Source organism: 'Nostoc azollae' 0708, from assembly GCF_000196515.1.
GTDB lineage: Bacteria > Cyanobacteriota > Cyanobacteriia > Cyanobacteriales > Nostocaceae > Trichormus_B > Trichormus_B azollae.
This window is the reverse complement of the sequence record NC_014248.1, coordinates 2,340,343-2,571,028: the sequence shown is the minus strand read 5'-3', so window position 1 is coordinate 2,571,028 and position 230,686 is coordinate 2,340,343. Positions and strand designations below refer to the sequence as shown.

Here is a 230,686-nt window from a genome sequence, read left to right as displayed (position 1 = left end):
ATTTCCTAGTTTTAGCAATGTAATATTTAGTCATAGGTTTAACATCAAAATCACGATTACGGAAAACAATATATCGTTGATGGTTAGCTTGATTATTCCAGAAATAGCCTTTAGCAAATAGTGAAGAATTAAATTTTCCACCTACAGGAAAAATTGTAAAAATTTTGGAAAGGTTTTCAAGTACTTTATTGAAATGACTTAGATATTATAAATAAATTCTATCAGATTCTTTACATTATCATCGTGAACTTTTCTCCCTAGAAGTCCAGAAGTTGGGAAGAGATAGCCTTTTCCAAGGATAAGCAGTTTTATTAGGAATATTCTGGGCATTAACTTAACGGCATGGCGTGTAAATGCAATTCTCTTTGATCAAATGGCGTAAGATAACATTTAAACCATTGACTTGCTAATCTGGCTACTTCTTCCATTGCTCCCGGTTCGGTAAACTTGTGACTTGCTCCAGGAATAATCTCTAATTGCTTATGCTGGGTGGAAATTTCTGTCACTGCATCCTCATTCATAGCAATTATCGAACAATCATTACCACCGACAATTAGCAAAGTAGGAGTCTGTAGATAGGAAAGGTTTTCACTAGCTAAATCAGTATACCCACTGCGGCAAACTATCGCTCCCACATTCATGGGACAAGCTAATGCAGCTAAAAATGCTGCACAACTACCTCTCTCAACACCAAAGTAACCGACTTTTAGATGACGGGTAATGTGGTTTTCAAACAACCATTGTGTAATACTAATTAACCTGGAAGCAAGGAAGTTAATATCACAACTAAAATGCTGGGTACGTTGGTCAATCGCTTCTTCTTCTTCAGTCAGTAAATCAATTAACATAGTTGCTAGTCCTTCCTGCTGACGCAACAAATGGGCTAAATAATGGTTACGGTTACTATAGCGGCTACTACCACTACAATGAGCAAGTACAACAATTCCCTGGGCTTGGGGCGGTATAATCAATTCTCCTTTTAGTCGCACGAATCCTAGGTCAATGGTAACTATTTGCTCTAAAACATTCCATGATTCTTTAGTATTCATTGGTTTATCCTTTTAAGAAATAAGGGTGTAAGGGTGTAGGGGCAAGCTAAAATAGCAATCTAAAATCTAAAATGGCCTAAAAGTTCGCGTACTTCTTCATCAGTGGTTTGGGAAAAGTCTTCATACCAGACTCCAATAGCAGACATTAGTTCTGGGGTTTGTAAGCATACTATTTCATCTACTTCTGAGTGCAATTCTTTGTAAGTGCTTCTTGGTGCAACTGGAACTGCTACAACAATGCTTGCAGGCTGTTGTTGTTTAAGAAGGGCAATAGCAGCACCTATGGTTGAGCCAGTGGCAATACCGTCATCTATCAAGATTATTGTTTTATTTTTGACATTTATGGGTGGTGCATCACCCCGATAAGTGCGATCGCGTCGCTGTAATTCTTGCAATTCTTCAGCTGCAACTCCCTGAATGATCTCTTTGTTTATTGCCAAAGTATTTATGACATCGTTATTTAGTACCTCTATTCCCCCAGAGGCTATAGCCCCCATGGCCAATTCTTTATGTCCAGGTACACCGAGCTTTCTAACTATACAGACATCCAAAGGTGCATTTAAGGCTGTGGCTACTTCAAAAGCCACCGGCACACCCCCACGAGGTAAAGCTAATACTAGTAAGTTTTCTCGGTTAGTATAGGCTGTCAGATGTTGTGCTAATATCTGTCCTGCTTCAGTGCGGTTACGAAATCTGCTCACCATCGCTATCACCTTCTTTACTAATTGGGGATTTTAGATTTCAGGTTTGGAATTACTTACCATTTGAGATGCGCAGAAAATACTTATTTCTCTATATAAATGCTGGTGATTTTTTCCTATTGCCGCTAACATTGGCCTCTATATCTTGGCCTCTACTTCTAGAGTAGCTCTGATTCACAACTGCATTCAGATTTATGGCCAAAGCTTAGAATAAAATTACAATTCTCAAAAAATTCGATTAATATGGCGAATATAGTTCAGTCCATTCCATATAGAAACTACTATAGGTAATAGATATTAATTATTTCTTAAGGAAGAATAGTTATGTTTCACAAAGTTTTAGTGGCTTTAGACAACTCCCAAGTGAGTGAGTGCATTTTTGAACAAGCCTTGTTTTTAACACAACAAAATAACGCAGAAATGATGTTGCTTCACGTTTTATCTCCCTTAGAAGATCCTTATATCAACCCTATATTTTTGCAACCAGAAACAATCTATCCATCTTTGCATACTGACACCATTAATCAATATATACAAGCTTGGGATCAACTCAAGCAAGAAAGACTAGATTGGATGCGCTCGCTCGCTCAAACAGCATCAAATACAGGTATCAAAACTGAATTTACCCAAAGTATAGGTGATGCAGGCCGCATCATCTGTGAATTAGCTGTAAATTGGGAAGCTGACTTAATTATAGTCGGTCGTAGGGGACGTTCTGGCATCAGTGAACTTTTCTTAGGTAGTGTCAGCAATTACGTTTTGCATCATGCTCATTGTTCCGTTCTCACTTTGCAAGGCTTAATTCCCGTTACCATACCAAATAACCACAGCACACAAGTAACTAGTAACTGAAAATCTCACAATCTTTTAATATTTAATAACAAACAGATTCAGCCAGTTCGAATTTTAGCCTTTTGCTTGCAGAAAGGCTAAAATAAGGATTAAGTCTTGGTTTTAACCTCAATATCAACGACTGCTTTACTAAAATTGTGTTATTAACTCTCGTCCGTTACTTTAATTTAAGATATGGCGCAGTCCAAATGAGTTAAGTTTATTTGCAACCAATGAATTTCTGTAAATAAGTTCTGGCTAAGTTTATTACTACGGTTATTAAGTTACCACAGACTATACTAGTATCAGAAATTTATCAAATACATCCAAAATTTAAAATCTAGAGGTATCAATGAGTTTTACTAATCTTAGCAAAAAAACAAACGAATATAAAGAACTTAAAGAAAAACCACTTTGGCAAGGGCCACCCACCATAAAAACTACTACCAAAGGTCGAGAAATCAAGCCCCAAGAGACTAGCAACGACATGAACATTGGAGATGATATCAATCGCGGTCGAGTCGCAATTTTTATTGATGGCTTAAACCTCTTTCACGCTGCTTTGCAACTAGGTATTGAAATCGACTATGTGAAACTGCTTTGTCGTTTAACGCAAAGTTCTCGTCTGTTGCGTGCTTTCTTTTATACTGGAGTCGATGCCAGCAAAGAGAAACAACAAGGGTTTCTGTTATGGATGCGTCGCAATGGTTATCGTGTAGTTACAAAAGATATACTTGCAGTTGCAGAAAATGGCAAAAAACCCAATCTGAATGTAGAAATCGCCATTGATATGATTACTTTAGCGCCTTACTATGATACTGCTGTTTTAGTCAGCGGAGATGGAGATTTAGCTTATGCTGTCAATGCTGTTAGCAGCTTGGGATCTAGGGTAGAAGTAATCGGTTTGCAAACAACGACGAGCGATACTCTGATTAATGTGGCTGATTACTTCATAGATTTTGACAGCGTTAAACAACATATTCAAAAGGATTATCATGTAGGTTACAGTTATCGCACTTCCTCCAGTTCTCAGCTTTAAAATTCCATGGCGGCAGGCAGTAATTTGACCCTGCGACAAGCTCAGAACATCGTAGGCTCACCAACCAGGAAAGAGCAACTAATTACCAATGACCAATCACCAAAGCAATAGAGAAAGCAATAAATGTAGCATTTTATTTGCCACTTATCTGTGATGTGTGCTATCTCAATGTGAGAATAGTTAATTAAAATTTCTAGGTATAATTAGTATGCTTATTATTTGGGTAATCTATTTCAGTAATAATCCTGTTTAAAGTGTTTTTAGTATGCGATTAATATTGATTTTAGGGAGAAATGTTGTATAGTTAGCATCAAAGTGATTAAAAAACAAAGTCTATTTGCAAACTTATGCATCTCCACTGCTCAAAATATACTAATAACCTTAATACAGAAATTTTCGCTGGATCTCACACAATCTAAGGAGTAGAACAAGTGAATCAGATACAATTGACTTTAGTGATTAGTTATCTGTTAATGACTTGTTATTTTTTTACCAATTGGTTACGGTTTTCCCTGCGTCATCCAGCATCTACTGCGGAAGATAAATTTTTATCTTTTGTTATGGCCTTAATAACTACTATTTTCTGGCCTTTAATTATTCCTATATCTTGCTTCAAAATCCTGAAAGATCGCAAATTGGATTTGATTACAGCGATTCCTGTACTGTTGGCAATGTTTGCAGTTACTATTTCCTATTGTCTCAGTTTATAGGGAACAGGGAACAGGGAACAGGGAAGAAAAATTAATTTCTTCTTCCTGAACTCCTGAATTACTATCTCTATGACTGATTTTGGTCTTGAGTGGGAAAAGTACCAGTTTTAACAGATAGATTCATACTGCTGCCATTACGACGTATGTCTAGGCGCAAATCTGCTCCAACTTGAGTTTTTTCCACTGCTCTTTGTATATCAGCTGGATCTGTAACTGTTTGATTATTCACCATTTGGATAACATCTCCTGCGCGTAGTCCCGCTTTAGCCGCTGGTGAATTAGCCATCACTTTGACTATCAACACACCATTATTTTCATTGACAGTTAAACCACTGTTGGGATCTGAGTTAATGCGTTGCTTCAACTCAGGTGTTAAAGCTACCATTTGAATTCCCAAATATGGATGTTGAGCTTTACCTGTTGTGATCAGTTGATTAGAAATTCGTTGTGCTGTGTTGATGGGAATGGAAAATCCCAAGCCTTGCGCCCCTTGAATAATAGCTGTATTCATACCAACCACTTCCCCTCGCGCATTCAGCAAAGGACCACCTGAGTTACCAGGGTTGATTGCTGCGTCGGTTTGAATAAATTCAACTCGCTTATCGGGAACACCAACTTGATTGCTAGATCGTCCGGTGGCGCTGATAATGCCTGTAGTTACTGTATTATCTAAACCAAGGGGATTACCAATTGCGATCGCCCATTGTCCCGGTTGTAATTGGTCAGAATTACCCAAAGTCACTGTTGGTAAATTATTCGCCTGAATTTTCACCACCGCCACATCAGTTAATTCATCTTTCCCTACCACTTTACCTTGAAAAGTGCGTCCATCTTTAAGGGTGACACTCACCGTATCCGCGCCATTAACCACATGAGCATTGGTAATAATTCGACCATCAGCACTGAGAATAAAACCTGACCCAGTACCCCTTTCTACCCGATTTCTCTCCTGAGATGGTAGTTGTGACCCAAAAAAGTGGCGAAAAAATGGGTCATTAAATTCTTCCGGTAACTTGCTTTGAACAGTGCGGGAGGAATTAATTCGCACCACCGCAGGCCCAACTTTTTGGACAACCTGAGTAATAAAATTAGGATCAGTATTTGCTGGTAACGGGGGAGCCGCATTGACTCGACTCACTGCTAGTTTTGATGCAGTGTCAGATACCTGCTGTTGGTTTCCAGCTAAATACCCACCTGCTAAGGTCATCCCTGATCCTAGTAATACCAAAGATAAAGAGGCCGCTGCTTTTTTCCAAGGTGCATTATCATGGCTTTTTGGTAAAAGGTTATCTTGGTCTTTTTTTTGGTTTGACATTTGCTTTCTGGAAGGATATTTAGAGCTATTACTAATGTAGATATTTTTTTTTGATACTTTTGTTGCGAAAGTGTAATTTTATTTTAATATTAACTAGTCTCTTTTTAAGAGACACCCACCCAATAAATTTTTCCAATAAAGCCTATTTGGGTCCAAAAGGATCTTGATAAAACACTTTCAGCCTTAACTTGTCACCAATGTGATGTAGCCTGCCTTCTACGGAGTAAGTATCGCAGTGAAGCATCTCAGATTAATCGCTCAAACCCTAGATTCTAGAGCCTCCGGCACGCTTCGCGTTCACGCAGTATCCCCAAGGAATACAGAATGACAAATTAATTATATATTTTCCAACTTTTCAAACACCCTCTTAGAGAGGATTACTATTTTTGGGTAACAAAGTAAACGAATCACAAAATCCAGTAATACTCTTGGTTAAATATTATTTTTGCTTATTTTTAGTAGTTTCGGCACTGACTTGATATAATCATGACCATTGCTGTAAGGAATCTGCTGAACGAGTGATCAACTCTTGTACTGAGGGCAAATCCTCTGGGTGGATCAAGTCAAATAAGGTATTTGTATCTTGTTGAATGGTTACTGGTTCTACTTCAAAAAGTTCTCGACTGTGATCGCTAATAGACCTCTTGCAGAATTAATTTTATGTTATAATGGCATGCCGTATTTGTTTTACCCAAAAGGTTAGAGTTACACGGTTATGTTTGAATTAGCGCTCGTAAAGAACACCAAAAATAGATAAAATCTCAAAGTATCTATCATACCATAGAAACAATTTCACAAGAGGTCTAATATTATATACAAATTCATGGCAGGCCTCAGGATAAGGAATATGTTGATACATTACTCCAGGAAAATTAAGATTACGGAAGCGTTCTTTGCTTTATTGCAGTTCTGCCGTGGGTTAGGTGTCCCCATCCTGCGGCTTCTTGCCCTGTCAATCCAGCATTTTCACACCACTGAATTCATTTTTGAGAGGACGAATAGAAAAGTCTATGGTGGCGATTTGATTTCCTGCACCCAAATGTACTTCGTAGCGAATAAATTCACCTTGGGCTGCACGTGCGATAGCTGGTCTTAAGCTGTCCTGAGTTGACTGGGAAATTTTCCACCAATAGGTTTCCCCGAATGGTCTAGTTACCACATCCTCCAGTTGCAGTCCACCAAAAGTTAAAGCTGTCTGGTTGGCCTCCAGTACAATTCCTTCGATTGTCAGCAGTCCGGTAAGTTGAAAAGAGTTATCGAGAATCGCTCGGAATCTTCCTTCACTAGCTTGCAGTTCATCTGTTCGTTTTTGAACTTTCTGCTCTAGAGATGTATTGAGAGTTTGCAGATTTTGATAAAGTTCTGCCTGTTGGATGGCTAAAGCCAGCTACACAGCAAGTTACTGGAGTAAATAGACCTATCAGGAAAATTAACTTGGTGTGAAAAAATGGTAGAAGGGAATTTTGAGGGTGTAGGAAAAGGAAAAATCCACTAAATTAACTATATTCAAGAATATCCACATCGTAGAAAACAAATACTGGGAATAATTAACTATCAGTTTCAAGACTTGTTAGCCCAATGTGAAATGTAGCATAAAAAACTTCAAGGTGACATAGAAAGTAAAAAGATAGGTATAAATCAGAAAGGAGGAGGGGGGAAACGGAAACTAGAGATAAAAGAAAAAAGAAGAGCTATGTCTATACTTATTCTATTGGAGGAAAATGCCAACATTTGAGGTTTTAGGTTTGCATTTCGGTATATGGAAAACGGAAGCAAAGGACACATTTCATTACTGGCTAGAGATATTACGAAATGTGTTCCCTGCTAGTCTCTTTGAACAGGTAGAAAAATATGATAGCGATTATGCTATGGCGACTCAGAACAAAAGGCAGGAAACAAAGAGTTGTCCACCAGGGGTATTTTTGTTGAACAGGTCATTAGACTTGTAAAAATATTCCGGGTACCTCAACAAAGATTTCCCCTGAATTCCCCAATTTACTCACAAGTAATTCTTACTATTTGTGGTTTAGTCAGATATAAGGATTCAGGTCTAAGGAAGAGGGATTAAAGAAGGTGTATGGAAAGCAGAGTGAACCATGGCTTTCATAGGTTGGTCAAAAAACTCAATTAGAGAAAGTGCTTGACGGCGACAAGTTTGTATAACGGTCAATAAATTGGCAGGATGTTGGAATAGCTCCAGAGAAAGAGAACCACCACAGACTTTTCCTTGTGTCAGTGCTAAACCTAACCTTGGTTCAGCTAAATTATGATCAAGGTCTATTGCCTAAGGAAGGTAAAAGTTTACCAGGTTCCCCTGGGGCTTGATCAATGAATGAATGGAAGATTCAACTTTTGGTTGAAACTAGGATGGCCAAGTCAAGAATTCATGAAGGTTTTGGGTTTGTTGGAATAAAGGGTAGTTTTTAAAACCTTCATCTTAAAACCTTCATCTATGAGGTCGATGAATTTTGTGCCAATTTCTTGGTGATTGAAGCCAGGAATCTTGATTAGTGTCTTGAAGTGACGGGGTAGGGTAGATGTGCCTGACATTTCTGTTGAGCTGTGACCGCATAACCGTTATAGGCAGTAAAGTCATCAGAACTGAGTACACCAGAGTAACTTGAACCCACAATGGATTCTAATTCGCCAGGACAAGGAGTATCAGACCCATGAAATCAAGGGAAGTCACTATTGGCAAAAATCCATAACCATTGTTTCACCCCTTTGACTACCCAGGGTGTTTCATCCCCAAGGATATGAGGCTGGGTTTGTTTTATCCACTGTTTGAGGCTATGAATACTTTGAGCCACTGGACCATCTATTCCTTCATTGGTACCTACTAATGTTCCCAGTCCAATTTCTATTTGACCCAGTGCCCACAACAAGAAGTATTCTTTTTCATAGGGTCAATGACCCTAGTTATTGATCCATCCCAAAAAAGCTTGTCCTGTGATTCCTATATTTTGTCCCAGTACTATCTCTGGCGACCAGTGTGCCCTTTGTGTTTCCCCACACACACTGCAAATCTACGTATATCTTTCATATTCTACTATTTGGATTGGCCTGTGCACCAACTCCCCGACTTGTTGTGTTTCCACTTTTATTGGTTCGCCAAATAATTCCCCCTAACCTCACCATCCACAGACTTGCCGTCCCACTATCTCAAATCTATTCTATCTACTCCACCAAACACCTTTCTCCTTTTTCCCCTATGCCCTGGTTGTCCTCCTGGTTTCCGTTTTCGTGTCTGGTTTTCTTCTGGTTTCTCTTCTTATTTGTTCTCGGTTTCCTTGAGGATGTCTCCCGATGGTGGTTTGGATAATGTTATGGTCTCTAAATCCCTACTGACTTTGAGTTTCTCTATTTCTTTTTCCAGTTCTACTACTCTATTTGTTAGCTTCTCTATACTTTTCCCCTGGTCAATAATGATTTCTACCAGTTGCTGTGTTCCCAACTGCTTCAATATCTCTCTGTCTAGTTTTGGTGGCAGCTTCTTTTCCATAACTTCTATATTCTGCCTCACCTATCACACTTGTCAATACCCCACCACCTGAATTCCCCAGTTTACTCACAAGTAATTCTTACTATTTGTGGTTTAGTCACATTAGGAATTGGTTCATTAGTTTTTCCCATTTCATAAATCTTATGGATATGAGGTCAGTTATGAATTATTCATCAACATCTTCATGGATAGTTCCTATCAGTTACTATTCCCAACCCTGATTCTTTCCTTGGCTCTTTCCTAATCTTAACACTATGGAAAGCCAGACACAGACTCCTTTCTAAATTTTCCGACCTCTCTATTAGATAGACCTAATTATCATGTTCTAACTGGTGGTTTCCCTTGCAAACCATTTATTCCTGCAGGCAAAAACTCGTAATTAGAGATAGTGTGACGGGTACATTATTTGAACGTATTCTAGAAAGTATAGATGGGAAACAACCACAGGATTTCTTTTTAGAAAATGTCAAAAGACTTGTGACCATGGAAAATGGCTATCATTTCCGAGTTATTTTAAATTATCTATCTGAATTAGATTATTGGATTGAATGAAGAATTATTAATCCTATTAGTTTTGGTATTCCTCAATATAGACATAGAATTTTTATTTGTGGTACTAAATTAAATTATACGAATATAAATTATCACCTCTTAGAAAATACATCTGTTTCCTTAGGAAAAGAGGACTGAACTGACTTATATGATATAGAAACATTCATAAAATATATGTTGCCAATATCTGCGAGTAAAGGGAATAACTGTAATTGGGGAATTACCTATAAAAATAAGATGTTAAATCGAAATCTGTCTTTCTTACCTTAGATTAAACCTAGAAAGCTACTAAAAGATATTTTGGAAGATTAACAAATAGTAGATACTCAGTTTGAATTTACAAAAGATAGCTTATAACGGATCAAACAAAGTAAACCCGTCAATCGTTGTTGTCAGGGTGTGGAATTATTATATAATCAGGATGGAGGTTCAAGACTAGGTTATACAATATTTGGAATTAACGGCATTGCATCAAAATTAACTGCTTCCAGCTCAAGACACTATGAATGCTATAAAGTAGGTGATAAATTTCGACGTTTAACTAATGTTGAATATCCTGGCTTAATGGGTTTTCCTGATGATTGGTGTAGAGAAGCAAAAATTTATGATCAATATGCTTTGCTTGGCAATGCTATAGTTCCTGCTTGTGTAGAATGGGTCTGTCTAAGGATTGGTAGAAAAAATATTGAGTTTACTAAAACTAATTGGTAGCAATTAAGTCTAGCTATTTAAAAACATGGAATTACTAACGCTCAAATCCCTAAAAACCACCGCACTTAGTTTTTGTGTAAAACTGAGTGCAACACCAATTCATAATCTGTATGGGCTTACAGATGGTAAAGCTGTAGGAACTTACGTTGAATCTACTTTTAATTAATATTTATCTACAACATATGATTACAGCCTTGGTAGTGCAGCATTAAGAATAGATTTTCCTGATTTAGAAGTTGATTTAAAAGTAACATTGATCCGATAACCACAGTCTTAATCTCAGTTTATAAATGCTAATAAAAAAGTTTATGGAAGTTTATGGTTTAGCTTATTATCTATTAATATTTCCCTATGAGAAAACTAATGAGCATACTTCTCATACTGCAAATTTAAATTTCTAGAATGTTGTGTTTGTAGATAAGAAATGCACTGAGGATTATCAACGAGCTACGGCTTACGAGAAATTTTACGCCGTAATGGTAATAGAGGGGTCGGAAAATTTAGAAAGGAGTCTGTGTCTGGCTTTCCATAGTGTTAAGATTAGGAAAGAGCCAAGGAAAGAATCAGGGTTGGGAATAGTAACTGATAGGAACTATCCATGAAGATGTTGATGAATAATTCATAACTGACCTCATATCCATAAGATTTATGAAATGGGAAAAACTAATGAACCAATTCCTAATGTGACTAAACCACAAATAGTAAGAATTACTTGTGAGTAAACTGGGGAATTCAGGTGGTGGGGTATTGACAAGTGTGATAGGTGAGGCAGAATATAGAAGTTATGGAAAAGAAGCTGCCACCAAAACTAGACAGAGAGATATTGAAGCAGTTGGGAACACAGCAACTGGTAGAAATCATTATTGACCAGGGGAAAAGTATAGAGAAGCTAACAAATAGAGTAGTAGAACTGGAAAAAGAAATAGAGAAACTCAAAGTCAGTAGGGATTTAGAGACCATAACATTATCCAAACCACCATCGGGAGACATCCTCAAGGAAACCGAGAACAAATAAGAAGAGAAACCAGAAGAAAACCAGACACGAAAACGGAAACCAGGAGGACAACCAGGGCATAGGGGAAAAAGGAGAAAGGTGTTTGGTGGAGTAGATAGAATAGATTTGAGATAGTGGGACGGCAAGTCTGTGGATGGTGAGGTTAGGGGGAATTATTTGGCGAACCAATAAAAGTGGAAACACAACAAGTCGGGGAGTTGGTGCACAGGCCAATCCAAATAGTAGAATATGAAAGATATACGTAGATTTGCAGTGTGTGTGGGGAAACACAAAGGGCACACTGGTCGCCAGAGATAGTACTGGGACAAAATATAGGAATCACAGGACAAGCTTTTTTGGGATGGATCAATAACTAGGGTCATTGACCCTATGAAAAAGAATACTTCTTGTTGTGGGGCACTGGGTCAAATAGAAATTGGACTGGGAACATTAGTAGGTACCAATGAAGGAATAGATGGTCCAGTGGCTCAAAGTATTCATAGCCTCAAACAGTGGATAAAACAAACCCAGCCTCATATCCTTGGGGATCAAACACCCTGGGTAGTCAAAGGGGTGAAACAATGGTTATGGATTTTTGCCAATAGTGACTTCCCTTGATTTCATGGGTCTGATACTCCTTGTCCTCGTGAGTTAGAATCCATTGTGGGTTCAAGTTACTCTGGTGTACTCAGTTCTGATGACTTTACTGCCTATAACGGTTATGCGGTCACAGCTCAACAGAAATGTCAGGCACATCTACCCTACCCCGTCACTTCAAGACACTAATCAAGATTCCTGGCTTCAATCACCAAGAAATTGGCACAAAATTCATCGACCTCATAGATGAAGGTTTTAAGATGAAGGTTTTAAAAACTACCCTTTATTCCAACAAACCCAAAACCTTCATGAATTCTTGACTTGGCCATCCTAGTTTCAACCAAAAGTTGAATCTTCCATTCATTCATTGATCAAGCCCCAGGGGAACCTGGTAAACTTTTACCTTCCTTAGGCAATAGACCTTGATCATAATTTAGCTGAACCAAGGTTAGGTTTAGCACTGACACAAGGAAAAGTCTGTGGTGGTTCTCTTTCTCTGGAGCTCTTCCAACATCCTGCCAATTTATTGACCGTTATACAAACTTGTCGCCGTCAAGCACTTTCTCTAATTGAGTTTTTTGACCAACCTATAAAAGCCATGGTTCACTCTGCTTTCCATACACCTTTTTTAATCCCTCTTCCTTAGACCTGACTCCTTACATTAAAAGTCTATTTTTGCTAAACCATTTAATGTCAGACTACATACAGTTTTTGTATTGACTTCCAGAGGATCTTGTTTTTCTCTGCTGGTAGTGATCATGCAGCTTTGATGAGGATGAAGGCTTAGTTGTTGAATGAATTTAGTTAATTCTGAATTTGATAATACAGCATCTAATCCATCTAAAATTAATAAGCAACGATATTCTTGCAGATAAGGTATTAGGTGGAAAGTATCTTTTTGAATATCATTATTCGTAGATTGATTAAAACTATTTAGGGTTTGGTGAAAAAGTCATGAAAAGGCAAGAGAAGAATCGACTAAATAGTCAGACAGGGAGAAATATAAATTTTTGTGGGCTGCGACTATCCAAGACATAACTTTTATTAATAGAAGAAGTGAAAAAAGATGTGGTTTTGAAAAATTGCCATAAAAAGACACAGAAAAGCCGTAACAAAATAGTAGAAACATTCATAACTAAAAAAGAAATAACAATTGTAGTTAAAGAAGTATGAGAAAGTTTAGCCATCACTGTCCCAAGGCTAAATCTTCGTTTAGTTTGTCCGAACTTACCCTCAATACAGTTACGAACTCTCTCGTCCTTTAAAGCTTGTTTCTTTTTTTCTTTACTGACATTTTTAGGTGGTGTTCCCAAAGGAAGACCACCGACTCTAATACTTCTTTCTTTATACCAAGCACGGTTGTCTCTATGCCGATAAATTTTATCAACATCAACTGATTCAGGATAAGACCCCATGTAGCTTTTGAATGCTTCAATTTGTGATTTTAAGTCTCCTGATGCGTTAAAACCATCCCAACTTATGCGGTCTAAAAATACATAGCCGTCAAAACAAAGAGCTGAAAACTTCACCCCAAACTCTACGACTGTTCCTACTTTTCCACGGAGAACTGGACGAATGTGTGGTTGACTTAAACTGACAATCCGGTCTTCTATACTCTGTTTTATATTTTCATATAAGCACAGTTGTTCACGATAAACTTCTGCTACTACTAGCAATATTTTATATTGCCTATTACTCAGTTTTACGAGTGACGCACCCAAATCTATTAGTTGCTGAATGTGAGCTAAGTATCTTTTGATATATTGCAGTTGCCTTTTGATAGCATTGCTTCTTTTTTTAAAGGTTGTTTTCTTTTTTTAGCTACTAATGAATGATTTTTTATCGCTATATTCCTGTAGGTTCTCGGTTTGTTTGTGTTTTTAACTTCCAGGGAGTTATATAATGTATCTATAGTTTTTTATGTTTGCTTTCTTGCTTGAATTAATGATCCTAAGTCTGTTCGATAACTGATATCTGCTGGTGCACAACTGGCATCTAATATTAATTTCCACCCATTGGTCGGCTCCCTTTCTGAATCTTCTATTTATAAGTTTTTTGAGTTTACTTCCTCCTCTTTTATTTCTAACCCCTATTTAACAATTTTTTGCTTCAATTTGTTGACTAATTTCATATCTATTCCTCCTCAGAAGTGAACTAGCATGGAAGCATCAAATGGAGCTTTGTTACTATACGCTGACATTTCTATCAAGTATTACACATAGGGATTTTCCCTAATCTCTTCTACTGTTTCTCTTGTTTTGGTGGCTACAGCATTAGGAGGATTTCTAGCAAATCGTTTGCGGCAACCTATAATTCTGGGTTATTTAGTGAATGGATTTGTTGTTAGTCCTTTTGGTTTCAAGTTATTAAGTAATGCTGCGGTAATTCAATCTTTAGCAGGAACTAGTGTGGCTTTTCTGCTGTTTATTTTAGGTGTAGAATTATATTTAGCAGAATTAAAAAGAGTTAAAAAATTAATTGCCTTACAAGGAAGTTTTTCCCAAGTTGGCTTAACAATTTTATTAGTTGCATTAGTGACGCTTAGTACAGGCTGGACTACTAGTATTACCCAAGGAATTTTTCTGGGTGCAGTTCTCTCTCTGTCTTCGACAGCAGTAGTATTGAAAAATCTCACGCAAAGATGTGAAACTAATACAATGCATAGTCAAATCATGTTAGCAATTTTAATTGCTCAGGATTTGGCTTTGGGTGTCATGTTAGCAATATTATCGGCGCTAAATCAATCAGAAAATATCTTTGTGGCACTAAGTCTTGCTGTATTGAAAATTGTATTATTTACAGGAGTGGCGATTATTTGAAGTCGGTGGATAGTTCCCCGTATTCTGAGTATGCTTGCTGCCCCTGAAAGTCATGAATTATTTCTATTAGGAGTCATTAGGCCTCTTGCAGAATTAATTAATTTTATATTATAATGCTGGTTTTATTTGTTCTAGCCAAAAGTTATAGTTACAGGGTTATGTTTGAATTAGGGAGCCCAAAGAACACCAAAAATACATAAAATCTAAATCTCTCTATCATACCACATAAACAATTTTGCAAGAGGTCTATTGCTCTGTGTTTAGGACTATCTTTAACCACAGTTGCTTTAAGTCTTTCCATAGCAATGGGAGCATTTGTATCAGGTTTAATAATTTCTGAGGTTAATTATACAGATCAAACTGTAGCAAAAGTTTTACCTTTGAGAGATAGTTTTGCTAGTTTATTGTTTGCTTCAGTTGGAATGCTAATTGACCCAGCAATTCTGATTAATGATTTGGGAATAATTCTCGGATCAGTAACTCTAGTCATGCTGGGTAAAGCAGTAATAGTTTTCCTAATTATAATTAGATTTGGTTACTCACTAAAAACAGCTGTATTAGTCAGTTTTAGTCAATTTTGGTATTAATCAAATTGGATAATTTTCCTTTGTGTGAGCCTTGGTAGGTCTGAAGTCAGGACTAATATCCCAACAAATCTATTTTTACTATTAGGAACAACTGCTATTACATTAGTCCTCACACCTTTATAGCTTAATGCCGCACCACAAATAGTGACTAGTTTGACCCAAATACCTTGGCTGGTAAAGCTTGTGCAAGGCTTTTCTAGATCACAAACGATATGTTTACCTGAAGAAATGAGTGGTCATGTAGTTGTAGCTGGTTACGGTAGAGTTGGCCAAGTAGTTGTCAAGATTTTACAAAGTCAAAGATATGCGGTCTTAGTAATTGAAAATAGCGAAGCCTCTGTACAAAGGTTGAGAATCCACAAAATTGCTTACATTTTTGGTGATGCGGATTCTCAATTAGTCTTGCAAACACCACATATAGAAACGGCTAGAGCTTTAGCAATTGCTCTTCCCGACCCAGCAAGTACCAGGTTACTTTTAAAATATGCTCTTGCGCTCGCACACCTATAAAGAAATTGACCTATTCACTCAAATGGGAGCAAAGGAAGTAGTACAACGTGACTTTAAAGCAGCATTAGAGTTAGGAAGCCATTTACTAAAAACCTTGGGTGCAGAAAAGACTTATATTCAAACAGTCATCAATCAGATTCGTCAAGGTCAATATTTAAGTATTAGAACTGAACAGAGAACCCTGACTCCTGAATTCTTACATAACAGTTAACTGTTCAACTCTCAATTGTTCCACCAATTGATTTATATTACCCATATTGAGTCGATAGCTCAAAGGATGGACAATCAACCTAGCTGTACTTTGATACAAAGTAGCAATCTCAACTAAACCATTTTCACGCAAAGTCTTGCCAGTAGAAACGATATCAACAATCGCCTCAGACATCCCTGTAATTGGACCTAGTTCTACTGAACCATACAAAGGAACTATTTCCACAGGTAAATCCAAACCTTGGAAATAATCCCGCGCACAATTTACATACTTAGAAGCAACTCGACCATGAGCAGGTAAATCTAAAGGCGTTTTATAGGAACTAGAAGCTTTTACCGCTAGCGACATTCGGCAATAACCAAACTGCAAATCGACTAATTGTGCAACTTGTGGCTTTTTCTCTTGCAGCACATCGTAACCAACAATACCCAGTTGTGCCTGACCATATTCTACATAAACAGGTACATCTTGCGCCCGTACTAAAATAGCCTTCGCTTGTCCACTAGCATCAGGAATTTGCAGTTGGCGGTTTCCAGAATCTAAAAAACCACTAAAGTCTAATCCTACAGATTGCAGGAGGCGGATGCTATTTTTAAGTAATTCCCCTTTTGGTAGTGCAACAGTCAGCATTCTTTTTTTTAGTGTCTTGGTCTTTGTGGTTAATTATATGGCAATACGGTTCAGCCTCTTTCTTTTCCCCTGCGTCCCCTGCCTGCCTAAACAGATAATTGTCCTTAACTGAACCGTATTGAGTTATTATGATATCCCCCTAAGAGTAAAATTCAGTGGATGATCTTTAGCGATCGCAGCGAGAATTAGATTAAGCTAATTCTGTCCCCAGAATCTCAACGTCTTTAGACCTGAGAGTTTCAAATGCTTAGTACAAGCAGCATGAGAATTTTATTGGTTGATGATGAAGCTGAATTAACAGATCCCTTGAGTCGCGTATTGATTCGTGAGGGGTATATTGTAGATGCTGCTTATCATGGAATTAACGGCAGCCAACTGGCACAAATAGGTACTTATGACCTACTGATTTTAGATTGGATGTTGCCAGGAAAAACAGGATTAGAAATTTGCCAAGAATTACGTCGTCAAGCTAAAACTACCCCCGTTCTATTTCTCACGGCCAAAGATACTCTAGATGACCGCGTACAAGGTTTAGATGCTGGTGCAGATGATTATTTAATCAAACCTTTTGAACTGCGTGAATTGCTGGCAAGAGTCCGGGCTTTATTACGTCGTTGCAGTATTGAATTTTACAACACTACAACCGCACACTTAGTAGTAGCAGATTTAGAACTGGATGTGGAAAATCAGATTGCTTATCGTCAAGGGAGAATTATTGAGTTATCACAAAAAGAAAGTCAGCTACTACAATATTTTATGGAATACACCGGACAATTACTTAGTCACAGCCAGATCATGCAACATTTGTGGCCAAATGGCCAACAGCCTGGGAGTAATGTAATTGCTGCACTAATTCGCTTATTGCGTCGTAAGATAGAAGCCGGTAATGAATCTGCCCTGATTCGCACAGTTTATGGGAAAGGTTATCGTTTTGGTTCTACGGTTATAGAATAATACAAATATTAACTACGATTGTGAATTTAAAAATTACTAAAGCTGCTGTTATCCTGAGCAACAAATGATTCCAACCTCTATTGAGGTTAACTCAAGTTACCACTGATTTACCAAGAAAAATAATAGCACAAGAAGATATTATTATTACTATAATAATAGTAATATTGCTGAACTAGACTCACTGACTCATAACTTTATGTCTATGGTAGTAGCATTGCATCAAATGTTCCAAGAAATGGAAAATACAAATGAAAAACTTGAACAAGAGTGGAGACACGCACTCAAGAATTATCAATAATTAATGAAGAATTAGCACCTGAAGTTGTGCAGCGGCAAAAAGTTGAACGACTATAACGTGAAGGCGAAGAACGTTATGAGTTAGGGATTTCTGGGACGAACGATGGTATTTGGGACTGGAACTTAATTACTGAGGAAGTTTATTTTTCACTGGCTGGTAGGCACAATTACAGATATTACTGAGAAGAAACTAGCTGAAGAACAACTAAAATTTGCTAAAGAAGAGGCCGAAATTCCCAACCAGATCCAGAGCGAATTTCTAGCAACTATGGGCCATTAAATTCGCACACCTTATGAATGCAGTCATCTGTATGATTGGCTTGTTATTATATACGGATATGACCCCACAGCAACAAGACTTTGCAGAGATCAGCCACAATGGCGGAGATTCTATGTTAACTCTAATTAACGATATCCTTGACTTCTCTAAAATTGAGTCGGGCAGATTGGATATAGAGAAACGAATTTTTAATTTGAGGAGTTGTATTGAAAAAGAGTAAGGATTCAGGTGGTGGGGTATTGACAAGTGTGATAATAGGAGAGACAGAATATAGCAGTTATGGAAAAGAAGCTGCCACCAAAACTAGACAGAAAGATATTGAAGCAGTTGGGAACAGAGCAACTGGTAGAAATCATTATTGACCAGGGGAAAAGTATAGAGAACCTAAGAAATAGAGTAGTAGAACTGGAAAAAGAAATAGATAAACTCAAAGTCAGTAGAGATTTAGAGACCATAACATTATCCAAACCACCGTCGGGAGACATCCTCAAAGAAACCGAGAACAAACAACAAGAGAAACAAGAAGAGAAGCAGACACGAAAACGGAAACCAGGAGGACAACCAGGGCATAGGGGAAAAAGGAGAAAGGGTTTTGGTGGAGTAGATAGAATAGATTTGAGATAGTGGGACGGCAAGTGTGTGGATGGTGAGGTCAGGGGCAATTCTTTGGCGAACCAATAAAAATCCAAACACAACAACTAGGGGAGTTGGTGGACAGGCCAATCCAAATAGTAGAATATGAAAGATATACGTGGATTTGCAGTGTGTGTGGGGAAACACAAAGGGCACACTGGTCACCAGAGATAGTACCGGGACAAGATATAGGAATCACAGGACAAGCTTTTTTGGGATGGATCAATAACTAGGGCCATTGAGCCTATGAAAAACAACACTTGTTGTTGTGGGAACTGTGGGAACTGGGTCAAATAGAAATTGGAGTGGGAACATTAGTAGGTACCAATGAAGGAATAGATGGTCCAGTGGCTCAAAGTATTCATAGCCTCAAACACTGGATAAAACAAACCTAGCCTCATATCCTTGGGGATGAAACACCCTGGGTAGTCAAAGGGGTGAAACAATGGTTATGGATTTTTGCCAATAGTGACTTCCCTTGATTTTATGGGCCTGATACTCCTTGTCCTCGTGAGTTAGAATCCATTGTGGGTTCAAGTTACTCTGGTGTACTCAGTTCTGATGACTTTACTGCCTATAACGATTATGCGGTCACAGCTCAACAGAAATGTCAGGCACATCTACCCTACCCCGTCACTTCAAGACACTAATCAAGATTCCTAGCTTCAATCACCAAGAAATTGGCACAAAATTCATGGACCTCATAGATGAAGGTTTTAAAAACTACCCTTTATTCCAACAAACCCAAAACCTTCATGAATTCTTGACTTGCCCATCCTAGTTTCAACCAAAAGTTGAATCTTCCATTCATTCATTGATCAAGCCCCAGGGGAACCTGGTAAACTTTTACCTTCCTTAGGCAATAGACCTTGATCATAATTTAGCTGAACCAAGGTTAGGTTTAGCACTGACACAAGGAAAAGTCTGTGGTGGTTCTCTTTCTCTGGAGCTCTTCCAACATCCTGCCAATTTATTGACCGTTATACAAACTTGTCGCCGTCAAGCACTTTCTCTAATTGAGTTTTTTGACCAACCTATGAAAGCCATGGTTCACTCTGCTTTCCATACACCTTCTTTAATCCCTCTCCCTTAGACCTGAGTCCTTACAAAATATTTAAATTTAGTTGCTCCGAAAACTAGTAAAAAAGGCTTGAAGATTGCTTATTTAATGGATACAAAAACATCTGACTTAATTAAGGGAGATGTTACAGGCTTAAGACAAATATTAGTTAATTTACTCAGCAATAGAATTAAATTTACTAATTATGGTGAAGTTGTTTTCTCTGCCACTAGTAAAGTCACAAATCAGTTAAATAATTCATTTATTACTCAAGAAATTCCCCAGTTATATGAGATTACATTTACTGTTAAAGATACAGGAATAGGTATTCATGAAGACAAAATGTACAGGCTTCTTCAGGCATTTCTATTTAGTCAAGTCGATGGTTCTACAACTCGTCATTATGGTGGTACAGGTTTAGGATTAGTGATTAGCCAGCGACTAACTGAACTCATGGGAGGTAAAATATGGCTTGAAAGTAAAGTTGCTCAAGGATCAAGTTTTATATTTACTATAATTACTTCGTTTATTGAAAAATCAGATATTGAAGATATTAAGGATAACTATAGATTGATTACTAAGAAAGAGTTGTTAATAGTTGATGATAATATCACAAATCGCCAATCACCGATGCTACAATCTCAGTCCTTCGGTATGCTTATTATAGCTGTATAATTTGGAAAAGAAGCAATCAGATATCTTGAGCAACAACAAGTTGACATTGCTATTTTAGATATACAGATGCCAGCAATGGATAGTTTGACTCTAGGTGACAAAATTCGCGATTTACCTCACTACACACGATTACCGTTAATCATCCTGAGTTCTATGGGTAATGTGGTCTGAACAAGCGTATTAAGCAGTCTCATCTTTACTAAAGATATTAATTAATATCTTTAGTAAAGATGTTATCATGAGTAAAGATGATATTTCTGCCAGCACACAATCTAAATTTGATCACCTGATGGCAGATAAGCTACCCTTAAGAATTATCGTAGCTGAAGATAATGTGGTAAATCAGAAAGTTGCGATTAATATTTTGCAACGTCTGGGATATCATGCTGATTTAGTAGCAAATGGTTTGGAAGTTTTACCCGCTTTGCGTAGGCAAGCTTATGATGTTATATTAATGGATTTGCAAATGCCAGAAATGGATGGTTTGACAGCAACTGGTCAAATTTGCCAAGAATGGCCTTTATCTTCTCGTCCTTGGATTATTGCCATGACTGCAAGCCATGCAAGGAGATCGAGAAAAATGTCTGGAAGCAGGGATGAATGATTATACTAGAAAGCCTATTCGGATAGAGGAGTTAACCAAGGCTTTAAGCAATTGTCAAAAACACAGTGTGACCATGAATAAAAATGTAAAATATATGTATGAAAATATACTTGAATCTGCTGCTTTGCAAGAACTCAGAAATATAATTTGTAGTAATAATATAGAAGAATTTATTCAAATTATTGAATGTTATTTGGAAGATACACCCCAGCGTTTTCAAGTAATTGAGGATGCAATTAATCAAGGAGATGCAAAAACTCTGCAATTAGAAGCTCATGCTATTAAATCTAGTAGTGCTATTGTTGGTGCTAAACATTTATCTCAAATTTGCAGAAAATTAGAAGATTTGGGACGTGATGCTAATCTAACAGATGCAACATTATTATTATCCCAAGCTATGACAGAATATCACCAAGTAGATGCTGCATTAAAATTAGAATGTAAGTAATTATCAATTCAAAATTCAAAATAGAGCCTCCTACACACTCCAACAAGAGCAACGCGATTTTGTGAGATGGGGAGGTAGGGACTTAACTAGACACCCAAAATGCGTGTATTTCTGAGCCAGTAAGAATTATAACTGATTTAATGAGAATTAAAACTATTTTCTTTTCTCACTCTGTATCCTCTCATCCCCCTGCTGATTTGACGATGATCTCACTTTTTCGCGTTGCTCCACTCCTGAACTCCTCAAATTGCGTTATTATTTATGCTTCCCTTATCTCCCTCTCTCCAAGCTAGACTTTCCCAACCTTTAAAAATTGGTTCTCTGCAAGTTAAAAGCCGGGTTTTGCAGTCACCTTTATCGGGGGTGACAGATATGGTATTTCGTCGCTTAGTGCGTCGCTATGCACCAGAGTCGATGATGTATACTGAAATGGTGAATGCAACGGGGTTGCATTATGTAAAGCACCTACCGAAAATTATGGAGGTCGACCCCAATGAACGCCCTATTAGTATTCAGTTATTTGATTGTCGTCCCGATTTTTTAGCAGAAGCAGCAGTAAAAGCCGTTGCAGAAGGTGCGGATACTGTGGATATAAATATGGGATGTCCAGTCAATAAAATTACTAAAAATGGTGGTGGTTCTTCCTTATTAAGACAACCAGATGTAGCGGAAGCTATTGTGCGGGAAGTGGTAAAAGCTGTTGATGTTCCCGTTACAGTTAAAACTCGCATTGGTTGGAATGATCAGGAAATTACCATTCTTGATTTTGCCAAAAGAATGGAAGATGCGGGAGCGCAAATGATTACAGTACATGGACGTACCCGCGCCCAAGGTTACAATGGTAATGCTCGGTGGGAATGGATTGGACAGGTGAAGGAAGTATTATCCATTCCTGTAATTGGGAATGGGGATATTTTTTCTGTAGAAGCAGCCGTGAAATGTTTGGAAGAAACTGGTGCAGATGGGGTGATGTGTTCCCGTGGAACTTTGGGTTATCCATTTTTAGTCGGTGAAGTTGATCACTTCTTAAAAACTGGGGAGTTATTACCACCACCAAACCCCATTCAAAGGATGGAATGTGCTAGAGAACATTTATATGCTTTATGGGAATATAAGGGTGATCGGGGTGTACGTCAAGCGCGGAAACATATGACCTGGTATGCTAAAGGTTTCGTTGGTGCCGCTGAATTGCGCGGATATTTAAGTTTAGTGGAAACTGTGCAGCAAGGTTTGGATTTAATTGATAGGGCGATTGAAAAACTGGCAACTGGTTATCAACCAGAGGATGAGGAAAACGGAAATTTGCCGCTGGTGTGAATTGATATCTTTTTCTATATTCTCTATTTTCTTGCTCAAACAGTTCAAATACCCATATTATCGGTGAATGAGGTACAAACTGAAAATCAAAACATGGCTAAAGCCAAGCTGCGCTATCAACCATCAAATGGCTTTCACTCCTGAATTCTGCTGTAACTCTTCCAAGAAATATGATATTTTCAATAAATCACAAGTTAATTGTTAGTAGTTTATTGGTTCTATCTTGGATGACTCCTGTATTAGCTGCCCAAGATCAGCCACTAACTCGTGCATAACTTTATAAACTGATTCAAACTGTTGAACTTTGGCTACAAAATAAAAAACCACGGAAAGCGGAATTGAAGGATGTGATAGTTCCCCATGATGGGGTGAAAACAGGGGTTAGTTCTCAAGCTGAATTCTTTTTCAATGATAAATCTTTAATTCGAGTAGATCAAAGTGGTGTTTTTAGATTCGAACCTGGTGTGCGTCGGTTTAAACTTAAAAATCGCATTGCTATGAATAAGGTAATTTTTAAGTTGGAAAATGAATGGTACGGCTTTGATTTTGAGTCCTCCAGGAAGTGTGGGAACAAAAGTGGAAACACCCCAAAGTAAGATGAGTATTTTTGCTGCATATCCTCTCAGTTATCCCAGTATCACTCCGGAATTAACATCTTTGTTTTCACCAGTAAGTAAAGCTAGTGCAGCAATGGTTATTCATGATTCTACAACTAATAAAACTAGAGCTTTTGCTCTGACTGATGGAGAAATTTCTATATCTGATCAACAAGATAAAAAAACTGTTGCTCTTAAAGGTGGTCAGACTGTAGCAGTTAAAAATGGTGTGTTAGGAAAAGTACAGTAATTTGATTTATAAGGCTTTTATAAGTCAACAAATTTGACTAGTGGTTTAGCACCAGGTCAAGGAAATTTAGTTACCCACGAAGCACTTCAAGTTCAAGAAACTCTGAAGATTGTGAGAACTCAAACTTTAGCGGCTTTGAGAAATCAAACTAAAAGAATCCAGGGGTTTACTAGCACTTTTTTAAGCGATGCTTTGGATGGAACGGAAGGTGATTTAAATCCTTAATTTAGAGGTTCTGTGAGGATTAGTAACCACCAAGTAACTAGAGGAACCTGTTACCGGATAGAAGCGAATAGGGCGATTTTTATACCAGAAAATAATCCCAATAGTGTTCAACGACTGAATGCTAGATTCAGACACAGGAACTATTACTATTGATGGCAAGTCAGGAGTAAGTAATAAAGCAGGTTTAAGTAGTAAAAATAGCAGTGGTTCGGTGATTAATGCAAATGGAGAAATAACTCAAATTTATGTTTTTGGGGTGAATGGTGAAGAACCTGAAAATAGAATCCCTTATAGTGGGAGTTTGACTACTGGAGTGGCACGGGATCGCTAATTTTCTTTTATTAAGGGTAAGGAATTATCATGGGTGCTAAAGATCTATTGCTTTTATCTGGAACATTATTAATTTATTTGAATTTACCAGTGTTTGCAGATACTAGAGAACAGCCTAATAGTCCACAAATGATCTTTCTAGAAGAACCGCATAAATTCGATCATATAGCACAAAATTCAGCAGCGTCTGAGAGTAGCGATCACTTAACATCTGTTTCCCAATTATCCGATGTTCAACCAAGTGATTAGGCATTTAGAGCATTACGATCTTTAGTTGAACGGTACGGTGTAATTTCTGGTTATCCTGATAGTACATTTCAAGGTAATCGTTCCCTCACTCGCTATGAATTTGCCGCAGGTTTACAAGCGGTAATGCAGAAAATTAATGAATTTTTAGTTATTCCTAGTAGGGAGGATCCACTATTGGAAGATACACAAGTGATAGGAGAATATAAGGATAAACAAGTGTGGATTAGCAACCATGAACCAGGATAAAAAAGAACGGCTCAAAGCCTGCTTATAAGAATAGGCAACATTATTATATGAAGAAGCAGAGAAAAGTCAGATAACAGACTTGGAACCCGGATTTCTCACAAAAAGATAAAACAAAGGGGTCAAAAACTGTGATACTGTATATATAGCAAGCATTTCAGCAGTTGGAAACCATGACCCCATCTTCAACAGATTGTATACCAAAACAGTTGAAATTTGAGCAACAAAAATGGCTGCCAGTCATAGTCAATTTCCAGGGTGGACAAGTAAGAGCAGATGCAGGATTAAGCTTAATTGCTGAAATAGACAGAAAATTGCAAATCACATCACAGTTTGCACAATCTTTCTAAGATTAGCGAAAGCCAAATCGGATTGACCATTCAATAGAGAGCTTAATTAAACAAAGAATATACGGGCTGGTCATGGGGTATGAAGACTTGAATGACCACGAATAATTACGTCATGACCAGATGTTTGCTATAGCTTTAGGAAAAAGCATTGGAGTAGAGAATGAACCTGCAACATTGGCAGGAAAGAGTACATTAAATCCCCTGGAACATTGTCCTGAAGATGTGGAACAAGGAGCAGACAGCGGGTACCATAAAATCGGGGATTCTCCATCAGAAATTGAAAGCTCATTTGTCAAAATATTTCTAGAATCTTACGCCAAAGAACCAAGAGAAATTGTTTTGGATTTAGATGTAACTGATGAATTAGTACACGGCTATCAGGAGCAAGTTTTCTTCAATACTTATGATGGGGGATACTGCTATGCTCCACTTTATATTTTCTGTGGAAAACATCTATTAGCAGCCAAACTTCGCCCTTCAAACGTAGATCCAGCATTTGGGGCATTATCAGAAGTACAAAGAGTGATTAAACAAATACGTCAACAATGGAAGAATGTTGAGATTTTAGTAGGTGGAGATAGTGCTTATTCTAGAGACGATATCATGACATGGTGTGAATCCCAAATGGGTGTGGATTATGTTTTTGGATTGGCGCAGAATAGTCGTTTAATTGGGATGACTAGAACGACTCAAAGTAGAGCATCCCTTGAGTTTAAGCAAAAACTATCAACAGTAGTTTCATTCTTAGAAACTATGTTTAAACCAGATGAAGAACTTGCAGAATTTGCTGGTGACTTGATTAATAACTCAATTTGGTATAAATCGTTAGACTATAAAACTCGTGAATCTTGGAGCCGTAGTCGTCGTGTTGTTTTTAAGGTTGAATATGGAGTAAAAGGGACTAATGTTCGTTTTGTTGTAACTTCACTTTCTACTAAGAAAGTACCTCCTAGTCAACTATATAGACAAAAATATTGTCAGCGAGGGGAGATGGGAAATCGTTTTAAAGAACAACAATTAGAACTTTTTAGTGATAGAACAAGCACCCATACATTTGCGGGAAATCAATTAGGTTTATGGTTCTCTTCTATAGCTTAGGTTTTGCTCAATGCCTTGGGTCAAAAATGTTTAGCTAAAACCGAATTACAAAATACTACTGTTGGGACTATTCGTACCAAATTATTGAAGTTAGGAGCTTTAATTACTGTAAGTACACGTCCCATTAATTGCGATTACTAGTTATTGGCCATATAGACATATCTTTGCTACTGCTCATAGACGCTTAATAATGCTCACTAATACTGCTTAATTTGAAGTTAAATTGCCTTTTACTTATTTCTAATTAATCATACTTCGCCCTTGGGTTGATTCAAGTCTTGTTTTGTCATGCTTAATTTTATGAACAGAGCATTTTGATTTTACTACCAATAAAAAGATAGTGACTATTTTAGCTTTATAAATGCGATTTTATATTTAATTTATCTCTGCGATTCAATTTTGATTGATGATGTATCAAAATTTAGTCTCACATCAGGTCATGTAAATTTATTTTTTACTGCTTGTGAGAAATCCGGGGGAAGGCATAGAAAAAACAGTAAGGAGTCAAATATTAGAAGTGGTAAGTCCAGAAATAGCCCTTTTTTTTTATTGAAGGAACAAGCGGAAGGAAAGTAGGTAAAACCAGGAAAGTCAAAACCTTGGTAGGAGAGGAGAACTAAAACTAAAAGCTAAACAGTTGCAGAGACTGGGTTTGAAGCCAAGAAGTCGATTAAGTCCATTACTTCAAAAGTGCTGCTTGAGGCTATCAGCTAAGGAATCATATCAAAAAGCAGAAGTTGAAATTGAGGCATTAAACAGGAGTAAAAGTTGGCCATAGGAGGCAACAAAAACTAGTTGTGGAACAAGATTGGGAGCTACCACAAGGAAAACAAGCTGTCTGTGAAGTGAGCGTGGATGGTGGAAAAGTACGACTAGGGGGCAAACACCACAAGCAGGCTGGTACTGGCGAGACTATAAAACCCTTCGTCTACAAGGAATTTATGATGGCGCATTTTTTGATAACAACTAATCAATCATGAGTTGATTATGTTAATAGCCAGTCTTTGGTTAACCCCCTTGTGTGTTTGGGGGATGGTCATGATGGAGTTTGGAATTTAGTTAAAGAGTTTGGAACTGAAAAATTCAAACCTTTGGAAATTTTGGATTGGTATCACCTCAAAGAGAATCTTTATCAAATTGGTGGTTATTTAAAGCATCTCCAAGCTGTTGAGAGTTTATTGTGGCAAGATCAGATAGAGCCAATTCAAGCTTTATTTAATAATTGTCGAGGCAAACAAGTGAAGAAGTTTTTCGACATAAGTGAAAAACATGCCACTGGCATTATTAACTACACCTACTACCAAGCTGAACAACTGTGTTCTATTGGTTCTGGATCTGTCGAATCTGCTATTAAACACATTGGAGCAAGGATTAAAATTTCTGGACCACAGTGGAATGTTGAAAGTGTCTACCAAATCCTTTCCCTTCCTTGTGCTTATCTCAATGGTTTGCTTCCTATTTGAGTCTTTCTGCCAAAACTCTATCCTCCCGATATTAAGTCTGTAAACATCCATCGTCAGTAGATCACGGACAACAGGGTGTGGGGTGTAGGGGAAGCACTAGCCCAGAAGTTAAAGGATACAAGCCTCTATTTTTAAATCAGGACTGACGCAACTGGCACAAATAGTGGGCGGCATGTAGCCCTGGCACGGAACAATTGAACTCAAACCAAGCACATAGGAAGACTTGGGCGTTTTAGTTGCTGAATTAAATAATTAGAAAGCAATCTATGCTTGTTTTGATAAACAGTTTGACCAGTTTGATAGGCTAAATTCTTTAATCTAATCCAAACCAACATTGCACAAGCAATATGATTTCTTTTAAGCCTAGCTTTACGACATTGACAAGATTCAATGCCACTTATTTGTTTAATCTCTCGGTGAAACTCCTCGATTTTCCAACGAATTTTACACACCTCTTGTACAACATTCGTAGAACTTTGAGATAAATCGTTAGTAGCGACATAATCCGTTCTGTTGGTAGAAACAGCAACCCGGAATAGTTTCACTTTTTCTGAGCGGGAAACACTTTAATTTTTATAATTTTACCACATTCTAACTCTTCAGTACTCCATTCTCATAATTCAATAGGTTTATCTTTTTCTTTGGCAAATGTATCATCAACTAACCGATTCTTTTTTAAAGGGCAATAATAAATTTTGTCTAAGCTATCAATATACAGCATGAAACTGTTTACTGCATACCATGTATCCATCAAAACCGTATCAAATGGGAAAAGCTGATGATACACCAGGTTTTGCAGCATATCTTTCACATGGTCTATCTTGGTTTTACGATCCACATCAGGATTAAAAATGCGCTAATCTGTTACCCCAAATCTTTGAACTTTAGGATTCACATAGACACAACTGACTACACCAATTCCTTTAAGTATGCCATGTTTATTACTACTATATTGTCTCCTCACCATCTCTATTTCTTCAGAATATCTTTCGTGTAAAACACTATCATCAAATATGATGTACCCATTACCATCAGCTTCTACTACCTCTTTCACCTTATCCTATAGTAAAGGAGATGTTAACTTTTCGGTTTTTAAATAATAGTTAATTGCATCATGGCTAATACTTTCTAAATGCTCTGCTAAATTAGTAATTGTATAATTAATTTGACTAGTTCATAAGTGTTGGCAGTAATCAAGTTTAGTAAATCTCATTACCGTCAGCAACATTTATCTAATACAATCTCCTACCTATTTTCTCATGAATATTTGAATAATGTTTCCTGTTGCAGCTACTTCTTATGGGTTGATAAAGCTTTCCATATCCGATTTATTTAATACGGATGTACTATATTCACCCATCGCCTGTGCCAGTTCCCTAAGTCCTGTAAATATGGAAACAGAAAAAAAGATGTATTTCGAGACATTACGTGCCAGAAATGTGGTGTCTTTATGTCAAGCCCATCAATAAATTGATGGGGTTTTCCTACCCCTACACCCTTATACCCTATACTGGATGGAAATAGAAAGCAAAGCCCAAAACTGTATAGGCAGCTAATAGTAAAGTTCCTTCCAACCAATTGGATTTACCATCAGAACTAATGCTATTAGCAATTAACACTGCTACTGCTACTGCTACTAATTCAAAGGGATTGAAATCTAAATCCATTGGCTGATTCATGAACCGTCCAGCAATGACTAAAACAGGGGCGACAAATAGGGCAATTTGCATACTTGATCCCACTGCTACAGATAAAGAAAGATCCATTTTATTTTTCATGGCTACGGTGACAGCTGTCGCGTGTTCTGCGGCATTACCGACTATGGGCAACAAAATTACGCCTGTAAATAGTGCTGTCAAACCTAACTTGGATGTGGCTACTTCTAAAGTATCAACCAGTAATTCTGACTCTAAGGCTACAAAAAGTGTGCAGACTAGTAATACACTAGTCCAAATCCAAATATTTGGTTTTTCTTCGCTCATTTTTTCGTGTTTTTCTTCTGCTTCAATTTCTATCTCTGCTACACCTACGTCATATAAATAGGCATGAGTTTTCATGGAAAATAGCAATGTTAGCGCGTAAACCAGAATTAATACTACAGCAACAGCAAGGGAGAGATTTTGCAATGTTCTCTCACTGATGCCAATAGATGTGTAGTTCATTGCTGTTGGTAACAAAATTGCAATTACTGCTAAATTCATTGATGAAGCATTTACCCGCGCCACAACTGATTGGAATGTTTGTTCCTTGTAGCGCAGTCCGCCCAATAACATCGAAAGACCCATTACTAATAGTAAGTTGCCAATAATTGACCCGGTAATACTGGCTTTAACAACATCTATTAGTCCCGCATTGAGGGCGACTAAAGCAATAATCAATTCTGTAGCATTACCAAAGGTGGCATTTAACAACCCTCCTAATGAGGGACCGACGACGACAGCAATTTCTTCTGTGGCTGCACCCATCCAACCTGCTAGGGGTAGAATTGCTAATCCAGCCGTGATGAAAACTATCAATTCTCCCCATTCTAGAAAGTGTGCCGCTAGGGAGATGGGGATAAAAACTAACAAGCCGAGAAAAATGATGTTTTTTATTGACATTTATGATTGATCTCGAATTTTGGGTGTAAGTAAGTGGGCAGCAGTTACGCAACTGGCATATTAGTAGGGTGCGTCAGATGTCAAAAATTTGTTGATACCAAACAATTTATAGGTCTGACGCACCTTACAAGAGATATTGAGTGTGACACTTGCGTAAGTCCTAAGATCAATATTACACATTGGAATATCTGTCTGTAATCAACATCTAGGTTAATCTTAACTTTGCTGTTTCCTAAATAGCGGCATATATATATAATAAGATTGAGGTTTAAGTCGCTATTGCAATCATTTGTTGCAAAAATATGAGTTTAATTCAGGGTTTTATCCAGAGAATAGGTTTTAATAGGTTAAAATACCATTAAGTTTCTTGGCTGATTAGCTTTGCTGGTAATTTCATTATCATTAATGAGGTTTTATTGCAATATTTAATAATTTCTTGCTTGACGAGAAATATGTGCGCGATAATGCAGATTTATTGCCGGATCAAGAGCTTATTTGCCAAAGTCGTTATTCAGCTTTATTCACCAGATGTTGTTTATACCCGATTGTCTGCACAAACAACTGTAAAAATGTACCTATAATAATACTTTTGCCACAACCAAAATTTTACCTTGGATATAAATATTATGACTTCTGCTACTGAATTACCAGTTAGCTCTGGCTCAACATTTGACTTAAATCAAGATTCCCAAGCAATGCCATATCATGATCCCCATGATCCCCTGAAAAAATCTCAGGGTGTATATGTGACTGTGCATGGTCATTTTTACCAACCACCTAGAGAAAATCCTTATTTGGATGCGATTGAACGTCAACCAAGTGCTACACCATTCCATGATTGGAATGAACGCATTCATTGGGAATGCTATCGCCCCAATGCCTTTGCTAGAGTGCTAAATGACCAGGGTGAGTTGTTGGGGATCGTTAATAATTATGAGTACATGAGTTTTAATATCGGCCCAACGCTGATGTCGTGGTTAGAACGCTACGATGTGGAGGTTTATCAGCGGATTTTGGAGGCTGATGCTAAGAGTAGTCAAAGGTTGCATGGTCACGGGAATGCGATCGCGCAAGTATACAATCACATCATCATGCCCTTGGCTAATGAACGAGATAAATATACCCAAATTCGTTGGGGTAAAGCAGACTTCAAATCTCGATTTGGTCGTGATCCCGAAGGTATCTGGCTGGCTGAAACTGCTGTAGATTATGCAACTTTAGAAGCTTTGGTGGCTGAAGATATTTGCTTTATTGTCCTCGCACCATCGCAAGCCCAGCGTTGTCGTCCTTTCCCTTCTGAATATGACCCCCAACCAGAATGGCATGAAGTTGGTGGTAGTCAAATTGATCCCACTCGTCCCTATCGTTGTTATTTAAAGCCTAGCCTTAGTGTTGTATCTTCTCCTCTAAGTGCTAATAAGGCAACTATGTCAGAAAGCACGGAAGGCTTACCTTATATTGACATTTTCTTCTATGATGGACCGATTTCACGGGACATGGGTTTTAGTGATGTGGTGTATAGTTCCACTCATTTTGCAGGACGAGTCGGTGCAGCAGTGCGCGGGGATCATCGTCCAGCACAGTTAATTTCTGTCGCCACTGATGGGGAAACCTTTGGACATCACAAGAAGGGTACGGAGAAAACTTTAGCTTATGCTTTTATTGGTGAGTTTCCTCGTCATGGTTGGACGGTAACAAATTTTGCTCATTATCTGAGTTTAAATCCTCCCAGTTGGGAAGTGGAGTTAAAGTCTATTACAGCCTGGAGTTGCGCTCATGGTGTGGACAGATGGCAAGATGATTGTGGTTGTGGTGGAGAAGGTGGTGTATGGCATCAAAGATGGCGGCGACCTTTGCGAAATGCTTTGAATTGGTTGCGGGATCAATTGATTGAGGTGTATGAGGAATATGGAAGTAAGTTATTTCGGGATCCCTGGTTAGCAAGGGATGAATATATTCAAGTCTTGCGTGATCGCTCTCCAGCTAGTGTTAGCAGTTTTCTCTCCCGTCATCAAACTCGCAAGCTACAAGCAGCAGAACAAATAGATGCTTTGCGTTTGTTGGAAATGCAGCGTCACGCTTTGTTCATGTTTACTAGTTGCGGTTGGTTTTTTGAAGAAATTTCCCGCCCAGAAGGAACACAGATTCTCCGTTATGCCGCCCGCGCTTTAGAATTGGCAGGAGATGTGGCGGGTGTGCAGTTGGAAAAAGGCTTTCTGAAACGGTTGGGTTTGGCAGAGAGTAATGTTCCACACTTTAAGCATGGTGGAGAAATTTACCGTCAATTGGTATTAACTGCCCAAATTGGGTTTAAACAAGTTGCAGCCCATTACGCAATTACTTCCCTGTTTAATAATCACAACAATGCGCCCTCCACACAAGATACTTCTGCAAATTTCCATAGTTATCAAAAAGCAGTATATTGTTACACTGCCAATGAGTTAGATTACCAGATGCAACGCATGGGCGCGTTGAGTATGGCAGTAGGACATTTGAAGCTAGTGTCTGATATTACTTGGGAAAGTGAAAATTTAGTGTTTGCAGTTTTGCATTTAGGAGGTTGGGATTTCCATTGCTGTATTCAGCCATTTACGGGCAGACGTGATTACAGTAACTTGAAAGAAAAGCTATTTGCATCGCTGCAACAAGCAAGTGCGGCTCAGGTGATCCTCGTCATGACGCAAATTTTCGGCGGTGAAGCCTTTAGTTTACAGAATTTATTTGCAGAAGAACGCCACCGGATTATGCGGCTGTTAAGTCAGGAAACACTGACAAGATTAGACCAGCTATATACCCAAACATACCGGGAATATTACGGTGTGATTATGGCGTTTCATCGGGATGAATTAGCTGTTCCCCAAGAATTGCAAGTAGCAGCGGAGATTGCATTGGGTTATCGCTGTATGATGAGTTTGCGATCGCTTGAGCAAGATATTATCGAAGCCCAATTAAGTTGGAATCATATAGCAGAATTAGAAGCGATCGCCACTGAAGCTAAACATCTGCGTTGTCGCCTCAATATACCTGAAGGTAAGCAAATATTAGAACAGCTAATTGTGCGATTACTTTGGCAACTGTTACACGATGCCAATGGTTCTTTTGCCACAGATATCCAAAGATTGGAAAAGTTGATTGATGTGGGATATCAGCTAAATTTAGGCATTTCCTTAGAAAAATCCCAAGAACTTTACTTTAGCTCTTTGCATAGTCAAGTAGTTCCTCTGTGTCTGACTAACGTGGATAATCAAGCAGATGTTTCTCAGTGTCGTCAGTTGCTAAAATTAGGACGAAAATTAGCCGTTGATGTCAGCATTATTTTGAAAAAATTGGGTTAAAACTGTAAAATAGGGCAGGACAAGGGAGATGAGGGAGATGGGGAAGCAATTTTCCCATCTCCCTCATCTCCCAACCCTGACTTCCCAATTCTCGTAACTCCTATATCTATCAAAAGACAGTGGGCAAACATTCCCATCAACAGACTTAAATAAATAATAATAGTGTCAAAACTGCGAGAACCTATGGCTACAGTTTTAGAAGCTAATTATATCGAGTCATTGTTAGGGAAGGAAGCAGAAGACTTGCTTACTTATACAGCTAAAGTTTCCCAGGATTTATTACATCTACCAGGGTCAGATTTTATAGATAGAATTTGGGTAAATAGCAATCGCTCTCCCCAAGTCTTACGAAATCTCAAACACATCTATTCCACAGGTAGATTAGCCAATACAGGCTATCTATCTATTCTCCCTGTAGACCAAGGGGTTGAACACTCCGCAGGTGCATCATTTGCACCCAATCCAATTTATTTTGACCCAAAAAATATTGTCAAATTGTCAATAGAAGGTGGCTGTAACGCTGTCGCTACAACTTTAGGTGTATTAGGCATTATTGCCCGTAAATATGCCCATAGAATTCCTTTTATCGTCAAACTTAACCATAATGAATTATTAACCTATCCCAATCAATTTGACCAAATTATGTTTGCTGACGTTGAACAAGCTTGGAATTTGGGAGCGACAGCAGTAGGGGCAACAATTTACTTTGGTTCAGAACAATCTACCAGACAAATTCAAGAAGTTAGTCAAGCTTTTAAATACGCCCATAAATTGGGTTTGGTAACAGTTTTATGGTGTTATTTACGGAATAGCACTTTTAAACAAGATCAAGATTATCACCTCGCCGCCGACTTAACCGGACAAGCAAACCATTTAGGTGTGACAATTGAAGCCGATATCATTAAACAAAAGTTACCCGAATGTAATAATGGTTATGGTGCAGTTGCTCAAGCCACAGGTAAGAGTTACGGTAAAACCAATGAGCGAATTTACACAGATTTGACAACTGAACACCCCATAGATTTAACTCGCTATCAAGTCCTCAATTGTTACTGTGGAAGGGTAGGATTAATCAATTCTGGTGGTGGTTCTGGTAAGAATGATTTTGCCGAAGCTGTGCGGACTGCCATAATTAATAAACGTGCTGGAGGTACAGGTTTAATTTCGGGACGGAAGACTTTCCAGCGTCCCTTTGCAGAAGGAGTGAAGTTATTTCACGCCATTCAAGATATTTATTTATCTCCTCTAGTCACCATAGCTTAATATCATATCTTCTTCCCTTTTCTATTCCCTATGAACAGATGTTTCTAAAATAACTAACCCCAGGGAAGACGTTAGCCCAATGAGAATTTTTTAACATTCAGGCATTTGCAAAAAAGCGATGAGGAGATTTGCCAATGTTAAAAATCAAGAGCATATTTGATCAAATATCCCGGAAATTAGTCCTCACTATATTGGTAAGTTTATTCTTACTGCTGAGTTTACCTGTAGCTTCAGTTCACGCTAGTGGTTATTATTCAGACAAAACTCACAAAGTAGAAATTGTCAGGCCTTTTTATTCTACTCAAAAGAGGAAGATAGTCAGAGATGAGGTTGTCAGACCTTTTTATTCTACTCAAGAGCGACGAAAGGAAAAAGTCTATACAACACCATCCAGTAGTGATGATTATATTGAAAGTGGGAAGCGAGCAGGTGAAGTAATTCCTAAAGATTTGGGAACTGGAAGTAGACAAAAAGATCCCGTCAATATGCTCAAACGCACAGGGGAAGAATACTGAAAGGGTCTTTTGGTCCAAATAACTATGAACGGAGTCAAATAGAACAAGAACTAGCAGAGAATAAAGCCGCTAGAGGTAATGTTGAGTAATTAGAGCAGCTAATAGTTATGCAGTGGCCCGCAGTAAAACGTTATGATATTGGCGATTTCATAAATCTGAACAATATTTAACGTTTCTTCCTGTTTAGAAATAAGAGTTAAGAATCTGTACAGATGTTGAAGTAACATCTGTATATTTTATTTTTTCAGTCTATTACTGGCGTAGTAAAGAGCAGTGGCTGGGTGATAATGGATACTTAATACGATGCGTAGATGTTTATAAATTTGCTTCAATTAAATATTGAAAATGCTGAGGGGGATTGCTATAGCATCTTAATATCAATTTTCTGCAAACAATAAACTAAACTATATTTATTAAATACCCAACCGTTTCCGCAGTTTTCATCTACAACACCACAACGCCAGTATAGTTCTTGATAGCTGATAGCTACAAAAAAAGAGGTCATAACTGACCCCTTACAAATCTACCAATATAATCTTTGATTTATAGAAATTAAAGTAAACCAGTATTTATACCTTGTTTGCCAGTTGCTAGTTCCACCTTAACTATTTTGCCACCCATTTTCATGATGCGTTGCTGTTCGCGGAACCAGTTCTCAAATGCAACGAACTTGGTGAAGTAGGTATTTTGTAATTCGCGTTGAGTGCGAACTCTGGATTGGCTGGGAACACAAGCAGTTACTTTAAATAAACGAGCCATTTTTTTCTAATCTCCTGATATTGTTGGGAAAACTTTTTTATCTCAAATATCTTGAGTCAAAATCTTTAATTATTTTTTCCAAGTCTGGGAATCAACCATCAATACTAGACTGATAACACTTACAATTAATCAGCAAGAGAACTTTCTAGCACTGACAATTGATTTCCAAACCTTAATAAAGCCGCACCTAATTTATTAAGTGCAAACCTAACTCCTAGCTCAAGCCAGAGGAGATATAGTCGAAGTAAACGCCCATTTCTTTCCCAGCGTCAGGACCAACCAAGCTTGCAGTTACTTCTTTCATGGCTTGGATAGCTTGAACGGTAGAGCCTACGGGTACACCCAAGGAATTGTAGGTTTCTTTCAAACCGTTTAATACGCGCTCGTCGAGGATGGAAGCATCTCCAGCCAACATAGCGTAGGTGGAATAACGCAAGTAGTAATCCAAGTCACGGATACAAGCTGCGTAACGACGGGTGGTGTACATATTACCACCGGGACGGGTGATATCAGAGTACAACAAGGACTTAGCTACAGCTTCTTTAACGATAGCAGCAGCATTAGCACTAATGGTTGTAGCTGCACGAACGCGAAGTTCACCAGTAGCGAAGTAGCCTTTGAGCTTTTCTAAAGCAGCGGTGTCAAGGTATTTACCTTGAACGTCAGAAGAATTAATTACAGAGGTAATTGCGTCTTGCATTGTTGTTATTTCCTTATTTCCAACTTGATTGCAACAGTTTTAGTTTCAGCAGTTAAATAGCTGTAACTTAACCCATTGCACCAACAACATAGTCGAAGTAAGAACCAGCTTCAGCAGCGTCTTCAGCAGACAACAGGGTAGAAGCAACGCTCTTCATAGCAGTAACGCCACCAGCAACAGCTTCAATGGGAGTACCCAAAGACCTGTACATTTCACGTACACCAACGATACCGATTTCTTCGATGGGGGTTACATCACCAGAAACGATTCCGTAGGTTACAAGACGCAAGTAGTAGTCAAGGTCACGAAGACAAGTAGCTGTCATTTCTTGACCGTAAGCGTTACCACCAGGGGAAACAACATCAGGACGCTTTTGGAACAATTGGTTGCCAGCTTGTTTAACAATGCTTTCGCGGTTGTCAGTCAATACTTGAGCGATGCGGAGACGTTGTGAGCCACCAGCAACAAAGCTCTTAATGCGATTTAATTCACCGGGGCTGAGGTAGCGAGCTTCTGCATCAGCATTCACGATAGCTTTCGTGACGATACTCATTAATGGATTCCTCCAAAACTAATGAAACCAGAACTTGGTTGATAGTAGCACTGTGTTAAGCACAGTATGAGCCAGGTTGGGTATTTACACACGCAATCTGCAAAACTGAACTACCTTCCGCAAATTATTCTCCGGCATTATGTTGAGCATTTATGACTGCTCTTAATATTTTGTAACAATCATTTTCAGATTTGCTCATTTCTAGGGAAAAGGGAATAGGGAATAGGGCATTGGGCATTGGGTATGGGGCATTGGAGTAAGAATTTATTCTTCTTAGTTTTTTCCCCAGTCCCCAGTCCCCAATACCCTATCTGTTACCAGGACGACCAGTTAACACAGCAGGAGATAAGCTAGACCAAGATTGTTTAACCAGGTCAGCGTCTGCTTGTACACTACCCAAGTAGTTACCTGCTGGTAAAGAGGGGAAGCGGTTGTAAGGTACAACATCTTCACCAAAGTAGCGCGCATACTCTGGGCTGTTCACGATCCCTTCTACAGCAGCCCTTAAACCTCTATCAGCCAATATCTTGTTATATTGACGGATTTCACCTTGGGTTGCAGGTGCGCGTCCGAATATGTGACGGAATAAGAACTCAATTACCTTGGTGTTGGGATAGGGAGTGTAGAACCGTTTGCGGTAGATTTCAGAACTAGCTAGTTCAAGGACAAATTGACGCACAGTAATTTCACCGTTACGGAGTTTGCTATCTAAATCACTACGGCGTAAATATTCAGGAACTTGACCACTAAATACGTCCATTACTTGACAATAAATAGCATTAATTACCTGATTTGTTTCGGGAGAATTGGTACCAGTGATTGCGCGGTAAATACGGGCTGGTTTGCGGCGAATTGTACCAACACCAACTTCTACAGACTGACCACGACCATCATTGAAGGAACGACCCAATTCCATAAACAAGGGGTTAGCCTTGTCGATTTGTTTAGCTTGAGCCGCTAAATCTGCGATCGCCTTCGCCAAGATTGGTGTATTCTCAGTCTTAATTCTGGGCTTCACAGTCTCAAAGCTAGGTACAACCAAGTCATCATTTTGCTTAGTTCGCTGGTTGTAAAGCTTCTCTGTATTGGGGAAGTTAGCCGCAGGTAAGGTGGGGAAGCGACGATAAGGAACAGTATCTTCACCAAAAGCTTGCGCGTACTCAGCACTATTGACCATTGTGCCAATAAACGCCTTGATACCTTGAGTAGCCAAGATTTGGTTATACTTGCGAATCTCCGCTTGGTCAATAGGTGCGCGTCCCAAGAAGTGCTTAGTACCCAACTCAATTACCTTGGTGTTGGGATAAGGTGTATAAAATTCCTTGAGGTACAGGCTAGAATAACCAAGAGCTTGAACAAATTCCTTAACAGAAATATCGCCATTACCCAACTGAGTTTCTAGAACAGTAAACTCATTTTTCAGGATGTAAGGTGCAATATCCCGTTCAAAAATCTGACGATAAGCACTACCAATTAAAGTCTGTACTGCCACTTTATCAACAGTATTTGCAAGCAGCTTGAAGATCTTGGTTTGTTCACGGTGCTTGCTAACACCTTGGTTGATACGGAAGTCAATATCTGGTTGGGTCCGCATTTCGGTAACTGCGCCCAATTCCACAAAGCGTGGGGTTACTTCCTTATCAACATTGGCTACATCTTCACGAATAGTACCAACTCGCAATTGACGCAGAGATACACCCGCAGGAGTTAAATAGCGTTCGTAAGGAACAGTATCTTCATTGAAAGCTTCGCTGTATTCAACGCTGTCAATAATTGCATCAACAACTGCGTAGAAACCCTTCTTAGCCGCAAGGTCAAAATACTTATTATTTTCTTGGCGACCGTAAGTAGGACGACCTAGCAAGCGACGGTGAATATACTCAATAGACTTACACACATACAGAGAAGTCCAGTACAGCTTACGGAATAAATCGGATTTCGCCAACATCCGTACAAACTCACGTACAGTAATATCGCCATTTTCTAGCTTAATTTCTGCAACTTTCAGTCGTTGTCCTTCGTAAACATCACGACTGAAAACTTGTAAGTAAGCAGCTTTGATTACCGCTTGAGTAGAGCTTTCTGAGAATTTAACACTTGTACCCTTGGCAGCTTTTTTACCAATAGTTCCAGGTAATTGGTCTAACTTAAACACCTTAGCACCAAGAGTACCAGGAGCTACACTCCGCGCTTGAGGATTGCTCAGTTGGTTATTAATAGCAGGCCCTTGGTGAATCAAGATCCGGCGGGTATCCTTACCAAAAGGTGCAGGGCTGGTGCTAGGGTTGCGGGTTTCTTTAGGGAAAATCGCGCCGAATTGAATTTCTAAGGGATCATTACCAGAACCGTAGGGATGTTGGTCAGGCAATGGTTGTTCATAACCCGCAAAAGTAGTAATAAATTGAGGAACTTTACGGAAAGGCGCACTGTATTTAAACAGGTCTTGCTGTTGTCCCCAGTTCCTACACTCTTGGGCTTCTTGACCTAAACCCCGGAGATAAGGAACCGTTTCTTCACCAAAGTAATCGCTATATTCATTAGAATCTACCAAAGTATCAACTAATGCTGGTAAACCACCCTTGGAAATAATTGAGAAGTAGTTTTGAACTTCTTCCCGGCTGCTGGGTCCTCGTCCTAAAATGTGACGGAAAGCCAACTCAATCACACGGCTGTTAATAAAGGGTTGGTAAAACTGTTTTTGGTAAAGAGAAGATTTAGCTAAACGGCGAATAAACTCCTTCATAGAGATGCAGCCGCTTTTCACCTTAGATTCTAAGTCAGAGATGGACAGGCTGTAAGCACGAGTGATATCGCGCTCAAATACTTGACGATAAGCGGCTTTCACAACTTCTATTTTTTCAGTAGCTGATAAACCGGGCTTCATCACGAACTTAGGACGACGTTCAGCAGCGTTGAAGTAAATTTGAGGAAGTTGTAATCCTTGTTGATCGCGAGAAGGACGTTGACGAACTTTTGTAGATGGTGTGGGTGCTTGGAATTCAGTAAGCAACACATCCATGTACTGAGTCACGATGTCAGTGGCGACAGCATCTTTACGGAAGTAAGATAGGGATGCTGACTTAATTTCCTGTAAAGCCACTAAGGTAGCTTCACCAGAACAAGCATTCTCAATTATTTCCCGCAAACCGCGTGTGTTGACAGAAATTATGTTGGGATCGCCAGCAACGATCGCATAAGTGGCGTAGCGTAAGAACCAGGATAAATCCCGTAAGCTCTTAGCCATGTTGCCAGGACCATAACGTGCTACGTTGATGGGTCTAAAACCAGCAGGTGTGGGACCACCAGCGGAGGTATTGAAGATAGAACGGAGATTTTCTAAGAAGCCACCACGGCTTTCAACGTAGGTGACTGTCCCTAGTTTCATTCCTTCTTGGACATCTCCACCACTGCCAATCATCGCCAGTTCAAGTTCTCTGGGCTTTTCTAAGAAAGACATGGGAGAACCACCAACGAAAATCCGGTTAGCAGCGCGAGAAACGATGATTTCGGAGTTTTCTGTCAGAACTTGAGCGATTTCTAGACGTTTTACTCCAGATGCAAAATAAGTTGCTAGTTCACCCAGTTCAGCTGTTCCCAGCAAACGGTCTTGCTGTTCTGCTTGGGAGATAGTGGCTACAGTTAGGGTTTGATATAGCTGCGGACGAGCAACTGAGCTTCCACCACTTGCTTTAACACTCATTGGATTTGTAAAGCTCCTAATAATAAGCGTTTATTGTTTAAATCTGAATTGTTTTAGGCTTGACATATCTGTGTATTTATGAGTCAGCAATATTGCCTACAAAGTTGCCAGTAAACAAATCAGTCAATTTTTAGATTAGAACGTTTTGCGGTTAAGCTGCTGATTTATTAAGAAGTATGTCAAATCTGAAATCTAAATCTGCCAATAGGAATATGCATATACTTTGATTAGATTTTTATTAATTATCCTTTGTATTAGCATGTCAAGCTACGCTAAATGATCCCCGACTGCTTAGAAAAATGGTGTATCTTGTTGTTCAAGCATTTATTTAATGTGAAACTGCACAGAGTCATGGAATTCATGAGTTGATCTATGTTTATCTGCGTTTATCTAAATTTATCTGTCTTGTTTGTCCTGAAAATCCTATTTTCTTATAAAAGAGGCTGAAAACCCCGAAATAGAACTCTAAAAAGCCAGAAAGTTTTTAGAGTTCTATGTCATTTAAGTCGGGGATGAAAGCCATCTAGAGCAAAAGCATTAAAACAGACGGACTAGGATTTAAGTACGGTGGGGCGCACCGAAACTTTTAACCCTTGCGGAGAGATAACCTTCTACTCAGATTTGTTTGGTAACAAATTTGAGCATGCTTGCTCCTTGAAGTAAAAACCCCCGCGTCTTTAGACCAGGGAGCGTCAAGCAGTTTGGTATTGCTGCACACAATTTTGATAAAAGTGTCAATATTGTGAATATTCAATTCAATCAGTAAATAGTGAACAGCGATTCAGACATGATGGTGAGGGTTTGAAAACTACTTGTAATAGGGATCTCCCTATTCCCTCTTCCATATTTCCCACTCCCCACTCTAACTAGATAATTTATTTTTCACGACTACCAACAAATGATAGAAGTTGAACATCTGAGTAAAATTTACGGTTCCACCTCAGCCATTACCGATGTCACCTTTAGCGTTGAACCAGGAGAAATTTTAGGGTTATTGGGACCAAATGGTGCAGGTAAAACCACAACCATGCGGATTTTAGCCGGTTATTTACCAGCAACCGGAGGTACACTCAAAATAGCAGGGTATGATATCCATGAAAATTCCCTTGCAGTGCGCCAAAACATTGGCTATTTACCGGAAACACCGCCGTTATACTCCGAAATGACGATTGAGGGATTTCTGCACTTTGTAGCCCGAATTAAAGGGGTGTCCGCAGGTGATCGGCCTGAAAAAGTCCAAGCAGCCATGCAACGCTGCAACTTACAAGACAAGGGCAAAGTAATTATTCGCAAACTTTCCAAAGGCTATAAACAAAGAGTCGGTATAGCCCAAGCTATTGTTCACGATCCCCCAGCCATTATCCTGGATGAACCTACCGTAGGACTAGATCCCCGACAAATTATTGACGTGCGAAACTTAATCAAAAGTTTAGCTGGAACCCATACAATCATCCTTTCTACCCACATTCTCCCAGAAGTGAGCATGACCTGTAACCGCGTCGCCATAATTAATCGTGGCAAAGTTGTAGCCACTAATACTCCAGAAAACTTAATGACACAGTTGACGGGAGGGGCTGGTTATGAATTAGAAATTACAGGAGAAGTAGCACTCGCCAAACAGGTATTGAAAAATGTAGCTGGAGTGATTTTGGTAGAATCAATGCCGACAACTGATCACAACCGCACTCATTTGCGGGTAATATCCCAACCAGAAACAGAACCAGGCAAAGATATTGCTGCGGCTTTAATTCACAGAGGTTTTGGATTATATCAAATGCGGCGAGTCAACGCTACCCTAGAAGATGTGTTTTTGCAACTAACCACCGAAGAAAAGAATTTACCACTAGAAGCAGACACAGTAACCACAGAAGGAGAAGCCGCTTAAATGAGTATCGTACTGACTAATATTATTGCCATTTATCGTCGAGAACTACAGAGTTATTTTGTCTCACCGTTGGCTTATGGTATAGCTGGAATATTTTGGTTGATTTCTGGTTTATTCCTAGTGATGATTTTACTCGGTCCAGGTGGAATAATGCCCACAGTTGCAGCTTATGACGTGCAAGGGCAACAATTTGGAGTACCAGTGCCACCCATAGATGTACCTTACGAATTTATGCGGGCATTTTTAGATCGACTAAGTTGGCTGTTATTGTTTATAATACCAATTCTTTCAATGGGACTTTATGCCGAAGAACGCAAACGAGGAACATTGGAACTATTAGCCACATCACCAGTTACTAACTGGGCTGTAGCAGTCGGTAAATTATTAGGGGTACTTACATTTTTTACAACATTAATTTTACCATTGCTGGGATTTGAAGCGATTGCCATCAGCGGTGGAAATCCTCCCATTTCACCGATAATTCCCATAGTCGGCCATTTAGGATTAATCTTACTCGCAGCAGCAATATTATCTATAGGAATGTTCATCTCCTCATTAACAGACAGCACACTTTTATCAGCCGTCCTCACATTTGCCGTTATTATCTTACTCCTATTAATTGACTCCATCTCCAAAGCCATTCCTGGTCCCATAGGAGCAGCCATAGGACATTTATCCCTACTCAAACATTACAACACCCTCACCCAAGGGATCTTAGACACCAGCACCTTAATATTATTTGCCAGTTACATTATTTTAGGCATCTTTCTCACAGCCCAATCAATTGACGCACTGCGTTTTCATCGTCAATAGTCAGTTTATTCAGTTATCAGTGGAAGAAGGCAAGAGGCAAAAGGCAAGAGGCAGAAGTCAAAGACAATATTTCTCCCTCATCTCCCCAGTCCCCAGTCCCCAGTCCCCAGTCCCCAGTCCCCAGTCCCCAATGATTAAAAAACAACTTTGGAAACTTATATTTTTACTAGGGCATTTCCTCATTACTGCTGGTTTAACAGTTGGTTTAATATCAGCAGAATGGGGATTGATACCTTTAATATTTCTGATTTCCGGAATTCTTATCAGTGGTTTTTGGGTAGTATTACAAAGCCAGCGGAGTAAATGGTGGAAACAGCGTTCAACCCAAGCTGGTACAAACGCCATTCTTGCAACCTTGGCGGTATTAATAATTTTAGGATTAATCAATTTTCTAGGTATTCGCTACCATCTCAGAACAGACTTAACAGAAACTCAGTTATTTACCCTTGCTCCCCAATCTAAAGAATTACTGCGTAACTTACCACAACCTATGAAAGTTTGGTTATTTACAAGAGATCAAAATTATCAAGACCAAGAATTATTAGACAATTATCGTCGCCAAAGTCCCAACTTTAAATATGAATATGTTGATCCCCAAGCTAGACCAGGACTAGCAGAAAAATTTGGTGTTCAACATCTTGGTGAAGTTTACCTAGAATTTGAAAATAAACACCAATTAGTACAGACAGTTAATGACAACGAACGCCTATCAGAAATTAGATTAACCAATCATCTGCAACAAATAATTAGTAACAATACCGCCAAAGTTTACTTTCTCCAAGGTCACGGCGAATTAAAAATTACCAATAATCAAACAAATACTCAAAATTCGATTACACAAGCAGTTCAGGGACTAACAGATGAAAATTTCACAGCATTACCACTCAATTTAACAGAAAATCCCCAAGTTCCTGATGATGCAACTGTCGTCATCGTTGCAGGTCCAAAACAAGAGTTATTTTCAGGTGAAGTTCAAGCCTTACAAGACTATCTTAATCGTGGCGGTAACTTACTGCTAATGATTAACCCCAACAGCAACCCAAAAATTGACAACTTGTTAAAAGATTGGGGTGTAAAATTAGATAACCGTTTAGCTATTGATATTTCTGGTCAAAGTTTAGGAATTGGTCCTGCTGCACCTTTGGTAACAGAATATGGACAACATCCAATAACTAAACAATTTGGTAATGGTATTTCTTTATATCCTTTAGCCAGACCTTTAGAAATTACTTCAGTTTCTGGTGTTGAATCTACTCCTCTACTCAGAACAAAACCTCATCCCAGCAGTTGGGCTGAAAGTGACCAGCAAAGCGAAAAGTTAGAGTTTAATGAAGGTAAAGATTTGAAAGGTCCATTAACTTTAGGTGTGGCTTTAACAAGAAAGTTATCAACTCAAGTTACACCAATTCCAACATCTTTACCAACTTCGACATCTTCACCAACTTCGACATCTTCACCAATTCCGACACCTTCACCAACTAATGCAAATTCTCAACCTACAACTAAAGAATCACGGTTAGTAGTATTAGGAAACTCAGACTTTGCTAAAAATGGACTATTTGAACAACAATTAAATGGAGATGTATTCCTTAATTGTGTCACTTGGCTGAGTCAAAAAGATCAGCAAACCCTTTCAATTCGCCCCAAAGAACCAACAAATCGCCGCATTACAATGTCTACCGCCAAAGCAAACTTATTAAGTATATCTTCCCTGTTGCTTTTACCTTTTCTTAGTTTTGGTGCAGGCGCTATTATTTGGTGGAGAAGAAGATAGATGAGTCAGTTGTTTATAATGTCAGTTGTTCATAACCAATGACGGAAAATGAAATTTCCACGTACAACTTTAATTTTGATACTTTTAGCCTTGGGTTTAGGTACTTTTGTTTACTGTCATGAAATTAAAGGTTATACTCAACGAGAGGAAGTTAAACAAAATCAGCAGAGAATTTTCACTTTCACCGCTGATGATGTTCAATCTTTAACTATCAAGACTAAAGATATAAGATTAAACCTAGAACGTAGTACTAAACCTGAACCACCAAAATGGGTAATTAAATCGCCAATTTCCGAACCAGCTAACAATGCTATTGTTTCCTATTTGATGAATTTATTAGTAAAGGGTAAGAGTGATAAAAATTTAGCAATTCCAGATAATCAATTGAGTGAATTTGGTTTAGATAACCCTCAAGCAACTATTGAGATTAAACTCAAAAATCAGCAAATTCATAAATTGATTTTAGGTAAACTTAATTTCAATAATAGTTTTTTGTATGCTAAAGTTGAATCCGCAGTGAAGAACAATGATAATTTTAATATATTATTGTTAGTATCTAAAGATTTTAGTAATGCTGTAAATCGGGATTTATCGGAATGGAAGGAATCGGATAAAAATAGTGAATCTCAGCCTTTACCCGAGCTTCCTAAACTGACTCCAATTACAACTCCAACAAATAGTAAAAAAAAGATTAATACAGCAACTATCAGAGGGTATTTTAAAATACCTTGGTTATGTATCAAAAATCTTGATATCCCCCTACCCCCTTTTTAAAGGGGGAATTTGAGGTATCTACAAGTGCTGGATACCACACGAGAAAGTTTTCAAACATGCTCTCAGAGGATGTCTCAAAAGTAGGCGATTTGTATCCTCTGAAATATAAAATATCTTGTAAATAATATTGATAATATTATTTACGAATCCCAAATCTATAATCTAAAATTATATGACTAAGCCGACAGCAACTTTACTAATTTCTTGTCCAGATCAACGCGGATTAGTGGCAAAAATTGCCAATTTCATTTATTCTAATGGTGGTAATATTATTCATGCAGACCAACATACAGATTTTGAAGCTGGGTTATTTCTTACTCGCATAGAATGGCTGTTAGAGGGTTTTAATTTACCGAGAGATTTTATTGGTACAGCGTTTAATGCGATCGCTCAACCTTTGGGTGCACAATGGGAATTACATTTTTCTGATACTGTTCCTCGTTTAGCTATTTGGGTAAGTCATCAAGACCATTGTTTATTTGATTTGATTTGGCGACAAAGGGCTAAAGAATTTAATGCGGAAATTCCTTTAATTATTAGTAATCACCCTCAATTACAGGAAATTGCTGAACAATTTGGTATTCAATATCTTCACATTCCTATTACTAAAGATAATAAACAAGAGCAGGAAATCAGGCAATTAGAAATACTGCATGACTACAAAATTGATTTAGTGGTATTAGCTAAGTATATGCAAATTGTCAGTGCCGACTTTATTAAAGACTTCCCGCGAATTATCAATATTCATCATTCGTTTTTACCTGCATTTATTGGTGCTAATCCCTATCATCGGGCTTTTGAAAGAGGTGTAAAAATTATTGGTGCAACGGCACATTATACAACGGCTGATTTAGATGCAGGTCCAATTATTGAACAGGATGTGGTGAGAGTTAGTCACCGGGATGAGGTTGATGATTTGATTAGAAAAGGTAAAGATTTAGAGCGAGTTGTGTTAGCTAGGGCAGTAAGGTTACATTTACAAAATCGTGTGTTAGTTTACAAAAATAGGACAGTAGTATTTGAGTAAAACTATTAACACGGGTTTCAATCGCTTGCCAAAAGGTTAATCGAAGACAGTCAAAATGTGGACTTTCATGAAATACTAAGCTCAGGTCTTATTTTTAGCGATAGATGAAACAGCTAAAGTCCCGTTCTCAAGATTTACGGAGCTTGTTTGAAAATAGTATCACGATAGAATATGTGGCTGAACCTTTGAAGGCTATCCAGGCTGATGCAGATATACTAGAAGTTATTCATTGGATGCAGTTAGAGGATTTTGAGGTAGTGGGAGTGGAGACAGAAGGAAGTATCACTGGCTATGTAGAACATACTACTTTAATAGATAGTAAATCTGGAAAATGCAGCGACTATCAAAGGATATTTTATCCTCTAGAACTCATTGCCATTTGTACACCCTTGATGAAGTTGTTACCTGTTCTATAACACAGGTCTAGATTGTTTGTATTGGATTGTCATCAAGTTAGTGGGATTATTACTTGTGGTGATTTACAAAAAGCACCTGTGCGAATGCTGCTGTTTGGCCTGGTGACGCTGTTAGAAATGAATCTGTTACGACTGGTGCGGCTTTATTATCCTCAAGATTCATGGCAAAAAGTCCTGAAACCTGACCGCTTGGAAGCTGCGAACAAGTTATGGCATGAAAGTCAACAAAGGAATGAAGCTACAGATTTATTAGACTATCTGCAATTTTGAGATAAGCGGGAATTGGTATTACATCAACCTGAACTGTTTCAGCAATTAGGGTTAAAGTCAAAACTTTTTGGTGAACAATTCCTCAAATCGGCTGAACATTTGCGAAATCATTGAGCACACGCTCAAAATTTAGTGAGTGGTTATTCTTGGCAAGAGTTAATTTCCTTGGCTGAGGGTCTAGAACGGTTATTAATCCATTGCGAAGACATTGAATAATCATTATCTAGGCTGAGGAATTTGTTTTGTGATGTCGGTATACTTAACGGTAAGTACACCATCAAAACTCAGAGTTTCTACAGAAAATATGTCTAAGCAATTAGAATCATTAAGTGACTTGACAGAATTGCTGACAGAAAAAGAAAGAGAAGAAAAACTTATGCAAGATGTTCTTCTCTTGTTGGTGGATTTGATTTATAGAGAGGAGACTACAGTTAAGTTGATCATTAATTGTCTCTATGATGCTGGTTCAAGAAATTTGATTAATCAAAAATTCCGTTTTGGAACTCTTAATACAACTCTGAAATTGATAAGTAAAATGTCTAAGCCTGCATTTGGAATGATTGGTTGGTACTGGTTTAAGAATAATTGTCCTAAACTAATTGCTCATTGGTTGAAAAGTAAAATTGAGTTTACAAGATTAGAGAATTCCCAAGTTGAAATATTAGTGGAAAATCAAGATGCTAATCTCAATTCTCTGTCTCTGGTGCAATATCAGATTTATGAAATCAAACAACTGCGCTCTCAGGTAAAATTGTTGACTGGTATTTTGGTGGGTGTAGTGACATTGTTAAGTGGTAGTTTTCTTTGGGCTGGTTTTTTGCTGGAGCGATCCAATTTACAAGTAGTGGAGGAGTTGCAAACCCAGGTTAAGAGTCTGGAGGCTAGTTTTAATAAGCGTTAGCTGGCTGCTGGAAGTTAAAGCCGATGTTTTTCCCAGTCAAATGTGTCGTTGTCTGAAGTACTAACTCTACGCCAGGTGATTCTGCCTCTTGATGTATTGATCAATGTTTGCTCAACTACATCAGTTACATTCTCCCATGAAAGGTCTTCACGTTGCAGGACAGATTTAAGTTTGTCCAAAGCCTCCATAGCTTTATTGTCTCCCTGGAACCTAAGAGGATCATTAACCCGCAAAGGGTCTCTCTGTACCGCGACTATTCCTTGACCCACGGCCATTGTAATTTTTTGACATAACTCTGTTTTTCCATGATGCCATTGTTTCTGCCACCCTTTTTGACTGGTTGCATATAAACTGGGTAAGCGATTTAAAGCATAAGCAGCTACTTCTGATGATTTAATAAAACTAGCTGTCTTTACGGGCAAGGATTCAATTTGTTTTTCAACTTCCTCTGCCACTAGCATTTCCATCACATTGCGAGAATTTTGTGTAAAGTTAGTTTGTTTGGGAGTCTGATTGGAAGACTTAAAAGATGGTCGATAGCTTGGCATAAGTGGAAAAATGAATTTTCATTTGAAATGAGGTGAAAGTCTTTATAAAGGTAGTGAGAAGCAAAAATTCGATAGCCAAATTTTTGTGTAAATCTTACTTTAGTCATTCATGCAGCATGTTGTGGATGTGGATTTTACGGCTTCTAAGTGTAATTAAAATTTATTGGTAATCGAAAGTTTCAGCAGTATCACATATTTAAATTTATATAAAATAAAACTAAATTACAGATATTTTCTAGGTTAAGCAGCAGTCAGCAGTACAACCTTGTTGATAGGTTAGAGGTATCCCTGTTTTGTCACTCTCCGAAAAGTCTGACAATTTCTAAACTCTGTAACTGTTTTCTGGTAGGCGAGCGCTCAGTTATTTCTGAATAGAAATTCCACAAGATGACCAAATCACGAAATTTTAACTACAAACAACTCAATCAATTGATATTGCGTCTGTTTAAAACCTTTTATTAATAGGAGAAATTGTGACTTGAATCATAAGTTGAGCTTTTTCCTCAACTTATGATTGAAAATCTAGATGTCCAGTTTATGCTTCATTTTCATAAATTGGTTATTTAATAGGGAATGAAATCGTGTATAAGCTAGAATGCTTGCTTGACCTGTAATTCATACACCACTTTTCATTTTTATCTAGTTAAGACCATTGCAGAACGATGTCTCTACATAAAATATGATAGCTAGACTCAATTCTTAGAAAAACAATGTTTGGAATCATATAATGGTCATTTTGAACTATATCTTAGCATGAAAGTTAATAATTATACTGTTTTTTGAGGGTTGTTTATTTCAAGTTTTGCCCGACAGGGTTTTTTAAACTCAGGCTTATATTTTGGTGCAAAAAATCAACTCTGCATCAAATCATGAGGCAGAGGTTTATATCGTCTTTGGCTAAAATGCTTGATTTTGCGTTACGTCTTGGTCATTTTATGGTTCAGAATTTGGCTCAACTTATGTTTCAAGTCACAGAAATCGGAAAGTGACAAAAGAGGGGTATACTGCAAACGGGTGAAACTTGGATTTATGTCATACTGATAGCGCAGGGTGGCGTAAGCCATGGGTAACGTAGTGCAGCAAAGTATCTCGGAGATTCTTCACTATCTCTTTCAGAGACACTCTGGGAACGTTCAGAATGACACTTTTAAACCGTTTTTAGTATCAAAGAAAATTACTGCCTTGTTATAATGACAATTTTTAACGCAGACCTAATTAATGAGATAAACGAGTATGATGAGCAATCGCATATTTATCATTTCTGGATGATGCTGATAATTATCTGCACAGTAAAGATGCACCCATTCATCCTATTTAGATCGTTGTTTCAAGGTAAACAGACTGAACATATTGATCAGCGATTGCTATTAATATTAACCGCTAGAAAAGCGATTTGCAGAAAGTACAGAGCGCTTTGATTTAATTCCAAAATTACAGTTTTTGACCAGTATAAATTGAGCGTACCTCACCATTACGGCGGATAATTGCTTCACCATTACTCACCTCTACCAATGTCCAGCCACTGGGACCAATACTCTGTCCTAAATTAATACGACGAGTCACACCATCAACTTTAAATAAAGCCGCAGACTTTTTACCTAACTCTAACAATCCCTCTAACTCTGCGGAATAGGCAGGTAAATAAACCTGCTGGACTGTAGTTGATGCTGCTTCAGGCTTGGCTGCTGGTATAGTTATTGTCGCAGTAGGTAGTTTTGGTGGTGCTATGCGGGTTGGGAGGGGATTAACTGCTTGTTTTACAGTTGCTGGTGACATTTTTTCCGGTATTGGCTTTGCCTCTGCTTGCACATTTTGGGGTGTATCTTGTACAGACTGAGGTAGAGAAACCTGCCCTGGCAACGATGGTACTTGTGGTAATGGGTTTATAAGTGGAGGTGCTTGGTAAACAGGGACATATACCCGTTCGATAACATTTCTTACCCGACTGGGAACAATTGATACATTGTCCGCTGCAACTGGTGGAGGTAAAGTACCAACAGGTTGGGTGTTCGCCAAGGCTAAGGAGTTGGACTGGCTGAGGTTGACATCAGGGAAACCAGATTTAGCCTGTGTGGGAGTGTTGCTTTGCTGGTCAATGACAGCCAAGGCTTCCAGCATATAATTCACCAATTCCCCTAGAGGATCTGGTGGTAGGAGGACGGGCGATTGTAGCTGGCTTGTTTGTAGCGTCTGCGGAATTATTTTAGCGGTAATATTTGTGAGTAATCCCGACTCTGTTAAATAAAGTGTACCCACCATTGCTGCACTTAAGGTTGCTCCCAGAATTAGCAGGTTAGTTAAACTACCACGGTGTTGTTCAGTCCTTTTAGTAATTGCAGTTACAGAAGCAGAATTGAATACCAGTGTACTCGTTTGCTCGTTTTTGCTTGACGACATTGCTTGAACTGCGCGATGTACTGTTTGTGGCAAAACCACTTCTGGTATTTTCATCGTCACTGTTTGCATGGGTATGTACTCTGCCCTCACAGCTTTGTTAGGACGTTTTCTACGACCCTCCAGAATGTTGTCGATCTCGGTGAAGAGATCATCCATTAAGCCTTCAGCGTAAGTCTCTATCGACAGGGTTTCCTTAGGGATTAAGTCCTCTACTGCTTCGGAAATAATTAGATGGGTGCTGGGTTCTTGTATCATAGACATCCTCTGAATCTAGCTGCTAGGAAAGGGCAAATAAACCCATAGTGAGTGAAAAATCCAGTTTTGTAATCAATAAGCTAATAACTCATCCCAGAGGAGATTGATTGAGCAATGGTATTAAATTCTACTGTGCTTTGGATAATGATTGATTATCTTACTTCAAAAATCTCTGTAATTGATCATTTTGATCCCCAAATTCCTAAGATACTCACTTTTAATGGTTTTTTGTGTCAGCCAATACTGAAAACTCTTTTTGTCCCTTGGTTTTACGGATTTCTAAATAAATCAACAAGGCATTGATATCAGCGGGGTTAACCCCACCGATACGGGCTGCTTGACCAATAGTTAAGGGTTTTACCTTGTTCAGTTTTTCTCTGGCTTCTTTGGAAAGGGTATCTATTGCTGCGTAGTCCAAATCAACAGGTAAGGAGCGATTTACTTGACGAGCAATTTGTTCAATTTGGTTTTGCTGTCTTGCTAAATATCCAGAATATTTAATATCTATTTCAGCCCCTTCTTTTTCCGCTTGGTTGAGACTGGTATTACCTAGTGCATATCTTTCCAGGTCAATGTAGTGTATGCCTGGACGACGGAGCAGGTCAGCGAGGCTGATTGAGCCTTTGATTGCTTGTTGGGTATTTTGAGCGATCGCACGTCCCACTTCCTCATGCTCTTTAATTCTAGTCGAATACAGACGTTCTTTTTCAGCCACAATTTGCTTTTGTTTGCTGGTAAATAAATCCCAACGGCGATCGTCAATTAAACCAATTTCTCGACCCAACGGTGTCATCCGTTGATCGGCATTATCAGAACGCAGCAACAACCGATACTCGGACCGACTCGTGAGCATCCGGTAAGGTTCACGTAAATCCTTTGTACACAGGTCATCTACCAATGTACCAATGTAACTTTGCTCACGAGGGAAAATTATTATTTCCTCACCCCGCACAAACCGCGCTGCATTAATACCCGCTACCAAACCTTGTGCAGCCGCTTCTTCATAACCCGTTGTACCGTTAATTTGTCCAGCACAGAATAACCCCTCAACTTTCTTGGTCATTAATGTGGGATAGCACTGGGTTCCCGGTAAATAATCATACTCTACAGCATAGGCTGGACGCAGCATTAAGCAGTTTTCTAAACCTGGAAGACTTCGCAGCATCAACAATTGCAGATTTTCTGGTAAACCAGTGGAAAATCCTTGTATGTATAATTCTGGTATATTCCGTCCTTCTGGTTCAATGAAGATTTGATGACTTTCTGTATCTGCAAAGCGGACAATCTTATCTTCAATACTGGGACAATAACGGGGTCCTTTTGCTTCTACCCAACCTCCATACACAGGGGATAGGTGCAAGTTTTCTTGAATTAACCGATGGGTTTCTTTAGTTGTCCTAGTCATGTGACAGGGTATTTGTTCCCGTTCTACCCACTCTTGGGGGTCAAAACTAAACCAGCGGACTTCTTCATCCCCCGGCTGAATTTCCATTTTACTGTAATTGACAGACCGCTTATCTACCCGTGCAGGTGTGCCGGTTTTTAATCTTCCTGTTTCAAAACCTAAGCGGTTGAGAGTTTCTGTCAAACCTAACGCCGCAAATTCTCCAGCCCGGCCTGCTTCCATAGATTTGTTACCAACCCAAATTTTACCCCCTAAAAATGTACCTGTGGTTAAAATTACAGCTTTGCATTCAAAAGCTACACCAAAGTAAGTCTCAACGCCAATTATTATTTCATCATTAGCGCCTAATACTAAATCTGTCACCATGCCTTCCCGAATTGTCAAATTTTCTTGATTTTCGACAATTCCTTTCATAACTGCTGCATATTTGCGCTTATCGGTTTGCGCCCGTAACGCCCAAACTGCTGGTCCCCGTGAAGAGTTGAGGATGCGTTTTTGTAAATAGGTGCGATCAGCCATTTTACCAATTTCCCCACCTAAAGCGTCTACTTCGTGGGTTAATTGGGATTTTGCTGGGCCACCGACTGCGGGGTTACAAGGTTGCCAAGCAATTTTGTCTAGATTAAGGGTTAACAGTAGAGTCCGACAACCTAGGCGGGCAGTAGCTAAAGCTGCTTCGCAACCGGAGTGACCTGCACCGACGACGATCACATCATAAGCGTCTTGGAATTCTACTGAATTGTGCATGGTCATAAGCAGTTAATAATTAAAAATTAAAAGTTAAAAAAGCTAATTACATTCTATAGTAATAGATTTTCTATCCCTGTTGTTGTTCCTGTTGTAGAAAATTGAATCACTCTGCTATGTTGCAACCTCTATTGCAAAGCATTGGAAATCGTCAGATAGCCGATTTCTGGAGGTTCACGCAAAATTCGTTCTGCAAGTGTTTCTCTGCCAATTTCATCTAACGGAAAATAAAAAAGCTATTACATCATCTGTATTAGACCTGTCAGGAAAATTAACTTGGTGTCAAAAAAATGTGTGAAGAAAATGGTAGAAGGGAATTTTGAGGGTGTAGCAAAAGGAAAAATCCACTAAATTAACTATATTCAAGAATATCCACATCGTAGAAAACAAATACTGGGAATAACTAACCATCAGTTTCAAGACTTGTTAGCCCAATGTGAAATGTAGCATCAAAGACTTCAAGGTGACATAGAAAGTAAAAACATAGGTATAAATCAGAAAGGAGGAGGGGGGAAACGGAAACTAGAGATAAAAGAAAAAAGAAGAGCTATGTCTATACTTATTCTATTGGAGGAAAATGCCAACATTTGAGGTTTTAGGTTTGCATTTCGGTATATGGAAAACGGAAGCAAAGGACACATTTCATTACTGGCTAGAGATATTACGAAATGTGTTCCCTGCTAGTCTCTTTGAACAGGTAGAAAAATATGATAGCGATTATGCTATGGCGACTCAGAACAAAAGGCAGGAAACAAAGAGTTGTCCACCAAGGGTATTGTTGTTGAACAGGTCATTAGACTTGTAAAAATCTTCCGGGTACCTTACCTCAAAAAAGATTTCCCCTGACTTCCCCAATTTACTCACAAGTAATTCTTACTATTTTTGGTTTAGTCACATTAGGAATTAGTTCATTAGTTTTGCCCATTTCGTAAATGTTATGGATATGAGGTCAGTTATGAATTAGTCATCAACACTTTCATGGATAGGAACTATCCGTAACTATTCCCAACCCTGATTCTTTCCTTCGCTCTTTCCTAAATCTTAACACTATGGAAAGCCAGATACAGACTCCTTTCTCAATTTTCAGGCCTCTATATTTGTATCTACCTACTTATTAAGAGCGATCACTCTGGGAATCAGCAATTTACTTTTTTGTAATGGGACGCGCTTATACTTGGTTATTTATAAATTCAATATGACATTTTATCCAATGGAGTTGCAATTTGTTACAACAATCTGAGAAAATGAAAAGAATATGAAAACAACTTAGTGACAGGACAACTGCCTGTGAAACTTGACTCTGCACCTCTGGGCATATCTCACACTCAAACCCAGCCAGAACTAACAGAAATTATCGATTATCCACTTCAGCCTGTCATTAAGGATACTTCCAAAAAACAGGACTCAGCATTGGTGGTGTTTGGTACAACCTTCATCACCATCTTTCTGGCAGAAATTGGTGATAAAACTCAGCTATCCACTCTGTTAATGAGTGCAGAATCTCATGCACCTTGGGTAGTGTTCATTGGTTCGGGAACTGCACTGATCACAACCAGCCTTTTAGGTGTGCTTTTAGGTGGCTGGATAGCGAGTAAACTCAGTCCTAAAACTGTAGAAAAATCCACTGGGGTTATGTTGCTGTTAATTTCTGTGATGCTATTTTGGGATGTGTTTATTAGTCATTAGTTATACAATATGGACTGGAATCTTTTAGGAATCAGCTTTATTACAGTTTTTCTTTCAGAACTAGGTGATAAAAGCCAATTAGCTGCGATCGCACTTTCTGGTCGTGGTCAATCCCGACGCGGTGTCTTTTTTGGCACAGCCGGAGCATTGCTATTAACTAGTTTGTTAGGCGCATTAGCTGGGGGGGCAGTATCAGAATTATTTCCAACACGGGTTTTAAAAGCAATCGCTGCTGTGGGATTTGCCATCCTCGCTATTCGTCTACTTTTACCCAACACTGAAACCGAATCAGATTAATGCCGTAGGGTGGGCAATGCCCACCATCTTCTAGATGCTTTAAACTTCACAACTTTCTGTCCAGCACCGATTTAATAGGATAGCACCATCCACCAGTTTGAACACTTCCAGCATAAAATAACCGCCGTGAAGTAAATTCATCGTTTCAGGAACTGCATTGGCGGCAAATAGACTTAAATGACTGCCTACAGCGCACATTTGCGGAGTTAAAAAATAAGTATCAACTACAGCTACTGTTAGCAGCAAGCAAGATAAAAATATATTGCCCAAACCCCGATTAGATTTAGCTTGGCCAACAGCCAGTACAGCAGTCAAAACTACAGCCGCAGATAATAATTCTAGACGATTAAAATTCCAAAAAATTGTATAGCCTGCTGTAGCAAAACTCGCTTCGTTCATCATTCCTGCCAGATAAAGACTAGGCATAATTACCCAATCTAAAACCAAGCTGGCACTGAGCCAAAAGCCTAAAGTCAACATAATAGCCGTTTGCCAAGTTGACCGTTTTAATTGACGGTTAGAAATAGGGTTCATAAGAATAATTGCTTTGTTGTATTCCTAGTTTCTAACTAAGAGGATGAATTTGACAACAAATATCAATTAACTGTTACATAACAGACTGTATCCAACATTTTTACAATGTTTTTTGAAGTTATTAGAATTGTTTCTTTAAGTTTAATTGCAAAATAATAAAAACAATTAAAAAATTAAACTTTCACTTAGTTGAGATTAAGATTAGGCTAAGTATGGCTAAATTTTAGAAATTTTAAGATGGTAGGTAATCGAGGTATTTCCAATACCAACCAAATTAATCAGGACGTACAGCGACAGAAATACAACGTCCTGATTTGAAACCCCTAATTTTAATTATAGGGTTTAGGGTGTGGTGAACGCCATAAACCCCTTTCAAACTGGTGTATTTCTCCAGTTATCCAAGCTTATTTTGTAAGCATTCAGCTAATGCCTAACGGCACGCTACGCGAACAGCCATTGGCAGTCAGCTTTTTCAGGCTAACACCAAAAATACCTATTTGATAATTTACCAGTTTGTCAAATATTCTGACTCCTGACTCCTGAATTCTTAGCTTATTTTTCATTAAACGTCCAAACACCATCATCCCAAGTTGTATCGGATGGGGGACATTGTAACCAATGCTGACAACGACCTAGATATAACATAGAGGCTTTGTCATTGTTATCGGCAGTTAAAGCTTTGACAAACTCGGTTTGGGCAAGTGCAAACTGACGTTTCAGATAATACTCTCGCCCTTTATGATAATACTCAATTAATTCTTGTTTAGTAGAGCTAATAGGATCAGAATGCATTCCAATCAACTCATAGATAGATACTGGCTCATTTCTACCCTTCACACGAATGAAATCAAGTTCCCTAGCCCAAATACTATCGTGACAGAAGTTATAGGTATTATCGCTGATAATAATATCGCAACCATACTGTTTACTGACGCTTTCTAGTCGAGAACCAAGATTAACACCATCACCAATAGCAGTAAATTCCATCCGCCTACTAGAGCCGATATTACCGCTAATGACGATATCAGAATTAATGCCAATGCCAATTTTGATTTTTGACTCATTAGCAGCTTCTCGACGCTGATTTAATTCTTGTAACCGATGACGCATTTCTAGAGAAGTTTCCACTGCCATCCGTGCATGTTCTACCAAGGGTAGGGGAGAACCAAAAACAGCCATAATGGCATCACCGATATATTTATCAAGAGTGCCTTTATGTTTAAAGACAGCTTCTACCATTGATTCGAAATATTCATTCAGCATACCCACTACTTGTTCAGCTTCCATATTTTCTGTCAGAGTGGTATAGCCACGAATATCCGAGAATAGAATAGTAACTTCTTTGCGATCGCCTCCCAGTTTAGCATCATCTAATTTCAGCAGTTCTTCTGCCAACTCCTGAGTCATGTAACGGTACATTGTGCTTTTTAGACGCTTTTCATCACTAATATCGTCCATTACCACTAATGCACCACACACTTGATTTTGGTCGTTAGCATTAGCAATTGAATTGAGTGATAGATTAACGCTGTGTTGTTCTTGAGTAGTCGTTAAGAGTGTACGATCTGGATAATATTGCTGGGTATCTTTGACATCAGTGGCGTGTAAAGCATCTGTAAACCACTTGCTAAAATCTCCCTCTTTAATATGCACAATATCACTAACCAGTTTACCTTCCAAACGTTCTTCAGTATTAAATCCTAGTAAACGTTTTGCACTTTCATTAGCAGTGATAATGTATCCTGACTTATCTGAAGAAATTACCCCATTAGAAAGACTCCGCAAAATATCCCGCTGCATTTGTTCTTGTTGTTTGACTCTAGCAAACAATTGAGCATTTTGTAATGCTACCCCTGCTTGGATATTAAAAGCTTCCATGAACTCTTCATCATTATGATCAAAACTGGCTTGGAAGCATTCTGGGGCATCAGGCCAATTAGCAGGATTATAGGGTGGAAAATCCCCAGTTTTCTTCTTGTTAACCAACTGGGTAACACCAATTAATTCTTGATCGCTATTAAACACCGGCATACAAAGGAGACTACAGGTGCGAAAATTAGTTTGTTTATCCATAGATTTAGCCGTTTCCGAGTCTGGATGCTCATATAAATCAAAGGGAATATTTAAAGTTTTCCCAGAGGCTGCAACTATACCTGCAAAGCCTTTACCTATTGGTACTCGCAACTCTTGAGTCGTGCCATTATCCTGAGTAATTTTTGTCCATAATTCGTTGCGCTCTTTATCTATTAACCAAAGTGTACTGCGATACGCATTCATCAGTTCCTTTGCTTCATCCATAACCCGTTTTAGGGTATCTTCTAAATCAAGACTACTTTGACTTAAGGATCTAATTGCCTTTATCAAAGCCGCTGCTGCCCTTTGTTTTTGAGTAGCAATATAAAAAGAACGAGAAGACTCTAAAATGAGGCGAATTGAAGGAGCAAAATCTTGAAATAATTTCTCATCCGAGCTACTAAACCCCTTATTATCAATCCGTTGTGGCAGGGGATCATGGGGATTTTGTAGGTAATTTAATTTATTTAATAATTGTACCACCGCGACTAATTCTCCATTTTCATTTAACAGGGGCAACGCTAAAATCGTATAAGTGCGGTAGCCATTTCTTCTATCTTGTTCTTGAGCGAATTTAGATCGCTCATCATTATAAAAATCAAAAGGAATATTCACTACTTTTTTCAAAATAGCAACTTCCCCAGCAATACCCTTATTTGCTGGAATCCGAATTTCTAATGGTCGCTTACTTTCCCCTTCAGCTAAAATAGACCATAACTCTTGTTTTTCCTGATCTAATAAAAATATTGTTGTCCGGTCTGCTCCTAGTAATTCCCCTGTCTTCAGAGTAATTGAATGCAGCATTTCTTGGAGAATTGTTTCAAAACCTTGATAATCCAACATGGATAAGGTTTCGTTAACAATTTTCAATTTATGCTCAACCTCCTGAACTACTTGTTTAAAGCTATCTTGAGTCAAGGGAGCCAGAAATTGAGAAATAGTTCCTTTTCTTGTAGCCAAACTCACTACTGGAGAAGAATTACTTTGTAACTTGTAAGTTTCGTTGTTGTTAGAACTAATAATCACATCTGTGCTTTCTTCGAGATTTGCTTGTTGCGGTGACATACCTGTATTTGATATAGTAGGAATTAGAAATTACAAATTGCCGCTCAGTGGTCTATGGAATTTATTATGTTAGGTTTTACTTCAGACTATCATTACTGGACAGTATACCCTATGAACTAATGCATTGTTTAGTAAGGTTTATACTGTGGGAAATCAAGTTTCAACAATTGATAATTCCAATTTGATTTAAAAAGTATTTGCATAGTTACGAATCCAAGAGTAAAACCAGGAAGGTTTACCAATCATTATATAGGAACATTAAGCAGCTGTAAGGATTCAGGTCTAAGGAAGAGGGATTAAAGAAGGTGTATGGAAAGCAGAGTGAACCATGGCTTTCATAGGTTGGTCAAAAAACTCAATTAGAGAAAGTGCTTGACGGCGACAAGTTTGTATAACGGTCAATAAATTGGCAGGATGTTGGAAGAGCTCCAGAGAAAGAGAACCACCACAGACTTTTCCTTGTGTCAGTGCTAAACCTAACCTTGGTTCAGCTAAATTATGATCAAGGTCTATTGCCTAAGGAAGGTAAAAGTTTACCAGGTTCCCCTGGGGCTTGATCAATGAATGAATGGAAGATTCAACTTTTGGTTGAAACTAGGATGGGCAAGTCAAGAATTCATGAAGGTTTTGGGTTTGTTGGAATAAAGGGTAGTTTTTAAAACCATCTATGAGGTCCATGAATTTTGTGCCAATTTCTTGGTGATTGAAGCCAGGAATCTTGATTAGTGTCTTGAAGTGACGGGGTAGATGTGCCTGACATTTCTGTTGAGCTGTGACCGCATAATCGTTATAGGCAGTAAAGTCATCAGAACTGAGTACACCAGAGTAACTTGAACCCACAATGGATTCTAACTCATGAGGACAAGGAGTATCAGGCCCATAAAATCAAGGGAAGTCACTATTGGCAAAAATCCATAACCATTGTTTCACCCCTTTGACTACCCAGGGTGTTTCATCCCCAAGGATATGAGGCTGGGTTTGTTTTATCCACTGTTTGAGGCTATGAATACTTTGAGCCACTGGACCATCTATTCCTTCATTGGTACCTACTAATGTTCCCAGTCCAATTTCTATTTGACCCAGTGCCCACAACAACAAGTGTTGTTTCTCATAGGGTCAATGGCCCTAGTTATTGATCCATCCCAAAAAAGCTTGTCCTGTGATTCCTATATCTTGTCCCAGTACTATTTCTGGTGATCAGTGTGCCCTTTGTGTTTCCCCACACACACTGCAAATCCACGTATATCTTTCATATTCTACTATTTGGATTGGCCTGTCCACCAAGTCCCTACTTGTTGTGTTTGGATTTTTATTGGTTCGCCAAAGAATTGCCCGTGACCTCACCATCCACACACTTGCCGTCCCACTATCTCAAATCTATTCTATCTACTCCACTAAACCCCTTTCTCCTTTTTCCCCTATGCCCTGGTTGTCCTCCTGGTTTCCGTTTTCGTGTCTGCTTCTCTTCTTGTTTCTCTTGTTGTTTGTTCTCGGTTTCTTTGAGGATATCTCCCGACGGTGGTTTGGATAATGTTATGGTCTCTAAATCTCTACTGACTTTGAGTTTCTCTATTTCTTTTTCCAGTTCTACTACTCTATTTCTTAGGTTCTCTATACTTTTCCCCTGGTCAATAATGACTTCTACCAGTTGCTCTATTGCCAACTGCTTCAATATCTCTCGGTCTAGTTTTGGTGGCAGCTTCTTTTCCATAACTGCTATATTCTGCCTCTCCTATTATCACACTTGTCAATACCCCACCACCTGAATCCTGACTAACCATCTTCTGCTTCTATTTGTACTACTAAATAATAATCTCCCACCCAACTTGGTATATCTACCCATTCTTGAGGTACTGGAAATTCACTTAAATCAATCGTGTGTTGGGGAACTCAAATTAATTTCATGGAGTCTATGATGACAGTATTTGGATTTACCAGTTCCCAAAAACTGGATACTAAAGCAGTAGTTAAGCATACCTTTACTTGTGGTGTTAAATCTTCTTGTAACCATTGCAAGACGACACTCAAGCAAAGTTCATTAATATAAGCTTGATAACGAGAATAGGAGTTAGAAAAAGATGGACTATGAAGTCTGGCTTGTTACTGTATGGTGTCGGGAATTTCTAAAATTAAGTCTGTAGAATTAGTAAAGGTTACTATATTTAGTGATTGGGGACTGGTTACGAGTTTTGCACTAAAAGAGTACGGATTAAATGAACTGTAAAGACCCGTAGACACCCGGAGGCTGGCTTCCCGGAGGCTGGCTTCCCGCAGGGTAGACCGCGAAGGAAGATGGAAGATGGAAGAAGATATATTATGATAATACCTTAGCCAAAATAAAAGGCTACAAAAATCTTGCCGCTTTTGTCACAATTAAATACAAATAAGCGCAACTCTTAAAAGGTAGTTTGGAATCTCAAACCCTTATACTGCAGTTAATACGTTAAAAAACCCTTGTAGGAAACCTGGAAGGAATTTTTAAGACTTATTATTTTTGGCAAGCCTCAAAGAAAGAAATGGGAGTTAATGGTTAAAGCATCATCAACTCACCCTCGTATTTTGGCGACGGTATTGTTATGAATTACGAATTAGAGAGGGCCGAAAATTCACAAAGGAGTCTGTGTCTGGCTTTCCATAGTGTTAAGATTAGGAAAGAGCCAAGGAAAGAATCAGGGTTGGGAATAGTTACGGACAGTTCCTATACATGAAGGTATTGATGACTAATTCATAACTGACCTCATATCCATAACATTTATGAAATGGCCAAAACTAATGAACCAGTTCCTAATGTGACTAAACCACAAATAGTAAGAATTACTTGTGAGTAAATTGGGGAATTCAGGGGAAATCTTTGTTGAGGTACCCGGAATATTTTTACAAGTCTAATGACCTGTTCAACAAAAATACCCTTGGTGGAAAACTCTTTGTTTCCTGCCTTTTGTTCTGAGTCGTCATAGCATAATCGCTATTTGGTGCTTTACTGTTTCTCCAATGCCTTTTTTCACTGCATATGTTTGTCTTTATGCTCCCTTGGATTTTTTCTCTCCGTAATTTCTTTCTGTGGCAGTTTAGGGTGCGGAATGTGGGTTAAATTCTAGTTTTATAAGTTACAAATGCAGTAATACTACTTACTCATGATTCATTTAGAATTGCTATATGAGAATTGCTAATAATATACTTACGCTAATCTTTTGGTGTGTTCGTTTTGGAAAAAGTCTACTAGCCAGTTTTTAACTGTGAGGGTGGCGCGACAGTCATCTTCGTTGTAGCGTTGGATTAATTCTAGTAAGGTATGATCGCCTATTTCTAACCATTGATCATACCAATAAATACATTTTGCGCCAGTAGCTTCTGGATCACGCCACTCAAATCCTAACCAACGTGCGATCACTTTTAATGCATAACTTTCTATTGGTAAAGCTACGCTTTGGGTTAATTGTTCATAAATATCTACGAAACGCTTGAGCACGGGACTGACTGAGGAGTGAGGTGTGCGGTAAAGTCTTCCTAGTTTTTTGACTGTATCAACTTCGTAAGCACAAAAATGATAAATTGGTGCTTGGGGATATTGCCACACTAAATCCAGAAATTGCTGCCAAATAAATGCTTCTTGGGTTGGTGTTTCTGCTAAAAATGAATAAAACTGTTCTCTGTTACTTTGTCTATCAACCACCAAAACCCCTAACAAGTAATTTAAGTTTAAATCTGGTTGTGCCTCAATATCAAAATATATCTCGATGGGGGCTGTAAATGTCAGGTTTTCGAGCGGTAGGGCGTAGGGTAAAATTAGAGGGCGTTTTGTGAATGTTGATTGGGCTTGTACTATGAGTTTAGATGCTACTTCTGTATCAAACCCAACCAGGGTTTCTAAAGTCCTGGGACTGGTGTTAACAAGTGCTTCTAAAGTGGTAGTGGATAATGCTTGCAGTTGAGTGTAACGAATCGGTGTTACACCAGGTAAAAGGGAGAGATGTTGCTGTGATTGGGCGATCGCATAACAATGATTATACCAGTGACATAGATTACATTTTTGACGGGCAATAAATACCTCTGGTGCTTCTGGTGATTCAATTACCTGCACATACTCCGCTAATATCTCCAGCATTGGTAGTGTCCACTTATCTAAATCCACCACATAGGTTAAGTCCTTGTTCCGCAAAATCAACCAAGCAGTATCCAGAGATACTTCCTGTAATGCTCCTACAATTTCTGCATGAAACGCAGCGATAACTTGATATTCTTGTTTGGGACGTTTACCTAGTTGTATATCTACGGGAACATAAACGCAGTCTCCAAAACTGGATATTCCTGGCTGTTTAACAAGTAAATCTGGACGACTCAGTAAGGTGTATTTTTCTGCATAATTGGCTAATAACACACCGCGATGAATGACATCAACCCCTTGCTGCATCAATTCTATAGTTGCTGCTGCTCCAGCTTGCCAGTTTCCTGAAGGATAATTAGGTTGATGATACTCTAAATTTTCCAACACACTTTGTTGATGAGTGAATTTGTCTTGTTGCACTTTCACCAACAACTCATGAGAAACATCTCGCTGGTTATAGTCACCATGAGTATCTAAAAAAGGCCGCCGTTTACAGCGTTGGTATTGTAACAGGAGTTCAGCATTGATTAACATCCTATTAAGTTAACAATAATTGGGGTATTTTGGGGAAAGTCAGGAAGAGGGTGTGGGGAAGAAATTAAAAATTAAAAATTAAAAATTAAAAAACACTGCCTTTTGCCTCTTGCCTACTGACACAAGTATTTTCAGTATTCAAAACGGATTCATATATGCTGCATCAGCATCGCGCACAATTTCCAGCTTTAGCGAATAAGATTTATTTTAATTATGGAGGACAAGGACCAATGCCTCAAGGGGCTATGGATGCTATTACCCAAACTCAAGCGCATATTCAGGAAATAGGTCCCTTTGGTGCTGAGGCTTATGGCTGGATATCTCCCCAAATGCAAGCAACTAAAGAGGCGCTCACATCTCTTTTCAATGTAGCAAATGACATCATCATACTTATAGGTAATGTCACAATTGGCTGTAACATTGGAATGTGGGGGATTAATTGGCAACCAGGCGATCATTTACTGCTCTCCGACTGTGAATATCCCGAAGTCATTGCCACTGCTGGGGAAATTAGCCTGAGATTTGGTGTAGAAGTTTCTACTTGTCCGCTGATGGCAACTTTCAATGAGGGCAACCCTGTCAGTATTATTGCCGGAAACTTGCGCCCCAAGATACGGTTAGTAGTTTTAAGTCATGTTTTGTGGAACACAGGTCAAGTTTTACCCATTAACAAAATCGCCGATATATGCATCTACTAACAACAGGGAGTTGTTAGTAGATGCAGCTCAATCAGTAGGAGTTATACCTCTAAATTTAAGAGAATTGGGTTAAGAGAATTGGGTGTAGATTTCTATGCTTTCACAGGTCATAAATGGTTATGTGGCCCTGCGGGTGTGGGTGGTTTGTATGTGCGAAGGGAAGCACGGGAACAATTACAACCCACATTTATTGGTTTAGATGGAGTAGTTACCAATAATCAAGGACAAGCAATAGACTGGCAACCAGATGGCAGAAGATATCAAGTGTCTACCTTAGCAACTCCATTACATTATATGTAAGTTTGAGGGAAGTGATCGCCACTCATCATCAATGGGGAACAGCAGAAGAACGATATCAGCGAATTTGCAAGAATAGTGAATATCTCTGGCATTAACTAACTAACTTACCAAATATAAAATGTTTAAAAAATTCACCACCCTAAAGCGGATTAGTATCATTTCAACTTACCAATAATCAACCAAATGTAAATTCGGTTAAATTTCTAGAACCGCAAAAAATCCTCACGCGCACAATTGCTAATCCTAACTATATCCGTGTCAGCGTTCATTACTTAACCTTAGAATCAGAAATTGACCAACTAGTAGAAACGATTAAAGGGTTTTATCAAATGTAAAATTACCGTAGATGAACACAGATTGATCATTCGCGTGTATCTGCGTGTATCTCCGGTTAAAAATCCCAGAACTAAATAACCATGAACAGACCAATTTTATATATAGCCATCACTAATCACGGCTTTGGTCATACTACCCGTACTGCTGCCGTAGCCGCAACCATCCAAAAATTATGTCCAGAAGTGCTGTTAATTCTTGTGACAACCGCACCTAGATGGCTGCTAGAATCCTACATCCAAGGTCATTTTATCCTCCGTCAACGCGCATTTGATTTAGGTGTAGTGCAAACTGATAGTTTGACAATGGATAAACCAGCTACCTTAGCAAAATTACAGGAGATTAAAAAAAATCAAAATTCATTAATTGAATCCGAAGTTAACTTTATTCGTCAAAATCGTGTTAAGCTGATATTGGCAGATATTCCCTTTCTCGCTGCCGGATTTGCAAAAGCAGCAAATATTCCCTGCTGGATGACAAGTAACTTTAGTTGGGACTTTATTTACCGAGAGTGGGAAGGGGAATTTATAGAAATTGCCGATTGGATTAGTGATTGGTATACTAAGAGCGATTGCTTATTCCGTCTTCCCTTTCATGAAAAGATGGCAGCTTTCCCCAATATCATAGATGTGGGTTTAACAGGTGGTTCTCCCCACTTCCCATATGAGGAAATACGCACTACTTGGGGAATAACTGCACTACCAGAAAGAACCATCTTACTCAGCTTTGGTGGTTTAGGTTTAAAAGCAATTCCTTATCACAACGTCAGTCAATTTCCTGATTGGCAATTTATCACCTTCGATGCTTCAGCACCAGAATTACCCAACTTAATTAAAATCACAAATCGTCAATATCAACCTGTAGATTTTATGCCAATTTGTGGAAGAGTGATTTCTAAACCTGGATACAGCACATTTGCTGAAGCTACCCGTCTGGAGCTACCTATTATTACCATACCCCGTGATAACTTTGCCGAAGCTAATTTGCTATTAGAAGGAATCAAGAATTACAACCAACATCAAATCATTACCGCTACAGAATTCTTTCAAGGAAATTGGGATTTTCTCCATGACACACCCCAACCACCGCAACAACTGCAACCAATAGCTAAAGATGGGAATGAAACTATCGCCAAAGCCGTGAGAGATTATTTACAGTGACTGTAAATAAGATGGCTAACATACTCCAAATCCAAAGTCCAAAAGCGGATGATACACTACCAAAAATTACTCAGAGTTACCACAACTGGTAAATCATTTCAAAACATTACCTCAAAAATTGCTGCTATTGTCGCAGAATCGGGGGTGACAACCGGGCTTTGTACATTATTTCTGCGTCACACTTCAGCCAGTTTAGTCATTCAAGAAAATGCTGATCCTGATGTGTTAATAGATTTAGCAAATTTCATGGCGAAATTAGTACCAGAAGGCAACAATTATATTCATGATGCCGAAGGTGCTGATGATATGCCAGGGCATATCCGCACAGTTTTAACTCATACTTCCGAAACTATTCCTATTAATAATGGTTATTTAGTTTTGGGAACATGGCAAGGTATTTATATTTGGGAACATCGTCAGCATAATCATTCCAGAGAGTTGGTAGTACATATTTCCGGATAGAATTAAATGGTGTTTAATTTCCCTAAATTCTATAGAGATAGAATCCTTGCCAAGGATAAATATAGCTATGATTTCCGTTAAACATCAGCTTACACTACAAGAATTCCTTGCTCTTCCAGAAGAGGATATAACCTACGAATTACTTAACAGTGAAGCTGAAGCAAAAATCTCTCCAAAGAGTTCCGTTCCATTCACGTTTAACCATTGCTTTGTGTCTAGTTCTCACCCAATGGGGGTAAAATAAAGGTAATGAAGCTTGTCCGATTCTCCCGGACTTAATAATTGAAATTATATCACCTGACCAATCTTTTGGAGAAATGAGTGCCAAAGCTAAAGATTATCTTGATGCTAGTGTCATGAGAGTTTGGTTTGTAGATAGATGGAAAAGCTAAAACTGTTACCATTCTTCATCCTGATTCAGAACCCTAAACAAAACGAGGTACAGATAGATTAGAAGATGATCTTTTTCCAAGATTAGAAATTACACCGCAGCAAATCTTTCAACAAGCGGGAATCCCTTAAATCCTGTAAGTATTGATTCTGACATTTACAGTTTACCACTCTGGAAGCCAGAGAAAACAAATCAACAAAATTCCATCCAATAAAACTATTTGTGTATCTGATTTTGTAATTAGTTTCATTAGCTAATATTCCTAACCTATTTTAGGATCAAATAACGGGACGTAAACAAAAATAAAGCCCAAATGTAGCCCAAACTGGCTTGATAAGAAGGAAACACGTCCGGATTCAAGTTGTGCCAATCAATAAATAGAAAAGATATGGCTGTTCTCAACGCTTCTAAGGCTGCAGTAAAAGTATTCAAAGGTTTCTTAGCCCACCTTGGTCTTAATCCTCCAGTCCACTGATGGCAAAGAATAAAAGTGTAGGCACAGAAAACCAAAATAAAATGGCGCAGTCAACTGCTGTTATCTCCAACTTGATATTCTTTGAGTCCTAACCATCCCTTGGCTTCCCTGTAAAAACTTCTACCAAATTTCTTTGAGAATATGTATAAACTATCCATTGGGGTGTGACAATTGATCAAGAAACATTGGTCATAAAGTAGTCAATATCAGTGGGTTGAGAGAAGGTAGAAGTGTTGATGACCATAGTAATATTCCCCTTTCCAGTTAGTTAAGGGTGATATTTCTACTTCTTTAGTTACTACCCATAATGTTTTGGGTTTATCTAACTCCAGTTGAATTTCTGTAAAAGCCTGTTGGGGTAAACTTTGTGCTAATTCATCTAACCTAATTATTTGTGGACTATCCTCTTGGTCACTGGCAAGGACTTTGGGATTTTTAGCTAATCCTCCTAAATACTTTAAATTCCGATTTTCCATCTTTTAATAAGAAAGATGTATTGTGGCCATATCCAGCATCTATAATTACTATTCCTGGTTGATAACCACGCCTTAAGGTCAGATGTATTAATTTAATTCCTAACTCAGGTTTATTCTCAAATAGAGGGTCTTGTTTCCCCTTGGGTAAAGAATCAGCCTGGTGATATAACTCTATATGTAATGGTAAGCTTTTACTGGCATCATAATAGATGTATGTGTTGTTACTACTACTATTCCAGTATCCCTTTTCCCAATTTCTCCAATATATTTTCTTCCTACTCCATCCCTAAAATTCCCCCTTTTTCTATGGACAGAATAATCAATTATTAAGCTAAATCCTCTGGTGATTCTCCTCTGACTACACTTGTTCATAATCTCTACCCGATGCTCATTGACTTGGGAACTGGACCAAGGTGCTTCAGTTAAAACGTGGTGTAATCGGTGGTAGGTCACCCATAGGGCATTCTCTACCATTTGAAATAGGTTTTTTATCTCACTTTTACCCGATCATCCCCCTAAATCATGTCTAAACTCTCTTTTTTGCGCTTTATGAGTAAATACATCATCAAACCTTTAACACCATCTTTCAAACCATGGTGCCATTGCTGGGGCAGTGGTTTCTGTCATCAGGTTCTTTTAACGTGAAAGCTACAGCGAAATCCCATTATACTCCTTTTTACTCTTAACTTTTGTTTAAGTCCCGTTAGTTGATCAGTACAAAATTCTGCCAGTGCTTTTGGTTTAAAGAAGTGGCTATCTGATCTAGTTAATTCTAAATATAAAGAGTCACGATTTACAATCCGTTCTTCTAACTTGCCCGAAGGAGTATAATATTGAAGTATATACATTTCATCTGAGACTAATAATCCTGCACGAATAGGCCAATAACTTAACCTCTGTTTCCATGTCTCTATGTGTGATTCCTAAACAGATTGAACCATAAAGGATAAATTATTAGAATTAGGGCGAAGACCGTAACATGTCCACAGAGGATCTACGGCTAGAGGTTGTTGCTCACCATTGGCTGAGATAAGGACATAACGGTGTGGTTCTATTTGCCACACTCGATGCGCTGTTTCAATTGCATCATCTAATAGCTGTCCAGCCATCTCAAAGTTATCTTTACTAATTTAAAAAATTCTTTGGTTGTTATGTCCCTATTTGGCTTGCAAAGGCATAAAATCTTTCATTACTATAGTAGAATCTCTCAAAAAAAGTGATCGCTCTATTCAAATTGGTTGGGGTTTTAATATTCTACTTTCCCATGCCATTAAAAGGGATTAAAAAAGAAGGGTTCTTGCGCTCTTTGTAATAACAGGCTTCTGATATACAGCAATTTCTACAAATGGCATTAGGCATCTATGATAAGACCCATCCTCCCATAAAGCTGGTATTTTAAACCTAGCCCCAGAATTTGGACACTTGGAAAGCAAGGGTAAATTATCGTGATCGCATCCCCCCCTTTCCTGAAATTGCCTATGTACCCCACCTTCCGCACCCTAACTGTCACAGATAGTAGTACATAATAACTAAATATCCTTGAAGGAAGAAAAGAGTTAATAAGAATAAGTCCTATTAAGATAGGAATAGAGTGAGAGAATAAAGTTTTGTAAAGAAGATAAAAGAAAAGAAAATTTAATGATTTAAAAATTAAATTAGAACAGAAGAAGAAATGATTTAATCACAACAGGAGTTGTGGATAATTCTGTTGTGAAATCAAAGCTTCAAAAAATGGAAATCCAAAACCTAGACCATTGAGGCATAGTAGCAGGAATAATAGACGCCATAGGAGTAGTAGAAATAACCGTTGAAATTGGAGAGAAAGTAAGTCCGGGTCATGTAGTAAAAGCCATGATAATCAACGGGTTAGGATTTGTATAAAAACCCCTATATATGTTTCCCCAAGATTTTGAAACAATCCCCTGTGACCATCTAATAGGACCAGGAGTAAAACCAGAATATCTCAAGGACGATAAACTGGGGAGAGTCATGGATAAACTATTTATAAAAGGATTGGATAGAATATTCTTTATTGTCGCCTTAAAAGCAGCCCAAAAATTTGGAGTATCCCTATGAGCAGGGCATCTAGACTCATCATAAATGTACATAGATGGGCAATATAATACCAGCTTACCAGAAGTAATATTTGAGAGTCAAAAAGTAGGAGATAATCAAGAACTAGAAGAATTAGCAGTAAAATTACTAAAAGAAATAACCATCACCTCTGGTTATTCTTTTGACCATAGACCGGAGTTAAAATAGTTCATCATAGAAATGATATGTTCAGGAGATGGAGACATACCAATATATATTTTTAATACTAGCATTGGGAAACCAAGCAGATTCATCATGCTTTGCTAAAATAGCAGTAGAGTACCAAAAACAATTAAAAGTTAACTAAAAGTTAACAGTCTCATAGTAGCAGACTGGGCCTTATATACAGAATCAAATCTGAAAATGATGAATGATGTCAGATTTAAGCTGGTTATGTCCAGTGCCATTAAGCGTAAAATCAGCACAATGATGAATATCAACATTACCAGAACCAGAATTTGTTGATAGTAACTTACCCGGATATAAACTAGCTTCAAAAACAGTAAATTATCCAGGAATAGAACAAAGATGGTTAGTAGTGCAAAGTCAAGAAAGAAGAGAATCAGACCTGGGTAAACTCTCACAAAAAATTACCAAGGCACAATCAAAAGCTGTGCAAGATTTCAAAAAGTTATCACCAGACAAATTTGCTGGTGAAGCTGATGCTATCAAGGGGTTATCTAAACTATTCAAACAATTCAAATATCACTAAATTAACCAGAGTAAAGTTACTCAAATCAAATCTAAGAAAAAAGATAGTTCAGGAGAGATATCCTCTGAAATATCAGCTACAGTCTCCCAGAATGAAAGTAAAATTAATACAGAATTTCTGAGGGCATGGCCTTTTATTATTGCTACAAACCTTTTGGATTCAAATGAACTTACCCATGACTCCATCTTGAGTGAATATAAAGCTCAACAGTCTTGCGAGAGAGGGTTTGCTTTTCTCAAAGACCCATTATTTTTTGCAGACAGTATTTTCCTAAAAAGTCCAGAGAGAATAGAGTCCCTGGGAATGGTGATGGGTTTATGTCTGCTGGTTTATACTTTAGGGCAACGACAAATTATAACCCCTTTGAGAGAGTCTAAATCAACAGTAAAAAATCAATTGGGCAAACCAACTGACCGCCCCACTTTACGCTGGATTTTTCCATGCTTTCAGTCTATTCATTTAGTTACACTTAACCAAGAAAAACACATCTGTTACTGGACTCAAGAGAGAGATTTCATTGTGAATCTTTTACCATATCATTGTTTTCCCTACTATCAATTGGTTACCTAATTTTTCTCTCTATTAATTTAATTTCTATGAGACAATAACCTAATCTCTCTGATTTATAGCTCTATTTTACTATGTCCATAGTTTCTTTTTTTACTTCAATCTATTAGTCTAAGTTATGATTGATCTCTTGAATATCTTCATTTATCTGTTGACTCCTCTGGGCGGTGTTCTTTCTTATTGCTCCTTATTGAGAATAGCTTTTGATGGTATTTTTGGTGCTTTACTGTTTCTCTAATGCCTTTTTTCACTGTATATGTTTGTCTTTATGCTCCCTTGGATTTTTTCTCTCCGTAATTTCTCTCTGTGGCAGTTTAGGGTGCGGAATGTGGGTTAAATCATTTCTTCTTCTGTTCTAATTTAATTTTTAAATCATTAAATTTTCTTTTCTTTTATCTTCTTTACAAAACTTTATTGTCTCACTCTATTACCATCTTAATAGGACTTATTTTTATTAAGCCTTTTCTTCCTTGAAGGAGCTTTAGTTCCTGTGTACTACTTTACCAGCTTTTTTTGATGTGTGACAGTTAGGGTGCGGAAGGTGGGATAGATAACCCAAAATTTACTACTTCTGGTGCAAAAATTGGTGATACTGAAGCGCGAATTAAGTCTCTTTATCCAGGACAAATTAAAGTTACTCCTCATGGATTTGTAAAAAATGGACATTATTTAACTTTAATCCCCAAAGATAAAGCTAACCAGAATTATAGAGTTATTTTTGAAACTGATGGCCAGGGTGTAACTAGATATAGATCGGGTAAATTGCCAGAAGTAGAATTTGTGGAGGGTTGTTCTTCAACCCCCCCAATTTTGTTTATCTCTCTACGTCTTTTACTTCTGTAGGAACTCCCGCAGTTAATACTTCATGTCCATCTGCGGTAACTAAGACATCATCTTCAATTCTAATCCCAATACCTACCCAGCGGGGGTCAATGTCTGGTTGGTCTTCTGCGGGTTTGGTGTCGGGAACAATATAAAGACCTGGTTCTATTGTCAGCACTTGACCTGGTTGTAAAAGTTGTGGGTTTTGTCCATATTGATAAACACCGACATCATGAATATCTAACCCTAACCAATGACTGGTGCGGTGCATATAAAATGGTTTATATTTTTCTTCTTCTATTAATTTGTCAATTTCCCCTTTGAGTAAACCGAGTTCTACTAAACCTTCTGTGAGGATACGGACTGCGGTATTATGAGGTGCCGTGAAGGGGTTTCCTGGTTGGACTTGTTGTGTGGCTTGTTTTTGTGCTTCTAATACTATTTCATATAGGGCTTTTTGTTCTGGTGTAAATTTACCTCCAATGGGAAATGTGCGGGTAATGTCGGAGTTGTAATAACCATAAGCGCAACCAGCATCAATTAGCAGTAATTCATTTTCTTGCATCTGGCAATTATTTTCAATGTAGTGCAGTACGCAAGCATTTGTCCCAGCTGCAACAATGGAAGGATAAGCTGGACCCATTCCACCCCGCAGACGGAAAATATGTTCTATTTCTGCTTGTATTTCATATTCATAACGTCCCGGTGCGGTAATTTGTAAGGCGTGGTTGTGTGCTTCTACTGCAATGTCGGCTGCTTGTCGCATTAAGTCTAATTCGGTTTTGCTTTTATGTAGTCTTAAGCTATGTAAAATAGTGCTGGTATCTTCTATGGCAATGGGTCCTGTTCCTCGTTTGGGATAGGTATGTAGTAAGCTTTGATAATGTTTAAGAATAGTAGCATTAAAATTGCGATCGCGTCCCAGATGATAATAAATGCGATCAGCTTGTTCCAAATATTGTGGTAATTTTTCATCTAACTCTGCAATGGGATAAGCTTCATCTGCACCATAAATCTCCTTCGCTGCATCTACTCCACAACGATAACCACTCCAAACTTCCTTTTCCCGATCCTTGGGTTGAACAAACAAAATAAACCGATGTTCTTCGTGATGAGGTGCTAGTACAGCAACAGCTTGGGCTTCATTAAAACCTGTTAAGTAAAAGAAATCACTATCTTGACGGTAAACATACTCAACATCGTTGTGCATTACTGCTGTGGGGGCACTGGGGAAAATCGCTGTACCATTACCAATTCTTGCCATTAACTGTTCACGACGTTGACAATATTCTGTTTGCATAGCTGATTTATTGCTGAAAGTATAGTCTTCTTTTAAAGAATAGCAAAACTACACAGGTATGTGTGTTTGTAATTGCTAATCCTAATTATTTTAGCCAATTTTTAATTTATCTGAATCAGAAGTTCCCGTCTCCTAAGAAACGAGATTGTCAACAAAATAGGATTTGATACATAAATCGTGACATTAATAAGTAAGAAACGAAAGTTTTTTGGATTGCTTATATATTATTTATATTGAGAATAAGAAGTATTCTCAAACATGAAAAGATTTTCAAAAGTCCTGACATCTATGCGAAATTATTTAAGTAAATGTTCGTCATTTACAGAATCTTGATTTTAATTCAACTAAGACTTTATATTAATTACACATAAAAACACGCCATGTTTGAGAATAAATCAGCCTTATCTTTAGATACAAGTAGTTGGGCGAAAGAATCCCTAGAAAGAACAGAAGTTTTGACAACATCTCTTAATACTTCAACTACTAATAGAAGTTCTGCTGTCACAGTAAAAGATGATGAATCACTATTTCCAGAAATGCCAACTGATTCCTTACCAACATTGCCATATGTTGGTAGTTCCAATCCCAATCCTAATCCTTATTTAACTAGTGCTGCTATTGTTCCTGATTTCAATGGTGATGGTAAAACAGATAAAATGTGGGTAAATGTACAAACAGGTGAAATTTTAGTTCGCCTGATGAACGGGACACAAATTATTGAACAGGCTTCTTTAGGTCAATATGACTTAAATACCTGGTCTTATAAAACTGCTGATTTCAACAGTGATAATAAAACCGACTTCTTGCTACGCAACGAACAAACTGGCGAGAATGTAGTTGTGTTAATGGATGGCACCAAGGTTGCTACTTACTTAACTTTAGATAGAGTTGATCCAGGTTGGACTGCTAATATTGGCGATTTTAATGGTGATCGCAAAACTGATATTTTCTGGCATAATGGACAAACAGGTCAGAACGCCATTTGGCAGATGGATGGTACAACCGTAACTAGTGCAACTGTTCTCGAAACCACAGATCTAGCCTTAACTGCAACCATCGTTGATTTCGACGGCAATGGCAAGAGTGACATTTTTTGGCGCAATAATACAACCGGTGAAAATACCGCTTGGTTCATGGATGGTAGCGAAGCCACCAAGTATGATTTACAATCACAGGATGCGTCCTGGACTACTACCCTTGGTGATTTCAACGGTGACTACAAAACAGATATTTTGTGGCGTAACACCGCAAGCGGTGAAAACAAAATTTGGACAATGAACGGCGTTTTCGTTACTGAAGATACCGTTAACACACTTTTCTCAGATTGGAATGCTAAAATTGGTGATTTCAACAGTGATGGTAAGACAGATATTTTCTGGCACAATGCTACAACTGGAGAAAATACTGCTTGGTTGATGGATGGTACAAACGTTAGTTCAGAAGCGTTTTTACCCAGCAATAGCGTCGGTTTGAGAGCATCTCTTGGTGATTTCAACGGCGATGGTAAAACCGATGTCTACTGGAGAGACCAAGAAACCAGTGCAGACAAAATCTGGAATATGGATGGAACTCTAGCAACTGAGAATCTTATATCTGATGCAGATAAGTTGACTCAAGAATGGTATACAGCATAATCTAAAAATCTTTCTGAACTTCTACTAAGCGATACCTTCTTTTCTCTGTGATATGCTTTCAGCAAGACAGAAGCAAGCTATGCAAAGCATATCACAGAGTGGGGCACTTTGACTCTAGTTCCCCCAGCGGATCAGCAAGTGCCTAAAATCACGACCCAAAACTTTTCTAACCCCCTCTAAACAGATAACTTTCCTTAACTGAACAGGGGGGGGATCAATAAGTGCCTAAAACCACAGTCAACCACTTTTAAAATAACCGCTAAGACTCATAATTAAAATAAATATTACCAAACCTCCTAGCATGGCTAAAACTTGAGTAGTTCTTTAACTTTTAGCGAGAATTTCTGAATAAGATAAGTAAGTAAACACAAATAAACACAAGTATGTAACAAGATGTAAATTACTGGAAACTCCTGGGATTGATTGATTCCCCTTTCCTGCATTCGCCATGAGATAGTTATAAATTCTTCCGCCCACCTACTTAGTTCCTGATTCTGAATTAATAAGAAGGAATGGGGACTAAATAAAAACGGCAATAAACGATTCAAAAGTAAGCGAATAAAAAAGTTAAAACTCCACAATCGTTTCTGTAATTGGTCTTGACTAGATTGCCAAGGATAACTAATGTTTACCAAGCGGATTAAGGGTGTAATATCCGCTTACCGTAAATTTTGATAGAGATTGTTCGCGATTTTGAGATTGGGTAATAGTTTGTAAATGGTCTAGATGTAGTTGAATTTCTAAACATTCAGTCTTAAATAAGACTTGAATTGAATCTTGCCAAGACTAATAAATTTCCTGGTAAAGTAACTCTACAGAACATGCTCTTAGCAGCCAGTAGGCAGTTTTGCGTTTAGAATCAGCAATAGGCCACTTTGTGGTTTTGTGTGTGCCGTCTTTTTAAAAGATAGTCAAGTAAAATTCAGTATTAGGAACACTTAAATCGACTAGTTTGGCAACTATATCTAATAAATCAGTTAATTTTTGTCCTCGACCACCAATTTGATAACTAAATTTGTGGAGACTATTTCTACTGCTAATTGTAATGGTTTAACGAAAGCTGTGTAAGCAGATACCTTAGCATCCCAGAGGTTGTTATCTACAACGCTGACATTAGGAACACGACCTTGTTCTTTACCACTTGCTGTTAAAGTTCTAATTGCTATTCTTCCCGATACCCTGTAATTGAGATTCGGACGTTCAACGTCTCGATATAATTTCTGGTGAGAGAATCTGTTAGATTATCATGTTTTATCGTTGCTTGTATAGGCAGAATTTCTCCATTGACAAGTTTATAACGACCTTCTTCGCGAAAGTCATAGTTAAGGAATTAATCAAAGGTAATTCTGTTTTTAGTTAGAGTCATGCTTGTAAAATGGCAGAGATTTATACTTTCACGATAATCTAGTTGGGAAATTGTTTGCTAACATTAATCAAATTGCCCCTATCTTAACTGTTTTATGTTCTTTTATCAGAATCAGCTATCACCACATCTTTAAATAAAAAACATCTCTCTAGTATCTGAGGACGACAATACCATTCTTCAGCAGAATCATCTATTAATTTCCATTCACCTTCAATTTCAATATCCTGAACTTTTTCCCAGGTTTTATCTGATAATTCGTTATCATCTTCCCACTTAATTTGAAAATAAATCCAATGAATATCAGGGAAATTTATAGCTATTGCTATAACTCATACTACCTCTTCTATTTCTTCAAGCAGTTCTTCAACTAATTTTTATGTTTCAATAGGAATTGGGTACATTTCCTTCATACCAGCGATCATTACCTAAATAGGAATAACCTTGTAATAGCGCATCAAACGCATAGCCCAGCCTAAAATTTTTAACATAGTCTGGGCGTTTGTTTGTTGGTTTTGCAGATATTGATTACAGGCACGTTCTATACTGCGGTAGTAACCTGCAGTGCGTCCACTGTGTCCAATTTGCCTACCATGAGTAACAAGAGTTTTCAAGTAACTAAAAAATCGCAGTCCTGCATCTGGTTCGTTAACGATACTACGCAGATATGCAATTACCTTTCCTACTTCGTTAACATCAGTTTCTTGTTTAACTAAAGTTATGGCTAAATTATGTGCAAGTTGAGATTCAGTGTCTGTCAAAGATTCTCTAGTTAACATTAATACATTCCTTCTGGTGGTTCACGGTCGGTGGGGTAACGTAAAACTTCAGCAAGTTGTTGGAGTTGGGGAAGTTGCACGAGTCGGGAATATGCAGTTTTGATTTGGGTTTGAATAAATTTTTGCAGTGCTTCTCCTGTGAGAAGATGATTGTTATTAGGGGTATAGTTAGAGTAGTGTGATCGCAAATCGTCGAAATCTTGTAAAATCTTAGTTTGGGTAAGTTCTACAGTCATTGTTCCCATCCCAATGGGTTTACCACCACCAATTTTTAAAGCTATGGGATAATTAGCATCTTGTCCCAGAACAATAAATAATGTTCCTAATTCTTCAGATGTCAGGTTTTTAAATTGCAATTGAGTTGTAAAAGTGTATTCTCTAGCAGCTTGTTGAACTGGAATTCCTTGACTTTGACCTTTTTCAATAGCGCGAACTGTATGATAATAGAACTTACGTCCAGCAACTTTTTCTCTGGTGTTAAAATACGCGCTTCCGGGTTCAGGCCGGGGACGATACAACGATGGCATAAACCCTATATTAAACCCCATATTTTCGCATTTAGCATCATTAAATTTAATTAATCCTTGCCAATTTAAAGCACCAAATACTTGACTAGCAGGACATAATTCTTGTTTATTTCTACATGGTAATCTTTCACTGGGTATTTTATCTCCACATTTTGATGTAACTACTGCAAGGGTACTATTTGTAATTGCCTCATAAACTGAACGAATGCAGCCTTTAAGAGAACTTCCTTGAATTGTCAAATGTTTATCAACTCCCTGTACCATTGTCTTAATTAAAGGTACACGAGTTGCAATATCATTACCAGGAACAGCTATACCAGTAGAAACATGAAGTGAGGTTTTAACTATCAGATTTAAAAATAAGGTTCCATGCAGACGATTTTTATCAAATTTATCATGTCCAGCAGGATGTTGTAAACGTGGTCTTTCTTGTGGAAAAGAAACGAATTGATATGGTTTTGGTGTGCTCTTTACAGTATAATCATCATGGAATGGAGGTTGAGAAGGTACTGGTTTTCGTGGTTTAGGTTTTGGTATATTAGTCATTTGATTTAACCGTTAAAGCAATAAAATGAATGGTTGCTGTATCAGCATCTTGGAAATATCTTTGCTTAATTTTTATTTCTTTGGGATTGATAGGTTTATCATTTTCACCTTTAAAAACAAAACCTTTAGGAAATCTTGTTTCTTCTGGGTTGTGCCAAAAGGCATTTATATCACAAATTTCCCAGTTACCTGCTAATTTTTCAAACCCTTCTAATTTAAATTCCTGTTTACTAAGGACTAACACTTCATAACCGGACTTATGTTTTTTCCATCGCATTTCACAGAGGAAATTAAAAACCTGTCCTTCTATTTCTCCTCTCTCAGAAGGTAATTGCTGACAAATTCCACTCACAGCATGAGAGTAACGTAAAAAATAATAACTTTGAGAGTTGGAAACTTCCATAATTAAAGTGTTGACATCTTCAGATGACACTAATGTTCCATGATATACATACCCTGGTGTTAGTTCTTGAGTCATGCTTTTAAAACCTCACCCCAAACATTAACAGCGCGTGCAAATAAATCTTCGACACCAGAACTAGTGTTATTTCCCCATGTAAGTTTTACACCAATTCCTAAGTCCAGTGACTGGGCAAACCCTTCAGAATATTGTTTATCTGATTGAGGAAATCCATATTTTTGGGCTTCTTCTTTGGTTAGAAATTCTCCTGCACCCAATAAATAATTAGAGTCCCATTCCTGTGAACTTCCTATTTGACGAATCTTTCTGGTTTCCGAGTCAAATTGACATCCGGGATACTGGACAATTGCGCTATCATATTTAACTTTAACAGTACCTAAACCACGAGATTTAGCAAAGCCTAAACCAAACCAACCATCATTTAAGTCTCGCAATACTAAACCTATTAAACCTAACTGTGCAAGGGTGAAGTTTTTAAGATGTATTTTAGTTTTAAATTCTCCTGCAGTACAGACTTGATAATTAAATGGTCCAACAGCAACAGACCCAAATATTCTATCTATTGCTACTCCATTACGTTCTTCTAGTCTCAACTGTTTGATATCTACTGGATGTGCATCTTCAAAACGAATGCGACTAGCAATAGCAGTATTACCAAAAATTTGAGAAACAAAACAGGATTGTCTATATAATTCTGCGCCAGGATTAGGATGTCTATCTTCTAGCTTCTTCTTTTTTTCGGTATTTTTCCACTTTTCTAAATAAAAGTTCGGGTTATTATTTTGATTCTTTTCATCTAAGAGATGACTAGCCCAAATTTGTTGAGTATTGTCTGGTGGACGTTGTTCACTTCCTACTGTTCTAACTATACGTTCAGCATGAGCGCGAATTGCACCTTTTAAACTGCTTCCTGGTAAATAAATTGACCATCCATCCTTATAAAATGTTCTGACAAATTCCATATCAGGGTTTGTGGGATCTGCTCCTTCTCTTCCTGATTTAATTAGTATAGGTCCATCGGGAATGATGCTTAAATCTATAGTGCAATAATTGACAAGTTTTTTGTGCATGATGTTATTTTGCTCAGGTAACGTTAAGTAGTAGTTAACACTAAATTATTTAGCTGTAATTTAGATTATTGAAATACAACATTTACAGCGGCAAATAACTTATCTAGTTCTTGGATTGTGTAATAAGTGCTATGTCTGGTAAAGATTTCACGTTCTAGTTTTCCAAATTGCTAACGAGCACCATTAGAAACAATACCAAAAATAATTATTTGATATTCTCCATTTAATCTTTGAGCAGCAATCATTTCTGCTAAACATTGCGCCCAACCTGCTTCAAAGTGATCTTGTTTAGCTTGAAGTAAGATAAAGTTAGTTTGTCAAAAATAACTTTACCTAAAGGGGAACGTTTAGCCTGAATATATTCAGGGAATCCTGATAATTTTTCATCATAGTTTAAGTATTCATGACTAGATAAAACAAAATGTTGGTGGTAGGTTTTCCAAACTTATTTGAGAACGCGATAAATAAGATTTTCACAGATAACAAATTCTGAGTTATCAACAACAGCATGCCGAATCATTAGTTCCAAGTCTTCGCGGAAATAGTCAGAAATAGTAAAGGTAATTTCGCTGATGAAATTGGCTTCTGTATAAATAACTTGAAATGCTTTGAGGACTTCACAGATGGTTTTGTAATTACTGAAAGCCATTCTTTACTTCCTCAAGATACTGTTTTAGGTGGTAGAGTGTGTTACGACAGAAAGTTACTAAAAATAGCGAAAATTTTTATTTTTGCCGTAACGCACGGAGATAATGGTGCGTTTGGCTCCGCTATAACTCACCCTACGGAAGAATTAAGGTGTAGTTTGGTTTGTAGCTTTTTGAGGGATTTGCTTGTTTAAATAGTCAATTAATTGATTTACCCATTCATCTTTATATTCTGCCGCATCTTCATAAGCAGTTTCATCTGCCATAACTAATTTTTGAAGATACTGCAAGAGAAATTGAGGGTTATCTTCAACATCAACCCAGCGCATTTTGTCTATCTCTAGTTTAACCACTCCTAAACCGCGAGAACGTCCACCACCCAGGGCAATTTGTTCTATTTTAAATTGATGTAAAGCAATCATTAGTAGTCCTAATTCCCAATCTTCAGCATTTTCTACCACTGCACGGAACTCAAATTGTGTCCCTGCTGGTACTACTTGGAAGTCGTAGAGTTGACCATCTACTGCGGTTTCGGTGTCTCTGTCAATTGATACTCCGTCTCGTTCTTGATATTGTCCAAACCAGGTGTCAGGTAGTACGATTAAATCGCGTACTTGGAATTTACTTGCTATCCAAGGTGAACCAAATAGACGAGAGGTTAAATCTGTTTCATTAATAATTTTATCTGTGAGTAACTGATCTTCTTTTGCAGCACGTTCTTCTTCTGGATATCCTTCTAGTTCTTTATCAACCTCTTTTTTAATACCATTTTCTCCATTCATACGGTCCTTAGTAATTGACCATTCACTTTCTATTGCTGGGTTAGCTGCGAATTTATCATCAATTCCTCTCAGGAAACTTTCAAGACGGGATCTTAATGCTCCTTTGAAGCTAGAACCTGGTATTAATGGTTGTCCTAATGCATCTTTGATGACGGGTAAATCTCTTCCAATAGGTTCAGTGGAACATCGTGCACTAATTCTTAATGCGGTGATTGTTGTTAGTATTCCTGTGATTTCTAGGCGATTTTTGAATATGTCAAACATAGTTTTATAATTTAATTATGTTGTTTCTTTACCCTGTATATATTTGTGAGGTCCATAATGTCGTAGTATCAAAACTCCCTTAGCCACTTTGCAACTGACTCTAAACTGTTTTCCTACATAAAAATGGTCAACTCCTTATCCTTCTGGTATAAAGATATCAACAGGAATTCGTTGATTCTAAAGGAAATTATTCACTATTTTTGCTGTGACTTGTCCCTGTGGAGTGTCAGTAGCAATTAAAAAATGCATATCTTGATTGCCTTTACTGAATTGCTCATCATATAATCCATAATATAATCCATAAATGCCATTCAAATCAGCACTCATTTCTGGTATTCCTACCATATCACTATTATTTAACTTCTTCTCCAGTCTATTTGCCAAAGGCATAATAATTTGGGAAAAAATATGAGAAGAATCTGAAGTTTTTTCAATTTCTGCTTGAGTCCAGTTAGCTGTTTCATTCAAATCTAAAATCCATTTCTTAGGATCTTCATCTTCTATTTCATTAGTTAGCAAACTAGTTCCTACGGTAAAAATTACAAGACGATGCATATTTACTCCTTGGTTTGGTGTGGCCTATTAAGTTTAAGAATTTTACTTAAACTTTCCTTCTCCAACTAAAGCAGTATGTTTTCTAGCAAGATAGCCTAAGTATAGCTGTACGAGCTTAAGATGGATTTCTTTTGTAAGCTCTTTCTGATTATTCGCATTATCAACATAGTTATTTAAGGGATTATTCTTAGGGATGGATTTTCTAATATATTTAACAATAGTGTTTGCATCTTCTATCAATTGCTCAATTTGAAGAACAAGTGCTGTAGCAAAAAGTTCATTACCAATTCTCTTACTCCAAATGGGACTTGCTCCACTTTTACCAATCTGACATTGGATGAAAAGTTTAATACTTGCAATCGAAGCACTAGGACTAACTGCATTAGACAAAACATTTCTAAAAGGAGACTTTTTATCTTCATTACCAATAGAAAATTTTTCAGCTATTGTATTGATTCTGTCAATAATATCATCTATTTGTTCTCCCATTGCTTTTTGAATTCTAAACTCTAGTTGTTGTCTCGAAAATGAATCTAAATTATCTCGCATATTAAACCAATTCCTCTCTCATGACTAAATGAAAATTATTACAAACTTCAACTTGACCGAAACCTTCATAAGTTCTTTCTCCAATTCCTTTTAACTCTAGCTTAGCTAAAGCTGCATACCATTTCTTTGGTTGAGAGGTACTAAATAAGTAAACAGAACCTTTATTAGTTACTAACTCCACATCTTTCATTAATCCCCAAGCAGAATTCCAACCAGAACGATATTCATAACTACTATAAGCTGCTTCCAGTTTTAATGATTCATCATCAACATTTGTAAATTGTTTTAACATTTGTGGAGAAATAACAGTTGTACGTTGCCATCTTTCAGTTAAAATTGCATCTGCTTGTAAATCTAAAGTGAAATAATTACGGTTCTCCGATAAGTTTTGACGTGGTTTACCAAAAACTGACCACTTATCTTTCCACCGAGTATCAAGTTTATGAGTAAATACCTGAATTTTTTTTTTAATTGCTTTGGTGGTTTTATCTCCAATTCCTACAATTATAGATTTAATCTTAACTTTTCCTAACCCGCGTGAAGTTGAACCTCCTAAACGGAAATTCAGGGAATTATTATCAATGAATTCCCAGAGTAAATTTGATAAATTATCTGGAACAATAATAGATGATCTATAACTTACAGGCTTTGGATTTTTACCCCCTAATTCTGATTCGTTTAGAACTTCAATACTATATGAAATTCCCTCTTCTGAGGTAGCACGTCTTCTATTTATTCCCACCTTAGTTAATAAACGTTTTTGCGACGAGAGTTTATAGTATTTGTCGTCAAGTACAGTATAGAAAGTAATTCCTGGAGAATCTACCCTACCTCCATCAATGGGACAATTGGGTTCGTATGCGTAACCATAGAAATCTGCACACAAACGGTCAAAAAGGGTATCAAAAACACCATTACACTTCTCATCTTTTTTAGAGGATGTTTTAAAACCTGGAGTTGTCTTTGAACTTAAAGCAGTAGTGGGTAGTATTTTTACTTCTTCTTCAATTCTAAAACTATCTTTTTTCGTTTTGCGAATATTAGGATAAGCATTTTGAAAAATAGCTGGTTCATCACCTAAAAACAAAGCCTGAAAATCACCACCATTTTGACTTAAATCACTAAACTGTTGACCCGATTGTTTTAAAATTTCACTAGCAATCGCCCCACGAATCACACTACCAGGAATATAATCTTCACATTCACTGACAGAACCTCCCGGTTTTTTTCGAGAAATTGCTAAAGGAGATAAGACTTTAATTTCTAATTCAATTCGTTTCACTTCATCTCTCCTTTTGCTAAAAACTGCCAAATTTCTTTTAAATTCATATTTATCAATTCATTATTTAACTCACCTAATTTCCAATGCAACCAACCTAAACCAGCAGATTTACTACCACCTAAAGCATAAATTTGTTTCAACCCTGCAAAAATTAAAACCTTTGCATAATCTGGTCGTTCTGGTGTCAAAGTTGGTTGAATATGTATCTGTCCCTGAAATTTAAGTTCTGCATTTGCAGGTGAGGTTTCTAAAAAATAAAGTTTCTTTTCTTCTCCGGTACGACGACGACGGTTGATAGTTAGACCCGGACGGATAATTTCTGGTAAATTTTCTGGGTCTTCTGTACAGATCAAATCATCAAAAATCACCCGCGAAGGTAAAATCGGATCACCAAAGACTTGACTGATTAAACAGTGATATGTGTGTTCATATCCAGGTATTTCGTATTCATTACGTTGAAATTTTGCAGGTGCATTATCTCTACGAATAACCATTTTTTCTGCATTGGGAGATTCAGAAATTGCCCATTTTAACCCCCGCAGTAGTTTTTCGCATTCATGGCGCACTCGTCCTTTAATTTGTGAACCAGGAATTAGTAAATTATTTTCTGCGTTGCGGACAATGGGTTTATCTGCTAAAGAGCCAGAAGAACCTCCCACACCTACACATAAAGCTGAATCAATTATGGCAGTAATTGTGTAAGGTTCAACCTTTCTATTAGCATTGTTTTCTAATAAGTTCTTAAGTTGTATCATGGGTTAATTTCCTGTTGTGATGCTTGTTGAGATTTGATATCAGAAAATTTGATTAAATGGAATAAATCTACCATTTCTCGCCAGATAGTTTCATATATTTCTTCTTCAAGATTCCACATCCAAGGTGCAATATTACCTTTATTAGTTTTAGCTGTACACCATGTATCTTCAAAGTTTGCCTTAAGTGTATCTTGTCCTTTATTAAGTCGATTACGAAAATAGTAATAATTTAAACTTGCAGTTCGTCTACCTCGTTCTAGGAAGCTACGGATTTGATAAAGTTGCGATTTTGGAAATTCAGCTTTCTGCAGTGCTTGAAGAGATATTAAAAATTTATCTAATTCAGGTAGGGTATAGGGTGCAGCATAAAGTTTAAGTTTATCAAAGGTTAAAGTCTGTTTGCGAAGTTCTCCAATACTTGATGAAATCATGGTTACTGATTTCATGGTGAAAAAATCAACTGTACCCCCATAATAACTGATTTGTTTATTTGTTAAAAAATCAGTATACTTTAATATTTTAGCATATTTCTTTGCAGATTTTAATAGTTGTGTGACCAATTCTTCTGCATAGTAAATTGGGGTGTTATAAGCTGTAATTAATACGCCAGTTGACATACTTAATTGACATTGATAATGTTCTGGTATGGTTTTAGAAAAACGATGGAACTTGTTAGGATGAAGTAATTTTTCTTGTACTTTGTATTCGCCTTTAATTTCTACTCCTGAGATTGGAACTTCATCCAAAAGAATGTTTTCAAATTGTTCACCAATCATTTTAGCAATTTGTAAAGCTTTATCAGCAGGGACTATTAATAAAATGTCATCACCCCCAATAGTGATAATTTCAAATGGATGAACTAAATCGCCATCTTTAATTTTCGATTGTGGTTCACTAATACCTTTGATTTTCCGAGGCTGGAGATTGTAGGCTAAAGCTTGATAAACAGCATATTTTGTGGCATTTTCAATATCTTGACTAAATTGTTGATACTCTTCGGGAGTACGGATATTTTGAATAAAACCGCTCATATTATTACCATCTGCATATATATAAGCAACATAGCCATTGCTTACTCTGCTTAATTGTGTTAAAGATTGGGGGATTTTAATTTCTTTTTTCTGATTGTGGTTATTTCCATAATATGCCTGATACTGTTCTGAATTTTGGACCAGAAAATCCTCGAATTTATCAAGCCAACTATCAATGATTCCAGCTTCCCACTTGAGTCCCGTATCTTGATAGTATTTATACCATTCTGGTGTTTCAGAAATTCCAGTTTTTGCTCTGTCACCTACTCGTCTTTTACGGATTAAAGTTTCAGATAGATAAGGTTGACCAGTAAGTTCATTTATATGAGCGATTGCAGAACGCTTTCCTGTTTCATCTCTTCTTAAATAAGGATGTGTTTCAAACATTGCTGGATAACGACGAGTAGGACGATTTTCACTTTCATTCCCACTACGACGCTGATTAAAACGAATTACTAGTTTTGTAGTCAATTCATTAAAACTTTTATGTTTTTTAAATGTGTTTTCAATTTTTGATAAATCATCAATTTTCCCGAAATATGCCTCAATAATAGTATTTTGATACTCTTTTTGATATTTTTCCAACCAAAATGTTTCTGCAATATTATCTTGGAGTAAACCTAAACGAGTTTCTATTACTCTAAAAGTTTCTCCAACAGCACAAGAATTAGCGGTTAAAGTCTCTTCTGTATAACGTTTTTCTATAGCATTTGCTAAATCATCTACAAAGGCAGCAGGGCAAAAGGCAAGGATATTCCCACCAGTTGAGTAAATAATCAGTTCGGGAATTAAAGCATCTGTTAAATTAGGTTCATTAGGGAAACTTGCATTCAGCCACTTTTTGGTTTGACCACATTGGATAGTATAGTTGTGACGGTCTGACTTGGGAATTACATTAAAGAAAGCAGGTAAGTCAATTAAGTTGATTCTATCTAAAAGTCCGGAAGCACCACGAATATCAGGAAGTTTAGATTCTTCAAATACATATTGTTTAATCTTGGTTGCACCACCATAAACTAAACCAATTTTAGATTTCCACAAAATACAGTGCTTTTCAGTTAATTCTCTTAAAGAATCTAAGGTCTTGGGGAAATTTTCAGGCTTATCTAGTTTTTCCAACTCTCTCACTGCATCGACTAAAGAAGATACTTTTTTCGGTACTTCTCGCTCATTATTCTCATGATTTAAAGCCTCCCGCATTTGTTGTAAAACAGAAATATCAAACTGGGGTTGACGTTCATTACCCCAAGCCAAACACCAGGCGATCGCAATACTAACAGAATTCATGTTATCCATTTTTAAACTCACTTCAAACTAACCCCACCAAAACCCGTGCCAAAACCTGCACCATCGGACGAGAGGAAACATCCTCACCCCGTGCTAGGTAATGAACAGTACCAGTTAACAAAGGTGACTTCGTAACAATTTTATCGTCCTTACCATGATAATCACTATCAAGATTAGCAATGATAGGTGTATTCAAATCCCGCCAAAAATCTTCCCAGAGAAGAACGTCATCCTTGCCCCTATCCCCAGCTAAAATCACAGCATGAGTAGCTTCACCCACCATCACCCGATTTTCTTCAGTAATTTTCCGACTTATATCAATAATATTGAGTGGTGTACTAGCACACCGCACCCAACCAGCTGCTTTTTGGGCAAACTCAGCGGTGAATTTGGCTTTATACTCATCCTTCAGTCGTCTGGCTAAATTAGAATCACGCCTTGCAGAATCAGAAAACCAAGGGCCTTCACCATCAGGAAAAGCCGTAATCACATCAGGATAGGGTGGGCCTTCAATAGTGCTGATAGCTTGCTTTAAACCTTCACGCAGACATAATTTACCAGACTGTAGGTGACCACAAAGTACAACCTTGAGAATGGGCTTATTCTCGTGTGGTTCATCCGTTTCAATCAGTTCGCCTATCTTGTATGCTGGAGTTTGGGAAACCTCTATGATGAAGGTCTTGTATCCTGGTCTGCCAATCTTGGGGTCAAAAATAGCGAGGGTACCATAAAAATGAGATATCTTATCTGCAATCAGATAACTAACTGCCACAGATGCTGGCCCATAAATCTTTAACGATTTTCCTCCAGAAAGTTCACCTAATGCGACCATCTTCTCTAAACGTACCACTGCATCCTTAATTACTTGGTCGCCATTAGCAGGTTTCCCAAACCTAACTTTCAAAACATCGCTTTCTAGATTAAGGTGATACGTTGCCATAGAACTTATTAGGAGCTGTAACTATCTGTTTGATCAATCAAATATCAATCAATTAATTATCTCAGTTTATAAGCAAGGTTGTGTGTGATAGAAATCACATATTTACCCACTTGTTAAAAGAACTGATCTCTCCGTGAATATGTGCTAATTTATGTGCCGACACAAAAGCTACAGGGATAGATATAGGCCCATTAATCCTCAAGAATTGTCCCCCAGCGAATTCTCCCGACTGCACCATTTCTTCCAAACGTGGGGTAGTATCCTGAACAATTTGGTCATTTTGGGTAGGTTCGCCAAAATTAATCCGTAAAATTCCTTCTTTAAACTCGATTGTGTAAGTAGTCACGGCTTTTATCTCCAACCAATGACTACATCATACATGGCACTGGAAGCAGCCTATTCCAAGATATTCTATTCTGGAAGAAAGTGACAGTGTTCGCGTAGTGTCTCGTAAAGCCCTGCGGTTATAGCTGCGCTTACTGTGTTTGGTAGCGTTGCGTAGCAAAGAGAATAGAGGAGTGAGAGATGGGAAAGAAGGTTGAGTTCCAGAAAAATTAATAACAGAATTCAGGAGTCACGAGTTACGAGTCAGAATGTTTGAGGAATGGGTTAATTATCAAATAGGTATTTTTGGCCTTAGCCTGAAATACCGGACTGCTGATGGCTGTTCGCGTAGCCTGCTGTTAGGCATTAGCTGAATGCTTACTTCAAATGGAATTAACTAGGAGTTAACATCAGCTTTAGTCTATATTACCCATCCTTATACCCATCAATTCCGCTTCAGTTACCAACTATACAAAATTGTTGCTCGATTATTTTGAACCTAATTGCTCTTGACAGGTAACGTACCAAATTTTACGCTAATAAAAGCATGATTTTTGGTAGACCTAGAGCGGGGTGAAAAACCCCATGGATCTGCCAAATCGCCATAACCTAGATGATAATTGAATAGTTTCAACGTTTTATTAGTTTAAGTTGGCAGATGACCCGATAGGGTAGCGTGGCGTAAGTCATAGCTTGAAATGAGGTTTTTGAGAGGTCTCCCAAAATCCTGTCTAGAGTGTGTTCGTAGACTCGGTTTTAGATGGTGGGGTTTCTCAATCAATAATCCCCGTAAGGGGACTGAAACCATATCGAGATGATAGCTTATGACCATGGAGGATGTTTCTCAACCAATAATCCCTGCAAGGGGATAAAAGTTAGATAATATCTTTCAATATAAAAAGGACTGACGGAACTGGCATACTGGCATATTAGTAAGGTGCATCAGACCTATACAGCAGATTGCAGATCAATGAGGTAGAGAATCTAAATTGAAACCTAGACAGTAAGAGAGTTTTACCCCTGACTCCTGACTCCTGCTGTAAATTGGTTAGTTATGAACAGATATTGGACATCTGACATACCCTGCAAGAGACATCGAAGCTCACTGAACATAATCACTAATCCCCGTCAGGGGACGGAAATCGAGTAAAATATTCAACATCATTTATGTAGCATCCCACAATGCCAAGAACCGCTACATCCACCAGGCGCAAAACCCAAAACCAAGCAAACACCCCTCTATCCTGGGCAGATGATACGGAATTAGTTGGTTTAGTCTTTGACCTAGAAGCAACCAGCACAACTTCCCTTTACTCCCAATACACCATTGGACTTCACGCTTGGTTTCTCGACCAAGTACGCCAATTAAATCCCAAGCTTTCGGCCTATCTCCATGATAGTGAATCAGAAAAACCCTTCAACATTTCCGCCCTCGAAGGTCAATTACTTCCCAGTGGGAAACAACTGCAAATACAAGCAAACCAAACATACCGCTGGCACGTTAACGCCATTTCCCAACCAGTAGTTCAGTTCTTGAGTCAATGGTTAACCCAATTACCACTGACTCTAGAATTAAGAGACGCACCATTGCAAATCAAACAGGTGCATATTGCCCATCCAGCTACTACCTACACTCAACTGCTAAACTCACTTATAAGTAAATATTCTGATATCAGTTTTAACTTTGTCTCCCCTACTAGCTTTCGTCGCAAAGGTCATCATTTACCCCTTCCAGTTCCCATAAATCTTTTCCACAGCTACCTCCGACGCTGGAATGACTTTTCAGGAACGCCTGTAGAACAAGACGCCTTTCTAGAATGGATAGATGAAAATGTCATCATCCACCAGCACCGCTTAGAGTCAGTGAAAGTAGCAGCAGGTAAAAGGGGTTCAGTAACTGGATTCACCGGGGTAATGTCCTGTGGTTTGAGTAAACCAGCTTTAGCTAACACTGAATTTACCCAATTATTTTATGCTTTAGTCCAACTGGCTCCCTACTGCGGAACAGGTCATAAAACCACCTTTGGACTAGGACAAACTCGCTTCTACTGGGTAGAACCAGAACAAACAACACCTTCTAGGGTATTAACAAACCTGCTGGGAGAACGCATTGATGAATTAACAGCAATATTCACAGCACAACGCAAACGTACAGGGGGAGAACGTACTGACAAAATTGCTTCGACCTGGGCTACGATTTTAGCACGGCGAGAAATGGGGGAATCGTTGCAGGTCATAGCGCAAGATTTAGAGATGCCTTATATCACCGTTAAAACTTATGTCAAATTAGCTCGTCGGGCGCTTAAAGATCCCATGTCAAAGTCATAAGGGAACACAAAAAAACAAATTACCACAAATTTTAGTGTGGGTTAGCGCAGCATAAGCCACCATTATTTTTTGTACTTTGCAGACAAGTTGATACTTTATACAGTTTTTGTGAACCTATAGTATTTACACATAGAAGTTATAGTTTCTAAACTCACCTTCTTACTCTCCCCTTCAGCCATATTTTTAAACAAAACAGTAAACGCACCAGCACCTAAACCATCTTGTGGAAACATCCGATAACAAGGAATGGTAGTTAAATGCGATTGATAACTTAATAAATGGCTAACTTCCACAGCTTGAAATTGGGGAAATTTCTCTAATAACCATTCACATACCTGCTCATTTTCTTCTGGAGAATAAGTACAAGTCATATAAGCTAAATAACCTTGTGGTGCAACTAATTGCGTTGAGTTAGCAATAATGCGTTTTTGACGATTCGCACTTTTATTAATTGAAGTATGATGAAAACATCCCGGTGCTTTTTCACCTTTAGCTAATAAAGATTGACCAGTACAAGGTGCATCAACTACCACTAAGTTGCTAGTTTGTAATAACATTTGTGCAAAAATACTAGAGTCCCGATTTACTACACCAGTAGGTTGAATTTGGCAACGTTTCAAATTGGAAATTAGCATTCCTAACCGCTTGGCGATGACTTCATTACTGATCAGTAAATCAGGTTTTAATGCTTTCCAAGCAAAAATACTTTTACCCCCTGGTGCGGCACACATATCAAATAATAAAGGTACTGGTTGATTGATAGTTAATAAAATAGAAGCAGCAAATACAGATGAAAAATCCAAACAATAAAAATGTCCTTGTTGATGCAAGGGATGTTTACCTGGTTTTTCTCCAATATGTAAACGGTCTACAAATTTGGGTTGCCAAGGTGTTGGTATTTCTACTGCAAATGGCATAATGTCTGGTTTTTCTAGACACCACAAAATACAAGGCGAAAAAGGTTTAGGATTAACTAAAGCTTCAATGAAGCCTCCTTGTTCATCGGCATGTTCAAATAAACTACGGGAAACTTTAAGTAATAACTTTGAAGGCTTTTCCATATTTCAAAATTCGGTAATTTTAGCTAATTAGAACACTGTTGAAACTGTTACACCAGAACAATGCAATCAAGGTATTTGGCTGCATACTAAAAATATAATGACCACCATTGAGATTGCGTTTTTAAAGCGCGTCCGGCACGGCTTCCGGCCTATGGCTAGAAGCTAACCGTGTTTTGGCACTTGTTAAATTAACCCATTGCACCGGAGAGGTCATGAACTTAAATAATTTTCCGCAGGAATTACGCCAAGAAGCACAACGTTGGCGGGATGAAGGACTTATTAGTCCTTCCCAATACCAGCAGATTGCAGACCGTTATCAATTTAACAAAATAGAAGCAGCTGCAAAGGAAAGTTCTGGGCTAATAGCCATTGCTGTAGGTGGCTTGCTTTTAGTTCTAGGTGTAATTATCTTTGTAGCAGCAAATTGGCAAACATGGTCAAGAGAAGTCAAGTTTATCTTGTTAATAAGTTTGTTTTTGTCTACTGCTATCACTGGTTTTTTGACTTGGAGAGAACCTACACTTGCTAAAGGTGAAGATAAAAAACAACAACGTAGTAAACGCCTACTAGGAGAAGGATTACTAATTCTCAGCGCCTTTATTTTAGGGGCAACTTTAATGTTGATGGCGCAAATATTCAATATTAGCGGTTCAGCTTCTGAGTTGTTTTTGGCCTGGGGTTTTGGTGTTTTAGTGATGGCTTATAGTCTATCCCTCAATTTTTTGGGGGTTTTGGCTATTGTTCTTGTACAAATCGGCTATTGGATAGGATTAAGAGAGTTTTGGTCTTCTCCGATTGATTTGAATTGGGCGCGTTTAGCAGTGCGGCATATGTCCTTAATTTCATGGTTGCTGTTTGTACCTTTAGCCTATATTTGTCGTTCACGGGTGATATTTGTATTAGGTGCGGTTGCTTTTACTCTTTCCTTGCAATACAATCTCAACCCCTTACCATTGCTAACTTTTTCTGATGTAGTACCTTGGGTAGCGTCTTTTGCATTAGCACTTCCAGGGGCATTATTCTGGAGTTATGATGATTTGCTGTTCCCCACCATTAATTATAGGTTGTTTCAACCCATAGCCCGTAATTTAGCGTTGGGATGTTTTGGTGTAGTATTTTATATGTTATCTTTCCGTTGGCAGTGGCAATCTTTCAGTTATGGTTATGGTAGTTCACCAAACAATTTCTCGAATGTATTTCAATCTCTGCCGATAATTGATTTGGGAATTATCAACGGTTTGGCAGTTTTGCAATGGTTATTTCTATTTCGTCATCGAGGTAATGCAACGCGCAGAGAAGTATTTTTTACCATCACCGTCATTACCATCTTTCTGAGTTTTATTGTTATCATACCTTTTTGGCATCAAGCTATCGGTCGCATTACTGAACTGGGTATTTTTGTTTTCAATGTCCTGTTGACAACTTTAGCTTGGGGATTGATGCAAGAAGGATTGAAGTTAAGTAACAGACTCTCTTTTTGGTGTGGTATGCTATTACTCATCCTGCAAATTATCAGCCGCGTGTTAGAGTACGATACAGATTTATTGTTTAGATCACTAGTGTTTGTATTGTGCGGTTCTGGTCTGATTTCTGCGGGTCTTTGGTTTGAACGTCGCTTCCATGAACGGAGTTCGGTGAGGAAACAGTAGGGAAGTTATGTAATTAGAATTAACAGATATATTAAATCTCTGCGTTGAAAATCTTATTAGTCATTGGTCATGAGAGGATATTTTAAAAATCTAAAGTTTGATACTGTAGCTTGCTTCTCGCAGGGTATGTAGCGATAGTGAAATCATGTATCTTATAACTTGATGAAAAATCGAGATTCTGACCGGAACGCAGTGGAGGGAAGAATGACAAATTATACCCACGTATCCTCTCGTTTTAAAACATCCTCTTAGTCACTAGTCATTGATAACTGACAACTGATAACTGATAACTGATAGCTGCTGTTAACTGAAGATTCACCAATTATTTATTATGACAAATAACTCGCCTGAACCTGAAAAAACCTTAACTCCAGAGAAGGAGTTTTCTGAAAAATTGACTTTTCGGGATTACTTAATAGCTACTGAACAGAAAGCTAATCAGCCGTTACCGATTTGGCGATTAATTGCTCCTTTGATGGTACAGATTGGATTAATTTTGGCAGTTCCAACCCAAGCGATGTATACGGAAGTGACTGGTAAATCTGTCATTTTGCAAACTATACCTGCATATTCTAATAATTTTTTGCAGGGTTCTTCTTTGTCGCTTAATTATAGTATTTCCCGCAATGAGACTTTGAGAAGATTACCTGGTTGGAGAGATTGGGTAAGACGAAATTCTCTGAGAAATGGACAAATAAATCAAGGAAGTATCTTGTATTTGATTTTGCAAGAACAACAATATTTTAATCGTAGTGTTCCTACAGCTTGGAGACCAGTGCGTATAAGTAGTAATCGACCCATGTATTTACCCAATAACCAGGTGGCTTTAAAAGGGAGTTATCAAGATGGGTTGATTAACTACGGTTTGGAAAACTATTTCATTTCTGAAGAACAAAGACAGCAGATTAATAATGATCTGTTGCAAACACAGCAAAACAGAGATGGACGGAGATCACCAATAGTGGTCAAAGTTAAAGTAGATCCTCAAGGTAATGCTGTGCCGACGAGTATGTGGATAGGCGATCACAATTATCGCTTTTAATAGTTATCAGTTATTTAGTTATCAGTCATCTTTTATCAGGTTGTTTACTGTTTGCTGTTCCCTATTTTATTCGTTGTGTCTTAAGTTCCAGGCTGCACTCAAAGCGGCTCCAGCACCGGCTAATAATCCTGTACTCATGCCTTGAATAGTTCTCTCTACCTGGTTTTGGGTCAGACATTCGCTGGTGACTGTATCAGCATTTAAGCACATTCTGCTTTCTGCCCATCCAGAAGTTCCGCCTAAAATGACACCAGATACAGAACAGGAAACAACAAGAAGCAACAAGCGTTTCGTTTTTCTATCCATAGTATGGATGTGTGAAATAGAGGAGTGAATTAAGTTTCCAGCTACTTTACACTGTTTTGCCAACTTTTGGACACCCTTAAATCCGACCAGCCAATGCTGCAACCACTGAAATTAAGCGATTGGGTTCGATGGGTTTAGCAACATGAGTTTGGAATCCTGCGGACAAGGCCTCTGTTTGGTCTGTATCTCCAGCATAGGCTGTCATTGCAGCAGCAGGAATCTGCCCTCCTTCTTCGGCACTGAGCGATCGGACCTGACGAATTAGCGCATAACCATCTTCCTCCGGTAGCCCAATATCAGATAGAAGCACATCATATCCATGAGGATTAGCCTTGAGTATTGATAAAGCTTCTTTTACCGATCCTGCCTCTGTTACTTGTATTCCATACTCTTCCAGCACGATTTGAAATAATTGACGAATATCTGCTTCATCATCGACCATCAGCACCCGCACACCAGCTAATGATGGGGAAGAGACAGGGGAGTTGGAAGCAGGAGAAGCCGGATAAATAACTGGATTTTGAGGATTTGCTATAGCACTCGTTTCTAAAATCTTTTCTAGATTAGTTTGCAGAGGTAGTCTAACAGTAAAAGTAGCACCTTGACCCTCACCTGGACTTGTCACTTCCACTGTACCACCGTGGAGTTCTACCAAATGTCGCACAATCGAAAGTCCCAATCCTAGTCCAGTATTTGACCTGGTTGGGCTACGATCAGCCTGACGGAAGCGGTCAAAAATATAGGGCAGAAAGTCTGCGCTGATACCTACCCCAGTGTCCCTAACTTGAATTTCACCTTGAAAAGGACTGTAATCTAAGGTGATATCAATTCTTCCACCCACAGGAGTAAATTTAATCGAGTTGGAAAGTAAATTCCAAATCACCTGTTGTAAGCGAATTTGATCTCCAACCAAGGTTCTTCCAGCAGAATCGAGTCTCGATTGAATTTGAATGTTTTTAGCATCTGCGGCCAATTGCACCACATCTATCGCCGCTTCAATCACAGGAATAAGCTTAACAGGCTGTGCTTCCAGACGCATCTGCCCAACGCTAATACGGGAGATATCCAATAAATCCCCAATCAGCTGATGTTGTGCCTTAGCACTGCGCTCAATGGCTTCCAATGCCTGATTAGTCTTGGCTTCGTCCAGCTGCTGTTTTCGTAGCAATTGCGTCCACCCTAGCAGACAATTCAGCGGATTACGTAACTCATGAGAAAGAACAGATAAAAACTCATCCTTAGCACAGTTGGCTGTTTCTGCCGCAGTCCGGGCTGATTGTTCTTGAGCTAGGAGTTGAGTCCGTTCTGCTTCTAATTGCTTGCGTTGGGTGATATCCTCAATTACCAGGATAATCATTGGCGTATCACCTATTTGCGTAATTTTTCGGCCATTGAGGCGCATAATTTTGTGACCGATTTGCTCAAAGTCATGCTCAATTTCTACATCTTGAAACTGGCCTTGTTGGGGGATAGTATCTTCCAAGAGCGAGCGCAACTGGGGAATATTCCACTGTCCATCACCGATTTCATAAATGAGGCGATTTTCTGTTTCTTTTGCTCCCACCTGGAATGCTTCATAGAAAAACTGATTAGCAGTAACCACTTTTAAATCTACATCCATCACCACCAAAGATTCCCGCACGGTAGACACAATTGCCGCTGCATATTCACGGAATGATTTGAGGATATTAGCATTACGTCTGATATCATCAATATCAACCAAAATTACCACCGCACCATCAATTTTGTTGTCAATAGTCCGATATGGTCTGATGCGTAGATCATACCAATGACCATCTAAATCTTGCACCTCCTGCGTTTTCAAGTTCGAGGTGCTAATTACTTCTACAATCTTTGCTTCTAAATTGGGGACTTTTAATTTGTGTTTAATATTACTCAATGGTCGTCCCTTATCAGTAGGAATTAAGTTAAATATGATCTCTGCTGCTATATTAAAGCAGCGAATCTTTAAATCACTCCCTACCATCAGGATAGAAATATTAATACTACTAAAGAGATTTTGTAAATCGTTACTAACCAGAGTCGCTTCTATATTTCGCCGTTGCAGTTCGTCGTTAATACTATTTAATTCTTCATTGGTAGCCTGAATTTCTTCCTTAGCAGTTTCCAATTCTTCATTGGTACTGTGCAACTCCTCATTACTGGAGAGTATTTCTTCATTAGCTGCTCTCAAATCCTGATTACTGGCTTGCTGTTCCTCAATTATTGATTGCAGATAGTCTTTAGTAGATGTTAATTCGTGCTGAAGAACAGTAATTTCCTGCTCATAACTGTTTTTTGTTTCCTGTTCAGGTTTAATATTGCTATCTGCTGCCGTTAGCAAACTTTCTGAAAGGGGGATATCCTCAAACAAAACTAAAAAAAAGTCTTCTCCTGCACCAAGAATTGGCAAGGGAATCACATGGATGTTTACCATCCTAAATTTGTTTTCTTCTTTAATTCGTATCCCTTCTGTTTTAGTGGCGATGGCTTGCTTTTTAGCTTGATGAACTGAGCTACGTAACTCTAGCCGCAATTCTTCTTTGGCCATTTTCAGCAAATTGAAACTGGGTCTACCTGGTGCAGGTTGTAAATAGCGACTTGTCTGACCTCGGAATTGTAAAATCTCCAGATCATTGTTAATAATCACACCTACAGGTGCGAATTTATTTAATACAATTCTGTCAGCCTCTTTGTGTATTTCCACATCATTCCACGAATCATTACTTATTAGCAGTGGAGATTTTGTGGTTTCCACAGGATAGTTACTAGTTATTGGCTCAATAGGGAGCCGGGTAGATGCTATTTTCCGCGCATAAATCTTGTACTTTTTATCCACTAAATTAAACAAGTCAGCAAATTCCCCCACTGTCTCCGATGTGCCTAACATCAAAAAACCTGTAGGTTTAAGACCATAATGAAAGATGGGGAGGAGCTTTTGCTGAGCAGTAGAACCCAAATAAATCAAGACATTCCGACAAGTGATCAAATCTAGCCGAGAAAATGGGGGATCATTAATCAAGTTCTGTCTGGCAAAAACACACAGGTCTCTGACTGATTTAGTAATCTGGTAGCCACTGTCTATATGAACAAAGAAACGGTTTAATCGTTCTGGAGAAATCTCTGCTACTTGATGCAGTTTGTAGATACCGATTCTAGCTTTTTCTATTGCCACTTCATTGATATCTGTAGCAAAAATCTGGATGGGTATATTAATTCCCCGATTAGTTAAAAATTCCAGCAAACATATAGCAATCGAGTAGGCTTCTTCACCAGTTGAACATCCCACAACCCATATACGAATGGGATCATTGGCTTTACGCTGCTTAGTAAGCATATCTGGAAATACTTTGGTTTTTAAAGCTTCAAAAGCTTCTGAATCTCGGAAAAAACTGGTGACAGTAATTAAGACATCTTGATACAATGCGATGACTTCTGCTGGATTATTCTGGAGATAATTAACGTAATCTTCCATCTGATCCAGTTTATACAATATTATTCGCCGTTGAATTCGCCGCTTTAGGGTAGTCTGTTTGTAATAACTAAAGTCAACACCTGTAGCTACCCGTAGCAAATTGAAAATCTTTAACAAAGCATCTGTTTTTTTCGGCATAACTTCAGTCGGTTTGAGAGGTGTTGAGTGGTTAATATAGGGATGAAAGCTGATCTTTACTAGTTTTTCGGCAATTTGTTCGGGGGTGAGGATAAAGTCTACATAACCAGAAGCCATCGCTGTATTCGGCATACTACTAACTTTTGCTGATTCCTCACATTGAGCAAAAGTCATCCCACCTACTGCCTTGATGCTTTCTAAACCCCTTGTTCCATCTCCATCACCCCCTGACAGCACAACTCCAATGGCTTTGTTACCCAAATCCTCTGCTAAGGAAAAAAAGAAACCATCAACTGTCATTGAGAGGCCATAAGTCTTCTCACGGGGCTTCAGTTTCAGCACTCCTTCTCTAATGGTCATTGTTGCATTGGGCGGAATCACATAAACATGATTCGGTTTCACAGACATCGCTTCCTCGGCCTCTGTCACCACCATTTGGGTTGTCGGAGAAAGAATCTCTGTTAACATACTTTTTTCCTGGGGGTTCATGTGCTGAACCAGCACAAATCCCATACCTGTATCCGCTGGTAAATGGTTTAAGAGTTGTGTAAATGCTTCTAATCCCCCCGCAGAGGCTCCAATCCCGACAATTGGAAATAAATCTTTTTGTTTCCCCTGTTGCTGTGGGGATGCTTTAGCGGTGGAATCATCAGCTTCAGATTTGTTAGAAGACCGCCTAGAGTTCATATTATGCAACCGAATTCAAGTCCGGGATCTGACTTTTTGAGTTATAAAGATCTGACTTTGCTAGGTCTACTCTAGCGGAATATAGGTTATATGGCGTAGGTATTAATGCCAACAAAAAAGCAACATTAAGTAAGACTTTAGAGGTAATTGTATAAATAATCGTCATCCGATTTGAGACTTTGAATTTTTATAAGCAAAATAGGTGATGTCAGACAGGCTTTCGCCAAGTAAGACTTTAGAGGTAATTGTATAAATAATCGTCATCCGATTTGAGACTTTGAATTTTTATAAGCAAAATAGGTGATGTCAGACAGGCTTTCGCCTGTAATTGCTGTTTGACACCAGAATCTTCGCCCTTCTAGGGAGGTAGGTATGTCACTGTATTGGGGTTTCCGTTGGTGTTGGTTCTTCTGTTGGTTCTTCTGTTGGTGTTTCTGTTGGTGTTTCTGTTGGTGTTTCTGTCGGTTCTGGTTCTGGAGGATTTTCTGCTGTAACTGTGAGTTGATAGTCTACCAGTTTTGATGCTTTGGAAACAACAACAAATTCATAAAATCCCTTTTCTGGTAATGTTTTGGTAACTGTACGCTGTTGAGAATCTTCTAATAATGTCACTTTTTCAGAAGGGGAATAAATTGACAGTAAAATTTGCGAACTTGCATCTATTTTAACTTCTAGATTTTGGTCTTTAGCAAGTCCAGCTATGAATACCTTACCTCCTCCTGGTGGAAGTGAGCCGCTAAGTATTTTACCTATATCACCTTCAGGAAATACTATTTTCTCAAAGGCGGTATTGGATAGGATAGCCTTAAGTTCATCACTGACAAATCCGTGCCAAATTTGTCCAATGGGTTGAGTGAGAAAATCTTTTCCTTTATATTCAGGAAATTCCTTCAAGAAAGCAGCGTCTCCTAAATCATATAAAGAACGACTACCAACGTTAACTTTATTCACTTCTACTTTCCATTGATCGCGTTCTGCTGAAGTATAAGTTCCTATTAGACGACGAGAGTTGGAACTCAATCCTGATAACTTTTCTAGGACTTGGGATGCGATTTGATCCCATTCTTTTCGCAAGCTTTCATCGTCTGCACCATTGCTGAGGGTACGTCTTTTTAAACTGGGGTTTTTCTCCCAAAAGACTTGATTGACTAAACTCACATAATAATTAAAATCTATATCTAATTCCTGGCGGTGATCGCTCGATTTTCTTTTCCGTTCTCTCTCTTCTGGTGAATAATTATCGAGAATCTCAGGGGATTTACCGACCCTAGGGGTAGGACTGAATGTAACCAAGGAGTTGCTTCCTCCTATATCCCTTGTCCGGTTATTGAGTCCCCACCAAAGTAGCCCTGTACTAACAGATAAGGCTACAGTAATAATGAAGACATGAGTTATTATCCAAATATTTACGGATTGGGGAGTGGGAGTAATTACAGGTTGAGGTGCTGGGTTTTTGGCGGGAGAAACAGCAACAGTTTCCGATGTGGGAATAGGTCTTGGTCTAGGAGTTGGTGATGGAGTTGGAGAATAGTTCCCAGGGGGTTAATCTAAAGTATAATTAGCTACTGTAGTACTCAGTTCCTCTACCACTTGATGGGGTATTTTATAGGGCTCGCCAGCTGTTGCACATAGTATTTTATCTAAAATTTGCCCAAATTCGGAACTAACGTTAACTTCCCGCCGCCATTGCCAATTGAGATTATCAGTATCAATTAGTTCTTGGGGGTGTTTACCTGTCAGTAAAACTAAGACTGTCACAGCCAAAGCATATAAATCAGTATGGGGAAAAACTGCACCTGTTTGCATTTGTTCAGGAGGTGCAAATCCCACCTTTCCTAACAGAGTTCCACTGGAAGGAGATGAGATCATACCAGTTTGGTAATATTGAGAAGCGACAGTTGCCGCAACTTGTTTAACACCACCGAAATCAATTAAAACTGGTAATTGATCAAAAGCCCGCAGCATTAAATTATCAGGAGAAATATCACGATGAATTACACCAACTGAGTGAATATATTCCAGCACTGGTAAAATTTGCTGTAACAAGTGACGAGTTTCTATTTCTGTAAATCTTAAACCCAGTTGTTTGCGGCTATTTAATAAGGAATCATAAGTTTGTCCTTCTATATGATCTTGTACTAAAAACAGACATTCCTTACCTTCCAAATTGATGCGTAATAATTCTCGGAAACGGGGAATTTGGGGATGTTGCAATTTATAGAGAACACTGGCTTCTCACTGAAATAGTTCTTCCGCCTTTTGAACAACGTAAGGAGTTTGTACTTGGGGTGAAAATTCCTTTAAAACACAAGCTTCCCGAAAGCGGTTACTATCTTCAGCTAAATAAGTACGTCCAAAACCTCCTTATCCAAGTTGACGAACAATCACATAGCGATCGCCTAAAGTTAATCCCGGTTGGATACCACTACTTACTGGCTTCTCTAATATCTTCTCCCCACACTGGATACAAAACTTACTACCAGACGGATTTTGATGCCCTTTAGAACAATAAAAATTACTCATTAGTTATTAGTTATTATTTATTAGTCATTAGTTATTAGTCATTAGTTATTGTCATTGGGAAAATCACTTCCCCATGTTCCCCATCTCCCCCAGTCCCCAATTACCTATTTGCTACTTGATCAGATGCGATCGCATACCAAATTGCTAGGAAAGTCTGCTGATTTAGTTTCCCACGCTCTTGACCAGGAAACAATGGTTCAAATTTTTGATATGTATCTGATCGCAAATCCTGAAAAGACGTATATTTACCCAACCTCCGAGCTTTAGCCAATTGATCCCACCTTTGGGAATCTTGTTGACTATAGCTACCTATCTTTCTCCGCGCTGTTTCACTTAAATTAGCCTGTTCAATTTTCTTCAACAACTCATTAGGAATACCATTCCATTGTTCACGCAAAACTATATCTTCCGGTTTATCACTTAACTTCCGTCCCTGCAAATCTGGTTCATGAGTATAAAAAGTTTCATTAACTGTCCTAGTGAAAAGTACCGAAGGAATCTCTAGCTGTTGCAAGCGGTCAACAAGCTCCTGAATACTAAGCTCACCCCTTTAAACACCTACAGGACTATTGATAGATGGAATTTTGGGAACTTCAACTTTTGGTAAAGTAATTGATGATATGCTTTTCAGCATAAAATTAGAAAGCGCCCACACACCTGCAACAGTTAAAGTTACACCCGTATTTATAATAAAACTGACAGCAAAATGGCCCAACCATACAGGCATAGGTATTTTTTGGACAACAACACTAGTTCTGTTATGAACTCCACTACCAAAATTGCGAGCGTGTTTTATCCCCGGCGCTGCTACCATTGTTTTCAACTTAGTTATATAAGAATTAGAATTATTGCTAGAAGGTTGCATAGTATTTACCGTCGGAATAGTATTAGCTGATTAGACAGAACATGGGGAAGGTAAATCTTTCATTACTTGTTGTGCTGTTTGATAGCAATGGCTTGGCTTATATGCCAACATCTTTTTTAGAACAGCTTCCAACTTAGAACCAACCTGAATTTCCTTCTCCCAGTACCAAGTCCCGTTATAACTATCGTATAATTTCTGCGGTTCTTTACCCGTAGGTTCTTTACCCGTAACTAACACCAGGTCCGTCACGGGTACAGGGCGAAAGCATGTAAATATGGTAAATATATACTAAGAAACGAGAAAGGTAGGGAGGGCTGATGATATGGAGGTTGACCAATGAGGCTCTGATGTAAAGTCATTGTAAAAGTAGAAGAAGAAAGTCCCAAAAAGTGTGAAGCTCAAGCCCAAAATCACGATTACTGACCACGTTGCACAGATGGAAGATCCAAGAGTAGAGGGGAGGAAACGACACAAGTTAATTGACATTCTTACCATTGGAATTTGTGCAGTAATTTGTGGAGCAGATAGTTGGGTGGCAATTGAACTCTATGGCTGCACAAAATATGAGTGGTTAAAAACCTTTTTAGAACTAGGAAATGGGCTCCGGTCCCAGGACACATTTGGAAGGGTATTTGCACAATTGAATCCGCAAAAATTTCAAAATTGTTTTTTGAACTGGATGAAATCAGTACATAAGATAAGGGATGGTGAAGTTGTGGCAATTGACGGGAAAACTTTATGTAGTTCTCATGGTAAAAATAGTGACTAGAGTGCAATCCAAATGGTAAGTGCATGGGCAACTACAAATAAATTAGTGTTGGGACAGGTGAAGGTGCATGAGAAATCAAATGAAATTACAGCAATTCCCGAATTATTAAAGGTTTTAGAATTAGCTGGATGTATTGTCAGGATTGATGCCATCGGGTGTCACAAAGACATAGTAAAGTTAATTACGCAAGAAAATGCAGATTATGTAATTACTTTAAAAAAGAACCAAGGTAATCTGTATGAGTCAGTAGAACAGCTATTTAAGTCAGGGATAAGTACAGGTTTTCAAGAGCTTCAACATAGCACATATAAACCCGAAGAAACAGGGCATGGTCTTCATGAAATCCGCAACTTTGGGTTTCAGCTTGATCCTGATTCAGTTTGGTCAAATCTAAAAAGTGTTGGGATGGTAGAACCTATCGGATAAGTGGATGATAAAACAACAGTAGAGACTCGTTATTTTATTAGTAGTCTTGAGTCAAATGGAGAATAATTGGCTAATTCTGTCCGCAGCCATTGGGCAATAGAAAATTCATTGCATTGGGTATTAGATGTAGCTTTAAAACAAGATGACTGCCGGATTAGGAAAGATAATGCTCCACAAAACTTTGCAGTAATGCGGCAGATAGCAGTCAATCTTTTGGGTAAAGAGAACCCCGTGAAGCGGGGGATAAAAAATAAACAGTTTTTGGCAGAAATGGATAATAACTCTTGAGAAAGAGTTTTAGCTTTAGCCTCAACTAACTTGTCAACAATTTACTGAATATTTTCTTCTGCTTATTTTTACAGATAAGTTTACTTATTTATGGATGAATAGTTAGCTCATTTATCCTTAGCTAAGAGTTATTCAATTGGAGATAAGCTAATTCATCGCTTAGTAAAAAAGTGATTAATTTTGTTTATATATCTATCAAGCTTTGCACTTATATATATAGATGATTTTAAAATCCTCATTAGTTTTTATTAGGAAATAAGGTGCGTTTCCCCTGCAAGGGATGGTTAGGACTCAAAGAATATCAAGTTCGAGATAACAGCAGTTTACTGCGCCATTTTATTTTGGTTTTCTGTGCATACACTTTTATGCTTTCCCATCAGTGGACTGGAGGATTAAGACAAAGGTGGGCTAAGAAACCTTTGAATACTTTCACTGAAGCTTTAGAACGCACATTCCGCACCCTAAACTGCCACAGAGAGAAATTACGGAGACAAAAAATCCAAGGGAGCATAAAAACAAACATATGCAGTGAAAAAGGCCATTGGAGAAACAGTAAAGCACCAAAAATAGGATCAAAAGCTCTTCTCAATAAGAGGCTATTGATAAAGTAAATGTAAAGGGGAGTAGAAAAGGAATGTTGGAAGGATAGGATACATAAAATGTAGTGTATTTACATAGCTACTGATGGAACGAAAGTCTTACCCCACAGACTTAACTGATATGGACTGGGAAATCCTGGCCCCATTGATTCCACCAGCCAAAGAAGGAGGGCATCCACCCACAACAGATATGGGTGAAATATGTAATTCCATCTATTATCATTTGAAAACTGGATGTCAATGGAATATGCTTCCAGGTGACTTCCCGCCAAAGTCAACGGTATATAGCTATTACAGGAAATGGCAGGGCCAGGGGGTTTGGGAAAAATTCAACCATACATTGGGTGGTCAAGTTCGCTCGAAATTAGGTAAATGAACACAACCTACCGCGCTCGCCGTAGACAGTCAGTCGGTCAAAACTGACCAAAAAAAGGGGATGTGTATGGTTTTGACGGATGTAAAAAGGTGAAAGGAAGAAAGGGGCATACTTTAGTTGATAGCCTGGGACTTATGTTGAAACTTGTTGTTAGTCAAGCGAATGTGTCAGAACGAATACTTGCTGCCTATACACTAATGGAACTGCTAGAGAAACCCACAGAATTATTGGAAAAAGTCCAAGTTTTATGGGTTGATTCCGGTTATGACGGTGATAAATTTGCACTTGCAGTTTGGTTCCTGATTCAAGCTCATGTTGAAGTCATAGGACCTACTGAGCAAGAATTTAAAGTTTTACCACAACCCTGGGTAGTAGAAAGAACATTTGGGTGGTTTAACCAATATCATCGTCTAAGCAAGGATTATGAGCGTCTAACACAAATGAGCGAAGGGGCTATATATGCTCTTATGACTAGAATTATGCTACTTCCTCTTCTCTCCTAAACATTTACTTTATAAATCATCTCTAAGGAGCAATAAGAAAGAACACCGCCCAGAGCAGTCAACAGATAAATGAAGATATTCAAGAGATAAATCATAACTTAGACTAATAGATTGAAGTAAAAAAAGAAATTATGGACATAGTAAAATAGAGCTATAAATCAAAGACATTAGGTTATTTTCTCATAGAAATTAAATTAAGGCAAAACAATGATATGGTAAAAGATTCACAATGAAATCTCTCTCTTGAGTCCAGTAACAGATGTGTTGTTCTTGGTTAAGTGTAACTAAATGAATAGACTGAAAGCATGGAAAAATCCAGCGTAAAGTGGGGCGGTCAGTTGGTTTGCCCAATTGATTTTTTACTGTTGATTTAGACTCTCTCAAAGGGGTTCTAATTTGTCGTTGCCCTAAAGTATAAACTAGCAGACATAAACCCATAATCATTCCCAGGGACTCTATTCTCTCTGGACTTTTTAGGAAAATCCTGTCTGCAAAAAATAATGGGTCTTTGAGAAAAGCAAACCCTCTCTGGCAAGACTGTTGAGCTTTATATTCACTCAAGATGGAGTCATGGGTAAGTTCATTTGAATCCAAAAGGTTTGTAGCAATAATAAAAGGCCCTGTCCTCAGAAATTCTGTATTAATTTTACTTTCATTCTGGGAGACTGTAGCTGATATTTCAGAGGATATCTCTCCTGAACTATCTTTTTTAGTAGATTTGATTTGAGTAAGTTTACTCTGGTTAATTTGGTGATATTTGAATTGTTTGAATAGTTTAGATAAACCCTTGATAGCATCAGCCTCACAAGCAAATTTTTCTGGTGATAACTTTTTCAAATCTTGTACAGCTTTTGATTGTGCCTTGGTAATTTTTTGTGATAGTTTACCCAGGTCTGATTCTCTTATTTCTTGACTTTACACTACTAACCATCTTTGTTATATTCCTGGATAATTTAGTGTTTTTGAAGCTAGTTTATATCCGGGTAAGTTACTATCAACACATTCTGGTTCTGGTAATGTTGATATTAATCATTGTGCTGATTTCACGCTTAATGGCACTGGACATAACCAGCTTAAATCTGACATCATTTTCAGATTTGATTCTGTATATAAGGCCCAGTCTGATACTATGAGACTATTTTTAATTGTTGTTGGTACTCTACTGGTATTTTACCAAAGCATGATGAATCTGCTTGGTTTCCCGATGCTAGTTATAAAAATATATATTGGTATGTCTCCATCTCCTGAACATATCATTTCTATAATGAACTATTTTAACTCCGGTCTATGGTCACCAGAATAACCGTAGGTGATGGTTATTTCTTTTAGTAATTTTACTGCTAATTCTTCTAGTTCTTGATTATCTCCTACTTTTTGACTCTCAAATATTACTTCTGGTAAGCTGGTATTATATTGCCCATCTATGTACATTTATGATGAGTCTAGATGCCCTGCTCATAGGGATACTCCAAATTTTTGGGCTGCTTTTAAGGCGACAATAAAGAATATTCTATCCAATCCTTTTATAAATAGTTTATCCATGACTCTCCCCAGTTTATCGTCCTTGAGATATTCTGGTTTTACTCCTGGTCCTATTAGATGGTCACAGGGGATTGTTTCAAAATCTTGGGGAAACATATATAGGGGTTTTTATACAAATCCTAACCCGTTGATTATCATGGCTTTTACTACATGACCCGGACTTACTTTCTCTCCAATTTCAACGGTTATTTCTACTACTCCTATGGCGTCTATTATTCCTGCTACTATGCCTCAATGGTCTAGGTTTTGGATTTCCATTTTTTGAAGCTTTGATTTCACAACAGAATTATCCACAACTCCTGTTGTGATTAAATCATTTCTTCTTCTGTTCTAATTTAATTTTTAAATCATTAAATTTTCTTTTCTTTTATCTTCTTTACAAAACTTTATTCTCTCACTCTATTGCCATTTTAATCATCCTTGTTCTCATTAAGCTTTTTCTTGCTTCCAGGAGATTTAGTTGTTGTGTACTACTATCTGTGACAGTTAGGTTACAGTTAGGGTGCGGAAGGTGGGTTCTAATAATTGATAATAATTATTAGCCTTAATATAATCTTGCACCAAAAAGAAAAAATTCCTAGTACCAATTTTTGCCTCAATAGAAGCGTGAAAACGCGTTATTTGAGGATGTTGAATCTTTTTTAGTATACTTGCTTCCCTCTCAAATAATTCCTTAGCTTTTTGCAAATCCTCTGTTTTCACAACCTGGGGTGCAAATTCCTTTAAAACGCATTACTGTCAAAAACAAAGCTTCACCACAATGAGTACAAAAACGGTGACTACTATTATTAGCGTGTTCTTGACTGTAATATACTTGCATGATCTTGAAAAATAAATTAGGGCTAATCAAGTTATAGAACACAGAAAAGACTATTTACTGATCAGTTAGGGAGCATCCCAATTTTGCAAAAATATCGTCAATTATCATTCTGTTAGCAAAGCGTGGCGTAAGCCATGCGGAACGGAGTGAAGTGAAGAATCTCCGAGATGCTAGACCCTCCGGCACCCTTCGCTAACATTGTGCTGCGCTTCATACCCTGCGGGAAGCAAGCTACAGCATAACAATAGACTTATACATTTGGGATGCTCCGATTAGTTAGGAGATCACGCTTACCAATCACCAGTTAAGTAGTCATGCAAAATAAATTGCACATTTCGCTAAGGGAAAGGGGAACAGAACAATATTTTAGTACTGCCGTGAACTCAAAATGCTTCTTTCAGAAGAGCTACCCTAACAAAATACTGCTTCCAGCAGGCTGCGCCAACAAAATTCAAAATGTATACGGCGTCACTTGTGAGAAGTGAAGGCTGAAAGTCTTTTGTCAAGAGGCCTTTGGAGAAATATGGAAAAAAAACTGGTCAGTCCCACGTTGAAGATCAGGAGAAGGAGTGACAATTAACTTAACATTTGGTTTTCGCTTCTGTTTGATAATACCTAAATCTCGATTTTGAGGGTCAGCAAAGTATTTAACAGGATCTGTTGCGTTACCTTTTTGATGAGCTATAGTAGAATTATAAAGACCACGATAGATCATTTCTAATGAAATCTCATCAAAAGGCAGAGAAACTTCATCTGCTACGGTATCACCTAAATCTACTAAAACACTATAAAATAACCACGTTACCCAAATTTGTAATTTAATTCCATTGATCGAACCTGTTTATAAATAACTTAAACCCAAGAGTCTTTTGACCCTATTAAAAGCATCTGAAGTTCGCCTTGACTAAGTTTTCTGGGATTACACCACAGAAAACCATCTCTGGCTAACATTCTTGTCAGTTCTCTGACTCCTGCTATATCTCGCCACAGTAAGGGTCAACACTGCAGCCATGATCAACGGTAAATTCAGTATCCGTTGTCTGATTCCTAGTTTTCGGTAGTAATTTTCTTGATTTCTAATGGCTGGTGTTAGTAATCTTTCCAATTGCTGGGCTATTACTTCATCTTCCACCATTGGTCTCTGTTTGTTTTTGCCGTGGTCTCGATTGGTTTTTCGGCTGCCTGTCATGGCTTGTTTCAATTGCTCAATTAATTGTCTACACTGAGTTTCTCACGATTTTTAACCTATCCAAATACCACCCTTGACAATTTGTTCTTTCCCTTAACTTGTCACTAATGATACGGCGTGAGCTTTTCAGAGATTTGGAATGGTTGGTTTATTTACGCCGTACTTTACTAGGAATTTCTATTTTGGCGCAAATAGTTACCCAGAAAATATCTCACAGAAAATATCTCAGTTGGATTAGAACAAACAATAATGAGAGAATGGGTGACCAGTAAATTCTTTTTATAAGTAAAGGAAGATGCAGACAAAAACCGTTTTTTATCTATAAGTTGTAGAGTTAGGAGCAAATACAGAGAAGAGCGAAGAAAAAACCGAAGCAATAACTGCTTCTATACTTTCTCAATTGTTGCGTCTGAATAGCGAGTTTGCTAACTATGTTCCCTTAGAATATCAAAGCCCACAAATAGAATTAAAATCTACTGGTGATTTAGAATATTTCCCTGTGGGGGTGAAACACAGATATAGACGAAAATAGAGCTATGATTTATTAACCTGGGCAATGCCCACCTTAAGCATTGAAAGATGGTAATCGAATTAATGGTGTCGTCTATTGCTTCTGTAGTAACGAGATCTGTAATACCTACAATGATAGACTTTATAATTATTTATACCAGTACAAGTCCGATAACATCTAACATGAGTAGTCGTATGACAACGACGATAATTATGATTTGCATCAGCGTTTTCAAGAATACCCAGCAGAGACATAGTCGCTATCACTGTAGCGAGAATAACAGAAGTAATTGGTTTCATGAGGATAATTTGAAGAGTTTAGTAATGATTTCTAGAAGCGTAGGCAGGAAGTTTAATAAGCGTAGATTACATCAAGCCTTGAATCGATTCAATCAGCAAATGTTCCAAAATTACTCAATATTAAGAATCCTATTTAACTCCTTAACTGATTGATAGAATTAGGGAAAACAGCTCAGAGTAATGATTTTTATCACATATCAATTATAAGTTGCATATTAATTAAGTCAGCATAATTAAACATAAACCATAAAAAAATAAACTCCCGACTCTCAAAATGAGGAATATTTTACTGCCTAGCTAGTGTGAAGATTATTTTTAATCAAGATATATATAGCTAAATCATAGTTAGATCATAATCACCTCTTAAGCTCAAAGTGAAATCCTATTGTTTGTAAGCTCTAATATTCAGTAAATACCAGTCTTCTAAAGGCTATGAAATAAACGAGATTTGAGAACACCTAGTACTGAATTTTTTTAGCTTTTATCACCACCGATTGTAAACTGATAGTATCGGCTTACAAGTAATTTTCCCAGCTCAATTCATGCCTTAACATATCAGGGCTTTTTACTGGAACTTAAAGCATTTATTTTTGCCTTCAGTCTCGAAAAAGCATTTATTTAATAGGTTCATTTTCATACTTTCAATTTAACTACTACTGATGGTTGCATCTACATAGCTATCGTCAATTTTTGATGTTCTTCCTCGTAATTGAATCTCTACAAACTATGCAGCATTTTATTACCCGCAACTTGGGTTAATAATTAGTGTCTTGTTAAATAAGGGTTTGAAAATACGTTGTTTGTCTATGGTTAACAGTTGACAAGGTTGATTTGATTAGATATCTGAATAAGTAGCCACAGTAATGCTATTTGAATAACTAAGTCGATGACAGCAACGGGTGCTAATGCTTGTAAAAAATCTAGATAAGATAGCTGATCCCTGAAAATGAGCCAATGAGGATATTTTGGGAATTACTGCTTAAAGTTGCTACTTAACCTATATTAGTTGCTCCGGTGATCGCTAATAAATTGGGATTTAATCCCAACACTTGTGTCAGGCTAAGAGTTAATGGTGTAAAAACTAGTGCCGAAGTTTCATTGAGGAAAAAAGCGGAAAGAATCCCGCTACCGAAGGTTAAAGTGATTAACAAGCCTAAAGGACTGGGGGTGATACTCAATAAGACCAATAAGGCTTGAGTGAAAAATCCTGCTGAGCGGGACTTAAACAAAAATCAAGCCCAAATGTAGCCCAAACTAGCTTGATAAGAAGTAAACACGTCTGGCTTCAAGTTGAACCAATCAATAAATAGAAAAGATATGGCTGTTCTCAACGCTTCTAAAGCTTCAGTAAAAGTATTCAAAGGTTTCTTAGCCCACCTTGGTCTTAATCCTCCAGTCCACTGATGGCAAAGAATAAAAGTGTAGGCACAGAAAACCAAAATAAAATGGCGCAGTTAACTGCTTTTATCTCCAACTTGATATTCTTTGAGTCCTAACCATCCCTTGGGTTCTCTGTAAACAACTTCTACCAAATTTCTTTGAGAATATGTATAAACTATCCATTGGGGTGTGACAATTGATCAAGAAACATTGGTCATAAAGTAGTCAATATCAGTGGGTTGAGAGAAGGTAGAAGTGTTGATGACCATAGTAATATTCCCCTTTCCAGTTAGTTAAGGGTGATATTTCTACTTCTTTAGTTACTACCCATAATGTTTTGGGTTTATCTAACTCCAGTTGAATTTCTGTAAAAGCCTGTTGGGGTAAACTTTGTGCTAATTCATCTAACCTAATTATTTGTGGACTATCCTCTTGGTCACTGGCAAGGACTTTGGGATTTTTAGCTAATCCTCCTAAATACTTTAAATTCCGATTTTCCATCTTTTAATAAGAAAGATGTATTGTGGCCATATCCAGCATCTATAATTACTATTCCTGGTTGATAACCACGCCTTAAGGTCAGATGTATTAATTTAATTCCTAACTCAGGTTTATTCTCAAATAGAGGGTCTTGTTTCCCCTTGGGTAAAGAATCAGCCTGGTGATATAACTCTATATGTAATGGTAAGCTTTTACTGGCATCATAATAGATGTATGTGTTGTTACTACTACTATTCCAGTATCCCTTTTCCCAATTTCTCCAATATATTTTCTTCCTACTCCATCCCTAAAATTCCCCCTTTTTCTATGGACAGAATAATCAATTATTAAGCTAAATCCTCTGGTGATTCTCCTCTGACTACACTTGTTCATAATCTCTACCCGATGCTCATTGACTTGGGAACTGGACCAAGGTGCTTCAGTTAAAACGTGGTGTAATCGGTGGTAGGTCACCCCTAGGGCATTCTCTGCCATTTGAAATAGGTTTTTTCTCTCACTTTCACCCAATCATCCCCCTAAATAATGTCTAAACTCTCTTCTTTCCCCTTGATGAGTAAATACATCATCAAACCTTTAACACCATCTTTCAAACCATGGTGCCATTGCTGGGGCAGTGGTTTCTGTCATCAGGTTCTTTTAACGTGAAAGCTACAGCGAAATCCCATTATACTCCTTTTTACTCTTAACTTTTGTTTAAGTCCCGATAGGATAGATTAGCGTTAACTACCATCATGCTGAACAAAAATATGATGGTTTTGGCATCAATAGCCAGCCATGCTTCCTGTAAATTTAAGACTTCCAAAGCTATCAACCACCCAGAACCGACTAAGGCTATGGTAAGGTGTTCATTCTTAAACTGGGAATGTAACCCGGTGTAACCTCAAGTAAGTTAGCCCTAATACACGATAAATAGCAACTCGCAGCATAATCACTGCGTTTAACGCTAGATAAACAGCATTTATACTTATAAAGTATACAGATAATCCAAAGATATATTAAGTCTTGTAACGGTTACAGTCAAACCCGTCCAAAGGTAGAGGTCTTCATTAGAATTTAAAGTGTGTCAAGTTATTAAAAGGATAAACTAACTAGAGTACCCATTTTTAGGAAATTGGGTTTAACTTGACGTAGTAATACACAGGTTCTGACTGTAAGTGGCTACTCAGACTTTTTACAAGATTTCCGTCAGAATGCTATTCTTCCAGTTTAAGTAATTGTCAGATTGTATATTCATCAGTAAGGTGAATACCCTCATAAGAAGAGAGGAGCAACCATGAAGGTATTTGAAAGTACCACAAAAAAGATTTTTTTCGCAAGCTCGGTATCGCTCCATGAAGCAGAGACTAAAAAGGCTGATGTCTCCCAGTTACAAGTTTCTTATTCTCAGTCTGCTTGGAATTTTCTTCGTCCTTTCCGAGATTGGTTGGATAACTTAAAAGTAGGCGATCGCCAATTTGCTCACAGGTTGTGTCAATTAATTCCGGCTCAATGTCCTTTTGAGAGAGATGTCAAATTGTTTGGTAAAACCCTATTTCACATTCCCCCTATGTGTAAACTAAACCCTCTTTATGAAGAAGTAGTAGCTTTAAGATTTCGCGCACTGTGCTATTTAGCTGATGAATGCGGCGAGGATATTTCACAGTATTGCTAATTTATAAGTAATAAGTAAAGAATAAAAAGTTCAGAGTTAAAAACTTTTTTCGTTAACTCTGGACTTTTTAATCGGTGTACGGGCGTCAGAGAAAGTCCAATGCCCAATGACTAATTCTTAATTTTTGTTATTTGCCATTTTTGAATGGCATCTTGAGCATCTTCGTAAGCGGGGGTGATTTGTGGAACTAAAGCTGCTGTTTCAATGGCTGCGGTGATTTCTCCTTGAGCAGCACGATTTTTAGCCAGGTCTAAAATTTTTTCACTCCATTGATAGATAGATTTTTGCGCGATTTCAAAACCCGGTTGTCCTGGTGGTACTTTTTTAGCTACTTCGATCGCACGGTTGTAAGTAGAGGCTTGTTCAGGTCGAATTAAACCATTTGCAGCGTCTAAGAGAGTTTGATTGCTCAGAAATTGCTTGGCTTCTAATTGCCATTTTTGAATTGCTGCGAGGGCTTGAGGATAAAGGAACTCGTCTTTAGTAATTAACCCAGCGGTGGCGATCGCATCGCCGTATTCTCTCTGTTGAGCGTGGTCTGTGGCTAAATCTAAAATCATTTGATTCCAAATCTGAATATTCTCCTGTGCCTGTTGATATAGCAGTTCATAGGGTTTAATTCTTTTAGCAGATGCGATCGCTAACCTCAAATCACCAGGTTCTGTTTCCCTCAAAGACATTTTCTTTAACTCCGAAAGTCCTTGGCTACGCTTTTGGGAGTCAGAAATAGAACTCATGGGAGTGGCCATTGGTTTTATTGTTTCCACAGCCGAGGGAACAGGAGGCAACCTCTTGGAGAATTCAGAGTTAGAAGTAGTGGTGTTGTTAACCGCTGGAGATAACTTTTTAAAGCGAAACTTGGCTTGATTACGGAGGAGAAAAGTAGTAATTAAAGCAACTACAATCATGCTGCCTCCTCCCCATAATATAAATTGTTTCCAAATGGGGCTGTTTTCCTGAGTTGAAGGCCGGGTGTAATCTTTAGCAGAAGAGGGAATAAACCTGCGTCCTGAATTTAATTCTGCGGAAGTGGCCAGGATTTGATTATTATCTACAGATGGCTTGGTAACTGATATACCTGAAGTTTTGGAGTTGTCAATATTTAAGGAAGTCTTATTGAGGTTAGTTTCTGCTGTTTTATTTTCCGCCCACCAAGCTTTATCTGTAGTGGAACTTGTAGAGTCTTTATATGCTAGGGAGGGAACAGTTAGAGGTACAGCAAAGTTTTCTTCAGGAAAAATCAGTTGCGCTGTTTCAGCTTCCTTATCCAATGTCAAGATGGGCAAAATGGCTGGGGGAGTTTTGGGAATAACAGTTACAGGATTTTGGATAGGTCGCCAGTGGTGCTGACAAAGTTGTGGAGTCAGGGAACTGACATAGCTTTCTAAATCTGTTAAGTTGCTACCTTGGCCAGAATGTAAAGCTTCTAATAAGGCTGCTGTAAAGAATCCGTGACCTAGTTCCGTGCTGTCATGAGAAAATTCTTCTGGTTGGCAAGAAAGCATGATAGCCATTTGTAATTCTTTGGCAATGTCAATAATTTCTTGACCAATCGGAGCATCTGCTTGTGTGCCAAAAGCCCGGTTGATATCGAAAATCAGCAATGCATTGAGTTCGGCAACTTGGAGACTTTCCATAACTTGGCGCACTTCTATCCCAGTTTCTGCTACCAAATTGGGATTACCATCTGCTGGCATTAAGTAGTCTTTGTCATTATGGTTGACTCCATAGCCACTAAAGAAAAACCATAAATAATCTTCTGGTTGCCAAGATATTGCTGCTAATTCCTCCAATATAGACAGAATATTGTCTTTCGTTGGATAAGAGGTTTTTTCCCCTATTAGTGGCGAAGTATTTGTCATGAGTAGGCAGTTTTGGCGCAAAAAACCTACTTCTGTCACCAAAAATTCCTTTAGTTCCTCAGCATCGGTTTGAGCGCAACTTAAAGGTTGAAATAATTCATATTGATTGATGCCAATAGCGATCGCCCAGTAATTTACCATCCCGCTCTTTGTCGGTTTTTGTTTGCTTGTCTAGAGTAGTACTTATAACGTTAAGATAGCGGAAAATACTTGCATTCGATTAAAAGAGTCATCATTTACGAGGGCTACAAGTTTATGAACAGGATTTACACCGCTTCACCATCATCAATCATCCCCTTTTCATTTATTGGCCAATTTGACAGCAAAATCCGGATCATTCAGGCTGGAGTTTGGCTTTTGTTGGCATTTCCTCTATGGTTGGCCACGGAAGCCATCGCACCACAAATTGTGCAAGCTTACACCGCTAGAGTTGATTTAGCCATTGACTCGCTACCACAAGAAAACTATGAGACGGTTCTGAGAAGAGCTGAAGCAGTCGTGAGAACTGCAGTTCAACGTAGCTTTGACCAGGATATTTTAGTCACAGAAGTTTCTATCATTGTCACCGTACAAAATCATGGCAGAATTGCGCCAGTTTTAACTTTAGATGTGAGTCGTGTGCAATGGAAACAAATACCTGATCCCCAACGTTGGGCGACTTATTTCAAAACGGCGCGCTCGCTACTATTATTTGAATCACAGACCATACTCCCTGATCCTGAGCCTACAGCAAAACCTCCAGCCACAACCACACCTCCCAGCAAGCATTAACGTTCCTGGAGTGCAACCGCCAAATCTACCACCAAGAGAGAACCGATAATTGGGCATTCATTGGGCATAGAAAAATCTCCAACGGTATGCCTATTACCTGCGTGGAAAAATTTTCAGTTGATTCCTCAATCAAATTTCATTGCTGATGTCAGCTGATGTCAATTGATGCCTTAAAATAGAAAGGTTGTCAAGAATCACGATATCCGCTCCCAGCATTAACGTTCCTGGAGTGCAACCGCCAAATCTACCACCAAGAGAGAACCGATAATTGGGCATTCATTGGGCATAGAAAAATCTCCAACGGTATGCCTATTACCTGCGTGGAAAAATTCTCAGTTGATTCGTCAATCAAATTTTATTGCTGATGTCAATTGATGCCTTAGAATAAAAAGGTTGTCAAGAATCACGATATCCGCTATCATGGCTGTTCCCAAGAAGAAAACATCCAAATCCAAACGAGACAAACGCCGCGCTACCTGGAGACATAAGGCCGCTGTTGAAGCTCAAAAAGCTATCTCTCTCGGCAAGTCAATTTTGTCTGGACGTTCTAGATTTGTCTATCCAACTGCTGAAGAAGAAGAGTCATAATCTCTCTCTCTATCAGCAAAAGCACAAACCGCGCAGCGATGGGAGTGCTTTTTCGTTGCTTCTCTCATCGCATAAACTACCAACCACTAGATGGTGGGCGTTATAGCTGATGTTTCCAGGAGGTAATTGATGAAATTTTTTCATAAACCAAGTCAAGAAGAAAGTGGACGAGTTCCTCCTGGCCAACATTTAGCTAAAGGTTTTCCTGTTTTAACTTACGGTGCAGATCCCGAAGTTAGTATTGAAGAATAGGAGTTTCGCGTTTGGGCTTTAGCAAAACCTACGGTATTTTTTAAATGGTCAGATTTTTTAGCACTACCTCAAAATGAATTTACAGCAGATTTCCATTGTGTTACCCGTTGGTCAAAACTTGATGTTAAATGGACTGGCGTGAAGGTGAGAGATTTTATGAGTTTGCTGGCAGTAGAACCAAAAGCAGCTCATATAATGGAAAATTGTTATGGTGGTTACACAACAAATATCTCTTTCACGCACTTTTTAAGAGAAGAAAATTTCTGTGCTATTTCGCTCTTTGGTGAACCATTACCAATAGAAAATAGTGGTCCCATGGGGCTATTTAATCCCCACCTCTATGCTTGGGAAAGTGCTAAATGGATTAATAGTTTAGAGTTTTTAGGAAAGGAAGAATTGGGTTTTTGGGAACGGAATAGTTATCACCATCGCGGTGAACCTTAGGCTAAGGAAAGTTACAGTAGTTAAAAATTTTAAATTGTAGGAATTCAGGAGTCAGAAGTCAGGAGTGAGGAGTCAGAATTTTTAAAAAATGGGTTAGTGATCAAATAGGTATTTTTGGTGTTCGGCTGAAACAGCCGACTGCTGACTTTAAATTTAAAATTTGATGCCCAAGTCCCATAATTTCGATCAAAATTAGGGATCTTTTTTTTTACTTTAATGACCGAAAATATAGTGTGGGGAAAGAAGATAATTTGCGAATAGATGATTGGGTTATTTACAAGTTCAAAAAGAATAACATCCAATAAGAGTAAGCCACACAATAAATGATCCTGTCTTGTCAATGAGTGTTCCGACGGGATACATAATGACATTGGGTATTTCTTTTTGTGGAGTTCTCTGAATCCTCAAAAATCTTTCCTACAAGATGTTTCAAGCACCAATGATTTTCTTTAACAGAGGTAGTTTACCCTGATAGGGGGCATAACGCCAATTAATATCGAGACGGAAAGTGTTTTTCAAGACACTTTTGTAATGGGAAAAGGTGTCAAAACTGGCCTTACCATGATAGCTACCAATCCCACTATCACCAACTCCACCAAATGGTAATGAAGAAACTGCTACTTGCATTACTGTGTCATTGATACACATACTACCAGATGAAGTTGCTTGTAAGATTTGCTGTTGTAGGTTTTTATTGTCGGAAAATAGATATAAAGCTAAAGGTTTGGGTTTGGAATTAATCACACTAATGGCTTCATCGATCTCTGTATATTCAATGATTGGCAGAATAGGACCAAAAATTTCCTCTTCCATGACAGGATCTGCTAAGGAAATATGATCAAGTAATGTGGGAGCAATATAAAGTTCTTCTGGATTGGTTTCTCCACCAGCAATAATTTCACCACATTGGAGAAATTTTGCTAATCTATCAAAGTGTTTTTTACTAATAATTCTGGCAAAATCAGGACTGGTTGCTGGGTTATCTCCATAAAATTCTTGCAGACATTTTTTTATACGACTGACTAAATATGGTTTAATTTTTTTATTAACTAATAGATAGTCAGGTGCAATACAAGTTTGTCCAGCATTAATAAATTTACCCCATGTAATGCGTTTGATGGTGTGTTCAAGATTGATTTCTGTATCGACTATACAAGGAGTTTTACCACCTAGTTCTAAGGTTACTGGGGTGAGATGTTTTGCGGCTGCTTCCATGACGATTTTACCGATGGCTGTACCACCTGTAAAGAAGATGTGATCAAATTTTTCTGCTAGTAATTGTTGGCTGGTTTCTACTCCTCCTTGTAAAACTGTAATATATTCTGATGGGAAATATTCACTAATTAGTTGAGATGCTAATCTCGAGGTGTGGGGTGCAAGTTCTGAAGGTTTGATAATTGAACAATTCCCCGCTGTGATCGCACCGACTAAGGGAGATATAATCAACTGAAATGGATAGTTCCATGGTCCAATAATTAAGACCAATCCTAGTGGTTCAGGATAAATTTTGGCTGAGTAAGGAAATAAATCCCAAGAAACTGCTACCTTTTTCGGTTTAGTCCAATTACTAATATTTTTAATTGCATAATCTATTTCTTTAATAGAACCTATTTCTGTGGCATAACTTTCGAATTCTGGTTTGTTTAAATCTGCAGCTAAGGTTTTAATGATGGCTTCTTGATTTTCAGTAATTAGCTGTTTTAGTTTTTTAAGTTGTGTTAATCGAAAACCTACATCTTTAGTTTTACCTTTTTTAAAGAAATCACGTTGTTTATTGATAATTTCCATGTAGTTTTTTGATTGAAGAGTAATCATATTTTTACCCTAAAACAAGGATGAGATTATTTTTGATGATATATAATAGCATAAATTATTTCTAATTAGGAATTAACCTTTGGTAATAAAGGTAAATGAACTATAAAATACTGGCTTTACCTAATTTAGAGTTAACGCTAATTTAACCTTGATATGCTTCGACAATGCGACGTGATATATACAGTCCTAAACCGCTAACAGAATGGTTGTGATAACCTTGATAAAATCGTTGAAATAAAGTCGATTGTTATTCTGGTGGAATAGCTATACTGGTGTCTTCTATTTCAATGATCAGATTATGGTTAACATTAATTGTGTAGTTGAGACGAAGAGTGATCGAATAGGAATTTATAAATTTGATGCCGTTACCAATGAGGTTAGTAAATAGATGATGTGATTCTAAGCGCTCGCCTAACGGGACGTAAACAAAAATCAAGCCCAAATGTAGCCCAGACTGGCTTGCTCAGAAGTAAATACGTTCGGATTTAAGTTGAACCAATCAATCAATAGAAAAGATATGGCTGTTCTAAACGCTTCTAAAGCTGCAGTAAAATTATTCAGAGGTTTCTTGGCCCACCTTGGTCTTAATCCTCCAGTCCACTGATGGCAAAGAATAAAAGTGTAGGCACAGAAAACCAAAATAAAATGGCGCAGTCAACTGCTTTTATCTCCAACTTGATATTCTTTAAGTCCTAACCATCCCTTGGCTTCCCTGTAAAGAACTTCTACCCAATTTCTTTGAGAATATGTATCAACTATCCATTGGGGTGTGACAATTGATGAAGAAACATTGGTCATAAAGTAGTCAATATCAGTGGGTTGAGAGAAATTAGAAGCCTTGATGACGATAGCAATATTCACCTTTCCACTTAAGGCTGATATTTCTACTTCTTTAGTTACTACCCATAATGTTTTGGACTTATCTAACTCCAGTTGAATTTCTCTAAAAGTCTCTTGGGGTAAACTTTGTGCTAATTCATCTAACCTAATTATTTGTGGACTATCCTCTTGGTCACTGGCAAGGACTTTGGGATTTTTAGCTAATCCTCCTCAATACTTTCAGTTCCGATTTTCTATCCTTAATAAGGAAGACCTATTGTGGCCATATCCAGCATCTATAATTACTATTCCTGGTTGATAACCACGGCTTAAGGTCAGATCTATTAATTTAATTCCTAACTCAGGTTTATTCTCAAATCGAGGGTCTTGTTTCCCTTTGGGTCAAGAATCACCGTGGTGATATAACTCATATATCTAATGGTAAGCTTTTACTGCCATCATTATAGACGTATGTGTTGTTACTACTACTATTCCAGTATCCCTTTTCCCAATTTCTCTAATATATTTTCTTCCTACTCCATCCCTAAAATTCCCCCTTTTTCTATGGTCATAATCATCAATTATTAAGCTCAGTCCTCTGGTGATTCTCCTCTGACTACACTTGTTCATAATCTCTAACCGATGCTCATTGACTTGGGAACTGGACCAAGGTGCTTCATTTAAAACGTGGTGTAATCGCTGCTACGTCACCCCTAGGGCATTCTCTGCCATTTGAAATAGGTTTTTTCTCTCACTTTCACCCAATCATCCCCCTAAATCATGTCTCAACTCTCTTTTTTACCATTGATGAGTAAATACACCATCAAACCTTTGACACCATCTTTCAAACCATGGTGCCATTGCTGAGGCAGTGGTTTATTTCATCAGCTTCTTTTAAAGTGAAAGCTACACCGAAACCGCACCATACTCCTTTTTACTCTTAACTTTTGTTTAAGTCCCGCTATGATAGTTTTGCTGTTTCAATCATCAGAAAGATCCAGATTGATAGCTAGTGATTTTCTTGAGCTAGGGGGTCTAATTCTCCAGACATTTCCTGAAGTAATTGCCTAATATCCACTAGTTGAAATATGAGAGTTCTGCGTCCTGCTTCAAAACGATAAACTTCTAATAATAGACCTGTCAGGAAAATTAACTTGGTGTGAAAAAAATGGTAGAAGGGAATTTTGAGGGTGTACCAAAAGGAAAAATCCACTAAATTAACTATATTCAAGAACATCCACATAGTATAAAAGAAATACTGGGAATAACTAACCATCAGTTTTAAGACTTGTTAGCCCAAGGTGAAATGCACCATAAGGAACTTCAAGGTGACATAGAAAGTAAAAACATAGGTATAAATCAGAAAGGAGGAGAGGGAAAGGGAAACTAGAGATAAAACAACAGGTATGTCTATGCTTGTTCTATTGGAGGAAAATGCCAACATTTGAGGTTTTAGGTTTGCATTTCGGTATATGGAAAACGGAAGCAAAGGACACATTTTATTACTGGCTAGAGATATTACGAGATGTTTTCCCTCCTAGTGTCCTTGAACAGGTAGAAAAACATGATAGCGATTATGCCATGGTGACTCAGAACAAAAGGCAGGAAACAAAGAGTTTTCCACCAAGGGTATTTTTGTTGAACAGGTCATTAGACTTGTAAAAACATTCCGGGTACCTCAATAAAGATCTCCCCTGGATTCCCCAATTTACTCACAAGTAATTCTTAGGATTTGTGGTTTAGTCACATTAGGAATTGGTTCATGAGTGTTGCCCATTTCATAAATGTTATGGATATGAGGTCAGTTATGAATTTGTCATCAACATCTTCATGGATAGGAACTATCCGTAACTATTCCCAACCCTGATTTTTCCCTTGGCTCTTTCCTAATCTTAACACTATGGAAAGCTAGACACATACTCCTTTCTAAATTTTTGGACCTCTATATTCTATTCTCCTCTTCCTCTTTGCGTCTTTGCACGAAACAAAAAACGGTGGGTCCGGGATTAGTTCTCCTAGCGTGCCGAAGACATACCTGCTAACCTCTTTCGAGATATAATCCGAGCACCCTACATTCATCGGTCTCAAAGGCAAGTTGCGAATAAGGGAAACCCGGTAAAACAATTCAAAATGAAAAATTTAAAATGAGGAATAAGGTCAATAAATCGACCTTTTCAGGCAATTTTTGAAATCAAGGACTATGGGTTTTACACCTTTCAAGGCTCTACCAAACTGAGCTATCCCCGCAGGAAAACTCAAAGGTTAGAGTTTAGAAAAAATAATTTCAAATCCAAAATCTAAAATTAATTTGGGTGTAGCAAAGCAGGAAGTTAGTCTGTATCTCCGGGAGTTTTAACTAAGGGCATTTTAATTTACAACATTGCAATAACCCTTGATAGGTTGGCCTAAGAATACAAGGTGGGTGCTCTAGCATTTGAGCTATCCACTACATTTAAAAGCTAGCTTCTTTGTGAATCTTTATTGTAAGCTACTGTAGCATACGTATTTTTTAGTTACCAAGTGGGTAGGGAAAAATTCCTGATGTTGTTTTCATATATCACTTTTTCCCTATTTTAAGTAGCTTTTGCCAAATAGTTTGCCGCCATTTTGCCAATGGATACAAAAAAACGTCCCAATTTTTGCCAAGATAATAATATTATTTTGCAAAAATTCACTTGGCATAAATTCACCATGAGTGAAAAAACCATAGAAAATTACGGCAAAAGCTTTCTTGTTCTAATTTTGCCGATATCATTTTTGATTGTTTTCCTCGTCAACACCTGGAGAATTTTACTGCTAGTCTTATTGTTGGTGATGGGTTTAAACCTTTGGCAGCAAAATAGATGGGAAAAGTGGTGTGAGCAAGTAAACCCGCTTTTTTATCAGTTGATTCAGGAAAACCAAGGAAAGATTACACCGATTGATTTGGCACTAAAGGGTAATTTTTCTGGGAATGAGGCAAAACGCTACTTGGATCGAAAAGCAAAGGAATTTGGTGCTAGTTTGCTTGACTCTGAAAATGAGAGTCCATCCTACTACTTTATAAATGCCAGTATTCTTAGCGACATACTTCATAGTAGTGACCCAGTGGAAAAACTTCCTCCTCGACCTGTAACTGCTGAGGTGCGATCACTTTTGGCTCCACCTCCACCCATCCCACAGGAAAAGCAAGAGGAGGAAGAAGCACTAGATGAATCCTTACCAGAAGTGACAGTTAAAGCTACTCATGAGGCACTCACAAAACAGCTGGAAGAACAGTTAGTTTTTGGCTCTCTAATTCAATCGGAACTAGCCAAGCGGCTGGGTGTTTATTCCAGCACTGTTTACAAACGACGTAATGATCCAGATTTTTCCGAATGGAGTCGCAGCCGTGACCCAGATGGGATTGCTTGGTCTTATTCTCGCAAGTCTAGGGAGTTTTTCCCTTTGGAAGAATAGGATGTAGGGATAAATCAATTCAAAATTCAAAATTAAAGAATAGATGTAATTTAATTACGAATTACGAATTACGAATTGACTGTTCCCACTGCTTCGCTGATGGAGGTTAAGCCGTTTTCTTCTAGTTTGGTCAACAAACCACTAAGAATGCGGCGTACCATCATCGGTCCTTCATAAATCCAGCCTGTATAAACTTGAATGAGACTGGCACCGGCTGTAATTTTTTCCCAGGCATCTTCAGGGGTGAAAATGCCACCAACGCCAATTATGGGGATTTGTCCTTGGGTTTGCTGGTAAATAAACCGGATGACTTCTGTGGAGCGATCGCATAATGGCGCACCACTAATTCCTCCGGCTTCTTCTTGAGGTGTTTTACCAGTTTTTTCAATTATTTGGGTTTTGAGTCCTTCTCGGCTGATAGTGGTGTTGGTGGCGATTAAACCAGCGAGTTTATAAGTTTGGGCAAGATTAATAATGTCAGTGATCGCATCCCATTCTAAATCCGGTGCTATCTTGACAAATAGTGGTTTCTGTAATTTGTTTTCCGTTTGTAATAAATCCAAGATATGACCGAGGACGGCCGCATTTTGGAGCGCTCGTAATCCTGGTGTATTAGGAGAAGACACATTAACAACAAAATAATCACCCAAATCTTTCAGCAATCGAAAGCTCTCCAGATAATCCTGTGCTGCTGCTGCTAAGGGTGTTATCTTAGATTTACCCAAATTTATGCCTATGGGTATTGACCGAGATTCTTCTTGATTACTAGATGTTAATCTCGCTGCCATTGCATACGCACCAGAATTATTAAAGCCCATGCGATTCAGGGCTGCTTTGTCTAAAGGTAAACGAAACAACCGGGGAGGAGGATTACCTGGTTGGGTATGATAAGTCACAGTACCTAATTCTGCAAAGCCAAAGCCAAAACTAGGCCAAACACTAGCACCAACTCCATCTTTATCAAAACCAGCGGCTAAACCTACAGGGTTAAGGAACTTTAGTCCAAACAAATTTTGTTCCAGACTTGTATCATATAAACATATAGACTGTTGCAGTCTAGATCTTAACCATCTAGCAGACGGATTATAGCTTGCTTGTGACAGCCAAATAAAACTACGTAGCGTTTGTTGGTGTAACCACTCTGGATCGGTTTTTACCAGAGTAAATAAAAAAGGACTGATTAATGCTTTATAAATATCCAAACTAGCTTAACATCTACCAATTATTACCATTATTATCTGATACCAAATCCAGGATTAAACCAAATTCTTTTCAGGGCATCTTCAATATATTACTACAACTTATGTCCATGGATAATCAGATGGGGCAGCCAAAAAAACCAATAGGCACCGAACAACAAATCCAGTCTTTGGGGAAAATTCCTCAGATACTGAGAGAGGAAAATGATATTGAAGTTCTGATTACAACGACAATTGCTTATCTAAGATAACAGTTTGACTACCAATTTATCTGGCTTGCTCTTTATTTATCACCAAGTAGGCAGAAAATTATATGGGAAGGCAGGAATTACACCAGATGGAGAGACAAGTTTTTTAACAAGATCCGTTTTACTCAATCCCGGAAATTTATTAACGCAAGTGGTTACAGAATTATGTCCTGTAAGTGTAACTAATTTGCGGGGAGAACTCCGCGTTCCTGAATGGCAAGAGGTAGCTGCTAAATATAATATCCAGGGGAAAATTATCTTACCCATTCGGTATAAAGACAATTGCTTAGGTGTGGTATTATTGGGTTCACAACAGTGGGGATATTTACTGGCTGGAGACACAAGAGCAAAACTCTTGATAGTGATAGGTGAACTGGGGGTAGTGCTGGAGCAAAATCAAAAGGAAAACAATCTGTAAAACAACCCCAATAATTCTACCACGGAGTTATTACTAAAACTAGTAGAAAATTTACGATCCTCCGACCAACTCAATAAAAAGCTAGAAGCGTTAGTAGACGCAACCCATCAATTTATCTCTCCCACTCGCACAAATACCTACTGGTTTGAAAGGGAAGGACACTATTTTTGGTGTCGCATGGGCAGTCAATTGGTAAATATAGGTAGGGATTGCACTGTTATGCCTGCTGATGCAGGCATAACAGTGCAAGAGTTAGGCGATGTGTATTATGCTTTAGCGGTTAACCAACTAGTCTGGATCAGTGAATCCAGCAGTTCCCTGAAAAGCCATGCCCAAGGTAAACTGTTACAACGGTTAGGAGTCCTTTCTTTCCTAGCAGCTCCTATCATCTGGCAAAAAGACTTACTTGGCTTTGTGGCTGTAGAAATCACCAACCCACGAATTTGGAACCAAGCAGATCAAAATTTTATTCAAGGTGTCGCTGCGTTACTCTCCTTAAGAGTTCCCACAGACAAAATAGAAACTACTATCAAGCAAATTCAACAAAGTTACCAACTAACGCTCAAATTTGCCCAAGCAGTATATCAAGAGCAAGATTTACAATAAACCTTGCATCCTTGTTCTACAGGACTTTTAGAACAACTAGTGGCAACGCGATTTTTGCTGTTAGAGTATGATTATAATCAAGATATTTATCAAGTGATTTACCAAGGGGTATTAAATAATCGCCCCATTTGGAAATTTACCCCTACCCCTCTGTCAGAGATAGATTTTAATCTGTTGAAAAATGCCAAACAAGCGATAGATATTGAAGCCCTAGAACATGATCTACGTTTATTGAGTTGGCATAAACAGTTATTATAAAATGGTGTGCGATCACTTTTGATTTGCAACTGCATTCAAGGTCATAAACCTGACCTATTAATGATAATTACTCATAACAGTCATCGTGCTTGGACAACTCTGGAAAAACAATTATTGTGGGTAATCAGTCAGTATATTGGTGTTATCGTTCGGAATGGACAGCTCAATATTATCAGTCAAGAACAACAAAGAATCGCCAAAATTTTTAAAAAATACCCAAACATACTCATTCAATCTGAAACTGACACAACCGAGTCAAATGCTCTCACAGAAATAGCCACTGTTTTGCAATGTCCCCTCGCTATCATCCTCACCTGGAATCAAGGTCAGAATCGGGCGGAAATTATTTACGGTGTAACTACCAATTATCAATTTAGCGTTATTGCAGATGTACGGATTTTCATCAACAGAGATGTTCTCATTGAGTTGGCATTGGCACATCAGAGTTATTTGATTTTTCAAGGTTATGATTTGCCAGTAGAAACAAGGCAATGGTTAGCTATTCCTGACCGGAGTCGAGTATTTGTCATGGCATTACATAGTACAGATGATTCTGAGCCCACAGGTATAGTATTGATGGCAGATTATGGAGAAAAAGAATAGTCAGAACTTGGACTCAGTGCTACAGTAACTCTTATTACTCAATTAGCTTGGTGGCACAGTCAACAAAAAACCATTCAAAACCTCAAATTCAATACTGAAGAATTACGAGAACTCAACTGGTACAAACATGGTCGTCTAGAAGAAATTCATAGAATGTCAGGGTTGGTACTGGCTCAAATTCGTGATTTGGGTATTCCCAGCGATGAACTAACTCAAATGCGTTATAAGCTCGTCTTGCGGCAGTTAAATTACATTGCCAACTCAATGACAGGAGTCATCAAACAAGAGCAGTGGCAATTACATCTTAGTTGGGAAACTATGACAATTTGTGGTTTGTTAAAACGAGCCACTGAAAGAGTAGATGCTGTAGTTAAGCAGCAACAACTTTGGATAGGTGTACATGGTTTAGGAAAACCCCTAGAAGAAGTAGAATCACCCAAAAATACTTCCTCATCTGGAGAGCTAATCACTTCGCCTAGGCCATCTCCATTGGCTACAGCTGGCGACATTGTGAAGATTGAATTAGTTATCTATGAATTATTGGCTAATGCGTGTAAACCTTCTCCAATAGGTGACAGAGTTGATATTTGGTGTCGTCCCATAGATGAGCGATTACTGGAAATATCAATTATAGATAATGGCATTGTTGATCAACAGCTACTAGCAGAGCTAAATGATAATACATCCAATGATGTACTTGCTTCGTCGCATCTCAATCAACCACCAGGTTTGCATTTACTAATTTGTCGACAACTAATCAAGCAATTAGGAGGAGAATTACAGATATATCAGTTACGAGATACTCAAGTAGTCAGTCGTTTAATATTGCCTTTAGCACCTCATCATTGGGAAGGAAATACTTTAGGTAATACCTTGGGAAGGACTTCAGCCTCAATATTGAGCCAGGAGTAAGCTATGTTTTAAATACTTCATGCCAAAATCTAAAATCTAAAGTTTTTATGGGACGTACTCGTTCTAAATCTGACTTGCCTCAAAAAATTTGTCCAGTATGCTAACGCCCCTTCACTTGGCGGAAAAAATGGCAAGATTGTTGGGATGAAGTTAAATACTGCTCAGAACGTTACCGTCGTTGTCCTTCTGAAGCTAAAGGGGATAGGTGAATTTTTATTGTTGACTGAGAAAATAATTGACAGTTGACAATTGATAACTGATAACTGTTAAAGCTACACAAAAACAAATAGATGAAGTTACAGGTACAACCTAAGTTAATTATTCATGGTGGGGCTGGTAGTTCTCTCCAAGGTAAGGGAGGATTGGAGACTGTAAGGCGATCGCTCCATGCTGTAATAGAGGAAGTCTATTCACTCTTGGTGACAGGTGTAAGCGCTTCCGAGGCTGTAGTCCGGGGTTGTCAAATGTTGGAAGATAACCCCCATTTTAATGCTGGTACTGGTTCTGTTTTACAATCTGATGCTCAAATCCGTATGAGTGCTTCTCTGATGGATGGTACATCAAGGCGGTTTAGTGGTGTGATTAATGTTTCACGGGTGAAAAATCCGATTGAAATGGCGCTATTTCTGCAAAACTCACCAGATAGGGTATTGTCTGATTTTGGTTCAGCGGAGTTAGCGCGAGAGTTACAAGTTCCCAGTTACAATCCTTTAACTGATTTGCGGCTGAAGGAGTGGATACAAGAACGGGACGATAATTTTAAAAGGACTATGGCTGGCGTAGTTGCAGAACCAGAAATGGCAGAAAGTTCTAATGCGGGACGGGGTACGATTGGTGTGGTGGCTTTAGATGGCTATGGTAAATTAGCGGCTGGTACTTCCACTGGTGGTAAAGGCTTTGAGCGCATTGGACGAGTAAGTGATTCTGCTATGCCAGCGGGAAATTATGCCACTAGTTATGCTGGTGTAAGTTGTACTGGCATTGGTGAAGACATTATTGATGAGTGTTTAGCAGCCAAGATTGTCATCCGGGTTAGTGATGGAATGTCTTTGCAAAAGGCTATGTTGCGCTCATTCACTGAAGCTAGTAAGAATGAACGGGACTTGGGTGCGATAGCTCTTGATGCCACTGGCGCGATATCCTATGGTAAAACCAGTGAAATATTGCTGGCTGCCTATCACAATGGTGATACCATCGGCGATACCTTGGAATGGAATGATGGGGAATTGATTGGCTATTGTTGAGGAGGATTTTTTTAACGCCTCATCTTGAGACTTGAGACTCTGCAAAAGAAAAACCCCTACTAACTTAGCCAATGTAGGGGTTTTTCACTATTTTTAACAATTTTAATCCTCTTTCTTAGCTTTATCCCGTGTTACCGGGACGTAAACAAGAATCAAGCCCAAATGTAGGCCAAACTAGCTTGATAAGAAGGAAACACGTCCGGATTCAAGTTGAACCAATCAATCAATAGAAAAGATATAGCTGTTCTCAACGCTTCTAAAGCTTCAGTAAAGTATTCAAAGGTTTCTTAGCCCACCTTGGTCTTAATCCTCCAGTCCACTGATGGCAAAGAATAAAAGTGTAGGCACAGAAAACCAAAATAAAATGGCGCAGTTAACTGCTTTTATCTCCAACTTGATATTCTTTGAGTCCTAACCATCCCTTGGGTTCTCTGTAAACAACTTCTACCCAATTTCTTTGAGAATATGTATCAACTATCCATTGGGGTGTGACAATTGATGAAGAAATATTGGTCATAAAGTAGTCAATATCAGTGGCTTGAGAGAAAGTTGAAGCGTTGATGACGATAGCAATATTCCCCTTTCCAGTTAGTTAAGGGTGATATTTCTACTTCTTTAGTTACTACCCATAATGTTTTGGGTTTATCTAACTCCAGTTCAATTTCTGTAAAAGCCTCTTGGGGTAAACTTTGTACTAATTCATCTTGGGGTAAACTTTGTACTAATTCATCTAACCTAATTATTTGTGGACTATCCTCTTGGTCACTGGCAAGGACTTTAGGATTTTTACCTAATCCTCCTAAATACTTTCAATTCCGATTTTCTATCTTTAATAAGAAAGATGTATTGTGGCCATATCCAGCATCTATAATTACTATTCCTGGTTGATAACCACGGCTTAACGTCAGATCTATTAATTTAATTCCTTAAAGTTAGATCTATTAATTTAATTCCTAACTCAGGTTTATTCTCAAATAGAGGGTCTTGTTTCCCTTTGAGTAAAGAATCCACCATGGTGATATAACTCTATATCTAATGGTAAGCTTTTACTGGCATCATAATAGATGTATGTGTTGTTACTACTACTATTCCAGTATCCCTTTTCCCAATTTCTCCAATATATTTTCTTCCTACTCCATCCCTAAAATTCCCCCTTTTTCTATGGTCATAATCATCAATTATTAAGCTAAATCCTCTGGTGATTCTCCTCTGACTATACTTGTTCATAATCTCTAACTGACGGTCATTGACTTGGGAACTGGACCAAGGTGCTTCAGTTAAAACGTGGTGTAATCGGTGGTAGGTCACCCCTAGGGCATTCTCTGCCATTTGAAATAGGTTTTTTCTCTCACTTTCACCCAATCATCCCCCTAAATAATGTCTAAACTCTCTTTTTTCCCCTTGATGAGTAAATACATCATCAACTCTTTAACACCATCTTTCAAACCATGGTGCCATTGCTGCGCCAGTGGTTTCTTTCATCAGCTTCTTTTAACGTGAAAGCTACACCGAAACCGCACCATACTCCTTTTTACTCTTAACTTTTGTTTAAGTACCGTTAACAACATATAACCACTCAAGACACTTCCTAACAGCTTTGCTTGTAGGGGTATAGGAGAAAACACAGCAGTAGAAGTAGCACAGGAAAACTTGATTCAAAGACTACAATTACCTAAACAGGCTGCTTTATCAGCACTAGGAGAAATTTTAAACCAATTGGTGAATTTATATCTAATCGATATTTATTAAAGTTGCTCTTGGGTATTTTACTATTAGATAGTGATTGGGAGGAAATAGCTGTAGCTGGTGCAAATTCAGTACGAGAACAGGTAATTTATCAAGTAAGTAGTAATCAAATTTTTGCATAAAAAGGTGCGTTAGTAACGCACCCTACAAAACGTCAACTTTCAGCTTTTCTCTTCCAACCTGGTTTCACTACTTGACGACTCCGCGCAATTACTAAAGCATCATTCTCTACATCTTCTGTCACCGTTGAACCTGCGGCTATGTACACATCATTACCCACAGTAATAGGTGCAACTAAAACACTATTAGAACCAGTTTTGGTGCGATCACCTATCCTGGTTCTATGTTTCTTCACACCATCATAATTAGCGGTAATGGTTCCCGCACCGATATTTACCTGAGTTCCCGCTGTGGTGTCACCCAGATATGAGAGGTGTGCTACATTAGTGCGATTACCTAATTCTGTATTTTTCAACTCCACAAAATTACCAATTCTACAATTAGCACCCACTTCAGCATGGCCACGCAAATGAGCATAGGGTCCAATTTTCGTTCCTGCTTCCACAAAACTATCTGTAACTACAGAATATTGAACAGCCACATTTTCACCCAATTGGCTATTTTCAATTAAACTCCCAGGGCCAATACGACTACCAGATTGAATCACCGTTTTACCCCGCAAATGGGTTTGAGGTTCAATAATCACATCTGGTTGTAACTCTACCGTTTCATCAATGGTAATACTTGCAGGATTAATTAGCGTCACACCTGCCATAAGCCATTTTTCCTTAATGCGTCTTTGCAAGATATCGTAAGCTGTTGCTAATTGCAATCTATCATTAATTCCCAGAATTTCCTGGTCATCTTCCACATCTACAGCCATCACTTTTCCAACTTGAGTAACAGCATCTGTAAGATAATATTCTTTTTGGGCATTATTAGCTTCTAAATGAGGTAGAAATTTTGCTAAATCCGACCAACGGAAACAGTAAATCCCCGCATTTACACGGTTATTTTCTCTTTGATTAGGAGTGCAATCTTTATCCTCAACTATTTTTCGTACAATACCTTCACTGGTACGGAAAACCCTTCCATAACCTTTAGGATTTGATAATTGTGCAGAGAGAATAGTACAGTAATTTTGATTTTCTTGGTGAATTTGTAAAAGATTTTTCAAAGTTTCAGTCTGTAACAAAGGCACATCACCATTTAAAATCAATAAATCCCCAGTGTAACCTTCTAAATGAGGAAGTAATTGTTGGATAGCGTGACCTGTACCTAATTGTACAGTCTGTTCCACAAACTCCACTTCAGAAATTTTAGTCAAAGCAGTTTTCACTTCTTCAGACTGATATCCAACAATGACTAACCTGCGTGCAGGTGAAAGAGGTTCAACACTTTCAATAACACGCTCAACTAAGGATTTTCCACCCAAAGAATGTAAAACTTTAGGTAGATTAGATTTCATTCTTGTGCCTTTTCCTGCGGCGAGAATTGCTACAACAACCATAATTAACTATCACTAAGTTTCAATGAGCAATGTTTTTAGTATTTTCAGATTCAGCCTTAAATCATATCAGTTAATCCCATCTTTTTCTCCATGGCGAAGTAGGTTCTAGAGAAGATGGTTGTTGTTCTTGTTGTCGTCGGTTAATTATTACCTCAGTATTATCACTTAATATAGGAGCACGGTAAGGAACAGCCGCACGAGTTTGTAAATGTTCTGTTTCTGCTAGTGAAATAGGATAAATCTCCGTCATGTTTTTTCCCCATCTTGCGGATATGCGGCTATTGTACCAGGAGTGCGTCTTCCCACTGGTGTGGTAGAACCTATTATCAACCCAGCAGATAAAAGTACAGTGCGTACAGCAGCAGCACAGGAATAAGTAGCTAATAAACCGTCTGGATGTAAACAGAAGGCTAATGGTTGTATAAATTCTATAGTCCATAATTGTGGACATTGCTGAGGTGAAAATGGATCTATAAAAATAGCATCCGCTTAAAAAGCAGATTTACGTACTTCCTGAATAGATTTTTTAGCATCACCTATTAATAACTTGGCTTGTAGGCGATTTGTTTGCAAATAGTGTTTAAACGCCAGTTCGGTCAAAATTTTCCTATACTGGTCATCGCAATTATTAAATATATTTTGCCTAATCGCTGCTTTGGGAACTTCTGGATTTAGTTCTAAACCAATAAGTTCCACAACACAAGCAGAATTTTCTTGCCAAATTACCTCCAAGGCTGCGGCTGTGTTGTATCCTAGACCATAACAAACATCTAAAATTCTGACTATTCCGTTTTTGGCTACTGTCTGTACTTGAGTGGAAAGTGCAAACTTTAGATAACTCTCTTGTTTTGCTCCATAATGACTGTGAAAAGCTTGATTAAATTCTTGAGAAAAGAAGGTAAATGAAGCATCTTGTGTTTGTTGAGGTGTAAAATTATCTGTATCTAACATTTTCCATATTAAAAATACACTCATGACTAATCATCAATTTGTTGTCTCTTCCCAATGGCTATTTGCACATCTTAATGATCCCCAGGTTCTGATTGTTGATTGTCGTTTTTCTTTGGCTGATTCACAATTAGGACAAAAGCAATATCAAGCAAGTCATATTTCTCATTCTTACTATTTAGATTTAAGTCTAGATTTATCTAGTCCTATGGGAGAAAATGGGGGAAGACATCCTTTACCTGATATCAATAATTTAGCTAATAAATTAGCGAATATCGGGGTTAATTCACAAAGAACTTTGGTAGTCGCCTATGATGATTCACGCTTTGCTTTTGCATCTCGTCTGTGGTGGTTATTGCGCTATTTAGGACATGACCATGTAGCTGTTTTAGATGGTGGCTTTGGTGGTTGGCAAAAAGCTGGTTATCCTGTTTCTCAAGTGACTCCAGTACCGAAGAAGGGAATTTTAACACCTCATTTAAGAACTGGAAAAGTCGTAGATTATACTTATGTTAAAAATTTCAAAGATATTCCAGATATAGTTTTAGTAGATTCTAGGGAGTGTGATCGCTATCGTGGAGAACGAGAACCCATTGATAAAATTGCTGGACATATTCCCGGTGCTGTAAACTATCCCTGGCAAGAAGTTACCGATGCTTCCGGTTTCTTACTTCCCCAGTTAGAACAGCGTCAAAGATGGGAACAGCTAGAAGCAAATAAAGAGATTTTAGTTTACTGTGGTTCTGGTGTTACAGCTTGTGTAAATTTACTTTCTTTAGAAATAGCTGGCATTTCCACAGGTAAGCTTTATGCTGGTAGTTGGAGTGATTGGATTAGTCATTAGTAATAGAGAATTAGGGATAAATAAGTTAAAAATTAAAACTTAAAGAAACTCCTGAACTCCTTCTTTTGATAGCTGAATTCTCACAAATTGAAACCCAGAATTTCTGCATAAATTATACGAGCAATATTTCCTGAAACTTCTTCATGAAGACCAGTCGATTCGATGTCACGTAATTCTCCATCAATAAGTTCATAACAGGAGTTGTCCCCATACTCAATTAAGAATTGCTCGAATGTGATGACTTTGGTAGGGCTGTATGTCATAAATTCATATCGTTACAAGAGGTGGTTTTATTTTAAGGAAGCTTTCAACAAATTTCTTGTTTATTCATATGATTAAAATCTACCTATTTCAAATCGGGGATTAACACTGAAAAACCATCCTGAAAAATCAACATTGGGAGTGGTAGAACCACCAAAATCTGAACCACCCTGCAAATATATATTACTTGTGTCAGAAGCACGATAATCTAAATTTAATTAAATGTCCAAATACTCGGTGGAATTGGTCTTCTCTGTCCTGTTCGGTAAAGTCTTACAAATTCAACTGATAGTTAAGGCCCACCTGGAGAGGATTGTGTAAATTAGTGTCAGTCCAGAAGAAATTAAACTATCCTGGATTTTCCTATCATTTGTCGGGAAAATATTATTTGTCTGGAAATAACCCACATAACCCCGCAAATAGCCTATCGGTTGACACTGATATGCTGGTTTTTGTTGTGATGGAATTGGTATCTCTTCTAGCAGTCTTGGTCGTACTCGTAACCTCAATTCTTGTTCTTCATTTAATTCTTTAGCAGACTGTTCTGCTTATCCTTGTTGTTGAAAAATCTGGATCTGTGTCTCTTCATTATCATCCATTGAGTGTGGTGATTGTGGATTTAAAAGAGCTTCTCTTGATTGAGAAGATAACCTAGCAACACGATCAGTCGGAAATTCTAATTGCACTATGTCAGATTGCTGCTGAATATTTGCTGGTTCTATATTTGACGGTGTTCCTAGGAATTTTATGGATAAATGGCTAGGTTGCTGATTTGTATCTGCCAAAGCAAAATATGTTATATTTGACACTAAGTCGAGTTGAGAATTTTTTGTTTCTAATTGGGAAGTCCAGGCTGTTTTGATACTAGTGCAACACCATTTTCCACCACTAAAAGTCAATAAAATCGCCAACAACAAATTTTTTCCTATTTTGGGTTGTATCTTGTATGGTGTTGATTGCATTTGACAAACTTCAATATTATTGGTGAATGGCAGTTTTTGCTTACATCACCTTGCTCAACGGTCAGGTACACAGTCAAACTCTGTAACCCTTGTCCTGTGTACATTTTGTATATCTAGCTATGATAATGCAATAACCAAAGTGCTGTCAATCAGCATTTAGCTCTAAATAAGCAGTTATTAGATTATTGAAAGGAATAAATCTTGAACTTATCATTAACCTCAATTGTATATAAACGGATAGTATATTTTTTAGCTATTAAGTGTTTTATTTATTAAAATAGATGTAACAAGAAAATAAATAAGTTAATTAAAGGTGTTTGACTAAATAAGCTTGGTACAAATGTCATTAGATAGATAAATCTATTACCTCAAAGTCAACCAGTTTATAAACCGTTAAATGTAGAGAGATTCCCAATTATGTTGACTAAGTTTTTACCACTATTAGTACTAGGACTATGCGTATTTACAGTCCTATCACCAGCAAGTCCAGCAAATGCAATAACTTCTCTCACACAAGCGGAGATTCAGCAACTCCGTAATATGGTGGAGCTGATTCCCAAAGATAAATCTCAGAGCCAACCTGCACGGCAACTAGACACTATTACTCCTGCAGATGGTGTGTGTTGTATCTACTGGTCAAGCTTCCCTAGCGGATTTATGTTTTAATAATGGTTCTGTAGCGCGGATTGGTGAACAAGCCGTGTTTGAATTTTGGCCCCAAACGAGAGATTCCACACTCTATAACGGAACAGTTTTGCTACTCATTCCACCAGGCAGGGATCAAACACAGATTAATACACCAAATGCCGATGCTGCTATTCGCGGTTCGGCATTATTTGTTCGCTATAACCGAGAATCAGAGACTACTGTTATTGGTGAGCTGACAAATAGTCGTATTCAAGTGGTTAACAAGAAATCTTCCCAAAGTTTGGTTCTGCAAGCAGGAAAATTAATGGTTGTAGTTAAAGGCGAATTTCAAGGTTTATATGATTTTGACTTGAGACATTTCCATCAAAATAGCAATTTGGTGCGTGGCTTTGATTTGATTAAGCAAAATTCTTCTCCCTTACCAGATCCAGAATTAGCCAGTGTTCAAGCTCAAACCGCCGCAGCGGTAGTTACACAAAAACCTATCATGGGTCAGGGTGCAATTAAAAACCCATCTTTTCTACGGAGGAGTTCTCACGCCCGTGGTTCTAACAAGAACTCTAACAAGAACTATAACAAAAACTCCAATAATAGAGATTTTGGGCGAGAACAAAAACTTATCAACCGTCCTTTAAGAGACAATTTAGAAAGAGGCTCTAATGTGGGTAATCTTCGTGGACCATTTGATCTGTTTATCAGAAACGGAGACATCATCCGCGAAAATAGACGAAATAATAATCCTGGTCAAGGTCGTGGCAACCAGGTCCGTGGCAACCAAGTCTGTCCCAATCAAGGCTGTCCCAATCAAGGCGGTAGCAATAGCAACAATCAATGAAGCTAATTACAGATAGTTCATGCATATATCTTCAAGGTTTTGCGTCGATTCCTCAATCTACAAAAGCGAAGGATTTGTGCGATCGCTTTACCCAAATTCAGATCAAGCTGAAAGTTCCCGATTTAAATACTGGTGATTTTTCTCATCTGATAATTACCCGTCAAATCAATCAAGTAACCGCTGGATTTCCTGATCATTATGCACCTCTAACTCTGATTGATTTTAGTTTGGGTGGTTTAATATCTGCTGGCACAGCAAAACCCACAAGTGCAACGCCTGGTTTTGCTACCACCTGCTTTTGGGTTTTTATCCCACTGTTTGCCCAAGTTGGGATCAGAAAAGATCCAAAGTTGGTAGCAAGAACAATATCTCTTGGTGTATGACTATGGGGAAGGACGAGAATTACCTTTAAGGTATAATTTCGTCACAGATGCCGCCCAATACCAGGAATCCTTGTTACAACGTCCTCTTCCCACCTTGATTCTGCACGGTAAACAAGATGAAGTGATCCCTATTCAAGCTAGTCTGGACTTTGTGAGAGCAGGTCTTTGGGTAGAATTGATACAACTCGATAGTGAGCAGTCTTTGGGAAATGTTACAGCCCAGATTTGGCAGGCTATTCACTCATTTTGCCAACTGGGAAATGGTGATTAGGTGACAACTGATAACTTATAACTGACAAATTATGCTTCCATTTATTCGTTCCGATTTAGCTCAACTTACTGCTTATAAACCTCACCCTAGTAGTAATTCGACAGAACCACTTGCTATACAATTCGATCGGCTGGATACCAATGAAAGTTCTTATGATTTGCCACCAGAAATAAAAGAACAGTTAGCGTGGACTTTTCAACAAATTATCGAAAGCAATCGTTATCCTGATGGTGAACATGAAACACTAAAAGAAGCAATCGCTCAATATGTCAATGAGTCCGCTAGGTATTCATCCTGTGCTGTGACTACGGCTAATATTTCCGTTGGTAATGGTTCAGATGAACTGATTCGTTCTTTATTAATCGCCACTTGTTTGGGGGGTGAAGGTTCTGTTTTAGTTGCCAACCCCACTTTTTCCATGTACGCAATTTTGGCGCAAACTTTGGGTATTCCTGTGGTAAGTGTGGGTAGAGATGAAAGCAATTTTGAAATAGATTTAAAAGCTGCACAATCTGCTCTGGAAGAAACTCAAAATCCTCCTATTCGTGTGGTTTTCGTCGTTCACCCCAATTCCCCAACTGCTAATTGCTTAACTGCGGCAGAATTGACATGGTTGAAAAGTCTACCAGAAGAGATTTTGGTAGTTATTGATGAAGCTTACTTTGAATTTAGTCAAACTACCTTAGTTGGGGAATTAGCACAACATCCAAACTGGGTCGTGTTGCGGACTTTTTCTAAAGCTTTTCGGTTAGCAGCCATGCGAGTAGGTTATTGTGTCGGTCATCCTGATGCAATCTCCATCTTAGAAAAAGTCCGTCTCCCTTACAATGTACCACGTTTCTCAATTACTGCTGCTTTAATTGCTTTACAAAATCACCAACTTTTGCTTAGTTCTATTCCGGAAACCCTGAGTGAAAGAAGTCAACTTATTGCTGCTTTATCCCCACATCCAGCCTTGGAAATTAGAGCCAGTGACACTAATTTCATTTACCTCCGTCTCAAACCAAATGCTTTGCAATCTACAGAAGTTGCTTTAAAAAGCCTCAACCAAACACTCAAAAGTGAAGGTACTCTGATCAGATTACTTCCTGGGGGATTGCGAATTACTATAGGCACACCGACAGAAAACACTCGTACCCTCAAGCGATTGCAAATTGCTTTAGAAAACTTGGAATATTAACTATTCATCAAAAGCATCATCTAAATCACTGCCAAAATGTCGCACTATTGACACAGTTTGTGGCAGGACACCTACCAACATGGCAAAGGCCACATCTGGCAGTTCCGCAACAACTTCTGGAGGAAAATACTGTTCAAATTGATCGAGAATTTTCTGTACTCTCTGACTAGAAACAGAATTTTCTGTAATTTGTTTAATTAAGCGAATCCATTGTCTTCTGATTAGATAAGCCTTTTGACGATCATCATGAGCTTCAGGAGTTAATAAGGACAGATTGCCTATAGATATTACACATTGACAATCACTATCATAGTCTCCACCTACCACCGCTCCTGGCCCGGCAAACTCTGCATGATAGCGTTTGAACAGTATTAACCCATTCCGCTTGCGACTATTCACGATGAAAACTTCTCTATTATGCAGCGACGCAAGAATATCTGGTCTTTGCGATCGCTTAGTTCCATCTCGCATGGCAGGATTGTCCAAGAAACCAGTTTCAGGGCAATAATAAGTTGATACTATAGCAGCCTGATAGCGTTGGCGTTGTTCGCTATCCATGTTTTTTCAAACTTTTGACTAGAGCGGTAAGACTATGCACTTCAATATGTTCATAAACTAGCTGTTTAATTACATCAAAGCTGTGATGTTGATAGTATATTCAAAAATTTGGGAAAAACCCTAACTAAATTTATGACTAGATAAATAAATTTTGGTTCAACACAATTAGTGATCATATTCTATGGGATTTGCTCATATTTGTCTCCAACATATCCGGCTCTTTCTTAAAGTTTTCATAAAGATAAAATCTGCAATAAGAAGTTAATATGAGGAACACCATCATTCTCAATCCATCGACAGTAATCACATATCAACCCTCAGCAAAGGAGAAGGAAAATACTAATCGGATATATTTTAGACAAATTACTATGTGTTTAATCAGTTACTTAAACTTATCTTTACACCAAAGCAGGAATAAACCAACCATTCTAAATCTCTAAAAAACTGATGCTATAGCTATTCTTCATTTTTAATTCCGCCAGGCGGTACCATTAATTATTTCAAACGTTTATGCATAAAAATCTGCCGTGAAGGATTAAAAAAAAATTTATTCCAATCAGATTCAATTTCATGCACTCGATATCCAAGTTTAAAATAGAGTTTTCTGGCCTGATGGTTATTTTCCAAGACATGGAGATATAAATCATGAAATCCCCAATCTTGGCAAACTTGTTCACAGCTAGTGAGTAAACTGGAACCCAATCCATATCTACGATATTTTGGATCAACAGCTAAATTGGATAAATAAGGAAAACTCCTGTGAAAATTTGCCCAGGAATCGCTGAAACGTACACTCAGTTCAACCGTTCCTAATACTTGATTAGTTCCACTAATACTGTTATCAATAGCCACCAGACAAACCTGATGAGGTATCCTTGAAGCTAGACGATGCCTTAAATCTTCATAGATACCCAAACGGAATAAAGGGAACGCCCACCCCCACAACCCTTTTCGGGAATGAAAGCTTTCAGCAATTATTTGGGCAATACTATACAAATCAGCAGATGTAGCTACACGGATTTGGATTTGTCCAGAATCAGGAATGCTCGTATCTGTAACAGAGTGTTGGTAGTGTGGGTGAAAAAACCAGAATTTCAAAGCTAGTTAGTTATAGGTTGAATTTGATTGAAAAGATAATTTCCTTTAGTATACTTTTGTCACCAGTGTCGAAGGCATCAGCGATAATTTGGCACTGATGGGACAAAGGTTACTGCTTTTAGGTTACATGTTTTTTATTTCCCATGCTTAAGCTACCATGTACACACAAGTCTTAACTGTTTTCGTTTCAGCCTATTTCGCCCCCCTAAATCCCCCAATGATGAGGAACTTCGAAAATTCTTGTCCTCCCAGAATTGGGGGTTAGGGGGCGGTTCGGTGAGGGCTTGGCTAAATTCGCTCACTTGTGTGTACACCGTAGATACTTAAGAGGGATCAAGGTATTACGACAATGAAGATAAACAACCAGTTGATAGTGACGTACCTGGCATGAATACTAACAGTGTAGTAGAAACATCAAATACTTGTCCAATGACAATGATGCTCAAATCAGGTGTTCAAATATTCCAAATTGTGGTATAAAAGGCTCGTTATATCAGTGGTCTATCATAGGTATTGGTATAAGAATCTCTAGCCCTACTCAATCTTCAATTCTTGATTTCCCTGACACTACGACCTGTCTGAGTATTAGTTTTAATGCCTAAGTTTGAAACAGCTACTTGTTTAATAGTATACTTTAACTGGAAATGTGACTATTATATGTCTTATTCATAACTCCACCATAATCACGTTAAATAAAATTAACATGGAAGTGTTAGTACAACCGCTGGGATGGGAAAACTGAATAGACAGGTTCTTGGTGCTGTTTTATCAAAATGAGAGGGCGTTATGTAGTCTAAAAAGGTTATAAAAGGAGGTGGTAAAGAATTTATTCACTCAAAGTCAAGAAATATTTGGATTTCATATTGACTACACCCAACATACATCCGAAATTCGTAGTGACTAAGCACTCTTATACCAGGTCTTTCAATGCGAACAAATGAACTACTGAATCAAGGGCTGAAACCCACTGCCTCTCTAAATTACCAAATTAGGGCTTGAAGCTATCGATGTCATGAAGGGCGATCACAACATCAAATAAAGTCAAAGATTATGTCTTGAATTGAGCATTTTGTCGAAGACAACGTCTTAATGACGATAGGACAAGGATGAAGAGAGAAACGGAAAAATAGTACAAATGACCGCGTTAAAAGAGCTGGCACTCTTATACCTAGCAGTCATCTGTTCCAACAACTATTGGTCGAAATGGTCGAACCTTACCTGATTCAGAAAAATATTGACCTGATCAGATTATTCTTTACCCAACTGCCATTGCAGTAGGAAAGCGGTACATGATATCACAAGCAAACAGTAAGCCGAAAATTTTGGTCGTCGATGATGAACCAGACAACCTAGACTTGCTTTACCGCAGCTTCTATCGCGAGTATCAAGTGCTGAGGGCTAACTCTGGTCCTGCGGCGCTGGAATTGTTGGCACAAGAGGGAGACATAGCCGTGATCATCTCAGATCAGCGAATGCCAATGATGAGCGGTACAGAATTTTTAAGTCTCACAGCAACCCAGTACCCAGATATCATCCGTATTATTTTAACCGGCTACACTGATGTAGAAGATTTGGTGGAAGCTATTAACTCTGGCAAAGTATTTAAATATGTTACTAAACCTTGGGAAGCTGAAGAACTTAAAGCTGTAGTAAGACAGGCTTTGGATACACATAATGTTCTTAAAGCCAGAACCCGTGAACTCACTCGCACACTCCGTCGAGAATCCCTGCTTAATGCTGTCACTAATACCATTCGTAGTGCCTTAGACTATCGCCAGATATTACAAACCATCGTCGATACAGTTGGGCATATGTTGGAGGTAGATGTTTGCCTGTTGCGTCCCTTCCAAGATGACCAATTGGCAGATGAAGGATTTATTTATCAAAAACCTACTTCAGATTCTGATCAAAAACAAAATATATCTAGTCATGCAGATAGTGATCCTCAAACATCTCAATCTGATGATAAGCCTCTATCTGACAATCTCGAACCTATCACTCCTGTACCTCTTTTAGCTCAGACAGTGTGGGAAGCTAGTCAAGTAGAAGTGATTTATGATGTGACTGGTGATCATCGTATCCAAGATGATGCTGAACGCGCTGCGGCTTTTAGTGCTGCTAATATTTGTTCTACCTTGGTCGTGCCGCTTATTTGTCAACAAGAACTCAGTGCAGTGTTAGCCCTACATCAATGTCACCAAGGGCGTTGGTGGGAAGAAGAAGAGGTTCAGTTAGTATCATTGGTAGCGGATCAGGCTGCTTTAGCTTTGTCTCAGGCGTATGCTTATGAGCAATTAGAAGCTTTGGCAAATAGAGAAGCTTTAATTAATACAATTACGAGAGAGATTCGTTCTAGTTTAGACCCACAAGATATATTTGCAGCCATAACCCAAAGATTGGGACAAGCTTTACAAGTGGATGGCTGTGTTTTGTCTTTATGGACTCAGGAAGATGAATTTGTCGAATGTGTAGGCTTGTATGACAGTTCTAAAAATTTAGATAATTTTGAGGATAGTCGCTTTAGTAATAATAATCGCTCCTTAAATCAACACTTATCTCGGTCTCAATCGCCAGTTCAGAGAAATCCGATTTTACAGGAAATATTAAGAACACAAGAGCCTGTCGTTATTACTGATATTAATCACTCTTCCTCAGATGTGCAGGCGTTTGATTTACCACTGAAAATGCGCCCGCGATCACTCATGGTTGTTCCCCTGCTGATTGATGGCAAATGTATTGGTAGTATTACTTTACGAGAAGGTAATAAAATCCGTCGATGGCTGCCATCAGAGATTGAATTAGCCAAATCAGTAGCTGCCCAAGCGGCGATTGCAGTTCAACAATCACGCCTGTATCAAAAAACTCGTGAACAGGCGGAATGCCTAATAGAACTAGACAGACAAAAAACCGAATTTTTCCAAAATATCTCCCATGAATTTCGGACTCCTATCACTTTGATTCAAGGTCCCTTAGAATCAGTAGTGGCAATAGGAGAAGGCTTATCCCATGGCCAAAGTGAGATCGCGCTTCGTAATTCCCGCCGTCTTTTGCGACTAGTAAATCAACTACTCGATTTACAACGCTTAGATGCAGGCAGAATGCAGCCTAATTTCCGTCCTTGTGATATGCTCGAATTTGTCAGCCAAATAGTTGAATCATTTCGTATCTACTGCGAGAAAAAAGGGCTGGAAGTTGTCACCGATTTACTAGAATGTCCCATAGTCTACCTAGACATGGAAAAATTTGACAAAGTGCTTTACAACCTCTTGTCAAACGCCATGAAATTTACTCCCGACGGAGGAAAAATCAGCGTTAAACTTTTCAATGACGGGAATAGCTGTATATTGCAAATCCAAGATACAGGAATTGGTATTCTTCCTGAACAAATTCCCCACTTATTTGAGAGATTTCGTCAAGCAGAAGGCTTAGAAAACCGTACCTATGAAGGCAGTGGCTTGGGTTTATCCCTAGTTAAAGAATTAGTAGAGCTACACGGTGGCGAAGTCTCGGTACAATCAGTTTATGGAAAAGGCACTCAGTTTACCTTACGGTTGCTGACAGGCGCAGATCACTTACCTCAAAAACAGGTACTAGAAACACCCAGTGAACTGAATACAAGTCGTGCCACTGTGGAATTAGCCGGTTTAGAACAGTTGGAATCAACATTAGAAAACACAGAATTTATTACCAGAAAATTATCCAGTAATTTACAACCCACAGACTCTAATAGCACAGTTAATCCTACCCCAATAATCGGGCAATCAGTCCTAGTGGTGGATGATAACCCAGATATGCGTTCTTATGTAGCCGAAATTCTCGCTCACAGCGGCTATCAGATAATTACCGCTCGCAACGGATATGAAGGCTACAATATAGCACAAGGTGTTCGTCCTGATTTAATCATCACTGACTTAATGATGCCCTTGCTGACGGGAATAGAAATGATTCAAATGATCCGTAGCCAAGATCAAGTCCGAGGCATACCTATTATTCTACTGACTGCAAAAGTTGATGAAGAGACTCGTATTGAAGGAATAGAACATGGTGCTGATGCTTATTTAGGTAAACCATTTAATGATCGGGAACTTCTTGCAGAGGTGAGGAATCTTTTAGCCCTGAAGGAAAACGAAAAACGAGTCTTGGAATTAAACACCTACCTAACAGAATCGGTACTCAAACGCTTTTTGCCATCAGCACTGGTAAAGAAAGCTGCATCTGGTAGTTTGTCGCTAGATTTACGGCCAGAACCCCGCTTAGTTACAGTTTTGTTTAGTGACATTGTTGGGTTTACCCAGCTATCCAATACTCTCAGATCCCGAAAAGTCGCAGAAGTGCTAAATGAATATTTAGAAACCATGACCAAAGTTATTTTTAACAATGGGGGTACTGTCGATAAATTTATGGGAGATGCTATCTTAGCCTTGTATGGAGCGCCAGAAGAACTAACTCCGAATGAACAAGTACGTCGTGCTATAAATAGTGCCAGAGGAATGCAACACGCACTAATTCATTTAAATAGGCGTTGGCTAGAACAAGGTATATTTGAGACTGATGGGCGCAAAGGCGTGCAGTTCCGCTGTGGCATCCATCAAGGTACAGCAGTTGTGGGGATGTTTGGCAGTGATGAACGTGCTGACTATACAGCTATTGGTCCTAGTGTGAATATTGCAGCTAGGTTGCAAGCTGCTGCTGTACCTGGTAATATATTGGTTTCTGCGGCAGTGGCAGATTATTTGCAGGAAGAAGAAATTACTAAAGGTAGTCCCTTAGAACTTAAAGGAATAGATGAAACAGTTCTCACATTTGTAGTCACACCAGAACCAGTTACATAGCTAATAACTAAAATTCATACTGGAGAAGCATAAACAGTTAGCTTAATAAAATTGCTAAGTGATATCCAGTCTTAAATTTAAGAATGAAACCCTCAGTGACAGATAAATCCCTATTTGCCGCACCAAGCTCGAAGAGACATACTGATCCACCTTTTTTATGGATTACTGTATTTATAAGTTCAATTTCTCTACATTTATTAGTATTTTGGTTTTTACGCTCATCTGATGAATTTAAACCTTGGATTCCCCATTCTCATCAAGCCGAGATTGCTGTTGATTTGATAGATATTTCACCTCAACTAAAATCACAAAAACAATCAACAGCTACAACAACTGTTACACCAAAACTTTCCTCTTCAACTCAAAAGCCTGTAATAACATCTTTAGCAAAAACTGGGCCAACAACTACTGAAAAACCAGAAGATGGTGTTATTAATTCTGAGTTTAATGATCAACCTGTAAACTCCACATCTACACCAACAGAAACATCTACACCAACAGAAAACATCTACACCAACAGAAACATCTACACCAACAGAAACATCTACACCAACAGAAACATCTACACCAACAGAAACATCTACACCAACAGAAACATCTACACCAACAGAAACATCTACACCAACAGAAACATCTACACCAACAGAAACATCTACACCAACGGAAACACAAATTCCATTAGGTGAACTTCCCTGGAATCGTCGTGAAGAAGTGAGGTTAGGAAAGGGAACTATATTACCAGGTGGTTTGTCCCCAGGTTCTCCAACTTCAACTCCAGAAAATTCACCAACTTCAATTCCAGAAGACTCACCAACTTCAAAAGCAGGAGGTGTATTAGCTAGTGTTGACCCTATACTGAAGGATGAAGTAAATCAATTAATACAAGAAAAGAAATTAAGAGTTGATGGTTTACCTGATGTTCTGGCAGAATACCAAGGTAGTCGCACCAAAGAATTAGAAATTACTCTTCTCCCCAACGATTCTGGTCTGAAAGAAGCAAATATACTTGCTAGTTTGGTGATTGATAAAAATGGCAACTTTCAACAAGCAATGGTTATTAATATCGAACCGACAATACTAAGCAGTGAAACTAGCATATATGAACAAGCACTAAATAAAATCTTCAAGCAAGAGAGTTTTGTAGGTGCCTATAATGAGGATAGTTCACGACCAGAATTGAGTAATTTATATTTGCGGATTAGAATTGAGCCAATAAATTCTCAATAAAGGCTTGTAATTTAGGTAAGGCTATGCTATATTGAAGCATCTAGAAATTTGCGGGTGTAGTTTAGTGGTAAAACTTTAGCCTTCCAAGCTAATAATGCGGGTTCGATTCCCGCCACCCGCTTATCGGTAAAAGCGAATCTTGACCCTGATGAAGAAAAACTACGGTTTTCATCTTAGGCAGGGTTTATTTGCACTTCTGCTGAGATCGAATATACTGAATTTATACTGAGTTTATCTGGTCAAGAAATATAGAAAGTATCCAACTAGAACCGTATAGATCTATCCAAAAAGCACTGTGTCTTCTTCTAGTTCTTTGATTTTCACAAGGAGGACAAACATAAGATTGTTTTTCTTGTAAATCAAGTTTCTTGACCTTGTAACCATGCAGAAGTCATTGCCAAAGCAATCAATAAAATAAGGCATACAAGTCTATCGGGAGAATCTTGAGAACTGTCTAAGTTATAACCCCCAGTTTTACAGTTTTTAAAAGAGATAGCTTCAATTCCACAACTTTGACAATATATTTTGACTGCTGTTGATAGATCTGGCAGATTAGTTGATCAATACTAACGTTCTGGTTCTTACCTACGGCGATATTTCCATTTCGAATAAACCACTAAATTACAACGACCAAAACCTTGATTATTTTGTGTGAGATTGACGTTTTGATACAATCTGCGACATCCCGGATAAATTGGAATTGTACTTAGGGACGGTAGCATTTATTTTTGTGGTCTTGTTATTTTGATGAGACCATTCTTCTTTACCATCAAACTGCACCCCATAGATAGCCATCTAATAACCGCACACTCTTGTCAATAGGAACCTTTCTTTTTCAGAGGGTCTGTTGTTTGAAACCCTCTAAGGGTAATACTTTGATGGTTATTGTCACCCCCTCAACTCTTTATATTTACCCAAATCTACCGCTGATGTAAGCTTTTGTGTCTTCTTGTTGTGGATTGTTGAAAATTAATTCTGTCGGTGCGTATTCTACTAAATATCCTGTACGTCCACCTTTCTCTGAGGTTTTGACGTTAAAAAATGCTGTTTTATCAGCAACCCGTGCTGCTTGTTGCATATTGTGGGTAACGATAACAATAGTGTATTGTTCTTTGAGTTCGTGAATCATTTCTTCAACCCGCAAAGTGGAAATAGGATCAAGCGCAGAACATGGTTCATCCATGAGTATAACTTCTGGTTGAACTGCAATCGCTCTGGCAATACATAACCGTTGTTGTTGTCCACCAGATAGGGATAAACCACTTTGGTTCAGTTTATCTTTAACTTCATCCCACAAAGCTGCTTGTCGCAAACTCCTTTCTACCAATTCGTCCATGTTGCCTTTATAGCCATTAATTCTGACACCAAAAGCGATATTTTCTTTGATTGATTTTGGAAAAGGGTATGGTCTTTGAAAGACCATACCAATCCGACGACGTACTTCTACTGGATCAATATGTGGTGCATACAAATTATGATCGCCAAAAAAAACCTTCCCTTCAGCGCGAAATGTTTCAATCAAGTCATTAAGACGATTATAGCAGCGCAGTAATGTACTTTTACCACAACCAGACGGTCCAATAAAAGCTGTAACCTGATTTTTGGGGATATCTAGCCAAATATTTTGTACAGCTAAAAAGTTACCGTAGTAGATGTTGAGGTCTTCTGTACGTAAAACCACTTGTGTCCCATTCATTGTACTAGCGTTAATAGCCATAAATAGTTTAGGGATAAATTGTAAAGATGATTGATGTATTCTGTTGATGGAATATTGTTAAGCTTTTTGCCTGGTTGCCCAGCGAGCGATGATAGTTGTAATTAGAACCATCAAAACTAAAATTAAAGAAGCAGCCCAAGCCAATGACTGCCAATTTTTAAATGGTGAAATTGCAAAGTTGTAAACTAAAACAGCGAGAGAAGCCGTAGGTTTAAGTAAACCATTAGGCCAAAAAGAGGAAAAAAGCGCCGTAAATAGTAAAGGTGCAGTTTCTCCAGATGCTCTGGCGATTGCTAAAGTAGAACCAGTTACAATTGCAGGTAAGGCAGCTGGTAAAACTACCTGTGTAACGGTTTGCAATTTAGTAGCCCCTAACCCCACCGAAGCTTGTCGTAAATCTTGGGAAACCAACTGTAAAGCTTCGTCTGTGGTTCGCACAATAGTAGGTAACATCAAAATCGCCAAGGCAAACCCACCACCTAAAGCTGAGTAAGATCCTAACTTCAGGTTTACTAATGTCAAAACCACAATCCCGTAGGCAAATACACCAGCAATAATTGAGGGAACTCCACTCAGGACATTAGTGGCAAAGCGTACCCAGCGAGCAATTTTACCAGAGCTAAACTCTGTCAAATATATAGCTGTTAATACTCCAGTAGGGATACTGATCAAAGCACCAATACCAACCATGAGTAATGTTCCCAAAATAGCATTACCAAAGCCTCCACCCTGTCGGAAAGGTGCTGGAGGTAGTTGGGTAAATACATCTAGACTCAGACTGCTAAACCCTTTAAACAGTACATAAGAAAGCACAGCTAACAAAGGAACTAGCGCCAATACTCCACAGAAAAATGCCAAAACGGTCATTACCGTATTCAACAAGGTGCGGGGAGAATAAGGGGAGCGAGTCAAGCTGCTTTGGGGAAAATGAGAAGTCATCCGATTTTGGATTTTGGATTTTGGATTTTAAATTTTCGATTGACCCCACGGATAAATCCGAGGCTTGAGAATTTTTGACGTTCGTTCGTAAGCCTTAATTGAAAGATTTCGGCTTGATTATACGGTTTAATTTGTGGGCTTGTACCATTAAGGAATTACTAGTCATAATTCAAACTAATGTGGCAGTTAGCAGTCAGCTTTTGCTCACCCTTCTATATATAGGGATTTGAGAAGTTGAGCGTTTCTTAATTATCCAACTGCCCTAACTACAAACGCTTCACCCGGAGAACGATACACTCAGCCAGAATATTGACTACTAGTGTCAAGATAAACAGCACTAAAGCGGCATACATTAAAGCTGCTACTTGCAAACCACTAGCTTCAGAAAATTGATTAGCTAGTAGTGAAGAAATGGTATTTGACGGAGCCAACAAGGAAAAACTAATGCTGTTAGAATTACCAATTAACATGGTGACAGCCATAGTTTCACCCATTGCTCGGCCAAGTGCTAACATGACGGCGCTGACAATGCCAGAAAAAGCAGCAGGAATCAGAACTTGAAAAATTGTTTCCCAACGGGTTGCTCCCAGTCCCACAGATGCTTGTCGTAAACTAGGGGGAAGGGAGATTAAAGCATCGCGGGATATGGCAGTGATAATTGGCAAAGTCATAATTGCTAATATCACTCCTGCGGGTAACATTCCGGGACCTGTCGGTGCAGAACTAAAAAGTGGTATCCAGGCCAGATAACTATGTAGCCATTTTCCCAAATCATTTAAAATCGGGATTAAGACAAAAATGCCCCATACACCATAGACAACACTGGGAATAGCAGCTAATAGTTCTACCAAAAAGACCAATACCAAACGCACCTGAGAGGGGAGAAAATTCTCACTTAATAAAATAGCTGTACCAACGCCTATAGGCATAGCTAATAACAATCCAATAAAGGAACTGATTATAGTTCCATATACTGCTGGCAATACTCCATATTCATCGTTAACGGGATTCCAACTGCTTTTAAATAAAAAGCTCACACCAAATTCTTGGATAGCAGGCCAAGCGCCAATAGTCACTTGTAAAGCAATCCATAATAGAGTACCAGCGATCGCTAGAGCAAAAATCCGTGTTAACCAAATGAAGCTCCGATCTAGAGATTTGTCAAGTTCAGAGCGTTTTTTAATTCTTGAAGGCAGATTCTGAAAATTGGTGGTCATGAATACTGACTGTAAAAATAAAATCACAAAAAATAGATTAGGGAACCAGACTTACTTAAATTCTTACTACTGCATTTTTTGCTTCTGATACAGTAACTAATCAGGGTTCCCAACTGATTAATTCAGAAATGTGGATAACCTAATATTTGAATTTTGCAGCTAAGTGCCACTGTGATATTACTTAGTGCCACTAGTAGCAGCAGCAACTGCAATTTTATAATCAGGACTGATTTGGTCAGCAGATGAAGCCACCTTAGCAATCACATTTGCTGGTAGAGGAACATAGCCTAATTCACCAGCGAGCTTTTGACCATCAGTTAAAGCATACTCGATCGCTGCTTCCATAGCTTTTGCTTTTACTGCATCAGGATATTTTTTATGGGCTAGAATCCAAGTATACGTGACAACAGGGTAAGAATCTGCACCTTCTGGATCGGAAATGAAAGCGCGGAGATTTTCTGGTAAGGTTACAGCCTCTAAAGTTTTAGATGCTGATTCTTCATTTGCCGTAATAAACTTACCACTCTTATTTTCCAAAGCAGCAATTTTCAAGTTACTTTGTTTAGCGTAGCCATATTCTATGTAACCAATTGCACCTTGAGTTTGTTGGATTTGGGCAGTAACACCTTCATTACCTTTACCACCAACTCCCACTGGCCATTTTACACTTTTGCCATCACCAACTTTAGTTTTCCATTCTCGACTAATGGCGCTGAGATGTTTTGAGAATACACCTGTAGTACCGCTGCCATCAGCACGATACACAACAGCTATGGGCAAATTGGGTAACTTGGCTTCAGGGTTAGCCTTTGCGATCGCCGGATCATTCCAAGACTTAACTTTACCCAGTAGAATATCAGCATAAACAGATCGTGGTAGTTTCAGAGCAGGAACATCCGGCAAGTTGTATGCTAGAACAATGCTACCAGCTGTTACAGGCAGTAAAAGTACACCCTTATTTTGTGGTATTTTGGCAATTTCTTCATCCTTCATTGCCACATCACTAGCACCAAAATCCACAGTACCTTTAGTAAATTGCTCAACCCCAGCACCGCTACCTACTGATTGATAGTTCACTTGCAAACTTGGATACTTTTTGTTCAACTCAGCAAACCAAGTTTGGTAAAGTGGTACAGGAAAAGATGCACCAGCACCAGTTAAGGTAACACTTCCACCCAACTCCAATTTAGCAGGGCTAGAATCGGTAGTATTTTGAGTCCTTCCTGTAGTTTCATTTGTAGCAGCATTGTTAGGGTTTGAACCACCACCACAAGCAGCTAAACCTAGTGTCAGTGTTAATATGGAAATTAAATTTTTTATGCGAGTATTCTTACCAGAAATATTACGTAATAGCATTGCTGTCCAAATTTTGTAGGTTGCCAGATGAGCGCCTCTAACATACCTCTCAATGTTTAATCTCAGGTAAATAAAAGGTTAACAAGCCAAGAATCCTGTATTATTACTCAGAAGCCGTGAAAATTGATGCCATACTAGACTGAAAAATACAGCAGAAAACAGGATTAAAACTCCCTTGATATAGAGTTTGTGATTTACTGAAAATTAAGGACAGAACGTAGTATAATTTCCACCTTAACCAGAGGGTGTTCCGAATTGTGGATTTTGGATTTCGGATTGATAGATGCCAAGGATAAATCGAGGAGCTTGTAGCATGAGGGAATTATTGGTCATAGATTCTATAGCTAATTGCCCCTATAACCCTTATAACCCTAGAAAACAAGCATCTCTACCTGACTTTTCATCCTTCGCTTATACTGGTTGCTGTTAGTGTTACCTTTGGCCTTTTCCCTGTTGCCTAATAAATGTTTGCTGCTTCCAATCAATTACTATGGTCCATGATTGGCTTACTCCTAACAATGGGTGGCACGTTCCTAGAAGCCTATGGCACTACCTTACCTTGGAATTGGAGTCAGCAAGGAATTAAAACCTTTTCATTAGGTGTTAGTTATCAAATCGGTGCGGTGCTGTTGGTGGGTTGTTTAGGAGGCAAAAATGCTGGTGGGCTTTCCCAAATTGCTTATTTAGTCATGGGATTAACATTATTACCTGTATTTGCCGAAGGAGGGGGTATGGGTTATGTTAAGCTATCTCAGTTTGGCTATTTGCTCGGCTTTATTCCGGGAGCTTGGATTTGTGGCTATTTTGCCTTTAAAGCTAGACCTCGTATAGAAACATTGGCTTTTAGCTGTTTGTGTGGCTTGTTCACTGTACACATTTGTGGCATAGCTTACTTGATGATCAGTTATCTTTTCCCTTGGAGAGTTGGAGAAAATCTACCTTTAATCCAAGCCATCCTTAAATATTCCTGGTTGTCATTACCAGGACAACTAGTTGTAGTTTGTGCTGTCACTATAGTAGCTTATGTACTACGACATATAATGTTCTATTAGTGAATCGTCAGTTGTCAAACGACCAATGACTAATTGACTAGACTAATTGACTAATTGACTAATTTCCCATGCGTTTAAAAAATCGCCTCTTTTGGATTCTTGCCTGCGTCACTTTTGTGATAGACCAATTAACAAAATATTGGGTAATGAAAACCTTTGTTTTAGGACAAACACTCCCACTGCTACCAGGAGTATTTCACTTTACCTATGTTACAAACACTGGAGCAGCTTTTAGTTTGTTAAGTGGAAAAGTAGAGTGGTTGCGCTGGTTATCCTTGGGTGTGAGTTTGGTATTAATAGCGATCGCATCCTTTGGCCCTGTTTTAAGCTTGTCGGAGCAGTTAGGTTATGGTTTCATTTTAAGTGGAGCTATGGGTAATGGTATTGATAGATTTTTCTTAGGCTATGTTGTTGATTTTCTCGATTTTCGCCTAATTAACTTTGCTGTATTTAATGTGGCTGATTCTTTTATTAGTATTGGTATTGTTTGTATCTTAATTGCTTCCTTCCCAAAAACACCAACTTCTTCTAGTTATAGATGATAAAAGTCATGTAGGGTGTGGGACAAACTTTCTTTTCCTACACCCCATACCCTGTTTTCGGTCAATACAGAACTCCTTACTCGTGATTCCTGCTGTAGCTTCTTCACGTAATGCCAAAAATTTAAAATCTCCATCCCTGAAAGAAAGGTATTCTTGCAATACAAAAATCCATTGATTCAGTGATAGAGATGATTTTAGTCGTAATGTTTTGATAATCTGTTAATTAACTGTTAAAGTAGTATTACTGCTGACTGCTGTTAAGCTTCATACTACTGAAAACAACTAAATATCAAGTCCGGCTAATTTCTTACCATAAATTTGGTCTAGTTAGTAATTAGTTTCACCAATTATCAATTATCAATTACCAGTCCAAGCTTATATTTCCACAGTACATTGGAGGTTCCTGAAGGTATAAAATTGAAAAACAAAGCCATATACCAAAAGATTTTCAACCCTATTCCCCATAACCTTATAACCTTATTACCTGTTCCGTGCTGTAAGTATTAAACCGGACTAGATATCACAGTTAAGTACCAGATGGAGAAGTGTGTGGTAATATAGTTGCGGGAACTTGCTGAGAAGAATTTGTACCTTTTTCAGTGTTAGTTTTATCTGAATTACCAGGTTCAACAGAAGAAGCTTCTGGTAGTGGTGTTGACTGGTTGGAATTGTCAGGAACAGGAGATGACACTGCTGAATCTTTTGTACTGCTGGGAGTAGTAGAACTTTCTACAGGAGTAGTTTTTACAGATGCAGGAGAAACAGGAACATTAGCATTAATCGGTGTACCACCTGGACAACGTGAATTAAGGGGGAAATGTTTGCAGAGAATTCCCATCCCTTCTGGGGACATTTTAATTTCCGTTGGTGAACTAATAGATGAGTCACTCGATTCGGAGAGCAGGGATTTACTAGATTCAGCCATAGCAACATTGGTGGTAAGTACCAACATTATGACTGTACCAATCAGGGTCAGAGATTTTCCCTTCATTCTGAAATTAACCTCAAGGTCAACGGAACACTTCGCTAATTAAATCAAACTATTTATTAAACAAAATCTGCCTGAATGTAGATGTAAAATTTTCTATTTACTAGTATAGGAATTTCGTCGCTGTAATATTTAAATCTTTTGTAAATTTGAGAATTGTTTTCAACCATACAAAAGTAGATATAGAAGTTAAACTTGTATGACTACTTAATAGTCAAGAGAATCAGGATTTGATGAGATTAACAATAATTTTTGTACTTTTAAACTGGTGTTAGAGGTCACATCTAAAGTTTAAATACCAGAAACACTATCGTATAAGCAATCACTATAAAATTCCAGTACAAAGAATTTATTTCTGGCTTGTGAGTAAAATGGTGTCAGACTAGCATTAAAATTACGATGGGCGATATTTTCTCTTAACTAACAGCTGTGATGTGATATACTCGATGAGTTCCCCGCAACCGCCTCAAAACCCACAAACCTTACTTGGTCAAGTGACACAAGCAGTAAACACAATTCAAGCTAGGGTTGATTTTTCCAAACTGGCGCTCAAGCCCAATGCCAAAGTACCGGAACTCTGGGTGCAAGATGCGGGGGCGGACAAAGCGGAAATATATCCCTTATTGGGCGATCACTATATACTGGGCCGTAGTTCCAAATCCTGTGATATCGTCGTTCGTAACCCTGTTGTTAGCCAAATTCACCTATCCTTGTCGCGGGATTCCAGCCAACTGACTCCCACTTTCACCATCAAAGATCAAAATTCCACCAACGGCATTTATCTAGGGAAGCGACGAGTCACTTCCCTAGAACTGCGTCATGGTGATGTTTTCACCTTGGGACCCCCAGAACTAGCCGCTTCCGTTCGACTGCAATACGTAGATCCTCCTGCCTGGTACGTCAAAGCGGCAACATTGGGACTTTATGGTGTTGGCGGTGTCAGCGCCTTATTAGCCCTAGCAATTGGGCTGGAATGGACGGAATTTGCTATCAGACCCCTCCCGACAGCCACACGCGCCCCTGTAGTTGTTTATGCCCGTGATGGTTCTACTCCGCTGCGAGAACCCCGAAATATAGCTCATGTAGACCTAAAACAACTATCAGATTTTAGTCCCTACCTACCTGCTGCTGTAGTCGCTTCAGAAGACAGTCGTTATTACTGGCACTTTGGGATTGACCCATTAGGAATTTTGCGAGCCGTATTAATTAATAGCCGCACAGGTGACGTACAGCAGGGAGCTAGTACAGTTACTCAGCAAGTTGCCCGCAGTTTATTCCGAGAATATGTAGGTAGACAAGATTCCTTGGGGCGGAAAGTCCGCGAGGCTGTTGTTTCGTTGAAGTTAGAAACCTTTTATAGCAAAGATGATATTTTGCTGACCTACTTAAATCGAGTATTTTTAGGGGGAGATACTTCTGGCTTTGAGGATGCTGCTAAATATTACTTTGATAAATCTGCCAAAGAATTAACTCTTGCCGAAGCAGCAACCTTAGTAGGAATTTTACCGGCTCCCAACGCCTTCGATTTTTGTGGAGATGGACCCAAAAAACTGGGAGCAGCAGATTACCGCAATCGTGTTGTTAAGCGGATGTTGGAAATGGGCAAAATCACCACTGAAGATGCCAATCGAGCCAGACGTTCCACTGTTCAAGTCAGCGCCAAAGTTTGTGAAAGACAAGCCAACACAATTGCTCCTTACTTTTATAATTACGTCTTTCAAGAATTGGAATCAATTTTAGGGGAGGGAGCAGCAAGAGAAGGCAACTATATTATCGAAACACAATTAGATCCAGCAATTCAAGCTCAAGCAGAATCATCACTGCGAAATTCAGTTAGTAACGCTGGTTCAAGCTTTCGGTTTTCCCAAGGTTCTCTTGTTACCTTAGATTCCAGAACTGGAAGCATCTTAGCAATGGTAGGGGGAACCGATTATAAAAAAAGCCAATTCAATCGTGCTGTGCAAGCCCAAAGACAACCAGGTTCCACCTTCAAGATATTTGCTTACACCGCTGCACTTGAACAAGGAATATTATCATCCAGAAGCTATTCTTGCGCTCCTTTAACTTGGCAAGGTTTTACCTACAAACCCTGTCGGTCTGGAGGCGGTGGTAGTTTAGATATAGCTACAGGTTTAGCACTCTCAGAAAACCCCATTGCTTTAAGAGTTGCCAAAGAAGTGGGACTAAATAAAGTAGTGGATATGGCGCAGCGTTTGGGGGTCAAATCTTCACTTGATCCTGTTCCTGGTTTGGTTCTGGGTCAAAGTGTAGTCAATGTTTTGGAAATGACTGGTGCTTTTGGCGCTATTGGCAATCGTGGAGTGTGGAATCCACCCCATGCTATTAGCAGGATTTTAGACAGTAGTGATTGTGAAGACCGTAAGGATTTAAAAACCTGCCGCGTTATCTACTCCTTTGACCAAGATCCAGATGGTAATAAACGAGTTTTGAAAACAGATGTAGCCGATAAAATGATTGGTTTAATGCAGGGTGTAGTCTCCAGGGGTACTGGTCGTAGCGCGTCTATTGGAGTGGGAGAAGAAGCGGGAAAAACTGGTACAACTGATAAAAACGTGGACTTGTGGTTTATTGGTTTTATTCCCAGTCAGCAACTTGTAACTGGTATTTGGTTAGGAAATGACAATAATAACCCCACATCTGGTAGCAGCGCCCAAGCCGCCCAGTTATGGGGAAATTATATGCGGAAAATCACTAAGTAAATTGGACATGGGGTATGGGGCATTGGGCATTAGGAAAATTACCTCCCCATCTTCCCCAGTTCCGAGTCCCCAGTTACCTGTATCCCTCCCAGGGTTGAACTTCCAGTGTACCGCTAGGCTTAAAGATTACTTGGAAGTGGGCAAGTGCTTCTTTGTTATTAGGAGCAGCTAGGTTTGATCCGTACACTGATTGAAACATCTGTGGTAAAGGTGTTTCTCGGAAGAAGTCAAAGGCTACTTGGTTGAGTGGTTCATAGTCAGCGATGACACCACCTTTGTTTACTGCCACACGATATTTCAAGTCTTTGGAAAAAGTTGGTGTAGCACTCCAGTTTTGGCGAATTGTGTTATAAAGTTTTTGGTTTAAATCTTTGACTGTACTGGAGTCTGTGATTTTTTCACCGATTACTTCTGGTGTTTTGACATATCCTCGCCAAGGACTGACTTCCAAGACACCTAGTTTAGTAAATACTACTCGGAATTGAGCGATCGGTTCCTTGGTAATATTGCGGGTAGCAGGATTGTATAGTATTTTTGGCAGTGGAGTTTTGTTTACTGCTTCATTGGAACCTTTGTTCACAGCTTTGTAACCGATAATACTACCATCAGCAGCTACACCCAAACGATAGATTAAATCTTCTCTAAATTCAGAACGATTACTCCACACTGGATGAATTTGGTTATAAACTTGGCGATTTAATGCCCGGAGCTGGGAAGGGTCAGTAATTTCGGGAACTGAATTTACTAGTGCTTCTAAATCTTTAATAATTGGTGTAACTGAGGCTAAGGCTGATGTGGTTCGTGTCGGTAAAGCTATAGGTGATGCTGTGGATGCAGTTTCAATTGTTGGTGTTGGTGAGGCTGTGGGTATTGTTGTGCTAGTCTGTTCCTCTGACTTACGTTCTGGTGGACGTACTTGGGGAGGAGGAATTAAGCTAAAAGCGACTGCCGCAACAGCTAAACTGGAGATGCCCACACTGGCAGATACTACTTGTTTGAAAACGCCTTGACTAGAACCCCCATAGCGTCTGGTGACGGGTTGTAGTTCCAGTGATAACTCTGGTAATGTTTGGCTATCAGCAAAAAATTGATCTACCGCTTCAACTAAATCAAATAACTGTACAGTAGTCAAATCAACTTGAATGGCTGGCTGTTTGCCTTCATTTGATGCTTGAGATTCTAAACCGCCGGAGGGAATCTCAGAATGCACAATCAATTTATGGTGATTGGTGTCAATTTTATGTAATTCTACTAGTTCGGACTCCCGGTTGTGTGCTTGGGGATTGGGTACATTGCTTAAAAATTCTTGAGCATAGGCGCTTACTGCTCTGACTAAGCTTTCAAAAAATTCCCGCCCTCCGGCTATGGGCTGACTATAACTAGATAAATAGCATTCTGCATTAACCAAGATAGATAGTTCTGGGCGCAGTTCTTGGAAGTGGGTGGATATGGTAACATCACTTAAACCTTCTAAGAGCAGCGTGCAATTAGGTAGACTGTACTTACGTTGAATATTCATTCTACTTCACCGTCAAAAAGAGAAATCCAGAAACGCTGCATTCCAGCTGTACCAGTGCAGAATAGTAATTTTGCTAATAAATCTATAGCTAGTTCATCTAATTTTTCGTCAGAGTTTAATGTTAGTAAAACAGAACGTCTGGAATTCATGCGACTTTTAAAATGCGTTCTAAATCTTTCTAGGTAGTTAGCTAGACGCAAATTTTGTTCTAGTGGAATTTGCTTTTCTGACAATTGCTGATATATTCCCAGAATCTGACGGATAACAACTGTTAAACGCCGCGCTATGTAACAGGTAATTACTACTAAAGCTTTGGCTTCAAGAATGCTTAACGGTCGGCGGCTATGAGCTCGTCGCAAGGGGTTAGAAGTGCGCATTCGCCATAAATCTACCCGGTTTTTAATAATTTTTGTCAGGTCTAATTCTTGGGCAAAAGCAAGAATAGCTTCAGAACCACCAAGTTCTAAGGCCTCTATTGCCAGTAACATCAGGTCAATTTGCAATGTGGTTCTACGTGGGCATCCCTGTCTAGCGATCGCTGGATCTGGTAAGGTGTCCAGAATCATGGGCATAGCTTCATGCGTTGGAGAATCGAACGGGGTTAAACTTGCGTAAACATTCATTCTATAAAATACCTTGTGCTATTCCAACAAACTGAGTGAAAGGAATTTTTAGATAGATAGCCAAACCAGAAATCAGGCTTCTGGTCGTGCCAGCATCCCAATCAATATATACAATATTTACTTTGGTTATTCAAAGATTTCCCTGTACTGCCATGGAACTTTTAAAGCCTTATTTTACCTATTTACCTACCTATGTTAATAGTGGAGATGCATCTCTAGCTTGGGTTAAATTCTTGGTGATTGTCAATGATTGACGAAACATAGAGCAATAATCTTCAGGACATGACATTATAGTGTACGATTTTTCAGGGAATTGGGGATTGGGGAAAATCCATCAACTCTTGTCTCTTGCCTTTTGGCTATTCCCAACTAACCACTAACCACTAACCAATTATGGATTTAAAATCTCTGATTCGTGACATACCAGATTTTCCTAGGCCTGGAATTTTATTTCGCGATATTACTACCCTATTGCGTGATCCAGATGGTTTGCGTTATACTATTGACTTTTTAGCACAAAAATGTATTGAATTGGAAATACAGGCTGATTGCATTGTGGGTATGGAATCACGGGGGTTTATTTTTGGCGCACCTCTGGCTTATAAATTGGGTTCTGGTTTTATTCCTGTCCGCAAAAGAGGAAAGCTACCAGCAGCAGTTCATAGTATTGATTACGAACTAGAGTATGGTACAGATAGCTTGGAAGTACATCAGGATGCTTTAAGTCCAGGTAGAAAGGTTTTGATTGTAGATGATTTGCTTGCAACTGGTGGAACTGCAAGTGCTACGGCTAAGTTGGTGCAGAAGACTGGCTGCGAACTTGTAGGTTTTGGGTTTATCATCGAGCTAGGGGATTTGCAAGGTCGGAAATATCTGCCAGATATACCGATAATTTCCTTGGTGGAATATTAAGAGGTAATGAGGTAATAGGGACATGAAGATAATAACCTTTTGCCTTTTGGCTTTTCCCACTGACAACTGACCACTGACAACTGACCAATGACAAATACAAAAATTTCCGTGGAGACGGGTCGAGGTTGGCTGATTAAGCTAGTGACTGATGAGACTTCTCTTTATGTGGTAAAACGATTATTGCAGGCTTTGTTGACGATTTTTCTAGCATCGGCTTTGTCGTTTTTTATTATGAAATTGTCTCCAGGGGATTATGTAGACACGCTGCGACAAAACCCGAAAATTTCGCCGGAACGAATTGAGGAAATACGACGACAATTTGGTTTAGATAAGTCTTGGCCGCAACAGTTTTGGTTGTGGTTGAGGCAAATTATTACTAGGGGTGATTTTGGTACAAGTTTTGTTTATCAACGTTCTGTATCTTCATTGTTGTGGGAACGAGTACCAGCGACGTTGTTGTTAGCGATCACTTCTTTAATTACAACATGGGCGATTGCTATTCCTTTAGGTATTATCGCTGCTGTTAAACAAAATCGTCCTACTGACAAAATTTTGCAGGTCTTGAGCTATGCTGGACAAGGTTTTCCCAGTTTTATTAGTGCCTTGTTCTTGTTATTTTTAGCTCAAATTACTACCCCACTGTTTCCGGTTGGTAATATGACTAGTATTGATCACGCTGAACTGACTTGGCTGGGTAAGATCTTAGATATTGTTTGGCATATGATCTTACCTTTAATCGCTTTAAGCATGACTAGTTTTGCTGGGTTACAACGGATAATGCGTGGTCAATTATTAGATGTTTTGCGCCAAGATTATATTCAAACTGCCCGCGCTAAAGGACTTCCAGAAGACCGGGTAATTTATGTTCATGCTTTGCGAAATGCTATCAATCCTTTAATAACTTTATTGGGTTTTGAGTTAGCAGGTTTATTAAGTGGTGCGTTTATTACAGAAAACTTCTTCAACTGGCCAGGTTTAGGGAAGTTGACTTTACAAGCAGTATTGGCAAAAGACCAATATTTAGTAATGGCTAGTTTGGTGATGAGTGCAGTTTTATTGATTATGGGGAATTTAATTGCTGACTTGATGTTAAAAGCTGCTGATCCAAGAATTAAGTTAGAAGATTTGAATTAGTCATTAGTCATTAGCAGGACTTACGGAACTGGCACAAATAGCGGGCGGGATGTAGCCCTGGCACGCAACAATTGAACTCAAACCAAGCACATAGGAAGACTTGGGTGTTTTAGTTGCTGAGTTAAATAATTAGAAAGCAATCTATGCTTGATTTGATAAACAGTTTGACCAGTTTGATAGGCTAAATTCTTTAATCTAATCCAAACCAACATTGCACAAGCAATATGATTTCTTTGAAGCCTAGCTTTACGACATTGACAAGATCCAATGCCACTTATTTGTTTAATCTCTCGGTGAAACTCCTCGATTTCCCAACGAACTTTACACACCTCTTGTACAACATTCGTAGAACTTTGAGATAAATCGTTAGTAGCGATATAATACGTTCTGTTGGTAGAAACAGCAACCTGGAATAGTCTCACTTTTTTCTGAGCGGGAAACCCTTTAATTTTTATAATTTTACCACCTTCTAACTCTTCAGTACTCCATTCTCATAATTCAATAGGTTTATATTTTTCCTTGGCAAATGTATCATCAACTAACCGATTTTTTTTTAAGGGCAATAATAAATTTTGTCTAAATTATCAATATACAGCATGAAACTCTTTACTGCATACCATGTGTCCATCAAAACGGTATCGAAGGGGAAAAGCTGATGATACACCAGGTTTTGCAGCATATCTTTCACATGGTCTATCTTGGTTTTACCATCCACATCAGCATTAAAAATGCTGTAATCTATTACCCCAAATCTTTGAACTTTAGCATTCACATATACACAACTGACTACACCAATTCCTTTAAGTATGCCATGTTTATTACTACTATATTGTCTCCTCACCATCTCTATTTCTTCAGAATATCTTTCGTGTAAAACACTATCATCAAATATGATGTACCCATTACCATCAGGTTCTACTACCTCTTTCACCTTATCCTATAGTAAACGAGATGTTAACTTTTCGGTTTTTAAATAATAGTTAATTGCATCATGGCTAATACTTTCTAAATGCTCTGCTAAATTAGTAATTGTATAATTAATTTGACTACTTCATAAGTATTGGCAGTAATCAAGTTTAGTAAATCTCATTACCGTCAGGAACATTTATCTAATACAATCTCCTACCTATTTTCTCATGAATATTTCAATAATGTTTCCTGTTGCAGCTACTTCTTATGGGTTGATAAAGCTTTCCATATCCGATTTATTTAATACCGATGTACTATATTTCACCCATCGCCTGTGCCAGTTGCCTAAGTCCTGATTAGGAAAGTTTATTCCCAATCTTCCCAATGTTCCCAATCTCGCTTATCTCCCTCAATCCCCAATCTCCAGTCCACAATCCTATGCTTTATGAAGTTTATTATATTATTAATATTCGGTCAAGAACAGACGGTAAGTCTCTCACCGCGCGAGTTGATAATGATAAATCAGGATACTTATTTTTGTTTAAAGAAGATTTTGATGCTCTGAGTTATTTGAATACTCATACTGCTGATTTAGCAAATCGTTTGACTGTATAACCTATTCCTGCTGCACAAGTGGGAAGTTTTTTGAAACGTTGGGGTTTTGCTGGTGTGGGAATGGTAGATGATCCTTTGTTACCTAAAGTTGAGTTTTTGCAACATAGTTAAAATGGTAATAAAGGTGTTTTTATACCACGTCTGATAGCTCTCTTGGTGTAACTTCTCCAAGATGTTGGGCAGATTCAACCAAATTTTCGGGCAATTTGATAGTTATTGGGACAGTTAGAGGCTATTGATAAAGTAAATGTAAAGGGGAGTAGAAAAGGAATGTTGGAAGGATAGGATACATAAAATGTAGTGTATTTACATAGCTACTGATGGAACGAAAGTCTTACCCCACAGACTTAAGTGATATGGAGTGGGAAATCCTGGCCCCATTGATTCCACCAGCTAAAGAAGGAGGGCATCCACCCACAACAGATATGGGTGAAATATGTAATGCCATATATTTTCATTTGAAAACTGGATGTCAATGGAATATGCTTCCAAGTGACTTCCCGCCAAGGTCAACGGTATATAGCTATTACAGGAAATGGCAGGGCCAGGGGGTTCGGGAAAAATTCAACCATACATTGGGTGGTCAAGTTCGCTCGAAATTAGGTAAATCAACACAACCTACCGCGCTCGCCGCAGACAGTCAGTCGGTCAACACTGACCAAAAAAAGGGGATGTGTATGGTTTTGACGGATGTAAAAAGGTAAAAGGAAGAAAGGGGCAGACTTTAGTTGATAGCCTGGGACTTGTGTTGAAAGTTGTTGTTAGTGAAGCGAATGCCCCAGAACGAATACTTGCTGCCTATGCACTAATGGAACTGCTAGAGGAACCCACAGAATTATTGGAAAAAGTCCAGGTTTTATGGGTTGATTCCGGTTATGACGGTGATAAATTTGCACTTGCAGTTTGGTTCATGATTCAAGCTCATGTTGAAGTCATAGGACCTACTGAGCAAGAATTTAAAGTTTTACCACAACCCTGGGTAGTAGAAAGAACATTTGGGTGGTTTAACCAATATCATCGTCTAAGCAAGGATTATGAGCGTTTAACACAAATGAGGGAAGGGGCTATATATGCTCTTATGACTAGAATTGTGCTACTTCCTCTTGTCTCCTCAACATTTACTTTATAAATCATCTCTCATATACTTGGACAGGACTGTACAGGATTATAAATTATAATTTAATTATATTTTGCTGTCTAAATTTCACAAATAAACCTAAAATCCAGATTTCGTACTTCATGAGGAACGTTGTCGAATTTCCCAATTCCTACCTACAGCTTGTCAAAAGTATTATTTATTTTCTTAGTTTTCAAATCTCTAATTCACTATTGCATAGTCTTGTATTTTCATAAGTGATTGAAAATCCAAATTCAACATTGTTGTCTAACTAGCTTTCGTTACACAATAAGAAAGCTAGAACGTTGATGTGCATGATTTATATTTTCATGGCTACTGGATTTTTAAAAAAAAGTTCTGAATTCCCTGTAAATGTAGTTTGTTTATGCTACTTATTTAAGTTTGGAATGTGGGCTAAAATACCGATAATTATTTTAGATAAATAAAGAAGCAATTTGATAATTAAATCTAGGTAAAAGAGGTGATGTTAATTCATCATCATGAAATAAGGTAGCGACTAATCTTAAAATTCCTTGTTCTCAACGATAAACTTCCACTTATTGTTTACGTTTACACCAATCTATAATCCAATATTCTCTTACACCCCTAATTTTATACTGGGAAGGGAGTATTACAGGATTTTTATGGTTAGAATCAGGATTTACAGGATGTACAAACCTCTTGCTTCACCTGAGCTAGAGGTAGTAGATTATTATTGTTGTCCTAGTTGACGTTGCAATTGTTTGACAGATTGATATATGTCTGGAAGGCGGCTATAAATAGCAGATACTTTGAGATATAGTTTGTGTGGCATTGCGGGAGAGCCGGAAACTATGTCTCCTGGTGCGATATTGTTGTGAATGCCTGCTTGAGCAGATGCAATCGCGCCATCTCCAATTTTTACCTGATTAGCTATTCCTGTTTGTCCGGCTAAAATGACTCTGTTTCCGACTTTTACTCCTCCGGCCATACCGGCTTGACCGGCGATCGCACAACCAGCACCAATTTCGCAACCATGACCAATTTGTACTAAGTTATCTATTTTAGTATTACGTCCGACTCTGGTCTCTCCAACTGCGGGACGGTCTATGGCTGTATTACAACCAACTTCTACTCCATCTTCTAAGACTGTGTAACCTGATTGTTCCATTTTCAACCAACCTGTATCGGTGGGTACGAAGCCAAAACCCTCTGCACCGATGACAGCACTGCTATGAATTACGCAGTCTGCACCGATGCGGGTTCGTTCGTGAATGGTGCAGTTAGCGTGTAAGGTGGTGCGCTCACCTATTTTTACATCTGGATAAATTACTACATTGGGATGGATAATTGCACTGTTTCCAATTTCTACCCCTGGTTGAATTACAACATGAGCGCCAATATAGACATCGTTACCGATTTTGGCTGTCCCGTGAATAACTGCGGTGGGATGAATTTCTGCACTGGGTCGATATGGTTGATAAAAAAGAGCAATCACTTTGGCAAATAATAATCTTGGTTCGGTCGTTCCTAACCAGGCAATACCCCTTTCTGTGGCTTGAGTGTGTAGTTTTTCATCCAGAGGTAAAATTAAAGCACTGGCATTTGTGGAATTGATCAAAGAGACTAATTTTGCCCCTTCAACATAGCTGATAGTACCTTCTATAGCTTTATCTATGGCTACAACTCCAGTAATTTCTGGATCTTGTTCTGGGTTAGCGGTGAGACTGTGAGCTTTAATAGTGTCGCTTAATTTACTAGCAATTTGGCTGAACTTCATAATTAAATATTCAGAATTTATCAAAAGGGTTGTGTCTAAAATATCAGAATTTTTCCTTTTGTCATCGCTCGCTGCATTTCCCAATCCTTTTCTTTCCCCACAATCTTCTCAATTACTCAATACTTCCCATGCTCTGACCAGCTAAATAAGCAGTTGTCCAAGCACTTTGAAAATTAAAGCCACCGGTTATACCATCAATATCCAAAATTTCACCAGCAAAATGCAAACCAGGAACCAGCTTACTTTCCATGGTTTTAAAGTTAACCTCTTTGAGGCTAACCCCACCACAGGTAACAAATTCTTCTTTAAAGGCACCTTTACCGCTAATCAAATATTCTCCATGACAAATTTCTGGAACTAGCTGATTTAAAGTTTTGTTGGATATTTCTGCCCAACGGTCTTCAGCAGTGATATTGATGCGACTGATAATGTATTGCCACAGACGATGAGGTAAGTCAACACCACGATGGAGAGCCATCACTTTTTTCCCCCATTCTTCTTTTATAGCTAAAAGCCTTTGCTTAACTTGCTCTTGTGACAAATTCGGCAACCAATTAATATATAATTTTCCCTGATAGCGAGTATCATGAAGAATTCTTGCGCCCCAAGCCGAAAGTTTGAGAACTGATGGACCACTGACACCCCAATGGGTAATGAGTAAAGGCCCAGTTTGTTGTAAAACGGGTTTACCTCCAACTGATAAACGCAGATTGACAGGATTAACACTAATTCCTGCTAATGCTCGAAACGCAGGGTCTGCAATGTTAAACGTAAACAGTGAAGGAACAGATCTTTCAAGATGATGACCTAATTCTCTAGCGATTTTGTAACCCATGACGCTGCTACCCGTAGATAAAAGCAAGCGATCGCAATATTGAGTTTCTCCCGACTTGAAAATAATTTCAAAACCCTCATTCTGTCGCTGCACAGAAATTACAGGTGTACCAATACTAAGTTTTACCCCAGCCGTAAACACAGCTTTAATCAGACATTCAGCAATGGTTTCTGAACGATCTGTAATCGGAAACATCCGCCCATCAGCTTCAGTTTTCAACTTTACACCATGAGCGGCAAACCACGCTACGGTGTCTAAGGGTTGAAAACGAGTGAAAGCACCCCGCAAGGCTTTACCACCCCTGGGGTAATTGAGGACTAACTCTTCCGCAGAAAAACAAGCATGAGTGACGTTACAACGTCCCCCACCAGAAATAAGAACTTTTACCAGTGGTTGACGACTGGCTTCAATCAAAGTAACTTGGCATTGAGGATTAGCTTCGGCACAAGCGATCGCACCAAAGAAACCAGCCGCACCACCACCAATAACTACAATTTGCAACGGTAACAACTTCAACGATTTTTCAATAACACCTACTTTACTAGGTTAGCGGTTCTTTTTACTCTTCTAATATTTCAAAATCTACTTTGACTGCACCACAAACTGGACACACCCAGTCATCTCAGATATCTTCAAAGGCTGTTCCTGGTTCTATACCACCTTCAGGATCGACTACTTCTGGGTCATATACATAGATACAGGCTGTACATATATATGCTCAGTTCTGTGCGCCTCAACAATTAATTGAACAACGTTAAAACATGACTTTGCCAAAAATGTATGCTTCTTGATTAAAAGAAGTTTGATAGGAATAAATTTTTATCTCACCCATCGTAGTTTAGTTTATCACATTCAATACCGGAGTTGTCGGTAAATAATGCTGACTCCTTGCTGTAAAAAACGGGGAGTTTATGACAGATATTAAAAACGCCACCATATCCGTTGAAAGTAACTGAAAATTCCTAGTGTGATCGCTCCCAACAATAATAGCCAAATTACACCACCAGGAATAAAAGTGAGAATCCCCAAACCTCTGAGTATCCATAAGGCTATTACCATAGCCAAAACAATACCTATTATTTGGGTTAACTTACGATTTATATAAGATTGATTCACCTCTTTTTCGTCTCCATTTAAGCTAAATTTATCAAAACCAAGGTTTAAGGGAAAAACTGAATTTTGCCTTCTGGGTTCTGAGTAGCAACTTATTTGTGTCATTCTAGCTTTTATTCAGTTCTTTTTTCATCTCTCAGGGTGCTACTGAAACAAGCATTTCAGTAAGATAGATAAAGATTATGACGCCTCATGTGAGTTACTAAGTAATATCAACTATAAAAAACTTAAGTTAAATCATATCCAGAAACATATCCAGAAAATCTATAAATTGAACTGTAATTAGAATTGAGTGGGCTAAAATTTACCAAATCGGATGGTTTGCAGTTTCAGGCTCTGATTTGGTAGATGATTGAAATTAGTTATCAGTTGCAAGTGCCACAATCAAGTCTCTTGTAGGATACGTCAGACGCCGAAAATCTTTTGATATTAACCAATTTATAGGTCTGAAGCACCCTACTAACATGCCAATAGATTTTTAGAGGGTGTTTGAAAACTTTTTCGTGTGGTATCCCGCACTTGTATATCCCCCCTTCTAAGGGGGGCTAGGGGAGATATCAAGATTTTTGTACATAACCAAGGACTTTTAAAAAATCCTCTTACACCCGAACTAAAACCTTCCGCATTTAGAGGTGGGGAAATCTCAAAGAAATGGCAGCTAAAGAAGCCAAATTTTTACTGATAACTACTTGTTGAGGAGTAACTAAAATAACTATGTCTGCGTTTCATATATCAGACTCAAATACTAAAGGTATAGATATGCTTTGGAATCAAGACAAGCAAAGGATGCTAATGCAGGGTGAAATTTTGCTGCACACGCGCTCGCATACACTCTGGGGTGGTGCTGTCACCGCGTGGATGTATGTACCACTAGTACGTTCAAGTGTATGGCAACAAATTACAGATTATCCTCGTTGGGTGCAATATTTTCCTGACATTACCAAAAGCGAAGTTTTAATCAAAGGAGATGTTAAACGTCTGTATCAAGCAGCACAGAAAGCATTCTTGTTTTTCACAGCCCAAGTAGAAATTTATCTCAACGTTGTTGAGGTACTAGGACAGCAAATTCAATTTCGCATGGAAAAAGGCAGCTTTGAGGATTTTCACGCCAATATAGAACTCAAGGACCTGGGAAATGGCACATTGTTAGCCTATACAGTCCAAGCAACACCAAATATTCCTATCCCCTCAATTTTCATTCAACAAGCAATAAATTTGGAATTACCAGCAAATATGCGTAAAATGCGACAAGTGCTTTGTAATAGTCAATGACAGTAATGTCACAGGCAAAAGCTATTTTGGAATTTTGGTTTGGTCGTCCTAATCAACCAGGTTACTGTAAACCACAACAACTATGGTTTAGCAAAAAACCCGAGATATACCGGGAAATACAGACCCGGTTTTTAGAGTTTTACTAAAAAGCTGGACAAGGATACTTAGATGATTGGATCAATGTACCAGAAACCTGTCTATCTTGGATTCTGTTGCTAGATCAATTTCTCCGAAATATGTTTGGCAATACCCCGGAAGCCTTTATAACTGAATGGGAAGCACTCTCAGCAGCGCAACACGCAGTTGCACAAGGCTATGACCGGGAATTATTACCTGTATAAAGCTGGTTTATGTATTTACCCTTTGAAGATAGTGAAAATCTAGAACATCAGGGCAAATGCATGAAGTTATTTCAGCAACTTAGTCACGATCCTGAAAGTGCTGGTGCTATTAAATATGCATTTCAGCATAAAGAAGTAATTGCGCGGTTTGGGTGTTTTCCTCATCGTAACCAAATTTTGGGCCGGATCTCGACTCTAGAGGAAGTGGAGTTTTTATAACAGGAAGACAATTGGTTTTAGAGGAAAATAGACAAGCTTCAAGGGAAAAGGATAAGTTTTTCCTTTCCCCTAGCTTTTACACTTATGTGAATCAGATTAATTGATAATTGGCAATTGGTAAAAATATAGCAGGAGTCAGGAGTAAAACTCCCTTACTATCTAGGGTTGAATTTATATTCTGTACCTCATTTATCTATAATCTGCTGTAAATTATCAACCAGTCAGCGGGCTATATCATAAATAATGAACGTAAATCATGATCGTAAGGAATTACCGAGAATTGATATTACGAATTAATCTAATTGGTTCACTTGCAAACCATAGTTCTTCTAATTCAGCCTCAGTAAAGCCATAGCCAAGATTAGCAGCAAAATTAACAATTTTTGTTTTATCCCAATGACAACTGTCAAATACTCCCCGCTTACAGCAATTTTTATAGTATAGTTCATACATAACTACTTCTGAACTCAACATAGTATAAAAATCTTCAACTTGTTCTAAAGACATATATAGCACTCCTATTCAACTTGTACCTAGATCATGGTTGTAGGAAACAGACCATAGATTGTCTCACATATCTTTGAGGATTTCTATATTAAATATTGTAAATATTCCATTGTAAATTTCACATTAGACAAAAATACATTGATTAAAAGTAATTTAACGTTAATACCTTGGGGATGTATAAAATTTGCCTTTACCTGATTCTTAATCATACAACCTCTTATAAACCCGGCTATAGAATAGCCGGGTTTATAAGAGGTTGTTTTAAGAGTTTATGGCTGTGAATTTAGGCACTTATTCATCCCTCCTAACCCCCTGAAAAAAGGGGGTTAGGGGGATCTAAAAGTTTCTGATATATCACTAAGGACTTTTCAAACATCCTCTAAGTTACTCTGAAAAATTTAACCAGTAAATACTTCTACTGGTAAACGACTAAAAGCGAGACGTTCATTTTGGACATCAACGAAAATTGTATCACCGTCGCTAAATTCACCGCGTAAAATAGCTTTAGCAATTTGGGTTTCTAACTCCCGCTGAATTGCTCGTTTTAATGGTCTGGCACCAAATACAGGGTCATAACCTACTTGTGCTAAGAAGTCAAGGGCAGCACCAGCAAGTCGCAGAGACATTTTTTTGTCACTCAATCTTTGTCTGAGTCTATCTACTTGCAACTGCACAATTTGGCGTAATTCGGATTTCTGCAAACTGTGGAAAATGATAACTTCATCAATGCGGTTTAAGAACTCAGGACGGAAACTATTCCGCATTGCTTCCATCACACGATGACGCATTTCACTATACCGAGAATCATCACCAGCAAAATCGAGAATATACTGAGAACCAATGTTACTAGTCATGATGATAATGGTATTTTTAAAATCTACCGTTCGAGCTTGGGAATCGGTGACGCGACCATCATCAAGAATTTGCAGCAAAATATTAAATACGTCTGGATGTGCTTTTTCAATTTCGTCAAATAAAATTACCGCATAAGGACGACGACGAATAGCTTCTGTTAATTGTCCTCCTTCTTCATAACCAACATAGCCTGGAGGTGCACCAATTAACCGAGAAACGGTATGTTTGTCCATATATTCTGACATATCAATTCGGACCAAAGATTCTTCGCTGTCAAACATATATGCAGCTAAAGCTTTGGCTAATTCGGTTTTACCTACACCTGTTGGTCCAAGGAAAACAAAACTAGCAATGGGACGATTTGGGTCAGCAAGTCCAGCGCGGGAACGTTGAATTGCATCGGCTACGGCTGTTACGGCTTCAGCCTGACCGACAATGCGGTGGTGTAGTTCATCTTCTAAATGGAGTAATTTTTCTTTTTCTGATTCTACTAATTTGCTGATTGGAATACCTGTCCATTTAGAAATTATTTCGGCTATATCAGCTTCTGTAACTTCTTCCCGTAATAGAGATTTACCTGTTCCTTGAGCATTGGCGAGTTCGCTTTCTACGGCTTCTAATTGCCGATGTAAATCTGTTAATTTACCATATTTCAATTCAGCAGCGCGGTTGAGATCATAGTTTCTTTCTGCTTGCTGAATTTCTAGATTCACTCGATCAGTTTCTTCTTTGATAGATTGAATTTTGGTGATAATATCTTTTTCAGATTGCCATTGAATTCTGAGAGTACTTTGTTCCTCTTTAAAGTCAGTAAGTTCTTTTTCTAGTCTTTCTAAACGTTCACGTGAAGCTAAATCACTTTCTTTTTGTAAAGAAAGCTTCTCCATTTCTAATTGGATAATCTTGCGATCAATTTCATCTAGTTCTTCTGGTTTGGAGGTAATCTCCATTTTCAATTTAGCTGCCGCTTCGTCTACTAAGTCAATGGCTTTATCGGGAAGGAAGCGATCGCTAATATAACGACTGGATAATGTTGCGGCTGCAACTAAAGAACTATCAGAAATTTTTACCCCGTGATGCACTTCATAACGTTCTTTCAAACCACGCAAAATGGAAATCGTATCTTGAACATCCGGCTGATCTACATAAACTTGCTGGAAGCGTCTTTCTAAAGCTGCATCTTTTTCAATATATTTCCGGTATTCATCTAAAGTCGTCGCCCCAATACAACGTAATTCACCTCTTGCTAACATGGGTTTGAGTAAATTACCTGCATCCATTGCACCTTGAGTTGCACCTGCACCAACAACGGTATGAATTTCATCAATAAATAATACAATATTCCCGCCAGATTCAGTAACTTCTTTTAATACTGCTTTCAGGCGTTCTTCAAATTCACCCCGGAATTTTGCCCCGGCGACTAATGCCCCCATATCTAAAGAGATGAGTTTTCTATCTTTGAGGGATTGGGGAACATCGCCGGTAACTATCCGCTGTGCTAGACCTTCTGCAATTGCAGTTTTACCAACTCCAGGTTCACCAATTAATACAGGATTATTTTTGGTACGACGGGATAGAATTTGAATTGTTCTCCTAATTTCATCATCCCGACCAATTACGGGATCTAATTGACCTAGACGTGCTGCTTCTGTTAAATCACGTCCGTATCTTTCTAGAGATTGATATTTTCCTTCTGGACTTTGATCTGTCACTGTTTGGTTCCCACGAATTTGTTTAATAATATTTTCTAGTTTGCCTTCGTCTAAACCAAATTCCTGGAGTAGACTTTTACCAAATCGGTCATCTTTAGCGTATCCTAGCAGGATATGTTCAACGGAAATATATTCATCTTTAAATTCTTGGCGATATTTATCTGCCCGATCTAATAATGTATCTAAACTACGTCCTAAATAAACAGAACTGCTAGTTCCTGATACTTTTGGTTGACGTAAGATAAATTGATCTGTGTAATCTCTAACTTTTTGGAGATTTGCACCTGCTTTAGTAAAAATTGCGTTACTTAGCCCATCTTGTTCCAGCAGTGCTTTCATGAGATGTTCCGTTTCTAGCTGCTGTTGCTGGTACTGTTTAGCAATATCAGGAGTATGGGCGATCGCTTCCCAGGCTCTTTCTGTAAATTGGTTAGGATTAGTAGGTTGCATAGGCTTTTTGATAATCTGCTAGAGCCATTTTAAAAAGATGTCAGATAACGGATGGATCGGTCTTCACGTCTTTATCCAGTAGTATTACCGCCCGTTTTTGCAAAACCTCGCTGTACTCCAATCTTGCACCAACAAAAATTGATGGAATTAAATTACACAGTATTTTACCAAGACCCTTGGTTTACCCATAAAAACCAATAAAAATAAGGTGGCCTTATCGTCCATATTTTTACGTTGCCTAGGTTTGTAAGAAGAGGTGCAAGGAAGATATGACTGTAGAGGATATTGGGGCTGTCTTGACACTATTACCCTTCATCTTGGCATTTAGCGCTACTCGCGCCTTAAGTATTCTGCATTTGTTTTTTGTCCTTCCTGCTTGCTGTCGGTCTATTATTGCTATTTACCGGGCAGGGTTTGGGTTGACTGGGAAGGGAGTAGTAGCAGGCGTAGCACACGAAATTAATAACCCAGTTAGTTTTATTTATAGCAATATTGACCCTGCGGACGAATATATTCGAGATTTAATTAGTTTAATCAAGCTGTATCAAAATCACTATCCGCAGTCAGTAATATAAATTCCTGAAGCAACAGAGGACATTGATTTAAACTATCTGATTACTGACTTGCGTAAATTACTTAACTCGGTGAGAATTGGTAGCCAAAGAATCAAAGAGATTATTTTATAATTACGTAATTTTCCCCGCTTAGATGAAGCCGAATTTGAACAAGTTAATCTCCTTGATGAAATTGAAAGTACGTTGCTAATTTTGCAAAGTCGTATCAAGGGGACTAATAAACACCCTGCTATTGAAGTTATTCAAAAATACGCTGAGTTACCTTTGATTGATTGTTACCCTGGTCAACTTAATCAAGTATTGATGAACCTTTTAATCAAGGCCATTGATGCTAGTGATGATCCTGTAAACAACAATCAACAATATGAAGAACCAAAAATTATTATTTAAACTAAGTAGGTGGGTGGAAAAACTTATAACTATGTCATGGCGAATACAGCAAAGGGGAATCAAGCAATGCCAAGGGTCTCGATTAGTTTACATTTTGTTACATACTTATATTTATTTGTATCTACCTATTTACCATAACTACTGATAATCAAGTTCGCACTGCTATTGCTGATAATGGTTACGGCACTCCCGAAGACAAGAAAAAGCATTTATTTGAACCCTTCTTGACGACTAAAGCAGTTGGTAAAGGCACTGGTTTGGGATTCTCAATTAGTTATCAACTCATCTCAGAAAAACATCACGGTAGTTTAGAATGCATCTCACAGATTGGTCAGGGAAAAAAATTTGCAATTACTATCCCTCTCCAACAGCAAAACTATGGTAATTCGTAATTGTAAAGATTAATTATAATAGTAGATTTAACGCTATCATCAGTCCAAAATATAACGACCAATGCCTAAAAAACAAAAGTTTCCTTATTTACTCGGTTCTAAGTGGACAGCACAACAAAAAGTTGATGGTTGGCGACATTTTCAAGTAGTTAACCGCATAGATAAGGGTAGATGGGTATATGCAGAAATGGTAGCCGCTTGTGAGCCTAATGTGCGCTTTTGGTTAAATGCCAAATTATTACAAGATAACTCTCAATGGCACGCGGGCTGGCAATCATTGCAGGAAATCAAGGCTCTTGCATAAAATAAAGTTTATAATTATACATGAAAGTTATCACTGTCATGTTTCAATTAACTTTAGTCAGATATTTGATTTTTTAATAAAAATTAACAACTATGATAGCTGGTGCTCAGGGATCGTTCATCAACTCAAATTACTCCTTGTTTCCCAAAGTGCCGAAAACCATAAATTTATCTCCTTTCTAAAGTGTGAATAATATTCTCGTTGTATGCACTGACAATGATTTTGATTCCAATAAATAACAGGCTACTAGCAGTCTACTTGCCTGCTAATGATTATTTAGTAATCATCAGATAATTTTATGCAAACCATTATCAAAATAATAGTTTAATTTTTTGTTTTTTGTAACTTTTTTTAGTAAAAAAGCTTCTAAATCTAATAAAATGAGTTTATTAGGCTTTTTTAATTCTTTAAGGCGAATTCTATATATAAAAAATCTATTTTTATTTTAAATGGTTTATTTAAAATCGATTTACATATTTCTAGCCTCTTTATTTTCCAGAAGCTTTGGACAATAATGACAGTCACATAGCTAACACATCGCTGACTCAGGCTAGTTGAAAGGCCAATGTTTGAGCGGCTATTTTGATCAGAAACTATAAGAGGCAAACAAAAGTGAAACTAGCAGTTTACGGAAAAGGCGGAATCGGCAAATCTACTACTAGCTGTAATATCTCAGTCGCATTAGCCAAACGCGGCAAAAAAGTCCTACAAATTGGCTGTGACCCCAAACATGACAGCACCTTTACACTCACTGGGTTTCTAATTCCTACCATTATCGACACCCTGCAAGAAAAGGATTATCACTACGAAGATGTTTGGCCAGAAGATGTCATTTACAAAGGCTATGGTGGTGTTGACTGCGTTGAAGCAGGTGGTCCGCCAGCAGGTGCAGGATGTGGTGGTTATGTAGTGGGTGAAACAGTTAAACTCTTAAAAGAACTTAACGCCTTTGATGAGTACGATGTAATTTTATTTGATGTTCTAGGTGACGTTGTATGTGGTGGTTTTGCCGCACCTCTCAACTATGCTGATTACTGCCTGATTGTCACAGATAACGGCTTTGATGCTTTATTTGCTGCTAACCGTATTGCAGCTTCTGTCCGTGAGAAAGCCAGAACCCACCCATTACGACTAGCTGGGTTAATCGGTAATCGTACTGCTAAACGCGATTTGATTGAGAAATATATAGAAGCCGTACCAATGCCGGTTTTGGAAGTATTACCTTTAATTGAAGATATTCGTGTTTCCCGTGTTAAAGGCAAAACTCTGTTTGAGATGGCTGAGTCAGATCCTTCCCTGAACTATGTTTGCGATTATTACCTAAGCATCGCTGACCAAATCTTATCTCGTCCTGAAGGTGTCGTTCCTAACGATGCCCCTGATCGTGAACTTTTTTCTCTGTTGTCAGATTTTTATTTAAATCCGAGTCAACCACAACCCACTATTGTAAAAGAGGAATTAGACTTGATGATTGTATAAAACAATTTACCTCTTCAGGATGGGGGACATTATGGCTTTCTTTGAAAGTTTTACCGATTCAATCAAACAAAAGTGGTTGCAGTTCTTCCAAGTGAACCGGGACTGGATTACCCTGCAAATGGCAATAGAATCTGTTTATACCCCCGATGGGGGGAAGCGACCCTCTTCTTACCTCATCCTGGGAGTTGTCAATGCGCTAGAACCAAAACTAGCCCAATTGATGTTTCCTTTTGCAAAATTAAATCCCGACGCTGATACTCTAATCGAAGTGCTGGGGTTGCATTTTGATCCAGATATCTTGCTTGGCAATAGATTGAGTCCAACTAGAGAACCAGAGAGATACTCACGTTTTTCCCAAGTGGTTACGGAAGATATCCCTGAAGATGTGTCTGATGAGGAACCATCAACAATTTCTGGTTTCAGTGTTGCTGAGGAGGAAGTCATTGATCAAGACTTCACAATGGGAATTGATGTCACTGACAATAACTGGACTGGCAGTGACTCTCAGGGAAATGAAAATGGCTTAAATGAGATTTCTTTATCTGACTATAGCCTCTCAGAGGAGTCGGAAAAATCATCTTTGCAAACAGAAGATCATTTTAGTGGGATATCTTTTGAGTCTATTGATTTAACAGCAGAGAATGACGATTCGGCATTAGGTGATTTAAGTCTGTCTAATGCCAAGGGATTTGATGATATCAGTCAACCTGATGAAAGTGAATTTCGAGATGTGTTGTCTGATGTTTGGGGTGATGAAACATCTCTGCAAGAAGGTGAAGAAAATAATGGCCTTTTGGGGGAACAACTGCCATCAGAGGTTTTTCATGAATCAGAAATGGCACGTCTATTCCCCAACAATTAAATCAGTGAACAGTAAACAGTTATCAGTACACAATGAAGAGATTGGTAACTGATAACTGCTCATTGAACACTGTTAATCGAATAAATCTCAAGGGGAGAAAATAAAAATGACTGTTGCTAAAGAACCATCAGCCTTAAATTTTGAATGTGAAACTGGTAATTACCATACTTTTTGTCCCATTAGTTGTGTGGCTTGGTTATATCAAAAAATTGAAGATAGTTTCTTTTTAGTAATAGGTACGAAAACCTGCGGTTATTTTTTGCAAAATGCAATGGGGGTAATGATTTTTGCTGAACCCCGCTATGCTATGGCTGAGTTGGAAGAGGGGGATATTTCCGCACAGTTGAATGATTATGAAGAATTAAAAAGATTGTGTGAGCAAATTAAACGCGATCGCAATCCTAGCGTCATTGTTTGGATTGGTACTTGTACCACGGAAATTATTAAAACTGACTTGGAAGGTTTAGCACCCAAGTTAGAAGCAGAAATTGGTATTCCCATTGTTGTTGCCCGTGCTAACGGCCTCGATTACGCATTTACCCAAGGAGAGGATACTGTGTTAGCCGCTATGGCTAATCGTTGTCCCGAAAAGGCTCCAGTATCGGAAACGGATAAGAGCGATCACAACGCCATTCAAAAGCTGCTTAACTTCGGTAAGAAAAAAGAAGATATTGCCCAAGAAGAATCAGAATATGTAGAACATCCACCATTGGTTCTATTCGGTTCTCTTCCTGACCCCGTAGTCACTCAGTTAACTTTAGAACTGAAAAAACAAGGTATTAAAGTTTCCGGTTGGCTACCTGCAAAACGGTTCACAGAATTACCTGTTTTAGAAGAAGGGTATTATGTTGCTGGTGTGAATCCTTTCCTCAGCCGCACTGCTACAACTTTAATGCGTCGGCGTAAATGTAAATTAATTGGCGCACCATTTCCCATTGGTCCAGATGGAACACGCGCATGGGTAGAAAAAATCTCTTCTGTATTTGGAATTAAACCCACAGGTTTAGATGAAAGAGAAGCACAAATTTGGAAAAATTTAGAAGAATACGTAAAATTAGTTCGCGGTAAATCTGTATTTTTCATGGGTGATAACCTATTAGAAATCTCTCTCGCGCGGTTCTTATTTCGCTGTGGAATGACTGTTCAAGAAATCGGTATTCCTTACATGGATAAACGCTATCAAGCTGCTGAATTAGCTTTTTTAGAAAAGACTTGTCAGGAAATGGCTGTTCCTTTACCAAGGATTGTAGAAAAGCCGGATAATTACAATCAAGTCCAACGTATTTATGAGTTAAAACCAGATTTGGTAATTACTGGTATGGCTCATGCTAACCCATTAGAGGCACGGGGTATTAATACTAAGTGGTCTGTGGAGTTTACCTTTGCACAAATTCACGGTTTTGGTAATGCGTGTGATGTTTTGGAGTTGGTAACTCGTCCTTTAAGAAGGAATAATAATTTGAAGGATTTGGGTTGGGATAAGTTGGTAAAGGAGGAAGCCAAGGTTTAAGTTTTGGGTTTTCTCTGGCAATTTTAGGACGGACTTTTAAGTTCGTCTTTTTTTATTTTTATTTCACATAAAGGCGTATAAAACCCAGCTTCCGCACCCTAACTGTCACAGATAGTAGTACACAATAACTAAAACTCCTGGAAGGAAGAAAAGGCTTAATGAGAACAGTATCATTAAAATGGTAATAGAGTGAGAGAATAAAGTTTTGTCAAGAAGATAAAACAAAAGAAAATTTAATGATTTAAAAATTAAATTAGAATAGAAGAAGAAATGATTTAATGACAACAGGAGTTGTGGATAATTCTGTTGTGAAATAAAAGCTTCAAAAAATGGAAATCCAAAACCTAGACCATTTAGGCATAGTAGCAGGAATAATAGACCCCATAGGAGTAGTAGAAATAATCCTTGAAATTGGTGAGAAAGTAAGTCCGGTTCATGTAGTAAAAGCCATGATAATCAACGGGTTAGGATTTGTATAAAAACCCTTATATATGTTTCCCCAAGATTTTGAAACAATCCCCTGTGACCATCTAATAGGACCAGGAGTAAAACCAGAATATCTCAAGGACGATAAACTGGGGAGAGTCATGGATAAACTATTTATAAAAGGATTGGATAGAATATTTTTTATTGTCGCCTTAAAAGCAGCCCAAGAATTTGGATTATCCCTATGAGCAGGGCATCTAGACTCATCATAAATGGACGTACATGGGCAATATAATACCAGCTTACCAGAAGTAATATTTGAGAGTCAAAAACTAGGAAATAATCAAGAACTAGAAGAATTAGCAGTAAAATCACCAAAAGAAATAACCATTACCTACGGTTATTCTGGTCACCATAGACCGGAGTTAAAACAGTGCATCATAGAAATGATATGTTCAGGAGATGGAGACATACCAATATATATTTTTAAACCTAGCATCGGGAAACCAAGCAGATTCATCATGCTTTGGTAAAATAGCAGTAGAGTACCAACAACAATTAAAAGTTAACAGTCTCATAGTAGCAGACTGGGCCTTATATACAGAATCAAATCTGAAAATGATGTCAGGTTTAAGCTGGTTATGTCCAGTGCCATTAAGCGTAAAATCAGAACAATGATTAATATCAACATTACCAGAAGCAGACTTTGTTGGTAGTAACTTACCCGGATATAAACTAGCTTCAAAAACAGTAAATTATCCAGGAATAGAACAAAGATGGTTAGTAGTGCAAAGTCAAGAAAGAAGAGAATCAGACCTGGGTAAACTCTCACAAAAAATTACCAAGGCACAATCAAAAGCTGTGCAAGATTTCAAAAAGTTATCACCAGAAAAATTTGCTTGTGAAGCTGATCCTATCAAGGGGTTATCTAAACTATTCAAACAATTCAAATATCACCAAATTAACCAGAGTAAAGTTACTCAAATCAAATCTAAGAAAAAAGATAGTTCAGGAAAGATATCCTCTGAAATATCAGCTACAGTCTCCCAGAATGAAAGTAAAATTAATACAGAATTTCTGAGGGCATGGCCTTTTATTATTGGTACAAACCTTTTGGATTCCAATGAACTTACCCATGACTCCATCTTGAGTGAATATAAAGCTCAATAGTCTTGCCAGAGAGGGTTTGCTTTTCTCAAAGACCCATTATTTTTTGCAGACAGTATTTTCCTAAAAAGTCCAGAGAGAATAGAGTCCCTGGGAATGATTATGGGTTTATGTCTGCTGGTTTATACTTTAGCTCAACGACAAATTAGAACCCCTTTGAGAGAGTCTAAATCAAGAGTAAAAAATCAATTGGGCAAACCAACTGACCGCCCCACTTTACGCTGGATTTTTCCATGGTTTCAGTCTATTCATTTACTTACAGTTAACCAGGAAAAACACATCTGTTACTGGACTCAAGAGAGAGATTTCATTGTGAATCTTTTACCATATCATTGTTTTCCCTACTCTCAATTAGTTACCTAATTTTTCTCTCTATTAATTTAGTTTCTATCACAAAATAACCTAATGTCTTTGATTTATAGCTCTATTTTACTATGTCCATAATTTCTTATTTTACTTCAATCTATTAGTCTAAGTTATGATTTATCTCTTGAATATCTTCATTTATCTGTTGACTCCTCTAGGCGGTGTTCTTTCTTATTGCTCCTTATTGACAATAACTTTTGATGCTATTTTTGGTGCTTTACTATTTCTCCAATGCCTTTTTTCACTGCATATGTTTCTTTTTATGCTCCCTTATATCTTTTGTCTCCGTAATTTCTCTCTGTGGCACTTTATGGTGCCGAATGTGGGTTAAATAGGGATTCTCAACTATTTCAAACCCATCCCTGAAACCCTATTTAAGCAATTCTTGTACTTGATGCTGACTCCACAACTTTTTATATAATCCTGGCTGTTCAACAAGTTCTGTATGTTTACCAATTTGGACAATTTCACCCTTGTCCATGACCATAATTCTATCCGCAGTAGCAGCAGCAGAAAGTTGATGGGTGATGAAAATCACGGTTTTCTGTTGTGTACCACTAGAGAGATTTCTGAGAATTTGGGTAGCTGTTTGATTATCAACGCTGGAAAGGGCATCATCTAAAATTAAAACTGGAGCATCAATTAACATTGCTCTAGCTAAAGCTGTACGTTGTCGCTGTCCACCTGAAAGAGTTATTCCTCTTTCACCGACAATTGTTTCATATTGCTGGGGAAAATTGTTAATTTCTGCTTCCATTTGAGCCAGACGGGCGACTGTTACCACGTTTTCTTGTTTACGGACTGGGTCCCCGTAGCGGATATTATTTTGAATGGTAGTGCTGAATAAAAAGCTGTCTTGAGGTACGTAAGCGATCGCACGCCGCAAATCATTTAAAGCTATTTTTGTAATATCCAAACCATCCAAAAACAACTGCCCCGCTTTAATATCTAACAATCGAGGCAAAGTATTAGCCAAAGTAGATTTTCCAGCACCAATAGCCCCAACAATTGCCACTAGTTCCCCAGGAGCAATAGTCAAGTTAATATCATTTAAAGCGGGGATATTGGCACCAGGGTAGGTGTAACTAAGATTTTTAGCTGTTACTTCCCCTTTGATTGTATTGGCTGCCAAATGGATAGCATCCGGTGGATCTTGAATTTTTGGAGTTACACTCAAAATTGACTCTAGTCTGTCAATACTTACTTCACCCCGTTGATACGCAGTAATTGTAAATCCTAGCAAGGCCGTGGGAAAAACTAGACGCTCTACATAAATTAATAAAGCCAAAAAATCACCCACAGGTAAAGAATCCGAAGATATCCGCATCGTTCCCAACCAAATGATGATCAGAGAACTGATATTAGCCAAACCACCAATTAGGGGAAAAAGCGTATTTCTGGTTCGTGCCAATATTAGGTTAGCTGTCAATAGATCCTGATTCTTTTTTTGGAAGGCTTGACGCTCATTCTCTTCTTGAGCATAAATCTTAATTAAAGAAATGCCACTGATATCTTCTTGAATCAGTTCACTCATATCCGAAAGTTGTTCTTGCACTGCTGCTTGTTGTTGACGTAAGCGATCGCTAAACAAATACACCAACAAGAACATAAATGGATAGACTGCCAGAGAAGCTAATGTCAGATCCACACTAATTGATAGCATCACTGGCACCGTCAGAGCATAAGCAAACAAAGTATTTGCTAAACTCAATACCGCAAAACCTAGCAACCGCCTGATATTTTCCACATCGCTAGTAGCCCGACTAATTAAATCACCAGGAGTATTGGTCGTAAAATAAGCCGGTTCAAGTTTTAGCAAATGCTGAAAAATTCGCTGCTTGAGTTCAAATTCTACCTGACGACCCACACCAAAAATCCAGATGCGGGAAGCCATACGCATCATCCACATTGCGGAACTAAGCGAGATAATTATGACCGCATAACGTATTACTTGATTCAAACTAAAGGTTGTTGAAAGTGTATCCACCCCAGAGCGAATCAGCAAAGGGATATAAACGCCCAGCCCATTGACAGAGAATAAAGCAATAATTCCCAAAGCAGTGTCCTGCCAATGGGGACGTAGGTAAGTACCGAGTTTAGCAAGCCGTCGAGATTGTGCCATTCAAGCAAGTTTGCAACTTTATCATCCTAATTAGTCAAATAACTGCCCATATTTATTTTTTGGTTGTGTAACCATTTCAGCAGCCATTCTTAACATACTCTACCCGATAACTAGACTGCTTGAAATCAGGCCAGTTAAGCTGTCAAACATCTGAGTTGTATTTTGAGAATGAGGGACATGGGATGATGAGAATAAATAATATTCATCCTGCTTTCTGCCTCCTGATCATGAGCGTCCACGCAAGAAAACGTAAATCTGGTTAAGATAACTTTCCCAAACGTGGGTAGTGAGTTGCAGGGTTTCCGCATTAGGTACAAAATCCTCTACACGCAACCCACGGGTAGTAATAGCTTGGGGATTTTGTAGTAGGTAAGAAGGAATCTTCATATATCCCACAGGTAGGATGCTATCTGTCATTACATCTGAGATGTTTTTATTTATAGTAGAAATGGTAGGTTCGAAAGCCATCAATGTCGGTGCAGGAACCATTGCCGCAACTGGTGATCTTACTAAAAAGTAAGCAATAGCTGGTGTACTAGACAACAACAAAATAGTTAGCGCCCAAGCCAGTAATTGTCCTCCCGGTTTCTCTATACCACCTCCTTTAATTTTTTGGGCAGCAAGAACCAACATTAAAACTGATGCTCCTAGAGGCTTGAGAGGAAAAGAGATAAACCTCCACAGGGAAGCCACCGCTGGTTCACTAGGATTCAGAAATGCCAAAGCTAAAACAACGAGTACAATCCCTAAAACAAATTGCCCAATAAAGCTGACTGTTGGGTAAAATTTTTTGAACAAAGAATAGGCAACAACGCCAATTAACAGCCACAGCAAAACCCGGCTTAGTAATTGAAACATAGATTAACTCTCTAATTTGCTGGTGCAGCAGGTCTAGGAGACGAGGTAAGTGGGTTTATTTTATCGTCAAATTGTAGTTTGCTCAGGGACTAAAAAATAACTCACACCACACATACACAGACTACCGTCGTAGTGATTTTAGTGCAATTTCTTGACCCTGAGTGTATTCTTTGGAATTTTCCGAAAGAGTAATGTAGCACCAGTAAACTAAATTAATTTAGTAGTAGTCGTCAATTCGTTGAAAGGAAAAACTATGCCACCGCAAAAGCCCACCATTTTGGTAACAGGGGGAGCAGGGTATATTGGTTCTCATACAGTCCTAGCTTTGGTACAAGCAGGTTATCAGGTAATTATCCTCGATAATCTGGTTTATGGGCATCGTGATCTGGTAGAACAGGTTTTGCAGGTGAAACTGATTGAAGGTGATATAGAAGATCGCTCTCTGTTGGACAATCTCTTTCAAACCGACAATATTGAAGCGGTTATGCACTTTTCTGCCTATACCTATGTAGGTGAATCAGTGACTAACCCCGACAAATACTACCGTAATAACGTATTAGGGACTCTGACCCTATTAGAGGCGATGTTGGCAGCATCTATTAAAAAATTTGTCTTTTCTTCTACTTGTGCTACCTACGGAGTACCTCAATTTATTCCCCTGACAGAACACCATCCCCAAAATCCCATTAATCCCTATGGGATAACTAAGTTGATGGTAGAACAGATTCTTTCTGATTTTGATGTTGCTTACGGTTTAAAATCTGTGCGTTTCCGCTACTTTAATGCTGCTGGAGCTGATCCTCGTGGTTTATTGGGAGAGGATCATAATCCAGAATCTCATTTGATTCCCTTGGTATTGATGACAGCATTAGGCAAACGGGAATCAATTTCCATTTTTGGTACTGATTATCCCACCCCTGATGGTACTTGCATTAGGGACTATATTCATGTTAGTGATTTAGCAGATGCCCATATTTTAGGGTTGGAATATCTACTCAAAGATGGTGAAAGTGCAGTTTTCAATTTAGGCAATGGTAACGCCTTTTCTGTCAGAGAAGTCATTGCTGCTGCTGAGGAAGTGACAGGAATTACTATACCTGTACAAGAGTGCGATCGCCGTCCTGGTGACTCTCCTATTCTCATTGGCACAAGTGAAAAAGCCAAAAACCTCTTAGGTTGGAAACCCTGCTATCCAGATATTAAAGATATTGTCGCTCATGCTTGGCAGTGGCATCAAAAACGACATAAGTAGGTAATGGATCATGGGGCAGAGGGGAAAATAAATAATTACGAATTACAGATCCCGTAAGGGATACGTAGGCTCTATTACGAATTACTCTCTTCTTACTCCTTGAACAAGGAATAATACAATACCTATAGATAACAGCACAATTGCCACGATCATTATAGGCTGTGCCAACCCTATTGCCGCACGATTAGTCTCAGTCTCATTCTCTCCTACTTGTTGTGGTGCTGCTAATGTCCTACCAGCGGCCACAGTGACTTGAAACCTTAAATCAAAAGGTCGAAAACTACCTGCTGTTGCTGGTTTACCACTTAGTTGCAGTTCATAAACTCCTGCTTTGGGAAAAGTAATTTCTGCTCCTGGTATGCCTTGATACCGTTCAGCTCCAACAGGTTTTAAGGGAGGTTCAAGCAGTGCAGGTTCTCCTGGTGTATGGGGTTCGGCATAAATAGCCAACTGACAATTACACTCTTTCAGGGGTAATACCTGACCACCTTTGCGAGTCAGAGCAAACCAAGTTTGAGCAGGTTGCCCAGCACTGGGGTTATCATTAGGTTCAATGTGAATAGTACCACCAATATTACCTGCTATTTTGACTGTGTGGGCAGAAGCAATAGGCAGGAATGTGAATGATATAAATAACAAAACTAGAAATAATTTGTAATTCATAATAGAGCCTACAACTCCCGTAAGGGATACGTAATTCGTAGAGACCTCTTCCCAGTCTCCAGTCATCAGTCTCCAGTCAACTATCACCTGTCTTCTTTACAGGAAAATAGAATTTTTCTATTTTTAATATTGACCAAAAAAAGTGTGATCGCACCAACAAAACACCAAGAGTAATTATTCCTAATAAGAAAGCTGCTAATTGATTACCCCAATTCAATCTTAAAGCACCCAAGTAATGAGAACCAATCAATACTGCATGAATAGTAGTCAATATCAAAGCAGGAACACTCAAAAGGTTAATTTGTCGCCAAAGCTTACCTAAAGACTTTTGCAGAAAATTGAAACTGGTGCAAGCCGCAGGAAAGATCAACACCAAAGCCACAGTACCAGAACTCATTCCCCATTGAAATTCTAGTGGCAAGAACCAAAAAGCAGCAAAATCCCAATCTAGAGTGTGTTGTATATTATGGATGGTATGTGCCACCGACAGCACAAAGGCACCTACTCCTAAAGCGCGACGATAGCGCAGCAATGCAGGACACAAAATACTGATAGGACGAGCAATTAACACCAAAATTAAGCAAATTAGGGCAGCGTGTCCACTGTAGTCTACCATTGTGTCACCAGTCCGCAATAGAGTAATTACGCCAATAATCAGTGTCACCCAACCACCCAAGCGGTACAACTGACTACGGCGATCTTTACTCATTAAAGAAGTAGAAACACCTACTCCTAACATCGTTGGTAAAGTTCCCAGCCCAAAAGCTAACATGGTAATTGCACCATTACCTAAACTACCTGTGGCAGCAGCTTTAATTTGGGAGGCGTATAAAAAACCACAAGGCATTAAACCCCAATTCATACCCAAAAGTGCTGGTGTCCACCATTTTGTGTGTAAAGATAGCTTCACCATTCCCGCAGCCAGGCGGTTATGTAAACTACCTTGTAGTAACGGGTGTAGTAAGGGAATATGGGGTAGCAAGTCTGGTTTAACTTGTCCTAAACCAAACCAAATTAACATGAAACCAGTAATTATTGCTATCCAACGGCGTAAATCACTACCAATACCTGCCAGTTGTCCACCTTCAACCAACACTGACCCCAGAGCGCCAATACCTGCACCCACTAGAGCATAGCTCAACATTCGCCCTAAGTTTAGCAGAGTATGAAATTTTAATTGCTGTTGCCAACCTAGAGTTTCTTCTTGATGGTAAAGGGAAAATGCTACTGCTAGAGGTCCACACATTCCAAAGCAATGTCCAAAACTCCCCAGGAAGCCCAGGATAGTAATCAGTAATAAATCTAGCATAAGTGACGTTCTGAGTCCTGAACTATGAGTTCTGAAGTCCAAATCAGAACTTTTACAGATGGTAAATCTACTTTAAATAAGTGATTCTGTCAAAAGACAACCTGTAAAACTTGGTGTTTGCATTATTTATGAACGAAGTTACTTAATTTTCCCAAGGATCATATTACCAACTAAAAGATCGCCATAATTTATCTAGAAGTATGGCGTGTATACTGCAAACGGGTGAAACTTGGACTGATGTCATACTGATAGGGCAGCGTTGCAGCGTATCCCTTCGGGGCACTGCGTGAACGCGGGGCATGCCGTAGGCTCTAGTCTCTCGGAGATTCTTTAATATCTCTTTCAGAAACGCTCCGCGAACATTCAGAATGACACTTTTAACCCAGATTTCGCACTTCATCTTGTAGTACATATACAAATGTACAAAAATTACAAAATTCTACGTAGTAAACACATACTTTAAATAGTAAAAAAATAGACAATACAATGAAAATTGCTAACAACTTGGAACTCGTAAGTATTGACAATAAATTCAGGGTAAAAGATGAAAAAATGAATGGAAATGAGCCTGGACTAAATAAAAATACCCAAAAATATGAATTACCGAAAAGAAGAGTTTGAGAGTAAAAAATTGTATCACTTGGGAATAATCGATGAGATAGGAATCTTAGAAAAGATAAATAGGATATTCTTAATAGGGAGTAGAGAGAAAGTAAATACAGGAGAAATAGTCAAAGCAATCATTATGGACTAGGTTTTCTATGGAGACCATTATATTTTTTTCCTAAATTTTTTGAGGAAAAAGCCATGGGACATTTATTAGAAGTGGTAATTAAAGGCGAAGATTTAAATGATGATAAAATAGGCAGAGTAATGGATAAGCCATACAAATATGGATGAACTGAATTATTCCTAATAACTGCCTTAGAAGTAGTAGAAAAATATGGAGTAGCAACCAAATATTCCCATTTAGATTCAACCTCATGGTATTTGCATGGACAGTATAATAATTGCCTAAGTAATCTAGGACAAGAATTATTGGATCTTTCATAGCCAGTGCGTTGGGCTGGTTCCCAGACTTGTTACGGAAGCTCCTCTGAAAGAGGCAGCAACTGGCGTATGTTTTCGAGGGATTTATTTTCTGATTACACAAGGAGCTCATAGGATTCTCAACCTGACAGAGGAACGTTGTGGAATTTTCCAATTCCTACCTACAGCTTATCAAAAGTATTATTTATCTTCTTAGTTTTCAAATCTCTAATTCACTATTGGATAGTCTTGTATTTTCATAAGTGATTGAACAATTAAAATTAAACATTGTTCTCTAACTAGTTTTTGTGACACAATAAGAAAGCTAGAACTTTGACGTGCATAATTATGTTTATAGCTACTGGATTTTTAAAAACTATACTTCTGAATTGCCTGTAGCTGTAGTTGAATTATCCTACTTATTGAAGTGCGAAATGTGGGTTCTAAACCCTTTTTAGTATAGGAAAAAAACCTCACCGTAAGGAGAGTAACGCGAGCGCATCCTTAAAGATGGTTTCCACAAGATTACTAACGCTTCTGTTTTCCTCCTCAGCTCAATCATCTAACTGTGTTTTTAGTTCAGCTGGTAAATAACAAACCTGTAACCGTGGATGTATTATTTAGCCAGAGTGTGACGATCCTCCGACTCAAACACAGTATAGATGAACGTGACTAAATCGCCCTTCAGCGTCAAGATGTTATCTCACGTCTTACCCATGACTTACGCACTCCTTTAGTAGCCGCAGATCAGATGTTGAAACTGTTACAGCAAGGTTATTTAGGAGAATTATCATCACAAATGCAGGAAGTTATTAGCATTATGGCAGGTAGTAACACTAACTGACTGTCCATGGTAAATACATTGGACACGTCCGAAAATTTACAAAGGACTCTGTGTCTGGCTTTCCATAGTGTTAAGATGAGGAAAGAGCCAAGGAAAGAATCAGAGTTGGGAATAGTTAATGATAGCAACTATGCATGAAGATATTGATGAATAGTTTATAATTGACCTCATCTCCATAACATTTATGAAATGGGCAAAACTCATGAACCAGTTCCTAATATGACTAAACCACAAATAGTAAGAACTACTTGTGAGTAAATTGGGGAATTCAGGGGAAATCCTTGTTGAGCTACCCGGGATATTTTTACAAGTCTAATGACCTGTTCAACAAAAATACCCTTGGTGGAAAACTCTTTGTTTCCTGCCTTTTGTTCTGAGTCGCCATCATACATAACGGGACGTAAACAAAAATCAAGGCCAAATGTAGCCCAAACTGGCTTGATAAGAAGGAAACAGGTTCGGATTCAAGTTCAACCAATCAATAAATAGAAAAGATATGGCTGTTCTAAACGCTTCTAACCCACCTTCCGCACCCTAACTGTCACAGATAGTAGTACACAATAACTAAAGCTCCTTCAAGGAAGAAAAGGTTTAATAAGAATAAGTATTATTAAAATGGGAATAGAGTGAGAGAATAAAGTTTTGTAAGGAAGATAAAAGAAAAGAAAATTTAATGATTTAAAAATTAAATTAGAACAGAAGAAGAAATGATTGAATCACAACAGGAGTTGTGGATAATTCTCTTGTGAAATCAAAGCTTAAAAAAATGGAAATTCAAAACTTAGACCATTTAGGCATAGTAGCAGGAATAATAGACCCCATAGGAGTAGTAGAAATAATCCTTGAAATTGGAGAGAAACTAAGTCCGGGTCATGTAGTAAAAGCCATGATAATAAACGGGTTAGGATTTGTATAAAAACCCTTATATATGTTTCCCCAAGATTTTGAAACAATCCCCTGTGACCATCTAATAGGACCAGGAGTAAAACCAGAATATCTCAAGGACGATAAACTGGGGAGAGTCATGGATAAACTATTTATAAAAGGATTGGATAGAATATTCTTTATTGTCGCCTTAAAAGCAGCCCAAAAATTTGGAGTATCCCTATGAGCAGGGCATCTAGACTCATCATAAATGGACGTACATGGGCAATATAATACCATCTTACCAGAAGTAATATGTGAGAGTCAAAAAGTAGGAAATAATCAAGAACTAGAAGAATTAGCAGTAAAATCACCAAAAGAAATAACCATCACCTACGGTTATTCTGGTGACCATAGACCGGAGTTAAAACAGTTCATCATAGAAATGATATGTTCAGGAGATGGAGACATACCAATATATATTTTTAATACTAGCATCGGGAAACCAGGCAGATTCATCATGCTTTGGTAAAATAGCAGTAGAGTACCAAAAACAATTAAAAGTCAACAGTCTCATAGTAGCAGACTGGGCCTTATATACAGAATCGAATCTGAAAATGATGTCAGATTTAAGCTGGTTATTTCCAGTGCCATTAAGCGTGAAATCAGCACAATGATTAATATCAACATTACCAGAACTAGAATTTGTTGATAGTAACTTACCCGGATATAAACTAGCTTCAAAAACAGTAAATTATCCAGGAATAGAACAAACCCGGATTTCTCACAAGCAGTAAGAAATAAATTTACATGACCTGATGTGAGACTAAATTTTGATACATCATCAATCAAAATTGAATCGCAGAGATAAATTAAATATAAAATCGCATTTATAAAGCTAAAAAAGTCACTATCTTTTTATTGGTAGTAAAAGCAAAATGCTCTGTTCGTAAAATTAAGCATGACAAAACAAGACTTGAATCAACCCAAGGGCGAAGTATGATTAATTAGAAATAAGTAAAAGGCAATTTAACTTCAAATTAAGCAGTATTAGTGAGCATTCTTAAGCGTCTATGAGCAGTAGCAAAGATATGTCTATATGGCCAATAACTAGTAATCGCAATTAAAATGGGACGTGTACTTACAGTAATTAAAGCTCCTAACTGCAATAATTTGGTACGAATAGTCCCAACAGTAGTATTTTGTAATTCGGTTTTAGCTAAACATCTTTGACCCAAGGCATTGAGCAAAACCTAAGCTATAGAAGAGAACCATAAACCTAATTGATTTCCCGCAAATGTATGGTTGCTTGTTCTATCACTAAAAAGTTCTAATTGTTGTTCTTTAAAACGATTTTGCATCTCACCTCGCTGACAATATTTTTGTCTATATAGTTGACTAGGAGGTACTTTCTTAGTAGAAAGTGAAGTTACAACAAAACGAACATTAGTTCCTTTTACTCCATATTCAACCTTAAAAACAACACGACGACTACGGCTCCAAGATTCACGAGTTTTATAGTCTAACGATTTATACCAAATTGAGTTATTAATCAAGTCACCAGCAAATTCTGCAAGTTCTTTATCTGGTTTAAACATAGTTTCTAAGAATGAAACTACTGTTGATAGTTTTTGCTTAAACTCAAGGGATGCTCTACTTTGAGTCGTTCTAGTCATCCCAATTAAACGACTATTCTGCGCCAATCCAAAAACATAATCCACACCCATTTGGGATTCACACCATGTCATGATATCGTCTCTAGAATAAGCACTATCTCCACCTACTAAAATCTCAACATTCTTCCATTGTTGACCTATTTGTTTAATCACTCTTTGTACTTCTGATAATGGCCCAAAGCTGGATCTACGTTTGAAGGGCGAAGTTTGGCTGCTAATAGATGTTTTCCACAGAAAATATAAAGTGGAGCATAGCAGTATCCCCCATCATAAGTATTCAAGAAAACTTGCTCCTGATAGCCGTGTACTAAGTCATCAGTTACATCTAAATCCAAAACAATTTCTCTTGGTTCTTTGGCGTAAGATTCTAGAAATATTTTGACAAATGAGCTTTCAATTTCTGATGGAGAATGCCCGATTTTATGGTACCCGCTGTCTGCTCCTTGTTCCACATCTTCAGGACAATGTTCCAGGGGATTTAATATACTCTTTCCTGCCAATCTTGCAGGTTCATTCTCTACTCCAATGCTTTTTCCTAATGCTATAGTAAACATCTAGTCATGACGTAATTATTTGTGGTTATTTAAGTCCTCATACCCTATGACCAGCCCGTATATTCTTTGTTTAATTAAGCTCTCTATTGAATGGTCAATCCGATTTGGCTTTCGCTAATCTTGGAAACATTGTGCAAACTGTGATATGATTTGCAATTTTCTGTCTATTTCAGCAATTAAGCTTAATCCTGCATCTGCTCTTACTTGTCCACCCTGGAAATTGACTATCACTGGCAGCCATTTTTGTTGCTCAAATTTCAACTGTTTTGGTATACAATCTGTTGAAGATGGGGTCATGGTTTCCAACTGCTGAAATGCCTGCTATATATACATACTCGCAGTTTTTGACCCCTTTTTTTTATCTTTTTGTGAGAAATCCGGGACAAAGATGGTTAGTAGTGCAAAGTCAAGAAAGAAGAGAATCAGACCTGGGTAAACTCTCACAAAGAATTACCAAGGCAGAATCAAAAGCTGTGCAAGATTTGAAAAAGTTATCACCAGAAAAATTTGCTTGTGAAGCTGATGCTATCAAGGGTTATCTAAACTATTCAAACAATTCAAATATCACCAAATCAACGAGACTGAAGTTACTCAAATTAAATCTAATAAAAAAGATACTTCAGGCGAGATCCCCTATGAAATATCAGCTACGTTCTCCCAGAATGAAAGTAAAATTAATACAGAATTCCTGAGCGCAGGGCGTTTATTTTTTGCAGACAGTATTTCCCTAAAAAGTCCAGAGAGAATAGAGTGCTTGGGAATGATTATGTGTTTATGTCTGCTGGTTTATACTTTATCGCAACGACAAATTAGAACCCCTTTGAGAGAGTCTAAATCAACAGTAAAAAATTAATTGGGTAAACCAAAAAATTAATTGGGCAAACCAACTGACCGCCCCAATTTACGCTGGATTTTTCCATGCTTTCAGTCTATTCATTTAGTTACACTTAACCAAGGAAAACTCATCTCTCACTGGACTCAAGAGAGAGATTTCATTGTGAATCTTTTACCAGATCATTGTTTTCCCTACTATCAATTAGTTACCTAATCTTTCTCTCTATTAATTTAATTAATATCAGAAAGTAGCCTAATCTCTTTCTTTAGATTTATAGCTCTATTTTACTATGTCCATAATTTCTTTTTTTACTTCAATCTATGAGTCTAAGTTATGATTTATCTCTTGAATATCTTCATTTATCTGTTGACTCCTCTGGGCGGTGTTCTTTCTTATTGCTCCTTATTGAGAATAGCTTTTGATGCTATTTTTGGTGCTTTACTGTTTCTCCAATGCCTTTTTTCACTGCATGTGTTTGTTTTTATGCTCCCTTGGATTTTTTGTCTCCGTAATTTCTCTCTGTGGCAGTTTAGGGTGCGGAATGTGCGTTCTAAAGCTTCAGTGAAAGTATTCAAAGGTTTCTTAGCCCACCTTGGTCTTAATCCTCCAGTCCACTGATGGGAAAGCATAAAAGTGTAGGCACAGAAAACCAAAATAAAATGGCGCAGTAAACTGCTGTTATCTCGAACTTGAGATTCTTTGAGTCCTAACCATCCCTTGCAGGGGAAACGCACCTTATTTCCTAATAAAAACTAATGAGGACTTTAAAATCATTTATATTAAGTGCAGAGCTTGATGGATATATAAACACAATCAATCACTTTTTTATTAAGCGATGAATTAGCTTATCTCCAATTGAATAACTCTTAGCTAAGGATAAATGAGCTAACTATTCATCCATAAATAAGTAAACTTATCTGTAAAAATAAGTAGAAGAAAATATTAAGTAAATTGTTGACAAGTTATTTGAGGCTAAAGCTAAAACTCTTTCTCAAGAGTTATTATCCATTTCTGCCAAAAACTGTTTATTTTTTATCCCCCGCTTCACGGGGTTCTCTTTACCCAAAAGATTGACTGCTATCTGCCGCATTACTGCAAAGTTTTGTGGAGCATTATCTTTCCTAATCCGGCAGTCATCTTGTTTTAAAGCTACATCTAATACCCAATGCAATGAATTTTCTATTGCCCAATGGCTGCGGACAGAATTAGCCAATTATTCTCCATTTGACTCAAGACTACTAATAAAATAACGAGTCTCTACTGTTGTTTTATCATCCACTTATCCGATAGGTTCTAGCATCCCAACACTTTTTAGATTTGACCAAACTGAATCAGGGTCAAGCTGAAACCCAATTCCAGGTAACATCACATAATTGCGGATTTCATGAAGACCATGCCCTGTTTCTTCGGGTTTATATGTGCTATGTTGAAGCTCTTGAAAACCTGTACTTATCCCTGACTTAAATAGCTGTTCTACTGACTCATACAGATTACCTTGGTTCTTTTTTAAAGTAATTACATAATCTGCATTTTCTTGCGTAATTAACTTTACTATGTCTTTGTGACACCCGATGGCATCAATCCTGACAATACATCCAGCTAATTCTAAAACCTTTAATAATTCGGGAATTGCTGTAATTTCATTTGACTTCTCATGCACCTTCACCTGTCCCAACACTAATCTATTTGTAGTTGCCCATACACTTACCATTTGGATTGCACTCTAGTCACTATTTTTACCATGAGAACTACATAAAGTTTTCCCGTCAATTGCCACAACTTCACCATCCCTTATCTTATGTACTGATTTCATCCAGTTCAAAAAACAATTTTGAAATTGTTGCGGATTCAATTGTGCAAATACCCTCCAAATGTGTCCTGGGACCGGAGCCCATTTCCTAGTTCTAAAAAGGTTTTTAACCACTCATATTTTGTGCAGCCATACAGTTCAATTGCCACCCAACTATCTGCTCCACAAATTACTGCACAAATTCCAATGGTAAGAATGTCAATTAACTTGTGTCGTTTCCTCCCCTCTACTCTTGGATCTTCCATCTGTGCAACGTGGTCAGTAATCGTGATTGTGGGCTTGAGCTTCACACTTTTTGGGACTTTCTTCTTCTACTTTTACAATGACTTTACCATCAGAGCCTCATTGGTCAACCTCCATATCATCAGCCCTCCCTACCTTTCTCGTTCCTTAGTATATATGTACCATAATTACATGCGTTCGCCCTGCACTGAAAACTAACCATTAACAAATTAAAAAATGAAACTTACCTGTAAATCCCACTTTTTATCATTGCGCATGATATCTATTTGGCGAATGAATTCTCGTAAATAAAATCTTCGTTCTACTTCTGATAAATCTAACCAAAATTGGGAAATAGAAACAGCTTCAGCAGCAGAACGCAAGTTTACAGGTGGGAGAGTTGCTAACTTGGCTTGGAGTTGAGAAATTTCTGTGCGGAGTTTGTAAGCTCTGATTTTGGCTGTTTCTATATCAAAAACTCCAGTTTCTATGAATGTGGGTAATTGTTGGAGGATTTCTTGTTGTCGTGCGAGGGCATCACTTAAACTATTTTTAATAGCCTCAAGTTGAGAAAAATTTATCCCTGCTACTGCTAAAGGTAAGTCTCGACAAACAATTTCAATCGTCTTGTCTAAAACTTCTGAGTAAGGAATAGCACGACATTTAGGAACTTGGGGACATTTTGTATTGCGTAAATACAAATACTCCTGATTTTGATAACGCTGAGTAACACGAGTAACAGTCATTTGCGCCTGACATTGGCTACAAACAACCAAACCAGCTAAAGAATGGGGCGCACTAGCGGTACGAGATGGTAAACGGCTATTCCGGCGTAAAAGTCGATCAACTTGTGCTGCTTCTTCCCTAGAAATAATGCCCAAATGGGTATCAGAGATAACTTCTCCATTTTGATAAGCAGTATCTCCACGGTAAACGGGATTCGTTAACCAACGCCTTCCAGTGGTGACAGATATTTTTTTACCGTATTTTTTGGCTAAATAGCGAACTGAACCACGGAGAGAACCATAAAGTAAAAAGTTGTCAAAAAAATCTTTAACTATAGGTGATCTACTGCGATCAACAGTATATTTTCCTTTACCTCTGCGGTAGCCGTAGGCGACTTTACCTGGTGGTGGTGAGGCTTCGAGACGATTTTTAGCGTGTCCTTGACGGATGCGGCGACTGCGTTGTTGACGTTGAATTTCTTGAAGTAAGCTAAATAATTCAATGCGGATATTGGCAGATTCAGATGTATATTTTTGTTCTGTAGCAATTACTATTAACCCCATTGATTCTAATTGGTTGAGGCGATCACTCACTTGTTCTAATGTATCCCCCAATTCTTCTAAACGACGAATCAGCAAATAATTTGCAGGTTCTGTTTCACAGTCAATTAGTAATTGTTGTAGTTGCGAGCGCATAGCCTGTCCAGAGGACTGTCCCTCACCCAAATCTTGATAAGTTCTATCTATCTCCCAACCCCAACTAGCATCATCGGGAGTAGTTTCTAACAGAGGATCAGTATAACTGTAAGTAATGATTTTCATCACAAACTCTTCATACACCTTTTGTCCTCGATAATTTCCTGGGTGACTGTAGCGACAAACCAAAATATCCTTACCACCACCACGCGTAACACCACAACCAACAGCAGCAGTATTCAGCCAAATTATCTGAGTATAATGACCCACATCATACCAGTTGCCTGTAGAACTGACATTAGGAAAAATCCCATTCACGAAATATTGCCTTTCCTTTTTTGCATTTTGCGCTGGAACCTGTGAATTTTGAGGAGAAGACATTGCCATAGCAAAAGGAAGTGTTGTTAAAGCAGTATAAGTGATTTTGGTAAATAGGTATGTCATTTCTCCCTGTTTAAACACTATATATTGACTATCTTAGATAATCTTCCCTATCTTCTCACCCCTCTCTTGAGAAAGAACTTATTGCTAACTTAGTTCGATGATATTTCCATCTGGATCTTTAGTAAAAATAGCAGGACGACCGGACGGACTGCCTTGAATAAGATAATTTTGACTCAGTAGTTCTGCTTTTGCTATTTCTAGGTCAACAACTGAGAAAGGGACGTCCGGGTTAGGTCCCCATTTTTCATTTTGATTTTCGGTAGGGACACTAGATGCAACTATCAGGTGAAGTTGATAATTGCCAATTTCATACCATGCACCAGCGTATTTTAGCGTTCGGTCTATTTTTGCTAATCCTAATACTTGTCCATAAAACTGTTCTGAGCGTTCTAAGTCAGTGACAAGTATGGCTGTGTGGAAACTTTGAGTAATTTGCATTTTTGGGTAATATTGGGAGTTGGTAACTAGCTTCCCCCCTTCTGCTTTAACCGACAAGTATTGTTTTGTATGTTGGTCATTGTTCTTAGGATTAAGCCCAAGAACAATGATAGCCTATGGATTTACAGCGATGTGCACAACACAGTCTATTTGAAAAGTAAACCGTCAAGCTAGTTTGACTGCTGACAGCTGACTAATAACTGCTGATCTATCTTATATTTGACCGCTAAAGGCAGGCTTTACTTTACGGTCAATCCGTTCCCCCAGGTCTTCAGCAATAGTCAAATCATAAGGTTTACAACGCTTGACATTAACTATAATTCCTTGCGCTCCTTCCATTTCCAGGTCTTCTATGTAGCCCTTACTTGCCAGTGTTGCTTCCTCTGAACTGAAAAATGGTCCAAAGTAGTATGTGCAACAAGGATTTTGGGTGACAATCTCTACCCACCAAGCCAAGCCGAGGCTATTAGATACACTAATCAGCTGTTCTTTGAGGTTATGCCAAATGGTTTTCATGGGTTTCACCAGCTTATAAACGTGCTACAGGGTGTTAAACAATATCTTGGATTTATTTTGTTTTACATTTCTTTATACTCTTTTAGGATTATTTTTTCAAAGAAATTGTGCGTAATTTATCAAGATATAGGGTATTTAATGAGCGTTGACGATAAATTTCGTAAAGCGCCATGCCTGCTGCCACGGATGCATTGAGGCTGGGAGTCTTTCCCTGTAAGGGAATTGAGACTAAAATATCGCAAGAACGTTGTGTCAACATACTCAGACCGTCGCCTTCAGATCCAATTACTAAAACAGTGGAGCCGCTGAACTTCACCGTATGTATAGGTTCACTACCTGCAGCAGCAGTTCCATAAATCCAATAACCAGCTTCTTTGAGTTGTTCTAAAGCACGACTGAGATTGATCACTCTAGCTACAGGAAAGTTTTCCAAAGCACCTGCGGCTACTTTAACAACCGTTGAAGTAATCCCAGAAGCCCTTCTTTGGGGAATAACTAATCCTTGTGAGCCTATTGCTTCTGCTGTCCGAATAATTGCCCCCAAGTTATGAGGATCGGTGATCCCATCGGCAACTACAATGACGGGGTCAGTGACTGATTTTGCTTGTGTAATAAGATCTTCTAATTCCATGTAGGCATAAGGAGCAATTTGTGCTGCTATACCTTGGTGATTAGCTCCGTCGGTGATTTGGTCTAAACGCTTGGGTTCAACTTCGTCTATAACTGTGCCATTGTCCTTAGCTTGGAGAATTAAATGATGAAATCGAGGATCGTAGCGCAGACGAGCAGTAATCCAGAGACGGTTAAGTCCACGCTGATTTTCCAGCGCACTTAATACTGGATGACGACCGTAAATGAGATCGCTTTCTTCTGGTGATTTGATTGCTGGGGTAGGCAGGGAAGACTGGTGAGATGGGCGTGGTTTACTGGAGAAGGATTTACTTTCTCCCTTGGTTTGATGACGAGTAGGATTAGCTATAACGCGCTTACCTTTGATTTTTATGGGTTGGACACGCTTTGTTTCGCCAGTAATATTGATTTTTCGTGGTTGATTAGTCATGGGATTATGGTACTTAGCGGATGGGTGGGCATCACGATTAACTCAACTTAATGAACCGTGACGATTGATTTTCCTGTCCGGAGATTGAGCTATTAACTATTTCTCTAGATGGATTTTTTGCAACAGTTCGATTAAACGGGGGTAATCGGTGAGATATAAATAGCCAACTAAAGTTTCTAGACTAGTTGCCTGTTGATAAATTTCGGGGTTAAGTCGCTTAGGTCGGCCTGTGGCAGCATTGCGACCTCGGCGGACAATTTCTAATTCGTTACTCCTTAAATGTGGAGTCAGCGATCGCAAATGTAGGGCTTGTGTTTCTGCTCTTACCTGCGCCACTACCAAACAATGGTAACTTTCTGGCCGTTGCTGTGGCAACAGAAAGAATATTCTAACATATAGTTCGTAAATCGCGTCCCCCAAGTAAGCTAAGGCAGAAGGAGAAATTTGTTGCACTTGTGCCTGGGATATTGGTTGGGGTAATTGCGTCGTGTTTACCAACAATGAGGGAGTTTCAGATGAATCTAGCTTTGCAACTCCATCTCCTTCATTTTTAGCTTCTTCCTCCTTGGGCTTCACAAGTTAATCATTCCTTGACCTACTAAAATATCTGGGAGATTATTTTCGCGAACATTTATTCTTTATGCAGCAAGCTATCTTACCATACCTAGCATATTCAACACTAGAAAAAATTACTGAAGCTGTATTATTTATTTTTTTAATTGGTCAGTTCTCATTAGGGAGAAGCCTGGGGCCAGGAAGTAGGAGATACTAAATTAGTATCTCTTTCTTGACTTCTGATAGCGGATAGTGGTGTAAGCCATACTCCTTGTCGGCTGTAAAGACATCAAAACCTAAAAACTTTTTGGATTTCTAGATTTTGATGTCTTTACAGCCTATTTTCTTATAAAAATCAAGCTATCCATAAGCTTTTATTGGATAGCTTAATTTATTGTTTTTGGTCAAGCAATCAAGACGACTTGATATTGTCTAGTGCCGCATCAACAGTGGTTTGTAGGGCTAGGAATTTTTCCAAGCGAACAAGCTTGACCGTTTGAGTTACACGAGCATTAGTAACAATTTGCAAAGTACCTGTGCTATTAGCTTGCTTGGCTAGTTGTACCAGCGCACCCAAACCTGAGCTATCAACAAAGTCGATTTGTGAAAGATCCAGAATTATGTGCTTTGGACCTTCATTAATCTTATTGGACAGGATTTTGCGAAATGTCGGCTCAGAAAAAGCGTCTAACAAACCTGTGAGGCGGAATAGCTGATAGTTATCCCGGACTTCGCGAGTGCCTCTCAGGCTAACGGTTAGATTCAGTGGTTCAGCAATAATTCCCTCCTCGTCCTCTTAACTGAAAGTAAACGCTCAAGTATAGATAATTTTTGAGCAAGTTGTCTAGATTGGGTACTGGGGACAAATAAATTCGAAATTCAAAATTCCTGTATTTGTCTTTTGAGTTTTGACCTTGAAAATACTAGGGATTGTGAAATGGGAAAGATTATTACCCATTACCCGTTATCAATTAACAACCTGGCCATTTTTCTATTTTTAGCCTAAGCGATCGCTGCTTGACGTGCTGTTTGCATTTCTAGCACAAACTGCTCAAACAAGTAATCTGCATCGTGGGGACCGGGACTAGCTTCTGGGTGATACTGTACAGAAAAGACAGGTAGAGATTTGTGACGTACCCCAGCAACGGTGCGATCGTTTAGGTTAAGGTGACTAACCTCTACAACTGCTGATGGTAATGAATCCGGATCAATAGCAAAACTGTGGTTTTGACTGGTGATTTCTATTCGCTGTTGTAGACCTGTGGGCTGATTTAACCCACGATGCCCAAATTTAAGTTTAAAGGTTTCTGCCCCCAGTGCGTGACCCAGAATTTGGTGTCCCATACAAATACCAAACATGGGTTTTTGGCTTTCTAGTAATGCTTTAACGGTGCTAATGCCTTCTGTCACTGCGGCTGGATCACCTGGTCCATTGGAGAGAAATATCCCATCTGGATTGTATTTGAGGATTTCTTCTGGTGGTGTATCGGCAGAAACAACTATCACCCGACAACCATAACTGGCTAAACGGCGTAAGATATTACGTTTCACACCAAAGTCAAGAGCAACAACAGTGAAAGTTTCGCCAATTTTAGCTACTCCCTCTGGGTTAAATTCCCAAGCAGCAGTGGTGGCTTCAGACCATTCATAAGCTGCTGGGGTGGTAACTTCCCTCACCAGATTTAATCCTGTCATGTTAGGAGCCGCTTGCACCAGTTCTAATAATTCTGCTTCATCTGTAATGGAGGTAGAAATACCACCGTTCATAGCACCATACATCCGAATTTTGCGGGTGAGGGCGCGGGTGTCGATGCCGAAGATACCGGGGATCTGGTGTTGTTTGAGGTAGTCTGGTAGAGATTGTGTAGAGCGCCAGTTACTGGGTTTGTGACAGATATTACGAGCGACCGCACCTCTGACATAGGGTTTTGCTGATTCCTCATCTTCGGGATTAACACCAGTATTCCCCAATTCAGGATAGGTAAAAATGACAATTTGACCGCTATAACTAGGATCAGTCAACACTTCTTGATATCCAGTCATACCAGTGTTAAACACAACTTCCCCAATGGCTGTTCCCATAGCACCGAAAGACCAACCGTGATAAGTTGTTCCATCTGCTAAGACAAGTAGAGTCGGTATTGGATCAGATAAAGACATAAATAGTTGGTAATAGGTAATTGGAAATACAAGAGGGGGTTTCTCTCTTCTATAATTTAAATTTAGTTCTTTATAGGACTACAAAAGTATATTTTCTCATGGTTTATTTAAGTGGAGACTCTACATGATGTAGAATATTGATTTCTATAATTGCAAATTGCTATTTCAACTCCTGATCGCTAGGTCTTGTACGGCATCCTTCGTCTGTATAGCCCTATACAGGACAAACAGAGGGAAAAGCTTGGTGAACAATATACATAAATCGGCCTCTATCTACAAGAAGCACCTTGAAGTTCCGGCATAAAAAACCGAATTTTTCTAAATACAAAATCTGGTTTGTCAGTACCTTTGGGAAAATTATCGCCATCTGAGTCATCAAAAAACGGATCTTTTGGCAAGGAGTCTCTCTGTACTTTTGTATCAAAATCTCAAATTTTTCTCTAGCTCTTTTGTTTTTTGTAGTGAGTGAGTTTTAATAAGCCTAGCAAGACTAAGCTCAAACTTCTGCAATGGCCTGATCGAATATGTTTCGCAACCAGGCACTACTATCCTCCGGCTTTACTTCTGGAATACGTTCGTAATGTAAATGCAATTCCTCTCAAGGATCAGATAAAACAGTCTGATATTCAGGATCATTACTGCTCAATACAATCAACAATTGTATCAATGAAGGAGTCAATAGCATCAATACAAAAACATAAGATGCTCTTTGGGAGGTAAGATTCAAAAAAAGAAAATAAGTTTTTGCTTTAAGGATATCCGAAAACCCTGTAACTTTTTTCGTTGGCTCAATTCAAGAGTAGGCGAAATCTCTTAATGCATCACGTTGTTCAGAAGAAAAACTGCTCGACTCAGCCTTGATATCCCTAAACGCTAGTTTAAAATATGAAGCATATTCATCAAATCTTGGAGATAAACTAACTTTATTGCCCCTGACTTGATAAATTTGCTCAAAATCAATTAGAACTGCACTAGACACAGGTAATAATACCTCTACTTATAGAAAATGACAACCTTAAATTCCTTTTCAGAGGATATGATTCCTCACAGGTAATATCTGGTAATGCCAGAAACAATATTGATATTTTCATCGAGAATTAGGAAATTTCCTGTAGCTATTATACAATCCTATACAAGAGAATAGTATTCCTGTATAGGAAAATACAAAAGTATCCTACTGAAAATCTTGGTTTTAAAATAATTAAACCTGAACCATCTTTAATTCGGTGGGGGCGGTACTCTTGGAAAGAGCAGCCAGGGCGGTTAAAACATTCACTATGCTTCAATCTTTTTTATCCCGTGCAGCCCTAATTTTTCTCTCTGGTAGTCTAGCAGTTTTGAGTGTTGCCTGTGGTGAGAACAAATGGACTACTGGTAATACTGCTGGTAATCATAAATCTGTGTCTGTTGGTAATTTGGCAGCGATACAGCGGCCTAATAAGAAGCTAGGGACACCATCTGCAAGCCGAAAACCGCACAAAAGGAGTTGGTCACTGGACCAAGTACTTTGGAATTGGCTCTTGATAAAGCTCTTGGTGGTTCGAGTATCAGTCAATCTACTCAATCTCCAGATGATTGGAATTTAGTGGTGAATTAAGTTGCAGGATGCGATCTCTCTCATGGAACAGGTACAACCAGACAGCCCGAATTTTCCGTTTGCTCAAAGACAAATTACTGAATACCAGGATCAAATTGAATTAGCACGACAAAAAGCTGAACCCGGTAATTTGGTATCTCCATTTACTAAACCGCCACAGGTGGTTGTTGCTGTTCCCCAACCAAAACCCCCTAAATTACAACGCACTCCCTATCCCACTAGACAAACACAACCACTACCACCTCCAAAACCTGTTTTTCCTTCTTCGGAAGTTGTAGCTGAAAATAACGTGGTCTTTATTGCCCCGATTCAACGGCGAGTTGGTGGTACAACAATTGTGGAAGTTACTTTTAATGGTCGGCAACGATTTGAGATGATTGTGGATACGGGGGCTGGTGGGACGGTGATTACTCAAGAAATAGCCAGTGCTTTGGGTGTGGTGTTGGTGGGAAAAGCGAAACCCAATACTGTTAGTTCCAAAGCTGTGGAATTCCCCGTGGGCTATCTGGAGTCAATGGAAGTTGGTGGAATGATGGTTAATAAAGTTCCCGTGGCGATTGCAGGTGCAGAATTAGAAACAGGATTGCTAGGACATCACTTTTTTGGCAACTACGACGTTACCATAAAGCGCAATGTCGTAGAATTAGGATTCCAAGCCCGCTCAGAAATTAATCCCGCAGGAATTCAACTAACTGTTCCAACTTTCTCCAAGGGCTACCGCTTTCTAAAATTTCCCTAGCTAAACTCACGCCTTGAGCATGGTTAAATAAGGGAATCACACCTGCTACTTGCAACGCCAAAGCAGCATTTAGCGCCACTGCATCCTGTTGTGCCTGAGTTCCCTTACCTTGCAGCACTTTCTTGAGAATTTTGGCATTCTCCTGAACATTTCCACCCTTTAAGGCTGTGATAGGCGCGCTTTTCACACCTGCTTCTTGGGGATTAATGGTGGTTAACAGCACCTCACCATCAGCTAATACTGCCAAGTCGGTGATATCGCCTAACCCCACTTCATCTAATTTTTCTCTGCCATGTAATACGATCGCCTTCTGTGTTCCCAACTGATTTAATGCTTGGGCAATTATTTCTATCAGCTTGGGATCAAAAACTCCAATTACTTGCCCAGTGGGACGCAAAGGATTTACGAGTGGACCCAGTAAATTAAATACCGTTCGTACCTTTAAATTTTTCCGTAATGGTGCAACTGCTTTCAGTGCTGGATGCCAACCAGGGGAAAATAAAAACGTAATTCCCACTTCTTTAAGTGCTGCTTGCACCTTGTCACTAGTAGCACTTAAGTTAACACCTAAAGCTTCTAAAACATCCGCACTTCCGGTCAAACTAGAGGCAGAACGACTACCATGTTTAGCTACAAGTATACCAGCAGCCGCAGTCACAAAAGCCACTGCTGTAGAAATATTAAAAGTTGATGCCCCATCTCCACCAGTGCCACAGGTATCAACCAGGGGAATTTGAGATTGGACTTCTGTTGTTTGTATGGAAAGAGATTTTAAAACTTCTGCCATTCCTGTCAACTCTTCAGCAGAAAGGCCTTTGAAATTCAAGGCTATTAAAATTGCCCCTGATAATTCTGGAGGGACGGCTTCATTGATCCATCCTTGCATCAACTCTGCTGCTTGAGTACGGGATAATGATTGACGGTCTAATAATTGTTGTAGCAGAATAGACCAATTAACAGTAACTGGGGAAGTAGTCATAACTTATACAATCTTGGATTTTGAATTTTGCACGTTTGGCGAAGCCTCTGTCGAAAAACTTTGGATTGTGAAACACTTACTGTATTAGCCATACTACCGAAGAATGGGAAACAATTTTTAGCAAAACTATCCACGAATGCACATTTGCGAAGCATTTCGTAGATATTAAGATAAGAAGAAAAGAGGGTTTCAGAGAGTTTTGGTGTAAGTTCTGAATTGTATAAGGAAATCATTTATTCTTAAGGAGTAAAACTGCGGGAAAACTATGCTATATTATTCATATAATAATCAGCACGAAAAATAAATTTATATAAAGCGTTTCAAGAATATTTTCAAAACTTGCCTGATGTATAAATACTTAATGGCTCTTTTGAAGATTTATCATAAATTGTATGGTTAGTGCTGCCAACTCTTTTCGTTTGATGGATGGTGGAGTTGATCTGGGAATCAATTTTTATAAAATTCTGAATTCCTCAACTCCTGAACGTCTAAATTCCTGAACTCATTTTTTAATTATGCTGCTAGATTTAGAATGATTTTATCAGGCTTGTAATCCGAGCAAACCGCTAATGATTGAAAATGCTGCGAATCGTCCCTACTATTGTACTATCTTGATTTTGCTTCAGTGTGGCATAGCAAAATTACTGAGGACTTGCTACAAGATATCAGCAATATTTCACCGGATCTTCCCACCTGTCAGTTATTTACAGGACGCCTGGGTTGTGTGTGGGAAATCTAAGGATTTGTTACGTCTGAAACCAGAATTGGAGAAGCAATAATTTCAGGTAGTATATTTTGAGTCTACTCGTGTCCTGGAAATGGCTGATGTGGATGTGACCGCTATTCTTCTGGCCATTGCTGGTCAAGTGAGTGAAAGTCTGGAAGCAATGAAAATCAGCCTCAAATCCGACTATTTTGCAAAATTGTTTACTGAGGTGGTGGATTTTCTGAAAAAACCGATATATGTGGGGGTAGAAGCAGAACTATCGGTTGGTGTTGCGAAAATTACGCCAAAAACCAAAGAAGGTCCTCAGTTAGGACGACGGTTAAGGGACTATCTGAAACCACGGACAGAAAATATTTTACTTTCCATCAATCAAGAACTCTTAGAACGTGCTAATACTGAACTCAAGGCTAAGGGTAAAAAGGGATTAGTTGTTATTGTTGATAGTTGGGATGGAGTCTCATCTTTTAGACCTATACCTTCTGGGAAGTCTCTTCCAGAATACTGATTTATTTATCGAACGAGGTGAGCAATTACGGAAACTAAGTTGTCGTATTCTTTACAGTAATCTGTTATCTTTAACTCGTTAGACTTGTAAAAATACTCCCGCTACCTCAATAAAGATTTCCCCTGAATTCCCCAATTTACTCACAAGTAATTCTTACTATTTGTGGTTTAGTCACATTAGGAATTACTTCATTAATTTTGCCCATTTCATCAATGTTATGGATATGAGGTCAGTTATGAATTCGTCATCAACACCTTCATGGATACGAACTATCCGTAACTATTTCCAACCCTGATTCTTTCCTTGGCTCTTTCCTCATCTTACCACTATGGAAAGACAGACAAAGAGTCATTTGTAAATTTTCGGTCCTCTCTTTTGCCAATTGGTAGGATTTGGCGCTACAGAGCAAATTTTTCTTAATCCTCTGGATAACCGTACTCGTGATTATGTTGCTGGGCGTTGTGGTCAATACCATGTTGGATCTGAGATTTTGGAATGTGAAATATTGACCTTTTCAGGATTTACGCAAGTGGCATATTAGTAGGGTGTCTCAGACCTGTAAATTAGTTAGGATAAACAGATTTTTGACAACTGACGCACCTTAAAAATAGACATTGCGTCTGACACTTGCGTAAGTTATACTTTTTTGAATTCTCCAGATGGGTTGATACGTCAAGGTTTAAAATGAGCCAATAAATATCAGATGGTTTTAAGCCTGTGTACCAAAACCAAAATCCAAAATCCAAAATTGCTATGACTCATTCTACAGATATTGCCACCTTAGCCCGTTGGATGGCGGCTGATTTTAGTAATCAAGCCCAAGTTTTTGAGAATCCGGCTTTTTTTGCCCATATTCGTGTGTGTATGCGTCCCCTACCTTACTTACTGCTATCAGGGGTGAGTTTGTTTGTAGAACAAGCTTATGACTATATGCTCAATGACCCCTACCGGTTACGGGTGTTAAAGTTAATGACAGCAGGAAATAAAATCCATATTGAAAACTATACTGTCAAAGACGAAAAAGACTTTTACGGTGCATCCCGTGACTTAGAACGTCTGCATAAGTTAACGAGCGATCACTTAGAAAAACTCTCCGGTTGCAATATGATTGTAGAGTGGGCTGGTAGCCACTTCAAAGGCACAGTCGAACCAGGTAAAGGTTGTATAGTTGTCCGCAACAGACAGACCACCTATTTAGATAGCGATTTTGAAATTGACGGTGAGAAATTCATCAGCCGTGACAGAGGACGTAATCCCGAAACCGATGATCATATTTGGGGTTCTGTCGCTGGACCATTTTACTTTGTCCGTTGGGATAATTTTGCCGACGAAGTGAAATTAAGTCCCTAATCCCAAATCACCCCAGGATAGCCTTCTTGGCTGTCCAGTTATTCAAGACAATCCATCCTTAAAGAAATTTTCTTCTGAACCATGCAATCTGGGCTAAATTCTGTTATTATTAGTTATTGTGAGTGCGGCGACATAGCCAAGTGGTAAGGCAGAGGTCTGCAAAACCTCCATCCGGCGGTTCGAATCCGCCTGTCGCCTTTACAGACAGAGTAATATATTTGAACAATTGGGGCTCCTAAACGTTTTATAGGAGTCAGAATGTTTGAGAAATTGGTTACCTATCAAATAGGTATTTTTGGCGTTAGCCTGAAAGATCTGACTGGTCTTCGCATAGTGTACCGTTAGGCATTAGCTGAATGGTGACCTTTCGCCTTGCGGTACTAGTACCGCTGTGAATTCAAAATGCTTCTTTCAGAAGAGCTACCCTAACAAAATCTCTCCTTCGGAGACGCTACAACACAATTCAAAATGAATACAGTGTAAGCTTTTCAGAGACTTGGAATGGGTAATTTATTTCTGCCATGCTGTACTACTAGGTTACAAGTCATATTAATTTTCAATTACTTAATGGAGGAGGAAAGCGAATGTCAGTATTAAATTGGGCAATATTGGCGGTTTCATGAATTGGTAAAATATATTCTAAATTTTTATGGGGACTGGGAATAATATGATGGGAAATTATTTCACGGCCATTAACTTTTAAAACTGACAGGACTTACGCAACTGGCACAAATAGCGGGCGGGATGTAGCCCTGGCACGGAACAATTGAACTCAAACCAAGCACATAGGAAGACTTGGGCGTTTTAGTTGCTGAATTAAATAATTAGAAAGGAATCTATGCTTGATTTGATAAACAGTTTGACCAGTTTGATAGGCTAAATTCTTTAATCGAATCCAAACCAACATTGCAGAAGCAATATGATTTCTTTGAAGCCTAGCTTTACGACATTGACAATATCCAATGCCACTTATTTGTTTAATCTCTCGGTGAAACTCCTCGATTTCCCAACGAACTTTACACACCTCTTCTACAACATTCGTAGAACTTTGAGATAAATCCTTAGTAGCGACATAATCCGTTCTGTTGGTAGAAACAGCAACCCGGAATAGTTTCACTTTTTTCTGAGCGGCAAACCCTTTAATTTTTATAATTTTACCACATTCTAACTCTTCAGTACTCCATTCTCATAATTCAATAGGTTTATATTTTTCCTTGGCAAATGTATCATCAACTAACCGATTTTTTTTTAAGGGCAATAATAAATAAGGGCAATAATAAATTTTGTCTAAATTATCAATATACAGCATGAAACTCTTTACTGCATACCATGTGTCCATCAAAACCGTATCAAAGGGGAAAAGCTGATGATACACCAGGTTTTGCAGCATATCTTTCACATGGTCTATCTTGGTTTTACCATCCACATCAGCATTAAAAATGCGGTAATCTATTACCCCAAATCTTTGAACTTTAGCATTCACATATACACAACTGACTACACCAATTCCTTGGAGTATGCCATGTTCATTACCACTATATTGTCTCCTCACCATCTCTATTTCTTCAGAATATCTTTTGTCTAAAACACTATCATCAAAAAATATGATGTACCCATTACCATCAGGTTCTACTACCTCTTTCACCTTATCCCATAGTAAACGAGATGTTAACTTTTCGGTTTTTAAATAATAGTTAATTGCATCATGGCTAATACTTTCTAAATGCTCTGCTAAATTAGTGATTGTATAATTAATTTGACTACTTCATAAGTATTGGCAGTAATCAAGTTTAGTAAATCTCATTACCGTTAGCAACATTTATCTAATACAATCTCCTACCTATTTTCTCATGAATATTTCAATAATGTTTCCTGTTGCAGCTACTTCTTATGGGTTGATAAAGCTTTCGGTATCCGATTTATTTAATACCGATATACTATATTTCACCCATCGCCTGTGCCACTTGCCTAAGTCCTGACTGATTCTAATCCTTCATTTACTGACATATTCACTTCACCAATATCACCACGAATTATGGTAATTATGCCTAAATCTGTGTTTTCATAACCTACAAATGTGATGCTGGTAGCTTTACATATTGCGTCTGCTGCTTCCACCGCTGCGGGAACACCGTATACTTCTATCACACCTAATACTAATGTCAATGTCCTTTCGCTCCAATTCGATCTAGTAGTCCACCAAGGCAATGTTGCTGGGTAAGCCCCTCTAATTGATAAACTAGTCAAAAAAGGGGTTGACCATGGCAAAAAAGTATGTTGTAGATTTAAGCGAAGAGGAAGTTTTACAACTGCAAGCAATCCTCAAAAAAGGAAAGCACAAAGCAAGAAGTATAACCCGTGCAAACATTCTTTGAATGGCATCTGAGGGAGAAACGGACACGGCGCTGCTGCAGTTCGAGTTCATGTTACCACGGTGGAAAGGACAAGAGAAAAGTTTGTGATTGGTGGATTAGAGTTTGCTTTAAAGGATGGGGAAAATCCACCAAAACCCAAAAAATTAGATGAAAAACAAGAAGCATTTTTGATTGCGACTGCTTGTTCTAATCCGCCAGAAGGAAGAGTGCGTTGGACAATGCAATTATTAGCGGAGCATTTAGTGAAGGTTGGTATCATAGATTGAATCTCAGACGAAACAATACACCAAACTCTAAAAAAAATGAAATTAAACCGTGGTTAAAAGAACAGTGGTGTATTCCCGAAGTTAACCCAGAGTATGTGTTCAGAATGGAAGATGTTTTGGATTTGTACAATGAGCCATATGATCCGAAAAAACCTACACTCTGCCTAGATGAACGCCCATATCAATTAGTAGAAGAAGTAAGACTTCCTTTGCCACCAGAACCACATCAGCCTGAAGGTTATGATTGTGAGTATAAACGCAATGGTGTTGTAAATTTATTTGCCTTTTTTGAACCAATAGCCGGGTGGAGGCATATTTAAGTTACACAAAGTCGGACAAAAGCTGATTTCGCTAAACAATTAAAAGATTTAGTAGATGTTTATTAACCCCAATCTGATGTGATACCTTTACTTGTTGATAACCTAAACATTCATACTCCAAGTGTTTTATATGAAGTTTTTTCTCCACAAGAAGCACGCCACATTATTCAATAATTAGGGTTTCACTATACTCCTAAACACGCTTCTTGGTTGAATCAAGTAGAAATTGAATTATCAGTTTTATCTCGCCAATGCTTAGAAAGACATATTCCTAATGTAGAAATATTATCTTCTGAAATTGCTACTTGGGAGTCACAGCGTAATCAACAAAAACCCAGTGTTTATTGGGGTTTTAAAACCAAGGATGCACGTAAAAAAATGCAGCGTTTATATCCGAGCATTTAACCCAGCAAAATTGCCTTGGCAGACTACTAGGATGACAGATATACTGAATCGCAGGACTTGCGGGGAAGTGGTGGGAAGTATTCGGATGAAAGGGTTTTGGGGTTCTGGACGGGGAAAGGCGTGCGACACTTAATTTTGATTAACTTTCTCGCATAGGCGTCAGATAATTTGATGAATGCTTCACATAGTTTGATTAGCCAATAAGTGGCTCTTTCTGATTTTAGTTTTGATGGGGTGTGTGCTATAAAAGTGTTGGCAATGTGGCGAAATAGTAGCCGCTAACAAGAGTGTCATGTGAGGATCGGGATAATAACTGTTGAAAAGCTGCGAATAATCCTTTCTAGAGGGATTTGCGCTCAGTGCCGACATTTTCCGTGCTGCTTCGAGTCCAGCCATTGCCGTTAAAATTTAGGGTGTGATCGCTAATTTTGCTAACTAATTTTGCTAACTAATTTTGCTAATTATGGAAAACAGTAAGGGGTTGCTTGAGGCGCTGCAGTTGGAGAAGGAGCGGCTGGGTAAGAATCATCAGGTTCCTGTTGATGAGCTAAGGAATCTGGTTTTTACGACTTATAGCTGTGGGATGATAAATGAGGGACGGGCGGTGCAGTTGCTCTACACTAATCGGCTGGATTTTAGGTGGGAGTCCCGTGACTGGGTCAAGCATCATCCTGATATGGATGCGATTTGGAATGGTTTCACGTCTGTTGCTCTTGACGAGGCATAAAAAAACCAGTCAGGTTGTTTGACTGGTTTCTGGTTGGGGCTTAGTATTTATTTCTATTTGCTCGTTTTCAAGGTGGGTTGTTCCTCTACTTTCGCGCCCTAATTTATGAAGTTATCTATTTCAGTGAGCATTTACGAAAAGTCGTTACTGATATGAATGAGTTAGAATCTCTACCGACTGTCGATTGTTACTTGGTAGTCAACCCACATTCCGCACTTCAATAACTAGCATAAATAAACTACATGAATAGGTAATTTAGAACTAGAGTTTTTAAAAATCTAGTAGCCATAAAAATATAAGTTATGCACGTTAAAGTTGCAGCTCTCTTATTGTGTAGGAAAGGCTAGTTAGACAACAATGTTGAATTGGAATTTTTCAATCACTTATGAAAATACAAGACTATGCAATAGTGAATTAGAGATTTGAAAACTAAGAAAATAAATAATACTTTTGACAAGCTGTAGGTAGGAATTGGGAAATTCGACAACCTTCCTCTGTCAAGTTCAGAATCCTATGAACTCCTTGTATAATGAGAAAATGAATCCCTTGAAAACATACGCCAGTTGCTGCCTCTTTCAGAGGAGCTTCCCTAACAAGTCAGGGAAGCAGCCCAAGGCACTGTCGCTGAAATATGGAACGTAAAGTAGGGGATTATGTAGGTTTATTCAGTTGATGTTTAACTGTAGCTTTTTGCGTCTTTAACTATATTCTTAGTTGCCTTTGTCCCAGATTATAAACCAAAAGACACAATGCCATTAACATCATTATTGTCTCTACTACTCTTTCTGGATTTTTTACAAGAAGACTATGGGTGAAAAATAACAGGTCTTTGATAAATCTAAGTCCTCTTTCTGTTGATTGCTGTTCTTTATATATTCTCAATATTTCTATGGTTTCTAATTTGCTTGGCTCTAAAATATTTTTTGCTAAAATAAATCGACCACAAAAGTTATGAAGTTGGGTGATTAACTCCTGACTTCCTATTAGTTTAACTCTTACTTGATAAAGTACTGTTTGTCATTTATTTAACCTCTCGGTAATTTCTAAGTCCGATATTTTGTGATATTTTAATTCTGCTGCCAGTTCTTTAATTTTTAATTCGGCTAAGGATGTCTGTTCAAATCCTCCTTAGACTAATCTACCTACTTGTTTCCTGATTGTTAGAAAGTTCTCTTGAATGCTTTGGGTTAATTTCTTTAAGTCTGCTTTTTTTCTGTCTGCACTTTCTACTAATAGCCATCTTTGCTCTATTCCCCCATAAGATACTTTTTCTTCTTTATAGCTATATCCTTTGATTTCAACTGGTTTCAGTTCTGTACTGTTAAATGCTTTGACCAAGTTTTTGGCTTTTTTAATGGATAAAGGTACTCAACTTATCCATTTCATGTTCGACATTAATTTTAAATTACTTTCGCTATATTTCGCTATATAATGTACTATCAGCCACCATTATACTTTCAAAATCTATTTGTTTGTCATACTACACCAAAATTTGAGGAAATACTGCTTTATCTGATTCATTTCCTAATGCTCCTCTAAAAAATAAGGGTATATCTCCGTCACTACTTACTAGTAAATCTAAGATACATTGTTTTAAGTCTGGATGATGGTCACGAGAATATCCTTGTGTGATGTTAGTAAGGATTCAGGTGCTGGGGTATTAACAAGTGTGATAGGAGAGGCAGAATATAGCAGTTATGGAAAAGAGGCTGCCACCAAAACTAGACAGAGAGATATTGAAGCAGTTGGGAACAGAGCAACTGGTAGAAATCATTATTGACCAGGGGAAAAGTATAGAGAACTTAACAAATAGAGTAGTAGAACTGGAAAAAGAAATAGAGAAACTCAAAGTTAGTAGAGATTTAGAGACCATCAACATTATCCACACCACCATCGGGAGACATCCTCACTTTGAGCCACTGGACCATCTATTCCTTCATTGGTAGCTACTAAATATTCCCACTCCAATTTCTATTTGACCCACTTCCCACAACAACAAGTGTTGTTTTTCATAGGGTCAATGGCCCTAGTTATTGAGCCATCCCAAAAAAGCTTGTCCTGTGATTCCTATATCTTGTCCCAGTACTATCTCTGGTGACTAGTGTGCCCTTTGTGTTTCCCCACACACACTGCAAATCCAGGTATATCTTTCATATTCTACTATTTGGATTGTCCTGTCCACCAACTCCCCTAGTGGTTGTGTTTGGATTTTTATTGGTTCGCCAAACAATTCCCCCTGACCTCACCATCCACACACTTGCCATCCCACTATCTCAAATCTATTCTATCTACTCCACCAAACACCTTTCTCCTTTTTCCCCTATGCCCTGGTTGTGCTCCTGGTTTCCGTTTTCGTATCTGGTTTTCTTCTGGTTTCTCTTCTTGTTTGTCCTCCGTTTTCTTGAGGATGTCTCCCGATGGTGGTGTGGATAATGTTATGGTCTCTAAATCTCTACTGACTTTGAGTTTCTCTATTTCTTTTTCCAGTTCTACTACTCTATTTGTTAAGTTCTCTATACTTTTCCCCTGGTCAATAATGATTTCTACCAGTTGCTCTGTTCCCAACTGCTTCAATATCTCTCTGTCTAGTTTTGGTGGCAGCCTCTTTTCCATAACTGCTATATTCTGCCTCACCTATCACACTTGTCAATACCCCACCACCTGAATCCTTACGTTTTACTTTCTTTTTCTCGGAACAGTTGAAATACAGAATCTGGGCCACCAAAAAAATGTCTAAGTGTCTATCCTAACTGACTACCCACAAAAGCATAAAGGAATAACCAAGCTCGGATAATTTTATTGCGACTTTTAGTACCTTCATCTTCCTCTTCTAATACCAGATGAGTCGCATTATATAAAGAAGAAACAGCAATAAATCCAGTCAATGAACAAATAATGACATTGAGTAAAATTAGAAATTGGTAATTATTTAGTCGTCATCAAAAAAACAAAGTAACTGGTGCAAAGCTAAATAAGAGTACGCTAGTGACTGAAACTGCTGTCAGCACCAAAGCAAAATACTCTCCAAAAGTGCGCTTTCAACCAAAAATCACATTAGCAAATAACAAAGTCGGTAGACAGATCAATAGAGTAATTAGATAGAGAGCTGGTAATTTGACAGGAGAAGATAAAGCTTACATACAGCTATGATATGCACCTATAATTCCGTCGTACATAGCGATAAATAGAGAACTACAAACCAAGAGGGAAATAATTTTGTAATCTCACACCTTGGCGAACTTCCTCTATAAATACTTGACGTTCTCGTAGTAATGAAATCAATACTGCACAGTATTTTACCCCACCATAACTACGTTCAATTATTTTATCCTCAGATATTTTATCCTCAGATACTATTCAGAGTAATCACTACCAGAACCAAACTTCCAACTATCAAACCAACGATGCCAATAATATTGTTGTTGAATTGGTAAATTATTAACTACTATTTCTAACATGGGATTGAGAGAAAACAAGGCAGTATATATACCTAAATTAACGTAATGTAACATCCAATCTAGTAAACTAATTAAACCGATTTGGGGGAAGATTTTGGCAACTAATAGCGGCTGAGATAAACCAGTTTTTAACAAAGTTCTTGTTAACGCCCCAAACTGAACAACATCTTGTAAAAATGGTTTTAAAACAGGTGTTCCCAGTTTCTGCATTTCCTCAAACACAGCCGAAAGAAGTTGGTTAATTTGTGCAGGCGGAATTTGTTGATTTACACCCACACTCATAGCCTTCTGAAATAACCAAGTTACACTCAAACTCGGTTGATAAGGCTGCAGCAGTACTAAAGATTGAGCAGATAATTGTTCAGTTTTTAATGCTTCATTAATACCAAATGTTAACCTTTGTAAATGACGAACCATAGCCCCAAAACCACCAAAACTTAATGGTGATTGATTACCGCTACTATCTCCCACTGGTAAAATCCGATTCCAAGGAGTTTGGAGAGGACTTTGGCGATAGCTGGGAAAGAAACCAAACAACGCCCGTTTAAACTTGAGTTGATTAATTTCCACGCCTTGATATTGTGGTAATAGGCGTAAATATTCCTCAAATAAATTTTCTAAACTCAAGCGTTGTGGATGTGGATCCATATAGGTAAATAAATAAGTTGTTCTCCCGTCCTTAGCAGGAAAAGCTTCCCAAAAGTATTGGCATTGATTTTGCAAAGCCGTGAAAGATAACAACAAGTCGCCTGAGTCGTTTTTCGGAAAACCTTCCGCACAACTTCCCACAACTAAACAAAGTGCATCTGGTTTTTTACCTTGACGGGCTTGTTGACTGATGGGAGAAAGATTTCCCATTGCATCCAGCAACAATTTCCCGGTTAATTGATTATTGACTTTGACCCCATTACAATGGACGATTATATTCCTAAAAGGTGTGTTTTCAAATAACTTCCCTCCAGCAGCTAGGAAGCGAGTTTTTAAGGTTTCTAATAGATAAATGGGATCTACACCAATATTGAGAACATCCTCTACCCAAACTTCTGTACCACCTTGAAAGCTGACTCGTGCGGGATTATATTCGGTGACTATAGTTCTGGCTAATTCTGTTTCTGTCAACAAGTCTAATTCTCGAAAAACTTCTAATTCTTTGTGGGAAATATTCCATTCCTGTTCTCTCCCGCGCAAAATTCCCCTTTCTAGCAACGCAACACGCACACCCCGCACAGCTAAAGCGCAACCCACTAAAATTCCCAATGTTCCACCGCAGATAATTACATCCCAGTCTACAGATTCTAAAGGTTGTGGATTTTCTCTCACCACATTGGGGATGATTCGTTTATCGGTTCGCAGAGATGTTAAAATGCTATCTGTGCGACGTAAACTGCCTAAAACATCACCTGGAAGTTGGGAAAGAATCTGTTTGGCTAAAGACATAAGAGTTGCTAGATAGTATATCTGTTAAGATTGTTAAAGAAAGGTATAGTTTAACACAATATTAACAAGAGGTCGGATTCTGAGAATTATGGAACATGAATTTTCTTGGACTCAGCAATGGTATCCTCTTAGTCCCATCAGCTATTTAGATCCTGCTGAACCTACTCCTGTCAATCTACTGGGTAAAAAGGTAGTAATTTGGAGAGATAACAATCAAAACTTGGTGGTGATGGATGAATGATGGTTGTCCTCATAAATTAGCACGTATATCTTTGGGAAAAAAGAATTAATGCAGATGGGAATCTTATGTGTAGACATTATGGTTGGTGTTTTAATAATGAGCGAAAATGTAAGAAAATTCCCATGTTAGCTGGTAATCAAGGGGAAGAAACTGCTTATTATATAAAGTGTGTGTCTTAAGTTACTACCTATCCGACAAAAGTAGCACAAAATTTACTCTGGGTATGGACTGATTATAGTGTAACAGCATTTGCCGATTGCAGAGCTAAACAACCAGCCACCATACCAGAAACCGAACTTAATATTGATGCCATAGACTGGTATATTTTTGAAGCACCTGTGGGTTATACAGTATCAGTTGAAAGTAGCTTAGACCCTTCTGATGCTCAATGTTTACATGAGGGAATTGGCTCTTTTTGACCAGGAAAACCTTACCTATCCAGCAGTTGGAAAAAAATATAGGAGAAATCACAAGTCAAAGTGGTTTTACTCTCAAACATAGTCGCTATAATCGTAAGGATTCAGGTCTAAGGAAGAGGGATTAAAGAAGCTGTATAGAAAGCAGAGTCAACTATGGCCTTGATAGGTTGGTCAAAAAACTCAATTAGAGAAAGTGCTTGACGGCGACAAGTTGGTATAACCGTCAATAAATTCGCAGTATGTTGGAATAGCTCTCGAGAAAGAGAACTACCACAGACTTTTCGTTGTGTCAGTGCTAAACCTAACCTTAATTCAGCTAAATTATGATCAAGGTCTATTGCCTAAGGAAGGTAAAAGTTTACCAGGTTCCCCTGGGGCTTGATCAATGAATGAATGGAAGATTCAACTTTTGGTTGAAACTAGGATGGCCAAGTCAAGAATTTATGAAGGTTTTGGGTTTGTTGGAATAAAGGGTAGTTTTTAAAACCTTCATCTATGAGGTCGATGGATTTTGTGCCAATTTCTTGGTGATTTAACCCACATTCGGCACCATAAAGTGCCACAGAGAGAAATTACGGAGAGAAACAATCCAAGGGAGCATAAGAACAAACATATGCTGCAGTGAAAAAAGGCATTGGAGAAACAGTAAAGCACCAAAAATAGCATCAAAAGCTATTCTCAATAAGGAGCAATAAGAAAGAACACGGCCCAGAGGAGTCAACAGATCAGGGGAAAAGCACCTTATTTCCTAATAAAAACTAATGAGGACTTTAAAATCATCTATATTAAGTGCAAAGCTTGATGGATATATAAACACAATCAATCACTTTTTTATTAAGTGCTGAATTAGCTTATCTCCAATTGAATAACTCTTAGCTAAGGATAAATGAGCTAACTATTCATCCATAAATAAGTAAACTTATCTGTAAAAATAAGCAGAAGAAAATATTAAGTAAATTGTTGACAAGTTAGTTGAGGCTAAAGCTAAAACTCTTTCTCAAGAGTTATTATCCATTTCTGCCAAAAACTGTTTATTTTTTATCCCCCGCTTCACGGGGTTCTCTTTACCCAAAAGATTGACTGCTATCTGCCGCATTACTGCAAAGTTTTGTGGAGCATTATCTTTCCTAATCCGGCAGTCATCTTGTTTTAAAGCTACATCTAATACCCAATGCAATGAATTTTCTATTGCCCAATGGCTGCGGACAGAATTAGCCAATTATTCTCCATTTGACTCAAGACTACTAATAAAATAACGAGTCTCTACTGTTGTTTTATCATCCACTTATCCGATAGGTTCTAGCATCCCAACACTTTTTAGATTTGACCAAACTGAATCAGGGTCAAGCTGAAACCCAATTCCAGGTAACATCACATAATTGCGGATTTCATGAAGACCATGCCCTGTTTCTTCGGGTTTATATGTGCTATGTTGAAGCTCTTGAAAACCTGTACTTATCCCTGACTTAAATAGCTGTTCTACTGACTCATACAGATTACCTTGGTTCTTTTTTAAAGTAATTACATAATCTGCATTTTCTTGCGTAATTAACTTTACTATGTCTTTGTGACACCCGATGGCATCAATCCTGACAATACATCCAGCTAATTCTAAAACCTTTAATAATTCGGGAATTGCTGTAATTTCATTTGATTTCTCATGCACCTTCACCTGTCCCAACACTAATTTATTTGTAGTTGCCCATGCACTTACCATTTGGATTGCACTCTAGTCACTATTTTTACCATGAGAACTACATAAAGTTTTCCCGTCAATTGCCACAACTTCACCATCCCTTATCTTATGTACTGATTTCATCCAGTTCAAAAAACAATTTTGAAATTGTTGCGGATTCAATTGTGCAAATACCCTTCCAAATGTGTCCTGGGACCGGAGCCCATTTCCTAGTTCTAAAAAGGTTTTTAACCACTCATATTTTGTGCAGCCATACAGTTCAATTGCCACCCAACTATCTGCTCCACAAATTACTGCACAAATTCCAATGGTAAGAATGTCAATTAACTTGTGTCGTTTCCTCCCCTCTACTCTTGGATCTTCCATCTGTGCAACGTGGTCAGTAATCGTGATTGTGGGCTTGAGTTTCACACTTTTTGGGACTTTCTTCTTCTACTTTTACAATGACTTTACCATCAGAGCCTCATTGGTCAACCTCCATATCATCAGCCCTCCCTCATAAACCCATAATCATTCCCAGGGACTCTATTCTCTCTGGACTTTTTAGGAAAATACTGTCTGCAAAAAATAATGGGTCTTTGAGAAAAGCAAACCCTCTCTGGCAAGACTATTGAGCTTTATATTCACTCAAGATGGAGTCATGGGTAAGTTCATTGGAATCCAAAAGGTTTGTACCAATAATAAAAGGCCATGCCCTCAGAAATTCTGTATTAATTTTACTTTCATTCTGGGAGACTGTAGCTGATATTTCAGAGGATATCTCTCCTGAACTATCTTTTTTCTTAGATTTGATTTGAGTAACTTTACTCTGGTTAATTTGGTGATATTTGAATTGTTTGAATAGTTTAGATAACCCCTTGATAGCATCACCTTCACAAGCAAATTTCTCTGGTGATAACTTTTTGAAATCTTGCACAGCTTTTGATTGTGCCTTGGTAATTTTTTGTGAGAGTTTACCCAGGTCTGATTCTCTTCTTTATTGACTTTGCACTACTAACCATCTTTGTTATATTCCTGGATAATTTACTGTTTTTGAAGCTAGTTTATATCCGGGTAAATTACTATCAACAAATTCTGGTTCTGGTAATGTTGATATTAATCATTGTGCTGATTTTATGCTTAATGGCACTGGACATAACCAGCTTAAATATGACATCATTCATCATTTTTAGATTTGATTCTGTATATAAGGCCCAGTCTGCTACTATGAGACTGTTAACTTTTAATTGTTGTTGGTACTCTACTGCTATTTTACCAAAGCATGATGAATCTGCTTGGTTTCCCGATGCTAGTTTTAAAAATATATATTGGTATGTCTCCATCTCCTGAACATATCATTTCTATGATGAACTGTTTTAACTCCGGTCTATGGTCACCAGAATAACCGTAGGTAATGGTTATTTCTTTTGGTGATTTTACTGCTAATTCTTCTAGTTCTTGATTATTTCCTACTTTTTGACTCTCAAATATCACTTCTGGTAAGCTGGTATTATATTGCCCATATACGTCCATTTATGATGAGTCTAGATGCCATGCTCATAGGGATACTCCAAATTTTTGGGCTGCTTTTAAGGCGACAATAAAAAATATTCTATCCAATCCTTTTATAAATAGTTTATCCATGACTCTCCCCAGTTTATCGTCCTTGAGATATTCTGGTTTTACTCCTGGTCCTATTAGATGGTCACAGGGGATTGTTTCAAAATCTTGGGGAAACATATATAAGGGTTTTTATACAAATCCTAACCCGTTTATTATCATGGCTTTTACTACATGACACGGACTTACTTTCTCTCCAATTCCAACGGTTATTTCTACTACTCCTATGGCGTCTATTATTCCTGCTACTATGCCTCAATGGTCTAGGTTTTGGATTTCCATTTTTTGAAGCTTTGATTTCACAACATAATTATCCACAACTCCTGTTGTGATTCAATCATTTCTTCTTCTGTTCTAATTTAATTTTTAAATCATTAAATTTTCTTTTCTTTTATCTTATTTACAAAACTTTATTCTCTCACTCTATTGCCATTTTCATGATACTTATTCTTATTAACCCTTTTCTTCCTTCAAGGAGTTTTAGTTATTGTGTACTACTATCTGTGACAGTTAGGGTGCGGAAGCTGGGTTTTAAGCCAGGAATCTTGATTAGTGTCTTGAAGTGACGGGGTAGGGTAGATATGCCTGACATTTCTGTTGAGCTGTGACCGCATAACCGTTATAGGTAGTAAAGTCATCAGAACTGAGTACACCAGAGTAACTTGAACCCACAATGGATTCTAATTCGCTAGGACAAGGAGTATCAGGACCCATGAAATCAAGGGAAGTTACTATTGGCAAAAATCCATAACCATTGTTTCACCCCTTTGACTACCCAGGGTGTTTCATCCCCAAGGATATGAGGCTGGGTTTGTTTTATCCACTGTTTGAGGCTATGAATACTTTGAGCCACTGGACCATCTATTCCTTCATTGGTACCTACTAATGTTCCCAGTCCAATTTCTATTTGACCCAGTTCCCACAACAAGAAGTATTCTTTTTCATAGGGTCAATGGCCCTAGTTATTGATCCATCCCAAAAAAGCTTGTCCTGTGATTCCTATATCTTGTCCCGGTACTATCTCTTGTGACCAGTGTGCCCTTTGTGTTTCCGCACACACACTGCAAATCCACTTCCATTGGCCTGTCCACCAACTCCACTACTTGTTGTGTTTGGATTTTTATTGGTTCGCCAAACAATTGCCCCTCACCTCACCATCCATACACTTGCCGTCCTACTATCTCAAATCTATTCTATCTACTCCACCAAACCCCTTTCTACTTTTTCCCCTATGCCCTGGTTGTCCTCTTGGTTTCCTTTGGGGAAATTTGTGTCTGGTTTTCTTCTGGTTTCTCTTCTTGTTTGTTCTCGGTTTTTTTGAGGATGTCTCCCAAGGGTGGTGTGGATCATGTTATGGTCTCTAAATCTCTACTGACTTTGAGTTTCTCTATTTCCTTTTCCAGTTCTAGTACTCTATTTCTTAGGTTCTCTATACTTTTGGCCTAGTCAATAATGATTTCTACCAGTTGCTCTGTTCCCAACTGCTTCAATATCTCTCTGTCTAGTTTTGGTGGCAGCCTCTTTTCCATAACTGCTATATTCTGCCTCACCTATCACACTTGTGAATATCCCACCACCTGAATCCTTACCTATTTTTCAACCTAAGTAGGTAGACACAAATAAACATAACTATAGAACAAAATGTAAATTACTTGAAACCCTTGGGATTGCTTGACTCCGCTTTGCTGCATTTACCATGACATAGTTATAAATTTTTCCGCCCACCTACTTAGTACAACATGGCGTAAATAAACCAACCATTCCAAATCTCTGAAACGCTCAGACCATATTCATTTTGAATTTTGTTGGCGCAGCTCTTCTGAAAGAAGCATTTTGAATTCATTGCGGTACTAGTTATAGTATAGCTTTAGGAACTAATACATTAAATTCCTAATCTATCTTTTGATAGTAGACTTATCCCAAACTCCTATTTCTTGAAAAACTATCATATTAAGGGATTCTTGGATAGATACCTATAGGAAGATGACTATAAAAAAGAGGAGAATTAAATTAATTCTGGTGTGTCGAATAACTGCTTCCTATGGAGGTTTAGCACAGTGCTAAACCTTTTTTATTATCTATAAAATTACATAGACATATTAGTTGGAAAATTTTGTATTCTTCCTATAGGCTGATTAATCTCTCTAACAAATTAGCTAATGTATGGTACTATATTATACTTCCAGTTAAGGCTTGGTATTGCACCAAGTCTTTATTTTCAGTCTGTTTAATTTCAGATACTCCTAGTACCGCCCCGAATTAAAAATGCTTCTTTCAGAAGAGTTGCACCAACAAAATTCAAAATAAATACGGTATAATCTTTCTAGCGATTTAGATATTAGTTAGGGTAATCAATAACAGATTCACTCATCTTTGTATACATCCTACAGGTAGATGAATTGAAATCTAAGCAAGTCTAAATTAGTTAGATATGGTAAACACTTGGTATATGTCTGGGTTTGGCTAACAACCAAGCCTTTTTTATTACTAATATCAAACTAAACTTACTGGGAAAGTAAATTAATCACCTCCAATATTTACCAGTATCATCAAATTAATCTCAGATTTTCATGTAAAAAATACTTGGAACATAAATGCATAAAATTATTATGCTGTAGATAGTGGAAATATCTCCTTATTAAGAGTAATATTCTATTTATTAATACCTGAAAATATTTCTTACCCTGGACTTATTTCAGGGTATTTTCTCATTTCCTAATTCAGTAGTAGAAATGCTTGTTAGAAGTTTACCGAGTATATTAATGATCAACTTGTTGAACTATGTCTTCATAAAAATGTGAATCATTAGCAGCTTTTAAAAAATTTGTACACATCTTATAGGAAGATGAACATTAATTAAATAGGGATTAAATTAACTATATATGGTAAACACCTGGTATATACCAAGGCTTGGATCTAGTCCAAGCCTTTTTTATGCCTAAGATATTTACTGAATTAGATTTATACGAAAATGTTGGACCTAATTGACTTGATTGAAAGTTTTAACCAAGTAAGGCTGTATCAGTTGTTAGGACATTTGGATACATCCTTTAGGAAGATGATCTGTAAGCAGACTAGAACTAAATTAATTTAGTACGTTGTTAAGCACAGCAATTATAGAGGTTTGGCAGTAAACCAAACCTTTTTTTAAAATGTATTTTACTGGTCTATAATGCTACAATTATGAAGATAAAGACAAAGCAGATTTTGTCTGCTGATATAGACCCGAAATCTCAGCGATGAATAATCACAACCAAGACTACAACCCCAATGGTATAGCTGAAATCAATGGTAATATCCTGGGTTTACCTGATGATTATAACTCAGCAAACTTGATTATTTTTGCTGTACCTTGGGAAGTTACCGTTTCCTACGGTGCAGGAACAGCAAACGGACCACAACGAATTTTAGATGCTTCCTATCAAATAGATTTATTTGATTTTGATCATCCTGACGGTTGGAAACAGGGGATTTTTCTCGAAGAAATTCCCAAAGATATTTTGGAGAAAAATAATTACTATCGTCAAGAAGCAGCCAAAGTTATGCAACGACAAGCCGAAGGTAAAGCACTAACAGAAACACCAGATTTAACTCCTGTACTCACAGCAATTAATCAAGCTGGTGAACAGATAAATCAATGGCTGTTTACCCAGTGTCAAGCCGCGATGAATCAGGGTAAAAAAGTGGCTGTAATTGGAGGTGATCACAGTTTACCTTTGGGTTATTTTCAAGCATTAGCTACCAAATATGAAAACTATGGCATTCTCCACATAGATGCACACGCTGATTTACGAGATGCTTATGAGGGATTTGAATTTTCTCATGCATCTATCATGTTCAATGCCATAAAGATTCCACAAATTTCTAACTTAGTACAAGTGGCTATCAGAGATATTTGTCAAGATGAAGTAGATATAATTCAGGAATCTAATGGTCGGATTACTGCTTATTATGATCAAGCCATTAAACAGAAATTATATTCCGGCATGAATTGGATTGATATATGTCAAGAAATTATCAATAATTTACCTGAAAATGTTTATATCAGCTTTGATGTGGATGGATTAGATCCTAAACTCTGCCCAAATACTGGTACTCCAGTTCCTGGTGGATTAGAATTAGAGCAAACTTATTGTTTGTTTAGAGAATTAGTTAATAGCGGTAGGAAAATTATCGGTTTTGATATTTGTGAAGTTGGGGATGCTGAATGGGATGGTAATGTAGGAGCAAGAATAGTTTATAAGTTAGCTAATTTATTAGATTTATCCCATCAACAATAGTCAAAAATAATATTTTATCAATGGGAAGTATCAGTTACAAACAAGAAGTTGACAGATAGAAAGTCATAAACTAAAAATTAGATTCTGCGTAAGATTTCAGGAGTCAGGAGTCAGAATGTTTGAGAAACTGGTTAATTAGGGCTTGCTCAATAAACTTCAAACCTGGATAAATCAATAGTTCAAGGGTTATTCAAGGTGGATAAGATGCAGGAGATAAGCTGTGATACCATGAAAACTCAAACACTTTTTCAGATTCTAGATGATTCTAAATCCTCCTCCTCTTCCTCCTAACTCCTGACTCCTAATCGTCACTAACAACTTTTTCCGCAAGCCCTAATTATAAAATAGGTATTTTTGGCGTTAGCCTGAAAAAGCTGAATGCTTACGATTATGCATTTCTAATTTTGAATTTTTGGATTGGTATCACCTATGCAGTTTGTTCTGGTTCGTTGCCCACTTTCTGCCCAATTTTGGGTTCAATACCAGCCAAAATACGCTCAATATTACTATGATGGCGAATTATAATATATAAACCACCAGCAATACTGAACAGAATATATGCTAAGGATTGGTGGAAAACTACCATGAAAATAGAAACAGCAACAGCACCTGAAATAGAACTTAAAGAGACAATTCTGGATATGGCAAATACCACAGCAAATATTCCCAATGTTGCTAAACCGACTTGCCAACTTATGGCTAACAAAACACCCAAACTAGTAGCAACGGACTTACCACCAGTAAAACCTAAAAAAATAGATTTGCTGTGTCCCAACATGGCAGCTAACCCAACTAAAGTAACTAACCAAGGTTGCCATAATCGCACATCTACTGTTGTGGGAATCAGATTTTGCCCCCAGTCACAGTTGAACAAGAAGTAAACAAAAGTTATTGCTAAAACTCCCTTCAAGCAATCAATCAATAATACAAAAGCCCCAGGAACTTTCCCCAAAGTTCTGAGTACATTTGTTGCACCAGTAGAACCAGAACCAATTTCCCGAATATCAATACCCTTTAACACCTTTCCAGCAATATACCCAGTGGCAAAAGATCCCAATAGGTAAGCTAATAAAACAACAGCCCCACACAAAGTTAACCAAATAGCCATAACAATTCAAAATTCAAAATTTAAAAACTTAACCCAATGCCTAATGCCCTATGATTAATTAAAATTCATCATCAAAACCCCTGTCTCGCATCATTTTGGGATCTGGGGTAAAAGCTAACCAAAGGGGAAATTGTAGTAATCCTAAACTAATTTGCTCTTCCGAATCATCAATAATAATTAAAGGCATTTGATTGGCTTTAACTAATCTGTCTGCTTTTTGTCCTAAAGCTGTTGCTGATTCAAATAAAACTACCCCTCTGTCTGGTCCAAAGTCTGGGCGGTCAATTCCCAGACAATCTTGTAAACCGCGTCGCCATTCACCCAAACGTTCTGGGCTATTAGCTAAAATTAGGGTCCGCACGCGATCACCATACAGTTTATTTAAGATCGAAATCGCCGCCGAAGCAATTAAAATATTCTGTAACCTGCTACCCATCGTCCGTAAAGCACCCCGTCCCCCCAAGGTAAAAAACCAATTAGAGACTCTTTCTGCATGAACAGGTTCAAAGGTACGGCGTAATTGCCATGCAGGTCCATAATAATCAGGCTGGTTGCGATATTGATCAATTAAACGGCGAATTTGTTTTGTCGTATCTTGAAACTGTTGTTGGGCTAATTGCAGGGTCGCAGACTGTTGTTCAACAGGTTTAGCTTCTTTGACTGCTGGTTTCTCTCTTTCCTTGACAGTCACTGGTACAAGTTGCAATTGCTCTGCTGCTGCAGCCAAATCTTGTAAGCTACCTGTCAGATAGTCTTTAAAACCCTGTACCCGAATTGCCAAATCTTGAGATGTTCCCGCAAAAGTAGTTCGCATTTCATTTCGAATGCGTTCTTGTCTTCGTTCGAGTTGTTCTACAGAAATTTGCAGGGTTTGCTTCCGTTGTTCTAAAAGTGCTAGGGACTCTTGCAGCATTTTCGAGAGTGCAGTTTGCGTTTCACTCACTTGTCCCTGGAGAGTTTTGTAGGTAATTTGTAGCTGGGATATTTCTGTTTTCAAATCTGCTTCAGTTACTTGCAACTCAGTCACTCGTTGCGCTGCCTGTGCATATAGTGAATTAAGTTCTAATTCTGACTCCAACACCCCAGTTTTTACTTCACTAGACTCTTGTGCTGATACTATTTCCTGTTCTTGCGGTTCTGTAACGGTGATAGCTGACTCAATAACAGTATCTTCTAGTAGTTCATCTAATAGCGTTGGTGCTTCTGTTTTTGGTTCTGAATCAGTAGATAGACCTGTAGAACATTGTTCTGGTGTTTCTTCCCACCATTCATCAATTGGTTTTGGAGTTTGAGATTCCTCTGGGTTCATAAAAAATACTGTTATTCCTAATAGTGCTAATAGATCGAAGGTAGGGATAGGGGAGTTAGGGATAGGGGAGTAAGGCTGTAGGCTGTAGCCTTTAGCCTGTAGGGGGAGAATCAATATTTATCTTTCTTCTGCCTTTTTCCGCTGAATACTGACTAAATACGTGGACAACGCTCTTCCAAGCAAGATTTTAAGGTGTTAGGGTCAAATAAAATTGGTAAAAAGTGAATGCTGTTGATTTCTTTAAAATAAAACAGGATGGGAACTCTATTCCAGAAAATTCGCCAGTTTTGCCATTCTCGGTAAGGAAAAAGCCGAATTAGTTTTTCGCCCCGATAAAGTTCAAAGTCAGTAGCTGTAAATTGGAATCGCAGTGTTACAGCTTGCAACATCAAAAATAATCCCAGCAGTGCGAAAACTCCTCCTACCCAGGGTTGTACTAATATCAGTGGAATTGAACCAAGCACTAAGACGAGAGGGATATTGTAAGTAGGCTTGAGTTCCACTGTTGAAGTGGTGTTAGGGGTAAATGAACTCTTCATATTGTGTTTGGTAAAAAAAGTATTGGGCATGGGGCATGGGGCATGGGGCAGAGTATATTAATCTTAAATTTTAAATTTTCTCTCCCCTACACCCTTTTTCCTTCACAGCGCTGGAGTCAATCCACCACCGGTTTCCTGAAACATTAACCAAGAAAGGAAAAAGTTGCTGATAAAGATTATTAGCAAGGCTGTAACAACAGCCGTTGTCGTTGATTGACCTACACCTTTTGCTCCTCCTGTGGTTGTTAAACCCCAACTACAGCCAATGATGGCGATTAAAACGCCAAAGCAGCCTGCTTTGATCATGGCGCTACAAATATCCCAGATGTCGAGAAAGTTACGGGCTGAGTCTAAAAAGACTGTGTCTGATAGGTTGTAAATGTGGGTAGCAATTATCAATCCCCCAAACATCCCGGCCAGTAAAGACAGAAGAGTTAATATAGGCAGCATCAATAAACAAGCGATGATGCGGGGAATAACTAGGTAATCAATTGGATCAGTTTTTAAAATTAATAGAGCATCTATTTGCTCTGTAACTCGCATTGTGCCAATTTCTGCGGCAAAGGCAGACCCGACCCGTCCTGCTAAAATTACTGCTGTCAACACAGGTGTGAGTTCTCTGGTCAATGCTACTGCAAGTACCCCCCCCACCAGGTTTCCTGCACCAAAGTTGATAAACTCCCGCGCTACCTGAATGGTAAATACTGCTCCGACAAAAACGGCTGTCAATAAGGCTATAAACAGGGAGTCTGGCCCTACTGCGGCTAATTGTTCTAAGGTGTTACGTCGATGGATTTTACCTTTCATTAGATGAACTATTACTTGTCCACCTAAAAGAATCGCTGCCAGCAATCGCTGACTCCACGTACCTAAACTGGATTTAGATATAGTCTGGCTCAATGTTCTCTAGTGAACTCGGTAACTGCTTTAAGAATAGCGAAAGTCATTGGTCATTTGTCATATATCATCATCAACTTTCTTCATTCTCTGATTACTATGGCTTTTTGAGTAAAGGTTAACTTAACTTAAAGAATCTCTCGGAAAATTAAGCTCGCTTTTCAGCTCAGCAAATCCCATTTCAATTCATACTTTCTAAGTATAACCCTAATTTATCAAGGGTTTCGCGGTTTAGAAGTGGTTGAAATTAACCCATCATTTGTGGGAACTATTAACCGTTGCTTTTAATGAAAACTTAAGATTTTTGACAGATTCACCGTTCATGAGCGATCACCAGTATTGTAGAGATGGACGTGTAAATGTTCTGTCATTGTCTACGTTACTTCCGGAGCTTGCCTGCTAATGAGCATATTTACTAATTTTCTCCGATCACTCCTACTTACTACTATTTTCAGTTTTATTGCCCCTATCTTCTTCGTGGGCAGTACGCTGGTATTTTTGTGCCTTTCCGTTTACGTTCCAGTCTTACAAGGCTTAACTGAGGATATTCCTACTCAGATTTTCCATTTCCTCGCAACCTTTGGTACTGGGAGTCCCATGAATGGTTTATTTGTGATTAGTTTGACTTCTGGTTTTGTAGGCGGTTTATTTGATATTTATGCTTACTACCGATATCAAATTCTCCGCATTGATTCCTAATTACACATTTGCCCTAGCTATTCTTAGGTGCCGGATCAATTAACCTAACTCAAAATAAACTGTGTTGCTGTTTCTAACTCAGATTCAGAGTTGCTATGGCTAAAATTTTATCCACCTAAAAGAAAATCACTCATTAGTTACTAGCTACTAAAGACTACACTCTCTAATGAAATTTATTATTTACTAGCACCAGATTTCTGTATTGAGGTGATTAAATTTTGCTTGCCTGCAATTATTTTAATCCTAGTCTGGGGGAATATGAGAATTTACGTTCATGAAGAAGGATAGCAAATCAAACTATATACAAAATCTAAAATTTTCCTTAAGATTCTAAAGAATTTCATGGTTAAGCACTTTTCTTAACAGATTGAACGAGGTCATCTGACCGTTAGGCATTTTATATTAAATTTATTAATAAGTGATTAGATTACTCATGGTTTGGCCCTTTAAACCCAAGTTTCGTAAACAAATTGCGCGGATTGAAATTACTGGTGTGATCGCAGGCGCTACCCGCACGCGAGTGTTAGAAGCCCTAAAAACTGTAGAAGAAAAGAAATTTCCTGGTTTACTGCTACGCATTGATAGTCCTGGTGGTACAGTGGGAGACTCTCAAGAAATCTACAGCGCCCTGAAGCGATTAGGTAAAAAAACTAAAATCGTTGCTAGTTTTGGCAATATATCGGCTTCTGGGGGTGTTTATATCGGTATGGGAGCAGAACACATTATGTCCAACCCAGGCACAATCACAGGCAGCATAGGCGTGATTTTACGTGGGAATAACTTAGAACGCCTACTGGAAAAAGTCGGTGTTTCCTTTAAAGTGATTAAGTCTGGGCCTTACAAAGATATTTTGTCTTTTGACAGAGAACTAACAGAAGCAGAAGAGAATATCCTGCAACAATTAATTGATGTCAGCTATCAGCAGTTTGTACAAACTATCGCTGAAGCACGTTACTTAGCTGTAGAAACTGTGAAAGGCTTTGCTGACGGACGGATTTTCACTGGAGAACAAGCGGTAGAATTGGGAGTTGTAGACCGTCTGGGAACAGAAGAAGATGCACGTCGCTGGACAGCGGAATTAGTCGGACTTGATCCAGAAAAAACTCCTTGTTATACGCTAGAAGAACGTAAACCATTGTTGAGTCGAGTTCTACCTGGTAGTCGTCAGACAAAATCAGGAATCAGGGCTGGAATTGATTGGCTTGAATTCGAAGTCTCTACAAGTGGTTTACCCTTGTGGTTATATAGACCCTAGAGAGTGAGTAGTCAGTGGTCAATGGTCAGTGATAAAAACCAAAAGTTGACAACTGACTGATCAGATGACTAATGACTAATTACTAATTAAGGAGGATTTTGCAAGTGGAATGGCAAATGCGGGCGATTCGTGGTGCAACAACTGTTGCAGAAAATAGTGTAGAAGCAGTTCGAGAAGCAGTAACAGAATTACTGGATGAACTGGAAAAGAGAAATAAC

Annotated in this window: 170 protein-coding genes, 2 tRNA genes and 57 pseudogenes (1 of these 229 cut by a window edge); 115 read left to right on the top strand and 114 right to left on the bottom strand. The window is 38.4% G+C overall.

The window, feature by feature from the left end; translation table 11 throughout:
• Nucleotides 1-329: 329 nt before the first annotated feature.
• Together AAZO_RS11715 and AAZO_RS11710 are read right to left on the bottom strand one after the other, a co-directional pair.
• Nucleotides 330-1,049 (bottom strand): dienelactone hydrolase family protein, encoded by a 720-nt coding sequence (locus AAZO_RS11715; RefSeq protein WP_013191398.1) that lies wholly within the window; start codon nt 1,047-1,049, stop codon nt 330-332.
• Nucleotides 1,050-1,108: 59 nt separating this feature from the next.
• Nucleotides 1,109-1,753, bottom strand: coding sequence for a phosphoribosyltransferase (locus AAZO_RS11710; RefSeq protein WP_013191397.1), 645 nt, complete (start codon nt 1,751-1,753; stop codon nt 1,109-1,111).
• A 321-nt stretch (nt 1,754-2,074) separates the two neighbouring features.
• Here AAZO_RS11710 and AAZO_RS11705 point away from each other — a divergent pair, with 321 nt between their 5' ends.
• From AAZO_RS11705 to AAZO_RS11695, 3 genes are all read left to right on the top strand, one after another.
• Nucleotides 2,075-2,602 (top strand): universal stress protein, encoded by a 528-nt coding sequence (locus AAZO_RS11705; protein ID WP_013191396.1) that lies wholly within the window; start codon nt 2,075-2,077, stop codon nt 2,600-2,602.
• A 331-nt stretch (nt 2,603-2,933) separates the two neighbouring features.
• A complete protein-coding gene (locus AAZO_RS11700) occupies nt 2,934-3,620 on the top strand; it encodes a LabA-like NYN domain-containing protein (protein ID WP_013191395.1) in 687 nt (228 codons plus the stop codon).
• A gap of 431 nt (nt 3,621-4,051) precedes the next feature.
• The gene (locus AAZO_RS11695) at nt 4,052-4,330 is read left to right on the top strand and encodes a hypothetical protein (protein ID WP_013191394.1); all 279 of its coding nucleotides are present in this window, start codon (nt 4,052-4,054) and stop codon (nt 4,328-4,330) included.
• 67 nt (nt 4,331-4,397) lie between these two features.
• On the opposite strand, the gene AAZO_RS11690 is transcribed toward AAZO_RS11695, so the two are convergent.
• Nucleotides 4,398-5,645 (bottom strand): HhoA/HhoB/HtrA family serine endopeptidase, encoded by a 1,248-nt coding sequence (locus AAZO_RS11690; RefSeq protein ID WP_013191393.1) that lies wholly within the window; start codon nt 5,643-5,645, stop codon nt 4,398-4,400.
• Nucleotides 5,646-6,597: 952 nt separating this feature from the next.
• Entirely contained in the window at nt 6,598-6,909 is a 312-nt protein-coding gene (locus AAZO_RS11685; protein ID WP_338027197.1) for a PAS domain-containing protein, read from the bottom strand.
• A gap of 457 nt (nt 6,910-7,366) precedes the next feature.
• On the opposite strand from AAZO_RS11685, the gene AAZO_RS11680 reads away from it, so the two are divergent.
• Together AAZO_RS11680 and AAZO_RS30130 are read left to right on the top strand one after the other, a co-directional pair.
• Nucleotides 7,367-7,594: a transposase family protein gene (locus tag AAZO_RS11680; protein WP_013191392.1), complete on the top strand. Its 228-nt coding sequence runs from the start codon at nt 7,367-7,369 to the stop codon at nt 7,592-7,594.
• Nucleotides 7,549-7,713 (top strand): hypothetical protein, encoded by a 165-nt coding sequence (locus AAZO_RS30130; RefSeq protein ID WP_081462769.1) that lies wholly within the window; start codon nt 7,549-7,551, stop codon nt 7,711-7,713. Before AAZO_RS11680 ends, AAZO_RS30130 begins: the two co-directional genes overlap by 46 nt.
• Here the strand turns inward: AAZO_RS30130 and AAZO_RS30125 are convergent.
• Nucleotides 7,696-9,147 (bottom strand): annotated as a pseudogene (locus AAZO_RS30125) (IS66 family transposase). The gene AAZO_RS30130 and the pseudogene AAZO_RS30125 sit on opposite strands and share 18 nt — an antisense overlap.
• Nucleotides 9,148-9,537: 390 nt before the next feature.
• Here AAZO_RS30125 and AAZO_RS26625 point away from each other — a divergent pair.
• From AAZO_RS26625 to AAZO_RS30115, 3 genes and pseudogenes are all read left to right on the top strand, one after another.
• Nucleotides 9,538-9,699 (top strand): DNA cytosine methyltransferase, encoded by a 162-nt coding sequence (locus AAZO_RS26625; protein ID WP_187289647.1) that lies wholly within the window; start codon nt 9,538-9,540, stop codon nt 9,697-9,699.
• Between the two features lie 399 nt (nt 9,700-10,098).
• Nucleotides 10,099-10,410 (top strand): DNA cytosine methyltransferase, encoded by a 312-nt coding sequence (locus AAZO_RS26620; protein ID WP_049790695.1) that lies wholly within the window; start codon nt 10,099-10,101, stop codon nt 10,408-10,410.
• Between the two features lie 784 nt (nt 10,411-11,194).
• Nucleotides 11,195-12,647, top strand: a pseudogene (locus tag AAZO_RS30115) (IS66 family transposase).
• 340 nt (nt 12,648-12,987) lie between these two features.
• Here AAZO_RS30115 and AAZO_RS38100 read toward each other — a convergent pair.
• Nucleotides 12,988-14,270: pseudogene (locus AAZO_RS38100) on the bottom strand (IS5 family transposase); the annotation flags it as partial.
• Here AAZO_RS38100 and AAZO_RS11640 point away from each other — a divergent pair.
• From AAZO_RS11640 to AAZO_RS38085, 4 genes are all read left to right on the top strand, one after another.
• Complete coding sequence (locus AAZO_RS11640) at nt 14,263-14,820, top strand: cation:proton antiporter domain-containing protein (RefSeq protein WP_228371626.1); 558 nt, start codon at nt 14,263-14,265, stop codon at nt 14,818-14,820. The pseudogene AAZO_RS38100 and the gene AAZO_RS11640 sit on opposite strands and share 8 nt — an antisense overlap.
• A gap of 305 nt (nt 14,821-15,125) precedes the next feature.
• Complete coding sequence (locus AAZO_RS38095; protein WP_049790691.1) at nt 15,126-15,407, top strand: cation:proton antiporter domain-containing protein; 282 nt, start codon at nt 15,126-15,128, stop codon at nt 15,405-15,407.
• Between the two features lie 144 nt (nt 15,408-15,551).
• Nucleotides 15,552-15,917 (top strand): NAD-binding protein, encoded by a 366-nt coding sequence (locus AAZO_RS38090; protein WP_049790690.1) that lies wholly within the window; start codon nt 15,552-15,554, stop codon nt 15,915-15,917.
• 22 nt (nt 15,918-15,939) lie between these two features.
• A complete protein-coding gene (locus AAZO_RS38085) occupies nt 15,940-16,128 on the top strand; it encodes a hypothetical protein (RefSeq protein WP_228371625.1) in 189 nt (62 codons plus the stop codon).
• On the opposite strand, the gene hisG is transcribed toward AAZO_RS38085, so the two are convergent.
• The gene (hisG, locus tag AAZO_RS11630; RefSeq protein WP_013191390.1) at nt 16,114-16,758 is read right to left on the bottom strand and encodes an ATP phosphoribosyltransferase; all 645 of its coding nucleotides are present in this window, start codon (nt 16,756-16,758) and stop codon (nt 16,114-16,116) included. The genes AAZO_RS38085 and hisG overlap by 15 nt on opposite strands.
• Nucleotides 16,759-17,001: 243 nt before the next feature.
• Here hisG and rppA point away from each other — a divergent pair, with 243 nt between their 5' ends.
• The 14 genes and pseudogenes from rppA to AAZO_RS11585 all read left to right on the top strand — a co-directional run.
• On the top strand, nt 17,002-17,712 hold the full coding sequence (gene rppA / locus AAZO_RS11625) for a two-component system response regulator RppA (RefSeq protein WP_013191389.1): 711 nt from the start codon (nt 17,002-17,004) through the stop codon (nt 17,710-17,712).
• Nucleotides 17,713-18,302: 590 nt separating this feature from the next.
• On the top strand, nt 18,303-18,509 hold the full coding sequence (locus AAZO_RS11620; RefSeq protein ID WP_041640124.1) for a histidine kinase dimerization/phospho-acceptor domain-containing protein: 207 nt from the start codon (nt 18,303-18,305) through the stop codon (nt 18,507-18,509).
• Nucleotides 18,510-18,568: 59 nt separating this feature from the next.
• A pseudogene (locus tag AAZO_RS30105) lies at nt 18,569-20,015 on the top strand (IS66 family transposase).
• 75 nt (nt 20,016-20,090) lie between these two features.
• Nucleotides 20,091-20,657 carry an ATP-binding protein gene (locus tag AAZO_RS26590; RefSeq protein WP_049790688.1) on the top strand — a complete coding sequence of 189 codons (567 nt, stop codon included), beginning with the start codon at nt 20,091-20,093 and terminating at the stop codon, nt 20,655-20,657.
• A 15-nt stretch (nt 20,658-20,672) separates the two neighbouring features.
• A complete protein-coding gene (locus AAZO_RS43735; protein ID WP_081462768.1) occupies nt 20,673-20,828 on the top strand; it encodes a response regulator in 156 nt (51 codons plus the stop codon).
• A gap of 67 nt (nt 20,829-20,895) precedes the next feature.
• On the top strand, nt 20,896-21,261 hold the full coding sequence (locus AAZO_RS26585) for a response regulator (protein ID WP_049790687.1): 366 nt from the start codon (nt 20,896-20,898) through the stop codon (nt 21,259-21,261).
• Nucleotides 21,218-21,709, top strand: a complete 492-nt coding sequence (locus AAZO_RS35315; RefSeq protein WP_081462767.1) for a response regulator — start codon at nt 21,218-21,220, stop codon at nt 21,707-21,709. Before AAZO_RS26585 ends, AAZO_RS35315 begins: the two co-directional genes overlap by 44 nt.
• A 261-nt stretch (nt 21,710-21,970) precedes the next feature.
• Nucleotides 21,971-23,026 carry a tRNA dihydrouridine synthase DusB gene (gene dusB / locus AAZO_RS11605; protein ID WP_013191388.1) on the top strand — a complete coding sequence of 352 codons (1,056 nt, stop codon included), beginning with the start codon at nt 21,971-21,973 and terminating at the stop codon, nt 23,024-23,026.
• A 525-nt stretch (nt 23,027-23,551) separates the two neighbouring features.
• Nucleotides 23,552-23,872, top strand: coding sequence for a hypothetical protein (locus AAZO_RS38080; protein ID WP_013191386.1), 321 nt, complete (start codon nt 23,552-23,554; stop codon nt 23,870-23,872).
• Between the two features lie 33 nt (nt 23,873-23,905).
• Nucleotides 23,906-24,097: a hypothetical protein gene (locus AAZO_RS38075; protein ID WP_228371624.1), complete on the top strand. Its 192-nt coding sequence runs from the start codon at nt 23,906-23,908 to the stop codon at nt 24,095-24,097.
• A gap of 118 nt (nt 24,098-24,215) precedes the next feature.
• Nucleotides 24,216-24,428 carry a hypothetical protein gene (locus AAZO_RS38070; RefSeq protein WP_228371623.1) on the top strand — a complete coding sequence of 71 codons (213 nt, stop codon included), beginning with the start codon at nt 24,216-24,218 and terminating at the stop codon, nt 24,426-24,428.
• 29 nt (nt 24,429-24,457) lie between these two features.
• Nucleotides 24,458-24,817 (top strand): annotated as a pseudogene (locus tag AAZO_RS30095) (iron uptake porin); the annotation flags it as partial.
• A gap of 275 nt (nt 24,818-25,092) precedes the next feature.
• A pseudogene (locus AAZO_RS11590) lies at nt 25,093-26,578 on the top strand (IS1380 family transposase).
• 267 nt (nt 26,579-26,845) lie between these two features.
• A pseudogene (locus AAZO_RS11585) lies at nt 26,846-27,830 on the top strand (ISKra4 family transposase); the annotation flags it as partial.
• A gap of 200 nt (nt 27,831-28,030) precedes the next feature.
• Here AAZO_RS11585 and AAZO_RS30090 read toward each other — a convergent pair.
• Nucleotides 28,031-28,995 (bottom strand): annotated as a pseudogene (locus tag AAZO_RS30090) (IS701 family transposase).
• A gap of 109 nt (nt 28,996-29,104) precedes the next feature.
• On the opposite strand from AAZO_RS30090, the gene AAZO_RS33730 reads away from it, so the two are divergent.
• Complete coding sequence (locus tag AAZO_RS33730; protein WP_013191385.1) at nt 29,105-29,299, top strand: hypothetical protein; 195 nt, start codon at nt 29,105-29,107, stop codon at nt 29,297-29,299.
• 36 nt (nt 29,300-29,335) lie between these two features.
• Here AAZO_RS33730 and cax read toward each other — a convergent pair whose 3' ends face one another.
• Nucleotides 29,336-30,430: a calcium/proton exchanger gene (gene cax / locus AAZO_RS11570; protein WP_013191384.1), complete on the bottom strand. Its 1,095-nt coding sequence runs from the start codon at nt 30,428-30,430 to the stop codon at nt 29,336-29,338.
• A gap of 626 nt (nt 30,431-31,056) precedes the next feature.
• Here cax and AAZO_RS11565 point away from each other — a divergent pair.
• The 3 genes from AAZO_RS11565 to AAZO_RS11555 all read left to right on the top strand — a co-directional run bounded on the left by AAZO_RS11565 (nt 31,057) and on the right by AAZO_RS11555 (nt 35,543).
• Nucleotides 31,057-33,765, top strand: coding sequence for a DUF3536 domain-containing protein (locus tag AAZO_RS11565; RefSeq protein ID WP_013191383.1), 2,709 nt, complete (start codon nt 31,057-31,059; stop codon nt 33,763-33,765).
• Nucleotides 33,766-33,948: 183 nt separating this feature from the next.
• A complete protein-coding gene (locus tag AAZO_RS11560; RefSeq protein ID WP_013191382.1) occupies nt 33,949-35,028 on the top strand; it encodes a class I fructose-bisphosphate aldolase in 1,080 nt (359 codons plus the stop codon).
• 134 nt (nt 35,029-35,162) lie between these two features.
• Complete coding sequence (locus AAZO_RS11555; RefSeq protein WP_013191381.1) at nt 35,163-35,543, top strand: hypothetical protein; 381 nt, start codon at nt 35,163-35,165, stop codon at nt 35,541-35,543.
• A 361-nt stretch (nt 35,544-35,904) separates the two neighbouring features.
• On the opposite strand, the gene AAZO_RS35310 is transcribed toward AAZO_RS11555, so the two are convergent.
• The 5 genes from AAZO_RS35310 to AAZO_RS11535 form a co-directional block, all read right to left on the bottom strand.
• A complete protein-coding gene (locus AAZO_RS35310; RefSeq protein ID WP_013191380.1) occupies nt 35,905-36,048 on the bottom strand; it encodes a hypothetical protein in 144 nt (47 codons plus the stop codon).
• 47 nt (nt 36,049-36,095) lie between these two features.
• On the bottom strand, nt 36,096-36,302 hold the full coding sequence (locus AAZO_RS11550) for a phycobilisome linker polypeptide (RefSeq protein ID WP_013191379.1): 207 nt from the start codon (nt 36,300-36,302) through the stop codon (nt 36,096-36,098).
• A 214-nt stretch (nt 36,303-36,516) separates the two neighbouring features.
• Complete coding sequence (gene apcB / locus AAZO_RS11545) at nt 36,517-37,002, bottom strand: allophycocyanin subunit beta (protein ID WP_013191378.1); 486 nt, start codon at nt 37,000-37,002, stop codon at nt 36,517-36,519.
• Nucleotides 37,003-37,069: 67 nt separating this feature from the next.
• Nucleotides 37,070-37,555, bottom strand: coding sequence for an allophycocyanin subunit alpha (gene apcA, locus AAZO_RS11540; RefSeq protein ID WP_013191377.1), 486 nt, complete (start codon nt 37,553-37,555; stop codon nt 37,070-37,072).
• 307 nt (nt 37,556-37,862) lie between these two features.
• Entirely contained in the window at nt 37,863-41,255 is a 3,393-nt protein-coding gene (locus tag AAZO_RS11535) for a phycobilisome rod-core linker polypeptide (protein ID WP_013191375.1), read from the bottom strand.
• An 898-nt stretch (nt 41,256-42,153) separates the two neighbouring features.
• On the opposite strand from AAZO_RS11535, the gene AAZO_RS11530 reads away from it, so the two are divergent.
• The 7 genes and pseudogenes from AAZO_RS11530 to AAZO_RS11500 all read left to right on the top strand — a co-directional run bounded on the left by AAZO_RS11530 (nt 42,154) and on the right by AAZO_RS11500 (nt 49,115).
• Nucleotides 42,154-43,140: an ABC transporter ATP-binding protein gene (locus AAZO_RS11530; protein ID WP_013191374.1), complete on the top strand. Its 987-nt coding sequence runs from the start codon at nt 42,154-42,156 to the stop codon at nt 43,138-43,140.
• Entirely contained in the window at nt 43,141-43,953 is an 813-nt protein-coding gene (locus tag AAZO_RS11525; RefSeq protein ID WP_013191373.1) for an ABC transporter permease, read from the top strand.
• 130 nt (nt 43,954-44,083) lie between these two features.
• Complete coding sequence (locus AAZO_RS11520; RefSeq protein WP_013191372.1) at nt 44,084-45,727, top strand: GldG family protein; 1,644 nt, start codon at nt 44,084-44,086, stop codon at nt 45,725-45,727.
• Between the two features lie 90 nt (nt 45,728-45,817).
• A complete protein-coding gene (locus AAZO_RS11515; RefSeq protein ID WP_338027138.1) occupies nt 45,818-46,501 on the top strand; it encodes a DUF4340 domain-containing protein in 684 nt (227 codons plus the stop codon).
• Nucleotides 46,502-46,673: 172 nt separating this feature from the next.
• Nucleotides 46,674-47,528: a formyltetrahydrofolate deformylase gene (gene purU, locus AAZO_RS11510; protein WP_013191370.1), complete on the top strand. Its 855-nt coding sequence runs from the start codon at nt 46,674-46,676 to the stop codon at nt 47,526-47,528.
• Nucleotides 47,529-47,632: 104 nt separating this feature from the next.
• Nucleotides 47,633-48,430, top strand: a pseudogene (locus AAZO_RS11505) (hypothetical protein).
• 31 nt (nt 48,431-48,461) lie between these two features.
• Nucleotides 48,462-49,115 carry a hypothetical protein gene (locus AAZO_RS11500; RefSeq protein WP_013191369.1) on the top strand — a complete coding sequence of 218 codons (654 nt, stop codon included), beginning with the start codon at nt 48,462-48,464 and terminating at the stop codon, nt 49,113-49,115.
• A 14-nt stretch (nt 49,116-49,129) separates the two neighbouring features.
• Here AAZO_RS11500 and AAZO_RS11495 read toward each other — a convergent pair whose 3' ends face one another.
• The 3 genes from AAZO_RS11495 to mnmG form a co-directional block, all read right to left on the bottom strand.
• The gene (locus AAZO_RS11495) at nt 49,130-49,663 is read right to left on the bottom strand and encodes a late competence development ComFB family protein (protein WP_013191368.1); all 534 of its coding nucleotides are present in this window, start codon (nt 49,661-49,663) and stop codon (nt 49,130-49,132) included.
• Nucleotides 49,664-51,094: 1,431 nt separating this feature from the next.
• Nucleotides 51,095-52,315: a hypothetical protein gene (locus tag AAZO_RS11490; RefSeq protein ID WP_013191367.1), complete on the bottom strand. Its 1,221-nt coding sequence runs from the start codon at nt 52,313-52,315 to the stop codon at nt 51,095-51,097.
• Nucleotides 52,316-52,532: 217 nt separating this feature from the next.
• Entirely contained in the window at nt 52,533-54,473 is a 1,941-nt protein-coding gene (gene mnmG / locus AAZO_RS11485; RefSeq protein WP_013191366.1) for a tRNA uridine-5-carboxymethylaminomethyl(34) synthesis enzyme MnmG, read from the bottom strand.
• 571 nt (nt 54,474-55,044) lie between these two features.
• On the opposite strand from mnmG, the gene AAZO_RS11480 reads away from it, so the two are divergent.
• The 3 genes from AAZO_RS11480 (at nt 55,045) to AAZO_RS11470 (ending at nt 56,450) form a co-directional block, all read left to right on the top strand.
• The gene (locus AAZO_RS11480) at nt 55,045-55,272 is read left to right on the top strand and encodes a transposase family protein (RefSeq protein ID WP_041640110.1); all 228 of its coding nucleotides are present in this window, start codon (nt 55,045-55,047) and stop codon (nt 55,270-55,272) included.
• A gap of 482 nt (nt 55,273-55,754) precedes the next feature.
• The gene (locus tag AAZO_RS11475) at nt 55,755-56,153 is read left to right on the top strand and encodes a TMEM165/GDT1 family protein (RefSeq protein ID WP_013191365.1); all 399 of its coding nucleotides are present in this window, start codon (nt 55,755-55,757) and stop codon (nt 56,151-56,153) included.
• Between the two features lie 9 nt (nt 56,154-56,162).
• On the top strand, nt 56,163-56,450 hold the full coding sequence (locus AAZO_RS11470) for a TMEM165/GDT1 family protein (protein WP_013191364.1): 288 nt from the start codon (nt 56,163-56,165) through the stop codon (nt 56,448-56,450).
• Nucleotides 56,451-56,489: 39 nt separating this feature from the next.
• Here AAZO_RS11470 and AAZO_RS11465 read toward each other — a convergent pair whose 3' ends face one another.
• The 6 genes and pseudogenes from AAZO_RS11465 to AAZO_RS33720 form a co-directional block, all read right to left on the bottom strand.
• A complete protein-coding gene (locus AAZO_RS11465; RefSeq protein WP_013191363.1) occupies nt 56,490-56,984 on the bottom strand; it encodes a hypothetical protein in 495 nt (164 codons plus the stop codon).
• Between the two features lie 419 nt (nt 56,985-57,403).
• Entirely contained in the window at nt 57,404-57,547 is a 144-nt protein-coding gene (locus tag AAZO_RS35305; protein WP_187289690.1) for a hypothetical protein, read from the bottom strand.
• Nucleotides 57,537-60,122: a GAF domain-containing protein gene (locus AAZO_RS11460; RefSeq protein WP_013191361.1), complete on the bottom strand. Its 2,586-nt coding sequence runs from the start codon at nt 60,120-60,122 to the stop codon at nt 57,537-57,539. Before AAZO_RS11460 ends, AAZO_RS35305 begins: the two co-directional genes overlap by 11 nt.
• A gap of 282 nt (nt 60,123-60,404) precedes the next feature.
• A pseudogene (locus AAZO_RS30080) lies at nt 60,405-61,833 on the bottom strand (IS66 family transposase).
• 62 nt (nt 61,834-61,895) lie between these two features.
• Nucleotides 61,896-62,210: pseudogene (locus AAZO_RS30075) on the bottom strand (DUF1822 family protein); the annotation flags it as partial.
• A 664-nt stretch (nt 62,211-62,874) separates the two neighbouring features.
• Nucleotides 62,875-63,009: a hypothetical protein gene (locus AAZO_RS33720; protein WP_266889483.1), complete on the bottom strand. Its 135-nt coding sequence runs from the start codon at nt 63,007-63,009 to the stop codon at nt 62,875-62,877.
• A 75-nt stretch (nt 63,010-63,084) separates the two neighbouring features.
• On the opposite strand from AAZO_RS33720, the pseudogene AAZO_RS38065 reads away from it, so the two are divergent.
• Nucleotides 63,085-63,213, top strand: a pseudogene (locus AAZO_RS38065) (C4-dicarboxylate ABC transporter); the annotation flags it as partial.
• 87 nt (nt 63,214-63,300) lie between these two features.
• On the opposite strand, the gene AAZO_RS11445 reads toward AAZO_RS38065, so the two are convergent.
• Nucleotides 63,301-64,761 (bottom strand): TM0106 family RecB-like putative nuclease, encoded by a 1,461-nt coding sequence (locus AAZO_RS11445; RefSeq protein WP_013191359.1) that lies wholly within the window; start codon nt 64,759-64,761, stop codon nt 63,301-63,303.
• Between the two features lie 155 nt (nt 64,762-64,916).
• Between AAZO_RS11445 and AAZO_RS11440 the strand changes: the two are divergent.
• The 4 genes and pseudogenes from AAZO_RS11440 (at nt 64,917) to AAZO_RS30060 (ending at nt 68,236) form a co-directional block, all read left to right on the top strand.
• Nucleotides 64,917-66,094: pseudogene (locus tag AAZO_RS11440) on the top strand (aminotransferase class V-fold PLP-dependent enzyme).
• Nucleotides 66,095-66,175: 81 nt separating this feature from the next.
• Nucleotides 66,176-67,252 (top strand): hypothetical protein, encoded by a 1,077-nt coding sequence (locus AAZO_RS11435; RefSeq protein WP_013191358.1) that lies wholly within the window; start codon nt 66,176-66,178, stop codon nt 67,250-67,252.
• A 48-nt stretch (nt 67,253-67,300) separates the two neighbouring features.
• Nucleotides 67,301-67,714 (top strand): secondary thiamine-phosphate synthase enzyme YjbQ, encoded by a 414-nt coding sequence (locus AAZO_RS11430; RefSeq protein ID WP_013191357.1) that lies wholly within the window; start codon nt 67,301-67,303, stop codon nt 67,712-67,714.
• A 67-nt stretch (nt 67,715-67,781) separates the two neighbouring features.
• A pseudogene (locus AAZO_RS30060) lies at nt 67,782-68,236 on the top strand (Uma2 family endonuclease).
• Nucleotides 68,237-68,372: 136 nt separating this feature from the next.
• Here the strand turns inward: AAZO_RS30060 and AAZO_RS11425 are convergent.
• Together AAZO_RS11425 and AAZO_RS11415 are read right to left on the bottom strand one after the other, a co-directional pair.
• A pseudogene (locus tag AAZO_RS11425) lies at nt 68,373-69,683 on the bottom strand (IS701 family transposase).
• Nucleotides 69,684-69,979: 296 nt separating this feature from the next.
• Entirely contained in the window at nt 69,980-70,165 is a 186-nt protein-coding gene (locus AAZO_RS11415; RefSeq protein WP_013191354.1) for a hypothetical protein, read from the bottom strand.
• A 652-nt stretch (nt 70,166-70,817) separates the two neighbouring features.
• On the opposite strand from AAZO_RS11415, the pseudogene AAZO_RS43730 reads away from it, so the two are divergent.
• The 3 pseudogenes from AAZO_RS43730 to AAZO_RS38035 form a co-directional block, all read left to right on the top strand.
• Nucleotides 70,818-72,432: pseudogene (locus AAZO_RS43730) on the top strand (IS1634 family transposase).
• Between the two features lie 115 nt (nt 72,433-72,547).
• Nucleotides 72,548-72,766 (top strand): annotated as a pseudogene (locus AAZO_RS38040) (C4-dicarboxylate ABC transporter).
• Nucleotides 72,767-72,981: 215 nt separating this feature from the next.
• A pseudogene (locus tag AAZO_RS38035) lies at nt 72,982-73,272 on the top strand (hypothetical protein); the annotation flags it as partial.
• Here AAZO_RS38035 and AAZO_RS11400 read toward each other — a convergent pair.
• Nucleotides 73,244-74,551: an aminopeptidase P N-terminal domain-containing protein gene (locus AAZO_RS11400; RefSeq protein WP_013191352.1), complete on the bottom strand. Its 1,308-nt coding sequence runs from the start codon at nt 74,549-74,551 to the stop codon at nt 73,244-73,246. The pseudogene AAZO_RS38035 and the gene AAZO_RS11400 overlap by 29 nt on opposite strands.
• 380 nt (nt 74,552-74,931) lie before the next feature.
• Here AAZO_RS11400 and AAZO_RS11395 point away from each other — a divergent pair, with 380 nt between their 5' ends.
• Nucleotides 74,932-76,185, top strand: coding sequence for an FG-GAP repeat domain-containing protein (locus AAZO_RS11395; RefSeq protein ID WP_013191351.1), 1,254 nt, complete (start codon nt 74,932-74,934; stop codon nt 76,183-76,185).
• 1,791 nt (nt 76,186-77,976) lie between these two features.
• Here the strand turns inward: AAZO_RS11395 and AAZO_RS11390 are convergent.
• The 13 genes and pseudogenes from AAZO_RS11390 to AAZO_RS11330 all read right to left on the bottom strand — a co-directional run bounded on the left by AAZO_RS11390 (nt 77,977) and on the right by AAZO_RS11330 (nt 89,329).
• Nucleotides 77,977-78,309, bottom strand: coding sequence for a hypothetical protein (locus AAZO_RS11390; protein ID WP_187289646.1), 333 nt, complete (start codon nt 78,307-78,309; stop codon nt 77,977-77,979).
• Nucleotides 78,310-78,326: 17 nt separating this feature from the next.
• Nucleotides 78,327-79,400 (bottom strand): RAMP superfamily CRISPR-associated protein, encoded by a 1,074-nt coding sequence (locus tag AAZO_RS11385; protein WP_013191349.1) that lies wholly within the window; start codon nt 79,398-79,400, stop codon nt 78,327-78,329.
• Nucleotides 79,393-79,878 carry a hypothetical protein gene (locus AAZO_RS11380; RefSeq protein WP_013191348.1) on the bottom strand — a complete coding sequence of 162 codons (486 nt, stop codon included), beginning with the start codon at nt 79,876-79,878 and terminating at the stop codon, nt 79,393-79,395. Before AAZO_RS11380 ends, AAZO_RS11385 begins: the two co-directional genes overlap by 8 nt.
• On the bottom strand, nt 79,875-80,891 hold the full coding sequence (locus tag AAZO_RS11375) for an RAMP superfamily CRISPR-associated protein (protein ID WP_013191347.1): 1,017 nt from the start codon (nt 80,889-80,891) through the stop codon (nt 79,875-79,877). The genes AAZO_RS11380 and AAZO_RS11375 overlap by 4 nt, the downstream gene beginning before the upstream one ends.
• A gap of 65 nt (nt 80,892-80,956) precedes the next feature.
• Nucleotides 80,957-81,540 (bottom strand): annotated as a pseudogene (locus AAZO_RS11370) (hypothetical protein).
• A 144-nt stretch (nt 81,541-81,684) separates the two neighbouring features.
• A complete protein-coding gene (gene csx7, locus AAZO_RS11365) occupies nt 81,685-82,584 on the bottom strand; it encodes a type III CRISPR-associated RAMP protein Csx7 (protein WP_013191346.1) in 900 nt (299 codons plus the stop codon).
• 177 nt (nt 82,585-82,761) lie between these two features.
• Nucleotides 82,762-83,139: a hypothetical protein gene (locus tag AAZO_RS11360; protein ID WP_049790683.1), complete on the bottom strand. Its 378-nt coding sequence runs from the start codon at nt 83,137-83,139 to the stop codon at nt 82,762-82,764.
• A 42-nt stretch (nt 83,140-83,181) separates the two neighbouring features.
• Nucleotides 83,182-83,688 (bottom strand): hypothetical protein, encoded by a 507-nt coding sequence (locus tag AAZO_RS11355; protein WP_013191345.1) that lies wholly within the window; start codon nt 83,686-83,688, stop codon nt 83,182-83,184.
• Between the two features lies 1 nt (nt 83,689).
• Nucleotides 83,690-84,970, bottom strand: coding sequence for a type III-D CRISPR-associated RAMP protein Csx10 (gene csx10, locus AAZO_RS11350; protein ID WP_013191344.1), 1,281 nt, complete (start codon nt 84,968-84,970; stop codon nt 83,690-83,692).
• On the bottom strand, nt 84,967-85,725 hold the full coding sequence (locus AAZO_RS11345; RefSeq protein ID WP_013191343.1) for an RAMP superfamily CRISPR-associated protein: 759 nt from the start codon (nt 85,723-85,725) through the stop codon (nt 84,967-84,969). The genes csx10 and AAZO_RS11345 overlap by 4 nt, the downstream gene beginning before the upstream one ends.
• Nucleotides 85,722-88,052, bottom strand: coding sequence for a type III-B CRISPR-associated protein Cas10/Cmr2 (gene cas10 / locus AAZO_RS11340; RefSeq protein WP_013191342.1), 2,331 nt, complete (start codon nt 88,050-88,052; stop codon nt 85,722-85,724). The genes AAZO_RS11345 and cas10 overlap by 4 nt, the downstream gene beginning before the upstream one ends.
• A 13-nt stretch (nt 88,053-88,065) precedes the next feature.
• Nucleotides 88,066-88,983 (bottom strand): hypothetical protein, encoded by a 918-nt coding sequence (locus AAZO_RS11335; protein WP_013191341.1) that lies wholly within the window; start codon nt 88,981-88,983, stop codon nt 88,066-88,068.
• A 94-nt stretch (nt 88,984-89,077) separates the two neighbouring features.
• A complete protein-coding gene (locus AAZO_RS11330) occupies nt 89,078-89,329 on the bottom strand; it encodes a hypothetical protein (protein ID WP_013191340.1) in 252 nt (83 codons plus the stop codon).
• Between the two features lie 1,160 nt (nt 89,330-90,489).
• Between AAZO_RS11330 and cas6 the strand changes: the two genes are divergently transcribed.
• The gene (gene cas6 / locus AAZO_RS11325; RefSeq protein WP_013191339.1) at nt 90,490-91,635 is read left to right on the top strand and encodes a CRISPR-associated endoribonuclease Cas6; all 1,146 of its coding nucleotides are present in this window, start codon (nt 90,490-90,492) and stop codon (nt 91,633-91,635) included.
• Between the two features lie 95 nt (nt 91,636-91,730).
• On the opposite strand, the gene AAZO_RS11320 is transcribed toward cas6, so the two are convergent.
• A complete protein-coding gene (locus tag AAZO_RS11320) occupies nt 91,731-92,696 on the bottom strand; it encodes an RsmB/NOP family class I SAM-dependent RNA methyltransferase (protein WP_013191338.1) in 966 nt (321 codons plus the stop codon).
• A 212-nt stretch (nt 92,697-92,908) separates the two neighbouring features.
• On the opposite strand from AAZO_RS11320, the gene AAZO_RS11315 reads away from it, so the two are divergent.
• Both AAZO_RS11315 and AAZO_RS11310 read left to right on the top strand, forming a co-directional pair.
• A complete protein-coding gene (locus tag AAZO_RS11315) occupies nt 92,909-94,345 on the top strand; it encodes a DUF2157 domain-containing protein (protein ID WP_013191337.1) in 1,437 nt (478 codons plus the stop codon).
• A gap of 331 nt (nt 94,346-94,676) precedes the next feature.
• Entirely contained in the window at nt 94,677-95,387 is a 711-nt protein-coding gene (locus tag AAZO_RS11310; RefSeq protein WP_013191336.1) for a GDYXXLXY domain-containing protein, read from the top strand.
• Nucleotides 95,388-95,453: 66 nt separating this feature from the next.
• On the opposite strand, the gene AAZO_RS11305 is transcribed toward AAZO_RS11310, so the two are convergent.
• The 6 genes and pseudogenes from AAZO_RS11305 to AAZO_RS26550 all read right to left on the bottom strand — a co-directional run bounded on the left by AAZO_RS11305 (nt 95,454) and on the right by AAZO_RS26550 (nt 103,630).
• Complete coding sequence (locus tag AAZO_RS11305; protein WP_013191335.1) at nt 95,454-95,693, bottom strand: hypothetical protein; 240 nt, start codon at nt 95,691-95,693, stop codon at nt 95,454-95,456.
• A gap of 76 nt (nt 95,694-95,769) precedes the next feature.
• On the bottom strand, nt 95,770-99,993 hold the full coding sequence (locus AAZO_RS11300; RefSeq protein ID WP_013191334.1) for a chemotaxis protein CheB: 4,224 nt from the start codon (nt 99,991-99,993) through the stop codon (nt 95,770-95,772).
• Nucleotides 99,994-100,368: 375 nt separating this feature from the next.
• Nucleotides 100,369-102,516: pseudogene (locus AAZO_RS11295) on the bottom strand (protein kinase domain-containing protein).
• Between the two features lie 100 nt (nt 102,517-102,616).
• A complete protein-coding gene (locus tag AAZO_RS26560) occupies nt 102,617-103,030 on the bottom strand; it encodes a hypothetical protein (RefSeq protein WP_049790682.1) in 414 nt (137 codons plus the stop codon).
• A gap of 36 nt (nt 103,031-103,066) precedes the next feature.
• Nucleotides 103,067-103,381: a hypothetical protein gene (locus AAZO_RS26555; RefSeq protein WP_049790681.1), complete on the bottom strand. Its 315-nt coding sequence runs from the start codon at nt 103,379-103,381 to the stop codon at nt 103,067-103,069.
• A gap of 30 nt (nt 103,382-103,411) precedes the next feature.
• The gene (locus tag AAZO_RS26550; protein ID WP_049790680.1) at nt 103,412-103,630 is read right to left on the bottom strand and encodes a hypothetical protein; all 219 of its coding nucleotides are present in this window, start codon (nt 103,628-103,630) and stop codon (nt 103,412-103,414) included.
• A 142-nt stretch (nt 103,631-103,772) separates the two neighbouring features.
• Between AAZO_RS26550 and AAZO_RS11285 the strand changes: the two are divergent.
• Nucleotides 103,773-104,864 (top strand): annotated as a pseudogene (locus tag AAZO_RS11285) (ISAs1 family transposase).
• A 275-nt stretch (nt 104,865-105,139) separates the two neighbouring features.
• A pseudogene (locus tag AAZO_RS33710) lies at nt 105,140-105,325 on the top strand (IS701 family transposase); the annotation flags it as partial.
• Here AAZO_RS33710 and AAZO_RS38025 read toward each other — a convergent pair.
• On the bottom strand, nt 105,241-105,516 hold the full coding sequence (locus AAZO_RS38025) for a C4-dicarboxylate ABC transporter (RefSeq protein WP_081462766.1): 276 nt from the start codon (nt 105,514-105,516) through the stop codon (nt 105,241-105,243). The pseudogene AAZO_RS33710 and the gene AAZO_RS38025 overlap by 85 nt on opposite strands.
• A 32-nt stretch (nt 105,517-105,548) precedes the next feature.
• On the opposite strand from AAZO_RS38025, the pseudogene AAZO_RS30035 reads away from it, so the two are divergent.
• Nucleotides 105,549-106,342, top strand: a pseudogene (locus tag AAZO_RS30035) (IS5 family transposase).
• A 23-nt stretch (nt 106,343-106,365) separates the two neighbouring features.
• On the opposite strand, the pseudogene AAZO_RS38020 reads toward AAZO_RS30035, so the two are convergent.
• From AAZO_RS38020 to AAZO_RS44595, 5 genes and pseudogenes are all read right to left on the bottom strand, one after another.
• Nucleotides 106,366-106,437: pseudogene (locus tag AAZO_RS38020) on the bottom strand (C4-dicarboxylate ABC transporter); the annotation flags it as partial.
• Between the two features lie 94 nt (nt 106,438-106,531).
• Nucleotides 106,532-108,112: pseudogene (locus AAZO_RS43725) on the bottom strand (IS1634 family transposase).
• Nucleotides 108,113-108,400: 288 nt separating this feature from the next.
• Nucleotides 108,401-108,704, bottom strand: a pseudogene (locus AAZO_RS33700) (serine/threonine protein kinase); the annotation flags it as partial.
• 502 nt (nt 108,705-109,206) lie between these two features.
• Nucleotides 109,207-109,602 (bottom strand): annotated as a pseudogene (locus AAZO_RS44600) (IS4 family transposase); the annotation flags it as partial.
• A gap of 21 nt (nt 109,603-109,623) precedes the next feature.
• On the bottom strand, nt 109,624-109,893 hold the full coding sequence (locus AAZO_RS44595) for a hypothetical protein (RefSeq protein ID WP_476691477.1): 270 nt from the start codon (nt 109,891-109,893) through the stop codon (nt 109,624-109,626).
• Between the two features lie 178 nt (nt 109,894-110,071).
• Between AAZO_RS44595 and AAZO_RS38000 the strand changes: the two are divergent.
• Both AAZO_RS38000 and AAZO_RS43720 read left to right on the top strand, forming a co-directional pair.
• Nucleotides 110,072-110,425, top strand: a pseudogene (locus AAZO_RS38000) (phenylacetate--CoA ligase family protein); the annotation flags it as partial.
• Between the two features lie 792 nt (nt 110,426-111,217).
• Nucleotides 111,218-111,325, top strand: a pseudogene (locus AAZO_RS43720) (IS982 family transposase); the annotation flags it as partial.
• Between the two features lie 135 nt (nt 111,326-111,460).
• On the opposite strand, the pseudogene AAZO_RS11245 reads toward AAZO_RS43720, so the two are convergent.
• The 3 pseudogenes from AAZO_RS11245 to AAZO_RS37995 form a co-directional block, all read right to left on the bottom strand.
• Nucleotides 111,461-111,914 (bottom strand): annotated as a pseudogene (locus AAZO_RS11245) (SLC13 family permease); the annotation flags it as partial.
• Nucleotides 111,915-111,935: 21 nt separating this feature from the next.
• Nucleotides 111,936-113,211, bottom strand: a pseudogene (locus tag AAZO_RS30020) (IS701 family transposase).
• A gap of 76 nt (nt 113,212-113,287) precedes the next feature.
• Nucleotides 113,288-113,510 (bottom strand): annotated as a pseudogene (locus AAZO_RS37995) (anion transporter); the annotation flags it as partial.
• A 347-nt stretch (nt 113,511-113,857) separates the two neighbouring features.
• Between AAZO_RS37995 and AAZO_RS11235 the strand changes: the two are divergent.
• A complete protein-coding gene (locus tag AAZO_RS11235; protein ID WP_013191330.1) occupies nt 113,858-114,235 on the top strand; it encodes a Mo-dependent nitrogenase C-terminal domain-containing protein in 378 nt (125 codons plus the stop codon).
• A 110-nt stretch (nt 114,236-114,345) separates the two neighbouring features.
• Here the strand turns inward: AAZO_RS11235 and AAZO_RS11230 are convergent, their stop codons facing one another.
• On the bottom strand, nt 114,346-116,238 hold the full coding sequence (locus tag AAZO_RS11230; RefSeq protein ID WP_013191329.1) for a caspase family protein: 1,893 nt from the start codon (nt 116,236-116,238) through the stop codon (nt 114,346-114,348).
• Nucleotides 116,239-116,352: 114 nt separating this feature from the next.
• Here AAZO_RS11230 and AAZO_RS11225 point away from each other — a divergent pair, with 114 nt between their 5' ends.
• The 3 genes and pseudogenes from AAZO_RS11225 to AAZO_RS11215 all read left to right on the top strand — a co-directional run bounded on the left by AAZO_RS11225 (nt 116,353) and on the right by AAZO_RS11215 (nt 118,152).
• Nucleotides 116,353-116,868 (top strand): hypothetical protein, encoded by a 516-nt coding sequence (locus tag AAZO_RS11225; RefSeq protein ID WP_013191328.1) that lies wholly within the window; start codon nt 116,353-116,355, stop codon nt 116,866-116,868.
• A gap of 420 nt (nt 116,869-117,288) precedes the next feature.
• On the top strand, nt 117,289-117,456 hold the full coding sequence (rpmF, locus tag AAZO_RS11220) for a 50S ribosomal protein L32 (protein ID WP_013191327.1): 168 nt from the start codon (nt 117,289-117,291) through the stop codon (nt 117,454-117,456).
• Between the two features lie 129 nt (nt 117,457-117,585).
• Nucleotides 117,586-118,152 (top strand): annotated as a pseudogene (locus AAZO_RS11215) (molybdopterin-dependent oxidoreductase).
• A gap of 429 nt (nt 118,153-118,581) precedes the next feature.
• Here AAZO_RS11215 and AAZO_RS11210 read toward each other — a convergent pair.
• From AAZO_RS11210 to AAZO_RS37990, 3 genes and pseudogenes are all read right to left on the bottom strand, one after another.
• The gene (locus AAZO_RS11210) at nt 118,582-119,967 is read right to left on the bottom strand and encodes an aldehyde dehydrogenase (protein WP_013191326.1); all 1,386 of its coding nucleotides are present in this window, start codon (nt 119,965-119,967) and stop codon (nt 118,582-118,584) included.
• Between the two features lie 432 nt (nt 119,968-120,399).
• Nucleotides 120,400-121,647: pseudogene (locus AAZO_RS30015) on the bottom strand (IS701 family transposase).
• 148 nt (nt 121,648-121,795) lie between these two features.
• The gene (locus AAZO_RS37990; RefSeq protein WP_228371619.1) at nt 121,796-121,999 is read right to left on the bottom strand and encodes a hypothetical protein; all 204 of its coding nucleotides are present in this window, start codon (nt 121,997-121,999) and stop codon (nt 121,796-121,798) included.
• Nucleotides 122,000-122,220: 221 nt separating this feature from the next.
• Between AAZO_RS37990 and AAZO_RS11190 the strand changes: the two genes are divergently transcribed.
• Complete coding sequence (locus tag AAZO_RS11190; protein ID WP_013191325.1) at nt 122,221-122,448, top strand: transposase family protein; 228 nt, start codon at nt 122,221-122,223, stop codon at nt 122,446-122,448.
• A gap of 1,029 nt (nt 122,449-123,477) precedes the next feature.
• Nucleotides 123,478-124,224, top strand: coding sequence for a hypothetical protein (locus tag AAZO_RS11185; protein WP_013191324.1), 747 nt, complete (start codon nt 123,478-123,480; stop codon nt 124,222-124,224).
• 68 nt (nt 124,225-124,292) lie between these two features.
• Here the strand turns inward: AAZO_RS11185 and AAZO_RS11180 are convergent, their stop codons facing one another.
• Nucleotides 124,293-125,426 (bottom strand): quinone-dependent dihydroorotate dehydrogenase, encoded by a 1,134-nt coding sequence (locus AAZO_RS11180; protein WP_013191323.1) that lies wholly within the window; start codon nt 125,424-125,426, stop codon nt 124,293-124,295.
• Nucleotides 125,427-125,678: 252 nt separating this feature from the next.
• Here AAZO_RS11180 and AAZO_RS42485 point away from each other — a divergent pair, with 252 nt between their 5' ends.
• From AAZO_RS42485 to AAZO_RS11170, 7 genes and pseudogenes are all read left to right on the top strand, one after another.
• Entirely contained in the window at nt 125,679-126,089 is a 411-nt protein-coding gene (locus AAZO_RS42485) for a hypothetical protein (protein WP_338027136.1), read from the top strand.
• A 219-nt stretch (nt 126,090-126,308) separates the two neighbouring features.
• Nucleotides 126,309-126,695, top strand: coding sequence for a GAF domain-containing protein (locus AAZO_RS42480; protein WP_338027135.1), 387 nt, complete (start codon nt 126,309-126,311; stop codon nt 126,693-126,695).
• A gap of 3 nt (nt 126,696-126,698) precedes the next feature.
• Nucleotides 126,699-126,953: a hypothetical protein gene (locus AAZO_RS42475; RefSeq protein ID WP_338027134.1), complete on the top strand. Its 255-nt coding sequence runs from the start codon at nt 126,699-126,701 to the stop codon at nt 126,951-126,953.
• Between the two features lie 60 nt (nt 126,954-127,013).
• Entirely contained in the window at nt 127,014-127,556 is a 543-nt protein-coding gene (locus AAZO_RS42470; protein WP_338027133.1) for a hypothetical protein, read from the top strand.
• A 153-nt stretch (nt 127,557-127,709) separates the two neighbouring features.
• Nucleotides 127,710-128,468, top strand: coding sequence for an ATP-binding protein (locus AAZO_RS42465; RefSeq protein ID WP_338027132.1), 759 nt, complete (start codon nt 127,710-127,712; stop codon nt 128,466-128,468).
• A 47-nt stretch (nt 128,469-128,515) separates the two neighbouring features.
• Nucleotides 128,516-128,677, top strand: a pseudogene (locus AAZO_RS30010) (DUF2256 domain-containing protein).
• 81 nt (nt 128,678-128,758) lie between these two features.
• A complete protein-coding gene (locus AAZO_RS11170) occupies nt 128,759-129,712 on the top strand; it encodes an isoaspartyl peptidase/L-asparaginase (RefSeq protein WP_013191322.1) in 954 nt (317 codons plus the stop codon).
• A 152-nt stretch (nt 129,713-129,864) separates the two neighbouring features.
• On the opposite strand, the pseudogene AAZO_RS30005 reads toward AAZO_RS11170, so the two are convergent.
• From AAZO_RS30005 to AAZO_RS11145, 3 genes and pseudogenes are all read right to left on the bottom strand, one after another.
• Nucleotides 129,865-131,194 (bottom strand): annotated as a pseudogene (locus AAZO_RS30005) (IS701 family transposase).
• 418 nt (nt 131,195-131,612) lie between these two features.
• A complete protein-coding gene (glmU, locus tag AAZO_RS11150) occupies nt 131,613-132,968 on the bottom strand; it encodes a bifunctional UDP-N-acetylglucosamine diphosphorylase/glucosamine-1-phosphate N-acetyltransferase GlmU (RefSeq protein WP_013191321.1) in 1,356 nt (451 codons plus the stop codon).
• Between the two features lie 70 nt (nt 132,969-133,038).
• Nucleotides 133,039-133,919: pseudogene (locus AAZO_RS11145) on the bottom strand (tRNA (5-methylaminomethyl-2-thiouridine)(34)-methyltransferase MnmD).
• Between the two features lie 22 nt (nt 133,920-133,941).
• Between AAZO_RS11145 and AAZO_RS11140 the strand changes: the two are divergent.
• The gene (locus AAZO_RS11140; RefSeq protein WP_013191320.1) at nt 133,942-134,760 is read left to right on the top strand and encodes a sulfurtransferase; all 819 of its coding nucleotides are present in this window, start codon (nt 133,942-133,944) and stop codon (nt 134,758-134,760) included.
• 80 nt (nt 134,761-134,840) lie between these two features.
• On the opposite strand, the gene AAZO_RS11135 is transcribed toward AAZO_RS11140, so the two are convergent.
• The 3 genes from AAZO_RS11135 to AAZO_RS11130 form a co-directional block, all read right to left on the bottom strand.
• Nucleotides 134,841-135,023: a hypothetical protein gene (locus AAZO_RS11135; RefSeq protein ID WP_013191319.1), complete on the bottom strand. Its 183-nt coding sequence runs from the start codon at nt 135,021-135,023 to the stop codon at nt 134,841-134,843.
• Nucleotides 135,024-135,302: 279 nt separating this feature from the next.
• Complete coding sequence (locus AAZO_RS33680; RefSeq protein WP_144031283.1) at nt 135,303-135,530, bottom strand: hypothetical protein; 228 nt, start codon at nt 135,528-135,530, stop codon at nt 135,303-135,305.
• A gap of 39 nt (nt 135,531-135,569) precedes the next feature.
• A complete protein-coding gene (locus AAZO_RS11130) occupies nt 135,570-135,983 on the bottom strand; it encodes a hypothetical protein (RefSeq protein WP_013191318.1) in 414 nt (137 codons plus the stop codon).
• A gap of 613 nt (nt 135,984-136,596) precedes the next feature.
• Here AAZO_RS11130 and AAZO_RS11125 point away from each other — a divergent pair.
• The 3 genes and pseudogenes from AAZO_RS11125 (at nt 136,597) to AAZO_RS11115 (ending at nt 139,300) form a co-directional block, all read left to right on the top strand.
• Nucleotides 136,597-137,466, top strand: a complete 870-nt coding sequence (locus AAZO_RS11125) for a FecR domain-containing protein (RefSeq protein ID WP_049790678.1) — start codon at nt 136,597-136,599, stop codon at nt 137,464-137,466.
• Nucleotides 137,463-138,120, top strand: a pseudogene (locus AAZO_RS11120) (YqiA/YcfP family alpha/beta fold hydrolase). The gene AAZO_RS11125 and the pseudogene AAZO_RS11120 overlap by 4 nt, the downstream one beginning before the upstream one ends.
• Nucleotides 138,121-138,151: 31 nt before the next feature.
• Nucleotides 138,152-139,300 carry a histidinol-phosphate transaminase gene (locus AAZO_RS11115; protein ID WP_013191317.1) on the top strand — a complete coding sequence of 383 codons (1,149 nt, stop codon included), beginning with the start codon at nt 138,152-138,154 and terminating at the stop codon, nt 139,298-139,300.
• Here the strand turns inward: AAZO_RS11115 and AAZO_RS11110 are convergent, their stop codons facing one another.
• Together AAZO_RS11110 and AAZO_RS11105 are read right to left on the bottom strand one after the other, a co-directional pair.
• The gene (locus AAZO_RS11110) at nt 139,301-139,858 is read right to left on the bottom strand and encodes a hypothetical protein (RefSeq protein ID WP_013191316.1); all 558 of its coding nucleotides are present in this window, start codon (nt 139,856-139,858) and stop codon (nt 139,301-139,303) included.
• 495 nt (nt 139,859-140,353) lie between these two features.
• Entirely contained in the window at nt 140,354-140,956 is a 603-nt protein-coding gene (locus tag AAZO_RS11105) for a GNAT family N-acetyltransferase (RefSeq protein ID WP_013191315.1), read from the bottom strand.
• A gap of 1,289 nt (nt 140,957-142,245) precedes the next feature.
• Between AAZO_RS11105 and AAZO_RS11100 the strand changes: the two genes are divergently transcribed.
• The 4 genes from AAZO_RS11100 (at nt 142,246) to AAZO_RS11085 (ending at nt 147,136) form a co-directional block, all read left to right on the top strand.
• Complete coding sequence (locus AAZO_RS11100; protein WP_013191314.1) at nt 142,246-145,788, top strand: response regulator; 3,543 nt, start codon at nt 142,246-142,248, stop codon at nt 145,786-145,788.
• An 83-nt stretch (nt 145,789-145,871) separates the two neighbouring features.
• Entirely contained in the window at nt 145,872-146,474 is a 603-nt protein-coding gene (locus AAZO_RS11095) for a hypothetical protein (protein WP_041639966.1), read from the top strand.
• Between the two features lie 25 nt (nt 146,475-146,499).
• A complete protein-coding gene (locus AAZO_RS11090; RefSeq protein ID WP_049790677.1) occupies nt 146,500-147,015 on the top strand; it encodes a hypothetical protein in 516 nt (171 codons plus the stop codon).
• A gap of 50 nt (nt 147,016-147,065) precedes the next feature.
• Nucleotides 147,066-147,136, top strand: a tRNA-Gly gene (locus AAZO_RS11085).
• 789 nt (nt 147,137-147,925) lie between these two features.
• On the opposite strand, the gene pstB is transcribed toward AAZO_RS11085, so the two are convergent.
• The 4 genes from pstB to pstS form a co-directional block, all read right to left on the bottom strand.
• Nucleotides 147,926-148,732, bottom strand: coding sequence for a phosphate ABC transporter ATP-binding protein PstB (gene pstB, locus AAZO_RS11080; protein WP_013191313.1), 807 nt, complete (start codon nt 148,730-148,732; stop codon nt 147,926-147,928).
• A gap of 57 nt (nt 148,733-148,789) precedes the next feature.
• The gene (pstA, locus tag AAZO_RS11075) at nt 148,790-149,671 is read right to left on the bottom strand and encodes a phosphate ABC transporter permease PstA (protein WP_013191312.1); all 882 of its coding nucleotides are present in this window, start codon (nt 149,669-149,671) and stop codon (nt 148,790-148,792) included.
• 266 nt (nt 149,672-149,937) lie between these two features.
• Nucleotides 149,938-150,888: a phosphate ABC transporter permease subunit PstC gene (gene pstC, locus AAZO_RS11070; RefSeq protein WP_013191311.1), complete on the bottom strand. Its 951-nt coding sequence runs from the start codon at nt 150,886-150,888 to the stop codon at nt 149,938-149,940.
• Nucleotides 150,889-151,065: 177 nt separating this feature from the next.
• Nucleotides 151,066-152,244, bottom strand: a complete 1,179-nt coding sequence (gene pstS, locus AAZO_RS11065) for a phosphate ABC transporter substrate-binding protein PstS (RefSeq protein WP_013191310.1) — start codon at nt 152,242-152,244, stop codon at nt 151,066-151,068.
• A gap of 464 nt (nt 152,245-152,708) precedes the next feature.
• Between pstS and AAZO_RS11060 the strand changes: the two genes are divergently transcribed.
• The 4 genes from AAZO_RS11060 to AAZO_RS11045 all read left to right on the top strand — a co-directional run bounded on the left by AAZO_RS11060 (nt 152,709) and on the right by AAZO_RS11045 (nt 157,546).
• Entirely contained in the window at nt 152,709-153,296 is a 588-nt protein-coding gene (locus AAZO_RS11060; protein WP_013191308.1) for a biotin transporter BioY, read from the top strand.
• A 68-nt stretch (nt 153,297-153,364) separates the two neighbouring features.
• Nucleotides 153,365-153,838 carry a signal peptidase II gene (lspA, locus tag AAZO_RS11055; protein ID WP_013191307.1) on the top strand — a complete coding sequence of 158 codons (474 nt, stop codon included), beginning with the start codon at nt 153,365-153,367 and terminating at the stop codon, nt 153,836-153,838.
• A gap of 599 nt (nt 153,839-154,437) precedes the next feature.
• Nucleotides 154,438-154,872 (top strand): hypothetical protein, encoded by a 435-nt coding sequence (locus AAZO_RS35295; RefSeq protein WP_013191306.1) that lies wholly within the window; start codon nt 154,438-154,440, stop codon nt 154,870-154,872.
• A 400-nt stretch (nt 154,873-155,272) separates the two neighbouring features.
• Nucleotides 155,273-157,546 carry a transglycosylase domain-containing protein gene (locus AAZO_RS11045; protein WP_013191305.1) on the top strand — a complete coding sequence of 758 codons (2,274 nt, stop codon included), beginning with the start codon at nt 155,273-155,275 and terminating at the stop codon, nt 157,544-157,546.
• A gap of 73 nt (nt 157,547-157,619) precedes the next feature.
• On the opposite strand, the gene AAZO_RS11040 is transcribed toward AAZO_RS11045, so the two are convergent.
• Both AAZO_RS11040 and AAZO_RS11035 read right to left on the bottom strand, forming a co-directional pair.
• A complete protein-coding gene (locus tag AAZO_RS11040) occupies nt 157,620-159,065 on the bottom strand; it encodes a DUF4335 domain-containing protein (RefSeq protein WP_013191304.1) in 1,446 nt (481 codons plus the stop codon).
• Nucleotides 159,062-159,688: a DUF3038 domain-containing protein gene (locus AAZO_RS11035; protein WP_013191303.1), complete on the bottom strand. Its 627-nt coding sequence runs from the start codon at nt 159,686-159,688 to the stop codon at nt 159,062-159,064. Before AAZO_RS11035 ends, AAZO_RS11040 begins: the two co-directional genes overlap by 4 nt.
• A gap of 393 nt (nt 159,689-160,081) precedes the next feature.
• Between AAZO_RS11035 and AAZO_RS11030 the strand changes: the two genes are divergently transcribed.
• Both AAZO_RS11030 and AAZO_RS11025 read left to right on the top strand, forming a co-directional pair.
• Nucleotides 160,082-160,600 (top strand): adenine phosphoribosyltransferase, encoded by a 519-nt coding sequence (locus AAZO_RS11030; protein WP_013191302.1) that lies wholly within the window; start codon nt 160,082-160,084, stop codon nt 160,598-160,600.
• Nucleotides 160,601-160,687: 87 nt separating this feature from the next.
• Nucleotides 160,688-161,734, top strand: a complete 1,047-nt coding sequence (locus AAZO_RS11025; protein ID WP_013191301.1) for an ABC transporter permease — start codon at nt 160,688-160,690, stop codon at nt 161,732-161,734.
• A gap of 77 nt (nt 161,735-161,811) precedes the next feature.
• Here AAZO_RS11025 and AAZO_RS29990 read toward each other — a convergent pair.
• Nucleotides 161,812-162,776: pseudogene (locus AAZO_RS29990) on the bottom strand (IS701 family transposase).
• Between the two features lie 305 nt (nt 162,777-163,081).
• On the opposite strand from AAZO_RS29990, the pseudogene AAZO_RS11010 reads away from it, so the two are divergent.
• Nucleotides 163,082-163,369: pseudogene (locus AAZO_RS11010) on the top strand (hypothetical protein).
• Between the two features lie 209 nt (nt 163,370-163,578).
• Nucleotides 163,579-164,387 (top strand): IS5 family transposase gene (locus AAZO_RS29985; protein ID WP_228371618.1). Its coding sequence is split into 2 segments (ribosomal slippage): nt 163,579-163,915 and nt 163,915-164,387, totalling 810 coding nucleotides; the frame shifts between segments, so codons are not numbered across the junction.
• Between the two features lie 700 nt (nt 164,388-165,087).
• On the opposite strand, the gene lpxD is transcribed toward AAZO_RS29985, so the two are convergent.
• The 4 genes and pseudogenes from lpxD to AAZO_RS10985 form a co-directional block, all read right to left on the bottom strand.
• Nucleotides 165,088-166,134, bottom strand: a complete 1,047-nt coding sequence (gene lpxD, locus AAZO_RS10995; RefSeq protein ID WP_013191297.1) for a UDP-3-O-(3-hydroxymyristoyl)glucosamine N-acyltransferase — start codon at nt 166,132-166,134, stop codon at nt 165,088-165,090.
• Between the two features lie 112 nt (nt 166,135-166,246).
• Nucleotides 166,247-167,479, bottom strand: a complete 1,233-nt coding sequence (locus AAZO_RS10990) for a BaiN/RdsA family NAD(P)/FAD-dependent oxidoreductase (RefSeq protein ID WP_013191296.1) — start codon at nt 167,477-167,479, stop codon at nt 166,247-166,249.
• 115 nt (nt 167,480-167,594) lie between these two features.
• Nucleotides 167,595-167,681 (bottom strand): annotated as a pseudogene (locus AAZO_RS41990) (rubredoxin); the annotation flags it as partial.
• 209 nt (nt 167,682-167,890) lie between these two features.
• Complete coding sequence (locus AAZO_RS10985; RefSeq protein ID WP_041642972.1) at nt 167,891-168,085, bottom strand: hypothetical protein; 195 nt, start codon at nt 168,083-168,085, stop codon at nt 167,891-167,893.
• Between the two features lie 711 nt (nt 168,086-168,796).
• Here AAZO_RS10985 and AAZO_RS10980 point away from each other — a divergent pair.
• Nucleotides 168,797-169,354 (top strand): SRPBCC family protein, encoded by a 558-nt coding sequence (locus AAZO_RS10980; RefSeq protein WP_013191294.1) that lies wholly within the window; start codon nt 168,797-168,799, stop codon nt 169,352-169,354.
• A gap of 5 nt (nt 169,355-169,359) precedes the next feature.
• Nucleotides 169,360-169,914, top strand: a pseudogene (locus AAZO_RS10975) (DUF924 family protein).
• 270 nt (nt 169,915-170,184) lie between these two features.
• On the opposite strand, the gene AAZO_RS10970 reads toward AAZO_RS10975, so the two are convergent.
• Nucleotides 170,185-170,421 (bottom strand): hypothetical protein, encoded by a 237-nt coding sequence (locus AAZO_RS10970; RefSeq protein ID WP_013191293.1) that lies wholly within the window; start codon nt 170,419-170,421, stop codon nt 170,185-170,187.
• Nucleotides 170,422-170,819: 398 nt separating this feature from the next.
• On the bottom strand, nt 170,820-173,438 hold the full coding sequence (gene clpB, locus AAZO_RS10965) for an ATP-dependent chaperone ClpB (RefSeq protein ID WP_013191291.1): 2,619 nt from the start codon (nt 173,436-173,438) through the stop codon (nt 170,820-170,822).
• A gap of 269 nt (nt 173,439-173,707) precedes the next feature.
• On the opposite strand from clpB, the gene AAZO_RS26535 reads away from it, so the two are divergent.
• The 9 genes and pseudogenes from AAZO_RS26535 (at nt 173,708) to AAZO_RS37965 (ending at nt 181,240) form a co-directional block, all read left to right on the top strand.
• On the top strand, nt 173,708-174,013 hold the full coding sequence (locus tag AAZO_RS26535; RefSeq protein ID WP_049790676.1) for a hypothetical protein: 306 nt from the start codon (nt 173,708-173,710) through the stop codon (nt 174,011-174,013).
• Between the two features lie 192 nt (nt 174,014-174,205).
• On the top strand, nt 174,206-174,403 hold the full coding sequence (locus AAZO_RS26530) for a HAMP domain-containing histidine kinase (RefSeq protein WP_144031282.1): 198 nt from the start codon (nt 174,206-174,208) through the stop codon (nt 174,401-174,403).
• A gap of 101 nt (nt 174,404-174,504) precedes the next feature.
• A complete protein-coding gene (locus AAZO_RS29975; RefSeq protein WP_081462764.1) occupies nt 174,505-174,795 on the top strand; it encodes a sensor histidine kinase in 291 nt (96 codons plus the stop codon).
• Between the two features lie 61 nt (nt 174,796-174,856).
• Nucleotides 174,857-175,099: a TIGR02450 family Trp-rich protein gene (locus tag AAZO_RS10955; RefSeq protein ID WP_013191290.1), complete on the top strand. Its 243-nt coding sequence runs from the start codon at nt 174,857-174,859 to the stop codon at nt 175,097-175,099.
• Between the two features lie 612 nt (nt 175,100-175,711).
• Nucleotides 175,712-176,578, top strand: coding sequence for a ferredoxin:protochlorophyllide reductase (ATP-dependent) iron-sulfur ATP-binding protein (gene bchL, locus AAZO_RS10950; RefSeq protein WP_013191289.1), 867 nt, complete (start codon nt 175,712-175,714; stop codon nt 176,576-176,578).
• A 31-nt stretch (nt 176,579-176,609) separates the two neighbouring features.
• Nucleotides 176,610-177,440, top strand: a complete 831-nt coding sequence (locus AAZO_RS10945; RefSeq protein WP_013191288.1) for a DUF5331 domain-containing protein — start codon at nt 176,610-176,612, stop codon at nt 177,438-177,440.
• A gap of 106 nt (nt 177,441-177,546) precedes the next feature.
• A complete protein-coding gene (locus AAZO_RS10940) occupies nt 177,547-178,950 on the top strand; it encodes a ferredoxin:protochlorophyllide reductase (ATP-dependent) subunit N (RefSeq protein WP_013191287.1) in 1,404 nt (467 codons plus the stop codon).
• Between the two features lie 329 nt (nt 178,951-179,279).
• Nucleotides 179,280-180,906, top strand: a pseudogene (locus tag AAZO_RS43715) (IS1634 family transposase).
• A gap of 115 nt (nt 180,907-181,021) precedes the next feature.
• The gene (locus AAZO_RS37965) at nt 181,022-181,240 is read left to right on the top strand and encodes a hypothetical protein (protein WP_013191286.1); all 219 of its coding nucleotides are present in this window, start codon (nt 181,022-181,024) and stop codon (nt 181,238-181,240) included.
• Nucleotides 181,241-181,279: 39 nt separating this feature from the next.
• Here AAZO_RS37965 and AAZO_RS10915 read toward each other — a convergent pair whose 3' ends face one another.
• A complete protein-coding gene (locus AAZO_RS10915) occupies nt 181,280-183,031 on the bottom strand; it encodes an ABC transporter ATP-binding protein (protein WP_013191285.1) in 1,752 nt (583 codons plus the stop codon).
• Nucleotides 183,032-183,256: 225 nt separating this feature from the next.
• Complete coding sequence (gene fraI / locus AAZO_RS10910; RefSeq protein ID WP_013191284.1) at nt 183,257-183,889, bottom strand: septal nanopore formation protein FraI; 633 nt, start codon at nt 183,887-183,889, stop codon at nt 183,257-183,259.
• A 253-nt stretch (nt 183,890-184,142) separates the two neighbouring features.
• Between fraI and galE the strand changes: the two genes are divergently transcribed.
• Complete coding sequence (gene galE / locus AAZO_RS10905) at nt 184,143-185,141, top strand: UDP-glucose 4-epimerase GalE (RefSeq protein ID WP_013191283.1); 999 nt, start codon at nt 184,143-184,145, stop codon at nt 185,139-185,141.
• A gap of 81 nt (nt 185,142-185,222) precedes the next feature.
• Here the strand turns inward: galE and AAZO_RS10900 are convergent, their stop codons facing one another.
• Both AAZO_RS10900 and AAZO_RS10895 read right to left on the bottom strand, forming a co-directional pair.
• Nucleotides 185,223-185,804: a hypothetical protein gene (locus AAZO_RS10900; RefSeq protein ID WP_041642963.1), complete on the bottom strand. Its 582-nt coding sequence runs from the start codon at nt 185,802-185,804 to the stop codon at nt 185,223-185,225.
• 76 nt (nt 185,805-185,880) lie between these two features.
• Entirely contained in the window at nt 185,881-187,113 is a 1,233-nt protein-coding gene (locus AAZO_RS10895) for an urease accessory protein UreH domain-containing protein (RefSeq protein WP_013191281.1), read from the bottom strand.
• Nucleotides 187,114-187,708: 595 nt separating this feature from the next.
• Here AAZO_RS10895 and AAZO_RS43710 point away from each other — a divergent pair.
• The 3 pseudogenes from AAZO_RS43710 to AAZO_RS43705 form a co-directional block, all read left to right on the top strand.
• Nucleotides 187,709-188,148, top strand: a pseudogene (locus AAZO_RS43710) (DUF4277 domain-containing protein); the annotation flags it as partial.
• 589 nt (nt 188,149-188,737) lie between these two features.
• Nucleotides 188,738-188,983, top strand: a pseudogene (locus tag AAZO_RS29955) (hybrid sensor histidine kinase/response regulator); the annotation flags it as partial.
• A gap of 769 nt (nt 188,984-189,752) precedes the next feature.
• Nucleotides 189,753-190,623, top strand: a pseudogene (locus AAZO_RS43705) (IS1634 family transposase); the annotation flags it as partial.
• A 267-nt stretch (nt 190,624-190,890) separates the two neighbouring features.
• Here the strand turns inward: AAZO_RS43705 and AAZO_RS10870 are convergent.
• Nucleotides 190,891-192,377: pseudogene (locus tag AAZO_RS10870) on the bottom strand (IS1380 family transposase).
• 86 nt (nt 192,378-192,463) lie between these two features.
• Between AAZO_RS10870 and AAZO_RS43700 the strand changes: the two are divergent.
• Together AAZO_RS43700 and AAZO_RS37930 are read left to right on the top strand one after the other, a co-directional pair.
• Nucleotides 192,464-193,128, top strand: a pseudogene (locus AAZO_RS43700) (transposase); the annotation flags it as partial.
• A gap of 120 nt (nt 193,129-193,248) precedes the next feature.
• Complete coding sequence (locus tag AAZO_RS37930) at nt 193,249-193,533, top strand: hypothetical protein (protein WP_013191278.1); 285 nt, start codon at nt 193,249-193,251, stop codon at nt 193,531-193,533.
• Here AAZO_RS37930 and AAZO_RS33665 read toward each other — a convergent pair.
• The 11 genes and pseudogenes from AAZO_RS33665 to AAZO_RS37925 all read right to left on the bottom strand — a co-directional run.
• Nucleotides 193,449-193,634: pseudogene (locus AAZO_RS33665) on the bottom strand (IS701 family transposase); the annotation flags it as partial. The gene AAZO_RS37930 and the pseudogene AAZO_RS33665 sit on opposite strands and share 85 nt — an antisense overlap.
• Before the next feature lie 272 nt (nt 193,635-193,906).
• Nucleotides 193,907-195,015: pseudogene (locus AAZO_RS10855) on the bottom strand (ISAs1 family transposase).
• A gap of 162 nt (nt 195,016-195,177) precedes the next feature.
• Nucleotides 195,178-196,812, bottom strand: coding sequence for a recombinase family protein (locus AAZO_RS10850; RefSeq protein ID WP_013191277.1), 1,635 nt, complete (start codon nt 196,810-196,812; stop codon nt 195,178-195,180).
• Nucleotides 196,813-196,896: 84 nt separating this feature from the next.
• Nucleotides 196,897-197,250: a VOC family protein gene (locus AAZO_RS10845; RefSeq protein ID WP_013191276.1), complete on the bottom strand. Its 354-nt coding sequence runs from the start codon at nt 197,248-197,250 to the stop codon at nt 196,897-196,899.
• A 213-nt stretch (nt 197,251-197,463) separates the two neighbouring features.
• Nucleotides 197,464-197,766 (bottom strand): DUF1816 domain-containing protein, encoded by a 303-nt coding sequence (locus AAZO_RS10840; protein ID WP_013191275.1) that lies wholly within the window; start codon nt 197,764-197,766, stop codon nt 197,464-197,466.
• Between the two features lie 88 nt (nt 197,767-197,854).
• Nucleotides 197,855-198,826 carry a 23S rRNA (guanosine(2251)-2'-O)-methyltransferase RlmB gene (rlmB, locus tag AAZO_RS10835; RefSeq protein WP_013191274.1) on the bottom strand — a complete coding sequence of 324 codons (972 nt, stop codon included), beginning with the start codon at nt 198,824-198,826 and terminating at the stop codon, nt 197,855-197,857.
• 96 nt (nt 198,827-198,922) lie between these two features.
• Entirely contained in the window at nt 198,923-199,402 is a 480-nt protein-coding gene (locus tag AAZO_RS10830; protein WP_013191273.1) for a Mini-ribonuclease 3, read from the bottom strand.
• A gap of 391 nt (nt 199,403-199,793) precedes the next feature.
• Nucleotides 199,794-200,162, bottom strand: a complete 369-nt coding sequence (locus AAZO_RS10825) for an STAS domain-containing protein (protein WP_041639943.1) — start codon at nt 200,160-200,162, stop codon at nt 199,794-199,796.
• A gap of 221 nt (nt 200,163-200,383) precedes the next feature.
• Nucleotides 200,384-201,541 (bottom strand): glutamine-hydrolyzing carbamoyl-phosphate synthase small subunit, encoded by a 1,158-nt coding sequence (carA, locus tag AAZO_RS10820; RefSeq protein WP_013191271.1) that lies wholly within the window; start codon nt 201,539-201,541, stop codon nt 200,384-200,386.
• Nucleotides 201,542-201,810: 269 nt separating this feature from the next.
• Nucleotides 201,811-201,939, bottom strand: a complete 129-nt coding sequence (locus tag AAZO_RS41310) for a hypothetical protein (RefSeq protein WP_266889042.1) — start codon at nt 201,937-201,939, stop codon at nt 201,811-201,813.
• Between the two features lie 395 nt (nt 201,940-202,334).
• On the bottom strand, nt 202,335-202,520 hold the full coding sequence (locus tag AAZO_RS37925) for a hypothetical protein (RefSeq protein WP_013191270.1): 186 nt from the start codon (nt 202,518-202,520) through the stop codon (nt 202,335-202,337).
• A gap of 640 nt (nt 202,521-203,160) precedes the next feature.
• On the opposite strand from AAZO_RS37925, the gene AAZO_RS10810 reads away from it, so the two are divergent.
• On the top strand, nt 203,161-203,877 hold the full coding sequence (locus tag AAZO_RS10810; protein WP_338027125.1) for a retropepsin-like aspartic protease family protein: 717 nt from the start codon (nt 203,161-203,163) through the stop codon (nt 203,875-203,877).
• Here AAZO_RS10810 and trpD read toward each other — a convergent pair.
• Nucleotides 203,807-204,856, bottom strand: a complete 1,050-nt coding sequence (gene trpD, locus AAZO_RS10805; protein WP_013191269.1) for an anthranilate phosphoribosyltransferase — start codon at nt 204,854-204,856, stop codon at nt 203,807-203,809. The genes AAZO_RS10810 and trpD overlap by 71 nt on opposite strands.
• 569 nt (nt 204,857-205,425) lie before the next feature.
• On the opposite strand from trpD, the pseudogene AAZO_RS10800 reads away from it, so the two are divergent.
• From AAZO_RS10800 to AAZO_RS10790, 3 genes and pseudogenes are all read left to right on the top strand, one after another.
• Nucleotides 205,426-206,164, top strand: a pseudogene (locus AAZO_RS10800) (ATP-binding protein); the annotation flags it as partial.
• 677 nt (nt 206,165-206,841) lie between these two features.
• A complete protein-coding gene (locus AAZO_RS10795; protein ID WP_013191268.1) occupies nt 206,842-207,438 on the top strand; it encodes a chromophore lyase CpcT/CpeT in 597 nt (198 codons plus the stop codon).
• A gap of 126 nt (nt 207,439-207,564) precedes the next feature.
• A tRNA-Cys gene (locus AAZO_RS10790) sits at nt 207,565-207,636 on the top strand.
• A gap of 574 nt (nt 207,637-208,210) precedes the next feature.
• On the opposite strand, the pseudogene AAZO_RS29920 reads toward AAZO_RS10790, so the two are convergent.
• Both AAZO_RS29920 and AAZO_RS10780 read right to left on the bottom strand, forming a co-directional pair.
• Nucleotides 208,211-209,194, bottom strand: a pseudogene (locus AAZO_RS29920) (IS701 family transposase).
• Between the two features lie 212 nt (nt 209,195-209,406).
• Nucleotides 209,407-209,604 (bottom strand): BMC domain-containing protein, encoded by a 198-nt coding sequence (locus AAZO_RS10780; RefSeq protein ID WP_013191267.1) that lies wholly within the window; start codon nt 209,602-209,604, stop codon nt 209,407-209,409.
• Nucleotides 209,605-209,699: 95 nt separating this feature from the next.
• Here AAZO_RS10780 and AAZO_RS43695 point away from each other — a divergent pair.
• A pseudogene (locus AAZO_RS43695) lies at nt 209,700-210,804 on the top strand (IS630 family transposase).
• 463 nt (nt 210,805-211,267) lie between these two features.
• Nucleotides 211,268-211,531, top strand: a complete 264-nt coding sequence (locus AAZO_RS10765; protein WP_013191266.1) for a hypothetical protein — start codon at nt 211,268-211,270, stop codon at nt 211,529-211,531.
• A 429-nt stretch (nt 211,532-211,960) separates the two neighbouring features.
• Here AAZO_RS10765 and AAZO_RS43690 read toward each other — a convergent pair.
• Nucleotides 211,961-213,164, bottom strand: a pseudogene (locus AAZO_RS43690) (IS1634 family transposase); the annotation flags it as partial.
• A gap of 64 nt (nt 213,165-213,228) precedes the next feature.
• On the opposite strand from AAZO_RS43690, the gene AAZO_RS10755 reads away from it, so the two are divergent.
• Nucleotides 213,229-213,477 (top strand): hypothetical protein, encoded by a 249-nt coding sequence (locus AAZO_RS10755; protein WP_013191265.1) that lies wholly within the window; start codon nt 213,229-213,231, stop codon nt 213,475-213,477.
• A gap of 322 nt (nt 213,478-213,799) precedes the next feature.
• On the opposite strand, the gene AAZO_RS10750 is transcribed toward AAZO_RS10755, so the two are convergent.
• From AAZO_RS10750 to AAZO_RS10740, 3 genes and pseudogenes are all read right to left on the bottom strand, one after another.
• Nucleotides 213,800-214,144 carry a hypothetical protein gene (locus AAZO_RS10750; protein ID WP_013191264.1) on the bottom strand — a complete coding sequence of 115 codons (345 nt, stop codon included), beginning with the start codon at nt 214,142-214,144 and terminating at the stop codon, nt 213,800-213,802.
• 56 nt (nt 214,145-214,200) lie between these two features.
• Nucleotides 214,201-214,855, bottom strand: a pseudogene (locus AAZO_RS10745) (actin-binding WH2 domain-containing protein).
• A gap of 29 nt (nt 214,856-214,884) precedes the next feature.
• Nucleotides 214,885-216,426 carry an FAD-dependent oxidoreductase gene (locus AAZO_RS10740; RefSeq protein WP_013191263.1) on the bottom strand — a complete coding sequence of 514 codons (1,542 nt, stop codon included), beginning with the start codon at nt 216,424-216,426 and terminating at the stop codon, nt 214,885-214,887.
• Nucleotides 216,427-216,514: 88 nt separating this feature from the next.
• Here AAZO_RS10740 and AAZO_RS35285 point away from each other — a divergent pair, with 88 nt between their 5' ends.
• The gene (locus AAZO_RS35285) at nt 216,515-216,667 is read left to right on the top strand and encodes a Rieske 2Fe-2S domain-containing protein (RefSeq protein WP_187289644.1); all 153 of its coding nucleotides are present in this window, start codon (nt 216,515-216,517) and stop codon (nt 216,665-216,667) included.
• Nucleotides 216,668-217,618: 951 nt separating this feature from the next.
• Here the strand turns inward: AAZO_RS35285 and AAZO_RS37905 are convergent.
• The 5 genes and pseudogenes from AAZO_RS37905 to AAZO_RS26495 all read right to left on the bottom strand — a co-directional run bounded on the left by AAZO_RS37905 (nt 217,619) and on the right by AAZO_RS26495 (nt 221,309).
• Nucleotides 217,619-217,831, bottom strand: a complete 213-nt coding sequence (locus AAZO_RS37905; RefSeq protein ID WP_081462759.1) for a C4-dicarboxylate ABC transporter — start codon at nt 217,829-217,831, stop codon at nt 217,619-217,621.
• A gap of 252 nt (nt 217,832-218,083) precedes the next feature.
• Nucleotides 218,084-219,193 (bottom strand): annotated as a pseudogene (locus AAZO_RS10730) (ISAs1 family transposase).
• Nucleotides 219,194-219,281: 88 nt separating this feature from the next.
• A pseudogene (locus AAZO_RS43685) lies at nt 219,282-220,633 on the bottom strand (IS1634 family transposase); the annotation flags it as partial.
• 297 nt (nt 220,634-220,930) lie between these two features.
• Nucleotides 220,931-221,095 (bottom strand): hypothetical protein, encoded by a 165-nt coding sequence (locus tag AAZO_RS35280; RefSeq protein WP_187289643.1) that lies wholly within the window; start codon nt 221,093-221,095, stop codon nt 220,931-220,933.
• Nucleotides 221,096-221,099: 4 nt separating this feature from the next.
• Nucleotides 221,100-221,309 (bottom strand): hypothetical protein, encoded by a 210-nt coding sequence (locus tag AAZO_RS26495; RefSeq protein WP_049790668.1) that lies wholly within the window; start codon nt 221,307-221,309, stop codon nt 221,100-221,102.
• A gap of 2,311 nt (nt 221,310-223,620) precedes the next feature.
• On the opposite strand from AAZO_RS26495, the gene speB reads away from it, so the two are divergent.
• Nucleotides 223,621-224,661 carry an agmatinase SpeB gene (gene speB / locus AAZO_RS10705; RefSeq protein ID WP_013191261.1) on the top strand — a complete coding sequence of 347 codons (1,041 nt, stop codon included), beginning with the start codon at nt 223,621-223,623 and terminating at the stop codon, nt 224,659-224,661.
• A 427-nt stretch (nt 224,662-225,088) separates the two neighbouring features.
• On the opposite strand, the gene plsY is transcribed toward speB, so the two are convergent.
• The 4 genes from plsY to AAZO_RS10685 form a co-directional block, all read right to left on the bottom strand.
• Nucleotides 225,089-225,769 (bottom strand): glycerol-3-phosphate 1-O-acyltransferase PlsY, encoded by a 681-nt coding sequence (gene plsY / locus AAZO_RS10700; protein ID WP_013191260.1) that lies wholly within the window; start codon nt 225,767-225,769, stop codon nt 225,089-225,091.
• Between the two features lie 58 nt (nt 225,770-225,827).
• Nucleotides 225,828-227,078 (bottom strand): DUF3086 domain-containing protein, encoded by a 1,251-nt coding sequence (locus AAZO_RS10695; protein ID WP_013191259.1) that lies wholly within the window; start codon nt 227,076-227,078, stop codon nt 225,828-225,830.
• Nucleotides 227,079-227,230: 152 nt separating this feature from the next.
• Nucleotides 227,231-227,617, bottom strand: a complete 387-nt coding sequence (locus AAZO_RS10690; RefSeq protein ID WP_041642952.1) for a DUF3119 family protein — start codon at nt 227,615-227,617, stop codon at nt 227,231-227,233.
• Nucleotides 227,618-227,719: 102 nt separating this feature from the next.
• Entirely contained in the window at nt 227,720-228,517 is a 798-nt protein-coding gene (locus tag AAZO_RS10685; RefSeq protein WP_013191257.1) for an MlaE family lipid ABC transporter permease subunit, read from the bottom strand.
• Between the two features lie 399 nt (nt 228,518-228,916).
• Here AAZO_RS10685 and AAZO_RS10680 point away from each other — a divergent pair, with 399 nt between their 5' ends.
• The 3 genes from AAZO_RS10680 to aroH form a co-directional block, all read left to right on the top strand.
• On the top strand, nt 228,917-229,213 hold the full coding sequence (locus AAZO_RS10680) for a hypothetical protein (protein WP_013191256.1): 297 nt from the start codon (nt 228,917-228,919) through the stop codon (nt 229,211-229,213).
• A gap of 433 nt (nt 229,214-229,646) precedes the next feature.
• Nucleotides 229,647-230,468, top strand: coding sequence for a signal peptide peptidase SppA (gene sppA / locus AAZO_RS10675; protein ID WP_013191255.1), 822 nt, complete (start codon nt 229,647-229,649; stop codon nt 230,466-230,468).
• 104 nt (nt 230,469-230,572) lie between these two features.
• Nucleotides 230,573-230,686: the start of a chorismate mutase gene (gene aroH / locus AAZO_RS10670; protein ID WP_013191254.1), read on the top strand. Its footprint extends 300 nt past the window's final position; only the first 114 of its 414 coding nucleotides appear in the window; the start codon lies at nt 230,573-230,575; the stop codon falls past the right edge of the window.

Coding starts and splice junctions, on each gene's coding strand:
- AAZO_RS11305 (WP_013191335.1), bottom strand. CDS start 95,693: ATGGATAGAAAAACGAAACGCTTGTTGCTTCTTGTTGTTTCCTGTTCT.
- AAZO_RS11470 (WP_013191364.1), top strand. CDS start 56,163: ATGGACTGGAATCTTTTAGGAATCAGCTTTATTACAGTTTTTCTTTCA.
- lspA (WP_013191307.1), top strand. CDS start 153,365: ATGCGTTTAAAAAATCGCCTCTTTTGGATTCTTGCCTGCGTCACTTTT.
- mnmG (WP_013191366.1), bottom strand. CDS start 54,473: ATGACCATGCACAATTCAGTAGAATTCCAAGACGCTTATGATGTGATC.
- AAZO_RS11060 (WP_013191308.1), top strand. CDS start 152,709: ATGTTTGCTGCTTCCAATCAATTACTATGGTCCATGATTGGCTTACTC.
- AAZO_RS26590 (WP_049790688.1), top strand. CDS start 20,091: ATGGATACAAAAACATCTGACTTAATTAAGGGAGATGTTACAGGCTTA.
- pstB (WP_013191313.1), bottom strand. CDS start 148,732: ATGGCTATTAACGCTAGTACAATGAATGGGACACAAGTGGTTTTACGT.
- plsY (WP_013191260.1), bottom strand. CDS start 225,769: ATGGCTATTTGGTTAACTTTGTGTGGGGCTGTTGTTTTATTAGCTTAC.
- AAZO_RS11465 (WP_013191363.1), bottom strand. CDS start 56,984: ATGAACCCTATTTCTAACCGTCAATTAAAACGGTCAACTTGGCAAACG.
- AAZO_RS38085 (WP_228371625.1), top strand. CDS start 15,940: ATGGGAGCAAAGGAAGTAGTACAACGTGACTTTAAAGCAGCATTAGAG.
- AAZO_RS26535 (WP_049790676.1), top strand. CDS start 173,708: ATGACTGTAGAGGATATTGGGGCTGTCTTGACACTATTACCCTTCATC.
- AAZO_RS11415 (WP_013191354.1), bottom strand. CDS start 70,165: ATGGCTGGACAGCTATTAGATGATGCAATTGAAACAGCGCATCGAGTG.
- AAZO_RS35310 (WP_013191380.1), bottom strand. CDS start 36,048: ATGACCTCTTTTTTTGTAGCTATCAGCTATCAAGAACTATACTGGCGT.
- AAZO_RS10755 (WP_013191265.1), top strand. CDS start 213,229: ATGGAAAAGAGGCTGCCACCAAAACTAGACAGAGAGATATTGAAGCAG.
- apcB (WP_013191378.1), bottom strand. CDS start 37,002: ATGCAAGACGCAATTACCTCTGTAATTAATTCTTCTGACGTTCAAGGT.
- AAZO_RS11550 (WP_013191379.1), bottom strand. CDS start 36,302: ATGGCTCGTTTATTTAAAGTAACTGCTTGTGTTCCCAGCCAATCCAGA.
- AAZO_RS10900 (WP_041642963.1), bottom strand. CDS start 185,804: ATGAATTACAAATTATTTCTAGTTTTGTTATTTATATCATTCACATTC.
- AAZO_RS35315 (WP_081462767.1), top strand. CDS start 21,218: ATGCAAGGAGATCGAGAAAAATGTCTGGAAGCAGGGATGAATGATTAT.
- AAZO_RS11040 (WP_013191304.1), bottom strand. CDS start 159,065: ATGAATATTCAACGTAAGTACAGTCTACCTAATTGCACGCTGCTCTTA.
- lpxD (WP_013191297.1), bottom strand. CDS start 166,134: ATGAAGTTCAGCCAAATTGCTAGTAAATTAAGCGACACTATTAAAGCT.
- AAZO_RS10740 (WP_013191263.1), bottom strand. CDS start 216,426: ATGTCTTTAGCCAAACAGATTCTTTCCCAACTTCCAGGTGATGTTTTA.
- clpB (WP_013191291.1), bottom strand. CDS start 173,438: ATGCAACCTACTAATCCTAACCAATTTACAGAAAGAGCCTGGGAAGCG.
- AAZO_RS10695 (WP_013191259.1), bottom strand. CDS start 227,078: ATGAACCCAGAGGAATCTCAAACTCCAAAACCAATTGATGAATGGTGG.
- AAZO_RS11525 (WP_013191373.1), top strand. CDS start 43,141: ATGAGTATCGTACTGACTAATATTATTGCCATTTATCGTCGAGAACTA.
- AAZO_RS11235 (WP_013191330.1), top strand. CDS start 113,858: ATGAAGGTATTTGAAAGTACCACAAAAAAGATTTTTTTCGCAAGCTCG.
- AAZO_RS10850 (WP_013191277.1), bottom strand. CDS start 196,812: ATGACATACCTATTTACCAAAATCACTTATACTGCTTTAACAACACTT.
- AAZO_RS37930 (WP_013191278.1), top strand. CDS start 193,249: ATGATTTATCTCTTGAATATCTTCATTTATCTGTTGACTCCTCTGGGC.
- rppA (WP_013191389.1), top strand. CDS start 17,002: ATGCTTAGTACAAGCAGCATGAGAATTTTATTGGTTGATGATGAAGCT.
- AAZO_RS11300 (WP_013191334.1), bottom strand. CDS start 99,993: ATGAACTCTAGGCGGTCTTCTAACAAATCTGAAGCTGATGATTCCACC.
- AAZO_RS42470 (WP_338027133.1), top strand. CDS start 127,014: ATGATAATTACTCATAACAGTCATCGTGCTTGGACAACTCTGGAAAAA.
- AAZO_RS10940 (WP_013191287.1), top strand. CDS start 177,547: ATGACTGTTGCTAAAGAACCATCAGCCTTAAATTTTGAATGTGAAACT.
- AAZO_RS11310 (WP_013191336.1), top strand. CDS start 94,677: ATGACAAATAACTCGCCTGAACCTGAAAAAACCTTAACTCCAGAGAAG.
- AAZO_RS10980 (WP_013191294.1), top strand. CDS start 168,797: ATGTCTGCGTTTCATATATCAGACTCAAATACTAAAGGTATAGATATG.
- AAZO_RS10915 (WP_013191285.1), bottom strand. CDS start 183,031: ATGGCACAATCTCGACGGCTTGCTAAACTCGGTACTTACCTACGTCCC.
- AAZO_RS11565 (WP_013191383.1), top strand. CDS start 31,057: ATGACTTCTGCTACTGAATTACCAGTTAGCTCTGGCTCAACATTTGAC.
- glmU (WP_013191321.1), bottom strand. CDS start 132,968: ATGGTTGTTGTAGCAATTCTCGCCGCAGGAAAAGGCACAAGAATGAAA.
- AAZO_RS11400 (WP_013191352.1), bottom strand. CDS start 74,551: ATGCAAACAGAATATTGTCAACGTCGTGAACAGTTAATGGCAAGAATT.
- AAZO_RS11690 (WP_013191393.1), bottom strand. CDS start 5,645: ATGTCAAACCAAAAAAAAGACCAAGATAACCTTTTACCAAAAAGCCAT.
- AAZO_RS11535 (WP_013191375.1), bottom strand. CDS start 41,255: ATGAGTGTTAAAGCAAGTGGTGGAAGCTCAGTTGCTCGTCCGCAGCTA.
- AAZO_RS11520 (WP_013191372.1), top strand. CDS start 44,084: ATGATTAAAAAACAACTTTGGAAACTTATATTTTTACTAGGGCATTTC.
- AAZO_RS10690 (WP_041642952.1), bottom strand. CDS start 227,617: ATGAAGAGTTCATTTACCCCTAACACCACTTCAACAGTGGAACTCAAG.
- rlmB (WP_013191274.1), bottom strand. CDS start 198,826: ATGACTAATCAACCACGAAAAATCAATATTACTGGCGAAACAAAGCGT.
- AAZO_RS11480 (WP_041640110.1), top strand. CDS start 55,045: ATGCCAACATTTGAGGTTTTAGGTTTGCATTTCGGTATATGGAAAACG.
- AAZO_RS11125 (WP_049790678.1), top strand. CDS start 136,597: ATGGTGTGTGTTGTATCTACTGGTCAAGCTTCCCTAGCGGATTTATGT.
- AAZO_RS10810 (WP_338027125.1), top strand. CDS start 203,161: ATGGAACAGGTACAACCAGACAGCCCGAATTTTCCGTTTGCTCAAAGA.
- dusB (WP_013191388.1), top strand. CDS start 21,971: ATGCTTCCCTTATCTCCCTCTCTCCAAGCTAGACTTTCCCAACCTTTA.
- csx7 (WP_013191346.1), bottom strand. CDS start 82,584: ATGTTTGACATATTCAAAAATCGCCTAGAAATCACAGGAATACTAACA.
- AAZO_RS11045 (WP_013191305.1), top strand. CDS start 155,273: ATGAGTTCCCCGCAACCGCCTCAAAACCCACAAACCTTACTTGGTCAA.
- AAZO_RS10680 (WP_013191256.1), top strand. CDS start 228,917: ATGAGCATATTTACTAATTTTCTCCGATCACTCCTACTTACTACTATT.
- sppA (WP_013191255.1), top strand. CDS start 229,647: ATGGTTTGGCCCTTTAAACCCAAGTTTCGTAAACAAATTGCGCGGATT.
- galE (WP_013191283.1), top strand. CDS start 184,143: ATGCCACCGCAAAAGCCCACCATTTTGGTAACAGGGGGAGCAGGGTAT.
- AAZO_RS38095 (WP_049790691.1), top strand. CDS start 15,126: ATGGGAGCATTTGTATCAGGTTTAATAATTTCTGAGGTTAATTATACA.
- AAZO_RS11315 (WP_013191337.1), top strand. CDS start 92,909: ATGAACTTAAATAATTTTCCGCAGGAATTACGCCAAGAAGCACAACGT.
- AAZO_RS11335 (WP_013191341.1), bottom strand. CDS start 88,983: ATGGCAACGTATCACCTTAATCTAGAAAGCGATGTTTTGAAAGTTAGG.
- AAZO_RS42465 (WP_338027132.1), top strand. CDS start 127,710: ATGTCAGGGTTGGTACTGGCTCAAATTCGTGATTTGGGTATTCCCAGC.
- AAZO_RS11025 (WP_013191301.1), top strand. CDS start 160,688: ATGACAAATACAAAAATTTCCGTGGAGACGGGTCGAGGTTGGCTGATT.
- AAZO_RS10895 (WP_013191281.1), bottom strand. CDS start 187,113: ATGCTAGATTTATTACTGATTACTATCCTGGGCTTCCTGGGGAGTTTT.
- AAZO_RS11555 (WP_013191381.1), top strand. CDS start 35,163: ATGTTAAAAATCAAGAGCATATTTGATCAAATATCCCGGAAATTAGTC.
- AAZO_RS11680 (WP_013191392.1), top strand. CDS start 7,367: ATGCCAACATTTGAGGTTTTAGGTTTGCATTTCGGTATATGGAAAACG.
- AAZO_RS11355 (WP_013191345.1), bottom strand. CDS start 83,688: ATGCGAGATAATTTAGATTCATTTTCGAGACAACAACTAGAGTTTAGA.
- AAZO_RS42480 (WP_338027135.1), top strand. CDS start 126,309: ATGCCTGCTGATGCAGGCATAACAGTGCAAGAGTTAGGCGATGTGTAT.
- AAZO_RS11230 (WP_013191329.1), bottom strand. CDS start 116,238: ATGGTAAATTACTGGGCGATCGCTATTGGCATCAATCAATATGAATTA.
- AAZO_RS11460 (WP_013191361.1), bottom strand. CDS start 60,122: ATGTCACCGCAACAAGCAAATCTCGAAGAAAGCACAGATGTGATTATT.
- AAZO_RS11500 (WP_013191369.1), top strand. CDS start 48,462: ATGTCGGTATACTTAACGGTAAGTACACCATCAAAACTCAGAGTTTCT.
- AAZO_RS11435 (WP_013191358.1), top strand. CDS start 66,176: ATGAACAGACCAATTTTATATATAGCCATCACTAATCACGGCTTTGGT.
- AAZO_RS11185 (WP_013191324.1), top strand. CDS start 123,478: ATGAGTGAAAAAACCATAGAAAATTACGGCAAAAGCTTTCTTGTTCTA.
- fraI (WP_013191284.1), bottom strand. CDS start 183,889: ATGTTTCAATTACTAAGCCGGGTTTTGCTGTGGCTGTTAATTGGCGTT.
- AAZO_RS11135 (WP_013191319.1), bottom strand. CDS start 135,023: ATGACATACAGCCCTACCAAAGTCATCACATTCGAGCAATTCTTAATT.
- cas10 (WP_013191342.1), bottom strand. CDS start 88,052: ATGGATAACATGAATTCTGTTAGTATTGCGATCGCCTGGTGTTTGGCT.
- AAZO_RS11190 (WP_013191325.1), top strand. CDS start 122,221: ATGCCAACATTTGAGGTTTTAGGTTTGCATTTCGGTATATGGAAAACG.
- pstC (WP_013191311.1), bottom strand. CDS start 150,888: ATGACCACCAATTTTCAGAATCTGCCTTCAAGAATTAAAAAACGCTCT.
- AAZO_RS11030 (WP_013191302.1), top strand. CDS start 160,082: ATGGATTTAAAATCTCTGATTCGTGACATACCAGATTTTCCTAGGCCT.
- AAZO_RS11345 (WP_013191343.1), bottom strand. CDS start 85,725: ATGATACAACTTAAGAACTTATTAGAAAACAATGCTAATAGAAAGGTT.
- carA (WP_013191271.1), bottom strand. CDS start 201,541: ATGTCTTTATCTGATCCAATACCGACTCTACTTGTCTTAGCAGATGGA.
- AAZO_RS11225 (WP_013191328.1), top strand. CDS start 116,353: ATGAACAGGATTTACACCGCTTCACCATCATCAATCATCCCCTTTTCA.
- AAZO_RS10750 (WP_013191264.1), bottom strand. CDS start 214,144: ATGGAAAAGAGGCTGCCACCAAAACTAGACAGAGAGATATTGAAGCAG.
- AAZO_RS11395 (WP_013191351.1), top strand. CDS start 74,932: ATGTTTGAGAATAAATCAGCCTTATCTTTAGATACAAGTAGTTGGGCG.
- AAZO_RS35280 (WP_187289643.1), bottom strand. CDS start 221,095: ATGGGTCCTGATACTCCTTGTCCTAGCGAATTAGAATCCATTGTGGGT.
- AAZO_RS38080 (WP_013191386.1), top strand. CDS start 23,552: ATGAATGGTACGGCTTTGATTTTGAGTCCTCCAGGAAGTGTGGGAACA.
- AAZO_RS11130 (WP_013191318.1), bottom strand. CDS start 135,983: ATGCAATCAACACCATACAAGATACAACCCAAAATAGGAAAAAATTTG.
- AAZO_RS11495 (WP_013191368.1), bottom strand. CDS start 49,663: ATGCCAAGCTATCGACCATCTTTTAAGTCTTCCAATCAGACTCCCAAA.
- AAZO_RS35285 (WP_187289644.1), top strand. CDS start 216,515: ATGGAACATGAATTTTCTTGGACTCAGCAATGGTATCCTCTTAGTCCC.
- AAZO_RS10845 (WP_013191276.1), bottom strand. CDS start 197,250: ATGCAAATTACTCAAAGTTTCCACACAGCCATACTTGTCACTGACTTA.
- AAZO_RS11430 (WP_013191357.1), top strand. CDS start 67,301: ATGATACACTACCAAAAATTACTCAGAGTTACCACAACTGGTAAATCA.
- AAZO_RS35305 (WP_187289690.1), bottom strand. CDS start 57,547: ATGAAAAATAAGCTAAGAATTCAGGAGTCAGGAGTCAGAATATTTGAC.
- AAZO_RS10840 (WP_013191275.1), bottom strand. CDS start 197,766: ATGAAAACCATTTGGCATAACCTCAAAGAACAGCTGATTAGTGTATCT.
- AAZO_RS11140 (WP_013191320.1), top strand. CDS start 133,942: ATGACTAATCATCAATTTGTTGTCTCTTCCCAATGGCTATTTGCACAT.
- AAZO_RS33730 (WP_013191385.1), top strand. CDS start 29,105: ATGTTTCCTGTTGCAGCTACTTCTTATGGGTTGATAAAGCTTTCCATA.
- AAZO_RS11360 (WP_049790683.1), bottom strand. CDS start 83,139: ATGCATCGTCTTGTAATTTTTACCGTAGGAACTAGTTTGCTAACTAAT.
- AAZO_RS11620 (WP_041640124.1), top strand. CDS start 18,303: ATGAATGCAGTCATCTGTATGATTGGCTTGTTATTATATACGGATATG.
- AAZO_RS11210 (WP_013191326.1), bottom strand. CDS start 119,967: ATGATTACTCTTCAATCAAAAAACTACATGGAAATTATCAATAAACAA.
- pstA (WP_013191312.1), bottom strand. CDS start 149,671: ATGACTTCTCATTTTCCCCAAAGCAGCTTGACTCGCTCCCCTTATTCT.
- AAZO_RS11710 (WP_013191397.1), bottom strand. CDS start 1,753: ATGGTGAGCAGATTTCGTAACCGCACTGAAGCAGGACAGATATTAGCA.
- AAZO_RS26585 (WP_049790687.1), top strand. CDS start 20,896: ATGAGTAAAGATGATATTTCTGCCAGCACACAATCTAAATTTGATCAC.
- AAZO_RS10945 (WP_013191288.1), top strand. CDS start 176,610: ATGGCTTTCTTTGAAAGTTTTACCGATTCAATCAAACAAAAGTGGTTG.
- AAZO_RS11385 (WP_013191349.1), bottom strand. CDS start 79,400: ATGACTAATATACCAAAACCTAAACCACGAAAACCAGTACCTTCTCAA.
- AAZO_RS11115 (WP_013191317.1), top strand. CDS start 138,152: ATGCTTCCATTTATTCGTTCCGATTTAGCTCAACTTACTGCTTATAAA.
- AAZO_RS11035 (WP_013191303.1), bottom strand. CDS start 159,688: ATGAATGTTTACGCAAGTTTAACCCCGTTCGATTCTCCAACGCATGAA.
- pstS (WP_013191310.1), bottom strand. CDS start 152,244: ATGCTATTACGTAATATTTCTGGTAAGAATACTCGCATAAAAAATTTA.
- trpD (WP_013191269.1), bottom strand. CDS start 204,856: ATGACTACTTCCCCAGTTACTGTTAATTGGTCTATTCTGCTACAACAA.
- AAZO_RS11530 (WP_013191374.1), top strand. CDS start 42,154: ATGATAGAAGTTGAACATCTGAGTAAAATTTACGGTTCCACCTCAGCC.
- AAZO_RS11490 (WP_013191367.1), bottom strand. CDS start 52,315: ATGATACAAGAACCCAGCACCCATCTAATTATTTCCGAAGCAGTAGAG.
- AAZO_RS11170 (WP_013191322.1), top strand. CDS start 128,759: ATGAAGTTACAGGTACAACCTAAGTTAATTATTCATGGTGGGGCTGGT.
- AAZO_RS11375 (WP_013191347.1), bottom strand. CDS start 80,891: ATGCACAAAAAACTTGTCAATTATTGCACTATAGATTTAAGCATCATT.
- AAZO_RS37965 (WP_013191286.1), top strand. CDS start 181,022: ATGATTTATCTCTTGAATATCTTCATTTATCTGTTGACTCCTCTAGGC.
- AAZO_RS10765 (WP_013191266.1), top strand. CDS start 211,268: ATGGAAAACAGTAAGGGGTTGCTTGAGGCGCTGCAGTTGGAGAAGGAG.
- hisG (WP_013191390.1), bottom strand. CDS start 16,758: ATGCTGACTGTTGCACTACCAAAAGGGGAATTACTTAAAAATAGCATC.
- purU (WP_013191370.1), top strand. CDS start 46,674: ATGACTAAGCCGACAGCAACTTTACTAATTTCTTGTCCAGATCAACGC.
- AAZO_RS10955 (WP_013191290.1), top strand. CDS start 174,857: ATGCCTAAAAAACAAAAGTTTCCTTATTTACTCGGTTCTAAGTGGACA.
- AAZO_RS11380 (WP_013191348.1), bottom strand. CDS start 79,878: ATGACTCAAGAACTAACACCAGGGTATGTATATCATGGAACATTAGTG.
- AAZO_RS11715 (WP_013191398.1), bottom strand. CDS start 1,049: ATGAATACTAAAGAATCATGGAATGTTTTAGAGCAAATAGTTACCATT.
- AAZO_RS11445 (WP_013191359.1), bottom strand. CDS start 64,761: ATGTTAATCAATGCTGAACTCCTGTTACAATACCAACGCTGTAAACGG.
- AAZO_RS11705 (WP_013191396.1), top strand. CDS start 2,075: ATGTTTCACAAAGTTTTAGTGGCTTTAGACAACTCCCAAGTGAGTGAG.
- AAZO_RS11560 (WP_013191382.1), top strand. CDS start 33,949: ATGGCTACAGTTTTAGAAGCTAATTATATCGAGTCATTGTTAGGGAAG.
- AAZO_RS11110 (WP_013191316.1), bottom strand. CDS start 139,858: ATGGATAGCGAACAACGCCAACGCTATCAGGCTGCTATAGTATCAACT.
- speB (WP_013191261.1), top strand. CDS start 223,621: ATGAATAATCACAACCAAGACTACAACCCCAATGGTATAGCTGAAATC.
- AAZO_RS38070 (WP_228371623.1), top strand. CDS start 24,216: ATGCTAGATTCAGACACAGGAACTATTACTATTGATGGCAAGTCAGGA.
- AAZO_RS26555 (WP_049790681.1), bottom strand. CDS start 103,381: ATGCAACCTTCTAGCAATAATTCTAATTCTTATATAACTAAGTTGAAA.
- cax (WP_013191384.1), bottom strand. CDS start 30,430: ATGTCAATAAAAAACATCATTTTTCTCGGCTTGTTAGTTTTTATCCCC.
- cas6 (WP_013191339.1), top strand. CDS start 90,490: ATGCCAAGAACCGCTACATCCACCAGGCGCAAAACCCAAAACCAAGCA.
- AAZO_RS44595 (WP_476691477.1), bottom strand. CDS start 109,893: ATGACAGGCAGCCGAAAAACCAATCGAGACCACGGCAAAAACAAACAG.
- AAZO_RS11320 (WP_013191338.1), bottom strand. CDS start 92,696: ATGGAAAAGCCTTCAAAGTTATTACTTAAAGTTTCCCGTAGTTTATTT.
- AAZO_RS11700 (WP_013191395.1), top strand. CDS start 2,934: ATGAGTTTTACTAATCTTAGCAAAAAAACAAACGAATATAAAGAACTT.
- rpmF (WP_013191327.1), top strand. CDS start 117,289: ATGGCTGTTCCCAAGAAGAAAACATCCAAATCCAAACGAGACAAACGC.
- AAZO_RS10795 (WP_013191268.1), top strand. CDS start 206,842: ATGACTCATTCTACAGATATTGCCACCTTAGCCCGTTGGATGGCGGCT.
- AAZO_RS11095 (WP_041639966.1), top strand. CDS start 145,872: ATGAAACCCTCAGTGACAGATAAATCCCTATTTGCCGCACCAAGCTCG.
- AAZO_RS11100 (WP_013191314.1), top strand. CDS start 142,246: ATGATATCACAAGCAAACAGTAAGCCGAAAATTTTGGTCGTCGATGAT.
- AAZO_RS10970 (WP_013191293.1), bottom strand. CDS start 170,421: ATGTCTTTAGAACAAGTTGAAGATTTTTATACTATGTTGAGTTCAGAA.
- apcA (WP_013191377.1), bottom strand. CDS start 37,555: ATGAGTATCGTCACGAAAGCTATCGTGAATGCTGATGCAGAAGCTCGC.